We start from the raw sequence: 208,431 nt of genomic DNA on the forward strand, positions 1-208,431 counted from the left end.
CTGCTCGCGAAGGGCGCGGGCGCCGTCATCGTGACGCTCGGCGAAGCCGGCGCGTTGCTCCATACGCGCGATGCTTCGGTCCTGCTGCCCGCCTTCAACTGTGGCCCGGTGGTGGAGACGGCGGGCGCGGGCGACGGCTTCACGGGCGGCTTCGCGGCGGCGCTCGCGCGCGGCGACGACGCGCTCACGGCCACGCGTTTCGGCTGCGCGCTGGCGGGCATTTCCGTCACGCGCCCCGGCACCGCGCCTTCCATGCCGCGCAAGGAAGAAGTCGACGCGATGCTCGCGCGCACGGCGAGCGCCAGCGCGCATTGAACGTTGCCAGGTGAAAACACACCGCAAAGGATGAGGTCCATGAAGTCTGCACTCTTTGCCAAATGGTTCGGCGACCGGCAGTTGAACTTCCTGCTGGCCGTGAACCTGCTGGTCGTGCTGGTCGCGGTCTGGGTGTCGCGCGGGCAGTTCGTCGGTATCGACAACCTGCAGTCGATGGGCGCGCAACTGCCCGAAGTCGCGCTGCTCGCGCTCGGCATCATGCTCTCCATGCTGTCGGGCAACGGCGGCATCGACCTGTCCGGCGTGGGGCTCGCGAATCTTTCGGGCATGATCGCCGCGCTGGTGGTGCCGCGTTTCGTGAGCGGCGACGATTCGCCCGCGCTTTATACGGCGCTCTTCATCGTGATCGTGCTTGGGATGGGGCTCCTTGGCGGCCTGCTGAACGGCGTGGTGATTGCGCGCCTCGGGCTCACGCCCATTCTCTGCACGCTCGGCACGCAGCTGCTTTTCACGGGCTTCGCGGTGGCGCTGAGCAACGGCGCTTCCGTGCACGTGGATTACGTCGAACCGCTCGCCGATATCAGCAACGGCACGTTCTTCCAGGTGCCGATCTCGTTCCTGCTATTCGTGGCCGTGGTCGTGCTGCTGGGCTGGCTGCTCAGGCGCACACCGTTCGGGCTGCGCCTATACCTGATGGGCACGAACCAGCGCGCGGCGTTTTATGCCGGCATTCCGCGCGCGCGCATGCTGATCATGACCTACGCGATGTGCGGCGTGCTCGCCTCGCTCGCGGGGCTCGTGAGCGTTTCGCACACGCTCAGCGCGAAATGGGACTACGGCAATTCCTATCTGCTGATCGCCATTCTCATTGCGGTGATGGGCGGCGTGAATCCCGCGGGCGGCTACGGACGCATCATTTGCGTGTTCTTTGCCGCGACGGTGCTGCAATTCCTTTCGAGCCTCTTCAATCTGATGGGCGTTTCGCAGTTTTTCGGCGACTGTGCCTGGGGCTTCCTGCTGTTGCTCTCGCTCGCGTTCGCGGGCGGCGAGCGGGTGCGCGCGATTTTCGGTCTCGGTGGCTCCGCGTCCGCCGGCAAAGGGCGGACCTCGGGCTGACGGGCTGAACCGTGTAGCAGGCGGGCCTCGAGCCTCGGAGGTCCGCCGCCATCTCTTTCGGGGCGAAGGCTAATCGGCTATAAAAAAACGGAGACATCGAACATGAAGATCAAGCGACTCAGTGTGGCGATCACGGCGTGTGCACTTGCCGCTGGCATGGCGGCCGTGGCGTATGCGGCGGAAAACCCGACCATCGTCACGGTGGTGAAGGTGACGGGCATCAGCTGGTTCAATCGGATGGACGACGGCGTCAAGGAATTCGGCAAGGACAACCCGAAAGTTTCGGTCTACCAGACGGGACCGGGCCGCGCGGACGCCGCGCAGCAACTGAAGATCATCGACGACCTGATCGCGAAGAAAGTGAGCGCGATCGCCGTCGTGCCGTACGACCCGCCGACGCTCGAACCGGCGCTCAAGAAGGCGATGGACCGCGGCATCAAGGTCGTCACGCACGAAGCCGACAACGAAAAGAACACGATGGTCGACGTCGAGGCGTTCGACAACTCCGCCTACGGCGCCGCGCTCAACGACCGCCTCGCCTCGTGCATGCACGACGATGGCAAGTGGGCGACCATGGTCGGCTCGCTCGGCAGCCGCTCGCAGGTGCAGTGGGCCAATGGCGGCATCGACAACGCGAAGAAGAAGTTCCCGAAGATGCAGCTCGTCGAGACCAACCTCGAAACCAACAACGACGGCGAGCACGCGTATGAAGTGGCCAAGGAAGTGCTGCGCAAGCATCCGGACATCAAGGGCTTCCAGGGCTCGTCGTCGCTCGACGTGATCGGCATTGGCCGCGCCGTCGAGGAAGCGGGCCTGCAGGGCAAGATCTGCGTCTATGGCACCGGCCTGCCGACCGAGGCCGGCAAGTACCTCGAAAGCGGCGCGATCAACGGCATCGCGTTCTGGGATCCGAAGCTGGCCGGCATCGCCATGAACAAGATCGCGATGATGCTGATCGACGGCAAGACCGTGGAGAACGGCGCGAACCTCGGCCTGCCGGGCTACGAAAAGGTCACGGTGTCGAAGGGTCCGGGCAAGGGCATCATCGTGCGCGGCCAGGGCTGGGTGAGCGTCGACAAGTCGAACTACAAGCAATACAACTTCTGATCGGAGGAAGGTGGCGCGCGCAGCGGGCTTGCAGCCCGGCGCGCGCTTCGTCGCAACGTCACGAAGAGACGACATGGCTTCAGAACCGTTATTGCAGGTGCTCGGCGTGCATAAGCGCTTCACGGGCGTGCATGCCCTGCGCGGCGTGACGCTCGCGTTCGAGCGCGGGCAGATCTATCACCTGCTCGGCGAGAACGGGTGCGGCAAGAGCACGCTCATCAAGATCATCTCCGGCGCGCAGCCGCCCGACGAAGGCGAACTGGTGATCGACGGCGCGCGCCACGCGCGGCTCACGCCGCTCGAATCGCTGGCGGCGGGCATCGAGACCGTGTATCAGGATCTTTCGCTGCTGCCCAACATGAGCGTGGCCGAAAACATCGGACTCACGACCGAGCTCGCGGAACACGCGGGGCGTCTCGCGCGCACGTTCGACCGCCGCGAACTGGCCCGCACGGCCGAGCGCGCCTTGAAGGCCGTGGGCCTGCCGGGCGACGCCGAGTTTCAGGCGACGCTCATCGAACAACTGCCGCTCGCTACACGCCAGCTCGTGGCGATTGCGCGCGCCATTGCGAGCGAAGCGAAGTTCGTCATCATGGACGAGCCCACGACCTCGCTCACGCAAAAGGAAGTGACGAACCTCATCGCCGTGCTCGGCCAGTTGCGCGCGCAGGGCGTGACCGTGCTGTTCGTGAGCCACAAGCTCGACGAGTGCTATGCAATTGGCGGCGAAGTGATCGTGCTGCGCGACGGACAGAAAGTGACGCAAGGCCCGATCACGAACTACACGAAGGCGCACTTGAGCGAACTGATGACGGGCCGCGAGCTTTCCACCGAACGCTACCGCAGCGTCGCCGCCGAAGCCGAGGTGCTGCTCGACGTTCGCGGCCTCGGTCGCGCGGGCCTCTTCAGCGACGTGTCGTTCACGCTGCATCGCGGCGAGATTCTCGGCGTGACGGGCCTGCTCGATTCGGGCCGCAACGAACTCGCGCGTGCGCTTGCGGGCGTCGCGCCTGCCGATGCGGGCGAGATCGAGCTCGAAGGCCGCGCGATCAAGCTTTCGACACCGGGCGATGCGCGGCGCGCACGCATTGGCTATGTGCCGGAAGACCGCCTGAATGAAGGCCTTTTCCTCGACAAGCCGATTCGCGACAACGTGATCACGGCGATGATCGCGAGCCTGCGCGACCGCTTCGGCCAGATCGACCGCACGCGCGCACGCGCGTTGGCCGAAAACACCGTGAAGGAACTGCAGATCGCCACGCCCGATGTGGAGAAGGCCGTGCAGTCGCTCTCGGGCGGCAACCAGCAGCGCGTGTTGATTGGCCGCTGGCTCGCCATCGACCCGCACGTGCTGATCCTGCACGGGCCGACCGTGGGCGTGGACGTCGGCTCGAAGGACATCATCTATCGCATCATGCAGCGGCTCTCGCAGCGCGGCATCGGCATTCTGCTCGTCAGCGACGACCTGCCCGAGCTGCTGCAGAACTGCGACCGCGTGCTGATGATGCGTAAGGGCCGCCTCGCCGAAGAGCATCACGCCGATGGCCTGACCGAGGCCGAGCTGTACCGCGCGCTGCTTGCAGAGGCAGCCTGAATTCCGCGTAACGTTTTGCCGGACACCGCATGAGCATGAATCAGACAATGAGCACGTCGTCCAACACCGTCGAAGTCGCGCGCCAGAGTGTGCCGCTCAACTGGCGCGCGAAGCTCGCTCGCAATCCCGAGTGGTTCACGGCCACGCTGATCGTCATTACCTGCGTGATCGTCGCTTCCATCAACCCGCGCTTCTTCCAGTGGGCCACGCTGTTCGACCTGCTGCACTCGGCCACGATCACGTCGCTGTTCGCGCTCGGCACGCTCGTCGTGCTGGCGTCGGGCGGTATCGACGTGTCGTTCACGGCGATCGGCGCGCTCACGATGTACTCGATCACGAAAGCCGTGTTCGCGTGGTGGCCCGACGCGCCGTTCGCGCTCATTCTGCTCACGGGCGCCGTGGCCGGTATCGTGCTCGGTGTGATCAACGGCATGCTCGTGCACCGGCTGCAGGCGCCCTCGCTGATCGTGACGATCGGCACGCAGTACCTCTATCGCGGGCTGCTGCTCACCTTCGTGGGCACGACGTTCTTCATGAACATCCCGCACAGCATGGATCACTTCGGCCGCATTCCGCTCATCGCCTACAAGACCGCCGATGGGCTCAACGCGGTGCTGCCGGTTTCGGCGATCGCACTCGTGGCCGGCGCGCTTCTCACCTGGTGGCTGCTCAATCGCACGATGATGGGGCGCGGCGTCTACGCCATGGGCGGCAGCACGGCGATTGCGGAGCGGCTCGGCTTCAACCTGCGCGCGATCCGCTTGTTCGTGTTCGGCTATACGGGGTTTCTCGCCGGCGTGGCAGGCATTTTGCACGTGGCGAACAACCGGCTTGCCAATCCGTTCGACCTCGTGGGTTCGGAACTCGACGTGATCGCGGCGGTGATTCTGGGCGGCGCGCGCATTACGGGCGGCAGCGGCACGGTCGTGGGTACGCTGCTCGGCGTGGCGCTCGTCACGCTCATCAACAACGTGCTGATTCTCGTGGGCGTACCGAGCACGTGGCAGAAGGTGATTGTCGGCGCGTTCATTCTGGTGGCCGGTACGCTGTTCGCGCTGCGCCGGCGCGGCTGAGCCGGCCGGCTATAGTTGCGACCGGCGCCGCGCGGCCGGTCGGCGCAGATGCGCTTATGCGCTGTGCGCGCGCAGCGTCTGGCCTTTCTCGGTGATGACGGAGTTGAAGTCGTCGAGCTGGGAAAAGCGCCACGCCTTCACGATGCCGTACTTGCTGGCATCCACAACGAGATGGCTTTCCACGGCGCCGGCCATCGCGGCCTGCTTGAGCGCCACTTCGTGGAAGTTCCAGCAGGTTACGCCGCGCGCGGCGTCCACGCCGCCCGCTGAAATGAACGCCTTGTTGATGCCCATGCGGCGCAGCGTTTCCAGGCTCTCCTCGCCGGCAAACGAGTCCGACGACGGCACATACACGCCTCCCAGCAAGATCATGCGCACATTGGGCATGCGCCGCAGGATCTCGGCCACGTTGAGCGAATAGCACACCGCCGTGATTTGGAGCTGCGAAGGGATGAGGCGCGCGAGGGCGGCAAGCGTCGTGCCGCAGTCGATGAACACGGTGTCGTTCTGCGCGATGAGCCGCGCCGCGTGCGCGGACGCTTGCGCCTTGGCCTGCGCGAAGTGGTCCTTTTCGTGTTCGAGCGAGTAGCCGGCGGTATTGGGCACGTCCTGCGCGCTCACGATATAGCCGCCCAGATACGTGAAACGCTCGGGATTCGCGGCGATGTCGCGCCGCACGGTCATCTCGGAGACACCAAGCACGCTGGCTGCATCGCGCAGATGCATGACGTTGTGTTTTGCGAGCGCGTCGGCAAGGGCGCGCAGCCGGTCGGTTTTGGCCATGGAGTGGGTGCTGCGCCGGAGCGTGCTGCGTTCCGGCGAACGTTAGATTTGTTTCGTACGCTTGAGCGAATTATAACAAGCAAGGCGTGCGATGGCCACGCGCTTTGACTCCTGCCACCCCCGCGCCGGCTTCGGCGAGCATGCGTTTTTCGCATGCTCCGCTCGACAATTAATCGTTTGTGGCGTCCCGATGCCGCACGGATACTGCCCTTTCTCATGAAGCGGCGGCAACGCCAAACCGGCAGCAATCCATGCGATCAGACCTCAATTTCATCAATGGGCAGTTCGTCGGCGCCGAAGGGCCGCAGATCGCTGTCCATAACCCGGCAACCGGCGACGCGATCGGCCATGTGAGCGCCGCGAGCGCCGCCGACGCGGTGCGCGCGGTCGTGGCCGCCAGGGCCGCGCAGCGCGCCTGGCGCAAGTTGCCCGCCGCCGAACGCGGCGCGATCCTGAACCGGTTTGCGGACGCGATCGTGGCGCGCGCGCCGAAGATCGGCGCGGCGCTTGCCGCCGAGTCGGGCAAGAGCGTCGCGGACGCGGCCGCCGAAGCGCAGTACGCCGCCGAAATCCTGCGCTACCACGCGCAGTGGGCGCGCCGCATCGAAGGCGAGGTGATTCCAAGCGACAGCGCGAACGAAAACCTCATTCTCATGCGCGAGCCGATCGGCGTGGCCGCGTGCCTGATTCCGTTCAATTTCCCGGTGTACACACTACTGCGCAAGGTCGCGCCGGCGCTGATCACGGGTAACGCGGTGGTCGTGCGGCCGAGCAACAACACGCCGTGCTCGGCGTTCGAAGTAGCACGCGCCGCGCAGGAAGCGGAACTGCCCGCGGGCATTTTCAACGTGCTGGCCATGGACCACGATACCGCCGCCGTGCTCTGCACGCAGGCGGACGTCGGCATGATCACGCTCACGGGCAGCGTGAGCGCGGGCCGCAAGGTGCTCGATTACTGCAAGGAAAATATCGCCAAGCCTTCGCTGGAGCTGGGCGGCAAGACGCCCGCGATCATCGAAGACGACGCCGATCTCGAAGCGGCCGCAACGGCCATCGTGCGCTCGAAGACCACGCATTGCGGCCAACTCTGCACGGCGATCGAACGCGTGTACGTGCACGCTTCGGTGCATGACCGCTTTGTCGCGCTGCTGCGCGAGAAGATGAGCGCCGTGCGCTTCGGCGACCGCTCCGAAGACGCCGCCCGCATGGGTCCGCTCGTGAGCGCGAGCGCACGCGCCGCGATCCACGCGATGGTCGAGCGCGCGGTAGCCGAAGGCGCGAAGCTCGAAACGGGCGGTTACGTGCCCGAAGGCAAGGGTCATTTCTATCCGCCTACCTTGCTCACGCATTGCCGCCAGGACATGGAGATCGTGCAGGAGGAGATCTTCGGCCCGGTGCTGCCGGTGCTTGCGTACGAGACGCTCGACGACGCGCTGCGCATGGCCAACGATCACCAGTTCGGCCTTTCGTCGGTGCTCTTTACGGAGCGCTACCGCACGACCCTGCGCGTCGCGAACGAAATCGAAGCCGGCGAACTGTACGTGAACCGCACGCCTGCGGACCCGTATCAGGGCTATCACGCGGGCTGGAAGCGCTCGGGCCTCGGCGGCGATGACGGCAAGCACGGCATGCTCGAATTCACGCAGACACGCCTTGTCGTGATGCCGTTCTGATCATTCGAGATACTGATTAATCGCAGCAACGGCGCCCCTCGAACTGGGCGTCGCAGATAAAGAAAAGACGCCTCGCGCGGGCAACCGCCCGCGTGCCGGTCGACAGCTTTGCATGGGACCAGAGTAAGCGCTAAAGCGCTAACTCTGGTCGACAGGAGACAATCTTGCAGAAGTCCATTGGAAAGCCCAATGCGCCGGCAATGCCGCGCGCCGAAACCTCATCGCTCACGCCCGCCGCAGCGGGCTCCATGCAGCGCTACGTGCAGTTGCTGCTGCTCGTGCTCGCCGCGGGCGGTATCTATCCGCTGTTGTATCTGCGCCAGGTCTACCAGACCACGATGCTCGATGTCCTGCACATCGACAACGCTCAGCTCGGCTATCTCTACTCGGTGCTCGGCATCGTGTTCTTCGTCTGCTATCTGCCGAGCGGCTGGCTCGCCGACCGCGTCGCACCGCGCCTGTTGATCTGCTTTTCGCTCATCGGCACCGGGGCGCTGGGCCTCTGGTACTCCACCGCGCCGTCATTCCATACGCTACTCGCGATCTTCTGCCTCTGGGGCGTCACGACCGGCCTCACGTTCTGGGCCTCGGTGCTCAAACGCGTGCGCATGATCGCGGCGGCGAACGAACAAGGCCGCTTCTTCGGCCTGCTCGACGGCGGACGCGGACTCGTCGAGGCGCTGCTCGCCACCGCCGCGCTCGCGCTCTTCGCCGCTGCCACCGGCTCGGGACGCGGCGAAGCGGTGGGCCTGCGTCACGTGATCTATCTGTATTCCTTCACGTGTATCGCACTCGGCGCGTTGATGAGCTTCTTCAAGGACCCCGCGCCCGCGCAGGCCGAAAGCAAGCCGGTCGAGACGAATGCGAACGGTTCGCTGTGGCGCGATCTCGCGACGCTCGCCGCGATTCCCCAGCTCTGGCTCATGGCCGCCGTGGTGTTCTGCGGCTACCAGATCTTCTGGGCCACTTACAGCTTCTCCGCATATCTCCAGCAGGGCGAGATGCATATGAGCGTCGTGGCGGCCGGCATGGTCACCACCGCGAAGCTCTGGATGCGCCCCATCGGCGGCATTGGCGGCGGCTTTCTCGGCGACCGTCTTTCGAACCTGCGCGTGCTGATCTGGGCGCTGTTCCTGGCTGTCGCGGGCCTGATCGGCCTGATCCTGCTGCCCGCGCTGCGCAACATGGCGCTGCTCGGCGCGGTGGTGTTGTTCATCGGCCTCATGACTTACGCGATTCGCGGCCTCTACTGGACGCTGCTCGATTACTGCGCGATTCCCATGCGCATCACGGGCCTCGCCATCGGTCTCGTTTCGTTGATCGGCTACTCGTCGGACATCTTCCTGCCGCTCGTGAACGGCTATATCACCGAGCACTATGCGGGCATGGCCGGCTACCAGATCTATTTCGCCTATATCGCCGCCATCGGCACGCTCGGCGGTATCGCCGCGCTCGTGCTCAAGCGCATGACCCACTCCAACCTGCCTGAAACAGCCTGAACCATGAAAGTCGTTGCAATTGAAACGAACGTCGTCGCGGTGCCGCCTCCGCACCTCGGCGGCATGTACTGGATCTTCGTTACGCTGAAAACCGATTGCGGCATCGAAGGCGTGGGCGAAATCTACGCGGCCACGTTCCATCCCGACGTGATGGTGAGCGCGATCGAAGACGTCTTCACGCGCTATCTGTTGGATCACGATCCGCACCGCGTCGAGCGCCTGTTCCGCGAGGGCTATTCGAGCGGCTTCACGCAGCGCCCCGATCTCACGATGATGGGTATCGTGAGCGGCCTCGAAATGGCATGCTGGGACATCATCGGCAAGGCGGCGGACAAGCCCGTGTACGAACTGCTCGGGGGCATGGTGAACGAGCGGCTGCGTTCGTACACCTACCTGTACCCGAAGAATGCGCAGGGCGAATACGATTACGACGACCCCGATCTCGCCGCCGAATGTGCGGCCGAGAACGTGAAGCGCGGTTTCACCGCGGTCAAGTTCGACCCGGCGGGTCCGTACACGGCCTATTCGGGGCATCAGCTTTCGCTCGAAGTGCTCGACCGGTGCGAAACGTTCTGCCGCAAGGTCCGTGAAGCGGTGGGAAGCAAGGCCGATCTGCTGTTCGGCACGCATGGCCAGATGGTGCCTTCTTCGGCGATCCGGCTGGCGAAGCGGCTCGAAAAATACGACCCGCTGTGGTTCGAGGAGCCGGTGCCGCCGGGCCAGGAAGAGGCCATCGCCAATGTCGCGAAGCACACGTCGATTCCCATTGCCACGGGCGAGCGCCTCACCACCAAATACGAATTCCACAAGCTGTTGCAGGCGGGCGGTGCGTCGATCCTGCAGCTGAACGTCGCGCGCGTGGGCGGCCTGCTCGAAGCGAAGAAGATCGCGACGCTCGCCGAAGTGCACTACGCGCAGATCGCGCCGCATCTCTACAACGGGCCCATCGGCGCGGCGGCCAGCATTCAGCTCGCGGCCTGCACGCCGAACTTCCTGATTCAGGAAAGCATCGGCACGTGGGATGGTTTCCACGCGCAAGTGCTCAAGCAGCCGATTCAGTGGGAAGACGGCTACATCATCCCGTCGAAGGCACCGGGTCTGGGCGTCGAACTCGACATGGACGTCGTGCGCGCGCACTCGCCTTATACGGGCAAGCGTCTGCATCTGCAGATGGCGAGCCAGCCCGCCGACGTGCGCGATACCTCGCCCGCACGCGGCTGATCTGCCGGAGCACTCAGATGAACTACGACTACATCATCGCCGGCGCCGGATCGGCGGGCTGCATTCTCGCGGAACGGCTCTCCGCTTCCGGGCGTCATTCGGTGCTGCTGCTCGAAGCGGGCGGACCCGACACGTCGTTCTGGTTCAAGATCCCGATCGGGTTCGCCAAGCTGTACTACAACAAGCAATACAACTGGATGTATTACAGCGAGCCGGAGCCGGAGCTTGCCGGCCGGCAGATCTACGCGCCGCGCGGCAAGGTGCAGGGCGGCTCGGGCGCGATCAACGCCATGATCTACGTGCGCGGCGCCGCGCGCGACTACGACGACTGGGCCGCGGCGGGCAATGCGGGCTGGTCGTACCAGGAAGTGCTGCCGTACTTCCGCAAGCTCGAATCGCATCCGCTCGGCGACACGCCCTGGCACGGCGCGAACGGCCCGGTGCGCATCACGCCGATGAAGGAAGGCGCGCATCCCGTTTGCCGCACCTTCGTCGAAGGCTGCACGCAGCTCGGCTACGAGCGCAACGACGACTTCAACGGCGCACGGCTCGAAGGCGTGGGCATCTACGATGTGAATACGCGCGACGGCAAGCGCGATTCGAGCAGCGTGGCCTACCTGCATCGCGCGGGGCAGCGCTCGAACCTGAAGATCGAGCATCATGCGCGCGCCACGCGTGTGCTGTTCGACGAGGCTAAAAAACGCGCCATCGGCGTGGAGATCGTGCAGCAAGGCATGAAGCGCACGTTTCGTGCAAATCGCGAAGTCATCGTCGCGGCCGGCGCGGTCGATTCGCCCAAGCTGTTGCAATTATCGGGTGTGGGCCCGCGCGAGCTGCTCGCGAAGCACGGCATCGACATGGTGCACGAGCTGCCAGCGGTGGGGCAGAACCTGCAGGACCATCTGTGCGTGAGCTTCTACTATCGCTCGCGTGTGAAAACGCTCAACGATTCATTCGGCAGCTGGACGGGCAAGCTGAAGTTCGGGCTGCAATACGTGTTGCAGCGCAAGGGTCCGTTCTCGATGAGCGTGAACCAGTCGGGCGGCTTCTTCCGCACGAGCCAGGATGAGGCGCACCCGAACATGCAGGTGTACTTCAATCCGCTTTCGTACCGGATTCCCAGATCGAACCGGGCGCAGCTCACGCCGGAGCCGTACTCGGGCTTTCTGGTCTGCTTCAATCCTTGCCGGCCCACGAGCCGCGGCTCGGTCGAGATCGCTTCGGCGAACGTGGAAGACGCGCCCAAAATTCGCGGCAACTACCTCTCGACGCAGAAGGACCGCGACGAGGCGATTGCGGGCAGCCGCCTCGTGCGCAAGCTGATGACGGCGCGCGCGTTGCAGGGCATCACCGAAGCCGAGGTGACGCCCGCGGGCGAAGTGACCGACGACGCGAGCATGCTCAAGTTCTTCCGCGAGCAAAGCGGTTCGATCTATCACCTGTGCGGTAGTTGCGCGATGGGGCCGGACCCGCGCACGTCAGTGGTGGACGCACGCCTGCGCGTGCATGGCATCGAAGGCTTGCGTGTGGTGGATGCATCGATCTTCCCGAACATCACGTCGGGCAACACCAACGCGCCGACCATGATGATCGCGGAAAAGGGCGCGGACATGATTCTTGAAGACGCCGATCACGCCATCGCCGCAAAGGCCATCGAGCAGGGCCGTCAGCGCATGGCCGCCACTTCGTCCTGAAGCCATTGCCGGAAAAGCCGGAGCGGCTTCGAAGCCTTCTGTTCGGGCCGCACCACGAACCAGTAGGACTGGCGGCCGTCCACGTGGATGTCGCGCACGGGCGCGAGCAGCCCCTGGGCCAGTTCGTGTTCGATCATGTGGCGGTCGGCCATCGTCACGCCGAGCCCTTCGATGGCCGCGCGGATCGCATGGTCGAGCAGGTCGAATTCGTAGCCGCCCGACGTGTCCACGTCCTCGATGCGCGCCGCGTCGAGCCAGTGCCGCCAGGTGAGGTAGCGCTGATTGTCGCCCGCGAGCACATGCAGCAAGGTCTGCTGCGTGAGGTCGATTGGGCCGTGCGCGAGCAGCGCGGGCGCGCACACGGCGATGTGCGATTCGTGCATCAGCAGCGAGCTGTCGAGGCCTTCCCATTCGCCATCGCCGAAGCGGATCGCGCAGTCCAGCGCCGTCGAATCGGCCAGACTGTCCTGCAGATGCGTGGTGAGGCTCAGTTCGAGCTCGGGATGGCGCGCCTGCAGGCGCGTGAGGCGCGGCACGAGCCAGCGGCTCGCGAAGGTGGGCGGCGCGTTCACGCGCAGGCGGTTGAGGTCGCTCTTCTGCTGGATCGTGCGCACCGTCACTTCGATGCGGTCGAACGACTGCTGGAGCGTGCGCAGCAACGCACGCCCGGCTTCGGTCAGTTCGAGCCGGTGATGATGGCGCTCGAGCAGCGCCTCGCCAAGCTGTTCTTCGAGCTGGCGCACCTGGCGGCTCACCGCGCTCTGCGTCACGTTCAGCTGTTCGGCGGCGCGGGTGAAGCTGCCGCTCGTGCCTGCCGCCTCGAACGCCTTCAGGGCGTTCAGCGCCGGCATCTTTCGCTTCAAGGTCGTCTCCTCGCTCCGGGCGCCTCGAAACGACGCCTCCTGCAAACGACGCAGTATACCGGGCCGCGCCGCCATTCAGACGCCCCGCGCGCGTGACAGCGCCGCGAGCGCGAGCGTGACGACGAGCGCGAACACATAGAGCCCGCCCGCCCCGAGAAGACGCATGAACAGCGAAGCGACGGTGGGACCGGCCGCGCCGCCGAGCGAGAAGACGAGCAGCAGCGTCGCGCTCGTCTGCACGCGTCGCGCCTGATCGACACGGTCGTTCACGTCGGAGACGATCACGCCGTAGAGCGTGAAGGTGAGCGCCACGTAGAGAAACAGGATCGTGTCGACGAGAACCGGCGCGCGCAGGACGGCGAGCGCCGCGGCCGCGCCCGCGGAGACGAGCGAGATCAGGCCGAGGGTGGCGCGCCGCCCGAGCCGGTCGGAGAGCCGCCCCACGGGCCATTGCGAAAGCAGGGCACCGATCAGCACGACGCCCATGGCGCGCGAAATCCCGCTGTCCGGATAACCGATGCGCGCGAGATACACCGGCGTGAGCGCGTAGAACGCGCTGGAAAGCAGCCCCGCGCCGACGCAGGCCGGCACGCTGCGCGGCGCGACGCGGTGCAGTTCGCGCAGGCCGTCGAGCAGCAGCGTGGGGCGCTTCGGCGTGGCGAGCGCGGAAGCCGGCGCCGTGGCCACCGGCGCGGGCGGCGCGGCTCCGGCCGACTGCCACTCGCCGATCAACGCCACCGGGATGAGCGCGGTCACGAACAACCCGTTCACGAGCGCATGCTCGAAAATGCCGCCGGGCGCGCCCACGCCCAGCAGGAACTGCCCCGCGCTCACGCCGAGATACGTGAGCACGAGATAAAACGCGAATGCCCGCCCGCGCCGTTCGTTCGGCACGGCGCCGTTCACGCCGCTCTCGATCGAGGTGAACACGCCGACCATGCTGAAGCCGGTGATGAGCCGCAGCACGGCCCAAATGTCGGGGGAATCGAAGGAGAGATAGCCGAGCGCCGCGAGTGCGGCGAGCGCGCCAAAGCCGATGAAGGCGCGCTGCGGCCCGATGCGCCCGACGATCGGGCCGAGCCCCAGCGCGCCGATGATGAAGCCGACGTAATAGCACGATTGCACGAGGCCGACGTCGAGCGCGGTGCGCTCGCCGTGCAGCATGCGCAGCGAGATCAGCGTCGTGAGGAGGCTGTTCCCGCAAACGAGGATCGTATAGCCGCCCAGCAGGCCGATGAGCGCCCGCATCTACGGCGGCTTAGTGCGTCGTACCGGCGCGGCGCTCGACGAAGCGCCGCACGTAGTCGTCGGCGGGGCGGTGCAGGATGTCGTCGGGCGAGCCGCACTGGATCAGGCGGCCGTCGCGCAGGATCGCGATCTGGTTGCCGATGCGCAGCGCCTCGTCGAGGTCGTGCGTGATGAACACGATGGTCTTCTTGAGCGTGGCCTGGAGTTCGAGCAGCTGGTCCTGCATTTCGGTGCGGATGAGCGGATCGAGCGCCGAGAACGCTTCGTCCATCAGCAGCACGTCGGTGTTCGCGGCGAGCGCACGGGCGAGGCCGACGCGCTGGCGCATGCCGCCCGAAAGCTCGTCGGGATAGTGGTCCGCATAACCCGCGAGGCCCACCTTGCCGAGCCATTCGCGCGCGCTCGCGTGCGCCGCCGCTTTCTTTTCGCCGCGCGTAGCGAGGGCGTACGCGGCATTGTTGAGCACCGTCTGGTGAGGCAGGAGTCCGAAGCTCTGGAACACCATGCTCACGCCGTAACGGCGCAGATCGCGCAGGCCGTTGTCGGAGAGCTTGAGCACGTCCTTGCCGTCGATCAGGATCTCGCCCACGGTCGGCTCGATGAGCCGGTTGAAGTGGCGTACCAGCGTGGATTTGCCCGAGCCCGACAGGCCCATGATGACGAAGATCTGGCCCGAGCCGATCGACAGGCTTACGTCGTTCAGGCCTACGTTGCAGCGCGTCTTCTCGAGGACCTCGGCCTTGCCCGCGCCGCCGCGCAGCAGCGCGAGCGCGCGCTGGCTGGCTTCGCGCGTGCCGAAGATCTTGTAGACGTTCTTGACTTCGATGCCGCTCATGATCGTTACCTCATTCCATGCTCATTGCGTATGCGGGACGCGCCGGCCAGATTTCCGCCATTGTGCCGGCGCTTTTGCCTGCGCGTTCGTTACTTGGCCGGCTGGCTCGTCAGGTCGCTGCTGCCGGTCGCGCCGGCGCTTTCGCTCTCCTGTTCGCGAACGCGGCGAAACGGAATGCGCGAGGGTTGCTTCGATTTACGCGCGAGGCCGCGCGTGCGCCGGCCCTGCCCGTAACTCTGGCTGATGCGGTCGATCACGATCGCGAGAATCACGATGGCGACGCCCGCCTGCGTGCCCTTGCCCACGTCGAGCGTCTGAATGCCCGCGAGCACGTCTTCGCCAAGACCGCGCGAGCCGATCATCGAGGCGATCACGACCATGGAAAGCGCCATCATCGTGGTCTGGTTGATACCGGCCATGATGCTCGGCCGTGCGAGCGGCAACTGCACGCCAAACAGCAATTGCGTGCGCGTGGTGCCGAACGCGCGCGCGGCTTCGACGATTTCCGCATCCACGTGGCGGATGCCGAGATCGGTCAGACGAATGAGCGGCGGCAGCGCATAGACGACCGTGGCGAGAATAGCGGGCACCTTGCCGAGGCCGAACAGCATCAGCACCGGAATCAGGTACACGAAGCTGGGCAGCGTCTGCATGATGTCGAGCACCGGCAGCAGCACGCGGCGCAACCCGCTGCTCGAGGCCGCGAGGATGCCGAGCGGCACGCCGAGCACGACCGAGATGAGCGTGGCGACGACCATCAGCGCGAAGGTCTGCATGAGCTTGTCCCACAGCCCGAAGCAGCCGATCAGCCAGAGCAGCACGACGAACAGCAGCGCCACGCCGATGCGCCGCGAGGCATGCCAGCCGAGCAGGCCCACGGCGGCCAGCACGACGACGGGCGGCGTGGCGCGCAGCAGGCTTTCGAGCGGCACGAGCAGGTCGCGCAGCATCAGCACGCTGAAGTTGTGGAACGCGTCGCCGTAGCGCTGCACGAACGCGGCGACCTGATCGTTGACCCAGTCGGCGATCGAGAGGTGAAGAAAGGGAGATCCCATGGTGAGCCTCATTCTGCGTGTGTCATGTGATGCGGACCGTCGTGCGGCCAGTGTCGTTGCTTACGTGCGCAGGCCGGCCTGCACGCGCGCCGCGACTTCCGGCGTGACCCATTGTTTCCAGATTTCCGGATGCTGCTCGAAGAACGTGCGCGCGACCGTGGAGGCGTCGAGTTTCTTGTCGTGCATCTGCTGGACCAGTTGTTCGTCGAGCGTGAGCGGCAGGCTCACCTTGCCGAAGAACGCGACGGCGTCGGGCTCGGCGTCGTAGAACGGTGTGGAGACCGCGACCTTCAGATGCGAGACCTTGAATGCGGAGGCGCACGGCGCGCCCTTCGGATCGGCGATGGTGTCCCAGCAGGCGTCGGAATACGGCGCGCCCTCGAGTTGCACGAAGTGGTACTTCGCCATCAGGCCGGCGGGCTGCCAGTAGTAGAACAGAATGGGCTTGCCGCGCTCGTAGGCCGAGGCGATCGCCGCGTCTAGCGCGCCGCCGGTGCCGGGGCGGAAGTTCGTGTAGTCGTCGCCGAGCTTGTAGGCCGTCAGCAGGCGGTTGTTGAAGCGCTCGCAATCCCAGCCGGCGGGGCAGTTGTAGAAGCGGCCCTTGCCGGGCTCTTCGTCGTCCGTGAAGAGGGATTTGTACTGCGGCAGTTGCGCGACGGAGCGCAGTTGCGGCGCCATGGGCTTGATGCCGCGCTTCGCGTCGCCGTTGATCACGTAGTCGGGGACGTACCAGCCTTCCTTGTCGCCGCCGGGAATCAGTTCGCCTACGAGCTTCACGCTGCCGTCCTTCAAGCCGCGCGCGACGATGGGGCTGCGGCCCGTCCAGTGCTCGGCCCACACCTGCAGGTCGTTCTTCGTGAGCGCCGTTTCGGTGGCGGCCGTGGCGCCGGGCACGACTTCGGTCTTGCAGCCGTAACCCTTCTCCAGCACCGTGCGCACCATTTCGGTCATCAGCGCGCCGCTTTCCCAGGTGATTTGCGCGAGCTTCACGGTTTTGCCCGCCTGGCACCAGCCGGGGGCTGCAAAGCTGCTCGTGGCCGCGCCGGTCAGCGCGAGGGCGGCGGCAATACGCACGCCTGCCAGCGTGATACGTCTCATGTCGTCTCCAGTGATTGGAATTGTATGCGCGGGCCAGCGTGGGCCGCCGCTTTTCGAATCAGTCCGACCAGAGTCTAGCCGTGGCATTTCGGGTTGCGAAGCAACGAATAGTCATCGATGCATTACCTGATCTCATGCCACTTTCATCACGCGAATGATGCATGCGAGAGCGATGACTGCGCGTCATGCCCCCATGAGATTTCATAGCTTTTGGGCGCTTGCGGCGTGTGCTGGAATGCGTCTGACCAAATTCGAACTCATGTACACAGGAGACGGAGTCAAACATGAAAGACCTGCAAGTCTATATCGGCGAAGGTTTCGCTGGACCAGGCGTAAACGCTGCCCACATCAACATCATGATCGGCCCGCGCAACGGCCCGGTGGGGCAGGCGTTTACGAACAGCCTGTCGTCGCCTTCGCAAGGGCACGTGCCGTTCATGGTGGTGGCGCAGCCCAACGTGCCGGTCAAGCCCGCCACGCTCTACGTGAACAAGGCCGACATTCGCGGCGACCTGCACGGCAACGCCACGTGGGGCGCCTCGCAGGCGGCCATCGCGAAGGCGGTGACGGAAGCGATGCTCGACGGCACGCTGCCGCCGCAAGCGGAGAACGAGTGGTGCATCGTCACGGCGAACTGGGTGAACTGGTCGTGCGACGACCTCGACGCCGTGTACGAAAACAATTACGTGGCCTGCAAGACGGCCATTCGCGCCGCGATGAACGGGCTGCCGTTGCTCGACGACATTGCGAAGATCAAGGATCAGATCAGCAATCCGTTCTACACGCCGAAGGCCAAAGCGGCTTGAGCCGCGCCAATCGTTACAGGTGACTACGATGCAATACGTGCAACTCGGCCGCTCCGGCCTGAAGGTGTCGCGCCTGTGCCTCGGCACGATGAACATGGGCACGCCCGAATGGAAGCCGTGGATCTACAACGAAGAGCAGAGCGAGCCGATCGTGCGCCGCGCGCTCGAAGCGGGCGTGAACTTCATCGACCTCGCGGACTTCTATTCGACCGGCGTGGGCGAGGAAGTGGTGGGGCGCATCGTGCGGCGGCTCGCGAAGCGCGACGAACTCGTGCTCACGACCAAGGTCGGTTATCCGATCGGCAACGGCGCGAACAACCAGGGCCACTCGCGCAAGCACATCATGGAAAGCATTGACGGCTCGCTGCGCCGGCTGCAAACCGATTACGTCGACGTTTACATGCTGCACTACTTCGACGTGAACACGCCGGTCGAAGAAACCATGGACGCGCTCAACGACATCGTGCGCGCGGGCAAGGCGCGCTATATCGGCGTGTCGACGATGTTCACGTGGCAGTTCGCCAAGATTCTGCAGGCGTGCGAGCGCTATCACTTCGCACGCCCGATCAATATGCAGCTGCAGCTGAACTGTGCGTATCGCGAGGAAGAGCGCGAGATGATTCCGTTCTGCCAGGATCAGGGCGTGGGCGTATCGGTGTTCAGTCCGCTCGCACGCGGCCTCCTTTCCGGCGACGCGAAGTCGGTGCGCAACCAGACCGACTTCTTCACCGTGCAGATGTACGACGATGAAGCTTCGCGCGATATCGCGCGTTCGGTGGCGGAAGTCGCGGCGGCGCGCGGCGTGTCGAGCGCGCAGATCGCGCAGGCCTGGGTGCTGGGGCGTGCGGGCATCTCGTCGATGCTCGTGGGCGCGGACACCGTCGCGCAGTTCGAAGGCGCACTCGCGGCGCTCGACACGCAACTCACCGCAGACGAGCTGTACGAACTCGAGCGCAACTACACGCCGTGCGACGTGATCAACGATTACGTGAGCGCGCGCATTCCGCGCGTGCCGCGCGCGGCGCGCCGCCTGGAGATCGCAGCATGACGAGCTTGACGATGGACGGACTGAAGGAAGCGCGCCTGTGGCGCACATCGAGCTTCATCGACGGCGAATGGGTGGCGAGTGAAGCGACCTATCCGATCATCGACCCGGCCACCGGCGCGCCGCTCGCGCAGGTGGCCCGCGCCGGCGCGCGAGAAGCGCTGCAGGCCGTGGCGGCGGCCTCGCACGCGTTTCCCGCATGGCGCGACGCCACGGCTGCGGAGCGCAGCGCGAAGGTGCGCCGCTGGGGCGAGCTGATGCATGCGCATCGCGAAGACCTCGCGCGCATCATGACGGCCGAGCAGGGCAAGCCCTATGCGGAAGCGCTGGGCGAAGTGGCGTACGCGGCGAGCTTTCTCACGTGGTTCGCCGAGGAAGCGCGACGCGCCTATGGCGACGTGATTCCCGCGCCGAAGAAGGGCGCGCGCATTGTCGTGACGAAGGAGCCGGTGGGCGTGGTCGGCGCGATCACGCCGTGGAATTTCCCGCTCGCCATGGTCACGCGCAAGGCCGGCCCGGCGCTCGCGGCGGGTTGCACGATGGTGCTCAAGCCTTCGGAAGAGACGCCGCTTTCGGCGCTCGCGCTCGCCGAGCTGGCGGTCGAGGCGGGCATTCCGCGCGGCGTGTTCAATGTCGTTTCGGGCGATGCCCCGGCGATCGGCGACACGCTCATGGCGTCGAAGGCCGTGCGCAAGATCTCGTTCACGGGTTCGACGCGGGTGGGCAAGCTGCTCATGCGCGCGGCCGCCGATACGGTGAAGAAAGTGTCGCTCGAACTGGGCGGCAACGCGCCCTTCATCGTGTTCGACGACGCCGACCTCGATGCCGCCGTGGAAGGCGCGATAGCCTCGAAATTCCGCAACACGGGGCAGACCTGCGTCTGCGTGAACCGCTTCTACGTGCAGGCCGGCGTGCACGACGCCTTCGTCGAGAAGCTGGTTGCGGCCGTGCGCGCGCTGCGCGTGGCGGGCGGCATGGAGCCGGGCGCCACGCAAGGGCCGCTCATCAACGGCGCGGCGTTGCGCAAGGTCGAGGCGCATGTGAGCGATGCGCTCGAGAAGGGCGGCGCCATTGCGTGCGGCGGCCACCCGCATGCGCTGGGCGGCACGTTTTACGAGCCCACGGTCATCACGGGCGCGCACGGCGGCATGATGCTCGCGCACGAGGAGACGTTCGGCCCCGTTGCCGCGGTGTTCCGCTTCGAGACCGAGGAGGAAGTGATCCAGGCGGCGAACGATACTGACTTCGGTCTGTCCGCCTACTTCTACGCACGCGACATTGGCCGCGTGTGGCGCGTGGCGAGCGCGCTGGAAAGCGGCATGGTCGGCATCAACGAGGGCATCATCTCGACTGAGGTCGCGCCGTTTGGCGGCGTGAAGGAGTCGGGGCTCGGGCGCGAAGGCTCGAAGTACGGGCTCGACGAGTACCTCGAAACGAAGTACCTGATGATGGGCGGGCTCGGCTGATTTTCCTCACGCCTGCCAGCGTCTGGCGAAGGCCGCCGCGCGAGAGCGCGGCGGTTTTTTTTGAGCCTTCAATTGAGCGAGCGAATGGGCCTCAGGCCTCATTCAGCCGCGATGAAACGCACGGTGCCCGCAAGGCGCGCCGTGCCGCCGGTGTCGTTCGGATGATTCACGCCGTCCATCACCGGGACCTCGGCGAAATCGAACGGGCTGACGCCGTCGAGGCAAGCCACGTTTACGCCATATCGGTTCGGGTTGGAACGCCGTTGAAGATGGGTGGCGATTCCGCAGCGAGAACAGAAGAAGTGCTGCGCCGCTCCGGTGTTGAAGCGGTAGCTCGTCAGCACCTCCTCGCCCTGCAGGAATGCGATCCCGCCCATTTCGGCCGCGACGATGACCGCGCCTCGCATGCGGCAGTAAGAGCAATTGCAGCGGCGGATCGAGTTGAGGCCGTCGCTGAGCGTCACGACGAAACGCACTGCGCCGCAATGGCACTGGCCTGCCCGTTGGTTCGTATCGCCCACCATGTCGTTGGTTTCTCCCCTGCGGATAAAGCGCGGCGTCAACCGGCCCACGCGTTGATGTCGAGAACCGCTGCGGCGAACGTTGCTGGCGCCTCCTGCGGAAGGTTATGGCCTGCATTCGGCACGATGCGGTTCTCATGGCGTCCGCTGAAGCGCTTCGAACTGGTCTCTCGTGCCCCGGGCGGCTGGACGCCGTCGGCGTCTCCGTCGAGCGTGATCGTCGGCACGGTGATCGGCGGCGTGGCGGCGAGGCGATGCTCGATGTCGTCGAAGCGGGGATCGCCTTCGACCAGCCCGAAACGGTGGCGGTAGGAATGGACCACCACGTCGACGAAATCGGGATTGTCGAACGACGCTGCCGTGCGCGCGTAGAGGTCGTCGTCGAAGCGCCAGGTCGGCGACCAGAGCGACCACAGGAGACGGCAGAACGCGCGCCGTTTTTCGGTCAATCCAGCCCGGCCGCGCTCGCCGTGCAGGTAGTACTGGTACCACATGCGATGTTCCTTTTCGGGGTCGGCCGGCTGTGCGGCAGCGGCGATATCCTGGATGTTGTAGCCGTTGACCGATACCAGACCCTTGGCTCTCGACGGGTACAGCGCCGCCACGATGCACGCCGCGCGGCCGCCCCAGTCGTATCCGCCGAGGATGGCGCGGTCGATCTGCAGGGCGTCGAGCAGCGCCAACAGGTCCGCGCCAAGCGCTGCCTGCTGGCCCGAGCGAGGCGTCGTGGGCGAAAGGAAGCGCGTTGGGCCGTATCCCCGCAGGTAGGGAACGATGACGCGGGCGCCCTCTGAAACCAGGCGTGGCGCGACTTCGTCGTATGCGTGGATGTCATAGGGAAAGCCGTGCAGCAGGACGACCGGCCACCCGTTCGCGTCGCCCTGTTCGTCATAGGCGATGTCGAGCAGTTCGGTTTCGATATGGTTAAGCATGGGGGCGCTCCTTCGAACTCAAGTTGCGTGCTCAGCTGCGTGATGCTGCACGGGTAGCAAACGGCGTGCGTGAAATCATCTCAGAGCCCGAGACACACCGCTCCGGCCGCGACGACCACGCAGGCGAGCCAGCGCGGTCCACTCACCGCCTCCCGCAGAAACATCCGCCCGATCAGCACCGCGAACACCACGCTGGTCTCGCGCAACGCCGATATTGCGCCCATCGCGCCCGACTGCAGCGCCCAGATCACGATGCCATACGCCCCGATCGACACGAGGCCGCCGGCCAGCGACGAGGCGATCGACAGAGGCTCGGCGCGCAGCGGCGTCCATAGCGCGGCGGACCCGCGCCGCGCGACGAACAACAGCGGCATCGCCCAATAGGACAGGAACATCCACGCGGTGTAGCTGAGCGGCTGGCCATCGGACAGGCGCACGCCGATGCCGTCGATCACGGTATAGAGCGCGATCGTTGCCCCGGTCGTCAGCGCGGCCAGCGCACCCGCGCGCGACACGTGACGCCCCTGCAGCGCGATCGCGATGATGCCGCCCGAAATCATCACGATCCCGAGAGCGTGCAACGGGCTGATCGCTTCATGCGCGAACAGCGCCGCGCCGAGCGTGACGAGCAGCGGCGACGAGCCACGTGCGATCGGGTATGCCAGCGCCAGGTCGTTGCGGCGGTACGACTGCACGAGACTCACGTTGTAGAAGACATGCACGAGCCCCGACGCGACGATGTAAGGCCAAGAAGCGCGGGCCGGCGAGGGCATGGACAGGACGACCAGCGTGGCGACCACGCCGATGGCGATGCTCATCCACGCCATGGAGAAAAACCGGTCGCGGTTGCCGTGGAGCATCGCGTTCCAGCTCGCGTGGAGGAGCGCGGCGAACAGCACGATACCGCCGGTATAGCTGAGCATGAGGGTGCGGGCAGGGTTGCAAGAATGGTCTAACAAGAAGGATATCTATCTTGTGGCGGCGCAGCAAACCAGATAAATTCCCCGTTCGTGTTAGATAAACTCTCTCGAATGAAACCGGTGTTGCCCCCACTCAATGCCCTGCGAGCCTTCGAGGCCGCGGGCCGGCTCGGCAGCTTTAAGGACGCCGCCGCGGAACTGCACGTGACGCCCGGTGCAGTGAGCCAGCACGTGCGCTTGCTGGAGGAGTGGCTTGGCGCGTCGCTCTTCGAGCGGCACAACCGCCGCGTGGCGCTGACGCCGGCGGCGAAAAGCTATCTGGCGGAAATCGGCCCGTTGTTCGAACAGCTCTCGCAGGCAACCGCGCGATACGGCGCGCCGCAAACGGTCTCGCGAACCCTGACCGTGAATGCGCCCGCGACGTTCACGTTGCGCTGGCTGGTGCCGAGGCTGGCGACATTCCGCGCCGGGCATCCCGACATCGACGTCAAGGTCGAGACGTCGAACGCGCCGCTGGAGAGTCTGAAGGACGACGATGACGTCGTCATCCGGGGTGGCCCGGACACCTTCTACGGCTATTCCATGCGGCCGTTCTTGTCCGAGGAGCGGCTGCCGGTCTGCAGTCCTACGCTTATCAAGCGCGTACCGCTGCGCGCGCCTCGCGACCTGCGAGAACACACGTTGCTGCACACTTCGAGTCTTCCGCGGCTTTGGCCCGACTGGCTGGCGAGCGCGCAGATTCCCGACCTGCGGCCGGCCGCCGCTTTGACCTTCGACCACTTCTTCCTGACCTTGCAGGCCGCCATCGACGGTATCGGCATCGCGATGGGACCCACTGCGCTGGTCGCCGACGATCTCGCCGCCGGCCGGCTCGTGGCGCCGTTCGCAGGTCCACGTCTGCCGTCGCGCAGCTATTGCACTTACGTTGCAGACGAGAAGTCCGACGATGAACGGGTCGCGTTGTTCCGTTCATGGCTCGAACGCGAGGGAACAGGTTCGTGAACGCAGATGCGCCGCGCGACGCAAGAGGAAGCCGGTCATCGCGCTGATCCCACGGCAGAACGGCGTCGTAATAATGCGACGCCTGGCAGAATTTTGCCGCCCACGCGCGACCGATTGCGCGCTCCATTTCTCTCCCAGCCGCGAACAAGCGCATCAAAATCGCTCGATAGCCGATGGATGCAATTGGCTGCACGGGCAATGTGACCACGAGCCCATGGTCACGAACGCTGCGTCTACTCTATGACGGGATCGATATCAAGCTAATGATGCAGCCGCATTTTCCCCGCCCTGCGCCGAACCTTGCATTCTTATAATTTGCCGCGCGCTCGCGCGATTGGATGCGATGTCGCCGAAAAATGCGGCATCGCGTCGAGCGCCATTTCTGGCGCGCGAATGCTTAGTCGTGGACGGTGTAGTGCATTGGCCCGTTCGTGGGCCCACAACAAGACTGTGACAACAGGAGAAATTCCATGAAGGCTATTCAGGTATTCAAGCTGGCCGCGGCGACGGCTCTCGTGGCCGCGTCTTTGCACGCCTATGCGCAGGGCGACGCGGCTAGCGGCGCGACTGCCGCAGCCGAGCAACAGGCAGCCCCGTCGAAGGCGCAATCGAAGCAGGCCAAGGCCGCTAATCGCGCGCTCAGCCGCAAGGTCCGCACCGCTCTCGCCAAGGACAAGAAGATCGACGTTGCGAAGATCACCGTGCGCGCGCGTGACGGCGCCATCGTCCTGCAGGGCTCGGTGCCGGAGCAGTCGCAGATCGAACACGCCACCGAAGTCGCCACGGGCGTGCAAGGCGTAACGTCGGTCAAGAACGCGCTGACGATCCGTCCGAACGAGTCCTGATCATCCTCTCACTATGGCCTTGCGCCCGGCCGGGCGCATGCGCTAAAGCCCGGAGACAGGTCTCCGGGATCATCCTGAAGGCCGCGCCTGCCGTTGCCTTCATCTCGCGAAGCGGCGGCTCATCAGCTTGCGCGCATTAGCGAACGTCGCCGTGTCCGCCGGACGACTCAACCAGATTCGGGTGGCCAGCTCGCTGCTTGCGCGGTTCGAAGGCCGTATGCAGCGCGAGACCTGTCGCAGCGCCTATCAGTTGGGCAATGACGAAGGCCGGTACGCTCGATGGCGCAATGCCTGCAAAGGTGTCGCCGAACATGCGTCCGAACGCTGCGGCCGGGTTCGCAAACGATGTCGATGCCGTGAACCAGCAGGCGGCGCCGATGTACGCGGCCACCATGATCGCGGCGCGTTCGCCCGGCGCGCGCAGGATCACGAGGAGCAAACCTGCGGTCGCCACGGCCTCGGCGATCCATTGCCCGCTACCGGTGCGCACCTTGCTCGATAGCTCGACGATCGGCAGGTCGAACATGGCGTGCGCGAGCCATGCACCCAGCAGCGCGCCGATGAGCTGCGCAACGCTGCGCGGCGAGCTGCATGCTCGGGAATTGGCAAGGAGATCGCTCGCACGACGTGAAAATTTTTGGCCTCGCTCGGTGGCCTCGGTGGCCTCGGTGGTCTCGCTCGCGCTTCGTACGGTTTTTGCCGGCGCGCTGCGGGCTGCATGCCAGCGCGGAAATGAATGATGACCTCGATACGCATGCAACGAAAATCGCGCAGACCGATTATGTGTGCCGCATTGAAGGCGACCGATATTCCCGAATATCGATGTGAAACGTAGTCGCGGAAAAAGCGGTGTAAATCGTTGAGCTGGATTTCCACCAAGGTGCCAAAAAAGAGGTTTTTGGAAATGCCAGGTCAAATCGCCGAACCGTATATCGAACCCCGCAGCGCCCGGATTCGAGGCCGCGAAATCCATTACGCCGTTACGGGTAATTGCCAAAAAGTGAAATAAATCGTTGCGCACAATGCGCTTAATTATCCGCGATTGCTTTCCTAAACTTGATATCAACTGGCAGTGGTTTGCTTTACCTGCAAGCCTGCGAACAGTTACGCGATTTTGATCGTCGTGAGCCGCATATAACGACCGCCCAATGAGAAATATCGCGGGTCGTTTGTGCCGGAATTCCAGTCCAATCAAAGGAGGAGCAAGTCATGAGCAAGACAACCAGCACATTGATCGCGGCCGTTGCCGCGCTCACGCTGTCCGCCGGTGCGTATGCACAGAGCAACAACACACTGGCAACCCCAGGCGTTACGTCGCCGGCTGCCGCAGCCAATACCAATGCAACGAGCGGCTACGGCACGCCAGGCGCCACGGGCTCGGACAGCGGCATGAGCGCCGCTTCGCCGACTAGCATGGACAACAGCGCGGCGCCGGCCCCCGGCGGCCCTGACAACAATTCGCTGGCGAGGCCGAGCGTAAGGTCGCCGGCAGCGAAATAACAGCAGCCTGTGACCATAAGCAAGACCGCTGCCCTCACGGACAGCGGTCTTTTCTTTTGCCCCGACCCCGCTGGAACAGGCCGCCGACGCGCGGGTGTCGTCGTTCGACGCTCAAGTCTGTCCCCAAGCTGCCGTAATAGCAGGCTTCGGAATATTCTCGATGCATCGTGACACATCCCGGGACTCAGCCTGCACTGGATCTTGCTGCGCTTATCGAAACCGTCCAGCGGAACGAGCGCGCGTCGAAGTCGTTCCAGGACGTGGAACTGCGCCTGATCGGCGCGCACGACTGGTGCGCCTTTCTCGAAGGGATATTCGTCTATCTGCCCGAGGTGTTCCGGCTGGCTTGCGCCGGCCTCTGGCTCGACGTGCGCACGCCGCTGCTGCGCGATCTGCTCGAAGCCGACTGCGGGCGCGCCGACCTCGAAGCGAACCTGCGCTCCGGGCTCCAGGGCGGCCTTGCGCTGTCACGCCTGTGCGCGGGAAATCAGCCGTGGCTTGGCCGGGTGAGCGAACTGAGCGAACTCGAGCCCGCGGTGAGCGAGACCTTCTTCGACGCGCGGACTACGATCGGCAGCGCGATTGTGTTGCCGCTTCTGAACCGCGCCCAGCTGCTCGGCTATCTGTGCCTCGCGAGCGATGACCCCGCGCGCTTCGACGCCAGCATGGGCACCGATCTGCTCGCGCGCTTCAGCCGCGTTGCGGCGGCGAGTCTCGACAACGTCGCTCACCGCGAGCATCTGCGCAAGACCGGCGTGACCGACCCGCTCACGGGCCTGTCGAACCGCCGCTATTTCGACGAGCGCCTCCATCACGAGATCCGCCGCGCGAGTTCGCACGCGGCACCCATGTCGTGCCTCTTCATCGACATCGATCATTTCAAGCAGATCAACGACACGCACGGCCACGCAACCGGCGACCTCGCGCTGGGCGCCATCGGCACTTGCCTGAAGCAGCAGGTGCGCGTGGGGGACACGGTGTCGCGCTACGGCGGCGAGGAGTTCGTCGCGCTGCTGATGTGCGAGCTGCCCGACGCGCTGGCCGTTGCGGAGCGCATCCGGATTGCGGTCGAGGCGCTCGACGTGCTCGACGACGAGGGCGAGCGCATCGCGCTCAGCGTGTCGATCGGCGTGGCGGCGTATCGGCTCAACAGCGAGGCGAACACCGGCGCCGCGAGTCCCGAAGCGCTGGCGCGCTCGCTGCTCGACCAGGCCGATCAGGCCATGTACCGCGCCAAGCACCAGGGACGCAACCGCGTTTCGCTGCTGGAGGCGTGAAGATCTCAACGTTCACAAACGTTGCATCAAAAACGGCGGCGGGGCGGGCATGACGGCCCAAGGCCGCGCTGAAACGTAAGTTTTCAAAATCCGGCACTATTTGCGGTAGCAGTGGTTTCCCAGGCCCGTTGAGCAGGCAAAGCGAAATCATGTCTACCGACCTTTTGATGACCGTTGCCTGTCTGGCCTGCGCGATCGCGATGTTCCTGATCGGCCGGCCCCGCTCGGACGCGGTGGCGCTCATCATGATCGTCGCGCTGTCGCTCGCGGGCATCGTGACGGTCAACGAGGCGCTGGCCGGCTTCTCCGACCCGAACACCGTGCTCATCGCGGCCCTCTTCGTGCTCGGCGATGCGCTCGCGCGCACGGGCGTCGCCCAGCGCGTGGGCGACTACCTGATCGAGCGCGGCGGCTCCAACGAGCGCCGCCTCGTCGTGCTGATCATGATCATCGTCGGCGTCATGGGTTCGGTCATGAGCTCGACGGCCGTCGTCGCGATCTTCATTCCTATCGTCATTCGCATTGCCCGCCAGTCGGGCGTGTCGCGCGCGCGCATGCTCATGCCGGTCAGCATGGCCGCGCTCACGAGCGGCATGCTCACGCTCGTCGCCACGACGCCGAATCTCGTCATCAACAGCGCGCTCGTCTATCGCGGCTACCGGCCCTTCAGTTTCTTCGCCATCACGCCGCTGGGCCTGCCGGTTCTCGCCGCGAGCATCGGCTGGATGCTGTTCGCGAGGCGTTTTCTGAACGGCACGGGCGGCGCGGAGGCGACTACGCGCCCGTCGCTGAACGACTGGGTCGCGCGCTATTCGCTCGAAGGGCGCGCCTTTCGCCTGGAGGTCGGCGCGGATTCGCCGCTCGTGGGGCAGACGCTCGGCCACACCGGGCTCGACGACGACCCCGTGGCGCACGTCGTCGCGATCGAGCGGCGCACGCGCATGGGCGCGACGGTGCTGCCCGCGACCGCGGACAGCAGCATCGCGCCCGGCGACGTGCTGCTGCTCGACGTGGAGTCCGCGAGTTTCGACGTGCAGGCGTTTTGCGCGCGCTATGCACTCGCGACGCGCCGCATGTCCGGCGCATACTTCACCGACCAGTCGCACGACGTGGGCATGGCCGAAGTCATCGTGCCGCCCGACTCGTCGCTCGTGGGCAACGTCGCGCGCAGTTCCGCGGCGCTGCGCCGGCACGGCGTGACGGTGGTCGGCCTGCGCCGCGCCGACGCCGCGCTCGAGCAGGATCTGCAGGCCACGCAGCTCAAGGTGGGCGACACGCTGCTGGTGGTGGGGCCGTGGATCGACATCTTCTCGATGCAGGCGGTGGAGCGCGATATCGTGTGTCTCGCCATGCCGGTCGAAAGCGACGCCTACGTGCCGGTGCCGCACAAGGCGCTGCACGCGCTCGCCATCATGGCGCTCGTCATCGCGATGATGCTCACGCCGCGCGTGCCGAACGTGCTCGCGGGCCTGATCGGGTGTCTGCTGATGGGCGCGGCCGGTTGCGTGAGCCTCGACAGCGCGTATCGCGCGATTCACTGGCGCAGCCTCGTGCTGATCGTGGGCATGCTGCCGTTTTCCATCGCGCTGCAGCGCACGGGCGGCATCGACATCGCCGCCGACGCCGTGCTGCGCGTGGCCGGCAACTGGGGCGCGCACGGCTTGCTGGGCGCCGTTTTCCTGCTCACGCTCGTGATCGGCACCGTGATTTCCGGCACGGCGACGGCGGTGCTGATGGCGCCCGTGGTGCTCGCGATGGCGGCGCACCTGCATGCGTCGCCGTATCCGTTCGCGATGACGACGGCGGTTGCCGCGTCGGCGGCCTACATGTCGCCGATCTCGACGCCCGTGAATGCGCTCGTCAGCACGGCTGGCGGCTATCGGTTCCGGGAGTTTTTCATGGTGGGCTCGCCGGCTGCCCTCGGGGCGCTCGTGATCACCGTAATGCTGGTACCGCTCATCTGGCCGGTTTTCCCGCGCTAGCGCGAGGGAAAGGCCGCCCGTTCACGAGGCATTGACCGGACATGGCGAATTTCTTGACGAGAGCGTGGCTCCTTCGCTGGATCAAGCGGATTGCCCTCTTCGTGCTGATCGCATTCGTGTGCATTGCCGGCGTGCGCTTCTTCGACGCGCAGCGCAAGGCGCCGTTGAGCCTGTGGCACACCTATGTGCCGGAAGACATGCACGCGCACGAAATCGATCATGCGACGTGGGAGGAATACATCGCCAACGAGAACCGCCTGTTCGACGCGGTGAAGAAAAACGTGACCGACAAGCTGCCGGCGGACGAACGCATTCCCGCCAACCGTTATTTCTCGGGCAGCCCGATTTATCCCGGGCACTTTCGCACCGACTGGAACCGCTCGTACACGCTCATGCCGCAAGGCGCGCCGCGCGGCGTGGCCGTGATGCTGCATGGGTTGACCGATTCGCCCTATAGCCTGCGGCACATCGCGCAGCGGTATCAGCAGGATGGTTTCGCCGTGGTGGCGGTGCGCTTGCCCGGGCATGGCACCGTGCCCTCGGGGCTGACCGAAGTGACGGCGGAAGACTGGGAGGCGGCCGCGCGCCTCGCCGTGCGCGAAGCGCGGCGCCTCGTGCCGGCGCCTGCGCCGCTGCATATCGTGGGGTTTTCGAATGGCGGCGCGCTCGCACTGCAATACTCGCTCGAGGCGCTGGACGACGCGAGCCTGCCGCAAGCGGACCGCCTGATCCTGCTTTCGCCGATGATCGGCATTACGCGTTTCGCGCGCTTTGCGGGGCTCGCGGCATTGCCTGCGATCCTGCCCGCGTTTGCGAAAGCCGCGTGGCTCGACATCGTGCCGGAATTCAATCCGTTCAAGTACAACTCGTTTCCGGTGAACGGCGCACGCCAGTCGTGGCGGGTCACGCGCAAGATCCAGCAGGAAGTGGCGGACGCGGCGCGCAACGGCAAACTGGCGGCGCTGCCGCCCACGCTCACTTTCCAGTCCGTGCTCGACTTCACGGTGAGCACGAGCGCGATCGTCAGTTCGCTGTATGCGCAACTGCCTGCCAACGGCAGCGAGCTCGTGCTGTTCGACATCAATCGCACGGCGCAATGGAGCCCGCTGCTGCGCGCGTCGATGCGTGACGCGCTGCGCCGTCTCTCGCCCGTGCCGCCGCTGCGTTACCGCCTGACCGTGCTCACCAACGCCTCGGCCACCTCGCCGCACGTGGTCGAAGAGAGCACGGCGCCGAGCGAGACCACGGCGAAAGTCGAACCCACGGGGCTCGACTATCCGCTCGACGTCTATTCGCTGTCACACGTGGCCTTGCCGTTTCCGGTGACCGATTCGCTGTACGGCCGCAACCCCGATCCCAACGACGACCTGGGCATCCATCTGGGCGCCCAGTCCGTACGCGGCGAAACCGGGGCGCTGATCGTGGGGGCGGGGCTCCTCACGCGGCTCTCGTGGAACCCCTTCTACGACTACATCGTCGAGCGGATCGACTACCTGGCGAGCCACGGGCCGTGAGCGCGCGTTTGGCGCGCGCCAGGCCCGGACCCGGCCAGGGCGTTACGCGCGCGGCGCGAGCTCGACCTGCGCGGTCATTTGCTCGCCGTCGCGGGCGACGACGATCGACACGTTGCTGCGTGCCCGCGCGATCATGCTTTGCAGCTGCTCGACGTTGTCCACCTCGATGCCGTTGACCGCGATGATCACGTCGCCGGCGCTGATGCCAGCCGCCTTTGCCGCACCGCCCGCTTTCACGACGAGCACGCCGCCGTCCACGCCGACCTGCTGCGCTTCGTCGCCGCTGAGCGCGCGCACGGCCACGCCGAGACGCGGGTGCGCATTGCGGGCCAGCGTCGTGCCGTTGCCATTGCCGCCGCCCTGCACGATCTGATCCTTCATGTGCATGGCTTCGTCGATCGGGATCGCGAACGAGAGGCCCTGGAAGCCGCCCGTGCGCGAGTAGATCATCGAATTGATGCCGATGACTTCGCCGTTCAGGTTGAAGAGCGGGCCGCCCGAATTGCCCGGGTTGACGGGCACGTCGGTCTGGATCAGGTGCGTCGGGCTATCTTCCGAGAGCTGGCGCGACTTCGCGCTGATGATGCCCGAGGTCACGGTGTTGTCGAGACCATAGGGCGAGCCGATCGCGACGACCCAGTCGCCGACCTTGCTGTTCGCCGGATTGCCGATCTTCACCGTCGGGAAACCCTTGCCGGAGATTTTCAGCACGGCCACGTCGCCGGCCTTGTCGGTGCCGATCACGCGTGCGGGGAACTTGCGGCCGTCGGTGAGCTTGACCGTCACGTCGTCTGCGCCTTCGACGACGTGATTGTTCGTCAGGATGAAGCCATCCTGGCTCACGATGAAGCCCGATCCGAGGGCGCCCGAATGGCCGTCTTCGGAGTCCGGGTTTTCCTTGACGACCTCGACATGGACCACAGCCGGGCCGTACTGCGCGACGATCGCCGAGAAGTTCGGCGCCGCGCCGCGGACGTCGTCTGCCTTCGGCACAGGTGCCGACAACGTCGTTTTGGTGATGCCGCTTTCGTCCGCGCTGGCGTGCTCGTGGCTGACGACCCAGGCGCCGGCAAGCGCCACCGCTACACCGGCGATCAGGCCCCGGCGCCGATATTTGATGGTACTCATTGCTATGGTCTTCGAAGAGATGGTGAAGGTGCGCGTAAGGTACTTTTAGCTGCTTAAACGTGACTTAAATGCAGGAGAGATCTTTTGTCCGCGCGAAGAGTCGATGTGCGTGCAACGAAAATCCGGGCGCGGTTGTTCGGATTCCTCGCCAGCTAGCGCGCACGTCTTTTTCAAAGCGGCTAGTCTTGCGAAGTGGCGGCCGATCGCGCCCCGAAGACGCTTTATTGAGGGCCGGATGTGCGCGGCGAGGCGTGGATGGCTTGCAAACGTCTCGCGCCGGATAGCCGGTTCGCTGCGCGACGTGCTGTACGCAACCGCTGCCTGCAACATCGACGCAACGTGGTTCGTCATCCAGAACATCTCCATGAAACAGGATCTCGTCACGTTCACCTGCGTGGTCGTCATCGCCGTCATCACGGGGTGGGTGCTGTATATCGGGCGCCCGGTGCTGGTGCCGATCGCATTCGCGATCATCACGTCGTATGTGATCTACGGGCTCGCCGAAATCCTGCGCCGCGTGCCCCACGTGGGCCCGCGCATTCGCGCGGGCGCGCGCTACTGGAGCGCGGCCGCGCTCATCCTCGCGGCCGCGTGGCTCGCGACCGAACTGCTGCTGTCCGACACTGACCGCATGCTCGCCGTGGCGCCGAAGTACGAAGCCACGCTGCTCGCGTTGCTCGCGAAAATCACCGCGCTGTTTCATCTGGAGACCGAGGCTTCGTGGACGGCGTTTCGCCGCGAACTGCTCGCGACCGTCAACGTCCAGTCGCTGCTCACCTCGCTGCTCGGCTCGCTCTCTTCGCTCATGGCGACGACGCTCGTCGTTCTGCTGTACACCGCGTTCTTCATGGTCGAGATGGGGCGGTTCCGCCGCAAGCTCTCCGCGGTCATGCGCGGCAAGGCCGACATGGAGCCCGTGATCGACGCCATCAACTCGAAGATCGGCACGTATCTGGCGTTGAAAGCGCTGCTCGGCGTGGTGCTCGGCATTCTCAGCTGGATCTGCATGCAGCTGGTCGGGCTGGAGTTCGCGCCGCTGCTCGCCGTGCTCATCGTGCTGCTCAACTTCGTGCCGTATGCGGGGTCGCTCATTTCCGTGGCGCTCCCCGCCTTGCTCGCGGCGCTTCAATTCGGCCAGTGGAACGAGTCGATCACGCTGCTCATCGCGCTGTCCGCGATCAACTTCGTGATGGGCAATGTGCTCGATCCGTGGTTGATGGCGGGGTCGCTGAACCTGAGCCCGGCGGTCATCCTCATGAGCCTCGCCACGTGGACGGCACTCTGGGGCATTCCCGGCGCCTTTCTCGCCGTGCCGGGCACCGTGGCGCTCACGATCATCTTCTCTGCGTTCAGCTCCACACGGCCGCTGGCGCTGCTGTTGACGAAGGACGATGTAGTCAGGCATGCAGAATAAATGCGTGGCTTACTTTCACAGGTGACCTATGGCTTCCAGAATCAACCGCCGCGGCAACGCAATCCGCCCGGTCTCCGCGTGCCTGGGCGACAAGGCGCTCGCGGAGTTCGCCAGTCGCCGCATCAGCGCCGACCTTGCGCGGCGCGGCTTCCTGGTCGGCATGGGGGCCGCCCTGTTGAGCGCGGTGCTGCCCGAGTTCAGCAGCGCGCAGCAACCTGGCGCCGCCGCGCCTGCCCAGCCCACGACCTTCACGAACTTTCGCCTGTTCGACGGCAAGTCCGCGGCGCTGCAGGACGGCATGTCCCTCGTCGTCGACGGCAACCGCATCTCGCAGTTGCGGCGAGGCGCGCCTGACGCGCAGAACGCGTCGGGCGGCCGCGTGATCGACTGCGGCGGCAAGGTGATGATGCCCGGTCTCATCGACATGCACTGGCATTCGCTTCTCGCTGCGGTCCCGATCGCGACGATCCTCCAGTCCGACCTGAGCTTCGTCTACCTGGCCGCGGGCGCTGAGGCGCAGCGCACGCTCTTGCGCGGATTCACGACCATTCGCGATGTGGGCGGTCCCGCGTTCGCCCTGAAGCAGGCCATCGACGCCGGCATGCTGAGCGGCCCGCGCATTTACCCCTGCGGCGCGATGATCACCACGACGGGCGGCCACGGCGACTTTCGTCTGCTGACCGACGTGCCGCGCACGAGCAGCCAGATCAGCGAGATCGAACGCACCGGCGCTGCCGCCATTGCCGACACGGCCGACGAAGTGCGCCTGCGTGTGCGCGAGCAGTTCATGATGGGCGCCACGCAGATCAAGATCGTGGGCTGCGGCGGCGTCTCGACGCCGCGCAGTCCGCTCGACATGCTCACGTTCACCGAGCCGCAACTGAAAGCCGCGGTGGAAACGGCGTCCGACTGGGGCACCTACGTGCTCGTGCACGCCTACACGCCGGAATCGGTGAAGCGCTCGGTTGCTGCCGGCGCGCAGTGCGTCGAGCACGGCCACCTCATCGACGACCGGACGGCTGAAGTCCTGGCGAAGAACGGCACATGGTTGAGTACGCAACCATTTACCAGCGAAGAGGATGTTGCACCGTTGGCGCCGTCGAGCCGCGAGAAGTTTCTCGAGGTGACAGCCGGGACCGACAACATGTACAAGCTCGCGCGCAAGCATGGGCTCAAGGTGGCGTTCGGCACGGACCTGATCTTTTCGCAGGCGCTGGCCACGCGGCAAGGCACGATGCTCGGGCACATGGCGCGCTGGTACCCGAATGCCGAGGCACTGCGCATGGCCACTGCCACGAACGGGCAGCTGCTCGCGCTGGCGGGCGAGCGCAATCCGTATCCGCACAAGCTTGGCGTGCTGGAAGAGGGCGCGTATGCGGACCTGCTGATCGTGGCGGGCGACCCGCTCCAGGACATGACGCTGCTGGCGAACCCCGATCAGAACCTGAGCCTGATCATGAAGGATGGCCGCGTCTACAAGGACGCATTGAAGGCGTGACGCGCGGGCCCCGCGTCACCCAAAGCCCGTAAAAAAACCGACATCGCGATTGCGATTTGGCACGAAAATCGAAGGCCAGATAGCCCGCGCGGGCATGGCGAGCGGCCGCTCCTGGCGAATCCGCCACACGATTTCTGTATCAAGATGTCACGGCGTGGGGACGTATCAAACGGGCCCATTTGCCTGCGCGGCGCAGCCATCATGGCACGCCCCGGGAACCCCCAGCGGGGGTCGAAATCCCGCCTGTCCCTATCCGCCATCTGGCCGATTATGCCGGTTGAACTTCGCGTCGAAGTAGCTCATATTCAAATCGACTATTTGTTACAACCGTCCAACGATTCGCGCAATAGAGTAGGGATTACAGCCAATATTTCGAATCCGGGCCGCCTGGTTGCCTCCGCTGCGACGCGCACCAGCCGCCGGTAGCAAACCCGAAACCATCCTGTCAAAGCTTCCATGCCTGCAATGTTCAACGAACCTGGCCGATCCAAGTCTGGTCCGTGGGGATGTCCATACTGCGGGACCGGTTTTAATGCGCCACTGATGATCTGTCCTCAGTGCGGCGCGAAGCAGCTTTCCTCTGGCCCGCGCATGTCGCCGGCTAGCGAGTCCGCCGCGCCCGAATGGCACGATGGTTTCGCGCGCCATGCGCGCACGGAGTGGAACCCGTCTGCATTCAGTTTCAGTGGTGGCGCGCCGCGCGACAGCGATTACGAGCTGCGCGAGGAAGCGCCTCGGGCGTCACGTTCGTGGATGCCCTTCTATGCGATTGGCAGCGTGGTGTCGATCGCGTTCCTGCTGACCGCGTACATGATTTCGCACCACACCGGGCGCGAGCCGACCGTCGGCGCCCAGATCGTGGAGGGTGCGATCCTCGGACCCAAGGCCACTTCTACCGCGCACGACACGAAGCCGCACACGGTGCCCAGCGCGCCGCCCGTAGCCGTCGCGCAGTTGCCGCCTCCGGTGGCCAGCGTGCCATCGGCTCCCGTCGCCAGTGCGCCGCCGCCTCCGGTCGCGAGCGTGAAGCCGCCTCCTGTTAAAGCAGCGCCGCCGCCGGTGGTGGCCCATGTCGCGCCGCCCGCACCGGCGCCCCAGCCGGCGCCCGCTCAAGCGCAGCCGCCGCGTACCGCCACCGCTCGCGCGGAGACCGCGCCGCCGAGCGCTGCCGAAGAGCGCGCGCTCGCTGCAGCGAAGGTCAAGGCAGACAAGGCCAACGCGGAGAAGCTCGCCGCCGCGAAGGCCAAGGCAGAGAAGGCCAATGCGGAGAAGGTCGCCGCCGCCAAGGCCAACGCAGAGAAGGTTGCCGCGGCGAAGGCCGCCGCCGATTCGCGGGCCGACGTCTCGAGAAATCTGTCGATCGCGCGCGCGAGCCTCGACAAGAACAGCCTCGGGCCCGCGCGCAGTGCGATCAATTCCGCGCTCGCGCAACAGCCTGGCAACGGCACTGCGCTGCAAATGCAGGCCGAATTGACGTCGCGCGAAGACCAGCGCGATTCGCTGCTTGGCTACGCGCGGCTTTGCGCGCGCGATGGGCGGTGGGTGTGCGCCTGGCATAACGCGGGGCATGCACTGACCGTCGATTCGTCGAGCGGCGAAGCACGGGAGATCCTCTCGCGTTCGATCGCAGCTCAAGGAGCCCGCAACGTGGCACAGGGCGCAGGCCCCCCCGCGGCCACGATGAGACAGGTGGACTCGGGTCCGCCGGGCCCGCCGATCGATCCCAACTGACGATGGCCAGGTCGCAGACGCGGGTGCGTGACGCCAGTCATGCACCCGCGCTAGCGTTGTTGCCCGTCCCGTTCGCAGTGGTGCTCGACCAGCCAGTTGCTGAAGTTGCGCACGCGTAGTGTCTCTTGCACTTCGGGCCGCACGTCGAGCCAGTATCCCGAAGGTCCCACCACTTCCACCTCGCTCAGTTGCACGAGTGTGCCGTTCTCCAGTTCGGGCGCGATCATGTGCCGGTCGGCAACGGCGATACCCAGACCCGCCACCGCCGCGTGAATGACCTGATCGAGCGTGCTGAACTCCAGTTCGCCGTGCGGCGCGATCTGCACGTCGAGCGCCGCGGCTTCGAGCCACGCTTCCCAGACCAGCAGGCGCCGGTCGATATCGAGGATATAGAGCCACGGATGCTGCGCGAGGATTTCGCGCAACGCGTGTTGATCGGCGGCCGCCTGCCTGAACTCGCGCGCCGAGCCGACCAGCACGTGGCGCTCGCGCATGAGCAGCGTGCTCTGGCCGCCCGGCAGCGTTTCCATGCCGAAGCGGATCTGGCAATCTTCGTTGCGCTCCGTGCCGTGCAGCGGCCCATATTCGTTGGTGATGGAGATGCGCAAGTCGGGGTGGCGCAGCTGGAAGTCGCGCAAGCGCGGCGTGAGCCAGCGCGTGGCGAGCGTGGGCGCGGCGTTCAGACTGAGCAGGCTGTTCGACGGATCGGCGCGAATCGTGTCGAGCGTATGGGCGATGCTATCGAACGCGGCCTGCAGCGTAGGCAGCAGCCGCTTTCCCGCGGGCGTGATTTCGAGCCGGTGATGATGCCGCATGAAGAGCGGCGTGCCGAGATAGTCTTCGAGCAGGCGGATCTGGCGGCTGATCGCCCCCTGGGTCACGTGCAGGTTCTGCGCTGCCCGGGTGAAGCTGAGCGTGCGGCTCGCCTCCTCGAATGAACGCAGTGCCGATAAAGAGGGTAGGCGGCGCATGCAGGCCTCGCGATGCAGGAGCGCCGGCGCATGTTCACTCGCGCCGGCGCGTTTTCAATGATAACGACTACGTTAAAACGTTAGAAGGCGTGCGTGATACCCACGCGGGCGACAGCCTGGTTGTCGGTGCCCGAGGGGTTGAAGCCCGTGATCTGCGCGTTTTCCGCCGAGCCCGCCGCGTGCTGGTACACGCCCATCGCATAGACCGATGTGCGCTTGGACAGCGAGTACTGGCCGATCAGGTTGACCTGGTGATACTTCGGCGATTTGTCGGTGGCGTGGTCCTGGCCCACCGTGTAGGTGTAGCCCGCACCCACGACGAACGCGGGCGTCACGGCATAGGTGCCCGCCACTTCGAAGTTCTGGAAGTGCAGGTCGCCGCTGCCGGTGGCCGAGGCGAAGTCCACGTTCGAGTAGTTCGTCATCAGCTTGAGGCTGCCGATCACATACGACGCGCCGGCCGAAAGGATGCCCTGGTAGCGTGCGTTGGCGAGCGCGTCGCCGAAGATCGAGTTCACGAAGCTGCCGCCGCTGCCATAACCGGCCACCGCCGTGATCGGATCGTTCACGCGCAGGTAGCCCACGCCCGCGCTGAAGGAGCCGATCGTGTAGGCCGCTGCGGCGCTGTACGAGGCGTTGTTCGAGAACTGGCCTGCCTGGCCGCCGAACGAATAATGGCCTTCGAACTGGAAGCCGGCGAGCACGGGGCTCACGTATTTCACGGCGTTGTTGACCGGGAACCCGTTGTCGAGGTTGTCCATGTCGTTCGGGTGGGCGAAGTACCAGCCGCCGTAGTTGCCGTTCAGCGAATACGGCTCGATCAGATCGACGGTGGCGTCCCATTGCTTGCCGAAGGTCACCTGGCCGTATTGATCCGACTTGAAGCCGACATAGGCGTTGCGCGAAAACGCGAGACCGCCGCCCAGGCCGCCCGTCGCCGCGTTGAAGCCGCTTTCGAGCCGGAAGATCGCGGCGTAGCCACCGCCCAGATCTTCGGTGCCGCGCAGACCCCAGCGGCTGCCGGCGGGCACGCCGCTTTGCATCTGCACGAGCTTGCTGCCGGTGCCCGGCACGAGCTGGCCGTTCGCGCCGTTCGCCACATTGCTGGCGTAGTCCACGCCCAGGTCGATCAGGCCATACAGCGTCACGCTGCTTTGCGCGTGCGCGCCCGCTGCGGCGAGCGCCAGCGGCAGCGCCGCGAGAATCTTCTTCTTCATTTAAGTCTCCTTATCATGGAGCCGCGTTGCGCGGCCCGGCTTTTCTCGTTGGAATCGTTTTATCTCGCGGGACGCATCGCGCTTACGCGCCAAGCGACTTCTGCACCTTCTGCGCGACATCGGCGGGCACCCAGGGCTTCCACATCTCGGGGTGCTGCTTGAGGAACTTGAGCGCTTCGTCCTGCGCATCGACCTTATGCTCGGTCATGTCGAGAATCGTCGTGTTCAGGAAGTCGATGGGGAAGTTCACCTTCGAGAAGAACGCCATCACGTCGGGCTCGGCCTGATAGAACGGTGTCGAAACGCCGATCTTCAGCTGCGAGACCAGATACGACGAGGCGCATGGCTGTGCGCTGCTGGCATCGCGCAGCGTCTTCCAGCACGCTTCGTTGAACGGCGGCATCTTGAGCTGAACGAACTTGTACTTCGCCATCAACGCGGCCGGCTCCCAGTAGTAGGTGAGAATCGGCTTGCCGCGCGCGTAGGCCGAGGAGATGGCCGCGTCGAGCGCCGCGCCTGTGCCGGGGCGGAAGTTCGTGTAGGCGTCGTCGAGCTTGAGCAGCTTGAGCAGGCGCGAATTCACGCGTTCGCAGTCCCAGCCCGAGGGGCAGTTGAGGAAGCGGCCGCGATCCGGTTCCTCGTCGTCCACGAAAAGCCCCTTGTATTTCGGCAGATCGCTCACGGACTGCAGGTCGGGCGCGCTGGCCTTGATGCCGCGCTTCGCGTCGCCGTGCACCACGTAGTCGGGCACGTACCAGCCTTCCTTCGTGCCGCCCGGCAGCGTGTCGCCGACGAGCTTGACCGAACCCGCCTTGACCGCGCCTGCGATGATCTCCGAGCGGCCCGTCCACTGCTCGGACCAGACCTGCAGGTCGTTGCGCGAGAGCGCCGTTTCGGTGGCCGCCGTGCTGCCGGGCACCGTGTCGGTCTGGCAGCCATAGCCGTTCTTGACGATGTAGCGCAGCACTTCGCTCGTGAAGTTGCCGCTTTCCCATGTGACGCCCGCGAAGCGCACGGGTTTGCTTGCGCTGCACCAGGTGCCGGCGGCGTGCGCCGGCAATGCGGCGAGGGCGAGCGGCGCTGCCAGGCTGGCTGCGCGCAGGAGGGTGGTCAGGCGGTTCATGGTGTGTCTCCGTTTTATTGAAATGTTTCGGAATGCTTTAGATGTGGGCTGCCATCTCGTTCGTGCTACGGCTCAATGAGGATTTAGTCGTAACGGCTGTCGTGTGCGCGTGTCGCGGCGAGCATGGCTTCGTCGAGTTCGATGCCAAGGCCGGGCACATCGCTTAGCGCGATCCAGCCATTCGCGTCGATGTCGATCACGTGCTTGATCGGGAAGTCGCGCCGCGCCGGCGTCCATTCGGGCGGGTCATAGGGAAACTCGACGAACGGCGCGTGGGCGGCGCCGGCCACGACATGCAGGTTGGCCGCGAGGCCAATGCCGTTGCCCCACGTATGCGGCGTGAACACCTTGCCGTGCGCCTCGATTTGCGCCGCGAGCCGCCGCGCGCCTTCCATGCCGAGCGTGCAGACGACATCGGGTTGGTAGACGTCGAGGCAGTCGTGCGCGAGGAGCGCCGCGAATTCGTGCGCGTCGCGTGTCATCTCGCCGCCTGCGATCCGCACTTGCGTTTGCTTGCGCAACTGCGCGTGGCCCGCGTAGTCGCCGCGATGCAGCGGCTCCTCGACCCAGTACACGCGATGCTTTTCGATCTGGCGAATCACGGCGAGCGCTTCGTCGGCGCGCCACGGCGCCTGGGTGTCCCACGGCATGCGCCAGCCCTGGTTGCAGTCCACCATCAGTTCGATGTGCTCGCCCGCGGCTTCGCGCACGGCGGCGAGCGCGGCGAGATCGTCGGCGAGGGTCGGGCGGCCGAAGCGCACCTTGAGCGCCGGGAAGCCGCGCGCAACGGCATGCTCGGCCCACTGCGCCATGCCTTCGAGCGTGCGATGCACGCCCGAGGACGCATAGGCCCGCACGCGCTTTGAACGGCCGCCGGCCATTTGCCAGCACGGCTCGCCGCGAATTTTCCCGGCGAGGTCCCAGAGCGCGACGTCGAGCGGCCAGAGCCGGCCCGCGTGGAAGCTGAGGTTCTCGAGCACCGCCGAGTGCCGCGCGAGGTCGAGCGGGTCGGCGCCGATGAAGAGGTCGCGGTAGTCGTCGAAGCCGTACATCGCGTCGCCGGAGCCGATGCCCACGCGGCCCTCGCTGTCTTCCACACGCACGATCGTCGCCGGGAAGGCGCGCCGCGGGCGGCTGTCCCACGAGGCGGGGAACGGTGGGTCGAGCGGCAGCCGGTGCTGGCTCACGGTGATGCGTGCGATGCGATTCGTCATGGCGCGTGGGGCGCCGCTCAGGGCATGCAGCATTGCGTGACTTACGTCTGAAGATACGCATGCCGCGCGCCGTGAGGCGGGCGATTGTCTCATTGGCCTTGTCAGGCGTTACGGCATCCTAGAGGGTCAATTTCGTGCACTCAATGAAGTCAATTGAAGTAAATGACAGCCTTCATTTCCGCGAATTGGGCGCGATAATGACGCAGCCGTCGCGCCGTGCCGCGACGTGCATTGCTCCTTCGGGAAAACCATGAATGGCTGGATGCCTACGCTCTCGCGCAGCAGCGAACCCAAGTACCGGGCGATCGCCCAGGCCTATTCGCAGGCCATTCACGGCGGCCAGATGCTGCCCGGCGACAAGCTGCCCGCGCACCGGCTGCTCGCGAAAAAGCTCAACGTGACGACCGGCACGGTAAGCCGTGCTTATGCGGAGCTGGAGCGCGGCGGCCTCGTGGTCGCGCGCGTGGGCGACGGCACCTATGTGGCCGAGCCCGACGCCGACGGGGCGCGCATCCAGGACCGTACGCGCCCCGCGCCCGAGTCCAGCGAGCGGGCCGCGGCGGCGCTTTCGCCCGGCCTGCCCGGTGCGCCGGGCGTCCATGCGCCGGGACGCCTGATCGATCTCGGCCAGAACGTGCCGATGCCGACCGACGAAGCCTTCCTGCTCACGCAGACCTTGCGCGAACTCGCCGCCGACGAGCGCCTCGCGGGCGAACTGCTGCTGTATCAGCCCGAAGGCGGGCGCCGCTCGCACCGCGAGGCGGGTGCGCGCTGGCTCGCGCGCATGGGCTGCACGGTGGCGGCCGAGCGTGTGCTGGTGACCCAGGGCGCGCAGCACGGTCTTGCCTGTGTGTTGCGCGCGGTGCTTCGGCCAGGCGACACGATTTTCGCGGAGGCGTTGAGCTATCCGGGCATCGTCGCGCTCGCGCGGCAGTTGCGGCTGAATCTCGTCGGCATCGAAATCGACGAGGAAGGCATCGTGCCCGCCGCGCTCGAGCGCGCGTGCGGGCTGCTCGCGCCGCGCGCGCTCTTTTGCGTGCCGACGCTGCACAACCCGACCACGGCGACGCTCTCCGAAGCGCGCCGCGCGCAGATCGCCGAGATCGCCGTGCGCCATCACCTCGTCGTGATCGAGGACCTCGTGCCCGCCGCGTTGCTCGATGCGCCGCCCACCCCGCTCGCCGCGCGGTTGCCCGAGCACGGCATCGTCATTAGCAGTCTTTCGAAGGCGGTCGCGCCGGGCCTGCGCGTGGGCTATGTGCAGGCGCCGCAGGACTGGGTCGGCAAGATCCTCGCGGTGATACGCAGCGACTGCTGGATGACGTCGCCGCTCGCCGCCGAGATCGCGGCGCGCTGGATCGTGGATGGCGAGGTCGACCGGCTCGTCGCGCAGCAGCGCGCGCAGGTGGACGCGCGCCATGCGATCGCCGCCGAGGTGCTGGCGGACTGGACGTATCGCACCGATCCGGCGAGCCCGCATCTCTGGCTGCCGCTCGCCGAGCCCTGGCGCGCCGCCGAATTTTCCGCGGCGCTGCGTCAGGCCGGCGTGCTCGCGAAAACGGCTGACAGCTTCGTGATCGGCCGCGGGTCGGCGCCGCACGCGGTGCGCCTGAGCCTCGGCGGCGCGCGCAGCCACGAGGCCCTGCGAGAAGGGCTGGAACTGCTGGCGCGCACGCTGCGCAACGGGCCGGAAGGGCTTTATTCGGCGTGACAGCGGACTTTTAACGGCGCGCCGCGTTACTCCGCGATGAACGAGACCGTGCGCTTGCGGCGTTCGTCGACTGAAAGCGCGAACACATCGGGCCGCGCGTAGTGGCCCACCACATCGAAATCGTAGCGGGCACGCGTGAGTTCACCGGTGTCGATCTCCGCGACGACGAGCCCGGCTTCACCGCGCAGCGGGCCGGCCAGCACATCGCCGAGCGGCCCGACGATCAGGCTGCCGCCATTGATGAGCGGCCGGTTCTCGTCCCAGCCCGGCACCTCGACGCCGAGCGCCGCGGGCGAAGGCTGCACCTGGCACGCGCTGATCACGAAGCAACGTCCTTCGTGCGCGATATGGCGCATGGAGCACTGCCAGATGTCGCGCTCGTCCACGGTGGGCGCACACCAGATCTGCACGCCCTTCGCGTACATCGCCGTGCGCAACAGCGGCATGTGGTTTTCCCAGCAGATGGCCGCGCCCGCGACGCCTGATTCCGTGCGCACGGTGGGCAGCGTCGAGCCGTCGCCCTGCCCCCAGATGAGCCGTTCCGTGCCCGTCGGCATGAGCTTGCGATGCTTCGCCACGAGCCCTTCGCCCGGATTGAAGAACAGCGCCGTGCAAAAGAGCGTGCTGCCGTCGCGCTCGATCACGCCGATCACGAGCGACGCGCCGCAACGCGTCGAAAGCTCCGCGAGCGCTTCGGTTTCCGCGCCGGGCACGTCGATCGCGTTCTCGTAGTAGCGCGCGAATGCCTCGCGGCCTTCGGGCAGGCGGTAGCCGAGGCGCGTGCCGAATATTTCTCCCTTCGGGTAGCCGCCGAGCAACGCCTCGGGCATGACGACGAGCTGCGCGCCCGAAGCGCGGATCTGCGCTTCGAAGGAGAGAATCTGCTCCAGCGTTTGCGCTTTGCCGGCGGCGGACGAACCGATCTGCAGCGCGGCGACTTTCGACTTGGCCATGATGACGTGCTCCCACGGGGTTGGACTGCCCACATCTTTCCACGGCGATAAAATCGCGAGAACGTATATCGATACTAAGTGATATGAACCAGTTTGATATCGCCGGCGTGGACCTGAATCTGCTGAAGATATTCGAGGCGCTGTTCGAAGAGGGCGGGGCGAGCCGCGCCGCGATTCGCCTCGACATGACGCAGTCGGCCGTGAGCGCGGCGCTCAGGCGTCTGCGCGCGCTCTATGCGGACACGCTGTTCGTGCGCACCGGCCGCGGGCTCGCGCCGACCTCGCGTGCGCAGGAACTCAAGCCCGTGATCAGCGAAGCGCTCGACCGTTGCCGCCATAGCCTCGCGATCGCTTCGCCCGATGCCACCACGTTTCATGGGCGCGCGGTTTCCATCGGGCTTTCGGACGACTTCGAAGTGGCTTTCGGCCGGCGCATCATCGAAACGCTGGAAACCAGCGCCCCGGGCCTGCGCATCATCTTTCGCCAGACGCACAGCCAGATCGTCGCCGATGCGCTCGCCAATCAGGACATGGATCTCGCTGTCGCGGCGGGCGGCTTCGCTTCGCGCGGGCTGAGCCACCGGGTGCTCGGCGAGGGCAGCTACGCGTGCCTCGTGGACGACGCGCCGCGCACGCTGCGGCGTTTGACGCTCGGCGATTACGTGTCGAGAGGGCACATCCTGGTGTCGTCGGGCGGCGTGGTCGGGATCGTCGATGAAGGGCTCGCCGCGCGCGGCCTGAAGCGCAATGTCGTGGCTTCTACGACGCATTTCGCCGCGTTGCCCTTTCTGCTCAAGGGCACGCGCAGCGTCGCCACGATTCCGCGCCACGCGGCCGAGGCGATCGCACGCGTGACCGGCCTGAAGTTGCTCGCGTGTCCGCTCGATCTGCCGCGCTATCCCGTGGAACTCGGGTGGCGCAACAGTTCGCTGCGCGACGCCGCCATCGTCAAGGTTCAGGCCGCCATCATCGCGTGCTTTCCGGCAAAACACTGATCGACACCCGGGCGCCAATCGCGTTGAATGATCGGGCACGAGATTTGCGTCGAATTACCGATTTCCCAGAACGACGATAACGACCATAACGACGATATCGACGGACTCGACAAGGAGTTTCACCGTATGCGCGCAATGCCTTTCCCCGACGGTTATACGATCGAGTCACATTTGCAGGAGCCGCGCGACCTGCGCCGGGTGCCCATTCATCCCGATCACTGGTATCCGCTTGCCTGGTCGCGCGAACTCAAGCCTGGCAAGACGCTGGGCACGCATTTCGCCGGCGAGCCCATCGTGCTGTTTCGCACCGCGTCGGGCGCGGTGCACGCGCTCGAAGATCGCTGCGCCCACCGCCAGGTGCCGCTGCATGCGGGCGTGGTGGATGGCGAGTCGCTGCGCTGCGGCTACCACGGCTGGACCTACGACTGTTCGGGCCAGTGCGTGGACGTGCCTTACCTCGGCAGGGAGCGCCTGCCCAACGGCGTGCGCGCCTATCCGTGCCGCGAGGCGCACGGCATGATCTTCGTCTTTCCCGGCAACACCACGCTCGCCGGGGAAACGCCGCTGCCCGTGCTGGATTCGGTCACGGACAAGGCATACAAGACGCGCCGCTTCGGGCGCGAGGTGAAGTGCCACTACTCGTTCATGCACGAGAATCTGATGGACATGAATCACCAGTTTCTGCACCGTCGCCAGATGGGCCAGATGCGGGCGCGCTCGCTCGGCCGGCGGCGCGGCGAGCGCTCCATCGAAGTGGACTATACGTTCGCGCGCATGGCGGGCAAGCAGCCCGCGGGCGAGGCGCTCGTGTTCGGCGCGAGCAGGAACCGCGCGGACCCGAGCGATCAGAGCGTGATGACGATCCGCACGGAATATCCGTATCAAACGCTGAAAATACGCTCGGGCGACGACTCGCTCCTGATGGACCTGTGGATCGTTTATGTGCCGCTCGACGCGCGTCAGCGCACGAACCGGACTTTCGGACTCCTTTCAGTCCGCAGGCCTGCCATTCCATTCCTGCTCGACGCGGCGTGGCCGCTGCTGGTTTGGTTCACGGAGCGCATCTTCAAGGAAGACCGCACCATCGTCGAACTCGAACAGGCCGCGCACGACAACCAGGGCGCCGACTGGAATCACGAAGTGTTTCCCGTCATCAACGAATTGCGCGACCTGCTGCGCGATTGCGGCGCGCGCACCGTGATTCCCATTCGCGAGGTGAGCGAAGCCGACGCCTGAGGCGAAGGCGCCTCGCGCTCGCATCAGGCCGTTTTGCGGGCGCGCGGTTTGGCAGGCGCCTTTTTCTTCGCGTTGCCCTGGTTGAATTCGATCGCCGCGCGAATGAGCGCGGTGAGCGCGCGTTTGTCGACCTTGTCGCCCTCGAGCCAGTCGATGGCGCGTCGCGCGTTGCCGTCGAGCCCGGCGTTGAACAGCTGCTGCGGGTCGGGCAGGCTCGCGCCGTACAGGAACGTGAGCTTCACCTTGCCCTTGTGCGCGTTGCCCACGGCGATCATGCCGTCGCGATACCACACGGGGCTGCCCATGTATTTCCATTCCTCGATGATCGCCGGGTCGGCCCCGAGAATGGCCTCGCGCATCGCGACGAAGGTTTCGCGGCGCCAGTCGGTGAGTTCCGCGATTAGCTGGTCAATCCGTTCCGATGGGGTCATTCGCGCTCCGTGCCTTGGATGACGTCCTGTTGTCGGGCAATCAGGATCGTAATGTAGCACCGAGGTTGCCAGGTCGAAGCCATGCAGGCAACCGAAGCAATCGTTAAGTGTTGGTCGTCGCGCTCGAACCGGGCGTCTTGGCGGAGGTGGATGCGTTGTGCGCTTCCGGCTCCATGAGGGAGATGGTGAAGAAGCTGCCCATGACCGCGGAAAGAATGATGAAGATCGATGCGGCATCGACGAGGAAGCCGAAATAACGGAATACGAGGAAGCAAATCGAAAGCGTCAACAAGTTAAGCGTAAGGCCGATGATCGCGGAGGCCTTCGGCACGGCGCGCATGAAGACGGCAAGCCGTGAATCGTTGCGCGGCACATACCAGATGAAGAACAGGCCGAGCACGAGGATGAAAGCCGTCTCACCCCAGATCACCCAGTCGGGGCGCTGCAGGAAGCGGCCCTCGTAAATCGTTTCGATCACCTGCGCCTGAATCTCGATGCCGGGCACCAGTTCGCCCAACGCCGTCGTGCGCATGTCGGTCAAGCCCGTGCCGGTGAGCCCGACGAGAACCAGCTTGTTGCGGATACGGCTCGCATCGACCTTGCCCTGCAACACATCGCGTGCGGAAACATAACGCTGCTGCGTACGCGCAATCGAGGCGAAATGCAGCCAGATATCGCCGTCGGGCTGCGTGGGCACCCGCACATCCGCCACGCCGACGGCGCGCACGCCGGATGGGCCCGCGAACACCTCGATGGCTGGCGAACCGGTGGCCACGCGCAGCATTTCGATGGGCAGACTCGGCACGAGTTTGTCGCCAAGACCCAGCACGAGCGGAATGCGCCGCACCGTGCCCTGTTCCTGCGCAACGTTGAGCATCGCCTGGCCGTGTGCCGCGCCCTGCAGCTCGGGGAGGCTCGCGAGCACGTAATTGAAGCGGTGCACGTTCGCGAGGGCGTCCGGGCCGTGCACGAGCACGGGGGCGCTCAGGATGTCGGTGCGCGTCGTGGAGGTCGCGTAGTCGAAGGCCGCCGCGCCGAGGATCGAAGGCGATGCGCGCAGCGCGGTCGCGAGAATGCGCTCATGGCTGGGCAGCGCGCGCAGTTGCGTGGCGAGCGCGGTCTCCGAGGCGGGCAGGTTGTCGGCCACGTTGCCAGGCGATGTCTGGTCGGGCTCGGGCATGTAGATGTCGAGGCCGATCGCCAGCGGTCTGTTCGCCTCGATCGCATCGACCAGCCCGGCGAGGCGGTTGCGCGGCCAGGGCCATTGGCCGAAGGATTCGAGCGTCTTGTCGTCGATCTCGACGATAGTCACCGGCTGCGTGGTCGGCACGCGTGGAAAGCGGCGCTGGTAGTGGTCGAAAAGAAGCTGGCGTGCCGAGCCGAAGGTGTCGGGCAACACGGTGTCGAGCGTGTCGAGCAAGGCTGGCCGCGCAACGTCGCCGGGCCATTCGCTGCACAGGTTGATGAACAGAAGCGTCAAGAGCACCGCGAGCGCCCAGGGGCGTCCTTTGCGCGCCCGCATCATGCGCCTGAGAAAGGCGATGCATGAGTTGCGGTAGCGTTTCATGGTGGCATGGGATCGCTGAAGAGTGACGCGTATCGATACGGATTACTGAACGGTGATGACTGCGCGCCGGTTTGCCTGGTTGGGCACGCCGTCCGCGGTATGGACGAGCGGCTCGCGCTTGCCTCGGCCTGCAACCTCGATCTGCTGCGCGGGTATGCCGGACTTGACCAGAAACGACGCCACGCTTTGCGCCCGGCGCATGGAAAGCCGGTCGTTGAATTCCTGGGAGCCCGCCATATCGGTGTGGCCGACCACCGTGAGGTGAGGCGCGGGCCAGCTCGCCAAGACCTTTTTCAACTCGGCTACAGTGGCCGTGGACTCGGGCGCAAGCTGCGTGGCGGAGTCGAATACGAAGTTGATCGTGAATGTTCGGGGCCTGGGCGGCTCGGCGGCCAGCAGGTCGCCGTACTGGGTCTCCACGGCGGCCTTGTTGCCGGCGGTCTGCTCGATCGCGCCGCCCTTCGAGACATCGGCGCGCGTGTAGGCCTTGTCGATGACTTGCGTCTTGCTGCCGCTATGCACGATCACGTTGCCGACGCTGCCGTCCGGATTGGGCAGCAGCGTAATCTTGTCGGGCGTGCTGCACGCGCAGAGGCACACGCACAGCGTGAGTGCCATGTATCGCGGCAGCCGGTGTGCGCGGTTCGTCGTCTTCAATGATCGGTCTCCCCGCTTCCTCCCACCTCGATGATGAACTCCGTGCCGCGTACGCCGAGTGTGGTGGTGGGCGTGCTGTAGCGCACGGCTTCCGGATTGGCCTTTGCGAGCTTGCCGTCGACCACGGCGAGCGAGCCGCGCTTGATGCTCACGTCGAGCGCGCCGTCGTAAGTGGTGGTGTTGAATGCGAACTTGTTGAGATCGAGAACGGAGTTGGCGCCCTCGGTCAGCAGCGTGTTGTCGCGCAGCGTGATGCCGACCGAAGACGCGGGGCCGGTCAGGACGCGGTCGCTCGCGAACACCTCGCTGCCGACCGCGACGCCGACCGGCTGACTCGCACGCTCGACATGCACCGAGCCTTTGATCGTCTTGACTATGCCAATTGCATCGGCTGCGTGCGCATCGATGACTGGCGGGCACCCGCAGGCGAGAAGCAAGGCATATTGGATGGCTTGGCTACGCACTGGCGATACCGTTTGGCGAAACGAACGTGAGGGCTCGCGCCGGGTCTCTCGGGCACCCGGCGAGCATAGGGACTCCGCGCGGCCTGCTCCGTGCGCTAGCGCACATAGTGCAAGCGCACTCGACGTGCGCCAGAATCGGCAATACGGGCCGGGCTCGCTATGGCGCGGTGAGCGGCCTGCTGTCGATGCCCGCGAATATCGCCAAAGGCATTGCCCCGATCGCTGGCGCGGCGCTTTGGGCCCTGCGCGAAAGCTACGTGCCGGTGGAATGGACCGTGCTGATCGTCTCGCTGATCTCGCTGGCCGCCTGCGTGGTGGCGGTGCGATTAGCGGGCAAGGCCTGACGCACCCGGCCGAAGCCGCGCAAGCCCGCCCCTTCAGTGATCGTGCCTCACCTGCGCCATCACCGGTTGGCTCGCCTTGCGGCTCAGCATCAACGTGACGACCGCGGAAAGCGCGAGCGTCGCGCCAACCACATACAGGCCCGCGGCATAGCTCCCGGTCCGGGTCTTCAGCCATCCGATCACGGCGGGCCCCACGAACCCGCCGAGATTGCCGATCGAATTGATCATGGCGATGCCCGCTGCCGCCCCCGCGCCGGAGAGAAACATGCTGGGCATCGCCCAGAGCGGCGCCTTCGCGGCACTGATACCGATGTTGACCACCACGAGCGCCAGCACGATCATCAGGGCGGTGCTGGCCTGCCCCGCGAAGATGAAGCCCACACATGCGAGCACGCAGGGAATCACGACGTGCCAGGTGCGCTCTGTCGTGCGGTCGGAGTGCCGCGCCCAAAGAATCATGGCGACGACCGCCACGATGCTCGGAATCGCGTTCAGCAGCCCGGTTTCGAGCGAGCTGAAGCCATATTGCCGGATGATGAGCGGCGCCCACAGGCCCAGCGTGTACAGGCCGGCCGAGGTGCCGAAATAGATCAGGGCGAGCGCCAGCACGCGCGGGTCGCGCAGGGCGCTCAGCGCACCCGCCGTATGGCCGGCGTGCCCTTCGCGCGCCCTTGCTTCATCGGCGAGCTTCGCCATGAGCCAGTCGCGCTCTTGCGGTTTGAGCCACTGCGCTTTTGAGGGCACATCGGTGAGAACTTTCAGGACCACGAAGCCTAGCAGCACGGCCGGAACCGCTTCGATCACGTAAAGCAGCTGCCAGTTGGCGAGCCCGAACAGGGTCGGCAATTGCATGAGCGCGCCGGAAATCGGCGAGCCGAGCGCCGTCGAAATCGGCGCGGCCGCCATGAACCACGCCGCGGCTGCCGCGCGTTGCTTCGTCGGGAACCAGAGGCTCAGGTAGAGAATGATGCCGGGGAAAAAGCCCGCTTCCGCCACGCCGAGCAAAAAGCGCAGCGCATAGAAACTGGTGGGGCCGGTCACGAAGACGGACGCCGCCGAGACAATGCCCCACGTGACCATGACGCGCGCGATCCAGATGCGCGCGCCCACGCGGTGCAAGATGAGGTTCGAAGGCACTTCGAACAGAAAGTAGCCGATGAAGAACAGGCCGCCGCCCAGGCCGAACGCCGTGGGCGAAAGGCCGATCGCCTTGTTCATCGTCATTGCCGCGAAGCCCACGTTGACCCGGTCGAGAAAGCTCACGAAATAGAGCAGCATGACGAATGGGATGATGCGCCACATGAGCTTGCGCGTGACGATTGCTTCGGTATCCGAATTCACGTGTCTCCTCCCTGGAGGGTTTTGGCGGGGGCGCGCGGGTTTTTTTGTGTCACGCCCCCGTGTCTGCTTTTACCGGCGCTAGCGCTCAGGCAGCTACAGCCGCCTTCTCGACGAGTTCGCACACTGCGGCCGTGACCTGCGCCGTGGTCGCCTTGCCGCCCAGGTCGCCGGTGTGCAGCGCGGGGTTGGCGGTCACGGTCTCGATGGCCTGCATCACATGAGCGGCGGCTTCGGTCTCGCCGAGGTGCTCGAGCAGCATCACGACCGACCAGAACGTGCCGATGGGATTGGCGAGCCCCTTGCCCATGATGTCGAAGGCCGACCCGTGGATCGGCTCGAACATCGACGGATAACGCCGCTCGGGGTCGATGTTGCCGGTCGGCGCGATGCCCAGACTGCCCGCGAGCGCGGCGGCGAGGTCGCTGAGAATATCCGCGTGCAGATTGGTCGCGACGATCGTATCGAGCGAAGCGGGGCGGTTGACCATGCGCGCCGTGGCGGCGTCCACCAGTTCCTTGTCCCACTTCACGTCCGGGAACTCCTTCGCAACCTGCTGCGCGATCTCGTCCCACATCACCATGGCGTGGCGTTGCGCGTTGCTCTTGGTGATGACCGTGAGCAGCTTGCGGGGGCGCGACTGCGCGAGGCGGAACGCAAAGCGCAGGATGCGTTCGACGCCGGCGCGCGTGAGGATCGAGACATCGGTCGCGGCTTCGAGCGGATGACCCTGGTGCACGCGCCCGCCCACGCCCGAATACTCGCCTTCGGAGTTCTCGCGCACGATCACCCAGTTCAGGTCTTCGGGCTTGCAGCGTTTCAGAGGCGCGTCGATGCCGGGCAGGATGCGCGTGGGGCGCACGTTCGCGTACTGATCGAGGCCCTGGCAGATCTTCAGGCGCAGGCCCCAGAGCGTGATGTGGTCGGGCACGTCGGGGTCGCCCGCGGAGCCGAACAGAATGGCGTCCTTGTTGCGGATGGCGTCGAGCCCGTCGGCCGGCATCATCACGCCATGCTGGCGGTAGTAGTCGGCGCCCCAGTCGAAGTTTTCGAATTCGAACGCGAAGCCCTGGGTGGTTTTCGCAAGCGCTTCCAGCACCTCCTTGCCCGCGGGCACGACTTCCTTGCCGATGCCGTCGCCGGGAATGGTTGCGATGCGATAGGTCTTCATGTCTCGTTCCTGTGAAGTGAGGCCAGTGTGGGTTCACTTTATCGAACTCCCGGTTCAAAAACCGGTGCTAGACTCAAAGCATCCTTAACTTGAATTCACAAGTGGCGACCGTGACCGACACCGTTCTACCCGCCGATCTGGGCTTTTTCTCGACGCTCGCGTCCTCGGGCAGCCTGAGCGCCGCCGCGCGCGAGCTGGGCCTCACGCCGGCAGCCGTGAGCAAGCGGCTCGCGCAAATGGAGGAGCGCGCCGGGGTGCCGCTCGTGAACCGCACGACCCGCCGCATGATGCTGACGCCCGAAGGCGAGGTGTACCTGGAGCACGCGCGCCGCATTCTCGACGAGATCGACGAGCTGGGCGAGTTGCTGGGCGGCTCGAAGAAGCATCCCAAGGGGTTGTTGCGCGTGAACGCGACGCTCGGCTTTGGGCGCAGCCATATCGGGCCGGCGCTTTCGCGTTTCGTCGCGCAGTATCCGCAGGTTTCCGTGCAGCTTCAGCTTTCGGTCATGCCGCCGCCGCTCACGGAAGATTCATACGACGTCTGCATCCGCTTTGGCGAGCCGCCCGATACGCGCGTGATCGCGCGGCGTCTCGCGGCGAACCGGCGTTTGCTGTGCGCTTCGCCCGCCTATCTCGCGAGCCGGGGCACGCCCGCCACGCCGCACGACCTCGCCAGACACAACTGCATCAGCATTCGCCAGGGCGACGAAGCCTATGGCGTGTGGCGGCTTTCGCACGAGCGCGGCAGTACGCGCAAATCGGAAGCAGTCCGGATCAATGGCAATCTCACGACCAACGACGGCGAGATTGCCGTGAAGTGGGCGCTGGACGGGCACGGCATCTTGATGCGCGCGGAATGGGACATCAACGAGTATCTGGCTGACGGGCGGCTCGTGGTCGTGCTGCCCGAGTATGAAACGCCCGGCGCGGACATCTACGCCGTGTATGCGCAGCGGCACCAGCTTTCCACGCGCATTCGGGCGTTCGTCGACTTTCTCGCTGTCGAATTGAGCAAGTCGCAACGATATCCAGTAGCCCGAAGCGTTTAGCCTCGCTTCATTTCTCCGCCACGGCAATCACAGCAGCGAGGCGACGCGCGGCCTCTTTCATTTGCGCGCTGCTAAAGCCGCCAAAGCCGAGGATGAGCCCTGGCCGCTCGGTGCCCGCGGCGAACATGGGCGACGCTGGGCGAACCGCGATTCCTTCGTCCGCTGCTAGCCGCACGATCCGGCGATCGTCGAGCCTTGCCGCGAGCCAGAGCACGAGATGCATGCCCTGATCGCCGGGCTCGATCCACGCCAGCTCACGGGGCAAAAGCGCTTCGAGCGTTTCGATCAGGCCGAGCCGCTGCTCTGCGTAGACGTTGCGCACCTTGCGGACGTGTCGCTCCAGGTGCCCCTCGGTCATGAAGGCGGCGAGCACATGTTGATCGGCCGTCGGCGGATGGCGGTCCATGAGCACGCGCGCGCCGCAGAACGCATCCACGAGATTGGGCGGCACGACGACATAGCCCAGCCGCAGCGAGGGAAACAGGATCTTGCTGAAGGTGCCGAGATACACCACGCGATCCGGCGCGAGGCCCTGCAGCGCCGGAAACGGATAGCCCTCGTAGCGCAGTTCGCTGTCGTAGTCGTCTTCGACAACCCAGGCATGCGCCGAGCGCGCCCACGCGAACAACGCCGCGCGCCGCGCCATGCTCAGCGGCATGCCGAGCGGGTACTGATGCGAAGGCGTGACGAACGCCGCGCGCGCCTTCGGCGCCAGGCGAATGCCGGCCTCGACGTCGAGACCTTCGGCGTCCACGGGCACGCGCACCATGGCGTCGCGGTAGGGCAGGCTTTCGAGGATGGCGGTGACGCCCCGGTAGGCCGGGTTCTCGACCCATGCCTGGTCGCGCGGCCCCAGCAGCACCTGGCTTGCGAGAAAGAGCCCTTGCTGCGTGCCGCTCGTCACGATCACCTGATCCGCTTCGCAGCGCACCGAGCGGGACTTGCGCACATAATCGGCAATCGCTTCGCGCAGCGCCAGGGCGCCTTGCGGGTCGGCATAGCCGGTCGGCGAGGCGGGGCCCCGCGCGCGCAGGCGGTTGCCGAGCCGGCGCCAGACGTCGCCGGGCGCGGTCATGCCCGTTGGCACCGAGATGGCAAACGGCACTGGAGGAAGCGGCTTGAACTCGCGTCCGATCCTGGCGAACGCTTCGGCGCGTTCCGGCAGCCCGGCTTGTGCCGCCTGCGCTGAAGCCGCGCGGGGCTCGCGCGCGGGCGGCGGCTCCGCCAGCGCGAGCGCCACGCGGGTACCGGCTCCGGCCTTCGATTCAAGAAAGCCTTCGGCTATGAGCTGCTCGTAGGCCTCGACCACCGTGCCGCGCGCCACGTGCAGCGAAGCGGCGAGCGCGCGCGTGGACGGCAGCGCATCGGCGGGCCGCAGATCGCCTTTGCGCACCGCTTCGCGCAGCGCCTCGGCCACCTGGCGGCTGAGATTGCCGGCCTCCCGGTCCAGCGTGCCGAACGATGGCATCTCGGCGGCCTGCGCGGTTCTGGGCATGATTCTGGTTCACTGGAATATAAATAAACTGGATCTATAGAATAAACCACTTTTGCGGCAGACTCGGGTCTGTGGCGGCATCGGCCGCGCTAACCCATCACCTTACGAGCAGGGACAAACGCATGTACGTACCAGCCCATTTCGCCGAAAACCGCAAGGACGTCCTGCACGACTGCATCGCCCAACATCCGTTCGGCACGTTGGTCACGCGGGGAAAGAGCGGGCTCGACGCCAATCACATTCCCTTCGAGCTCGCAGCGGGCGAGGGCGAGTTGGGCGTTCTGCGCGCGCACGTCGCGCGCGCCAACCCGGTTTGGCAGGACGTGGCGAACGGCGACGACGTGCTCGTGATCTTCCGCGCGGGCGACGCGTATATTTCGCCGAACTGGTATCCGAGCAAGCACGAGGCGCACAAGCAGGTGCCGACCTGGAATTACGTCGTGGTCCATGCTCACGGGCGCGTCAGGATTCTCGACGACGAGCGCTACGTGCGCGGCGTGATTGGCCGCCTGACGCGCACGCACGAAGCCACGCAGCCCAAGCCCTGGAAGATGGCGGACGCGCCGAAGGACTACACGGATACGCTCGTCAAGGCGATTGTCGGCGTGGAGATCGAGATCACGCGTCTGGTCGGCAAGAGCAAGCTCAGTCAGAACAAGGAAGAGCGCGATATTCGCGGCGCGGGCGAAGCGCTCAAATCGAGCGGCGAGTCGCGCATCGCCGACGCCATGCTCGCCGCCGCCGACCAGAAGGCGCAATAGCGCGCACCAGCGCACACAAGGGGCACCGTCATGGCAAACGACCCGCCGCTCGCGCCCGGCTTTTCATGCATCGATTCAGCGAGCCTGCCATCGGTGCCCTCCCGCTTCGCGCCCGGCGTCGAGGTCAAGAACCTCGGCAAGGCAAACGGCCGCGCGATGCAACTGGTCCGGTTCGCTGCAGGGGCAACGTTCCCTGATCACCGCCATACGGGCCCCGAGTTCATCTACGTACTCGAAGGCGAGGCTGTGCAAAACGGCCGGCGGCTCACTGCGGGATACGCCGGCATCGCCGAACAGGGCACGGTCGACGCAGGATTTCATAGCGACACGGGCTGCGTGTTCCTGCTCGTCTACAACCTGGACCAGGTGTTCGACAAAACCTGATTGCCATCCAGGCTCGCGGGTAAACACGGGTAAACCACATTCCAGGCGCTTGAAGAAAATCTTCACAGGCCTATTCAACTAGTATTTAATAAACCGGCGCGGCAGTGAGCGATCGGTCACGCGCATCGCCGTGACCTGACCCTGACGGTACGAGGCCGGAACGATGAATCCCCACGAATACGAAATCCACGATGCGCGCTTTCGCATGCTGCTGCAGCCCAACGCGCAGTTCGAAAAGCTCGCGGACGGCTGCATGTGGGCGGAAGGACCGGTGTGGTTCCCCGCCGGCGACTTTCTTGTCTGGAGCGACATTCCCAACAACCGGATGATGCGCTGGGTGCCCGGCATCGGCACGGGCGTGTTCCGCGCGAACTCGAATTTCAGCAACGGCAACACGCTCGACCGCGAATGCCGGCTCGTGACCTGCGAGCACGGCACGCGCCGCGTCACGCGCACGGAGCACGACGGGCGCATCACCGTCATTGCCGACCGCTACGAAGGGCATCGGTTGAATTCGCCCAACGACGTAATCGTGCATTCGGACGGCTCGGTCTGGTTCACCGACCCCGACTACGGCATTCTCGGCGACTACGAGGGCTTTCGCGCGCCGAGCGAGATCGGCGCATGTCATGTGTATCGCGTGGCGCCCGCTACGGGCGTGGTGCAGCGCGTGGCCGACGACTTCATGAAGCCCAACGGGCTCGCCTTCTCGCCCGATGAAATGCGGCTCTATGTGGCCGACTCCGGTGCGTCGCATATCGAGAACGGCCCGCATCACATCCGCGTATTCGATGTCGACGCGCAAGGCGGGTTGCACAACGGCCGGATATTCGCGGAGGTTGCGCCGGGTGTGCCCGACGGCATGCGCGTGGACGAGCATGGCAACCTATGGACGAGCGCGGGCGACGGCATTCACTGCTATGCGCCCGATGGCACGCTGCTCGGCAAGATTCTCGTGCCGGAGACGGTGGCGAATCTCGTGTTCGGCGGCCCGAATCGCAATCGCCTTTTCATTGCAGCCAGCACGTCGCTGTACTCGCTTTACGTTGGCGTGCGCGGCGCTGCCTACGGAGACCGGCTATGACACTTCTCGACCCCGCCTCGCTTTCGTCCGCGCTCATTCTCCTCGATCGGCGCGATGACGTTGCCATCGCGCGCGGGCAGTTGATGCCCGGCTCGACACTCTATGGCGACCGTACGGTTGCGGGCATGATTCCGCCTGGCCACAAGGTCGCGCTGCGCGATATCGAGCCAGGCGAACCGGTGCGACGCTACGGGCAGATCATCGGCTTTGCGAGCCGGCCGATCCGCTGCGGCGAACACGTGCATACGCAGAATCTCTCGATGGGCGATTTCGAGCGCGACTACGCCTTCGGCGTGGACGCGCACGACACGCCCGCCGCTGCACAGCCTGCCACGTTTCTCGGCATTCGGCGCGCGGATGGCCGTATTGCGACGCGCAACTACATAGGGATCCTCACATCCGTGAACTGCTCGGCCACGGTCGCGCGCGCGATCGCCGATCACTTTCGCCGCGACATCCACCCGGAAGCGCTGGAAGCGTTCCCCAACGTGGATGGCGTGGTGGCGCTCACGCACGGCGAAGGCTGTGCGCTGGCGGCCGAGGGCGAGCCGATCACGGTGTTGCGCCGCACGCTCGCGGGTTATGCGCGGCACGCCAATTTTTATGCCGTGCTGATCGTCGGACTCGGCTGCGAGACGAACCAGATCGACGGCCTCGTGGAAGCCGAACAGCTCGAGCGCGGCCCGCGCCTCTCGACCATGACGATCCAGCAGACGGGCGGCACCGCGCGCACGGTGGCAGCGGGCATCGAACAAGTGCGCGCGCTGCTGGCCGATGCGAACCGCGTGACGCGCGAGCCGGTCGATGCGCGTCACCTCATGGTCGGCTTGCAGTGCGGCGGCTCGGACGGCTACTCCGGCATTTCCGCGAACCCGGCGCTCGGCGCGGCCGTGGACCGGCTCGTCACACACGGCGGCACGGCGATCCTCTCCGAAACGCCCGAAATCTACGGCGCCGAGCATCTGCTCACGCGGCGCGCGGTATCGCGCGAAGTGGGCGAAAAGCTGGTGGCGCGCATTCGCTGGTGGGAAGCGTATTGCGCGCGCATGGAAGCCAACATGAACAACAACCCCTCTGCCGGCAACAAGGCGGGCGGCCTCACGACCATTCTCGAGAAGTCGCTCGGCGCGGTCGCGAAAGGCGGCACGACGCGGCTCGTCGAAACCTACGAGTATGCGCAGCCCGTGCGCGCGCAGGGGCTCGTGTTCATGGATACGCCGGGCTACGACCCGGTGTCCGCCACCGGCCAGGTGGCGGGCGGCGCCAACCTGATCTGCTTCACGACGGGCCGCGGCTCGGCCTACGGCTGCGCGCCTTCGCCGTCGCTCAAGCTCGGCACCAACAGCGCGCTGTGGCGACGCCAGGAAGAGGACATCGACCTGAACTGCGGCCGCATTCTGGACGGTGAGCAAAGCGTGGACGAGGCCGGCGCCGCAATCTTCGAGTTGATGCTCGCGACGGCCTCCGGGCAGCGCACGAAGAGCGAGCTGCACGGCTACGGCCAGAACGAATTCGTGCCCTGGCATCTGGGGGCGGTCATGTAGAGCGGGAGCGATTCGGACAGGCGCCGCCCCTGGTGGGAGAGGCGACGCCACATTCAGAAGGAGTGCTTTCGATGCAGGAAAAATCGCGCTGGCTGGTCATTTTCTTCTGTTTTCTGGCGATTGCGGTCAATTACATCGACCGCGCCAATCTCGCGGTGGCGGCGCCGCACATCATGAAGGACCTCGGCATTGGTCCTGCCGCCATGGGGCTGCTGCTCAGCGGCTTCTTCTGGACTTACGCCGTGATGCAATTGCCGTTTGGCTGGTTCGTCGACCGGGCCGGCGCGCGCATCGCGTTGCCGTTCGCCGTGGGCTGGTGGTCGGTGTTCACCGCGGCCACCGCGGTCGCGGGCGGCTTCGCGGCGATGTTCGGCTGCCGGCTCATGCTCGGCGTGGGCGAGGCGGGGGCGTATCCGTCATGCGCGAAGCTCGTGAGCCAGTGGTTCTCGCGCGACGAACGCGCGCTCGCCACGAGCATCTTCGACAGCGGCTCGCGCGTCGGCTCCGCACTCTCGCTGCCGCTCGTGGCCGCGATCATGGCCGCGTGGGGCTGGAAGGCGTCGTTTGTGATTACCGGCGCGCTCGGGCTCGTGTGGATCCTGGGCTGGGTCGTGATGTACCGGGAACCCGAGGCGCGGGCCGCACTCGAGCAGCCGCGCGCCCCCGCGCCGGCCGCCGCCTCGATACGCTGGAGCGCCTTGTTCCGCTACCGCACCGTGTGGGGCATGATGCTGGGCTTCTTCTGCCTGAACTTCGTCATCTACTTCTTCATTACGTGGTTCCCGAGCTATCTCGTCGAGGCGCGCGGTTTTTCGCTCAAGTCGCTCGGCACGCTCGGGACTTTGCCCGCGATCGCCTCGATCCCTGGCGGCTGGCTGGGTGGCTGGCTTTCCGACACGCTCGTCAAGCGCGGCTGGAGCCTGACTGCCGCGCGCAAGACGTGCATCGTCGGCGGCATGCTGCTTTCGTCCGTGATCACATTGACTGGAGTTGTTCAGGATGTCTATGTAATGCTCGCGCTCTTCGCGATTGCCTATGGGAGCCTCGCAGCCGCGGCGGCCAGCATCTGGTCGCTGCCTGCCGACGTCGCGCCCACGCCGCGGCATGTCGCCTCGCTGGCGGGCATTCAGAACTTCGCGTCGAATCTCGCAGGCATCGCGCTGACGACGTTTACCGGCGTCATGCTGCAGCTCACGCGCGGCTCGTTCACGATCCCGCTCGTGGTCGCCGGCGGGTTTTGCGTGCTCGGCGCCGTGAGCTATCTTGTGATTGTCGGACGCGTCGAGCCGCTCCGGGCGCCGGAGACCAGCGGCGTCGACGAACCGGCTTACGCGCCGCGCACGTAAGCGCGTCAGCACCGCCTCTTGTTTCGCTGCCACACAGGGTCACGTACATGTCGAATGCCACTGCTGCAAAAGGTTCAGAAGTCGTTATCGAGGCTCGCGCGCTGCACGCCTTCGTCGTCGCCATCTGGCGCGCGGCCGGCAGCGAGGCGCGCGAGGCGACGCTGGTCGCCGACCATCTCGTCGAAGCCAATCTCGCCGGGCACGACTCGCACGGTGTGGGCATGATTCCGCGCTATATGCTGTCGTGCCGCGAAGGCGAGCTCAAACTGAACGCGCACGCGCAGGTCGTGCGCGACGCCGGTGCGGTGCTCACGATCGAAGCCGGGCGCGGTTTCGGGCAAGTCACGGCCTTCGAGGCGATGGAGCACGGCATCGAGCGCGCGAAGTCGCTCGGCGTGTGTGCGCTCGGCCTGCGCAACGCGCATCACGTCGGACGTATCGGGCACTGGGCCGAACAATGTGCGCGCGCCGGGCTCGTGTCGTTCCACTTCGTCAACGTCGCGGGCGATCCGCTCGTCGCGCCGTTCGGCGGCATCGACCGGCGCTTCGGCACCAATCCGTTTTGCGCGGCGTTTCCGCTCGAGGGGCGCTCGCCGCTGGTGCTCGACTTCGCCACGAGCGCGATTGCCGCGGGGAAAGTGCGCGTGGCGTACAACAAGGGCGTGGATGTGCCCGCCGACGCCCTGATCGACAGCGACGGCCACCCCACGCGCGATCCGGGCGCGCTGTTCAGCGACACCCAGCACGGCGCGCTGCGCGCATTCGGCGGCGCGGTGGCGGGCCACAAGGGTTCGGGGCTCGCCGCGATGTGCGAGATCCTGGCGGGCGCGCTCTCGGGCGGCTTCACGACGCGCGAGCAAACCATCGTCTCCTCGCACGCGATCGTCAATTGCATGACGTCGGTGATCGTCGATCCGGCGGCGTTCGACGCGCCCTCGCGCGAGCAGGAAGCACTCGCGTTCGTCGAATGGCTGAAGGCCACGCGGCGCGTGGCGGGCGTCGACGAGATCCTGCTGCCCGGCGAGCGCGAGGACGCGACGCGGCGTGCGCGCGAAGCGCACGGCATTCCCGTGGATGCGACGAGCTGGTCGCAGATCGTCGATGCCGCGCGCATGGCGGGCGTGACCGAGGCGGACATCGCGGCGTGCGAGCGTAGCTCGCGCTGACTAGCAGGCTAACTACGAGGCTAACGACGCGCCGCTCACTCGTCGCACTTCACCTCGTTTTTGGGCGCGACGATGATCACCGGGTAGGTGCCGCGATCGAGTTCGACGCGCACGACGATGGCGGTGGTGGCAGGGTCGCTATCGTCGTACACGCTCACCTTCTCGTTCTTCAGCAGCGTGACGCCGGTGCAGCCGGACGCGTGGCTGTCGTCGTCGGCGATCTTGCATTGAATCTCGTTGTCCTTCAGGTAGCGAATGCGGTCGCGGTCGGGCGTGGCCAGATAGTCGCGCACGCTTTGCGCCGAGCCGGCAACGCCCGTCACATAACCGATCGCGCAGTCGCGCTTCGAATCGCCCGACGACGTCTGGGCAAGGGCGGGAGTGGCGGCCAGCGCCATGGCAGCGAGGGCCGCGAGGGCCGGCGAGAGGGTGAGGCACTTCATGAGTGATCGATTGCCGCAAAAGGGGAAGCGCCGATTTTAACGCCTGCGCGATATCCGCTAAGATCGACGCGGAATTCACAGAGCGAAGCGACCGCACGCCAGAACGCGCAATGGACCGAATCGACGCCATGAAGGTTTTCGTCGCCACGCTCGACGAGGGAAGTCTCGCGGGCGCGGGCCGCCGGCTGGGCCGCTCGCCCGCGGCGGTGAGCCGGGCCATTGCGTTCCTCGAGGCGCACACCGGCACGCCGCTGCTGTACCGCACCACACGCACGATCCGCCTGAGCGAGGCGGGCGAGCGTTATGCGCTGGCGTGCCGGCGCATCCTCGCCGATCTCGAAGAAGCCGACCTGCTCGCCGCCGACGAGCGCTCCGCGCCGCGCGGGCTGCTGGGCGTCACGGCGGCGGTGGCCGTGGGCGAAGAGGTGCTGCGCCCGATGATCGAGGAGTTCATCGACCGCCACCCCGAGGTGTCGATCCGCCTGCATCTGCTCGACCGGCCCGCGAGCCTCATCGACGAGGGCATCGACGTGGCGTTGCGCATTGCGCATCTGCAGGACTCGACGCTCGTCGCCATTCCGGTGGGCGAGGTACGGCGCGTGGTGGTCGCCTCGCCCGACTATCTCGCCGCGCATCCCGCCATCGAGACGCCCGCCGATCTCGCGAGCCATCCGATCATCTCGATGACGCATTTCGGGCTCGACTCGTGGAGCTTCCCGGCGGCGCGTCAGACCGCGCTGCCTCAGGTCGTGCAGTTCTCGCCGCGCTTCATCGTGAATACGATACGTGCGGCGCGGGCTTCGGCCGTGGCGGGGCACGGCGTCACGCGGCTCTTTTCCTATCACGTGGCCGAGGAGGTCGAGGCGGGGCGGCTCCGGATCGTGCTGCGCGACAGCGAACATGCGCCGCTGCCCGCGAATCTCGTCACGCCGCATGGGCGCCTTTCGGTGCCCAAGGTGCGCAGCTTCGTCGATTTCGCCACGCCGCGGCTGCGCGAGTACTTCGAGCAGGCCAGGCGCATTACCGACGCCGATTGAGCGATATTCGCCATTCGTTCGCCACGCGGAAGAATGACTTACGTATCGCGGCGATTCTCTCGCTGCACGATCTAACCTAGACTGGCTCCCATGTTCAGCGGGTGCTTCATTGCAAGCGCTCCCGGGAGTCGTCATGCATCAAGCCGTCTCGAATCCGTCCGCGCCTGCGGCCTACAACGTCTGGCGGGGCACGCTCGCCGGGGCCAGCGCAAGCCTCATCGGTATTGGCCTCGCGCGTTTCGCCTATACGCCGTTGCTGCCCGCCATCATCGGCGCCCACTGGTTCCCCGCCTCGACCGCCGCCTACCTCGGCGCCGCCAACCTGGGCGGCTATCTGGCCGGCGCGCTGCTCGCGGGCGCGATGGTCCGCGCCGCCAAACCCGCCACCGTGCTGCGCGCGATGATGCTGCTCGCGACCCTCGCCTTCGTCGCCTGCGCGGTGCCCGTTTCGTTCCTTTGGTTCTTCGTCTGGCGCTTCGCCTCGGGCCTGTCGGGCGGCGCGTTGATGGTGCTCGCCGCACCCACGATCCTCGCGCACGTGCCGGCAGCGCGCCGCGGTTTCGCGAGCGGCGGCATCTTCACGGGCATCGGGCTCGGCATTGCCGCCTCGGGCACGATCGTGCCGATTCTGCTGCGCCAGGGCCTGACGGCCACGTGGCTCGGGCTTGCCGTCGTCTCGCTGCTGCTCACGGCCGTGGCGTGGAACGGCTGGCCCGAGCACGGCACGCCCGCGCACGCTCACGCGCCTTCGCGCTTCGAGCACGCCAAGGCTTACCCCCGCACGCAACTGCGCGCGCTCTATGCCGAATACGGGCTGAATGCCGTGGGGCTCGTGCCGCACATGATCTTCCTCGTCGACTATGTGGCGCGCGGGCTGGGCCGCGGCGTGGATGCCGGCGCCGAGTTCTGGGTGCTGTACGGCATCGGCGCGATCGTCGGCCCGCTCGCGGCGGGGCATCTCGCCGACCGCGCGGGCTTCGGTCCGGCGCTGCGCGCCGCGTATCTGGTGCAGGCCGTGGCGGTCGCGATTCCGGCGCTCGGCTTCTTCGGTCCGGCGGGGCTCATGGTTTCCGCCGTGCTGGTGGGCGCCTTCACGCCCGGCATCGTGCCGCTGGTGCTCGGCCGCGTGAACGAGCTGCTCGCGCATCATCCATCCGCCGTGAAGGGCGCGTGGAGCCGCGCCACGACGAGCTTCGCCGTGATGCAGGCGGTTGCCGCCTACGGGCTGTCGTTCGTGTTCTCGTCGAGCGGCGGCAACTACCTCGTGCTGTTCGCGATCGGCGCCGCGGCGCTCGTGCTCGCGCTCTTCGTCGATCTCTTCTCCGCGTTGAGGGCCAGGTGAATACCACTGTTTCTTCTCCCGTGGCTGCACTCCAGCAGACAAAGCCGCAGCCGCGTGGCTACTCCGAGCGCAACGCGCAGTACTGGCGGCGCAATCTCGTCGTGTGCGTGATCGGCTCGTTCACGACGCTCGTGAGCCTCAGCATGCTGCTGCCGTTCCTGCCGCTCTACGTGCGGCAGCTCGGCGTGAGCTCGCAGTCCGCCGTGATCCAGTGGTCGGGCGTGGCATTCGGCGCGACCTTCCTCGGCACGGCGCTCACCGCGCCGGTCTGGGGGCGTCTCGCCGACCGCTATGGCCGCAAGCCCATGCTCGTGCGCGCGGCCATCGGCATGGCCGTGGTGATGTCGTTGATCGGCGTGGCGCACAATGTGTACGAGCTCGTCGCGCTGCGTCTGATCGCCGGCCTCGTGGGTGGCTACGCGTCGGCTTCCACGGTGATGGTCGGCACCCAGGCGCCGCGCGAGCGCGCAGGCTGGGCGCTCGGCATTCTTTCCACGGGCGCGCTCGCGGGCAATCTCGTCGGCCCGCTGGTGGGCGGCGTGCTGCCCGGCTGGATCGGCATTCGCGGCACCTTTTTCGCCGGCGGCGCGATGATCGCCGTGGCGGCGCTGCTGACCATCTTCGTGGTGAAGGAAGAGTTTCATCCAGAAAGCGACGCGAAACCGCACGCACGCAATGCGGCGGCCGGTGCGGGCAGCGGCGCGCGCCGTCCGGACTACGCGGTGCTGGCCGCGCTGCTCGTGACCGCGATGATGGTGCTGCTCGCCAACATGTCGATCGAGCCCGTCATCACGGTGTATATCGGCAGTCTGGGTGTGGGCGCGGCGCATCTCGCGCGCGTGGCGGGCGTGGTCATGGCATGCTCGGCGCTTGGCAGCATGCTCACGGCGGCGCGCCTCGGCGCGCTGGCCGACCGCTTCGGGAGCTGGCGCGTGATCGTCGCCTGCCTCGTGCTCACGGGGCTCGCGATGGTGCCGCAGGCGTTCGTCACCCACTGGTGGCAGCTCGCGGGCCTGCGCGTGGTGATGGGCATGACGCTCGCGGGACTCTTGCCGTCCATCGGCAAGCTCGCGCGGCAGTCGGTGGACGAAAGCAAAACGGGCCGCATGCTCGGCTATTTGCAGTCGGCGCAATTCAGCGGCCAGGTGGTGGGCCCGGTGATCGGCGGCGTGATCGGCGTTCACTTCGGCCTGCACGCCGTGTTCTTCGCGACCGGTGCGCTGCTGGTCGCATGCGGCGGACTCGCGCACTGGGCGCAGCGCCGCGCTCACGCTTGAAACGGGAACGGATCCGGAGGGAACGCAACATGAGCACTCAAGTGGACCAGCGGGCGTTGCTGCGCTCGCTCGGCATTCAGAAGCCGATCATCCAGGCGCCCATGGCGGGCACCACCACGCCGGCGCTGGCCGCCGCCGTGTCGAATGCGGGCGCGCTCGGCTCGCTGGGCGTGGCCGCGATGAACGCGGAGAACGCGCGCCGCGCGATCCACCAGACGCGCGAGCTGACGGCCAAGCCCTTCAACGTCAACGTGTTCTGCCATCGCCCGGCTACGCCCGACGCGGCCGTGGAGCGCGCGTGGCTCGACTGGCTCGCGCCGGTGTTCGAGCAATACGGTGCGAAGGCGCCCGCGTCGCTCTCGGAGATCTACACGAGCTTCGTCGTCGACAAGGTCATGCAGTCCATGCTGCTCGAAGAGAAGCCGGCGGTGGTGAGCTTCCATTTCGGCCTGCCGCCCGATGCGGTGATCGCCGAACTCAAGCATGCGGGTATCCGTTTGTTTGCGAGCGCAACCAGTCTCGACGAAGCGGCCGCAGCGGTGGAGGCGGGCGTGGATGCGATCGTCGCGCAGGGTGTGGAGGCGGGCGGCCATCGCGGCGTGTTCGACCAGAATGCCCGCGACGACGGCCTCGGCACGTTTGCGCTCACGCGCCTGCTGGTGAGCGAATTCGACGTGCCCGTGATCGCGGCGGGCGGCATCATGGACGGCGCGGGCATTGCCGCCGCGCTCGCGCTGGGCGCGCAGGCGGCGCAACTGGGCACGGCGTTCGTGGCCTGCCCGGAGAGCGCGGCCGACGAAGGCTATCGGGCCGCCTTGCTCGGCGACGCGGCGCGCCATACCACCTTCACCTCGGCGATCTCGGGGCGGCTTGCGCGCAGCATCGTCAACCGCTTCACCGCGCTTGGCGAGGACCCCAAGGCGCCGCGCGTGCCGTCTTATCCGATCACGTACGACGCGGGCAAGGCGCTGATCGCGGCTGCGAAGGCCAAGGGAGAATGCGGCTACGGTGCGCAGTGGGCGGGCCAGGCCGCGCCGCTCGCGCGCGCGTTGCCGGCGGCCGAGCTGGTGGCGCAACTGGAGCGCGAGACGCGCGAGAGCATCGCACGGTTGCAGTCGGTGTGGGCTTGAGCGGTATTTGATCGACGCAAACGGGAACATCGGCACGCGCGATGGATGCGCGTGCCGATGTTCCTTTAGATGGCGGCAAAGACGGCGTCAGGCAGGCAGAATCTGCGCGATCACCACGAGTTCGACGGGCAGATCGAGGGGCAGTCGCGCATGCGAGAACGCGGAACGCGCGTGCCCGGCCTTCTCGCCGAGCGCGTCGGCGAAGAGATCCGACGCGGCGTCGAGTACGACTGGCTGCTCGAGAAAGCCTTCTGCGCTGCTCACGTGGCCTTCCATGCGCACGATGTGATGCAGGCGCTCGAAGCTGCCCAGGTGCCGCTTGATTTGCGCGAGCACGTTCAAGGCGGTGAGTTGCGCGGCCTCGCGGCCTTGTTCGAGCGTCAGCTCCGCGCCCACGCGTCCGCTCCAGCGCAGCTTGCCGTCGACGAGCGGCCCCTGGCCGGAGATGAAGAGCAGATTGCCCGCCTCGGAAGCTGCTCTGTAGTTGCCGAGCGGTTGCGGCGCGGTGGGCAGGGCGAGGCCGAGATCGGCAAGTTTTTGTTCGACGGACACGATGTTCTCCTCCAGGGGTGATGAGTATTCGCCTATGCGGGACGCTTCAGGATAGAACTAAAGCATCGGGCGCGAACAGGAGCAATCAGGAGAAAACGGGCATGCAACGCAAATTCGACGATCTGCTGCTGGGCAGCATCGAACTGTTCTGCCAGGCGGCGGAGCTGGGCAGCTTCACGCTGGCGGCCAATGCGGCGAGCGTCACGCCCGCCGCGGTGAGCCGATCCGTGGCGCGGCTCGAAGAGCGGCTCGGCGTGCGCCTGTTCGTGCGCACGACGCGCCAGATCCGCCTGACCGATGCGGGGCGGCGCTACTTCGAACAGTGCCGCCAGGCGCTCTCGCAACTGGTGGATGCGGAGCGCGAAGTCACGGGCGAACAGACCACGCCGGCCGGCGTGCTGCGCATCAGCATGCCCACGCCCTACGGGCACTATCGCGTGCTGCCGCTCTTGCCGGCATTTCGCGAGCGCTATCCGGAAGTGCAGGTCGACACGCATCTGAGCAACCGCAATATCGACTTCGCGGATGAAGGCTTCGACCTGGCGATTCGCGGACGCGCGCCCGCCGATTCCAACCTGGTGGCGCGCAAGCTCGAAGACGCGGAGATGGTGGTGGTGGCAACGCCCGCTTACCTGAAGCGCGCGGGCGCGCCGAAGACCGTGGCGGATCTGCAGTCGCACGAATGCATACAGTTCGAACTGCCAAGTAGTGGTCGCCATCTTGCGTGGACGTTCGACGGCAATGCCAATGAAGACGGCGATGTGATCACGAGCGGAAGTTACGGAACGTCGGGCGACGCGCTCGCCGGCGTGACGCTCGCGCGCGCGGGGGCGGGGCTGTTCCAGACGTATCGCTTCGTGGTGGCCGACGACCTGCGCGAAGGCAGGCTCGTGGAAGTGCTGCGCGAGGAGGGTGGACGTACCCGGCCTTTCATTCTGCTGTATCCGCACGCGCGTTATCTGACGTCGCGGGTGCGGGCGTTCGTGGACTTTCTGGTGGAGCAACTGGCGGCGCCTGCGCTTGCGCCGAAAGCGAAAATCGGCGTGGCAAAGCGTTGAAGCGCGTTTAGCGGAATAGCCCCGCCTGCGGATCGTTTACGCAAGACGCGGGGCGCGCGAAGCATGGTGCGTTCACTGGCCGCGCGAGTCGTCCTGGCGCTCCGGACCGTCCCCGCGAGAAGGAGGTGTCAGATGAAAGCTTCTCGCTCGTTGTCTGCATGTCGTTCATACTTCGGCCGGAACCGGGCGGCGTTCGTGCCGCGACTGCGTCACCTGGCGTTGGGCGCCGGGCTCTTCGCCCTTGCGCTGGGAACCGTCCGCGCCGACGCCCTGCAGGCGATCCTGCCGCCGGCCTTCGCGACTTCGTCGACCGTGCCGTCCAACGGCGACGTCAATCCGTATGGCATTGCATTCGTACCGTTCGGCGTGCCCTCGTGGAGCACGCTCAAACCCGGCGACGTGGTGGTGTCCAACTTCAATGCGCAATCGAATCTGCAAGGCACCGGTACGACGATCGTCAAGCTCGTTCCGAATAGCCAGCCGGTGACGTTCTTCCAGGGCGCGCACCTCGGTCTCACGACGGCGCTCGCCGTGCTGAGAAGCGGCTTCGTGCTGGTGGGCAATGTGCCGACCTCCGACGGCAAGAACGTCATCGCGCCGGGCTCGCTCCTCGTCATCAATCCGCAGGGTCGGCTCGTCAAGGAACTGAAAGATGCGCGGCTGCTCGACGGCCCCTGGGACCTCACCGTGCTCGACGGCGGGCAGTTCGTGAAGGCCTTCGTCTCGGATGTGCTCAATGGCACCGTCGCCCGGATCGACCTCGCGATCGGCGAGAACGGCGTGACGGAGTTGCCCTCCTCGACGATCGTCGCTTCGGGCTACCTGCATCGCACCGATCCGGCTGCACTCGTCGTCGGCCCGACAGGCCTCGCCTATGATGGCCAGCACGACGTGCTCTACGTCGCCTCGACGGGCGACAACGCGGTGTTCGCCATCTACGGCGCGGCGGGTGCGAATCATGGCGGCGGCGTGGGGCGGCTGATCTATCAGGACAACACCCATCTGCACGGACCGCTTGCCCTTGCGCTCGCCCCGAACGGGCATCTCGTCACGGCCAACGGCGACGCCGTGAACGCCGACCCGCAGCAGCCCAGCGAGATCGTCGAATTCACCGTGGAAGGGCAGTTCGTCGCGCAGATGTCGGTCGATCCCACGGCGGGTTCCGCGTTCGGGCTCGCATTCGGCATGGACAGCCAGCACCACTCGCAGTTTGCCGCCGTAGACGACAGCAGCAATGCGGCAACGGTCTGGACGTTGCGCACGGGTAACTGATCGACAACAATGCAACGTCACTTTCCTCGGCTCGCCCCGAAACACCGGGGTGGCCCGGGCAATGACAATCGGTTAGCTAACCGAAATAATGTCAGGGCTTTACGGTGTGCCACATGCCTTTGAAGCCGTCGCCGTTCATCTGGCCGGCGTGCGTGTCCTTCGAGTAGCGATAGAGGGGGTGGCCCTTGTAGGTCCATTGATGCTTGCCGTCCTCGGCAGCGATCAGCCCCCAGTCGCCGCTGGCCTTGTCGTAGGGGTCGGCGAGCGCGGCCGGCCACATGCTTGCGCACGCACCGGCGCAGGCGCTTTTGCCTTGCACCGTGTCCTTGTCGAAGGTATAGAGCGTCATGCCGTCATCGTCGACGACCATGCCGTTGGTCACTTTCGGCGCTTCCGCGAACACCGCGATGGGCAGAAGGCAAGCCATGGCGCACAACAAGATTCTGGTCATGATTTCAGTCCTTTTAAGCACCCCGCCGGGATATGTGTTAAACGGCTGACAGCGGCCTTTCTTCCATTTTCGGTTTGCCAATGGGAACAGCCTCGCGATTCGTGAATCAGGCAGCCGTCAAACTCGTGCCAAGCTGGGTGTCACGCCCGAAGCCAATCCGACCAGCGAGAGCCTGAAGCAGGGTGGCGAGGCCAACATGGCGAATCTCGAGACGCTCAAAGGCGCGGCGTTCGATCGCGCGTATATCGACCATGAAGTGACGTATCACGAACAGGTCATCGACGCGCTCGACAAGACGCTCATTCCCAGCGCGCAAAACGCCGAGCTGAAGGCCTTGCTCGTGAAGGTCCGCCCGGCGTTCGTCGCGCATCTGGAGCACGCGAAGCGCGTGCAGGCGTCGCTCGCGACTTCGCAATGAGCCGCTTGCGCCGTGTTGCGCTGGGCGTGTGCGCAATCGTGTGTGCGGCCGCTGCCGGGCCAGCGGCGGCCGCCCGCTACGTCGTCGCCATCGAGCAGATGCGCTTCGATCCGCCGAGCGTGACGGTTCACGCCGGCGACAGCGTCGTGTGGGTCAACAAGGACCTCGTGGCGCACACGGTCACCGCCGACGCCAAAACGTTCGACTCCGGCAGCATTGCGCCGGGTGCATCATGGCGATATGTCGTGAGCAAACGGGGACGCCATGCCTACTCGTGCCAGTTTCATCCGGTGATGCATGGCACCGTGATCGTGGAGCCGGGACCATGACGAATGAGGAGGCGACGCTGGCCGAAGCGCACCCCTTGCCCGTAGGTTTTCGCACGGTCTTCGTGCTGAGGACCGTCGAGGAAATGAGCATCGAGGAAACGGCGCAGGTGCTGAATATCCCTGAGGCCACGGTGCGCAGCCGTCATTTCCGCGCGAGGAATTTGCTGCGCGAAGCGCTGGCCGAGGAGGTCGACCGGCTGGGTCCCGAGTTGTTCGAATTCGGCGGGGGATGCTGCGATCGCATTGTCGCTTCGGTGCTGCAGAAGCTCGGGCGGACCTGGCGCGGACCTGGCGCGGCGTTCGCATTGCCGGCCTCCCGCGCTTTGGTTCGCTGCCGAACAAATGCGGGTAGATCGCGCACGTCGAGCCGCCGGGTCGAAACCGGATGCGGCATACTGGAAAGCAAACCACGCGTTTGCCCAAACAGGGAGCCGCGATGATCTTTCGCCAGCTTTTCGACCCCGTATCGTCCACCTATACCTATCTGCTCGGCGACCCCGCAAGCGGCGAGGCGCTGCTGATCGACCCGGTCTACGAGCAGGTGCCGCGCGACCTCGCGCTGCTGCAGGAGCTGGGCCTGCGCCTGCAGGCGACGCTCGACACCCATGTGCATGCCGACCATGTCACGGGCGCGTGGCGCTTGCGCGAGCGCAGCGGCAGCCAGATCGCGCTCGCCGACGTAGTGGGCGCCGAGGGCGTGAACCGTGCGCTGCGGCACGGCGATCGCATCGCCTTCGGCAAGCGGTATCTGGAAGTGCGCGCCACGCCCGGCCACACCAGCGGCTGCCTGACCTACGTGCTCGACGACGCGAGCATGGCCTTCACCGGCGACAGCCTGCTGATACGCGGCTGCGGCCGCACCGATTTTCAGGGCGGGAGCGCGGAACAGCTGTTCACCTCGGTACGCGAGCAGATCCTCACGCTGCCCGACCACTGCCTGCTCTACCCGGCGCACGACTATCGCGGCATCACGGTCACGAGCGTTGCGGAAGAGCGGCGCTTCAATCCGCGCCTGGGCGGCGACGTCGATCTCGGCGACTTCGCGGGCTACATGCACAACCTGAATTTGCCGCACCCCAAGCAGATGGCCGTCGCGGTGCCCGCCAACCTGCGCTGCGGCAAGCCCGAAGGCGACGCGCCGATCCAGGAAACGCCCGACTGGGCGCCGCTCACGCTGCGCTTTAGCGGCGTATGGGAAATCGAGCCCATGGCGCTGCTGGAGCATGCGGCCGCGCTGCAGATCGTCGACGTGCGCGAGGCGCCCGAGTTCATCGACCATCTCGGCCATCTGCCCGATGCGAAGCTCGTGCCGCTCTCGGAGCTGACGGCGCGCATCGACGAGCTCGATCGCGACCGGCCGGTCGTGGCGGTGTGCCGCTCCGGCGTGCGCTCCGCGCAGGCAAGCGTTTTGCTGAGCAAGGCGGGCTTCGGCAAGGTGGCCAATCTCGCCGGCGGCATGTTGCGCTGGAAGGCCGAAGGATTGCCCGTCGCGCCGTGCAGTCCCTGATGATGCCTGGAGGAGACGAACATGACCGCCCACGACTTCGCCGAGTTTTCCTGGGACGAGCAGGAAGACGTCAAGGCTGTGCTCGCGAGCCGGGGCCTCGACCTGCGCGAGTTCCGCATCTCGGACCATGAGAAAACGGCCAACGGCGGCGAGCGCGCGGCGATTCGCCAGGTATCCGTCACACGGATCGCCAACGGCAAGACGGCCACCTACGACACCGATCACTTCGCCCCGTGGATCACGGATTTCGACGAAGCGCTGCAGGCCGGCGAGTTCGACGACTGAACCCGATAGAGCGGGCCCCGAAGAGACCGAGGGCACGCTCTGTCCTCCGCGCAGGGCTGGCGTACACTCGTGCCCTTGGGAAAGGAATCGGGATCAGGGAGCCAGGCTTGCCATGACGAACGCCACGGTGACTGAGGGCCGGAACGATCACTGGCTCGTCGCGCGGCGCGATCCGCAGACGGGCATCGAGAGTCTGCGCGCGCATTTCAGCGGCCACGCGTACGACCCCCACGATCACGACGACATGCTGATCGGCTATACGGAGCAGGGGGTGCAGCGCTTTCAGTGTCACCGGTCGCTGCATACGAGCGTGCCGGGCCGCGCGATCCTGATCGAGCCGGGCGCGCTGCACGACGGCCACGCGCCCGAGCCGGGCGGCTTCACCTACGCGATGCTGTACCTGCCGCAGCCGTGGGTCGAGCGTGCGGCGCGCAGGCTGAACATCGCGGGCCTGGGCGGCGTGGCGGCCGCTTTCGGCCAGACGCTCGTGGACGACCCGCGCCTGATCGAGGCGATCCGCCGTGCGTTTCTCGCGCTATACGGCGAGGAAGGCCGGCTCGCGCGCGACGTGGCGCTCGACCGCTTGCTGGAGCACCTGGGCGGCCATCTGCTCGATACGACCGCGGCGGCGCCCCCCGCTTCGCCCGCGCTGGCCCGTGCGCGCGATCTGCTGCACGAACACATGAGCGCGAACATCGGGCTCGATGAACTCGTCGACAGCTCGGGCATCGACCGGTTTCGTCTGACGCGCCTGTTCCAGCGCGAGTTCGGCACGTCGCCCCATGCGTACCTGGTGCGCTTGCGCCTGCGCGCCGCGCGCAGGCTGCTGGCGGCGGGTCACACGCCGGCCCGGGTCGCCGCGGAAGTGGGTTTCGCCGACCAGAGCCATCTCGGCCGCTGGTTTCGCCGCGCGTACCGCATGACGCCGGCCACCTACCGGCGCATGTGCGCGCGCATGGACACGGACACGCCGGACTAAACGCATCCTGCAGGCCATGTCATATCGATTCCAGGCCCGATGACCGGCGCACACCATGACACCGCGGCGCTCTTTGGCGCGGCGGGTACGGCCATCTCGCTGTTCGCGGCCGTTCCGTACGGACTCGCGACCTACCGGCGCACCATCCGCCCGCATCTCTTTACATGGCTCGTCTGGTCGGTCGTCACGGCCATTGCAGCCGCCGCGCAATTCGTGGCGGGCGCCGGGCCTTCCGCGTGGTGTACCGCGGCAATCGCCTTCACGTGTTTCCTTACGTTCGTGGCGAGCATATTTCGCGGCGATCGAAACTGGACGAAAACCGACTGGTTCTTTCTCGGCGCCGCGTTTTCGGCGATTCCCGTCTGGCTGCTCACGGCCGACCCCACGCTTTCGGTCGTCATCGTGACGTTGATCGAACTCGCGGGTCTCGGTCCGACCATGCGCAAGACGCTCCGCGATCCCTGGAGCGAAAGCCTGCTCTATTTCGCGCTGTGCGTTCTCAAATATCTGCTGGCGGTGCTGGCGCTGGAAAAGTGGACGGTGGCCGTCGCGTTTTATCCGGCCGTCAACCTCGCTGCCTCGATCTGGATTTGCACGCTGATGGCCGTGCGGCGCCGCGCGCTGGCGCATACGAGTATGCGTTCGCGCCTGTGATCGCGCTGCGTTCGTGTCACGGCCGGTATAACCAGCTCGCCGGTTGTGTGCCGACGAATGCGCAAGCGCCGCCGGCAAACGCGGCGATGCCCAGCGACGGATAGCGGGCCGTAAAAGGGTGCACGCAGATCAGCGCGACGAACGTGAAGAGCCCGGTGAACATGCCGCGTTTGAACTTGACGGTGGTTTCTCGCACGGCGGCTCCTCGCGGGTAGTTCTGCGCTATCGGCTCAACGCGGCCTGAGCCCGTTGCAGCCACTCGCTGTTGTGCTCGCGGGCGTGGCGCGGCCAGTGCTTCGCGTCGTGCACGATCTCGGCGTAAAGCTCGCGCGAGCGCTGGCGGTCGGCGTCGCCGGGCTGCTTTGCCAGCCAGTCGGCGAACAGGCAACGCGGGGCGGCGTCGCTGGCGCACGAGAGCGCGGCCTCGAACGCGGCGCGCGTGCCCGCTGCGCCGTTCGCGGCGAGCGCCCGTGCATACAGCAAGGAGGGATCCGGCTGCTGGCGGGCGACGGGCTGGACGGCGAACAGTTTTTCGAGCGTCTCCTGGGTGGCCGCGGCATGGCCGTTGGCGAACTGCGCGCGCGCGAGGCCCTCGAGCAACGCGGGATCGGATGCGAACGGCCCGGAGGCCGCCGCCTGGTAGTGCTCCAGCGCTTCGACGGCGTTGCCCGCGTCGAGCAGCGCAGCGCCCAGGCGCATACGGTGCGCGACGGTCGGCGCGCGGTCGAAATCGTTGCGCGCTTCCCGCACGGCGCGGTTGGGATCGACCAGTTGCGAGATGGCCCGGCCTGTCGCCCTCGCCCCGCGCGACTGGCGCAGGCTCGGCAGATAGATGACGAAGAAGTAGACGAGGCTGCCGAGGCCGGGGAACAGAAACAGGATCAGCAGCCAGTACATGTTCTGCTGGTTGCGGATGGCATGCACTGCAAAGAGCAGCGCGATGATGACGTAAAGGCTGATTCCGAAAATGCGCATGGACGAGAGGGCCCGGTGTGGTGCGTGGTTGTGTTAATGATACCCGCCGGCAGCTTGCGTTCGCGTGCAATCGCCATGCTATCGCGGCCTTGCGGATCGGCGACGGACGGATCGGCTCCCGCCTCGATCAACAGCGCGGGCGTAGCGAGCCGTTTGAACCGCGTGGCATGGAAAAGCGGCGTTTCGCCGTGCGCCTTGAGGCTCAGTCAGAGCCGAAGCGAACGCTGTCCTCGATGGCTTCGTCACGATTCCGCCGCATTGGAGCCACTGCCGGATTGTCGTGAATTCTATCCGTATCGTCCGATGGGCGTTCTTTTGCTGGTTGCCGTCAAGAACGGTTGAACGTTAGGAGAGCGATGCACGCCGCGTTTTCATCGAAACACGTTCGTGTCGTGGACTATGAAGAATGCGTCGGGTTCGAAATCCGTCTACCGCCGCTACGCCGGGCGCGGTCCCGGCGTGCCGCGAGCACGGCAGTGGCGAGCGTCAACGCGAACAGCGCCAGCGCCACCGCGCCCGCAATGCCGCCTGCCTTGCGCAGCCAGAACAGTTCGGCGAGCCCGCCCGTCACGCGCAGGGCGAGGCCCGCGTGGAGCACGGCGAGCGGCGCGTAGAACAACGGATGGTATTTCACGGGCAGCCGCGTGAGCGCGGGCACGATGACCGGCGCGTGGCCGAACACCATCGAAAACACGAAACCGAGCGTGAGCGCGTGAAGCGCCGCGTCATGCCATGGATGCCCCGGCATCAGCGCACCGGCGAGGCCGAGCACGCCGCTCAGCGCGAGCCAGCCATAGCCGCCCAGCAGACACAGCGCGATAAAGCGCGTGAGCGCGCGCTGGCGCACCGTGCGGCGTGCAATGTCATATCTGGCCAGCCACATGGCGAGCAGGACGATTCCCGCCGCGAAAAGGCGCGTTCCGTATTCGGGCTTCCACAATGCCCAGGGCAGGCTCGCGATCATCAAGGCGAGCGGCACGAAAAACGCGTGGCGGGCTGCGCGCGGCAGACGCAGCATGCGGGTGAGTTCGAGCCGCTCGGCGGCGATGGTCAAAACCAGAAACGAGAGCCAGCACGGCACGGAAGACGACACATCGTTCGTCATTGCCCAGACCAGATTGCCGAACCACCAGCCAAGCACCGCGAGCGCGAGCACGCCCAGATGGAGGGCCGGTTGCTTGCGCAACACCTGCAGGCTCGCGACGACAGAGACGCTCGCCGCCGCGATGAGCAGCCATTGTGCGGCCACGGGCGGTGCGCCTGCGATCAGCACGATGCCCGCAGCGATCGCGCTGGCCGGCGCCAGCAGGTAGACCGCGCGCTGCAGCGCGACCGCGCGTTCGAGGCTGACGAGCGCGCCGAAAAAGACCGGCAGCATCAGTACGCCGTGCCACGCGACACTCGTCATCGCGTGGTCGGTTACGTGAACGCCGAGCCGCGCAAGTCCCGCCATCACCGCGCAAACGAGTACGAGGACGATCGTCAGCGCGGCGACGAGCTTGCCGAGGTGGCGCAGTGATGGGGCAATGTTCATGATGTGTGCCTGCGTGCCGCGAGCCTGACTACGGCGCTTGTGCAGTCAGTCAGTCGGGCTCCCAGCCCAGAACGGCGCGCGCCGCCTCGCTCATCATGGCGGGCTCCCATGCGGGTTCCCACACGAGCGCGATTTCGATGGGCGCGCCCTCGGGCACCGACTCCTCGGCCACGGCGTGCACCTCGTCCATGATGAGTTGCCCCATCGGGCACGCGGGCGAGGTCATGGTGATTTCGATCTTCAGACCTTCGTCGCCGAGTTCTACGCCATACACGAGCCCGAGGTCGACGATGTTCACGCCCACTTCGGGATCGATCACGCAGCGCAGCGCGTCGCGGACCTCGCGTTCTTCGTCTGTTTCGTCGAGTTTGAGGCGGGTCGTGTTCATGGAAGACTCGAGATAAACGATAGGATAACCAACTATATGCGGATGGGATGCTAGAAAACATTCATCGTCGCTGAATGTTTTGATCATGATAACGCTCTGACGCATTCCGGCCCTGTGCTAATTGGCCGCAGAACATGCCTAAAAAATATAAACAGGTACTGAGAGGCGGCCCGGAAACCCTTGCTTCGAACGGCGTCTATCTGTTCAAGGAGATCGTTGCCATCATCAAGCAGGAAGGTCAGGGCTTCGTGTCGTATTCGTTCAAGCGCATTGGCTCGAACGACGTTGCGCCGAAAATCTCCTATAGCGTGAGCTACCAGCCGTGGGACTGGATTCTCACGACCGGTCTTTATGTCGACGATATCGACGCGGCGTTTCGCGTGACGCTCTATTGGAGCCTGGGCATTCTGGCGGCGATCGCGCTGGCGCTCTCGGCGGTCGTGGCAGTGGTGAACCGTGGCATCCTGCGCTCGCTGGGCGGCGATGCGGCCGTCGAAGCGGCGCGCGAGGTCACGCAGCAGAACGCGGCGCTCGTAGAGCAGGCCGCGGCGGCGGCAAGCGCGCTCGCCGCCCAGGCGAAGGACCTCAAGGGCTCCGTTTCGATGTTCAGACTGGCCGGCTCGCACGATATGCCGGCTCGGCACGCTTTACACGTGTAAGCCTTCTCGCGCGGGCGGCGCAAAGCCCCCGCGCGCAACCGCATCCGCCGCCAGGTTGCGCGCGCGGACCCAGCGCAGGCAGAATACGAAATTCCGGCCATCTCAAATGGGGCTGGATTCCGCGGGCAAGAGGTTATGAGCAGCCGCCCGCGCAACAATCAAAAATCGAGCTTAGGGGAAGTTGAACATGATCGGACGGATTCTGGTGGTGATATCGATGGTCGGCGCACTGGCCGCTTTGGCGGGCTGCAACACGGTCGCCGGTTTCGGGCAGGACATCACGGACTCCGCCCGGGCCGTCCAGCGCGTTCTGTGACCTTCGCGCCGGGTGGCATAATAGCCGCTCGGTCAAAGGTTACGGATGGGCCGGACAGGGCTCCTGCTGAGTAAACAATGAAAGTCGATACGGTCCGCGGTTTTATCAGCAAGAGTCTTCGCGTTCCCCATCCGGAAATCGTCCAGGATGAGGTCGCGAGCCTTTCCGCTTATAAAAAGCTTTCGCTTCTGAAGAAGCAGCTGCATAAGTGGTCGATACTTTCGCTGAACCGGCAACTGGGTCTGTATACGGAATCTGCGCAGTTGCGCCCGGGCGCCCGGATCCTGTTGTTCTACAGCGGCGTCAACAACCTCGGCGACGCGCTGATGGACCTTTCCGGGCGTGCGCTCCTCAGCGGCACGTCGTACAAGCTGGACGTGGTGCTCGATCCGTCTCTGGCCGAACTGTTCCGCCACGATCGGTATTTTTCGAAAGTCTATACGGATTATCGTGAAATCGATTTCGGCGAATACGATTTCATTATTCTGAACAAGCTCGGCATTCGCGTCATTAAAGAGAAAATCCGCTATGCCGGTCAAGCCAGATTTACGAGCCTGATTGGATGGTATGCCGGGCGCAATTTCAACCATATCCAGTTCAGCTACTACTCGTTCAACAAGATTCTGAATTCCGGGATCGCAGAAGCCGCGCTGTACAGGAACTCGCGGCTGATTCTCGATGCGCCACAGAGCCAGGATTTTCCGGCGCAAGCGTGGGCCGGCAGAATTGCGATTTCGGTCGGGGGCAGGGAATCGAACCGCATCTACGGCAAGTGGGCCGACGTTCTTGCCCGGCTCGATGACGATCCCGAGTTGTCGCGCTATCAATATGTGCTGATCGGATCGGACAACGGGCTCAAGGAAGCCAACGATCTCACTGCCATGTCATTCAGGCATTTGCAACTCGACTCGCTGGTCGGCAAGTTGAAGATCCACGAATGCTATGCGCTCATCGGTCAGAGCAAGCTGTTCGTTGGCGCGGACGGCGGCCTGCTGCATATCGCGCACGCGGCCGGCGTGCCGACCGTCGCGTTGTTCAGCGACGATATCGACCCGAGGACCCGGTACGTGGAGAACGACTTCTTCAGGTGTACCCCGCTCATCGGCCAGACCGACGTCACGAGCATCGAGCCAAACGATGTGGTGCGCGTCATGAAAGGCGCGCTGCCGAGTTAAAGCGCGATTTGGCTGGCAAGTTTCCGCTGGCAGAGACCCATAATCCGGGTCTTGCTGCTTTGCGCGCAATCGATCAGGAATCCTGTTTGAATCGATGGCGGCTCGACCGGCATTCTGAATAAAAGCCATTGTCATTCAGAGCGATTAAAAGCATAAATAATGCCGCCGCTCATGGAAATCCCGTATAAATCCGCGTGACCCGCGAAAGCTTCGGGAAGGGTTCGAATCTCTAGAATTCCCGGAACGATCGAGGCGGTGAGCATCGCGCCGCCTACCCATCCTGACGGAGACAATCAATGCAATCCAGTTTTGGCGCGCTGCGGCGAGCCGCACTCGCTGGTGGCCTGCTGTTTGCCATGGCGCTTCAAGGCGCGCATGCCGCCGACGATGCCGGCGACAAGATCACCATCATGGTCGGCGGTATTACGAAGCTCATTTACCTGCCCGCGCGCCTCACCGAGCAGCTGGGCTATTTCCGCGACGAAGGGCTGAACGTCGAACTGCTCTCGCAGCCTGCGGGCGTGGATGCGGAGAACGAACTGCTCGCCGGCGCGGTGCAGGCCGTCGTGGGCTTCTACGATCACACCATCGACTTGCAGACCAAGGGTAAGGACGTCAAGGCGATCGTCGTGTTCGGCCAGGTGCCGGGCGAAGTGGAAATGGTGTCGTCGAAAGCGGCCGGCACGATCAAGTCGATGGCCGACGTCAAAGGCAAAACGCTCGGCGTTACGGGCCTCGGGTCCTCGACCAGTTTTCTCACGCAGTATCTCGCGAGCCAGCATGGCATCGCCTCGAGCGCGTACACGATGTTGCCGGTGGGCGCGGACGCGAGCTTCATCGCGGCCATCAAGCAGGGGCGCATCGACGCGGGCATGACGACCGAGCCGACCGTCTCGGCGCTGCAGAAAGCCGGCGACGCGAAGGTGCTCGTCGATATGCGCACGGTGGAAGGCACGCGCGCCGCGCTCGGCGGCACCTATCCCGCCGCAAGCCTGTACGTGCAGGACGCATGGGCCGAGTCGCACAAAGCTCAGGCGGTGAAGCTCGCGCACGCGTTCGTGCGCACGATGCAGTTCATTCACACGCACAGCGCCGAGGAAATCGCCGCGCAAATGCCCGCCGACTATCAAAAGGACAAGGCGCTTTACGTGAGCGCACTCAAGGCCTCGCTGCCGATGTACACCGCGGACGGCAAGATGCCCGCCGACGGTCCGGCGACCGTGCTGAAGGTGCTCTCGAGTTTCAATCCCTCGGTGAAGGGCAAGCACGTGGATTTGTCCGGCACGTACACGAACGAATTCGTCAGCGCGAAATGAAGCACGCCCGCAGCCGCCGTCCTGCGCGAGCCTCGCGGTTCGGTACCTGAGAGAGCGCGACATGGTGCATAGCCTGCGTGGGCGATTGCTGTTGTGGCTGCTGGTGCCGCTCGCCGCGTTTGTCGTCGTGACGAGTTGCGAGTCGTACGATGCCGCGCGGCAGACCGCGGATCTCGTGCAGGACCACTCGCTGCTGGATTCGGCGCGCACGATCATCGAAGACGTCGACTGGGACAACGGCTCCCTCAGCGCGACGATCCCGCCGGCGGCGCTGGAACTGTTCGAATCGCCGTGGCAGGATCACGTCTTCTACAAGGTGCTCGCCGCTAATGGCCGCCTGCTGGGCGGCGCGCCGGACTTGCCGCTGCCGCGCGCGAACACAGCCGAGGCGCCCGTGTTCTACGACACCACCTATGCGGGTTTGCCGATTCGCGCCGTGGCCTACGAGCGTATGCTCTACGACTCGGGCCGCGCCGAGCGCGTCATGGTGATCGTCGGCAAGACGATCGCGTCGCGCGAGGCGATGGTCAACGCCTTATGGAGGCCGCAGCTCGCACGCCAGTGGTTCATGCTGGCGCTCGTCGCGCTGCTCGTGCCGCTCGGGCTCACGCTCGAACTGCGGCCGCTCATGAAGCTCAAGGACGACGTTGCCGACCGCGAGCCCGTGCAACTGGAGCCGATCCGCCCGGATCATCTGCCATCGGAGCTGAGGCCGATCGTCGAGGCGATCAACCAGTGCATCGCGCGGCTCAAGGTGCATGCCGCCATGCAGCGCCAGTTCATCGCCGACGCGGCGCACCAGCTGCGCACGCCGCTCACGCTGCTCACCACGCAAACGCAATTCGCGAGTCAATGCGACGCGAGCGATCCCGCGCTTTTCGACGCACTCAAGGGCGTGCGCCGCACCAGCCAGAAAATGGCGGAGTTGACGAATCAACTGCTTGTGCTCGCACAGGCCGAATCGATGACGCAATCGTCGCCCAGCCAGACGCGCGTCGATCTTACCGAGGTCGTGTCTTCCGTGCTCGAAGAGATGGTCCAGGCCGCGGAACGGCGCGGCATCGATCTCGGCGCCGAACTCGACGACGACGTGCAGGTGGCGGGCAACACGGGCCTGCTGGCCTCGCTCGTGTCGAACCTGATCGACAACGCCATCCGCTATACGCACAAGGGCGGCCGCGTGACGGCCGTGTGCCGCAGCGAAGGGGAGCAGGTCATGCTGCAGGTAGTCGACAACGGCCCCGGCATTCCCGCCGAGGCCCGTGCGCACGTGTTCGAGCGCTTCTATCGCGTCGCGGCGGATACCGAAGGCACGGGGCTCGGTCTTGCCATCGTGCATCAGGTCGCGCGCTCGCACGGCGGCTCGGTGAGCGTTGCCGCGGGGGCCGAGCGGGTGGGTCTGGTCGCGACGGTGCGCTTACCCGTCTGGCCTGGATGATGGGGGTTGAGGAGGGACCATGAAGCTGCTGCTCGTAGAAGACAACGCCGAACTCGCGCACTGGATCGTCAACCTGCTGCGCGCCGAGAATTTCACGGTGGACTGCGTAGCCGATGGCGAAGCCGCGGATTCCGTGCTGCTCACGCAGAGCTACGATCTCGTGCTGCTCGACATGCGCCTGCCGCGACTGAGCGGCAAGGACGTGCTCAACCGTTTGCGGCGCAGGCGCAACGACGTGCCCGTGCTCATGCTGACCGCGCATGGCTCGATAGACGACAAGGTGGCGTGTTTCGGCGCCGGCGCCGACGACTACGTGGTCAAGCCTTTCGACAGCCGCGAACTGGTGGCGCGCATCAAGGCGCTGATACGGCGGCAGACGGGCGAGAAGTCGGGCTGGCTGACCTGCGGCGACCTCCAGTACGTTTGCGACACGCGCGAGTTTCGCCACAAGGATGCGCCGCTCGCCCTGCGCCGGCGCGAGCATTCCATTCTCGAAGCACTCATGCTGCGCCAGGGCAAGGCGGTGCCGAAGCAGGCGCTGCTGGAGCGCATCTGCAGCCTGAGCGACGAACCGAGTGTGGACGCGATCGATATCTACATCCACCGTCTGCGCAAGCATCTGGCGGAATCGAGCGTGCAGATCACCACGCTGCGCGGCCTCGGCTACATCCTTCGCGTGAAGGAGGCGGTGGCGGCCTGAGCAGGCCGGCTTTTTTTGCGGTATTAGTGGATGTACTTAGGAATACCCATCGTTCGTGAAAGAATCGCGAAGGATTCACCTATCTACTATTCGTCTCACCCGCTGATTCACACGGCTCGCCGCAACCGGTGAGTGATGGCAGCGGGTCCATGAAAACTTCCAACGAAGTACCCCCTGGAGACGATCTTGAAGAGAAAACAACTTGCTGTCGCTGCGGTTGGCGCGACTTTCGGCGCACTCGCGGCGAGCGGCGCACACGCGCAATCGAGCGTTCAACTCTACGGCCTCATCGACCTGAGCGTACCCACGTATCAATCGCACGCGGACGCCAACGGCAATCACGTGATCGGCATGGGTATTGCCGGCGAACCGTGGTTCAGCGGCAGCCGCTGGGGCTTGAAGGGCGCCGAAGACATCGGCGGCGGCACGAAGGTGATCTTCCGGCTCGAAAGCGAATACCGCGTGAGCGACGGCCAGATGGAAGACCCGGGCCAGATCTTCGACCGTGACGCATGGGTCGGCGTGGAAGACGAGCGCTTCGGCAAGCTCACGGCGGGCTTCCAGAACACCATCGCGCGTGACGCCGCGGCCATCTACGGCGACCCGTACGGCAACGCGAAACTCACGACGGAAGAGGGCGGTTGGACCAACGCCAACAACTTCAAGCAGATGATTTTCTACGCGGCGAGCGCAACGGGCACGCGTTACGAAAACGGCCTGGCGTGGAAGAAGGTCTTCGATAACGGTATTTACGCGGCAGCGGGCTACGCGTTCGGCAATTCGACGAGCTTCGGCAATAACGCGAACTATCAGTTCGCACTCGGCTACAACGCCCCGACGTGGACGGCCTCGACCTTCTATAACCACGTGAACCGCGACGGCAACACGAACCAGGCGTTCTCGGTCGGCGGCAACTACACGATCGGCATCGTGCGCGCCAATGCGGGCTATTTCCGCTACTGGGGCAATCAGGGAGCGCTCGGCCAGCGTCAGGACAATGCGTGGACGGTCTCGTTCAAGCTCGTGCCGAAGGGCGCGCTCGACTACGAACTCGGCTATCAGCAAATGCGCACGCACAACGCCGCGTATAACGTCGATGGCGATATTCCGAACGCCAACATCGGCGCATTCGATCCCACGAGCGGGCTGCACAACGGCTTCAAGGAAACGCTCTACGGCTCGATCTTCTATCACCTGTCCAAGCGCACCGAGGTGTATCTGGCAGGCGACTACATGAAGCTGCACGGCGGCTACACGGTGGGCACGACCTTCGGTGCGACCAACCAGGTCGAAGTGACGACGGGCGTGCGCACGCGCTTCTGATCGGTCTTCTCACTCAACTTCGCAGCACGCGGGGCTCGATTCGTCAGGCGAATCGAGCCCCGCGGTGCTTTCTGCGGCCTCAACCCGCGTCCACGCAGGCAACGCTCGGCGCCGTATAGGCAGAGGGATAAGGCGATTCCGGTCCGGTCACGAGCCTCAAACGCTGCGTGGCGAGGACATCGGCTTCCACCTGCTCGCGACGCGTGAGCGCCGCCGTTTCGCCGGCGGGCTGTGATTCGTTCACGCTGCAAAGCAGATTCCTTCCGCTCGATAACTGCACGGGGGTCTGGTAAGCCGAACCCGGCGGCGCGGCCAGCGCGCCAGCACTCCACAGCGCCGCGGCGCAAACGACGGCGCATCCTGGCAAGACGATTTTCATGGCTCGCTCCTCACATTGCGGTGATCCATCTTCTGCCAACGATCGGCGTCGTTCCAGAGCGAATTCTGAAAATCACTCTTGCCATGCGCTCAACGGTCGGGCCGAGTGGCAGGCCGAGATTTCAGCCTGCGGCTCGGGCCGATTCTGAAATCTCGGATCGGTGACGGATTCGAGTTGAGGGCGTTCCGGAAACGTCCATATAAATCAACGGGTTGCGGATCATTCGGGACGCCGGCGCGCGCTGGCACGGCTACTGCTTTATAGAGGCCCGGCGGCCTATCCCTCGATAGTCCGCAGCCCTCATTAAACAAGCACCGGAGACGCGACGCAGTCCGGTCGCGAAAACGAAGGAGACATCCCGTGCAGAACAGTGCATCCGCATCCGCCGCCTCGCAAGTGACCCAGGCGGTCCCCGAGTCATCCCCGACGACGCAAACCCGCTTCTGGCCCGAAGGCTGGTGGAAGCTGATGGAAATTCGCATCGGCATCATTCCGCTGCCGATCTACGTGATCCTGTTTGCGCTGATCGCGGGCTTCGCGGTCACCGGCAAGGTGCCCGGCGAGATCTCGATGGCCATCGCCGTGCTCGCTTTCTGCGGCTTCACGTGCGCCGAACTCGGCAAGCGCCTGCCGCTGTTGCGCAATATCGGCGCGGCGGCGATTCTCGCGACCTTCGTGCCCTCGGCGCTCGTGTACTACCACGTGCTGCCCACGCCCGTGCAGCACCTCACGGTCGAGTTCACGAAGCAGACCAACTTCCTCTATCTCTTCATCGCCTCGATCATCGTCGGCAGTATTCTCAGCATGGACCGGCGCGTGCTGATTCAAGGCTTCCTGAAGATCTTCATTCCGCTGGCGGCCGGCACGGTGGCGGCGACCATCGTGGGCACCGCGGTCGGCGCGGCGCTCGGTCTCGGCGTCAAGCACACGCTGCTCTACATCGTCGTGCCGATCATGGCCGGCGGTGTGGGCGAAGGCGCGATTCCGCTTTCCGTGGGCTATTCGGAAATCATGCACGTCGCGCAAGGCGACCTGTTCGCGCAGGTCTTGCCGCCCGTGATGCTCGGCAGCCTCATGGCGATCATCCTTTCGGGCATGCTCGACATGCTGGGCAAGCGCATGCCGCATCTCACCGGCAACGGCCGTCTGCAAGTCGGCGCGACCGATGAACTGGCGTCGTCGGACGACGAAGCCCGCGGGCACGTGGACGTGAGCCACATCGCCGCGGCCGGCATCACGGCGATCACGCTGTACCTCATCGGCCTGATGGCGAACAAGCTGTTCGGCCTGCCCGCGCCGGTGGCGATGCTGTTCCTCGCCGTGCTCGTGAAGCTCGCGCGTGCGGTTTCGCCGCCGCTGCAGGAAGGCGCGTTCGTGGTCTACAAGTTCTTCTCGACCGCGGTCACCTACCCGCTGCTGTTCGCGATCGGCGTGGCGATGACACCGTGGGACAAGCTCATGGCCGCGTTCACGCTCGTCAATGTCGTGACGATCGCCGCGACCGTGGTCACGCTCATGGGCACGGGCTTCGTGGTGGGCCGCCTGATGAAGATGTACCCTATCGACACCGCAATCGTGAACGCGTGCCACAGCGGCCAGGGCGGCACCGGCGACGTGGCGATCCTCACCGCCGCGAACCGCATGCAGCTCATGCCGTTCGCGCAGATCGCCACGCGCATTGGCGGCGCCATCGTCGTGACCGTGACGCTCATCCTGCTCGCGCACTTCGGCGCATGACGCGCCGTTGCGCGCGCCTTCGCGATCGTGGCGCCGGTGCACCCGGCGCGCGGTATCCGCTGAACCCGCCGTCTGGCGGCAGCCAATCGACGAGGGCGAACGTGCAGATGCGTTACAAGGGCATTCCATGGTGGGGATGGGCGGCGGCGGCCGTGCTGTATGTCGGTGCGGCCGCCGCCGCGGTGGAGTTCGCATGGAACCGCGCGATCGACGCGCTGGCCGACGTCGGCGAGCATCGGCTCGATCTCTACGCGGCGAGCCTGAAAAGCGAGCTGGGACGCTTCGAGATGGTCCCCGCGCTCGTGGCGCGCCAGGACAGCGTGCGCGCGTTGCTCAAGGCGCCGCCCGCTGAAGCGCACGGCATGCTGCCCGCAGTCGATGCCTATCTCGAAGCGGTCAACAGCGATGTTGGCAGCGGCGCGGTAGACGTGATCGACGCGCAGGGCACGGTGGTCGCCGCGAGCAACTGGAATCAGCCGGTCAGCTTCGTCGGCACCAACGTGTCGTATCGCCCGTACTTCAAGGACGCGCTCGCGCAGGGCCGCGGCCGCTTCTTCGGCATCGGCACGAACACCGGCATTCCGGGGCTGTACTTCGCGAGTGCGATTCACGACGGCGACACGGCAATCGGCGCGGCGGCGGTAAAGGTCAGCGTCGACGCGCTCGAATCCGCGTGGCGCACGCCTGGCGAGGCCGCCATCGTCGTCGACAGCAACGGCGTGATCGTGATCTCGACCCAGCCCGAATGGAAATTCAGCGCCATGCGTGCGATGACCGAGCCGCAGCAGCGCGACATCCAGGCGTCGCGCCAATACGCGGGCCGCATCGTCGAGGCGCTGCAATATCGGCGCGTGGGCGACTGGAATGACAACGCGTGGATCGGCCTCTTTCCCGACCTGCGCCGCGCGGGCCGCACGGCCCGCTTTCTCGTGATGTCGCGCCCCGCGCCGCAAGGGCAGGACACGATCATGGTGCTGCTCGACACGGCGGGCGCGCGGCGCCAGCAACGGCTCGCATTCGCGTTCGTCACGGGCGTGTTTCTGATCGCCGCGCTCTACGCGCTGTATGCGGTGCAGCGCCGCCGCGTGATCGTGGAGAAGCTCAAGGCGCAAGAAGCGTTGCGGCGCGCGAACGACCAGCTGGAAACGACCGTGGCGCAGCGGACCGCCGCACTCACGCAAGCGAACGCGCAGATGCAGCGCGAGATCGCCGAGCGCGAACGCACCGAGCAGCGCCTGCGCGCCACGCAGCAGGAGGTCGTGCATGCCGGCAAGCTGGCGGTGATCGGCCAGATGGCGGCGGGGCTCACGCACGAACTGAACCAGCCGCTCGTCGCGATCCGCACGCTCTGCGACAATGCGCGTACCTTCTTCGAGCGCAATCAGAGCGCACAGGCGATCGCCAATCTCGAGCGCGTCGGGCGGCTCGTGGACAGCATGGCGGTGCTCACGAGCGAGCTGAAGGCGTTTGCGCGCAAGCCGGAAGTGGAGCGCGTGGCGGTGTCGCTTGGCGAAGCCGTCGCGCATGCGCGGCTCATCTACGAGTCGCGCATCCGCGACGAAGCGGTACGGCTCGATGTGCGCATCGCGCCAGGCACGACGGTGTATGCGGAGTCGAGTCAACTGCAACAGGTGATCGTCAATCTGCTGGGCAATGCGCTCGACGCCGTGCGCGACGCGAGCACGCGCGCGATCGCGATGGAGGCAGGTGAGCCTGACGCACAAGGCCGCGTGCGCTTCACGGTCGAGGATAGCGGCCCCGGCATCGCGCCGGATGTGCTGGCGCACCTGTTCGAGCCGTTCGTGACGACCAAGCCGCGCGGGCAAGGCCTCGGGCTCGGGCTCGCGATCACGTCGCGCATCGTCGAAGGCTTTGGCGCGAAAATCACCGCAACGAATGGCGACGAAGGCGGAGCCCGCTTCACGATCGAATTCGCGGCAGCCGAGCCGCAAAGGACAGAACATGGCAGATGAGATTCGCGTGCTGGTCGTCGAGGATGACGAGAACGTCCGCATCGGCGTCGAGCAGGCGGTGGCGCTGGCGGGCTTTCCGGTGAACGCCTATGCGTCTGCCGCCGATGCGTATGCCGACATCGCGCCGGGCGCGCCAATCGTGATCGTCTCCGACGTGCGCATGCCGGGCATCGACGGCCTGCAACTGCTCGATCACGTGATGGCGATCGACCCGCAGATTCCAGTGCTGCTGATCAGCGGGCATGCGGACATATCGACCGCGGTCAGCGCGATGCGCGTGGGCGCCTACGACTTCATCGAAAAGCCCTTCTCCTCCGATGTGATCGCGGGCCGCGTGGCGCGCGCGGTCGAGAAGCGGCGGCTCACGCTCGAAGTCGAGGGCCTGCGCGCTTCGCTGCACAACTGGCAGGGCATCGAGGCGCTGGTGCTCGGCAAGTCGCCGGCCATGGCGGAGGTCCGCAAGAAGATTCTGCGTCTCGCGGATACCTCGGTGTCGGTGCTGATCACGGGCGAAACGGGCACCGGCAAGGAACTGATCGCACGCAGCCTGCACGACTTCAGCGCGCGGCGCGACGCGCATTTCGTGGCGCTCAATTGCGGCGGTTTGCCCGAGCAGGTGTTCGAGAGCGAACTGTTCGGTCACGAGGCGGGCGCGTTCACGGGCGCGATCAAGAAGCGCGTCGGCAAGATCGAATGGGCGAATGGCGGCACGCTCTTTCTCGACGAGATCGAAACGATGTCGATGCCGCTGCAGATCAAGATGCTGCGCGTGCTGCAGGAGCGCGTGGTCGAGCGCCTGGGCGCAAACGAGCTGATTCCAGTGGATTGCCGGATCGTTGCCGCTTCGAAGGCCGATCTCGCCGAAGTGTCCGCGGAAGGAGGCTTTCGCGCCGACCTGCTGTACCGGCTGAACGTCGCGCAGATCGAATTGCCGCCGCTGCGCGAGCGCCGCGAGGACGTACCGCTGTTGTTCGAGCATTTCGTGCTCGCGGCGGCGCGGCGCTTCGGCACGCCGGCGCCGGTCGTGACGGCTGCACAGGTCTCCGAACTCATGACGCACGCGTGGCCCGGCAACGTGCGCGAGCTGCAGAATGTCGCCGACCGCTTCGTGCTCGGGCTGACCGGCGACAGCCTGCTCTCCGCGGGCGCGGCTACCGTGAAAGGGGAGACGCTGGCGGACCAGCTAGCGTATTTCGAGCGGATGCTGATCGAGAACACGCTGCGCCGCCATCACGGCAACGTCGCCCAGGCGAGCGAGGAGCTTGGGATGCCGAAGAAAACGCTGTATCACAAGCTGCGTCAGCTGAAGATCGCGGATCGCGACTCGCAGGGCGACGACAAGGACGAGAAAGACGTCTGACCGGACTAGTTGGTGCGGTACGTGGTCGTCGACGATTGCAGCTTCGTGAGCGCGCCGTTCTTGAGCCGGAACCAGCCCTCCGAGCCTTGCATCACGACTTCGTCGGGTTGCCAGAATACGCGCTTGATCGTCATGCGCGTGGTCACACGCTGCACGAGCGGCGGATTGTGGCGAAAGTCATACAGCACCGGCCCGTAGGCGGTCTGCACGAGCATGCGCGTAATCGTGCTGTTGTCGTGGCCCACTTCGTCGAAATGGGCGAGCGTCTTCGCGTCGAAGCGGTCGAAGACATCCTTGCCGAGGACCGCCACGAAGTCGCGGTCGTCGCGCACGAATTGCACCGTGCCTGCGGGGGTGGCGAACGAGCCGGTCGCGTCGCTTTGCGCATGGGCGCAGGTCACGAACGAGGCGGCGGTAAGTGCGGCGAGTAACAGTCGTTTCATGTTGCTTTCCAGTGGGTTCGCAGCATTTTCGTTCATTTCTGCCGCTGCGTCGAAAATTTGGGCATTCGGAAGCGCGGTGTCGTCTCACGCGAGGGTTCGGACAAGCGTGCCCCGCACGCGGTAAACGGAAGAGGCGCCCGGCCCGCGGAACAATGTCCGCGGGCCGGGCGCCTCAGGGTACGGCGTTTTCGTGCGACCAGGCGGCCGCCCGGTTCGCTCAGTTCGGTAAGTTCGCTCAGTTCGGCACGTAGCCCGTGGGCAGCGTCGCATTGGCGCTGGCCACCGAAGCGTTCTGCGAAATCACATACACCGGCGATTCGGTCAGGCTCAGCGCGACCTTGCCGTTGGTGTAGCTCTTCGTCGTCGGATTGCCCATTTCGTCGAGCACGGTGACCGTGCCGCTCGTGCCGGGTGCATCCACCGCGAGGCTGTAGCCGACGCTATAGGTCGAGCTGTAGCCGGCGCTCGCGCTCCACACGCTGTTGTTGTGCGTCCAGAGGGCCGTGATGACCGCGCCGTTGTTGAGCTGCTGGAACGCGTAGGCGTAGACACCCGAAGGCGTCTTCTTCACCGGACCAAGCGTGTTGGTGCCGTCGAGAATACGCGTCATCGCCGCGACGGACATCGCCGCAGGCTTCGGGCTGATGTTCTGCGCGCCATACTGACCCTGTGCGTCGGCGAGATCGAAGAACGTGCCGTAGCCCACGAGGCCCGGGAAGTCCGCACCGTAGAAGATCCAGGTTTGATCAGCGCCTTCGCCCAGAATGATCAGGTGGCTGCGGGCCACCACTGCGCCTTGTGCGTACAGGATATTGCCGGTCGGATAGTTGGGACCGTACGACGAACCGTTGTCGTAGCTGATGCCAAGCTCCGTGCTGAACAGCTTCATGCCCGGCTTGTAGTCAGCCGCCATCTCGCTGCGCAGCGCACGCATTTGCCCCATCAGCGAGCCGGACGCGTTGGCCGGATCGGTTTCCTGACGCTCGGGCGGGAACGAAGGCGAGCTGCCGTTGATGTCGTAGTAGCCGTGCGTCGTCACGCCGTCGATGTCCTGCGCGTAGCCGAGCGGCGCGAGGGCCTTGAGGTGATCGGCGGTGCCGGACGGCGCCGTATCGGTCGGCCCCATCACGACTGCATGCGGATCGGTCGAGTGAATACCCTGATAGACGGCCTGATAGAGCTGCACGAATTGGGTGTCATTGCCTTGCCATTGGGCGTCCGGTTCCCAGGTGAGCTGGTAGTAGTTCGACGCCTGCTTCGGAAAGTAAGTCGTCCGAATGAGGTTCGATTCCGTACCGATCCGGCTCATGTAGTTCTGGTAGTACGAGAGGTTGCTCGGCGGCAGGGCTTCGTCCTCGAACGCGCCGGTCGGGCTCGCCCAGGCGGGAATGCCGTCCAGACGCACGAGCCGCATCACGTTGCCCGCGGTGTAGAACGGGTCGAGGTTGTTGGCGTTCGGGTTGAAGGTGTTGGGGCCGTTCGCCTCCATGTTGTACAGCTCGCGGTGGTCATAGGTCCACGAGATGCCGAGCGAGGAGAGCACCGACGTGTTGTCGTCTTCGCCTTGCATGCCGAAGCGGTGCAGGTCCTGATGCGGATACGTCACCGTCGGCACGATGCCGGCCAGATTGGGCAGCACGCCGAAGGTCGCGGTGCCGGCGGGGCGGGTGCCCAGCTCGGGGAGCTGACCGCCGGCGGTGGCGAGCTTGGCGGTCACGGAAAAGTAGCCTGCGAGCGTCGACGTGCAGCTCAGCGTGGTGGTCACCGGGCCTGCCGTCACGCGCAGGCTGCCGCTCGTCACCACCTTGCCCAGATGGTCGCTGATCGACCAGTTCACCGTGTCGGCTGCGGGTGCATTGGTGGTGAATGCGAGGGGAAACGCCGCGCCCGAGGCGAAGATACGGCCGCTCTGCGTGGTCGGCGTATCGACGCTCACCAGCTCGCTGCCGGAGCTCGCGCTCGACTTCACGGCGGAGCCGCAGTGCAGCGTGCCTCGCGTGGTGGTGGCCGCATTCGCGATGGCGTCCGCAGCAGTCGCGTCACTCGCGCTTTGTGTCGTGGCCGAGGCATTGGTCGCTTCCGTGCCGGAGCTTCCGGAACCGCCGCCGCACGCCGCGAGGAATAGCGACGACGACAGCAAGAGATAGAAGAGTTTCATCGATCGAAGAAAAAAGACAAAACGACGCCCAGCCGGCGACGGCGCGCGATGCGCGCTCAGATGCTGGCTAAGGTCTGAAGAATGAGATTTAACGGACGCTGGACAACGGCTCGATGAGCCCTGCGCCCGCTACGTGCGCCGCTCGGCCCGCGCCAATGCGCGAACCTGCGTATCTGTCTATTGCTTTCGCGCGGGTAAATATTGCGCCCTCGCTACGGCTGCCTCGTCGGGAATTTCGACCCTGCGCTGGATCCCTGAAGGAGGGGAGACGTGCGCAATTTTTTCGGACGAAGATTACGAAGTCACTGCTTGAAGTCAGATGCGCGGCGGATATTACCGATAATTCCCCCTGGCATGTGAAAATCAGACGTAACAAAATGTCACACGAATTGTCTCCAGTTTCAATTACCGAAACTTAGTCAATTTCCGCCAATAGCAAGGTATTAATTACATCAAATCAATGAGGTAATGCTTACTGCATGAATTGCGTGTTTCGCCTGCTATTGCCCGCAATATCGGCAGTTCTGGGATGGTCTGAAGTGCGCGAACGTAATTAATTCTTTGGTCTATATTTCCCTTTTAATTTCCTTTCTGATTTATTCGGGTCGGACGTTAATTGACTCTGCTGATATTATTGCGGCCATGCGAATCGATCCCTATAGCCTCGAGCTGTTCATTTCGGTGGTGGAGGAAGGCTCCATTGCGCGAGCGGCCAGCCGCAATCACATCGCGCCTTCGGCTCTGAGCCGCCGCATGGCGGATCTGGAAGCGGCGATGGGGCTGCCCTTGCTCATTCGCTCGTCGTCGGGCGTCGAGTTGACCGAGGCGGGCCGTCACGCGTTTTCGCGCGCGGTGGCGGTGCACGACCAGTTGCAGTCGCTGGCGCGCGAAGTCCAGTCGCTCAGCGGCGAGGTGGCGGGTGTGGTGCGCCTGTTCGCCAACGCGTCCGCCATCGTTGGTTTTCTGCCGGAGCGGCTCAAGGTCTTTCAGGCGCGTTACCCCCTTGTGCAGATCGCCCTGACCGAACAGATCAGCGACGAGGTCGTGCGGGCCTGCATGGAAGATCGCGCGGACGTGGGGATTTCCGCGAGCGCCAGGATTCCTGGCGGGCTGGATTCGTGGCGCTTCGCCGACGACCCGCTCATGGTCGTGCTGCCGCCCGAACACGAGCTGGCCGCCATGTCCGCACTCACGTTCAAGGACGTGCTGCGCTTTCCGCTCGTGGCCCTGCAGGCGGGCGGCTCTCTCGACCAGATCCTCAAGGAGCGCGCCGCCGCTGCGCGCGTGCCGCTCAAGATTCCGGTGACGGTCAACAGCTTCGACGCCCAATGCCGCATGGTCGAGGCGCGGCTCGGCATCGGCATCGTGCCGACCAGTGCGGCCTCGGCCTTCGCGGGCTCGCAGGGCTTCGTGCGCCGGCCGCTCGACGAGCCCTGGGCGACGAGCCGCAGTCTGCACCTGCACGCGTTGCGCAAGTCGCCGCGCCTGCGGGCCGTGCAAGCCTTGATCGACACGCTCGTCCAGCGCGAGGGTTAACGAGGGCATCGCGAACGGCGATGCCCCCTTTGCCGATCGAGCACTTCATCGCGCCGCCCGGCGCCGTCAAGATTTCCCCTCAAGGAGAAATTGGATGGCAACACTGGAATTGACTGGGCGCGTACTGTTTCTTTGCAATGACCCGGAGCAGGTCGAGCGGCAATTGAACGGCGCCGATCTGCAAGGCGTCACGCCGGACGCCTTGAGAGACGACGTCTCGACCGACGAGATCACGCCGATGAGCGTGCTCACGCGCTTCGACGAGCGCCTCGGCCGCGTACCCTACCTTGGCTTTCAGGCCGGCGGGCGCAATCCTGTTGGTATGGATTCCGTACGAAATGGCGGATTCAGCGTGACCGTGGCCGGCAATCGCTACGGCAAGGGATCGTCGCGCGAGCACAGCCCGCTGGCCGAATTCCGTGCGGGCATCCGGCTCGTCATCGCGCGCAGTTTCGAGCGCATTTATCGACAGAACGCCGACAACATCGGCCTGTTCACGTCGACCGACTTCGGGCTGATCGAGCGCATCCAGCGCGGCGAACCGGTCGACATCGAAGAGCTGGTTGCCTCTCGCGACGGCCTCGCGGCGTCGATTCTGCGCGGCGGCGGATTGTTGAGATACGGCGCGCAATCCATGCGGCAGATTGCGCATGCCACGCATCGAGCACAGAACCCGCCGTTTACGTTCGCACTGAAAATCCTCGCGCGCCATGTCTTGCGCACGGAGCGCACGGGCGAATCGCTCACGCCGGGCGCGGGCGTTTTCGTGCGTGCGGACTGGCGTTTCATCCACGAGTACTACACGGGCATGGCAGCGCACATGCTGCATGCCGCGTTCGGCAAGCCGCTCTCGCTGCACGATCCCGAAACCCTACTCGCGTTCGAAGACCATCTTTCGTATGCGCATAAGAGCGAGCTGCATGTGCGCGATGGACTATTGCCCGATGTGCGCGAGCTTTCGGCGGCGCACCGGCAATTCGCGCACGACTACGGTTTGCGCATTCACGGCTATTTGAGCGAGCTGGACGGCGGCATCCGCGAAGGCTCCGAAGGCATTTCGCACGCGATGATGGCTGAACGCTATGCCCTGCCGGGGCAGGTCGTCGTCGGTACCGATTCGCATACGCCGCATAGCGGTGCGCTCGGGTGTCTGGCGTTCGGCGTGGGTACCACCGACATGGCGAATGCGTTCGTGACGGGCGCGGTGCGCATGACGGTGCCGCAGTCGCTGCGCGTGAATTTTCACGGTCCTGTTCCCGCGGGCGTGACGGCGAAAGACCTCGTGCTGCACCTGCTCGCGCAGCCCAGCATTCGCGCCGGCGCGGGCGTGGGAAAAGTGTTCGAGTTCGCCGGCTCCGCGATCGCGCGATTGAGCACTGACGAGCGCGCGACGCTCACGAACATGACGGCGGAACTGGGTGGCTTCACGGGCATCGTCGCGCCCGATGAAGAAACCGTGCGTTTTTTGCGCGAGCGGCGCGGCATCGAATTCGCCATCGAGCCGTGGATGCGCAGCGACCCGGACGCTGTGTATGCCGAAGTCATCGACATCGACTGCGCTCACGTCTCGCCCATGCTCGCCGCGCCTGGCGACCCCGGCAACGGCATCGCACTGCATGAACTCGAAGCGAGGCCGCGCATCGACATCGCCTATGGCGGCTCGTGCACGGCGGGCAAGCGCGAAGACTTCGACCACTACCACGACGTGCTGGCGTGGGCAGCGGCGCGCGGCCTACGCGTGCCCGCAGACGTGAAGCTCTACCTGCAATTCGGCACGTCCGACGTGCGCGACTATTGCGTGCGGCGCGGCTATATCGCGGCCTTCGAGCAGGTGGGCGCCATACTGCTGCAACCCTCATGCGGTGCGTGCGCCAATTGCGGACCGGGGGTTTCCGTCGACGCGGGCCAGGTCACGATCAGCGCGATCAACCGCAATTTCCCGGGGCGCTCGGGGCCTGGCCGTGTGTGGCTCGCGAGCCCGCCGACAGTCGCGGCGAGCGCGCTCGCGGGAGAGATCGCTTCATTTGACGAATTGAAAGCGCGATATCCGTAAGCCACGTGCCACGAACAATTGATGCCAACTACTACATTGGAGACAGACATGGCCATTCTGGAGGGCGCGGCGAATCTGCGGGCCGCTGACCATGGAGCACCCGCCGATGCGAACACGGTTGCCGACGGCAGCGCGCAGTACGGCGCGATATCGGCCCGTCTCGACCGGCTTCCGGCCACGCGCGCGGTATGGAAGCTGATCTTGCTGCTCAGCCTCGGGTTCTTCTTCGAACTGTACGATCTACTCTTCACCGGGTATGTCGCACCGGGTCTGGTCAAGAGCGGCATTCTCACTTCGACCACGCCGGGCCTCTTCGGCACTTCGGGCGTGGCGAGCTTCATTGCCGCTCTGTTTTGCGGGCTCTTCATCGGCACGGCCGCGTGCGGCTTCCTCGCGGACCGCTTCGGGCGGCGCGCCATCTTCACGTGGTCGCTGCTGTGGTACGTCGCGGCGAACACGGTCATGGCCTTCCAGGATACGGCGAGCGGCCTGAACCTCTGGCGTTTCGTTTCGGGACTGGGCATCGGCGTCGAACTCGTGACGATCGGCACCTACCTCTCCGAGCTTGCGCCCAAACACCTGCGCGGCAGGGCGTTCGCCGTGTGCCAGGCGATCGGCTTTTCGGCGGTGCCGGTCGTGGCGTTTCTTTCGTGGCTGCTGGTGCCGCGTGCGCCGCTGGGGCTCGATGGCTGGCGTTGGGTCATGCTGCTGGGCGGCATTAGCGCGCTCTTTGTCTGGTACTTCCGGCGCAATCTGCCCGAGAGTCCGCGTTGGCTCGCGAGTCAAGGCCGCACCGAAGAAGCCGCAGCGGTATTGGCGGACCTCGAAGCAAAGGTGGCGCGGCAATATGGTGCACCGCTGCCTGCGGTAGGCCCGGCCGACCCGGTGCCGCGCAAAGCGGGATTCGCGGACATGTGGAAGCCGCCATACGGCAAACGCACCGTCATGCTCATCGTCTTCCATATCTTCCAGACGGTGGGCTTTTACGGCTTTGCGAACTGGGTGCCCACGCTGCTCGTGAAGCAGGGCATTACGGTCACGTCGAGCCTCATGTACACCACGGTAATCGGTCTCGCTGCGCCGCTGGGTCCGCTGCTCGGCTACTGGATTGCCGACCGCTTCGAGCGCAAGCATGTGATCGTCGGCATGGCGGCGATCAATATCGTGAGCGGTCTGTTGTTCAGCCAGGCGTCGGCGGCGGTCGCGATCGTGACGCTCGGCGTGCTGCTGACGCTCGCCGGCAACATCATTTCGTTCACCTATCACACCTACCAGCAGGAGCTTTACCCCACGGCCATTCGCGCGCGCGCCGTGGGCTTCGTCTATTCGTGGAGCCGGCTCTCGGCGGTTTTCAGTTCCTTCGCCATTGCGTTTACGCTCAAGGCGTTCGGCGTGACAGGCGTGTTCGTTTTCATCGCGGGGGCGATGGCGCTCGTGATGGTGTCCATCGGCCTGATGGGTCCCCGCACGCTCGGCAAGTCGCTGGAGAGCATTTCGCATTGAGCGGTCCCCGCGCTCTGCCCACGCGTGTTTACGCAAATTTTTCGTAAGAGCGCCACCTTTTTCTGAAATTGTTCGGTCGACCGGCGTAGCCTTTCAAGGAGTTTGACAAGTAAAGCGCTAACGCAAATGAACAACAATCCCGGTGATCGGCAAGGCGCTCGTTCGCGTGGCCTTCGCGCGCTCGTTCTGGCGGCGCTCCTGGTGGGGGGTTCGTTCAACGGCATGACCTATGGCGCCGACGCATCGGTCGTTGTGCCGACCGAGCCCGCCTATGACGCCGTCCCACAGGGCATACCGACAGCCGAAGACATCGCGACGATGTTGAACCTGCGGTTTCATATCGGCCTGCACGATGCGCTGAAAATCGGCGAGGCGGTGCTGCAAGCTGCACGACGCGACACGATCTCGCCGATTCTGCTGCTCGCCGTCATCGCCGTCGAATCGAATTTCGACCGCTTCGCCGTGAGCGTCGCCGGCGCCAGGGGGCTCATGCAGATCCTGCCGTCGCAGCACAGGGACATCGTGCTTCGTGCTTCCGATCTGACCGACGCGGGCACCAACGTCAGCATCGGGTCGTCGATCCTGCACGGCTACATCGAGGCGTCCGATGGGGACGTTCACGACGCGCTTCTGCGCTATAGTGGTGGCGCTAAAGACTACCCGCGGCGCGTGGCCGATCGCGTAAGCGTGATCAAGACGGCATTCCCCGTCCAACCGCGTAGTCCGGCATCCGAAGCGGCGGCGCAATTTTAGTAACGACGCTTGCGTGGGAGGTACAACAACCATGATTCAGCCAACTGCTCAACTCACTGAGCCCATCCTGGCCGCGGACTCGTCCGTATGGTTTTCGGCCTACCGGTTTGGGTGGGGATATTGCGCCTATTCACTCCCTTGCGAGGTGCTTTGTGAAAAGCTGGGTGCGACGGACGAGTCCCCGAAACAACTCATGCTGGCATTTGCACTCAATAAATCGAGGCTCGTTCGTGTAATCGAGCATCGATATCCTCTACTCGTCAACGAGCGCATCACACTGGCGGCCACCGATCTCTGAGTGCGTTCTGGCTCGCTCGCGAATATAAACCCGACTGAGCAGCGCGAACCCCCGAGACCTGCGTCAACGGGGGGCTTCGGTTTTGTCAGGTGCCTTGCTTTAACGGCGTTGCATCTTGATAACGCGCGAAACCTGCGCGGACGTCAATCCACAGTTTTGCACATACGGCGCGCACGAAAGCGGCGTGACGAAGGACTCGTCCGGCGCATACAGGCCCGCAAACCGGTAGGCGTCAGTGTCCGTCTTGATGAATACGGGGATGGCGTCGCGTTGTCCCGACAGCGTTCGCCCCGCCGCATACGCAGAAGCACTGCTGTTGCAGATGATGACATCCGGCGCTTGTGGATTGAGGTCCGTCCGCAAACAGGCGGCGACGACCTTGCCGTTCTTCATGGGAAGAAATGCCTGCTTGTTGCCGCCACAGACCTGGTGGATGAATTCGCGTGTGTAGTTCTTGTTCATTTCAAACATGGAAAACTCCTGAATCGACTGCTGTTGATATCCACTCGGCGAATGGCCGAACAGGATTAGGGTGCTTTCCGCATTGCATTGACGTGCGAACCGATCGGGTACGAGCCGACGGCTGATCAACCGCAATCGCGGTGTTCAGATGACAATGAGGGTCGTGCGGAAATGCTGCCGGGACGCGCACCGTTCGCCTGCTGGCAAGACGGTGGCTTGAGGAGAAGGCTCAGACGTCGTGTCAGTCAGGCAAGGAACAACCAGGGGGACGAGGACATCGGATGTTCATGGAACATCTCCGTATTGGATTACCGCAATATTTTAATGCGCTATCTTTTTGCGGCAAGTAAAAAGAGCGTAAAGGCGTTCACAGGATAGTGAATTCAGTGCCGCTCCATATAGGCGTTATCGGTCGTTCTGCAAGCGACGGTTAGCGTGCGTCGCAGGTGCGTGCCGCCAGCCAATTAGGGTAGGACGACTGAGTACGGCGCTGTCATCGGGGCAACCGGGGAAGTGGACCGTATCGACGAGCCTGAACCCTAGCGTGTGGTAGAAGTCGAGAAGACCACCCGCGGCAACCGGCGTATCGAGAGCCAGTTGCGCATAGCCCAGGGCTGCTGCCCACCGATTGGCAAACGACAGTAATGCCCGGCCAATGCCCAGGTGTTGCCAACTCGGATCGACGCCGTACCGGTGAATCGTTGCCACGTCCTGGCGCCGGTAGTGGCGGCACGGTGAGGAGGGGTTGGTTGCTTCGATGGTCAGCGTTCCCACGAGCTGACCGTTGCACGCGGCGATAAAGCACGCCTCTGCTTTCGCGCTTCGCCGCCGGCCGGATTCGCGACTCACGTAGTAGCGGCTAATTTCCTCTTTCCTGTCGAGGCTCGAGACGGCGCTGCGAAGCAGCTTCGCGATCAGTTCCGATGAATCGCGATGGATGTCGAACCGCCGGATCTGGAGCCGGACCATTTCGGACGGATCCAGGCTGAGCCATTCGTCGTGTTCTTCTGTTGCGATCATGAATGATTCGGCTTTGGAGTAGGAGAACCGGCGCCTCAATGCGGCCGCGTAACGGGTGTTGCGCGCAGCGGCCAGGTCTTCTGAACATGCCGGGATGGCTGGCATCGACGACGAGAATGGGGCTCAGCGTTACCGCCTACGCACGGAAGCGCGGAGACCGATCCCGTGATCGCCTCCGTACAGCGTAGAACGAAGCCCGTAAAGATGGTGCAAAAAGATGGTGCTTCACGACACGGCACGTGCGATGCGCGCCGTTCGCTGCGCGAGTGGCACTCGCTCGTGAAGGCCGAGGGCGCGTAGTTCGCGGCCACGGAGCGCTTCGCCAACGGTCAGGCCTTCGACTGGGCGGCGTTCGCCCAGGCCGAAGGCTTCGCGGATCAGGCGCACTCGAGCCGCACGACCCGCCGCATGACGGGCTTCTCGCCCGCCGACTTCGCGCAGCGCTATGTCGAGGACGAGGCGTTCTGGATGTACCGGTTGTGGGTGTGAGCTGGCCGCGCGCGCGCAGGCTTAGCGGTCCACGCGCTGCTGCCACTGCGCCGGATAGCGGTCGCCCGCGACCTGGATCTCGTTGAGCGCCGCTTCGATGGCGGCGAGATCGCCCGCGCTCAACTCTACACTGGCCGCGCCCACGTTCTCGTCGAGCCGCGCAAGCTTCGTGGTGCCAGGAATCGGCACGATCCACGGCTTTTGCGCGAGCAGCCAGGCCAGCGCGATCTGCGCGCGCGTCGCGCCTTTGCCGTCGGCGAGGCGGCCGAGCACGTCGACCAGCCCCGCGTTCGCCTTGCGGTTCTCCTCGGTAAAGCGCGGCACCATGGCGCGGAAGTCGCTTTGGTCGAACGACGTGCGCTCGTCGATCGCGCCGGTCAGAAAGCCCTTGCCGAGCGGGCTGAACGGTACGAAGCCGATGCCCAGCTCCTCCAGAACCGGCATCACCTTGTGCTCCGGCTCGCGCCACCAGAGCGAATATTCGCTCTGCAGCGCCGCGACGGGCTGCACGGCGTGGGCGCGGCGGATGGACTGCTCGCCCGCTTCGGAAAGGCCGAAGTGCTTGATCTTGCCCTCGCGGATCAGGTCCTTGACCGTGCCGGCCACGTCTTCCATCGGCACGTTCGGATCGACGCGGTGCTGATAGAACAGGTCGATGCGGTCGGTCTTCAGGCGCTTGAGCGACGCTTCGGCCACGGCGCGGATGCGCTCGGGGCGGCTGTCCATGGGCTTCTTCGAGTCGCCGTCCTGAAAGCCGAACTTCGTGGCGATCACCACCTGATCGCGAATCGGCGCGAGCGCCTCGCCAACCAGTTCTTCGTTGACGAAGGGCCCGTAGACCTCGGCCGTGTCGAAGAACGTGACGCCGCGCTCGAACGCCGTGCGGATCAGGCGGATCGCGTCGTTCTTTTCGGTGGCGGGGCCGTAGCCGAAGCTTAAGCCCATGCAGCCAAGGCCCAACGCGGAAACTTCCAGGCCGTTCTTGCCGAGTGTGCGCTTTTGCATGTCTTGCTCCTGTTTGCGTGAACTGAAATGAGCGGCGCTCCGTTCGCGTGGGCCCCGCCTTCTACCCGATCGAGTGTAGGTTGCTGCAGGGCGCTCAACAATCCCGCTAAACTTGCATGGGGTATTGAGGAAAATTCACAAATGGTGCGCACCGGCTTATCCGAATTGACGGCCTTCGTGACGATCGCCGAGCAGCGCAGCTTCAGCGGCGCCGCGGGCGTGCTGGGCGTTTCGCCTTCCGCGCTGAGCCATACCGTGCGCAACCTGGAGGCGAAGCTCGGCGTGCGCCTCCTGAACCGCACCACACGCTCCGTGGCGCTGACCGAGGCGGGCGAGCAACTGCTCAGCCGCGTGCGGCCCGCCATGGCCGATCTCGAAGACGCCGTCAACGACGTCGCGACCGCGAGCAACCGGCCTTCGGGATCGATCCGCATCAGCGCCTCGGAATCGGGCGCGCGCCCCCTCATTCGCCATGTCCTGCCGGGGTTCCTCGCCCGCTATCCGGACATCCGCGTGGAGTTCGTGGCGGACTCGCGGCTCGTGGACATCGTGGCGGGCGGATTCGACGCCGGTGTGCGCGTGCTCGAAGACGTGCCGCGCGACATGATCGCCGTGCGCTTCACGCAGGACATGCGCTTTGGCGCGGTGGCCTCGCCCGACTATCTGGCGCAGCATGCGCCGCCGCGCGCGCCGCACGACCTCGAGCAGCACCGCTGCATCCGCTTTCGCTTCGAGAGCGGTGCGCTGTTCCGCTGGGATTTCGCGCATCGCGGCAAGAGCGCCAGCATCGACGTGGACGGCCCGCTCACGCTCGGCAACCTCAACCTGATGGTCGAGGCGGCGCTCGCGGGGGTGGGCGTGGCCTGGGTGCCGGAAACGCTCGTGGCTGAGCATGTGGCCGCCGGGCGGCTCGTCCACCTGCTGCCCGAGTGGGGGCCGGTGTTTTCCGGGCTCTGCCTTTACTATCCGGCCAATCGGCATCCGCCCGCGGCGCTGCGCCTGTTCGCGCAGGCCGTGCGCGAATGGGCCGATGCCGCACCGCAGCGCAAGCCGCAAACGTGAAAGGACGCGCTGAAACGAACAAGCCTGCAATGTATTGTGTCCCGCGCCCGCGCCGATACAGTGAGATACAAAGCCTGTCGCGGCATGGGGTATAAACGCATCATTCCCTGCACACGGAGTCCGAACATGCACGCCGATGGACTTGCGGCCCGCCGCACACCGCTGGTTTTAGCGGGCGGCGCGGCAATGAGCGCGCTGCACTGGCCGCGCACGCTGTTCGCGCGCCTCGCCCTGATCCTTTGCGTCGGCCTCGCGCTCGCGCAGGGGCTGTCGTTCAAGCTCACGATGACCGAGCGCAACGACGCCACCGCGAACATGATGACCAATTACATCTCGCGCGAAGTCGCCATCTCCGTGGCGCTGCTCGACCATCTGCCCGCGGCCGAACGCGCCGCGTGGCTGCCGCAACTCGCGCGGCGTACCTATAGCTTCATCCTCGGTCCCGGCACGCCGGGCGAGCCGCCCGAAGCGAGCCGCTCGAAGGACGTGGCCTCGGCCATCGCGGCGGGCCTCGGCGACAAGTACGCGCTCACGACCAATTCGGTGCCCGGCAAGCACGAACGCCTGCAGATCCACCTGCGACTGTCGGATGGCTCGCCGCTCACCATCGACTACCGTCCGGGTCCCGCGCTGCCCCTGTCGGGCTGGCTGCCGGCCGTGCTCGTCGCCCAGCTCGTCGTGCTGGCGGCATGCTGCTGGTTCGCGGTGCGCACCGCCACGCGGCCGCTGCACGAACTCGCGCGCGTGGCCGACGCGCTCGGTCCGGACCTGAAGGCGGAGCGTCTGGAGGAAGAAGGGCCTTCCGAAGTGGCGCGTGCGGCGCGCGCGTTCAACGCGATGCAGCAGCGCATCTCGGCGCACGTGGCCGAGCGCATGCAGATTCTGGCGGCCATCTCCCACGATCTGCAGACGCCGATCACGCGCATGCGGCTGCGCGTGGACCAGATGGACGACGAAGCGCAGGCGGGCAAGCTCGCCCAGGACCTGCACGAGATGGAGCAGCTGGTGAAGGAGGGCGTGGCCTACGCGCGTACGCTGCACGGCACCGGCGAAGCGCCCGCCCGCGTCGACCTCGATGCGCTGCTCGACAGCCTCGTATGCGACTACGTGGATGCGGGCTCGCCCGTGACCTTCGAGCGCCGCCTGAACGTGGCGATCGTCACGCGCGTGCAGGCGCTGCGCCGCATCGTCGGCAATCTCGTCGATAACGCGCTGAAGTATGGGAGCACGGCGGCCATCGAGGTGAGCGCGTCGCCGCAGGACAAGACCGTCACGATCTCGGTGCTCGACAGCGGCCCCGGCATTCCCGAGGAAGCGCTCGAAAAGGTGTTCGAGCCGTTCTACCGGCTCGAAACCTCGCGCAACCGGGGCACGGGCGGCACGGGCCTGGGCCTCGCGATCTCGCGCCAGCTCGCCGTGGCGATGGGCGCTGAACTCACGCTGCGCAACCGGCCCGAAGGCGGGCTGGAAGGGCGGCTCGTGCTGGGCGGCGCGGAGGCGTGAAGGGCGGCGCGCCACGAGCGCCCGGTCGTGCGGGTCAAGCGGTTGCTCAGGCGAGCGGAATGAACACGTTGAACTGGCCTTCCTCGGGGTGGCGCGAGCGATGGCCCTTGCCAATGGTGTCTTCGCACAGCACGACCGTGCCCGGCTCGCAGTGGCGCGTGTCGCCGTCGCTCGTTTCGAACTCGACCCAGCCGGTCATCCAGATCACGAACTGACGAACCGGCGTGGTGTGCCAGTCCGCCTCCTTGAGGCCGGCCGGCACCCAGCCGAAGCGCACCGCCTTTGCCGGCTCCCACGTCGAGAGGTAAATGGGCGGGATGTTGGGAAAGAGCTCGAGCGGCGTGAGCGGGATATCGATGTCCTCGAAATGGGACTCGCCCTGGGCGTCGGCATAGATGCGCAGACATTTCATGGGGACCTCCTGGAGCCGTTCTCTGCGTTTCGCTCGCTATCAGCTTGCGAGCATAAACAATGCCGGTTTGTGGCTGGCCCGGCTGTGGTCATCGCCGGCCATTTCAGGTCGATATGCGTCGCGCCGGATGGGCGCTAGCGGTCATTGTCGTCCCGAATCGGGCGGGGCGGTTCCAGGTTGTACGCGGCGGATGGCGCGCTATCCATCACCCAACGAAATCAATGGAGAGCAAGATGAGCACGTCGACGAGCACGACCCGCTGGAAGGGTTCCTGTCATTGCGGTGCGGTACAGTTCGAAGTTCACACCGCGATCGAGCCGGCCGGGCGTTGCAACTGCAGCCTGTGCCGCCGCAAGGGCGCGCTGATGAGCCCGCCGTTCGAGGCCCGCGAACTGACGATCCTCACGGGCGAAGACGCGCTCACGCTGTACCAGTTCAACACGCGCGTGGCGAAGCACTATTTCTGCAGGCACTGCGGCATTTATCCGTTTCACCAGACGCGCAGGGACCCGGCGCGCTGGCGCGTCAATCTCGGCTGCCTCGAGGGCGTGGACGTCTACGCGCTCGAAGCGTCGGTTGCCGACGGTGCTAGTCTTTCCCTGGTGGAGGACGCATGAAACGCCTGCTCGCCATCCTGTTCTTCGCGGCGAGCGGCCTGGCTGCGGAGATTGCGCATCCGGTGTACTGTTCGTGCATCGCAGAAACCCGTTCACGCCTCGCGCGCAAGGAGAAAAACACCAATGACGGAAAAGATGGATCACGTCCTGATCGTCGACGACGATCGCGGCATACGTGAACTGGTCGGGGCCTACCTCGAAAAGAACGGCATGCGCGTGTCGCTGGCCGCGAACGGGCGCGAAATGCGCTCGGTGCTGGAGGGCGGCGCGCCCGACCTGATCGTGCTCGACCTCATGATGCCCGGCGACGACGGGCTCGTGCTGTGCCGCGAGCTGCGTGCGGGCAAGTTCCGCGCCGTGCCCGTGGTGATGCTCACTGCGCGCAATGAGGAGACGGATCGCATCGTTGGCCTCGAAATGGGTGCCGACGACTACCTGCCCAAGCCGTTCGCCGTGCGCGAACTGTTCGCCCGCATCCGCTCGGTGCTGCGCCGCACACGCATGCTGCCGCCGGGCATGGAAGTGAGCGAGGCGGCGCAACTGCTCGCGTTCGGCGACTGGCGGCTCGACACGACGGCGCGGCATCTGCTCGACGCCGAGGGCACGATCGTCGCGCTGAGCGGTGCGGAATACCGGCTGCTGCGCGTGTTTCTCGACCATCCGCAGCGCGTGCTCACGCGCGATCAGTTGCTGAGCCTCACGCAAGGCCGCCAGGCCGACGCGTTCGACCGCTCGATCGACCTGCTCGTGAGCCGGCTGCGCCAGCGCCTGCGCGACGAGGCGCGCGAGCCGCGTTACATCAAGACGCTGCGCAGCGAGGGGTATGTGTTTTCCTCGGCGGTGACCACGGTCGAAGCACCGGAGTAACGCCCGAGGAACGCCGGAGGAACGCCGGCCCTGGTCAGGTCTGGCCGAAGAAACGCAGCAGTGCTTCGGCCACGGCCGCGGGTTGCTCCTCCGGCAGAAAATGACCGCAGTGGGCCAGCGTCGCGCCTTGCACCTCATCGGCGTAAAGGTGCAGCGGACCGGCCATGTCGGCAATCGAGCCCTGATCGGCGCTCAGCGCGAGAACGGGCATTCGCAATTTGCCGCGTGAGCCCAACTCGCGATTCTGACGCGCCGAAACGTCGGCCGCGCGGTAGTAGGCCAGCCCCGCACGCAAGCCGCCTTCCTTCGTGAACACGCGCAGATATTCGTCGATATCGGCATCTGTGAAGGTTTGCGGATTCGCCGTTTTGCGGCGCAGAAACCACTCCAGATACACGCGCTCCTTGCCTGCTATCAGCAGCTCCGGCAGATCGGGCACCGCATGGAAGGCGAAGTGCCAGGTGCGCCACGCGCGCTCGGGCGCGACGGGCAGCGCTTCCGGCAGCGTGATGCCGGGAATGCCGGCGTCGAGCAACGCGAGGCTCGACACTTCATCGCCGAATAGTGCCGCATAGGGGTAAGCGACCCAGGCGCCGACATCATGAGCGGCGAGGTGGTAGCGGCGTGCTCCGAGCTTACCGAGCAGCGCGTGCAGGGCGGTTGCGACGGATTGCGTGTCGTAGCCGCCCTGTGGGCGGTCGGAGTCGCCCTGGCCGGGCAGGTCCGGTGCGATCACGCGGTAACGCTCGGCGAGCAGCGGCATGACCTTGCGCCACGCGAACCAGCTTTCCGGATAGCCGGCCAGCAGCACAATTGTTTCGCCATCCTGATTTCCGCCGATCACGTAGTGGAGCCGTGTGCCTTCGATGGTTTCGAAGCGATGCGTGAAGCCTGGCAGGATGGAGTCGGCCAGCGACGCTGGACCGTGGTCGATGATGCGTGAGGGCGTACTCATGGCGTGACACTCCAGTGGGTTTGAGGAACGCAGGCATCGATTGGAAATAATAATTTCCAAATTAGCCAAAAAAATTTCAACGCAGTAGACGCATGGCTTCGTCGGCGGCGGCCAGCATGTCGCGCTGCGTGCGACCGGATTTGCCGATCAGACGAAAACCGTGGAGCAGGGCGAGTAACGTGCGCGCCATGGCCGGGACATGGATTTCCGCTGCAACCGAACCGTCTTGCTGGCCTTGCTGGAGGAGTTCGCGCAGCATCTCTTCGGTGCGCCGCATGGCGGCTTCGATGCGCGTGGCGACTTCGTCGTCGAACGTGGCGAGCGCCGTTGCGCTGGAAACCACGAGGCAGCCGCGCCGGCCCTCGCTGCCGTGGGACGACTCGGCGTAGAAGATGAAGATGACGCGGATCTTCTCGCTTGCTTTGGACTGCTTGTCGATGCGGTGGCGCAATTCGGCGTTGCGTGTGGTGACGTAATGGTCGAACGCGGCGAGAAAGACGCCGCGCTTGTCGCCGAAGGCCTTGTAGAGGCTCCCTGCGGTCAGGCCCGTTGCTTCGCTGAGATCGCCCACGGAGGTGGCGTGGTAGCCGCGCTCGCGGAAGACGCGCACGGCGCCGTCCACGACGGTTGCCATGTCGAATTCGCGTGGGCGGCCGGGGCTGCGGGCCAGAGGTTGGGATGGGTGCTCGAATGCCATGGGGGTGATTATAGGAAATGTTTATTTCCTAATCAAGGGATTTTTCTGACAGCAATTCAAGATAAAACGGGTATGGGGATTCCACCCTGTTGTTGCACACTGGAAGGCCTTACCGCGGTTTGCCGACACCGCTCGCCGGATTTCATCCGCTAAGCCGGCGCCATGTTTCGCAGGCTAATCAACGCCTCCATTTGTCAGTCTTTGACACGCTAGCACTGAGATGCGTCAAAAGATCTCCAGTTTTCGGTCTATACCTCATTGAGGCCGTGTCGTCCGCACGATATAACCGGAATGATTCGAGAGTGAACACCTTCGCTGTCTTCTGAAGCCCAGATCACGATCCAGATCTTGGTCACGTTTCCCAAAAAACAGCTGCGAAATCAATTTGTTTAAAAAGGCAAGAGAATGCGGACTTTCTCAAAGAAAGGAGTGACCGGCATCTTACTCTGCCTCTTATTTATGCTCCAAGGTTGCAAGAAAGAGCCCTACATGCTGGGGTTGGTTGGATACAACTATACAGACCGGCAAATTGCTGACTTTTCGGTGAATGGTCAATGGGGTGCAAATCTCGCGCTAAGTACTCCAACCTCCGGTGGAGGAAGCACCATGTGTTGCGTAGTTATGAGCCGTGACACGAAGACGCCGTTCTCGGTTGATGTGGAATATCAGATGGATGCACTTGAAGCCTTTCCACCACGCATGGTAATTGAGCCAGATGGCTTATACAGAAAATCGAGGATTCAGGTGACCGGTCCCATTCCACAAGATCCAAACTACCTTGAGATTCATTTTTTATCCTGACGGTCATATCGAGGCGGCCCTATCAGGCCGGGACGGCCCTTCACCGCCGCGGTTGAAGCTTGAGCGCCGCTTACCTTTCGTTCGCTGAAACACAAAGACATCAAGTGAAAACGAAGAACTCCGTTCTGCTTCTTATTTTTTGCGTGCTGCCGGTTCTGTTAACTCAGGGTTGCAAGAAAGAGCCTTATATGCTTGCCGTTATCGGCTATAACTACACCGACCGCGCTATAGCTGATTTCGCAGTCAATGGTCAGGGAGGTAGCAACGTAGAACTTAGTACACCTTACGCTGGCGGAGGAAAGGAATCTTGTTGCGTCCTTATGAATAGCGACACGAAAACACCATTTTCGGTCGACGTTGAGTTTCAAATGGATGCACTCGAAGCGTATCCGCCACGGAAAGTAATTGAGCCAGCAGGACCATACAAAGAAAAGAGGGTTGAGGTAACAGGCCACATACCGTCCGACCCAAGCTACCTCGAGATTCACTTTTATCCGGATGGCCATATTGAGGCCGCCCTATCAGGCCGAGATGGCCCGTCACCGCCGCGACTGAAGCTTGAACGCCGCTTGCCTTTCGTCCGATAGAGGATAGTCATGCTTGACGATACCCAAGTTCCGCACATCGCAGGTCTGCGCTCCCTGACTTTGCCTGAGCGAGAGGCGCGCGCTGCTGCGATGGCCTGTATGGACCCCGCAAAGAAACCAGGAATGGCAGATTGTTCGCAGTCGATTTGGATTTCTATCTTTTTCGACGGTACTGGAAATAATCGGTTCGTAGACACCTCCAAGTCGAAGCATAGTAACGTTGCACGTCTTTTTTTCGCGCACGAAGCAGATACGGGGGCTAGCGGTCGATATCCGATTTATATCAACGGCCTTGGTACACCATTTCCAGAGATCGGCGAGCATGCGTACAGCCCCATCGGTTCGGCATTCGGAGTGGGTGGCGAAAAGCGCTTGCAATGGGCACGTAAGCAGTTTGACGATCGCATTCAAAAGGCGAAGGCTCGGGCAAGGAATCCAAGGCAGCCAATTCGAATAATCAATGTCGCCCTGTTTGGTTTTTCCAGAGGCTCGGCGCTCGCGCGTGCCTTCGCTGTGAGGCTTGCCAAGGAGTGTCGGAAAGTGGGAGACGACTGGCAATATCAAGGGTACCCAATTCGCCTGTATTTCATGGGCATGTTCGACACAGTCGCGTCGGCCGGACTACCGGCGAGCTTCCAGCTTCTGGATCGCAGTCCGATGATCCAGATTGCGACTACTACGGTTTCCGCAGTCCTGAGTTCCGCTCTGGTGTATGTCCCAAAGGATGGGCACTACACCTGGGCGAAGGACCTGAAGATTCCACCGATGGTTGAGCAATGCGTCCACTACATTGCGGCACATGAGGTTCGGGATTCATTCCCACTCGATTCGGTGCGTGACGGCAAGAGTTATCCACCCAACTGTGTCGAAATCGTCTATCCCGGTGTGCACTCCGATGTTGGTGGCGGATACGCGCCGGGTGAGCAAACCCGTACCCTGAAAGACGACGAAAAACTGAGCCAGGTTCCGCTGCTGCACATGTATCGAGCCGCAATCGCCGCTGGTGTACCGCTTCAGGCATTGAACACCATGGCTGGAAAGGTTCAGGAGACATTCAATCTTTCCCCGAAAACCGCGTCGCTTTTCGACGCTTATCAAAAGCTTGCCCACGCATCCGGCCCGGTTGAAAATGCTGTCGCGGGCCACCTCTATCCGCTGTATCTAGCGCGTAGCTACCTGTCCAAACAGAAGGCCGATGAGGATGCGCGCGCTCGCGTGCCCGCAGCAAAGCGGGTTCTTATGCAAACGGGAAACCAGAAACTCGCAGATGCCCTGGAAATGGAACTGGCCAGAATCACCGCCGGGGGGAATGCCGTGAACGTGGCGGCCGCAGACGCGGAAACGCGCAAAATCGATGGCAAGTCGCTCAGCTTGCGAGAGGCGATGCTGGCGCGCGCGTACGAGGACATGACCTTGATCACCGGCTCCGGTGAGACGCACCAGGCGTTGCTAGATTTCTTCGACTACCTTGTACATGACTCCGTGGCTGGCTTCGGCATGGACGCCTCGAAGTTACAAAACTGGAGAATGATTTACTTCGGGAATCAGGGTTATCAACCTGCGAATGACTGGAGCGTAGCGGATGCGACCGAGCCAGACGAAAACGCGGATGCCATTGCATGACTGGCGACAGCATGTGTCGTTCGCCAGCTTTGGGGGGGCGAGTGATGTAACTTATACGCCGAACGTGGTTCCAGCGGGGCAGTTCTGTTGCGGCAAATCGGTGCGGTGTCAGGCAGTGGCCAGCCAACCCCCTCACTCCACACTTTCCCCCCGCCCCTTATGCTGCGCCGCCAGCCTTTCCTGATGCGTCGGCGGCACGGGATCGTAGTGGCTCAGCTGAATGCTGTAATTCCCATTGCCGCCCGCGAGCGAATTCAGCCGCGACTGATAATCGTTGAGCTCGGCAAGCGGCACCTTCCCCGCAATGACCATGGCCTGCCCGCCCACCGTGCGCGTGCCATGCACCTGCCCACGCCGCGCGGAAAGATCGCCGATGATGTCGCCCATCGCGGCCTCGGGCGTCATCACCTCGATATCGACAATCGGTTCGAGCACGATGGGCTGCGCTTTGAGCACCGCATCGATAAACGCCTTGCGCCCCGCGGTAACGAACGCCACTTCCTTCGAATCCACCGGATGGTGCTTGCCGTCGTACACGATCACGCGCACGTCCTGCATGGGAAAGCCTGCGAGCGGTCCGCTGTCGATCACCTGCAAGATGCCTTTCTCCACCGCAGGCATGAACTGCGAAGGAATCGCGCCGCCTTTCACGGCATCCACGAACTCGAAGCCCGCGCCGCGAGGCAGGGGCTCCACGCGCAGCATGACTTCGCCGAACTGGCCCGCGCCGCCCGTCTGCTTCTTGTGGCGGCAATGGCCCTCGGCTTTGCCGCCAATCGTCTCGCGCCACGCAATCGTCGGCGGACGCGTCACGACTTCGAGTTTGTACTGATCGGTGAGCCGCTCCAGCATGTAGCGCAAGTGCAGTTCGCCCAGCCCGCGCACCACGGTTTCATTGGTCCCTTCGGGGTGATCGATCTGCAGGCAGGGATCTTCCGCCGCGAGCTTTTGCAGCACTTCCCACACGCGCTGCTCATTGCCGGGCCGCGCCGGCTCGATAGCGAGACCGTAAATCGGATTGGGAAACGCAGGCGGCGTGAGGTGGATGTTGCCGTCCTCGGGCGCGTCGTGCAGCACGGCGTCGAAGCCGATGTCGTCGGCCTTCGCCACCGCGCAGATATTGCCGGGGCCCGCGCGCTGCACCTCGGTATGCTCCTTGCCCTGCAGCATCAGCAGATGCGCCACCTTGAACGGCTGTCGCGCGTTGCCGATATAGAGCTGGCTGTCACGCGTCACCGTGCCCTGATGAATGCGAAACACGGCCACCTTGCCGATATACGGGTCCATCACGATCTTGAACACATGCGCGAGCACGTGCTTGTCGGCATCCGGCTCCGCGCGCACGGGCTCCTTGCCTTCCTTGCCCTCCACTTCGCGGTAGAACAGCGGCGGATTGCCTTCGGTGACATTGGGCAAGAGCCGCACGAACACGTCGAGCAGTTGCGCGATGCCCGCACCGGTCGCCGTGGAGGTGAAGCAGACCGGCACGAGATGGCCTTCGCGCAGCGCGCGTTCGAACGGCTCGTGCAGTTGCTCGGGGCTGATGGCTTCGCCTTGTTCGAGGTACAACTCCATCAACTCGGGATCGAGTTCGATCACCTGGTCGACGAGCGCATTGTGCGCTGCTTCCACCGAATGGAAATCGGCCTCGCCGGCCGGATTGAAAAAGCAGTCCACCACTTCGCTGCCGCCCTGCGCAGGCAGATTGATCGGCAGGCAGGTCTTGCCGAAGGTCTCCTGGATCTGCTCGAGCAGCCCCGGCAAATCGACCTTTTCGGCGTCGATGCCGTTCACGATGATCATCCGGCACAGCTTGCGCTGCTGCGCGTACGCCATCATGCGGGTCGTCGTCATTTCGATGCCGGTGCGTGCATTGATGACGATGGCCGCCGTTTCCACCGCGGGCAGCGCGCTCATCGACATGCCGGCGAAGTCCGGGTAGCCGGGCGTGTCGAGCAGGTAGATGCGCGTGTCCTGGTGGTCGAAGTGGGCGATGGCGGAGTTGAGGGAGTGGTGGTACTTGCGTTCGAGGGGATCGAAATCGCAGAGGGCGGTGCCGCGGTTCACGCTGCCTGGCGCGTGCAGCGCGCCGCCCTGGTGCAGGAGCGCTTCGGCAAGCGAGGTCTTGCCGCAGCCGGCATGGCCGACCAGAGCGATCGTGCGGATGGCTTCGGGACTGTAATCCATGGCCGCCGTCGTCCGTTAGTGGATGTTCGGCAATTATTGGCGATATTTCCGCGCTCTGCCAATCCCAAGCTCAAAAGAAGCGTGCACGAGCGCGCGCAGTGCAGTGGCCTGCTATTTTCGCTGCGCTGCAATATTCAGGTGAACTGCCGAAGGCGCAAGCGGGTCGAAACCGAGGGGCCGGATCACTTGCCCAAGCGCTCGATCAGCGCGTTGAGCAGTTCGATCGGCAGCGGGAAGACGATGGTGGAGTTCTTGTCGGCGGCGATGGTGGTGAGCGTCTGCAGATAGCGCAGTTGCATCGCCTGCGGCTGCTTCGCGAGGCATTGCGCGGCTTGCAGCAATTTTTCGGACGCCTGCAGTTCGCCTTCCGCGTGAATCACCTTTGCGCGGCGCTCGCGTTCGGCTTCGGCCTGGCGGGCAATTGCGCGGATCATCGTTTCGTTGAGGTCCACGTGCTTGATCTCGACGTTCGACACCTTGATGCCCCACGCGTCTGTTTGCGCATCGAGCACTTTCTGGATGTCGGCGTTCAGTTGCTCGCGCTCGGCGAGCAGGGCGTCGAGTTCGTGTTTGCCGAGCACGGCGCGCAGCGTGGTTTGCGCGAGCTGGCTCGTCGCGTCGATGTAGCGCGCCACCTGAATCACGGCCTTTTCCGGGTCCACCACGCGAAAATAGACCACGGCGTTGACCTTCACCGAAACGTTGTCGCGCGTGATGACGTCCTGCGAAGGCACGTCGAACACCACGGTGCGCAGGTCGATGCGCACGGCCACCTGCACCACGGGAATGATGAGCACGAGGCCCGGCCCCTTGACCTTCCAGAAGCGCCCGAGCATGAACACGACGCCGCGTTCGTACTCCTTGAAGATGCGGATGGACGATAACGCGATCAGCACCAGCAGCGCGATCAGAAGACCTGTGAAGCCGAACGTGAAGCCGATCATGAATGTTCTCCCTTGTCGGTTGCCTTCTCGTGTACCGCGCCGTGCAGCGGGGTGACGGTGAGCGTGAGACCGCTGCGCGAGCTCACGCGCACGCGGCTGCCGGCGGCGAGCGGCGTGGCGCACGCCACGCGCCAGCGCTCGCCGTGCACGCGCGCCCAGCCCGTGGCTAAGGCTGCGTGGCCTGGCCGCGGGTCGGGGTGCAGGCCCTCGTCGATCACTTCGCCCGTGGCGCCTACCATCGCCTCCGCGCCGGTCACCACGGGCCGGCGTCGCGCGCGCAGCGCCACGCTGGAGACGGCGGCGACGAACGCCGCGCCGCCGAGCGCGAGGCCCGCGATGAGCGGAATGGGGATGCCGTAGCCAGGCGCGCTGGTGTCCATCAGCATGAGCGCGCCAATGGCGAACGCCACAATGCCGCCGAAGCCCAGCACGCCAAAGGTCGGCAGAAATGCCTCCGCGATGAGGCATGCGAGCCCGAGCAGCACGAGCCCGAGGCCCGCGTAGTTCACGGGCAGCAGCTGCATGGCGAAAAGGCCCACCAGCAGGCAGGTCGCGCCCGCCACGCCGGGCAGCACGAAGCCCGGGTTGGCGAACTCGAAGAAGAGCCCGTAAATGCCGATGGTCAGCAGAATCAGCGCGACGTTCGGGTCGGCGACGATCGAGAGGAAGCGGTTGCGCCAGTCGGGCGCGACGACTTCGAGCGGTGCGTGCGCGCTGGCGACGCGCAGCGTGCCCGCCGTGGTCGTGACGGTGCGGCCGTCGAGCTGGCGCGCGAGATCGGCGGGGTCCTGCGCGATCAGATCGATCACGTGCTGGTCGCGCGCTTCTTCGTCCGAGAGGCTCACGGCCTCGCGCACCGCACGCTCGCCCCACGCCGCGTTGCGCCCGCGCAGCTGCGCGAGGCCGCGGATGTAGGCGGCGGAGTCGTGCATGACCTTGCGGGCTTCCGTCGATTCGTTGTCGTCGGCGTGCGGGGCCGAGGCGCCGGAAGCTGTCTCGGGGGCGCCTGGCGGGCCACCTGGCAGGCCACCGCCACCGCCGCCGCCCACGCCGAGCTGCACCGGCGATGCCGCGCCGAGGTTCGTCCCCGGCGCCATGGCCGCGAAGTGGCTGGCGTAGACGATATAGGTGCCCGCGCTCGCGGCGCGCGCGCCGCCGGGCGCGACGAACGTCGCAACCGGCACCGGCGAGGCGAGAATCGCCTTGATGATCTGGCGCATCGACGTGTCGAGCCCGCCGGGCGTATCCAGTTCGAGGATCGCAAGCGGCGCGCGCTCGCGCGCGGCGCGCTCCAGCGAGCGGACGATGAAATCGGCGCTGGCGGGCCCGATCGCACCGTTCACCGTCATGACGACGACGGGCGGGCTCGGTGCCGCGAACGCAGCCGGCACGGCCAGCGCGGCCGCCAGGGCGGCCCACGCGACCAGCAAGGCGACGAACACAACGGCGCGAGCGAGCCGCGCCGTGAGCGGGTGGTGCGGGTGAGCGTGCGGCGCGTCGTGCACCGCGGCATGCGAGGGGCGATGATCGCGCATCGGAAGTCCGGAAGGTGGCGCACGTTCCGGCTCACAGATGGGGCAAGAGCCGATACCTCAAGATTAGGCGCTTTCCGCCCAAAGCGCGAACCGGCCCGAATGGCGCGAAAACGCGCCGAACGTTGCGCCGCACACTTAATCCGCGGCGCCGAAGGCAATGGAGGAATCGGGATTTGGCGCGCAGGGCGCTGTGGCTAACATCCGGTGGCCGGGGAGGTCGTTGCTATTGCAACTAAATGGCAAGAGGGATGTGGAAGCACGCACGGACCGAGCTTTGCTGCATCGACGCAGCGAACTCCGAAGACGAACAGGGCGTAGCCGCGTACCGCTCGAACGCGGTCGCGCATTTGATGCTCACGCGCTACCAGGATTCGGTGCGGTGGCCATGGTGAAAGCCACGCGCTCACCCCCGGCGGGGTCTGGACGACCGGCCGGTCACGCGGGAACTGCGTGGCTTTGCGCAAGCCTATGACCGCGCACGCGAACTTCTGGCTGCGCCGGGATCACGGCCCGATGCGGCGCGCACGGATGCCTCCCGAATCGAGGCACGGCTGGGCGCCGCATGAAACCCGACCGCTCGATGCGGCCGCGTATTACTTTTCGTCCCTCGTTTGTACGGGCAGGGACGCTTGCTGCAGTCAGGCGCGGTTTAGTACCAGCGGCGCTGAGCTTCTGCGAGCAGTTCGCAGTATTCGAGGTGACGGTTCAGCGCTTCGGCGCCAAGACGACGCAGTGCAGCCAGAACTTGAGTCAGTTTTTCGACGATTGCACCCATGGTTTCCTCTTTGCTAGGGTTAGTGCCTAAGGGATAACCCTTATTATAGGGTTTTCAGGGCGGAATGCAAGGCGCGGGGGGCTAAGTGTGCAGTGCAGCAACACTTTCGATTCGCCCCTTTTTGGTGTACTAGCGGGCCCCGCCCACCCGGCCGGGCGCCTTCTTGTATCGCACTGTGTCTGGCCGTCCGCCTGACAAGCGCGCTTGCAAAAACGGGCTCGCGCGCAAACAAGCCAGATACATCGCGGCGTTCAAATGTCTCCTACGCAAGGTTGATACACAACAGTGCGCAACCACTCACCAACGTCAGGAGAAACACCATGAAGCTCGCACACTCGCTCGCCGCCGCCGCTCTTGCTGCCCTCGTTGCCGTTCCCGCGCTCTCGTTCGCACAGTCGAGCCAACCGGTGACCCGCGCCGAAGTGAAGGCCGAACTCGTGCAACTCCAGAAGGCAGGCTACAACCCCGCGAGCGACAACACGCAATACCCCGCGAACCTGCAAGCCGCGCTCTCGCGCGTGAGCGCCGAAAGCGGTGCAGCGGCGTCGTCATTCGGTGGCGTAGCCGATGGCGCATCCGCAGCAGGCAGCCGCACGCACGCCCGCGCCGCATCGAACGCGGCCGGTGCCGATGAGGCCGGTCAGGACGTCGTCGGCCTCGGCCCGATCTACGCGCACTCGTAATGCGCGCGGCACCACGCCGCGAAGTTTGCCGCGCACCGGCAGGCTTCGCGGCGTTGCCGCGTCCAGCCCCAGCCCACTCGTTCCCGATCCCCCGCCGACCTGCTGTTACCATGTGCTTGCGTGGCTACGCGGCACACGCGAACGCTTTCACGTTCGAGTTCAAGGCGCATCCATGCGCATCACGGCGCCCTTCGCGCCCACACCCCGAAGCTCGCACGAGGTCAACATGCCGGGAACCCAGATCCCCCCTTCCGCTCGGCCGCGCATGATCCTGTTCAGCGCGCGCCAGTACGACGTCGATACGTTCACCGAGGCGAACACCGCTTTCCAGTACGAACTGCACTACCAGGAATCGCATCTCGATGCCGATACCGCCGTGATCGCCGATGGCTACGACGTGGTGTGCCCGTTCGTCAACGATACGGTCGACGCCGCTACGCTCGAGCGCCTCCAGAAGGGCGGCACGCGACTCGTGGCGCTGCGTTCGGCGGGCTTCAATCACGTCGATCTCGGGGCGGCGCAGCGTCGTGGCATCACCGTCGCGAGAGTGCCCGCTTATTCGCCGCATGCGGTGGCCGAGCATGCCGTCGGGCTGATCCTCGCGCTCAACCGCAAGCTGCCGCGCGCCGTGTCGCGCACGCGCGAAGGCGACTTCTCGCTCGCCGGGCTGCTCGGTTTCGACCTTCATGGGAAGACGGCCGGCGTGATCGGCACGGGCATCATCGGCCGGTGTTTTGCGCGCATCATGGCGGGCTTCGGCATGCAGGTGCTCGCCCATGATCCGGGCCCGCCGGCCGCCGACTTGCTGGTGCTCGGCGCGCGCTACGTGCCGCTCGATACGCTGCTTGCGCAGTCCGACGTGGTGAGCCTGCATTGCCCGCTCGTGCCCGCAACCCGTCATCTGATCGACCGTCACGCGCTCGCGAAGATGAAGCGCGGCGCCATGCTTATCAATACCGGCCGCGGCGGGCTCGCGGAAAGCACCGCACTCGTCGATGCGCTCAAGAGCGGCCAGCTGGGACATCTCGGACTCGACGTGTACGAGGAAGAAGGCGGCCTGTTCTTCGAGGACCACTCGGATGCGCCACTGCAGGACGACGTGCTCGCGCGTCTCCTGATGTTTCCGAACGTGATCGTCACATCGCACCAGGCGTTCTTCACGCGCGAGGCGATGAGCGAGATCGCGCAAACGACGCTGCGTAACGTGGAGGCCTGGCGCAACGGCTCGCCCAGCAATCTCGTGGAAGCGCCGCACGGCTGAAGCGCCACGTGCGCGGCGACACGCCAAAGCAAAGCGGGGCGCGCACAAGCCGCCCCGCTTTTTTGCTTCCTGCTGCTACGCGATTACGCCTCGACCACGCTCAGCGTGACGTCGATGTTGCCGCGCGTCGCCTTCGAGTACGGGCAGATCTGGTGTGCCGTTTCGACGATGCGCTGCGCCGTCTCGCGATCGACGCCCGGCAGGGTGACGTTCAGGCGGCCGCGCAGCTTGAAGGCGTCGTCGGCGTTGATGAGGTCGATCTCGGCGTCGACTGCCACGTCGCGCGGCAGCGTCGTGCCGAGCTTCGTGGCGGCGCGGCCCATCGCGCCGATGAAGCACGCCGACCAGCCCGCCGCGAACATCTGCTCCGGGTTCGTGCCCGGCGCGCTCGATCCGGGCGGCGAGAGCTTCACGTCCAGACGCCCGTCGTCGCTGCGTGCCGCGCCATCGCGGCCGCCGGTGGTGTGGGTCTTGCCGGTGTACAGCACTTTTTCTGCCTGACTCATGGTATTTATCTCCTAGGGTTAGCGTCGTTGGGACAATGAATTAGCTGCCGCGGTACAGTTGCTGGATCGCGGCGAGCTGGCCGTCGTGCTGCGCCTGAACCAGTTCCTGGCGAACCTGTGCACGCGTGATCTTTGCGTTGGCCGCATTGCTGGCGGGCATCCATGCCTGGCTTTGCTGAACTGAGGGTTGCGCGGCGACCGACTGAGCGGGCATGGCGGCGAAGGCCGGAGCGGCGGTGAGGACCGCGGCGCTGGCGGCGAAGGCGAGGGCGAGCTTCGAGACGTTCATGACTTTCTCCTGGGAAGGGTTCGGAAATCCGTCCGGTCAACAGCAAGTTCCGGCGTTGATGCATTACAACCACCGGACGTATCTGCCGTGTTTCATGAACGCCGCGTTTTGCAAGGGTATGTGTCTGTCGTCGGCGCTTATACATTGCGATACAAACTCGCCGCTCTTTCAATCCCGCTCGCGCCGCAGCGATCCTGGCACGCCGACGCTTTTTTGATTCGTTTTGTGTACGCGCTCGCAACAGACACATTGGGATACATGGCGCTTTTCCTGCCCGGTTATAAATTCACCGGGGCATTTGCCTGCCGCCGCGAGCGCGATCGACCGGTTGAACGATCTGCTGCCGCCGGCTCATCAACGAGGCCAAGCCGTTCGGGCGCGGCCTGCATGCACAACAAGGAGAAATGGTCATGTCAGATCCCGTCAACGTCCGGCGCCGTCGCCTTCTCGGCACGTCGCTTGCCGGCCTCACGCTCGCGGACTTCGCATTCGGCGGTCTCGCGCACGCACAGTCGGCTGGCGGCACGGAAGGCAACTCGCGCACGGGCAACGGCGTCTCGTTCGGCCCGATCAAGCAGGTCAACGCTGGCTTGCTCAATGTAGGCTACGCCGAAGCGGGTCCGAAGAACGGTCCGGTTGTGATCTTGCTCCACGGCTGGCCGTACGACATCTATAGCTATGTCGAGGTCGCACCGATGCTGGCCGCGTCGGGCTATCGCGTGCTCGTGCCGTATCTGCGCGGCTACGGCAGCACGCGCATTGTCTCGGACGACACGCCGCGCAACGGCCAGCAGGCCGTCACCGCTGTCGATCTGATCGCCTTCATGGACGCCCTGAAGATCGATCAGGCCGTTCTGGGCGGCTACGACTGGGGCGCGCGCACGGCGAACATCGTCGCGGCGCTGTGGCCCGAGCGCGTGAAGGGAATGGTCTCCGTGAGCGGCTATCTGATCGGCAGCCAGGAGGCGAACCGCAAGCCGCTGCCGCCGCAAGCCGAACTGCAGTGGTGGTACCAGTTCTACTTCTCGACCGAGCGCGGCGCGCAGGGCTATGCCGCGAATCGCGACGCGTTCAACAAGCTGATCTGGCAACTCGCCTCGCCGAAGTGGAACTTCGACGACGCGACCTACGAGCGCAGCGCAGCGTCCTTCCAGAATCCGGACCACGTGGCCATCGTGATCTCGAACTACCGCTGGCGCCTCGGGCTCGTGCAGGGCGAGGCGAAGTACGACAGCCTCGAGCAGCGTCTCGCCGCCGCGCCGGCCATCACCGTGCCGACCATCACGCTCGAAGGCGACGCCAACGGCGCGCCGCATCCCGCGCCGGCCGCTTACGCGAAGAAGTTCACGGGCAAGTATCTGCACCGCAATCTCGACGGCGGCATTGGCCACAATCTCCCGCAGGAAGCGCCCAAGGAGTTCGCGCAGGCCATCCTGCAAGTCACGCATCTGTGACGGGGGCCGCGATGCAAGCACGTTTTCTCAGGCATCGCGCGCCCATCGCGCTCGCCCTGCTCGCGGGTCTCGCGCAGGGGCCTGCCGCATGGGCCCAGCAAGGTACGCAAGCGCCGGGCCACGCCGCCTCGCCGATCTACGGCGTGACGATTCCGCCAGGCTACCGCAAGTGGGAAATGATCGCGCCGGCCGAGGAGGCCGCGCCGCTCGACGAACTGCGCGTGGTGCTCGGCAATCCGGTTGCGATCAAGGCCATCGAGAATGCGACGCTGCCGTATCCCGACGGCACGATCCTCGTGAAGCTGGCGTACAAGCGTAAGCAGTCCGACGATTTCGGGCCGGCCACGGTGCCGGGCCAGCCCACGACCGTGCAGGTCATGGTGAAGGACTCGCGCCGCTATGCGTCGACGGGCGGCTGGGGGTACGGGCGCTTCATCAACGGCGTGCCGGCCAACGAGGCGCAGCATCAAACCTGTTTTGCGTGCCACGCTTCGAAGGTGAAGGATCGCGACTACGTATTTACGCGTTTCGCGCCTTGACAGGGTGCAGGGGCTCCTGATTCAGGATCGGTGACATAATCCGGCAGTCGTCTTCACACTGATCGGGAGAGCCCCATGCAGCGGACGTACCGTGGAAGTTGCCATTGCCAGTCGGTGAAGTTCGAAGCCCTGATCGATTTCAGCAAGGGCACGGGAAAATGCAACTGCAGCTTCTGCGGAAAATTGCGCCTCTGGCTCGTCCAGGTTCGCCCGGAAGCTTTCGTTCTGCTCTCGGGCGAAAGCGAACTCACGCATTACGAAGGGAGCAACCCGGTGGCGCATCATCCGTTCTGCAAACACTGCGGCGTGCATGTATTCGATCGCGTCGATATGCCGAATGGAACGGGCTACCCCTATATCAACGTGAATATCATGTGCATCGACGACTTCGACCTGAACGAAGCCCTCGACGCACCAATGTACTATGCCAACGGTCTCGCGAATGACTGGGGCAATCCGCCTCGGGAAACGCGGCATCTCTGAGTGTTTCAGGGCGCTCGTCCCGTATGTTGGGCAACGCTGGGCCCGCGGGCGTCCAGTTGATGCCGTTCACACGTGAACTGTGCGAATTCGGCGTGGAATCGTGAGGGTTCATCGAGCGTGCCGGCGTAGATCGTCACGATATCCGGCGCATGCTGCGGTGTGCCAAAGAGCAGGCTGCCGCAATGTGCACAAAAAATTCGCGTAGTCGGCATGCCGCTGCCGCCGGTCATCGTGTAAGACCGGATTTCGCCTTCGAACGAGAATTCATCCGCGCTCACGACGACCACCGGCAACCCGGCCGATCCTGAAGCGCGCTGACAATCACGGCAGTGACAAACGAGCTGCGCGAGCGCTCCGCCGCGCGCGTTGTATTGCACCGCGCCGCACAGGCAGCGGCCTTTCCAGTCCGTCGACATCGGTCTTCTCCCTTTATGCGGGTACGTGCGCATGTTACGCGTATAGTCGGTTGCTTCGCTCGCGATCTCGAAGGGAAAACATGGCGCAGAATATTTACGATGATCCGGATTTCCTCGCAGGCTACAGCCAGCTCCCGCGCCAGCTGCTGGGGCTCGAAGGCGCGCCCGAATGGCCGGCAGTTCGCGCGCTGCTGCCGGATTTGCGCGGCAAACGCGTTGCCGACCTGGGATGCGGTTTCGGCTGGGCATCACGCTGGATGCGCGAGCAGGGCGCGGCCTCGGTGCTCGGCATCGACATTTCGCAGCGCATGATTGCGCGCGCGAGGGCAGATACGGCGGACCCCGCCATCGAGTACCGGATCGGCGATCTCGACACGCTGAGCCTGCCCGGCGAGGCGTTCGACCTCGTGTACAGCGCGCTGGCCTTTCATTACGTCGCCAATTTCGGCCGCCTCGTGCGCACCCTTCGCGGCGCGCTCGCAAGTGCCGGCCAACTGGTCTTCACGATCGAGCATCCGGTGTACACGGCGGCGGCGAACCCGCACTGGATCAGTGGCGAGGCGGGCGACCAGCGGGGCCGCAAGACCTGGCCTGTCAACGGCTACGCCATGGAGGGCGAGCGCCGCACCGACTGGTTCGTCAAGGGCGTGCTGAAATACCATCGCACGCTGGGCACCACGCTGAACACGCTGATCGACGCGGGGTTCCATATTCAGCGCGTGAATGAATTCGCGCCGACGCCCGGGCAGATTCAGCAAACGCCCGCATTGGCGGAGGAACTCGAACGTCCGATGCTGCTGCTGGTTTCGGCGAATACGTAGCGTAGCGCCTTGAGAGCGCCGCCGCCCCGCAAGCCGGAGCGGCGGCGCCAGCCGATCATCCCTGCTTGCCCTGAATGCCCAGCAGATCGCGGACTTTCTGCTCGGTCTGCGCGTAGTCGCCCTCGCCGAAGTGGGTATAAACGAGCTTGCCGTTCTGGTCGATGAGGTAGACCGCCGGCCAGTACTGGTTGCCGTAGGCATTCCACGTCGCGTAACCGTTGTCCTGCGCGACCGGATACGTAATGCCGTATTGCTTGATGGCCTTCTGCAGGTTGCCGGTGTCGCGCTCGAACGAATACTCGGGCGTATGCACGCCGACCACCACGAGACCCTTGTCGCGATAGCGCGCGTCCAGCTCCTTGATGTGCGGGATAGTGTGCGCGCAGTTGATGCAGTCGAAGGTCCAGAAGTCGACGAGCACGACCTTGCCTTGCAGCTGTTTCAGGTCGAGCGGCGGGCTGTTGAGCCAGTTGTTGATGCCGGTGAAGTTGGGCGCCTGCGCGCCAGTCTGCAGCGCGGCCGAGCCGCCCGACGGCGCTTCGCCCGAAGCGTACGCGGCGAGCCCGGCGGTGGCGGCGAGGCCGATGGCGACAGCGGCAATCTTGAGACGAGAGATCATGAGGGTTCTCCTTGTGTGGACGACGAGCGTATTGGAACGCTCCCGCGTATCTGGCTCGTGTCCCGCTGGCGGCACTGTTGAAACGTAGTGTGTCGCCGCCGGGGCGCGATACGTAGCGATACAAATCGTCCACTGCGCGTGCCCAGCCTCGCGCGCGCCGCGGCACGCCGCGCGCGTGTTTGTATCGCTTTGTATCCAGCCGCTTTCGCGATACATGACGATGCACGACGCCCGCGTTCCAGACATTCCCCGGATACATGCCCGCGCTGAAATACGCCACATGGCAAGTCCGCCGACATTCGTCTGGAGACCGAACTCATGTTACTCATCGTCATCGCATTCGTGGGCGGTGCGTTCACCGTCCTGAGCCCCTGCATTCTGCCGGTCGTGCCGTTCGTGTTCGCACGTTCCGAAGAACCTTTTCTGACTGGCCGGCTGCCCATGCTGCTCGGCCTTGCGCTCACCTTCGCGCTGCTCACGGGGCTCGGCGCCGCCGGCCTGAACGGCGCGGCGCAGCTGAGCGAGTACGGCCGCTGGGTCGCGCTCGGGCTCTTCGCGCTGTTCGGCGCGGCGCTGCTCTTTCCCGCGCTCGCCACGCGCCTTTCCGGCCCGCTCACGGCGCTCGCCGACCGCTTCATGGCGCGCTCGCAGGACGACGGGGCGTCGCGCCGCATCGGCTCCGCCGTGCTGCTCGGCGCCGCCACGGGGCTGCTGTGGGCGCCGTGCGCCGGGCCGATCCTCGGTCTCATCATCACCGGCGCGGCCCGCCACGGCGTGACCTGGCTGACCTGGGCCGCGCTCGCGGCCTACGCGGTGGGCGCCGCCAGTTCGCTCGCGGTGGTGGCGGGCCTCGGCCATCGCGCCATGGCCGCGCTCAAGCGCTCGCTCGGCGTGGGCGAGCATGTGCGGCGTGCGATGGGTGCGCTCGTGCTGCTCACGGTCGGCGCGATCGCACTGGGTGTGGATACGCGCCTGCTGGCGCTGGTGCCGGGCGCGCCGACCAATGGCGTGGAAGCGCGCCTCGTCGATCTGCTTGCGAGCCCCGCTACGGCACGGCAAGCGCCGCGCGCGGAGCCGACGCGTCAGGAGGAGCGGCAAGCCCAGGCGCGTCCAGCGGTGCAGGACGAATCAGCGGCTCACATCGTGCGCGTGTCGATGCCGGCCCCGGCGCCCGCCGTCGATCTTCCGGTGGAAGGCCGTCTGCCCGCGCTCGATGGCGCGAACGCGTGGCTCAATTCCGCGCCCCTCACGCCCGAAGCGCTGCGCGGCAAGGTCGTGCTGGTCAACTTCTGGACCTATTCGTGCATCAACTGCCTGCGAACCCTGCCGTATCTGAAGACGTGGGCCGACCGCTACCGTAACGACGGCCTCGTCGTAATCGGCGTGCACACGCCGGAGTTCGGCTTCGAGCATGACACGGGCAACGTCAAGCGCGCGCTGACCAATCTGGACATCCGCTATCCCGTTGCCGTGGACAGCGACTACCGCATCTGGAACGCCTTCGGCAACCAGTACTGGCCGGCGTTCTATCTCGTCGATGCCCAGGGCCGCGTGCGCTATCACCACTTCGGCGAAGGCGATTACGCGCAGGCCGAGCAGGCGATCCAGCAACTGCTGGCCGATAACGGCCGCGCCACGGCTGCGGCCACGCCGAAAGCACCGCAGGCGAGCGGCGCGCTGGCGCCCGCGGATCCGCGCGACATCGGCTCCGGCGAAACGTACGTGGGGTATCGCGAGGCGCAGGGCAATGCGAACCCGGAGCGCGTGCAGGCCGATACTGCTGCCGCGTACACGTTGCCGGGGCAGCTCGACTTGAACCAGTGGGCGTTCGGCGGGCAGTGGAACGTGGGCGCCGAGTCCGCCGTGGCGAGTGCGCCGCAGGCGAGCATTGCCTATCGCTTCCATGCGCGCGACCTGCATCTGGTGCTCGCGCCCACTGCCTACGGCAAGCCCGTGCGCTTTCGCATCAGCATCGACGGCGCGCCGCCGGGCGCCGCGCATGGCGCCGACGTCGCAGCGGACGGCAGCGGCGTCGCCACTAGCGCGCGCCTGTATCAGCTCGTGCGGCAGTCCGGCCGCATTGGAGATCACACCTTCGAGATCCGCTTTCTCGACCCGGGCGCGCAAGTCTACAGCTTCACGTTCGGCTGATACGCGACGCGCTATGCCATGCCGCGCCGCCGTGCCCTCGCGGGCCGGCGGCGTTTTGCGTTACGGCCCGCGCCGCGCATCGCGGCGGGCTTTTTGTAGCGCAATGTATCTGCGCGCAATTCGGACACGTTGATATGCAAACCGCGCCCCAAATGGAAACACTGCAGATACATCCGGACGTTCAAATACACCTACGCCAGCTCGATACACCCCTCGCGCTGAACCGAACCCGGTTTGAACCCGATCGCTGTCTACCTCATTGATCTTTGGAGAACGTCATGAAAGCCCTCAAGCTCCTCGCCCTTGCAGCTCTTGCCGCCGCCCCGGTTCTCTCGTTCGCCCAGTCGAACGAGCCCGTCACCCGTGCGCAGGTGCGCGCCGAACTCGTGCAGCTGCAGAAAGCCGGCTACAACCCGGCCGCCGACGAAACCCAATACCCGCGCAACATCCAGGCAGCGCTGGCGCGCGTGGAAGCCACCCAGGTCGCGCAACAAGCCGCTTCGTCGTCGTATGGCGGTGTGGCGGACGGGGCGTCCGATGCGTCCGCTCCGCGCAAGCCGCATCACGCCATGAACGGCACGAAGGCCGCGCGCGCCGCCCAGGACGATATCCCCGGCCTCGGCCCGATCTACGCGCATTCGTAATCCGCCTTTCCCGACCCACCGAACGACCCGATAAGAGAAGAGAGAAAAACGATGCCTTCGATCAAGCAGATTTTCACGTCCGTGGCGCTCCTCGGCGGCCTGTTCGCGCTGCAGGCGGCGCATGCCGCGCCGCCGCAGGACCTGAAAGGCACCAACGTCGTGCTGGTGCACGGCGCGTTCGCCGACGGCTCCAGCTGGAACCGCGTGATTCCGCTCCTCGAAGCGCGCGGCCTGCACGTCGTGGCCGTGCAGAACCCGCTCAGCTCGCTCGCCGACGACGCGGCCGCAACGAAGCGCGTGATCGAGCAGCAGAAGGGCCCGGTCGTGCTGGTCGGCCACTCGTGGGCGGGTGTCGTGATCAGCGAAGCGGGCAACGACGAGAAGGTGAAGTCGCTCGTGTACGTGGCGGCCTTCGCGCCCGACAACGGCCAGTCGATCGCCGATATCACCCAGGGCCAGCCGGACGCGCCCTGGGCGAGCGAACTGCGCAAGGACTCGGCGGGCTACCTGACGCTCTCCGACAAGGCGATCCGCGAGGATTTCGCGCCCGACCTGCCGCCCGTGCAGCAACGCATCGTGGCGGCCACCCAGGGCCCGTGGTTCAGCGGCGCGCTCTCGCAGAAGGTCACGCAGGCCGCGTGGCACGACAAGCCTTCGTATTTCGTCGTGACGGCGCGCGACCGCATGATCGACCCCGCGCTGCAGGAATCGATGGCGAAGCATATCGGCGCAAAGGTGACGCGCGTGAACGGCAGCCACGTCTCGATGCTGAGCCAGCCGAAAGCCGTGGCCGACGCGATCATCGACGCGGCGGAGCACGCGCAGCAGGACGCAAAGTAACCAGCCCGCGCCAGCCGTGTGGTGGAGGCACTTCCACCCGCGCGGCCGCTAGCCTGCCACCGACATCGCACCCGAGGAGCACCTGAATGCAGCGCTGGGTACAGGGACTGATAATCTGCACACTTCCGTCATCGTCCGGAATTTCCGCCGTGCGCCCATTCAGTGCCCTCATCATGCTCGTCGGCGTCCTGCTCGCATCGGCAGGCTATGGCGCGACGTTCCTGTTTTCCATGCACGTGCGCGCCATCGGCGGGAACGACATCAACACCGGCGTGGCGCTCGCGGGCGCCGCGCTCGGCACCTTCGTGGGCGTCTCGCTCACGGGCTGGGTTGCCCAGCATGTGGGCGCGGCGCGCATGGCCGCGCTCGCGGCGCTCTGCGTGGGTGCGGGCGTGGTGAGCTTCGCGCTCGTCGAGCACCTGAGCAGCTTCGACGTCGTGCCCGGCTTCCTCGTGGGCTTCGGCTGGGGCGCGTTCTGCCTCGCCGCGCCCATGGCGCTCGCCGAGCGCACCAACGACGCCGAGCGCGGCCTCTGGTTCCTGCGCTTCGCCACCATGCAGATGACGGGCATCGGCGCCAGTCCGGCGCTCGCGGGCTTTGCGATCCGCTTCTGGCGCATGCCGCTTGGCGGCGTGCTCTACACGATCGGCGGCCTGTGCGTGCTGGCGGCCGTCCTGCTCGAACTGTTCGGCCGGCTCGCGCCGCACGTGCGCGCCGCTTCCGCTGCCACGACGCAGGAGCCGGCCTCGCCGGACCCGTGGCTCCTGAAGATGGGCGTGATCGCCCGAACGCGCGCGGTGTATCCCATCGTCATCATCGCGCTGGGCGGCTGCGTGTTCTCGGGCCTCATGACGTTCCAGATGTCGCTCGTGCAAGGCACCGAGGCGAAGGCGACGACCTTCTTCAGCGTCTACACGGTGACGGTCATCGCCACGCGCTGGCTGCTCTCGCGCGTGGTCATCAAGATGCGCTCCGAAACCGCGACGAAAGTGCTGCTCATCATGATGGTGATGGGCAGCGCGGCGATGTTCGTCGTGCCGTTTCACGTGCTGTTCCAATCGGCGGCCGCGGTGCTGCTGGGCACCGGGTACGGGCTCGCTTACCCGATCGTCCAGCTCCAGGCCGTCAACGACTCCGTTGCCGCGCACCGCCGCGCCGCGCTCACGTGGTTCGTCGCGGCGTACTTCGTCGGCGCGTTCGGGTTTCCAACCGTCGGCGGCTGGGTGCTGGTGCACGGCGGCCGCGCGGCGCTGCTCGCGCTCATTGCGGCGTGCGGACTCGCGGCGCTCGCGCTGGCGGTTCTGCGCGACCGGCGGCGTGTCGAGACCTTATCGGCCAGCGCCTGAAAAGGCCTGTCCATTCCCAATTTGCCAACGAACCGGAGGGATCGTGACTGAACTATGGCGTTTAACTGCAACTGAACTCGCCAGGCGGGTTCGCGCGCGCGAGGTGTCGGCACGCGAGGCCGCTAAGGCCGCGCTCGAGCGGCTCGAAGCCGTCAATCCGCTCATCAACGCGGTGATCGACCACCGGCCCGAATGGGTCTTCGACCAGGCCGACAGGATCGACGCGGCGATTGCGCGCGGCGAAGACCCGGGGCCGCTCGCGGGCGTGCCCGTGACCACGAAGATCAACATCGACCAGGCGGGCTTCGCGACGACCAACGGCACGCGGCTGCAAAAGGATCTGATCGCGCAGGTGAACAGCCCCGCCATCGAGAACCTCGTGCGCGCGGGCGCGGTGCTGCTCGGCCGCACCAATTCGCCGACCTTCGCGCTGCGCTGGTTCACGAGCAACCAGGTCCACGGGCATACGAAGAACCCGCGCAACGCGTCGCTCACGCCGGGCGGTTCGAGCGGCGGCGCGGCGGCGGCGGTCACGGCCGGCATCGGGCATATCGCGCTCGGCACCGACATTGGCGGCTCGGTGCGCTACCCGGCCTATGCGTGCGGCGTGCACGGTTTGCGGCCCAGCATCGGGCGGGTGCCGGCGTTCAACGCGTCGTCGCCCGAGCGGCCGATCGGCGCGCAGATGATGTCGGGCGCGGGCCCGATGGCGCGTACGGTCGAGGACCTGCGCCTGGCGCTCGCGGCGCTTGCCGCGCCCGACCTGCGCGACCCCTGGTGGGCACCGGCGCCGCTCATCGGGCCCGATGTGCCGCGGCGCGCGGCGCTCTGCCTGCGCCCGGGCGGCATGAGCATCACGAAGGAGGTGGAGGACGCCTTGCTCGACGCCGGCCGCCGGCTCGCCGAGGCGGGCTGGACGGTCGAGCAGATCGACGACGTGCCGCTCCTGCGTGACGCCGGCGAAGTGCAGGAACGCCTGTGGCTCGGCGACGGCTTCCCGGCCCTCGCCGACGCCGTGGCCCGCGACGGCGACCCGGGCGCGCAGGCGGTGGTGGACGGCGTGCGCGCCAAGGTCGCGGCGATGCCCGAGAACGTGGTGGTCCCGTCGCTGGTGCGCCGCACGACGCTCACGCGCGCATGGCGCTTGTTCCTTGCGGACTATCCCGTGCTGCTGCTGCCGGTTTCGGGCGAACTGCCGTTCCCCGACAACCTCGACATGCAGGGCGCGGCGGGATTCCAGCGCGTGTGGGACGCCCAGCTGACCATGCGCGCATTGCCCGCGATGGGCTTGCCGGGACTCGTCGTCTCGACGGGCATGGTGAAGGACGTGCCGGTTGGCGTGCAGATCGTCGCCGGGCACTTCCGCGAAGACCTGTGTCTGCTGGCGGGCCAGGCCATCGAGGAACGCGGCGCGCCGCCTTCGCCGATCGACCCGGCGATGTAAGCCGGGCGGGCGTCATGCGGGCTTCTTGACCACGGTGTCGTGAGGGGTGAGCGCCTGCCCCTCACGGGTCTGCGGAAACATCGAAAGCAACGGCTTGCCCGTTGCCTTGTCGATCAACCACGAATGCCGTTCGCCGCGCTCGAACAAATGGCGCTCGCCCCACTGCTGAAGCGCCACGATGATGGGGAAGAGGCTTTCCCCTTTCTTCGTTAGCACGTACTCCTGATAGGTCGTGCCGTCGGAGGCAGGGCGGGTTTCGAGAATGCCGGCCTCGACGAGATGGCTCAAGCGGCCGGACAGGATATTGCGCGCCACGCCCAGATTGCGCTGAATATCACCGAAGCGGTAGATGCCGTCGAAGACGTCGCGCAGGATCATCAGCGACCACCGGTCGCCGATCACGTCGACCGAGCGCGCGACGGGGCAGGTCTCCGTCTGCATGGATTTGCGGCTTGCCATGACGACTCCTTCTTATGCCAGTCCAGATTGACGCAATGCGTTCGCCTCACGTAGTTGCATTTTAAAACCAGTCGACATACCATTCAATCAGTTTTGTTTTGAAACTGGATTGAAGATCATGGAAGCGGATCCCGTTGCGCTTGCACCGCCGGCCCGCGGCGCTCCCGTGCGGCCGCACGCGCCGTTGCCGCGTGGCATCGTACTGCTGTTCGCCGTGGCCAGCGGTTTGAGCGTCGCCAATGTCTACTATGCGCAGCCCTTGCTGGACGCCTTGGCGCGCGATTTCGGCATTACCCGCGCCGCGGTTGGCGGCGTGGTCACGGCGACACAGACCGGTTGCGCGCTGGCGTTGCTGCTGCTCGTGCCGTTGGGCGACAGGGTGGAGCGCCGCCGCCTGATGATCGCGCAACTGCTGGCGCTGGTGGCCGCGCTGGGCGTGGTCGGTCTCGCGCGATCAGTCGCGGTGCTGCTGGCTGGCATGCTGGGTGTAGGCATGCTGGGCACGGCCATGACGCAGGGTTTGATCGCCTATGCGGCCGCCGCCGCCGCGCCCGACGAGCGCGGGCGCGTGGTGGGCGCAGCGGGCAGTGGCGTGTTCATCGGCCTGCTGCTGGCTCGCGTGTTCTCCGGCGGCGTGAGCGATCTCGCCGGTTGGCGCGGCGTGTATGGCTGTTCCGCCGCCGTCATGCTCGCGCTTGCCGTGCCGCTGTGGCGCCGGCTGCCGAAACTGGCGCGCGGCGCGCCAGATACGATGAGCTATGTCCAGCTGATCATCTCGATGTTTGCGTTGCTGCGCTCGGATCGCGTGCTGCAGACGCGCGGCGCGCTCGCGCTGCTGATGTTCGCGACCCTCAATATCTTCTGGAGCGCATTGGTGCTGCCGTTGAGTGCGCCGCCCTACAATTTCTCTCATACGGCGATCGGGGCCTTCGGCATCGCCGGGGCGACGGGCGCACTGGCCGCCGCGCGCGCGGGCCACTGGGCCGACCGGGGTTGGGGCCAGCGCACCAGCGCTGCCGCGCTGGCGCTCCTGTTGCTGGCGTGGTGGCCGCTCTCGATGCTGGGACACTCGCTATGGATGCTGCTGGTCGGCATCGTGCTGCTCGATCTCGGCGGCCAGGCGCTGCACGTGACCAATCAAAGCCTGATTTTTCGCAGCGATGCGCAACTGCATAGCCGTCTCGTGAGTCTTTACATGCTGTTCTACGCGGTTGGCAGCGGGCTTGGCGCGATCGGCACGACGGCGACGTATGCCGTGGCGGGCTGGCATGGCGTGTGTATGCTGGGCGCGGCCACGAGTTTGCTGGCGCTCGTGTTCTGGACACTCACAGTGCGCAGCATGCCGCGCGCGGCCTCGTGCGCCTGCACATCGAATTGAAGCTTGAATGGAAACCCGAACCGGGAGACATGGATGGATGAACTGAAACTGCTGGCGGATGCCGACGCGCGCGGCCTGCGCTACCTCGAAGGCAACGCCACGCGGCGCGTTTTCCCCTCGAACGAAGCCATTGCGGCGCTCGGTGCGTTCGACGAACCGCTGCCCGCAAGCGGGTTACCCGCCGAAGACACGCTGTCCCTGCTCGACCGCGTAGGCTCGCCGGCGACTACGGCTTCGAACGGCCCGCGCTATTTCGGCTTCGTGATCGGCGCGGCGCTGCCCGCGGCGGCCGCGGTGGAGCGGCTCATGCTGGCGTGGGACCAGTGCGCCTCGACGTTCGACAACTCGCCGGTCGCGGCCACGGTGGAACGCATCGCCGGCCGCTGGGTGCTCGAAGCACTCGACCTGCCGCGTGAGAGCGCCGTGGGCTTCGGCACCAGCGCCACCGCGTGCACGCTCGGCGCACTCGCCACGGCCCGGCGCGCGCTGCTGGCACGGCAAGGCTGGGACTTCGACGGCCAGGGGCTGATGGGCGCGCCCGAGATCAAGGTCGTGATCTCGGAACTCGCTCACATCACGGTGAAGAAGGCGCTGCGCATTCTGGGCTTCGGGCTGGATCGCATCGTCTACGCGGCCGTCGATGCTCATGGCTGCGTGGATGCGGCGCGACTCCCGCCGCTCGACGACCGTACGATCCTGTGCCTGCAGGCCGGCGAGGTGAATACCGGCGAATTCGACCCGTTTGCGCCGATCATCGCGCGTGCGCGGGCGGCCGGCGCGTGGGTGCATGTCGATGGCGCGTTCGGCCTGTGGGCGCGGACCTCGTCACTGGCTGCGCTGACCGAAGGCATCGAAGGGGCCGATAGCTGGACGACCGATGCGCACAAGTGGCTCAACACGCCGTACGACTGCGCCATGGTCATTTGCCGCGATGCAACGGCGCTGGCCGAGGCGATGAACAGCGACGCGGCGTATTTGTCCGCGAGCGCCGACGCGCAGAAGAACCTCACGCTGGAATTCTCGCGCCGCGCGCGCGGCATTCCCGTGTGGGCGGCGCTGCGCACGCTCGGACGCGGCGGTGTCGCGGCCATGGTCGAGCGCCATCACGCGCAGGCGCAACGCATCGGCGCGGAACTCGGGCGGCTCGGCTACGAGGTGCTCAACCGGGTCGTGCTGAACCAGGTGCTGTTCCGCTGCGCAACGGATGCGCAGACGCAGGCGCTGCGCAGCGCCGTGCAGGCCTCCGGCGAAACGTGGTTCGGCGGCACGATCTGGCAAGGGCGGCCTGCGTTGCGGATCAGCGTGTCGTCGTGGCGCACGCGGGATGAAGACATCGAAGCGCTCGTGCAACTGCTGGCATCGTTGCGCGGCGATTCGCGTGCGCCGTAGCCAACATCGGTGACAACGTTGCGCGCACAGCGAAAGAGGCGGTAAGGCCGCGCACGGCTCATGCCCTCGAGTCAACGCAGCAATGCGAGACTCAGCGCGATACCGGCCGCGTAAGTGCCGAGCGCGCCGAGAAATCGGGCGGGATTGGGTTTCGCCATCGAGGGAAACGCGATCAGCCCGACGACGAGCAGGAGCCGGCAGACGGTCGCGGCCACGATCAGCGCGAGCGTGACCGGCGAGGGCGAGCGTGTGCCCAGATAGAGAAACAGCACGGCCAGGAAGGGCACATATTCGGCGGTGTTCGCATGCGCGCGCACGACCTTGTGCAGCAGGCTGGCGGGGTCCGTCGCGCATCCCGAGAGCGTGCCTTCGCGAAAGCGAAGCATGGAAATGGACAGGCCGAGGCCAAACAGCAGGAGACCCAGCACGGCCACGCAGGCCAGCACAATTCTGTCCATTTGAAGCTCCCTGGCGAAAGCAGGCGATGCGATTGCTTGCGGTGCGCGCTAGCCGACTTCCACGCGGTTGCGTCCGCTGTCCTTGGCCCGATAGAGCGCCACGTCCGCGCGTTTGACGATCGCACCGAAGTCATCCTCGCCCGGCAGGCGTTCCGTCACGCCAATGCTCACCGTAAACGGCACAGGCTTGCCCAGCCGCCATTTGTGCTCGAAGTCCTGCTGCTCGATGGTCTGGCGCAGCTCCTCGGCCACAGCCGTTGCCTGCTCGATATCGAACTCGGGCAGGGCGGCGACGAATTCTTCGCCGCCCCAGCGGGCGAACACGCCAATGCGCCTGTCACTGTTCATCACGACCTTGGCCAGCACGCGCAGCACTTCGTCGCCGATGTCGTGCCCGTAGCTGTCGTTGATCTTCTTGAAGTAATCGATATCGAGAATAAAGACGGAGAGCGTTTTGTCCGCTTCCAGAAGCTGCTCGACGGTATCGGCAAATTCGCGGCGGTTCGGCAGGCCGGTCAGCTCGTCGGTCACGGCCTGTTTCTGGAGCAGGTCCATCAATTGCACGCGGTCGGCGATATCGCGAATCACCGCGGTGAATTCGATCAGCCCGCCCACGTTGATTTTCGAAATCGCGATTTCGACGGGCAACAGCGACCCATCCCGATGCAATCCATACACGCGGTTGCGCTCGTCCATCTGCCGCGAGCGCACGGGCGAGCGCGCGAACTGGTGGACATATTGCGAATGATTGCCGCGGAAGCGCTCGGGCAGAAGGTCCGTGATCGGTTGGCCGAGCATTTCCTCGGCGGAGTACCCGAACAGGTTTTCGGCGGCGCGATTGAACAGCGTGATGCAATGCTGCTGGTCGATCGTGATGATGGCGTCGTAGGCTGCGTCCACGACCGAACGAAAGCGCGATGTGCTGACTTCCAGTTCGTGCGTCAGCAACATTTTCGTGGTGATTTCAAGGCCTGTGACCATGATTTCGAGCACGGAGACGCCGCTTTCGGCGTGGCGTATCGGCTTCAACGACAGGCGCCACCAGTGCGTTCCGTCCCTCAGGTCGTAGGCTTGCTCGAGTTCCCGGGCGACGCCGGATTCGAAGCACTGGGTCAGTTTCTTGCGGAATTCGGTTCGGGCGTAGTTGGGAATGAGCGAATCGAACGGTGCCGGGAACGACTTGATCGCGCTGCGCCTGCCGCCCGTCATTCGCATGAAATGATCGTTGCAGGCCGAAACCACGAACTGGCCCCGCTCGTCGCGGCCGATCATCGCCACGCTCGCCGCGATCTCGTCGACGAAATCGCGCATCATGTTCGACCAGTCGGCCATCGAGCCTCCTTTGCCCGGTTGCCCAATACACTGACGATATAGTAGTCCGCATTGCGCGGCGCGGCAGCGTAATGTGCCCAACGGACGTTTTCGAACATGCGGGTTCGCGCGCGTCCGGGCAGACCCAATCTGGCTCGACTTACTCATGCGCGACGCCGCGACAGCACGCTGCGACGAGGCACGCATTGCCGCGATCACGCAGGGTTTCGACGCCTAGCGCGCCGCGACGATGCCTCCGTGCAGTTCCACATGCAGCACGACGAGCCACCGCAAAGGGCAGGCGCTCGCTACGCGCACGGCACGGCCGGGGCGAATCGCGGCCGGCTGCACGAAGCCCCACTCTCTCGCGCGCGACCACGCATGACGCGCATCGGAGCGTATCCACACGGCGAGCAGCGTGCAGCACATGAAGCAGAAGAATGCCGTGAGTCCCAGTGCAAAATCGGGGTGATTCGAATACGCGAAAAATGCGAACGCTGAAGTCAGTATGGGACTGATTAGCAGAATCAACGCGCACACGCGCAGCAATGCGCGTCTTTGCGGACTGATGGCGCGTGCGGCATTCAATGTGCGCCGAAGCGGCGAAGAGAGGTTGCGCATGCGAGCGGACCGATACGCCGTCAATGCAACAAGGTCACGGGCACGCTGCAAAGCCGCCTGAGCCTTGCGAGCATCATCCATTTGCGCAGAAAGCCGAGATGGCTTGCGTCCACGAGAACGATATCCGCGCCGCCGCATTCCACGCACGCGGCAATGCTGCGTTCCGCGGGGCCAGGCGCGTGGCGCAGGCGGTACGGCACGCCAGCGTCCTTGAGAATCGCGCAGGTGGCGTCGAGCATGTCGCGGCCGTGCCGTTGTCTGCGCTTGCGGGCGCCGTCGCTCGCCTCGGCTTGCTGCATCGTCTCAACGATCTCGACTTCCACCATGCCGCGTTCGGCGAAAAGAAACGCGCTGTGGCGTGCGGCTTCGGCTGCGCCGTGCCGGTCAATGACGGGAATGAGGAGTTTCAACACGAATTGGCCCGAGAGATTGCGGATCAGCATGATCGTAGCGAACGGCGCGTAAACAAGCCGTAAAAGATTGCCCGCCGGCGTGTAAATACGGTGCTTCTTTACGGCATTTTTTCTTGTGCGAGGGAGAACGCCACGCCTACACTGGCGCGTCGAATCCGCCCGTGTCATTGCCATGTTTTGCCTCCCGCCGTTCAATCCTGTGTTTCTCCGCTAATCATGCCGATGCGTTTTAGAGGCTGGTTGAAGCTCGCGCTTCTCACGTTTTCCGTGGACCAGATACTGACTGCCGTGTTCGGCTACGTTACCCAGCAAATCGATCCGGGCATCTCGGACTTCGAGACGGTGATCTTTAGCTGCATTACGTGCCTGCTCGTCAGCAACTGGCTGGTGACCGACGCGCGCGCCGCGTGGGCCACGGCAAAGAAGCAGGGATTCATCGGGCCGGCGCGAACCGAAGGGAGTGCGCACGAAGCGCAACTCCAGATTGCCAACGCGTGCCCGCGACGCTGGCTCGTCGTGCTGCATCTCGAGTTGAATCCGCAGCTCGCACAAGGCATGTGAAATTTAGACACGACGCACCGCTATTTTTAACACCGGTTTTACGCGTTCGGGAATACGCTGAAGTTGTGTTCACAACCTGCGAATAGCAATTCAAATCTCATGGCTTGCGCAAATCCCATCCCCCGTTACGAGATCGTGGCGCCGACTCCGCGCCCGCTTGCGAAGGTCGTTCCGTTGCGGGCCCCGCGTGCCTGGCTCGAAGTCATGCTGAACGCGAATACCGAAGAAGCCGCGCGGGCGCATCTCGCGGCGCTGCTGCATTCGCCGCTCGGCGTCTATGTCGCGCAAACTGCGTTCGTGCGCGGCGCCATGCGCGTGCTACTCGATATCGCGCCCGAAGACATCGACTTCACGATGCATACGCTGATAGTCAGCGTGCCGGAAGCCACGATCGGCGCATTGCGCCCGCGCACCGGCAACAAGGGGGCCTGATATGTTCGAGGGAATCTGGTTGCCCATTGTGACGCCGCTGCGCGATGGCGAAGTGGATGTCGATGCGTTGGAACTGCTGACTGACAAATACGCGAGTGACGGCGTTGCCGGCATCGTCGCGCTCAGCACGACCGGCGAGGCGGCGCTCCTGAACGACGTGGAGCGCGTGACCGTGCTGCAGGCCATAACCGGGGTCGCGGCGGGGCGCGTGCCCGTGATCGCGGGCCTGGGCGGCAGCGATACGCGTGCGTTCGTGCAGCATCTGCGCACGCTGGAAAGGTGGGACGTGGCGGGCTTTCTCGTTCCCGCACCGTCGTATGTATGCCCGGACCAGGCGGGGCTCGCATGGCACTTTGGGCAGATCGCGCGTGCCACGTCGAAGCCGTTGGTGCTTTACGATGTGCCGCATCGCACGGGCGTGCCGATCGAAGTCGAAACGGTGCGCGAACTGGCGGAATTCGACAATATCGTGGCCATCAAGGCTTGCGCAAGCGAGCGCTTCAAGGCGCTGGGGCAACTGCCCATCTCGCTGCTTTGCGGGACGGACGAAGCGTTTCTGGAGTGCCTCGAGGCGGGCGCCGCGGGCGGCATACTCGCCAGTGCGCACGTTTGCCCGGACCTGCTGCGCGATGTGCACGCGCTCGCGAAGGCGGGCTACGGCGAGGCGGCGGCGCGGCTGTTCGCGCGCTTCAAGGGCGTGCTGCGCCTGTTGTTCGCCGCGCCGAACCCGAGTGCGATCAAGGCCATGCTGGCGCTCGACGGCACCCTGTCGCACGAAACGCGCATGCCGATCCGGCCGGCTTCGCCCGCGCTCGTCACGCAACTCGAATTCGCCCGCGCCGTGCTCGACGACCTGCGCGCCGCCGCGCCGTCGCCCTGATTTCGCTGCGCACCCGCGCCCGCGCAGATTTTTTTTCGCGTTTTCGAACTTTCATCTTGTCGCGCTACTATTCCCCTACCATGTCATGGGGAAACCGCGAAGATGAAGTACGAGAACGCTCTGCAGCGAGCGATCAAGGAGCGCCTCGAGCGCGCCATGGAGCTGGCCGAACTGTTCGGCCTCTTGATCATCGGCATTGGCACCGTGGCCGCCATGGGCGCGCTGATCTGGCACATGGTGCATTCGGACGGCGTGACGCTGACCGACCTGCTGCTGATGTTTCTCTACCTCGAGATCTTCGCTATGGTCGGGCAGTATCTCAAGGCGGGTCAGCTGCCGGTGCGCTTCCCGCTCTATATCGCCATGGTGTCGATCGCGCGGGACCTCATCCTGCGCGCCGGCGCGAACACGGAGCTGCATTTGCTGGCTTCCGCCGGGGCGATCGTGCTGATCGCGCTGGGCGTGCTGATCATCCGCTTCGGGCAGGCGAAATATCCCAGCAACACCGATGAGCGGCGCGTGGAAGAGGCGAAGTAGGCCAGACCGGCTGCTGATGCGCGGCTGCCGTTGCTGCCTTAGCGCACGCGAACCGGCCCAAGCCGCGCCGCGATGGTGCGGCACGCGGCGAGCAGGGGTTCGATGTAGCTGCGCTGCGCGTCATCCTGGCGGCGGAACATCGGCATGCTGACGCTCACGCAGCCCACTGCATGGCCATCGGCGCCGAGAATCGCCGCGCCGTAACACCAGATCGACTGTTCGTTTTCTTCGCGATCTTCAGCGTAGCCGCGTTGCGCCGTGAGTTCGATCTCGTCGCGGATCGCGCCGAGGTCGGTCATCGTATGCTCCGTGAAGCGCACGCGCGGCGCCTGCGCGAGCAAAGGCTCGCGCTGGGCCGGCGTGAGCGTGGCGAGCCAGGCTTTGCCGACCGAACTCGAGGTGAGCGCCACGCGCGTGCCGATGCGCGCGCGGACGGCATTGCGCTGGACGGCTTGTGGCGCGCGTGGCGTCATATCGAGCGCGCGATGCGTGATGGCGGCGACCGCGTGGCGCGGCTGAACATGATGAGCGCATCGATGCAGGGTGCGCTGGCGTTCCAGAAGGGCCTGGGTTGCGTGCACAGCCTGAGCCATTCGCTGGGCGGCATCAACCCGCGTTTGCATCATGGCACGCTGAACGCGATTTTCCTGCCGGCTGTGCTGCGGTTCAACGAACAAGCGCCTTCGGTGCGCGAGGAAGACAAGCTCGCCCGTCTCGCGCGAGCGCCGGTTCATGACGATCTGGACGACGAGCGCAACGCCGCCAAGCGCGATGAACGCCCCGACAATCGGCACCGCGCCGTAGCCGAGACCGGCCGAGAGTGCCGCGCTGCCTGCTGCGGCGCCCAGCGCGTTGCCGTGGCCTGGAGACCAAAGTGTTTTGATTTCGAGTCAAGAATGAAGGGCGCTTAGCCCGAAGCGCCCGCGTGCGCGGAGTCAGGCGTTATCGCGGCTTCAAAACCGTCGTCATATATTCGCTTGCGAATTCGATGAATGCCTGCACGCGCAGCGGCAGCCGCCTTTGCACGGGATAGACGATTTGCGCGGCGAGCGGTTTCGCCTGCCATTTCGGCAGGACGCGCACGAGGCGGCCCGAGATCAGATCCTCCTCGATCAGCCATTCCGGCAACACGGCCACGCCCAGCCCCATGCGCGCGGCCTCGCGCATGCTCGTCACGCCTTCCGAGATCATCACGGGCTCGATCTGCAACGTATGCGTCGTTGCGCCCGCATACAGCGTGACATCCCTCGAACCGCCGAATTGCCGGCTCGACAGTGCGATCCACGGTAAGACCTGGAGACTTTCCGGCTTGCTGGCGAACTTGTGATCCTTGAGGAACGCTGGCGAGGCAACCGGATAGCGGTGGATCTCGCCCAGCGAGCGCGCCACGACGCGATCGTCAGTGAGCGCCCCGGCGACGATACCCGCGTCGCAGCCCTCTTCGATCATGTGGAGCGGGCGGTTCGAATAGGCCAGCTCCATTCGCACAGCCGGGTGGGCCTGGATAAAGCTGCTGATCATCCGGCTCACCACGGACTGGCCGAAGTCGATTGTGGAAAACACACGGATATTGCCGCTCAGCGCGCTCTGATCGCGCCGCATGCGCTGGCCGGCCTCCTCGGCGAGCGCGAGCAGTGCCTGGGCGTCGGCCAGGAACTGATGGCCGGTTTCCGTGAGGCTCATGCGGTGCGTGTCGCGCCGCAGCAGCGCCGCGCCGCATTGATCTTCGAGCGAACGCAGCTGGCGGCTCAGCGTGGGCTGGCTCAGGTTCAGCTTGCGCGCCGCCGCGGAGATGCTGCCGCTCTCCACGATGGCAACGAAGGCCTGCAGCAGGCTCAGGTCGTTGAAGATGGTCATACGCGGGAAGCATAACCGATATTCCGGCTATGCGGCTACCGTGGGGCGTCGCCTGGCGGGAAGATGCACCCATCGCATCACGTTGCATCACCCACCCAACCGGAACGGAGAGTCACCATGAGCACGCAAGCCAACCCCAGCAAAGTCGCGATCGTTACCGGCGCTTCCCGCGGTATCGGCGCATCGATCGCCCGTCGCCTCGCGAGCGAAGGCGTCGCAGTCATCGTCAACTACGCCGGCCGCGCGGCGGACGCCAACGCAGTCGTGGAGGAAATCAAGGCCGCGGGCGGTCGCGCCGCGGCAATTCAGGCGGACGTGGCCGTGCCCGCCCAGGTGGCCGCGATGTTCGACCAGGCTATTACGCTCTTCGGCGGCGTGGATATCGTGGTGAACAACGCGGGCATCATGCAGCCGGGCCTCGTCAACCTGGCCGATACCGACGACGCCCTGTTCGACCGGCTCGTCGCGATCAACCTCAAGGGCACCTTCAATACGCTGCGCATTGCCGCGAAGAAGCTGCGCCAGGGCGGCCGCATCGTCAACTTCTCGAGCAGCATCCAGGCGCTCGCGCTGCCGGGCTACTCGGTGTACGCCGCCACCAAGGCCGCCGTAGAAGCGATGACCAACATCTTTGCCAAGGAACTGCGCGGCCGCAATATCACCGTGAATGCGATCGCCCCCGGGCCTACCGCAACCGAACTGTTCCTCAAGGACAAGACGCCCGAGCAGATCGAGCGCCTCGCGAAGATGCCGCCGCTCGAGCGGCTCGGCCAGGCGGACGACATCGCGGAAGTGGTGTCGTTCCTCGTCGGCAACGGCGCTGGCTGGATCGACGGTCAAACGATCCGCGTGAACGGCGGCATTGTTTGATGTCCTGATCAAGCGTTTTCATGACGAACGAGGAGCCCATCATGAAGAAGGTCATTGTCGTTACCGGCGCATCCAGCGGTTTCGGCCGCCTCGCCGCCGCAGCACTCGCCAGCGCCGGCCATACCGTCTACGCATCGATGCGTGCGACCGCCGGGCGCAACGCCCCGGTCGTCGCGCAGATGGCCGAATTCTCGCAGCACAACGGCGTGGATCTGCGCACCGTCGAACTCGACGTGCAGTCGCAGGCGTCCGTGGATGCGGGCATCGCCCGCGTGATCGCCGCAAGCGGGCGTATCGATGTGATCGTCCACAACGCGGGCCACATGGCCTTCGGGCCGGCCGAAGCGTTCAGTCCGGAACAGTATGCGCACCTGTACGACATCAACGTGCTAGGCACGCAGCGGGTGAACCGCGCGGTGCTGCCGCACATGCGCGAGCGCCGGGAGGGTCTGGTGGTGTGGGTGTCGAGCAGCAGTTCTGCGGGCGGCACGCCGCCTTATTTCGCGCCGTATTTCGCGGCGAAGGCCGCCATGGATGCGATTGCCGTTCAGTACGCACGCGAGCTTTCGCGCTGGGGCATCGAAACGTCGATCATCGTGCCGGGCGCGTTCACCTCGGGCACGAATCACTTCGCGCATGCGGGCAGCCCGGAAGACAAGGGCGTGGTCGCCGCCTATGAAGCCGGCCCCTATGCCGGGTTCGGCGAGCAGATCCAGAAGGCGTTCGCCGCCATCGTGCCGCCAGAAGCCGACGTCGGCCTCGTGGCCGAGGCGATCGTCGATGTGGTCGATGCTCCCTTCGGGAAGCGGCCGTTCCGGGTGCACGTGGACCCGACCCAGGACGGCGCGGACGTCGGCTTTGCCGTACTGGACCGCGTGCGGGCGGAGATGCTGCATCGCGTGGGCCTGTCCGACCTGCTCGCGCCGCGCCGGCACGGCGACGCGTGACGCGACGGGCGGCGGGGCGCGCTTACTCCGTGATGCACTCCGACGCCTCGAGTCCACGCAATGCCGCCTCGAACTCCTCGACAGGAATCGGGCGGCAGAACAGATAGCCCTGATACGCGTAACATCCGGCCGAGGCGAGGAAGGCACGCTGCTCCTCGGTCTCGACCCCTTCGGCGATCACGCCGAGGCCCAGGCTGTGCGCGAGCGCCACGATGGTGCGGGCGATCACGGCGTCGTTCGGATCGACGAGGACATCGCGCACGAAGGAGCGGTCGATCTTCAGTTGAGCGAGCGGCAGGCGCCTCAAATACGAAAGCGACGAATAGCCGATGCCGAAATCGTCGAGCGCGAAGACGATGCCGTTCGCCTTCAGCGCTTCCATTTTCTCGATGATCTCCTGCACGTTGTCGACCAGCACGCTTTCCGTCAACTCGAGCTTGAGCCGGTCCGCTCTCGCGCCGGTCTGTTCGAGGGTGGCCAGCACGCTTTGCACGAAGTCGGGCTGGTGCAGCTGCTGCACGCTGACGTTGACCGCAATGGTCAGGTGTTCGGTGTCGGGCTGCATGGCCCAGCGCGCCAGCTGGGTGCAGGCCGCGCGCAGCACCCAGCTGCCCAGCTCGGCGATGAGCCCGGTTTCTTCGGCCACGGGAATGAAATCGGCCGGGTACACGAGCCCGCGCAGGGGGTGACGCCAGCGCACCAGCGCCTCGACGCCGGTGACCCGGCCGCTGTCGATCTGCATCTGGTAGTGAAGCACGAACTCTTCGTTCTCGATGGCTTCGCGCAGCGCCGCTTCGAGCGCGGCACGCTCCACCACGACCGTCTGCATGTCGGGGTCGAAGAGGCGCACCGCGTTGCGGCCGCGTTCCTTGGACTTGTACATGGCGAGGTCGGCCTGCTTCATGAGGTCGTCTGTCGTCGCCTGGAAGCCCTTGAATACGGATGCGCCGATGCTCGCCGTGCTGCGGTAGTCGATCTCGTCGAGTCGATAAGGATTCCCGAGCACAGCGAGAATCCGCTCGCCCAGGGCCTCGGCCTGGCGGGCCGCCTCGCAGGGAACGGGATTCAGATTGCCCACCACGACGACGAACTCGTCGCCGCCCACGCGCGCCACGGTGTCGCCCGCGGGTATGCTCGCCGCCAGGCGTTTCGCGACTTCCTGCAGCAGCAGGTCGCCCTTGTCGTGGCCCAGCGTGTCGTTCAGCGTCTTGAAGTGATCCAGATCGATGAACAGCAGGGCGCCACTCGTGCCGTTCCGCGCGCTGTCGGTCAGGGCGTCCTTGAGGTTGTCGAGCAGCAGCGTGCGATTGGGCAGGCCCGTGAGCGCGTCGTAGAAGGCCAGCTCCTTGATGCGCTGGTCGGCGATCTTGCGCTCGGTGATGTCGCGCCCGCTCGTGCGGAAACCGATGAAGTCTCCCTTCGAGTCGGTAATCGGCACCCACGAGGCGCAGAGCCACATGAGCGAGCCGTCCTTACGCACGCAGCGGAATTCCAGATTGTCGCCGCGCGAGCCCAGTTGCGCGCCGCGGAATTCGGGCGCGACGTAGGACGCGTCGCCCGGATAGATCACGGTGCAGGCGAAGTCGCTCATGGCCATGCACTCGTCGACGGTATAGCCGATGTACTGCTCCACCGCCGAGTTGATCCAGCGCGGCTTGCCTTCCGGCGACCACCAGATTTCCCAGTTGACGGTGCAGTCCGCGATGGCGCGGAATTTTTCTTCGCTTTCGCGCAGTTCCTTCGTCATCGACGAGGCCATCCGTATCGCGCGGCTGCGGCCCGTCATCATGAGGCGCGTGAGCAGCGCGAGCAGCAGGCTCAGGCCCGTGCCGGTGATCGCGATGAGCGTTGCCGCGTCGCGGCCGAAGCGCGCCTTGAAGCCGTCGCGCGCCATCAGCTTGAGCATCCAGTCGTGTCCGCAGACCACGAGATATTCGGTCGCCGAAAGATCGCTGGGCAGGTGAAGAGCGGAGGCGCCCGACGTTCTGTAGAGCAATGCGTCCGGCGACGATTCCACGCCGTCGTAGATGGAGACCGAGAGGCCGGGCGGTTCCTCGCCGTAAAGGCTGGCGATGACGTCGTGCATGCGAAAGGACGCGTAGACCCAGCCCACCAGCTGCGCCTGGCGTTCCGTGGCGTTTTCCGGCGCGGAGCCGTGTGTGTAGACCGGCATGTACATCACGAAGCCGGGGTCGGCGCCGGGATCGGTATCGACCGAGAGGCGCACCTTGCCGGAAATCGTCGCCATGCCGGTGTCGCGCGCCTGCTCCATGGCGCGCCGGCGCACCGGGTCGGCCCAGGCGTCGAAACCGGGCGCCGCGCGATTGGCGCCGATATACGGCTCGCGCTGAATGATGGGGGCGTAGTTCGCCCGCGGACCGTCGGGCTCGATCGCGTAGCCCGGCAAGCCGCGCTGCTGCATGGCCGTGATATGCGCGGCCTTTTGCGTCTGCGGCACCCACGCTATGATGCCGATGGCCTGGATGCCGGAAAAATTGGCGTCGAGATTGAGCGTATTGACGTACGCGCGGAACGCGTCGCGATCGACCTCGCCGCTGGCGGCAAACAGGCTCTGCACGCCGCGCAGCAACAGCTCGTACGTGCCCATGCGCTGTTCGACGCGGCTCACGACGTCGCCGAGCGAGTAGTCGAACTGCGTGAGCAGTTCGTGGCGAGCCGCTTCCCGCTCGTGGTTCCAGAGCGTCCAGGTCACGCCGAGTGCGGCGGCGAGAACCAGTAGCGGGAGCAGAACGAGGCGCGTCCGGGTCATGGCGGCGTCTAGAAGGGGACCATCGAATCGGCGAGGTCAGGCTTGAAATACTTCGTGAAGATGCGCCGCACCGTGCCGTCGGCGATCATTTCGTTGACGAGGGCGCGCCACTTGTCCCGCTCCTCGGGCGAGAGCGCCTTCTTCGACATGATGAGTCCATGCGGAATGGGTGGATCGTCGAACTCCACGATATTGGTCACGCTCCGAATCTTCGCTTCATCGATGGCGGGATAATCGAACGGCTCGATGATCATTCCCTGAATGCGGCCAAGGATCAGCGCCTGGTAAAGCGGCTCGAGGCCGCCCGCCTGACTCACGCGGTTTTCGGCGGAGAGCGAATCGACCAGCCGGTTGGCCGACTTGCTGTAGCGGAAACTGCGAATCACGCCGAGCTGAAACTTGTCGTTGTGCTCGAAATCGGCCAGTTGATGGATGCCCGAATCCTTGCGAACCAGCAGATAGTACTTGTTGCTGAAGTACCAGGCAAAATCCGCGTATTGATTGCGCTCTTCGTTGGCAATGCCCGAAAGGCTGAAATCGAGCGCGCCCGATTCGATCAGTTTCCAGATACGCGCGCGCGACATCAGGCTCACGCGGATCTGGCAGCCGCTGCGCCGCGCGAGGGCGTCGGCGAAGTCCTTGTCGATGCCCGTGTCCGTGTCGACGGAGTAGAGCAGCCCATGATCGTGTAAGGCGAGCGTAAATGAGCGCGAGCAGTCGGGGCCTGCGGCAACCGCGGTGCCGATGCAACCGAGCGCGAGCAGCAGGCCACCAAGGCAGGTTCGAATCACAGCGTCTCCGTTGCTTGTCAATGGCCCGATGGTGGTGCATCGGGCTGAAAACAGTCTTCACGTCTTATCGGCAGCGTGCTGCAATTCTTGAGACAATTCCAATTGTTTTTTTTGCACGTCTTTCGTGCAGGCGCTGGGGTGTTCAGGCGGGACAATTGCCGGTTCGCGCCAGACCGCGGCGGCCAAAAAAAAGCGCCGGCGCAAGGCCGACGCAATTTTCAAAACGGGATCGTGTAAGGAAGGCTCAGCCAGAACGTGGCAGAACGTGGCCCTCGCAACGGACGATTTAGCCGATACGCATGACGCTCAGTTCTCTTCCACGGGATCGCGTTTCAGCATGCTTTTCGGAATCGACAGAATCAGAACGCAGCTCACGAGCAGACACGCGCCCAGCGCATAGGTGCCGTTGTTGATGTCGCCGGTCAGGTCCTTCGCCACGCTGGTGATCATGGAGCCCGTGAAGCCGGACAGGTTGCCGACCGAATTGATGAGCGCAATACCGGCCGCCGCGGCCGTGCCGGAGAGAATCTGCCCCGGGAACGTCCAGTAAATTGGCATGAGCCCGAGGATCGCGCAGGTGGCGATCGTCAGGAATACGATCGAGAGTGGCACGTTGTGCGCGAACAGTGCGCTCAGAATCAGGCCGACGCCGCCGATACAGGCCGGAATGGCCGCATGCAGCCGGCGCTCGCCCGTCTTGCGCGAGTGCGACGCGTTCCAGATCATGGCGGCCACGGCGCTGAGATAGGGAATCGCGGTCAGCAAGCCGATATTGAACGTGCTCTTCACACCGGAAGCCTTGATGATGGAAGGCAGCCAGAACGCCAGACCATAGAAGCCGGTATTGAAGGTCAGCAGGATGAACGTCAGCAGCCAGACGCGCGGGCTTTTCAGCGCCGCCATGGCGCTATGCGTTTTCTTCGCGCTTTCCTGTTCGAGATTCTTTTGCAGCACGGCCTTTTCGGCGGCGCTCAGCCATTTCGCCGACTGAATGCCGTCGCCCATGCGCAGCAGCACCACGAAGGCGACGAGAATCGAGGGAATGCCTTCGAGCAACAGCATCCACTGCCAGCCGCCCAGCCCGAACAGGCCATGCGTGTTCTCCATGAGCCACCCCGAGATAACCCCGCCGAGCGTGAGGCTCACCGGAATGGCGATCAGGAACCCCGACATCGCGACGCTCTGGCGACGCGCCGGAAACCAGTAGTTCAGGTAAAGAATGATGCCGGGGAAAAACCCCGCTTCGCAGACGCCGAGCAGAAACCGCAGGATGTAGAACATCGACGAGGTCTGCACGTGAAAGAAACTCGCGAGCGGCGCGATAAAGGCGAGCGACGAAGACACGATGCCCCACGTCACCATGATGCGCGCGATCCAGAAGCGCGCGCCATAGCGATGCAGGAGCAGGTTGCTCGGCATCTCGAAGAGGAAGTATCCCCAGAAGAAAATGCTTGCGCCCACCGCATAGATACTGTCGCTCAGGCCGAGCGAATCGAGCATCTGCAGTTTGGCAAAGCCGACGTTCACGCGGTCGAGGTAGGCGACGACATAGCACAGAAGCAGAAGCGGCAGGATCCGCTTCAGTACCTTGCGGTACAGCTGTTCTTCGGCTTCGTTGACGGCGGCCGGCGAGTCCGCAATCTGGGTCAGGGTGGGCATGGGATGTGTCTCCTTTCACATGTGCCTTTGAATGGTCCCGCTGCTGGGAGCGATTCCACGAGCTTCGTGGTGTACTTGCTGGATCTCGGCGCTGGCTGTGAACAGCGCGCTGTTTTGTTATCGGTAACACAGCGGGCGCTAAATTAGCATGAGACGAGGCGCCACGGCAAGTCGGAGACCGGCGCCCAGGTCGGGAAAACGCGTGGTCACACCTGGTGCACAGGGCGGGCGCAAAGTGCTAACATCCAGAAATGTTACCGATAACAAATGGCGTGGACCTGCCCGCCGCATCGTCGAGACAAGGAACAAGCAAGTGAGTGATATGACCCAGCCCAACGCACGGCGCCTGCGCAGTCAGGAATGGTTCGACGACCCGGCCCATGCGGACATGACCGCGCTCTATGTCGAGCGCTTCATGAATTACGGTCTGACCCGGGAAGAATTGCAATCGGGCCGCCCCATCATCGGCATTGCACAAACGGGGAGCGATCTCGCCCCCTGCAACCGTCACCATATCGAGCTGGCGGCGCGCACGAAGGCGGGCATTCGCGACGCGGGCGGCATCCCGATGGAATTTCCGGTCCATCCGCTCGCCGAGCAGAGCCGGCGGCCCACGGCAGCGCTCGACCGCAATCTGGCCTATCTGGGTCTGGTCGAAATTCTTCACGGTTTCCCGCTCGACGGCGTGGTGCTGACCACGGGCTGCGACAAGACCACGCCCGCTTGCCTGATGGCCGCGGCAACGGTCGATATGCCCGCCATCGTGCTGTCGGGCGGCCCGATGCTCGACGGCTGGCATCACGGCCAGCGTGTCGGTTCGGGCACGGTCATCTGGCATGCGCGCAATCTGCTCGCGGCCGGCGAGATCGACTACGAGGGCTTCATGGAGCTCACGACAGCTTCGTCGCCCTCCATCGGCCACTGCAACACGATGGGCACGGCGCTGTCGATGAACAGCCTCGCCGAAGCGCTGGGCATGTCGCTGCCCGGCTGCGCCAGCATTCCGGCCGCTTACCGCGAGCGCGGCCAGATGGCGTACGCAACGGGCAAGCGCATTGTCGACCTCGTGCGCTACGACATGCGGCCCTCGCGCATCATGACGAAAGAGGCGTTCGAGAATGCCATCGTCGTGGCCTCCGCGCTGGGTGCGTCCACCAACTGCCCGCCGCACCTCATTGCGATCGCGCGGCACATGGGCATCGAGCTGAGCCTCGAAGACTGGCAACGCGTTGGCGAACAGGTGCCGCTCATCGTGAACTGCATGCCGGCAGGCGAGTATCTGGGCGAGAGCTTCCACCGCGCGGGCGGCGTGCCCGGCGTGCTGCGCGAACTCGATCGCGCGGGCCTCGTGCACCGCGAATGCCTCACGGTATCGGGCCGCACCATTGGCGCCATTGCCGACAGCACGCCCGAGCCCGATCGCCAGGTCATCAGGACAACCGATGATCCGCTCAAGCACGGCGCGGGCTTCATGGTGCTCTCGGGCAACTTCTTCGACAGCGCGATCATGAAGATGTCGGTGGTCGGCGACGCCTTCCGGCAAACCTACCTGAGCGAGCCGGGCGCGGAAAATTCCTTCGAGGCGCGCGCAATCGTGTTCGACGGTCCCGAGGACTACCACGCGCGCATCAACGATACGTCGCTCGAAATCGACCAGCACTGCATTCTCGTGATTCGCGGCACGGGCACGGTGGGCTATCCGGGCAGCGCCGAGGTGGTGAACATGGCGCCGCCGGCGGAACTGGTGCGCCAGGGCATCACGTCGCTGCCCACGTTGGGCGACGGCCGCCAGAGCGGCACCTCGGCGAGCCCGTCGATCCTGAACATGTCGCCCGAGGCGGCGGTGGGCGGCGGCCTCGCGCTGCTGCAAACGGGCGACCGCATTCGCGTGGACCTGAATGCGCGCAGCGTGAACGTGCTGGTCGACGAAGCGGAGCTTGCGCGGCGCCGCGAAACGGCGCACTTCGAGGTTCCGCCGGCACAGACGCCCTGGCAGGAGCTTTACCGCAAGACGGTGGGGCAATTGTCCACGGGCGGATGCCTCGAACCGGCCACGCTCTATCTGAAAGTCATCGCCGAGCGCGGCAACCCGCGCCATTCGCACTAACCCGGACACTCAACTGGACGCACCATGACCTCGAACACCCCCTCAAACTGGCTTCCCGGCGATGTCGGGCAGGCGCTGCTCGTTGGCCGCGTGTGGCGCAAGGCAGGCGAGCATGAAGGCCCCTCCGTCGTGCTCGTGCGCAACGGCGAAGTCATCGATATCACGGCCAGCGCGCCGACTACCGCGGATCTGTTCGACCGCGAGGACCTCGCGCAATTCGCGCGCACCGTGAGAGGCGAATCGCTCGGCCCGGTGGAAAAACTGATCGAAGCGAATCTGCCCGGCAGCGGCGAGCCCGCGCTGCGTCTGCTCGCGCCCAACGACGTGCAGGCGATCAAGGCTTGCGGCGTGACGTTCGCGGTGAGCCTGATCGAGCGCGTGATCGAGGAGCAGGCGGGCGGCGATCCCGCCAAGGCGCAGGAAGTGCGCGAAACCATCGCGGCCACGATCGGCACCGATCTCTCGAAGATCAAGCCGGGCTCGGAAGAAGCGATGAAGCTCAAGGCGGAACTCGAGCGGCGCGGCGCGTGGTCCCAGTACATGGAAGTGGGTATCGGGCCCGACGCGGAAGTCTTTTCGAAGTCGCAGCCCATGTCGGCGGTGGGCTTCGGCGCGGCTGTCGGCTTGCTGGCCGCTTCGGTCTGGAACAACCCCGAGCCGGAAATCGTCCTGGCCGTGAACAGCCGCGGCGAGATCGTCGGCGCGACGCTCGGCAACGACGTCAATCTGCGCGACATCGAAGGCCGCTCGGCGCTGCTGCTCGGCAAGTGCAAGGACAATAACGCCTCGTGCGCGATCGGCCCGTTCGTGCGTCTGTTCGACGAGTCGTTCAGCCTCGACACGGTGCGCAAGACGAGCGTCGCGCTGCGCGTGGAGGGCACGGACGACGACTTCGTGCTGGAAGGCATCAGCCACATGAGCGAAATCAGCCGCGACCCGGCCGACCTCGTGGCGCAGACGTGGGGCCCGCATCACCAGTATCCCGATGGCTTCATGCTGTTTCTCGGCACCATGTTCTCGCCGATCAAGGATCGCGACACGCAAGGCGGCGGCTTTACGCATCATCTGGGCGACAAGGTCACCATCTCCGCGCCGGAACTCGGCGCACTGATCAACACCGTGCAATTGAGCACGGCGCTCGCGCCGTGGACCTTCGGCGTGCGCGCGCTCTATCGCAATCTCGCTGCGCGCGGATTGCTGTGAGTCACTGAATCGGGAAACGCGACATGAACCAGTTCGACAATTACATCGGCGGCCAGTGGGTGCGCGGCGCCACGGCCTCCACCAACATCAATCCCTCCAATCTCGACGACGCGATCGGCGAGTTCGCGCAGGCAGACGACGCGCAGACGCGCGACGCCATCGCCGCCGCGCGCAAGGCCTTTGCGCAGTGGTCGCTGTCCACGCCGCAGCAACGCTTCGATTTGCTCGACCAGGTGGGCAGCGTGATTCTCGCGCGCAAGGCCGAGCTGGGCCGCCTGCTCGCGCGCGAGGAGGGCAAGACGCTGCCCGAGGCCATCGGCGAAGTGGGCCGCGCCGCGCAAATCTTCAAGTTCTTTGCCGGCGAGGCGCTGCGCCTGGGCGGCGAGATCGTGCCTTCGGTGCGCCCCGGCATGACCGTCGAAGTGACGCGCGAGCCGATCGGCGTGATCGGGCTCATTACGCCCTGGAACTTTCCGATCGCCATTCCCGCCTGGAAGATCGCGCCCGCGCTGGCCTATGGCAACACGGTCGTCATCAAGCCCGCCGACCTCGTGCCGGCCAGCACGTGGGAACTCGTGAAGATCATTGCGGAAGCGGGCGCGCCTGCCGGCGTGATCAACCTCGTGATGGGGCGCGGCTCGGTGGTGGGCGAGGCGATCGTCAGCTCGCCCGATGTCGATGCCGTGAGTTTCACCGGCTCGGTCCCGACGGGCCGCGCGATCGGCACGAAGTGCTTTGCAACGGGCAAGAAGTTCCAGCTGGAAATGGGCGGCAAAAATCCCATGGTCGTGCTCGACGACGCCAATCTCGACGTCGCCGTGGAAGCCTGCATCAACGGCGCATTCTTCTCGACGGGGCAGCGCTGCACGGCGTCAAGCCGCCTCATCGTGACCGAAGGCATTCACGACCGTTTCATCGAAGCGATGAAGGCGCGCATGAAAACGCTGAAGACGGGCGACGCGCTGGCGGACGGCACGCATATCGGGCCGGTGGTGGACGACAAGCAGCTTCAGCAGGACGAGCGCTACATTGCTATCGCGCGTGAAGAGGGCGGCGAGGTGTACGGCGGCGAGCGCGTGGAAGGCGCCACGCGCGGCTATTTCCTCGCCCCCGCGCTAGTCACCGGTACGACCGCGCCAATGCGCATCAACCGCGAAGAAGTGTTCGGCCCGGTCGCCTCGGTCATCAAGGTGAAGGACTATCACGAGGCGCTCGCCGTGGCGAACGACACGGAGTTCGGCTTGTCGGCCGGCATCTGCACGACGTCGCTCAGTCATGCCAACCATTTCCGCCGCCATGTGCAGGCCGGCATGGTCATGGTGAACACCGCAACGGCGGGCGTGGACTATCACGTGCCGTTCGGCGGCCGCAAGGGTTCGAGCTACGGCCCGCGCGAGCAAGGCAGCTATGCCCGCGAGTTCTACACCACGGTCAAGACGGCGTACGTCAATCCGGGCGCAGTGTGAAGCCGCGCGGGCGGCGTACGGAATACGCCGCCCGCGCCGGTTTTCAGATCATCCCGTGCACCACGGAGTGGGCGAGCCGCAGCAGATCGTCGAATTGCGTGACCAGTTCGAAACACACGAGAAACGTGAATGCGGCAGCCGCCCCTGGAAAGCGCACCATCAGGCGCAGTGCGGGCTCGGCGGTCCGCTTCCTGACGGCATCGCGCGTCATCAGCCAGGTAATCACCACGCCGATTGCGCCGCCCGCGATCAGATCCGTGGGGTAGTGATAGCCCAGATACGCACGCGGCAAGCAGATGATCAGTACCACATACGACATCACCAGCGCGCCGACCACACGCCATACCAGAAAGATCCCCATCGCGATCGCCACCCACAGCATGGCGTGATCGCTCGGAAACGAGCTGAAGTCGGTGAGCCCGGCCGCCCGCAGCGACGACGAGGCGAAATGCAGGTGCAGATCGGGATTGAAGAGCGGCCGTTGCCGGAACGGCAGAAAACGCGCGAGGAGCCGTCCCACGGCGAGCGCGATCAGGCCGCTGGCCACCGTCGCGATCATCATCTCGCGCCGCCACGCGCGCCGCTCGTTGGGCTGGAACCAGATCCACCAGATGAGCGGGATGAGGAAATAACCCTTGAACGTATAGAGCCCCACCATCACCCGGATCGCGTGATTGAGCAGTGGCGGCAGATCGACTTGGGTGAGGGCTCCCAGAATGACGGTATCGAAGCTGTTCATTTATTGTGGGCCATTCCGCTGGTTCTATTTACGAATGAGAAAGGCGGCCGGAAACGGAGGTCTCCGGCCGCCTTGGGGCCCGATGTTCCAGGCGCTGACAATCGTAAGTTTCAACTCAGTGCGCATAGGTAAAGAATCGAAAGCAAGTGTAAATCGCGCTTGCTCCCGCCCTCACTGCGCCGCAACGGCAGGCATCGTCCTGTGCGGTGTGCCTGCCGGCCCGCTGTTACGCCCCGTCACACATCGTTTCGTTTTCAAACGAACTGTGCCGCGTAACGTGTCCGTTATCGGGCACGACCCCACATCGTTTCGGGTGATTTACCCGGTTTCATCGCCTAGTTGGGCAGCAGCGAGCCGCTGCGCAGCGGCGTGGCGCCTGCCACCCACGCGACTTCCATCCCCGCCGTGGCGAAGCGCGTGCGTTGGCGTGCATACAGCATGCCGGTCACGGAACTCGTGATCGTGACGACGCGATCGGTCAGCGGGTCGACCACATCGGCGATCGGCTGGCCCGGTTCGACCCTCACGCCAACCGGTGTGCGGAACACGAGTACGCCGGAGGCCGGCGCGATGAGCGCTTCGGCGCCCGCGAACGGCGTGGCCGGGTATTCGAGCGCCGGCAGCGGCGCGGGCGCGCCCTCGATCACACCGCGATGCGTGAGGTAATTGATGATGGCGTTCGCGTCGCGCTCGGCGAAGTCGTAGCTCACGTCTGCCTGGCCGCGCAACTCGATCGTCACGGAAACCGCGCCGTTGGGAATCGGAAAGCGCTCGCCGTAGCGCTCGCGCAGCGCGGACCAGCAGAAGCTGTGGATCTCGTCGAACGGATTGCCGTCCGAATTGAGCGCGAACAGCGAGGCCTTCGCTTCGAGATAGCGCGCGAGCGGCTCGACATCGGGCCACAGATCGGGGTTCGTGTAGAGATGCAGCGCGCCTTCGAAGTCGCAATGCAGATCGAGCACGACGTCGGCGTCATACGACAGGCGCTGAAGCGCAAGCCGCTGCGAGCCGAGTTCGGTGGTGGGCGCCTGTTCGTCGAGCGCCTCGCGCATCGCAGCGCGCACGACGGCCACGTTCTGCTGTGCGTCGGCGCTCAGGCGAGGACCGACACGCGGGAGCACGAGTTCGGCGAGATCGTGGAAGTGGCGGTTGAAGTTGGCCGCGGTGCCGCTTTCGAAGCGGCCGAGCAGCTGACCGAGCAGGCGCTGGTTGAGGCCGATGGGATTGGGCACGGGCACGACGACGACCTCGCCGCGCAGCTTGCCTGCGGCTTCGAGCGCGGCAAGGCGTTGGCGCAGCGCCCAGGCGACCAGCATGCCCGGCAGTTCGTCGGCATGCAGCGACGACTGGATGTAGATCTTCTGTGCGCCGGTGGGGCCGTAGTGGAAGCTCGTGAGGTGCCGCGCGGTGCCGAGCGCCGGCGAAATGAGCGGATGGGTCTGAATCTGCATGATGGCGAGAGGGCGGGGAAAGTTGCAGGCGGCGGAAAGGGCAAAAGGCGCGGGAGTGTCCCGCGCCTTCGTCGCGAATCGTATGCTCCGGTCAGGCTCAGGAACCGTACACGTCGAACGCGAAGTAGCGCGATTCGATCTTCTTGTACGTGCCGTCCTTGAGCATGTCGGCGAGTGCCTTGTCGATCTTCACCTTCAGGTCGGCGTCGTCCTTGCGCAAGCCGATGGCGGCGCCGTTGCCGAGGATGCCGCTGGGATCGCTGAGTTCGCCGTTCGTGAACGCGAAGCCTGCGCCGCGCGGGGTCTTCAGGAAGCTCAGGTCGGCCTGCACGGCGTCTTGCAGCGCGGCGTCGAGGCGGCCCGAGAGCAGGTCCGCATAGACCTGGCCCTGATCCTGGTAAGGCACGATCTTCACACCGTTCGGTGCCCAGTTGGCTTTTGCGTAGGCTTCCTGGGTCGTTCCCTGCTCGACGCCGACCGTCTTGCCCTTCAACGAATCGGCCGTGGGCTGGAGGCTCGAGCCCTTCTTCGCGACGAGGCGGCTAGGCGTGTGGAAGACCTTCGACGAGAACGCGATCTGCGCTTCGCGCTGCGGCGTCATCGACATCGAGGAGAGCACGGCGTCGAACTTCTTCGCCTTGAGCGCCGGAATCATGCCGTCGAATTCGCTTTCCACCCAGACACACTTCGCGTTGATGCGTTTGCAGATTTCGTTGCCGACGTCGATGTCGAAGCCGACCAGCTTGCCGTCCGTGCTCTTCGATTCGAACGGGGGATAACTGGCGTCCACGCCGAAGCGGACCGTGGTCCAGTCCTTCGCGCAGACGGAGGTGGCGACGGCGAGCATCGCGATGCACAGGGCAAACTTCTTCATTGACGTGGAGTCTCCAGTATGTCTTTCGACGCCGCCATGAGGGATGGCGGCATGGTCAACAGCGGGCTGTCACGTCAGCCGTGTTGTATAGACAAGATAACGGCTCTCACATATTGAGACAACTAGGGTTTTTGCTGGCGGACGGTGTAAACGGGCTGACACGTGCGCGTTGCACACGGGAAGGAAGGGCGGGAGGCAGCGTGGAGTGCGCGTTGTAAGCGTTTATTGGCTAGACAACTTGGAGCGGGCTAACCTGGCCGAACAGGACCGCTTTCGCTGGGAGGGAGCGTGGGACGGGCACTAGCAGGGAGGAATGCGCGCGCATGACGTTGCGCGCGCAACGATCTGGGTGGCGGGCGCGCCGGTCAATCGTCGTCGTCGCCGTGGTGATGTTCCCAGCCGCGATGACGGCCGTGGTCGTGCCAGTGGTGTTCGTCGTCGTGGTCGTAGCGGTAGTAGCCGTAGGCGGGGGCCGGTTCGTAGACCGCAGCGGGCGGTGCTGCATAAACGACGGGCGGCGGTGCTTCGTACACTGGCTCGGGCGCGGCATAGACCGGACCGGGAACGCCGAGATAGACACCGATATCGGCATGGGCGGATGCCGCTGTGCTGACACACGTCCCTGCGAGTCCTGCGAGGAGATAAAACGTCAGGCGATTCATGATGATCTCTATTCCAGTCAACGGACGCGGTTGCGATGGAAGCGCATTCTAGTCGCTGAGCTTACGAACGGGATGCGCAGATTTGTCAATCGTGTAACCGCTGGTAAAGCCGCGCGAAAAATGGCGGCCTTAAGGTTCCCATAAGGGAAGCGCGCGGCCCTGAATGGCCATTCGCGTGGGCAAGCCGCTTTAGGGTCATTACACGTTGGTGTCGTTGCCATTACCCTATAGAGGCTGCCCGCGCCCGAGACAGGTTGCCTATGCGTACCGACGATCGAACTTCTACGCAAGCCTGCATGCCCGAATTCCGGAAACAGGGCGACGTCTGCTCGTTCGGGAACCATGCCGTTGCCTTGCGCTGGGCGCTCGCGGATGAACACCTCACGCGGTTTTCACTTGTCGATTGCGCCGGGGCGGGTGCGTTGCCCATCGCCGCGCCGTTCGCGCTAACTTTCGCGGATGGCACCACACTCGGCCCGGCCGGCATACAGGTGGTCGCGCCGGTACGGGAAGAGGCGCTCGCGGCCAACCCGCACGCATCGCGCCTGGCCGAACGCGTCGCGGGCCGGCGCGTGAGCATCACGCTGGGCGACGCCCAGAGACGCCTCGCGATTCAATGGAGCGTAGAGCAGCGCGACGGCGCGCGATATCTGCGCATGACGCTGAACGTGACGGCCTTGCGCCAGGACGAAGCCATTGCCGTCGTTTCCCTGCTGCAGGCGCGCGCGGTCGGCGCGCAGACCGGCAGCGAGCGCAAGGGCACGCCGGTCGTTGCTGGCAACTTCTATCTGGGCTTCGAGTTGCCGCTTGCAACCAGCCACGTGGACGCGGATAGCGTCAGCTTTACGCTGCAACGCACGCTGCCGCTGCAAAAGAACCGGACGCTGACTTATTCCGCCGTGGCCGGCGTGGCTCGCGACGGTCAGTTGCGGCGCGATTTCGCCACCTGCCTCGAGCAGGAGCGCGCCCGCCCATATCGTCCGTTTCTGCACTACAACAGCTGGTGGGATATCGGCTATCTCACGCCTTATACGCAGGACCAGGCGCTGGAGCGCATCGAAACGATCGGCCGCGAATTGCATACTGCGCGTGGCGTGCAGATCGATTCGTTTCTTTTCGACGATGGCTGGGACGACCTTGGCGGCGGCTGGCATTTCAGCCAGGCGTTTCCGCATGGCTTCGTGCCGCTGCGCGAGGCGGCGGCACGCTATGGCGGCGCGCCCGGCGTCTGGTTGTCGCCCTGGGGCGGCTATTGCGGCCCAAAGGACGAACGCGTCACGCACGGCCGCGCCGCGGGCTATGAAGTCATCGACAATGGTTTTGCGTTATCGGGGCCGCGCTATTACGAGCGCTTTCACGCAGTCGTGATGAGCCTGCTCGCGAGGGACGGCGTGAACCAGTTCAAGTTCGATGGGACGGGCAACGCGGACCGTGTATTTCCAGGCAGCCTTTTCGATAGCGACTGGGACGCGGCGATCCAGCTCATCGGCGACATTCGCGCGGCGAAACCGGCAACCTTCATCAATCTCTCGACCGGCACGCAGCCCTCGCCGTTCTGGCTGCGCTACGTCGACGCGATCTGGCGCGGCGGCAGCGACGACGGTCAGGCGGGCAGCGGCCCGAGCCGCGAGCGCTGGATCACGTATCGCGACGCGCAGACGTACCGCAACGTCGTGCTGCGCAGCCCGCTCTTTCCGCTCAACTCCCTGATGCTGCACGGCATTGTCGCTGCACAGTGCAATCCACGCCTGAATGTGCCGGCAGGCGATGCATTCGCGCACGAGGTGCGGTCCTTCTTCGCGAGCGGTACGCAATTGCAGGAGCTGTACATCACGCCATCGCTGCTGGGCGAAGACGACTGGAACGTGCTCGCCCAGGCGGCCCGATGGGCGCGCGCGAACGGCGACGTCTTACGCGACAGCCACTGGATCGGCGGCGCGCCCGACGAAGCGGCCATCTACGGCTGGGCCGCGTGGGCGCAGCACAAGGCCATCGTGACGCTGCGCAATCCGCACGATCAGGCGCAGCGCTTTGCCCTGGCGCTGCGCCATCAACTGGAATTACCGGCCGGGGCGGCAGGACGATTCCATGCGCGGAGTCTCTGGCAGGCAGGCAAGACCGGCATTCCCGCAATACTCGACGCGGACGTGCCGTGCGAAATCCAGCTCGCGCCTTTCGAAGTGCTCACGCTGGAGTTGCTGCCGGCCGGTGGTGGCTAATACAACGAATTCATCAGTTGCACGGGTTTCGTTTCGGTCTGATGCAGGTCGAAGATCAGCACCTCGTTCTCGCCCTGCGTGAGCCACGGCGCGGGGCAATACAAGCGCTGTTGCGGGCCGATACGCCAGTAGCGCCCGAGATTGTGCCCATTGACCCAGACCACGCCCTTGGTCCATTGGCTCATATCGAGCCAGGTGTCGCCGATTTCATCCAGAACCAGGCGTGCCTTGAAAAAGAGCCCGGGTTTCAGCGGACTCGTGCAGCGTGCCTCCAACCCGGCGATGTACGCCTCATCCATCGGTAGCAAAAAGACTTCCCATTCCGCGATTGAGGAAACGGACCCGTCGGCGTATTGCATCTTCACGGGCGCGAGCAGTCCTTTGCGGTCGACGATCGCAGGCCCGAAATTGACGCGCCCCATGGCCTCTACCAGAATTTCCAGCGGGCCGGCCACGTTGGCGGGCAATGCGAGCGGCGCGCGATGTGTCACGTGTAACCGCTGAGCATAGCCGTGCGGAATGCGCGCGCGCGAGACGCCGCCCGCGTAGTGCTCGCCGACAAAAACTGCCGCATAGTCGTGAACGTCGCTGATATCCAGCGCACCGACCGGTTGCGCCCGCAACTGTTTGCGATACAACATGAGGCCGGACGTCTGACCGTAGTGCTCGAACGGCTGCGGACCGACGCTCGATTCGCGCGGCAAAGGCGCGGGCAGGTTGTCCCAGATCGAGGCATAGAGGGTGGGCGTCAGGGTGTGGCCCGCGACCGTGGGTATGGCGTCCGGAATCTCCGGCAACGGCTCGGCCAGATAACGGGCGATGATGTCGCGATACTTCAGGTATTTCGCGGTGGCGGCCCCTTGCTCGTTAATTGGCGCGCCATAGTCGTAGCTCGTGATATCGGGTTGATAATTACCCGACTCGTCCACATTCGCGCCGGCATAAAAGCCAAAGCTGGTGCCGCCGTGAATGACATAGAGGTTGAACGACAATTGCGACTGCATGAATGCCGTCAAGATGGCGGAAAGGTCGTAATGTAGTCCCGCGAATTCCGGCTCGCCCCAATGCGTCAGCCAGCCCGGATAGACCTCGCCCGCCATCGCGGGCACGGCAGGAAACGCGCGCCGTACCGTGGCGATTTGCGCCGCGTTGCCGTTGCTCAATGCGATGGCGCCACCCGTCACCGTCGTGCGATTGCGCTCGAGTTGCGCGAGACCGTCCTCGGTGTAGAAGGGCCCCGCTATGCCGCCCCGCAGCCAAAGCTGCCTCAATTCTTCGAGGTAAGCGGGATTGCTTGCGTACGAGCCGAATTCATTCTCTATCTGGATCATCAGGATCGGGCCGCCGGCATCGATCATCAACGGCTTGATGCGGGGAGCCAGTTCGCCGATATAGCGTGCAACCGCGGCCATGTAACGGGCATCGGTGGCGGAGTCGGTGCGCAGCTGAATGTCCGGTTCGCCCAGCAGGTAAGCGGGGAGGCCGCCCAGGTCCCACTCGGCGCAAACGTAGGGGCCCGGGCGCAACAGCACCCACAACGCTTCTTGCTGGCACAGGCGGATGAAGGCTTCGATATCGCGGTTGCCGCTTGCGAAGTCGAACACGCCCGGGCGTGGCTCGTGGTAGTTCCACATGATGTACAACGCGATGCAGTTCATGCCCATCGCCTTGGCCATGCGAATGCGATGCAGCCAGTACTCGCGTGGTATGCGCGCGGGATGCATCTCGCCGCTGCGAATCTGCAAGGGCTTGCCGTCGAGCAGGAAGTGCTCGCCGTCGGGGCTGAACGAGGAGGTGTGGCGGCGTTCGAGGTTCATGGTGCTCGCGGTGCAATCGCGCCCTTGTATTTGCACACTCACGCACTATACTTCCACGGCTGATCGTAGAACGCTTAATTTCGCTTAAGCCTATAATTCGGCAAGAATACGCGCAAGTCAGATATGCCGAGCTATGTAACCGTATTGACGCAGTTACATTCGAATATGAAAAAGCGTGCTATTTTTCCGATTGCCAGTTCAACGCTTCTCGTCGCGGCGGGAATTTTCTGCATCGTCTTGTCGCTCTCGACAAGGTCCCTGATTGGAACGCTTTTCATCGCAAGGATGCTGTTGTTCTGCGGCTTCGTGCATGCCTTGAATCTCTTCACGACGAAAGACTGGAAACTCGCTATCAGGCGCTTTCCGCCAGTCATCGTGCCGATACTCATCGGCATTCTCATTCTGGTCAATGACAGCGCACGGGCGCGTGGGCTTACCGTGATGCTGATGATCTTCTTCGTACTCGACGGCTTCTTCAAGATCATTGCGTCGGTCGGGCAGGATGTGAAGATCAACAATATCGGCATTGTCAGCGCGGCGTTGTCTTTCCTGCTCGCCATTTTTCTGGCCGCCAATTTCCCGAGCGTGCCGTTACCCTTGCTCGGATTGTTCCTCGGGCTGGATCTCATTTCCATGGCCGTGGTGCCGTTTGGCGGCCGGGAGCGCAGGCGCGAGCTGATCTGATTTGACGAAAGCGCAGTCGGCGGCCGCGTCGCGGCCGTGCATCACGTTTCGCGCGCACACGGTGTCGCCATCGATGCCCGTGTCAGTGTGCGGTTGCCGTTTTACACACGCAAAACCGACGGAGGCGATTCATGATCTTCGCAAATGGCTTTACGTTTTCGAACTTTATTATCGATGCGTTTTCGATATTCATGTTCATTCTGTGGTTCTGGCTGTTCATCACGATCACGAGCGACCTGTTCCGTCGAACCGATATCTCGGGCTTCCTGAAGATCGTCTGGGTGATTTTTCTGATTGTTTTGCCCTATATCGGCATATTTGCCTATGTCCTCACGCAGGGCAGAGACATGGCGCATCGCAACCAGGAACGGGCGCAGAAGGCGCGCGAAGAACTGCGCCACATAGTGGGCTACAGCGTCGCGGACGAAATCGAAAAGCTCGACAAGCTGAAAACGACAGGCTCGATTACCGACGACGAGTACAAGCGCCTGCGCGCGCGGCTCGTCGAGTGAGAAGGGCGGCAGGCATGGCGACCGTCCATGCCTGAATCATGCAGCACGCGGGCTACGGCAAAGTAGCCCGTCGCGTCATCCGGTCATTCAGTACCCGAAACGATCTTCGAGATCCTCCAGTTGCTTCTCGTCACCAGCACGTAGTCGCCGTTCACGCCAAGCCATTGCTGGCCGCGCTTCGGTGCGTCCAGGTTATGCGACTTCCAGTCCTTCATCTGATAGTTGTAGTGCCGATATTTCGAGGGAACCTGTTGGCCCTCGTGCCAGTCGCGATGCGGCATGGTTGGCATGACCTGCTGGCGACCTGTCCCCTGGCTTTGATCTGCACCCGATGCTGCGTCTTGCGCCATTGCGGAAGAGGCAACACCGACGAGGAGCGCAGCGATGACTGAGAGGACGAGTTGGCTTTTCATGATTCGATCTCCTGAGGCAAGAAGATGATTGACGTCGCCATGACCAATGGCTTCTTCGGTTATAGAACATCCCGAAAGCCGTGATATCGAACTGTGCGAACGTGCCCTTAAAAGCATATGGGCAAAGGCTGGAAAACGAACGAAACTAGCGGTGTGAATAAGGGTGTGAAGCGTCTATCCATAGTAGTAAACGGAATTCCGACTTCAAGTAATTTACGAGTGGTTGATTTTGCGGCGCTTTTGCGTAATTCCTGTGAATGCATGAAAGCGCTGCTTGTTAGATAACGATCCCAACGTTATGCGCTTTTCGCGCGCTTCTGCTCTTGCGAATTGCGCACATCGCGGGCCGTAAATCGCAGTTTGAGTGAACATCGCAATGATCCGGTCGAGTACTGCGCAATGAGCCGTTCGGGGCGCGCGCGTACCGTCTCTATTTTTCGGTGGAGCCTCGCGTGCCAAACTGCGAACCCAGACGCTGTAGACCGTGGCTGATCGGCATGGCGGCCATGTTGCTGCTGGCGGGCAACGGATGCCGCGACCGGCAAGCTCAGAGCGGCGCGGCGCCACCGCCGCCGAGCGTGCTGGTCGTAACGGTTGCGGCGCAATCGATTCCCCGCGAGATCGAACTGCCGGGGCGGATCGAAGCGATCCGCTCGGCGGAGGTGCGCGCCCGCGTGGACGGGATCGTCGAGCGGCGGCTCTTCGAGGAGGGCACCGACGTGCGCGCCGGCGCGCCGCTCTTTCTGATCGATTCGCGCGACTACGAGGCCGCATTGCAGCAGGCCCAGGCGGCGCTCAACCGGGCCCGCGCCGTGCAGGGCAATGCGGCCTCGGAGGTGGCGCGCTTCAAGCCGCTGGTGGCGCGTCAGGTCGTGAGCGCCCAGGAGTTCGAGGCCGCGACGGCCGCACTGCAGCAGGCCGACGCGAACGTTGCGGACGCACGCGCCGCGGTGACGCTCGCGCAGCTTCGCCTCGATCGGTGTACCGTGCGCGCGCCGATAGCGGGCCGTGTGGGGCGCGCGCTCGTCACCGAAGGCGCGCTGGTCAGTGCGGCCGGCGCGACCTTGCTCACGCAGGTCAACCAGCTCACGCCGGTGAACGCCGTTTTTACCCAGTCGAATATTTCGTTGCTGGAAGTACGCAAACAGATCGCCTCGGGCACGCTCGCGGCGCCGGCCGCGGACCGCGCACAGGTCTGGCTCACGCTCGCGAACGGCGACGACTATGGCGAGCCGGGCGTGCTCGACTTCACCGACCTCGTCGTCGATCCTTCCACCGGAACGCAGGTGCTGCGCGCGCGCTTCAACAATGCATCGCGCATCTTGTTGCCGGGGCAGTTCGTGCGCGGGCGCGTCGTGATCGGCACGATACCGAACGGGCTGGTCGTCCCCGCGCGCGCCGTGCAGTTCGACAACAACGGGGCGAACCTCTCGCTCGTTGCCGAAGACGGCACCGTCGTGCGCCGCAATGTCGTGCTCGGCCCGCAGGAAGCGGGGCAATGGGTCGTGAAGGACGGGCTGGAGCCGGGTGAGCGCGTCATCGTCGACGGCTGGCAAAGGGTGCAGCCGGGGCAGCGCGTGGACGCCCATCCCTTCGCCGCGCCGGCCCACTCCTGAGCGGCGCGCCTCATGAACCGATTCTTCGTCTACCGGCCGGTCTTCGCGTGGGTCGTTGCGCTGTTCGTCACGCTCTTCGGCGCCCTCGCGCTCATGCTGCTGCCGGTCGAGCAGTACCCCGACGTCGCGCCGCCCTCGCTCACGATATCGGCGGTCTTCAGCGGCGCCGACGCGAACACGCTGGACCGCACGGTCACGTCGATCATCGAAGACGAGATGAACGGCGTCGACAATTTCCTCTACATGTCGTCGCAGAGCCGCTCGAACGGCACGGCGCAGATCACCGTCACGCTCAGGCCCGGCACGAATCTCGACGTGGCGCTCTCACAGGTTCAGGACCGCCTGAGCCGCGTGGAGCCGCGGCTGCCGCTGGAGGTGAGGCAGGTGGGCGTGAGCGTCACGAAAGCGTCGTCGGGCTTTCTGATGCTCGTTGCGCTGCAGTCCGCCGATGGATCGATCCCGGCCGTCGAGCTGGGCAACTTTGCCGCCAACAACATCGTCAACGAATTGCGCCGTATTCCCGGCGTCGGCGACGCGCAGCTGTTCGGTTCGTCGTATGCCATGCGGATCTGGATCGATCCGGAAAAACTGAGCAGCTTCGGTATTTCGGCCAACGAAGTGATGACGGCCATCCAGGAGCAGAACAGCCAGACTGCGGGCGGCAGCCTTGGCGACCAGCCGATTGCGCCGGGCGCCGAACTCAATGCGCAGATCGTCATGCGCGGCCGCTTTTCGACGCCCGAGCAGTTCCGCGAGGTGATCGTGCGCTCGAACCCGGATGGCTCGACGGTGCGTGTGGGCGACGTCGCACGCGTGGAGCTGGGTAACGACAGCTATGGCTTTCGCTTTCGCGTGAACGGCAGGGAGTCCGCCGGGATCGCCATCCAGCTCGCGAGCGGCGCGAATGCGCTGGCCGTGGCGCGCGCGGTGCGCCAGCGTCTCACGCAATTGCAGCCGACCTTCCCGAAGGGCGTGGCATGGGTCGTGCCGTTCGATACGACGCCGTTCATCACGACCTCGCTGAGCGGCGTGCTGCGCACCATGGTCGAGGCGCTGCTGCTCGTGACGGTCATCGTGTTCCTGTTCCTGCAGAAATGGCGCGCGACGCTCATTCCCACGCTGGTCGTGCCGATCGCGCTGGTCGGCACGTGCGTCGGCATTTTTTTGTTCGGACTCTCCATCAATCTGCTTTCGCTGTTCGCCATGGTCGTGGCGATCGGCATCCTCAACGACGACGCGATCGTGGTGGTGGAAAGCGTCGAGCGCGTAATCCAGCAAGAGGGACTCGGTTCGCGGCGGGCGACCGTCAAGGCCGTCGGGCAGATTGCGGGCGCCGCCATTGCGAGCACACTCGTGCTCATTGCGGTGTTCGTCCCGATGGCGTTCTTTCCGGGTTCGACGGGCGCGATCTATCGCCAGTTCTCGGTCACGCTCACCGTCTCGATCTTTCTCTCGACCCTGCTCGCGCTGACGCTGGGCGTGGCCATGTCGGCAACGCTGCTGGGCAGCAGGACGACGACCGGCGACGGCACCGGCAAGCCCGCCGCCACGCACTGGCCGGCCCGCATGCAGCGGCGCGTGTTCGATGGATTCAACCGCGGCATGGAAACCGCCACCGAGCGCTATGTGCTGGCCGTGCAGGCGATGCTGCGCAAGCCGGTGCGCTGGCTCCTCGTATTCGTCGTGGTGTGCGCGACGACCGGGTTCCTCTTCACCCAGTTGCCGCGCGGCTTCATTCCGGGCGAGGACCAGGGGCACATTTTCGTCGCGTATACGGCGGCGCCCGGCGCGACGGCGCAGCGCACGCAACAGGTCGTCGATCAGGTCGAGGCCTTTCTCAGGCAGCAGCCGCAGGTGCGCAATATCGCCTCCGTCACGGGATTCAGCTTCTTCGGCCAGGGCCAGTCGGCGGCAATGTCGTTCGTCGACCTGAAGCCGTGGGCGGAGCGGCCGGGCGCGGCCAATTCGGCGGGGGCGCTGGTGGCGCGCGCGAACGCGGCGTTCCGCAATATTCCGCAAGCGCTCGTCTTCGCGCTCGATCCGCCGGCCATTCCCGCGCTCGGCAATGCGAGCGGTTTCACGATGAAGATACTCGACCGCAGCGGCGTGGGCGGCGCGGCGCTGCAGCAGGCGAGCGCGCGCATGCTGGCGGAGGCTGCGCGCAGTCCCTTGCTGGTGGGCGTGCGTCCCGACGGTTTGCCGCCCGCGCCGCAACTCTATGTCGACATCGACCGCGTGAAGGCACGCGCGCTGGGGCTGCAGATCGGTCAGGTGAACAGCGCGCTCGCGCTCGCATTCGGCTCGAACTACGTGAACGATTTCGTCTACGAGGGGAACGTGTTGCGCGTGCTCATGCAAGCCGACGCCGACCAGCGCATGCGGCCCGAGGATATCGGCGCGCTGCGGCTGCGCAACAACGTGGGCGAGATGGTGCCGTTCTCGGCGTTCACGAGCGTGCACTGGAGCTCGGGGCCGCAGCAGGTCGAACGCTACAACGGCTTTCCCTCGGCCACGATCTCGGGACAGGCCGCGCCGGGCCGTTCGAGCGGCGCGGCGCTCGCGGAGATGGAGCGCATTGCGGACCACGTTCTTACCGGCAGCCTGACCTACGAATGGACCGGCACGGCGTTCGAGGAACAGCAGGCGGCCGGGCAGATCGGTGCGCTGCTGCTGCTCTCGCTCGTCGTGGTGTTCCTGCTGCTCGCCGCGCTCTACGAGAGCTGGGCGATCCCCATTGCGGTCCTGCTCATCATTCCGCTGGGCGTGCTGGGCGCGGTGCTCTTCACCATGGCGCGGCGTTTTTCCGCGGACATCTACTTCAATATCGGCCTCGTGACCATCATCGGCCTCGCGGCAAAAAACGCCATTCTGATCGTGGAATTCGCGATCAAGGAGGAGGCCGCGGGCAGCGATACGGTGAGCGCGGCCGTGAACGGCGCGCGTCAGCGCCTGCGGCCGATCCTGATGACGAGCGTGACCTTCGTGCTCGGCATGCTGCCGCTCGTGCTCGCCACGGGCGCGGGCGCGGCGGGCCGGCAGGCGGTGGGTACGGGCATCATGGGCAGCATGCTCACGGCCACGCTGTTCGGCATTTTCTTTACGCCCGTGTTCTACGTGGTGGCGCGCCGATGGTTGAGCCGCAAACGCATGCGCGACGATGACGAAGAAGACGCGCGGCCCGCGGGAGCGCACGATGCTTAAGACTGCCAGGTGGACGGCGATCACGGCATGCCTGACGCTCGCGTCGTGCAACTTCGCGCCGCGCTACCAGCAGCCGGAGTTGCCGATTGCGCAAAGCTACGAGAGTGCGGATATTGCCGCACCGGGCGGCGAGCGGCTCGCTTCGGAGCTCAGTTGGGAGACTTTCTTTCGCGACCCGGCGCTCAAGCAGTTGATTGCCATGGCGCTGGCGCATAACCGCGATCTGGCGGCATCGGTTGCGCGCATCGAGCAGGCTCAGGCGCTTTACCGCGTGCAGCGCTCCGCGCAGTTTCCGCAAGTGGCCGCGGGCGCCGACGCTACCCGCACCAAAACGCCGCTCAACTCCATCGAGCCCGAACTGCCCAACAACAACACGTCGATTCACTTCAACCAGTACAGCGTGCAGGTGGCCGTCACGTCGTTCGAACTCGACTTCTGGGGGCGCGTGGCCAACCTGAGCGAGTCGGCGCGGCGCAATTATCTGGCGACGATGGAGGCCAACGAAGCCTTTCGTCTCTCGCTCATCAGCAATGTGGCGGCGACCTACTACGCCATCCTCTCGGGCAACGAGGGCATCGACCTCGCGCAGCACACGCTGGAAACGCGCCAGTATGCGCTGGAGGTCGCGCGGCTGCGCCTCGAAGCGGGCGCGACCTCGCTCGTGGACTACGAGCAGGCGCGCATTCTCGTCACGCAGGCGCAGACGCAGCTTGCCGAGCTGCAAAGAACGACGGGCCAGCAGCGCGATCAGTTGGCTGTCCTGATCGGCGGACCGCTGCCGGATGCCGCGGAGATGACGCAGCGCCACGCGCTGGCCGACGCGGACCAGTTCGGCACGCTCGACGCGGGCCTGCCTTCTTCGCTGCTCGCGCTGCGCCCCGACATTCGCGCGGCCGAGCAGTCGCTGCGTGCCGCCGACGCCGATATCGGCGCCGCGCGCGCCGACTATTTCCCGCGTGTTTCGCTCACGGGCAATTTTGGCTATGTGTCTCCCGAGTTGAGCGACCTGTTCGTGCCCGGCAAGCAGGCATGGCTCATCTCCGGGTTCGTCACGCTGCCGATCTTCGACGCGGGGCGCCGCAGCGCGCAAGTGCGCCTCTCTGAGGCGCGCCAGACCGAACTCGTGGCGAACTACCAGAAGGCCGTTCAGGTGGCGTTCCGCGAAGTCTCCGACGCGCTGATCGCGCGCCAGCGCCTGCAGGAGCAAATCGCGGCACAGGAGCGCGCGGTGGCCTCCGAGTCGCGCCTCGCCGAGGCCGCGGAACTGCGCTACGAGAACGGTATTTCCATCTACCTGGAAGTGGTCGATGCGAAGCGCAGCCTGTTCGCGGCGCAACAGCAACTGATCCAGCTACGCGCGGCGGCGCTGCAAAACGGCGCGTCGTTGTATGTGGCGCTGGGAGGCGGGCAGGATGCGCCTCGGGCCGAGCACGCAGGCGCCGCTTCTACCAGCGTCGCCACCCCGTAGCCGAGCGGGTCAGGCGCAGCACATGGCGACGCGGTTGCGGCCGCGCGCTTTCGCGTCGTACAGCGCCTGATCGGCCGCCTTGATGACCTGCGTGACATCGACATCCTGGTCCGGCGACCAGCTTGCGGAGCCAATGCTTGCCGTGACCCGCCCGTACTCGCTGCCCGCATGCTCGATGGCGAGTTCGCTGATCGCATGGCGGATCTTCTCGGCGATCGCGCAGGCGCCTTCGAGCAGCGTATCGGGCAGCACGACGATGAACTCTTCGCCGCCGTAGCGGGCGGCGGTGTCCGCGGGCCGGCGGATGTTTTCGCCGATGCAGCGCGCCACGGCGGCGAGCGCGTCGTCGCCGGCCTGATGGCCGTACTGGTCGTTATAGGCCTTGAAGCGGTCGATATCGACGAACAGCAGCGAGAACACGCTGCGCGCGCGCCTGGCGCGCCGCCACTCCTGTTCGAGGATTTCGCCGAGCGTGCGGCGATTGTTCAGGCCCGTGAGACTGTCGGTGCGCGCGAGCAGCTGCAGTTCCGACTCGGCGCGCATCCTGCGCCGCAACTGCGTGGCGAGCACGAACGAGAGGCCGACGAAGCCGATCGCGAAGGTGCCCATGAGCGTGCCGATGGTCAGCGCGCGCCGCCGCCACGCGGCGTAGATATCGGGTTCGGCTTCCGCCACCATGATGATCAGCGGCTGGCGCGGAAAATTGCGGAAAAAATACATCCGGCGCACGCCGTCGATCGACGACGTGTCCGAGAAACTGCCTTCCTTCGCAGCGAGAAAGTGGCGGAAGGTACTCGCGTTGCGGATGTTGCGCCCCACCACGGCCGGATCGTAGGGCTGGCGCATGATCATGGTGCCGTCCTGCGCGATCAGCGAAATCGCCCCGTGGCGGCCCAGTGAGAGCCCAGCGAACAACTGGTGAAAATACTCGAGGTTAATGGCGATCATGACGATGCCGGCGAACGACCCGTCGGGATGCGAAAGCCTGCGGCTCAGCGCAATGCTGGGCGAGCCGTTGCGCAGGCGCGAATGGTAGGGCGCACTGATGTAGAGGCCGGCATGGGGATTGTCGCGCTGCGCCGTAAAGTAGTCGCGGTCGGCGAAATTGGCGTTGAGCGGCGCGCCCGTGGCCGAATTCATGACGACGTTGCCCGCTTCGTCGAGCACGAGGATCGAACCCAGATATTGCGCGGTAATGGCGTGGTCGAACAGCAGCTGGCTGCGCAGAGGCGCGGGCAGCGCCATGACGTCGGGCCGGCCGATGCCGTCGACCACGGCTTGCAGCGAGAGCTCGTAAAGCTCGAGGTTGCGCTCGATATCGCGTTCGGCAATCAGTGCGACGTTGCGCGAGTTCTCCCTGGCGCGCTCCAGGGCGTCGTGGCGGCTCTCGTAGAGCACCGTCGCGCAGAGCGACGCCATGATGAAGGCGACCGCCAGGCTGCCATAGAAAATGGTGCGCGGCCCCGTGAGCCATCTGAGCAGGTTACCGTTGCTGAATGCTGGCCGCATGGCTCGCTTCCAGGTAAGACTGCGCGCTCGCTGCATCCACAGGACGTGAGAACCAGTAGCCCTGCGCTTCGTTGCAGCCGTTCTCGATCAGGAATTCCAGTTGCCGCAGCGTTTCCACGCCCTCGGCCACCACGCGCATGCCGAGCGTATGACCGAGTGCGAGCACGGCCTTCACGATGACCTCGTCCGCGCGCGAGTGGCCAATGCCCCTCACGAACGACATGTCGAGCTTGAGGCGATCGGGCATGAAGCTGCGAATGTACCCGAGGCTCGAATAGCCCGAGCCGAAGTCGTCGATGGCGACCGAGAGCCCCATCTCGCGCAGGGCGCGCAGCGTGGCGAGCGAACGGGGCGCCATGAGCACGCCTTCGGTGATTTCCAGCTCGATATTGCGCGGGCTCACGCCGGTGCGCGCGAGCGTTTCCGCCATCATGGCGGGCAAATCCGCGCGCACGAACTGGACCGGCGAAACGTTGACCGAAACGACGATGTCCGGGTGCTGACGCGCCCACTCGCGGGCCTGGCGGCAGGCCTCCTCGAACACGAACTCGCCGATCTGCACGATCAGGCCGTTTTCCTCGGCGAGCGGCACGAACAGCGCCGGGCTCACCTGGCCGCGCTCCGCGTCGTGCCAGCGAACGAGCGCCTCGAAACCCATCGTCTCGCCCGTCCTCGGGTCGACTCTCGGCTGCCACGCCACGGCAAACGCGCGCGCCGCCACGGCGAGGCGCAACGCCTGCGCGAGGCTCGCGCGCTCGAGGTTCTGCATGGCGATGGCCATGTCGAATACCTGCATGCTGCCCGGTCCCACCGACTTGGCGCGGTACATGGCCGAGTCGGCGTACTTGAGGAGTGAATCGGGGTCGCTCGAATGATCGGGGAACACGGCGAGGCCGACACAGGCGAGCGGCACGATGACCTTGTTGCCGATCAGCAGGCCATGTGTCAAGGATTCCTGCATGCGTGCCGCGGCGGCGACGAAGTGATCGACGCCGCCCCGGCCGTACAGCACGGCGACGAACTCGTCGCCCGCATAGCGCGACACCATTTCGCCCCGGGCGATATTGGCGGACAGGCGGCGCGCCACTTCGCACAGCACCTCGTCGCCCGCGGTATGGCCGAGCGAGTCGTTGACCTCCTTGAAGTTGTCGAGGTCGATGAACACCAGCGCGAACTTCTGCTGCGCGTCGAGCGCCGTCCTGACCAGTTCGCGCAAGCGCGCCTTGAGGCCGAGCCGGTTCGGCAGGTGCGTGAGCGAGTCCTCGTTGGCCTGCAGGCGCAACTGCTCCTGATAGCGGATGCGCTCGGAAACGTCGTTGAACACCGTTACGCAGTGCGTGGGGCGATTGCGCTCGTCGAGCACCGGCGCGACATGCAGCTCGATCCAGTAGGGCGAGCCATCGGGCCGGCAGCATTTGAGCAGGCCCTCGCCTTCGCGCTCCGATTGCATGGCACTGCGAACCATATGGGCATCGGCGGACGCTTTATCGCAATCGAGCATGTCCCAATGCCCGGCGCCATTCGCCGTCGCCACGGCGCGGCCGGTGATGCGCTCGAACGCCGCGTTGGCGTACGTGATGATGCTTTCGCCGTCGACCTTTTGCGAAATGATCACGGCGTTTCTCGAAGCCTCCAGCGCCCGGCTTCGAATGCGCAAGTGCTCTCTCGCCTGTTCGTGCGCCGTGACGTCGTGCGCGGTGATGAAGCACGCGTCCTGGCCCGCATAGTCGAGCAGATGCCAGGCGATATCGACGTGGATCACTTCTCCGTCGATGCGCACATGCCGGCGCACGCCGCCTGCGCCGCTTTGCGCGCCGGAATTGACGTAGCCGTGCAGGTCGCGGCGGAACGCGCCGGTTTCGGCCTGCGGGCGCAGCCGCTCGATCGACATGCCCTTGAGCTGCTGCAGGCTCGCGCCGTATTGGTGCTGGGCCGCGGCGTTGGCGGTGAGGATCGCATAGGAGCGCACATCGAAGATGAGCATCGCAACCGGATGCTGCTCGAAGTACTCGCGAAAGCGCCGCTCGGCCTCGAACGCGACGATCTTCGCCGCGCTGCGGGAAAGCGCTGCGCGGTGGCTCGTAAACAGCGTGAAGAGCAGTAGCAGCGCGCCGGCTGTCGCCGTGCCGATCAGCGAGATCTTTTGCCGCGCGAGCTGCGCCTGCGCGCCGAACTGCACGACCTTGATCTGCTCGCGCTGCTCGGAGCGCAGCTCGGTGAGCAGCGACATGATGGAGCTGAGCGTTTCGTTCGCGCGCTGCATCAGGGCGGGCTCGAGCCTCGCGCCCGCGTCGGCGAGCGCGATATTGCGGGCGGCCGCGTCGAGCTGCTCGGGCCAGACGGCGCTCAGCTGCCGCAACTCGCGGATCGCGCGCTCGTTGCGCGGCGCGCCGGCAAAGTCGTGCTCGAGCCGGTCGTAAATACCGGCCACGACGGCGGCCCGCTTGATCGGCCACGCGCGCGACGTGTAGCCAGCGGTGCCGACGCCTTTGAGGAAGTCGGTATTCGCAGCAATATGCAGCGTGAGCAGGGCTTCGAGTTCCGTCGTGATGCTCAGTTCCTGGCGAAGCCGCGAGTCGGCCGTGCCGCGCGAAAGGTTCGCGCTCAGTATCGCGCCGATTGCCACGCAGACGATCAGCGCCACGGCTAGCGCTACGGCGACGCCCTTGCCGGGCGCGCGGGACGGGGCCTGTGGAGGGGTTCCGGATAGTTCAGCTACGTTCATCGCCACGCAACGCGATTCGGCACATCGCCACTCGCGCCGCGTTGCTGGGCCGGAGTGGGCAGGTTACTGGTGAAGGCACCGGGGGGCAGAGAGGCCATGGTGTTCCGGGCGTGCAGACGGCGAAGGCACGGCAAGTCCGTGATCGGTCGCTACTGTCTGAATAACGGGTAGTTGGCGTGCCGCTTTGATGGGTGTTTTTACCTAGACGCCTGGATGCCTGGATGCCGGCGCTACGCGTGGGACAGACATCCGGAATACATCCGACGCCCGTGCTTCAATACGCTCATGGCATGAAGGATCGCGCGCGGTCCGCCGTTTTAACTCTCGCTTCTGCCCCTCGTTTTTGCCCCCGGTTACTCGTTCAAGGGACTCCCATGAAGAAACTCGTCAACGATCCTTCGTCCGTCGTGCGCGAAATGCTCGAGGGCATTGCGCGCACTGCGCCGCATGTCGCCGTGCTCGGCAACGAAAACGTGCTCGTTCGCAACCCGCTGCCCAGCCCGGCCGAGCGCCCCGTCGCCGTGATTTCGGGGGGCGGCAGCGGCCACGAGCCCGCGCATGGCGGTTATGTCGGACAGGGCATGCTCACCGCCGCCGTGTGCGGCGAGGTGTTCACGTCGCCCTCCACCGACGCCGTGCTGGCCGCGATTCGCGCGAGCGCGGGACCGAACGGCGCGCTGCTCATCGTGAAGAACTACACGGGGGACCGGCTCAATTTCGGTCTCGCGGCCGAACTGGCGCGAGCCGAGGGCATGCCGGTCGAAATCGTCATCGTGGCCGACGACGTGTCGTTGCGCGGGCATACGGAGCGCAATCAGCGGCGCGGCATTGCGGGGACGGTGCTCGTGCACAAGATCGCGGGCGCGGCGGCGGCGCGCGGCGACGCGCTAGGCCTCGTGGCCGCGATTGCGCGCGGCGTGGCCGAAAATCTGGGCACGATGGGCGTGGCGCTCGACGGCTGCACGCTGCCCGGCGCGGAGCAAGCCGGCTTTCGCCTCGCCGACGACGAGATCGAACTCGGCATGGGCATCCACGGCGAGAAGGGCGTGGAGCGCACGGTGCCGATGGCGGCGGGCGAATTGACGGAAACGCTGCTCGCCAATATCGTCGAAGACCTGGCGTTGAAAAGCGGCGAGCGCGTGGCGCTGCTCGTGAACGGACTGGGCGCGACGCCCGCGATGGAACTGGCGATCATCATGCGCGATGCATTCGAGGGCCTGAATCGCCGTCATGTGACGGTCGAGCGGGCGTGGACCGGCACGTTTCTTTCGGCGCTCAACATGCCGGGCTGTTCGATCTCCGTGCTGCGGCTCGACGATGCGAAACTGGCGCTGCTCGACGCGGCCACCGAAGCGCGCGCGTGGCCCGGCGTCGGCACGGTCAACCGGCGAATCCGCATCGAGCCGGCGTTTTCAGCGGCCGATGTGCGCGCCGAGGCGGGCGCGACGCCTGCGGACGCGGCGAGCGTTGCATGGGCGCGGCGTCTGAAGCCGGCGCTCGATGCCGTTGCGCACGCATTGATCGAGAACGAAGCGCTGTTCACGGACCTCGATTCCCGAGCCGGCGACGGCGATCTGGGCGCGAGCATGCAGCGCGCCGCGCAGGCCATGCTCGCCGTGCCGCAAGGCGCGCTCGGCTCGCCGGGCAGCGCGCTCGCCGCACTCGGCGCGGCATTGCGCCGCGCGATAGCGGGCAGTTCCGGGCCGTTCTACGCAACGGCGCTGCTGCGCGCCTCGCGCATGCTCGGCGAGCAAGCGCAGCTCGACGCGCGGGACTGGGCGGCCGCCATGCGCGGCGCGGCCGAGGCGATCAGCGAACTGGGCGGCGCGAAACCCGGCGACCGCACGATGCTCGATGCGCTCGTTCCCGCCGTCGCTGCGCTGGAAAGCGCCTTGAAGTCGGTGCGCCCCGTGAGCGAGGCGTGGGCGCAGGCGGTGAGCGCCGCGGAGTCCGGTGCGAAAAGCACGGCGCAAATGACGCCGCGCGCGGGCCGGGCAAGCTATCTCGGCGCGCGCGCAATCGGGACGCCCGATGGCGGGGCGGTGGTGGTGGCATGCTGGCTCAAGGCGCTGCAGCCGCATATCGGCGCGGCGTGAGGCGCGGGGGCGGCGCAACGCGCGGCTCAGAGCACTTCGAAAATGCTGTAGACCGGGCCGCCCGGAAAGCGGTGGCCCGTGCCGACACGGCGCAACGCGCCCCCGGTCTGGCCGACGATCTCGATCGGCTTGACGTCGAGCCGCATCACGAAGAGCGGACGTGTTTGCACCGCCTGGAGCGCGGGCGGGCGTTCATCGAAACGAGGCGTGGACATGGTGGTCACCTTGGGGCCGTTCACGTTGATGGCGGGCTGGCGGACGTCGTCGGATAACGCGGGTTCAGCGGCGAGAAAACGGCGGGCCGCATCCGTGTATGCGAGCGGCCTCCGGCCCGGGCGGCGGCGCAACGAGCATTACGCTGCCGTGCGCCCGCCGTTGACGCGCAGGATTTCGCCCGTCATGAAGCTGGCCGCGCCGGAGCCGACGAAGCGGATCGCGTCGGCGATCTCCTCGGGGCTGCCGGCGCGCTTGAGCGGCACGTTCGCGAGCGAGGTCGCCTTGCGCTGCGGGTCGGGCATGAAGCGGTCGAGCATGGCGGTCTGCACGGGGCCGGGCGCCACGGCGTTCACGCGCACGCCGAACGACGCCGCTTCGAGCGCGGCCGACTTCGTGAGGCCTTCCACGGCATGCTTGCTCGCCACGTACAGCGCGGCGTTGGGTGCGCCGCGCGCGCCCATGGTCGACGAAACGTTGACGATGCTGCCGCTGCCTTGCGCCGTCATGGCGCGCAGTTCGTGCTTCATCGCGAGCAGCGTGCCGAGCACGTTCGCGTCGAACACGGCCGCGTAGTTCTCCGGCGTTTGTTCGGTGACGGGGCCGGACTCGCCTTCGACGCCGGCCGAGTTGACGGCGATATCGATGCGGCCGAAACGTTCGATCGTGCGCTCGATCAGCGCGCGCACGTCGTCTTCCTTGCTCACGTCGGCGTGGATGTATTCGGCTTGCGCGCCGAGTTCGCGGAGTTCGTCGGCCAGGGCGCGGCCGGGCTCGTCGCGGCGGCCGGAAACGACCACCCGCGCCTTGTCGCGAGCGTAAGCGAGAGCGGTGGCGCGGCCGATGCCGGTCAACGCGCCGGTAACCAGAACGACAGGTTGGGTGTCCGTGTTCATGTTCATGGTATGGCTCCGTGAAGGTTGTGCGAGTCGACTCGGTTGCGGCCTGCGCTTCTTCCTCGACAAGCGTAGTGCCGAACTCTAGAGCGCGCTTGCGCGGCGGAAAAAGACTTTGTAGGCTTGCCGGCATACCTGCGAGGCATGGCGAGACTGGAGCGCGCGATGGAACTGCGGCATCTGCGGTATTTCGTGGCCGTGGCCGAAACCGGCAGCCTGACCGTCGCCGCGCAGCAGCGGCTGTTCACGTCGCAACCGTCGCTGAGCCGCCAGATCCGCGATCTCGAGGACCAGGTGGGTGTGGATCTGTTCATTCGCAGCGCGCGGGGCGTGGAACTGACCACTGCCGGCAAGGCGTTTCTCGACCACGCGCGGCTCGCGCTCACGCAGGTGGACGCCGCCGCCGAGGCCGCGCGCCGCGCGGCGCTGCCCGAGCGCAAGGTGTTCGCGCTGGGCTTCCTCACGGGCGAGGAAATGACCTGGCTGCCGCGCGCGATGAGCGTGCTGCGCGACGAGCTGCCCAATATCGACGTGACCGTATCGAGTTACTACTCGCCGGACGTGGCCGATGCACTCGCGCGCGGCAAGCTCGATCTCGGCTTCCTGCGCGCCGAGCCCGGCTACGATCTCGAATACCGCGTGGTGAACCGCGAGCGGCTCATCGTGCTGATGCCTGCCGATCATCCGCTCGCGGTGAAGGCAGCCATTTCCCCGCAAGACATTGCCGGCGAGCCGTTCGTCATGGCGTCCAACAAGGCGCGCGTGCTGCACGAGGTGATCGTGGGTTATCTGCAGGCGCAAGGCGTGAAGGTGGCCACCGAGCACGGCGTGGACAACCTCGCGATGGCCATGTCGCTCGTGGCTTCCACGCGCGGCGTCGCGCTCATGCCGGAGTATGCGAACAACCTGCTGCCGGGGTCGGTCGTGAGCCGGCCGCTGGAGGGCGAGGCGCCCACGGTCGACCTCGTGGTCGGGTACAACCGCGTCAATGCGTCGCCGACTTTGCAGCTCTTTCTTTCGCGGCTCGACGCGCTCGGACTGCCCTGATCCAGAGACCGGCGGCGTGCGCGCCTGAGGGTCATGCCCGCGAGGCATGGCCCCCTTCCCAGAAGGTCTTTTTACTTTGCGTCGCCGCCCGCTAGATTGTCCAGCAGACGGCGTCGCGACGAAGCGTGGCTCCCGAAGGGCAGTGTGGGACTGCGTATCCCCATGCCTGGGGCCGATATCGACAGTTTGCGTGCCGACGACTTTACGACTCTCGAGGAAAGACCATGGCACACCTGTTCACCCCTACCACGCTCGGCGCTTACTCCCTTTCGCATCGCGTCGTTCTGGCGCCCATGACCCGCCTGCGCACGATCCAGCCCGGCGACATTCCGAGCCCGATGATGGCCGACTTCTACGGCCAGCGCGCCTCCGCCGGCGGCCTCGAGATCGTGGAGGGCGTCAGCATTTCCGTGACGGCCCGCTCGTATCTCGGCGCGGCCAGCTTTTATCACGACGGCCAGACCGCGGGCTGGAAAGCGATCGCCGATGCGGTTCACGCCAAGGGCGGCCGCGTCTTCATGCAACTGATCCACGGCGGCCGTCAAAGCCATATCGACATGACGGGTGGCGTTACGCCTGTCGCGCCCTCGGTCGTGCCGTTCGAAGGCGTCGCGTTGACGAAAGACGGTTTTGTGCCGGTCTCGCCCCACCGTGCGCTCGGCATTGGTGAAATTCCCGGCATCGTCGAGGCATTCCGCGTCGCGGCGCAACGCGCGCTCGACGCCGGATTCGATGGCGTCGAGCTGCATGGCGCGAACGGCTATCTCGTCGACCAGTTCATCCAGGACGGCACCAACCAGCGGACCGACGCTTACGGCGGCCCGATCGAAAATCGCGTACGCTTCCTGCGCGAGGTGGTCGAAGCGCTGATTGCGGTGTGGGGCGCCGATCGCGTCGGCGTACGCATCTCGCCGTCGGGCGAATGGGGCGGCATCTCCGACAGCAATCCGGAGGCGACGTTCAGCCATGTCGCCAAGGTGCTCGACGCTTACAGGATCGCATACCTGCATGTGATCGAGCCGCGCGTCAAAGGTGACGACACGCTTCACGAAGGGCACGCGCCAGTCGCAGCGAAATATCTTCGCGAGCACTTTAGCGGGCCGATCATCGCGGCTGGCGGCTTCGACGGCGAGAGCGCCGAAGCGATCGTGGCGTCGGGCGACGCGGATCTCGTGGCGTTCGGCAGGCATTTCTCGTCAAACCCGGACTTGCCGTATCGTCTGAAGCACAAGCTGCCGCTTACGCCCTATGTGCGCGCCGCATTCTGGGGCGGCGACGAAAAGCACTACTCGGACTTCCCGGTTCATCAGTCGAATTCACAGGCTGTAATGACCGCGTGATGCGCTCATTACGCCCTCATCAATCCAGGCAGGAGTCAGTCATGTCACGCACAGTCAGGTTTGCACAGGCAGGTGGCCCGGAAGTGCTGCAATTCGTGGACGAACCGGTACGCGCCCCCGGCGCCGGCGAAGTGCGCATCAACGTGAAAGCCATTGGTCTGAATCGCGCGGAATCGATGTGGCGCGCCGACCAGTACATCGAACCAGTACGCTTTCCGGCAGGACTCGGGTACGAAGCGGCCGGCGTGGTCGATGCCGTGGGCGAGGGGGTAGTCGGCATCGCACCGGGAGACAAGGTCAACGTGATCCCGTCGTTCTCGATGAATCAGTACTTCACGTATGGAGAAAGCATCGTCGTGCCGGACTATGCAGTCGTCAGGCATCCTGAATCGCTTTCGTTCGCCGAGGCCGCGTCGGTGTGGATGATGTTCGTCACCGCATACGGCGCGCTGATCGAAGATGCGAAGGTGGGCACCGGCGACTATGTCGTCGTGCCGGCCGCGTCGAGCAGTGTCGGCCTCGCCGCGATCCAGATCGCGAACTACGCCGGAGCGACTTCGATCGCGGTCACGCGTCACGCCGCCAAGAAACAGCCATTGCTCGACGCAGGCGCGGCGCACGTGGTCGTGACCGACGAGACGGATCTGCTGGACGAAATCATGCGCATCACCGGCGGCAAGGGGGCGCGTGTCGTGTTCGATCCGGTCGGCGGCCCGAACTTCGCGAAGCTGATCTCGGCGCTGTCTTTCCAGGGGATCGCGTATCTCTATGGCGCGCTCGACGAACGTGCCACGACGCTGCCGGTGCTGGAGATGATCGCGAAGGTCGTGAGCGTGAAGGCCCACAACATCTGGCTCACCAGCGGCGACGCACAGCGCCGCAAGGCCGCCGTGGAATACGTGCTAAAGGGACTCGAAAGCGGTGCGCTCAAGCCCGTTATCGACCGCACGTTCACGTTCGAGCAGATTGTGGATGCGCACCGCTACCTCGAAACCAATGGGCAGTTCGGCAAGATCGTGGTGACGGTATAGTCCGCCGATACGCGGCGCCCCGCATCGGCAAAAACGATCAGCAATACCCGGTGCGCAGCGCCGCTGCCCAGTCGGGCCGGCCATGGGCGGCGGCGCGTTCGGCGGCCGCGTGCCAGTCGTACTCCACGGCGCGAAACTCCACCTCCCAGCCGCGCGGGGTACGGGTGACGCTCGCGTAGCGCGCATGCGGCGTCCCCGTTTCCATGCGATGCGCGAACGGATGCGCGTCCTCGTACGCGGGCAGGCCGACACTGCCTGGGTTGACGATGAAGCGGCCGTCGGCGAGCTGCATCGAGCGAGCGAGATGCGTATGGCCGCACAGGATCAACGCCGCCTCGACTTCGGCCGCGCGGCGCGTGCCATCCGCGCCCGTGTCCACGGCCGATCGTTCGTACTTGCGTATTGCATGGATCGCACCGAGTTATTGACAGACCAGTCCACAAACTCTATTCTCGCGTCATGGTCAGACCTAGAGAATTCGATCGGGACGAGGCACTGGGGCGCGCGCTGCGCGTGTTCTGGGCGAAAGGCTATGCCTCGACGTCCACCGAGGACTTGCTCGCCGCGATGAATATCGGGCGGCAGAGCCTCTATAACGCGTTCGGCGACAAGCGCAAGCTTTACCTCGAAGCGCTGGAGCGCTATCAAGGCGAAAGCACGGCAGGGCATATCGCACGCCTGAATGGCAATGCGTCGCCGCTGGGCGGCATCGAGGCGCTCTTGCTGGGCCTCGTCGCCGACGACGAGGACGAGCGCGCGTTAGGCTGCATGGGCGTCGTGGCCATGAGTGAATTCGGCGCCGCCGACCCGGAACTCGTGGCGCTGCGCAACAAGGTCGCGCCGCGTCTTTCGAAGCGTCTCATGGAGCGTATTCGCGAAGGCCAGGCGGCCGGCGAAATCGACACCAGCCTCGACGCGCGCCAGGCCGCGGCCTTTGTGCTGATGACCATGCAGGGCATCCAGCTCGCGGCGCGCGGCGGCAGCGACGCGAAGAGCCTGCGCGCGCTGGCGCGCTTCGCCATCGACCGCTTCAGGGCGCGCTGATCTGAGCTGAACCGACAACCGTCGAACCGCGCAAGCCGTCTTTGCGCGGTTTACTTTTGCTGTGTTATGGACTGAGCTGTCAAAAAAGGAGAGGCAAATGGAAACGACCTTGGCACTCGAGGGAAAAACAGCGCTCGTATTCGGCGGTTCGCGGGGCATTGGCGCGGCGGCGGCCAGACGCCTGGCGCAAGAAGGCGCCGATGTCGCGCTGACCTATGTTTCAGCGCCGCAGCGAGCGGACGAAACCGTTGCCGCGATCGAAGCCGCGGGCCGCGCGGGCCTGGCCGTTCACGCCGATAGCGCCGATCCGGCCGCCATCCGGGGCGCCGTTGTGCAGACCGTGGAACGATTCGGAACACTGAACATCGCCGTAGTCAACGCGGGCATCCTCATGCTCGGCGACATCGCAACCGTGAGCGTCGAGGACCTCGACCGCATGCTCAGCATCAACGTGCGCGGCGTTTTTCTCTCCATTCAGGCCGCCGCCGCGCAACTGACCGCGGGTGGCCGCATCATCACGATCGGCAGCAACACGGCGGTGCGCAGCGGCCATCCGGGTTCGAGCGTGTACTCGATGACGAAGGCCGCCGTCGCCGTCATGGTGAAGGGGGCGGCCGTGGATCTCGCGAGCCGTGGCATCACGGTGAACAATATCCAGCCGGGGCCGACGGTCACCGACATGACCGCCGAACACATCGACGCGATCAAGCCGCTCATTCCACTCAAGCGCGCGGCGGACCCGGACGAGATTGCCGGGCTCGTTGCGTGGCTCGCGCGCAAGGAGTCCGGCTATATGACGGGGTCGAGCCTCACCATCGACGGCGGCATGGCGCTGTGATCGCGCGTGGTGGCGAGTGTTCAGGTCCGCTGGGCGTAGACGTTGCACCAGCCATCGGCGGTCACCGCCTTGCCGGGGAACATCGGGCACGCGCCTGAAGCGTCGGCGGCCGCGCCAGCATAGAAGCGGCAAGTCGCGCAGCGCTGACCCGCCGCGTACTTCGGAAACTTGCCTGCGTCGACGCTGCTGGCTTTGGCGCGATAGCCCAGCGACTTCGCGGTCGTGTCGTTCTCGTCGACGAGGGCGGGGCCGGCGAGCGCGCGCCCGGCCGTGGCGAGCGCGGCGCAAAGACCGGCGGTATGAAGGATGAAGGTTCTGCGATTGCGGGAGATCATGCGGGTTTCCTGGGTTGGGTTAGTGGCGCGGTCCGGCGTTGAGCGGCGTGGTCGAAGATTGCGCGGCCTCGGCAGTGAGCTTTGCGTTGCCCGTGTCATAGCCGTTCGTGTAGAGCAGGAAGGCCATCAGATCGGCGTATTCTTGATCGCTCATCTTGCCCGGGCGGTCGGCCGGCATGTTGGTCGACATGTATTGATAGATGCCGCCGATGGTCAGATGCGAATTCGCGGCCGGGGCGAAGGCCGGGCCGCTCAGCGCCGGCGCGGTGATCCCTTCGAGTTGCGCACCATGGCATTTCGCACAGGATTCCGAATAAAGATGCTGGCCGTGCTCGACCTGCTCGTGGTCGAATGCGGGCGCGTTGCCGCCAGTCGTTGCGGCGACCTTGATGAAGGCGCCTGGGCCGTGCATGGCGCTGCGCTGATACGAGGCCTTCGTGCCTTCGAGCGAGGGCGCATTCGAGCGCGCCTCGCTCGCGGCGCTTTCCGGCAGCGTCCAGCCGCGCGTGAGTGCGGCGAGACGGCCGTCGTCGTTCATGCGGGCAAGGGCGTCGTCGATGCGCGTTTGCAGCGCACGCATGCCGGCGCCCGATGCGAACACGAGATGCCAGTCGGCATACGGCGAGGCCGTCACCGCGACCGCGAATTGATGTTGCGGATGCGCGCGCTGGTAAGCCACGACGGCCGGATACCAGACGATCGCGCGCTGTGCACGCCCTTTCGCGACCGCGTCGACGGTCAGCTCGGAGGTGTTCTCCAGGTCGAAGCGCGCGTTCTTCTGCTGCACGGCGATGAGCTGAGATGGGCTCGACCAGGTCGCCGCGACCATTTCCTTACCGTCGGCAGCGGGTGCGGCGGCGCGCGGGTGGCGCAACGTGACGCTGACATAGCCCGAGCGCAGGTAGCCTTGCGAGAAAATCATCGGCGAGCCCGATGCGTCGGCGACGCTCGAGCGCGGGAAGCCCGCAACGAGGTCGCAGTCGCGGCCCAGCGCGCTGGCGAGTTCGTGCGCCGAGATGCCGTCGTCGCCGCCATCGTCGTCGATGCCGTGGGTGACAAACGTTGCGGCCACGCCGGCGGTTTTCAGCACGGCGCGCGCGACGGCCTGGTCGAGCGCGGCCGTCGGGCTGCCCGGCAGCGTGCAGACACGCACGTCGTTCGCCGCCGCCTGGGCGCTGGTGTGCGCGCCGCCTGCCGCGAGCGCGGCGGCCACGGCGAGCCAGGTGATCCAGATATTCATGATCGTGTGTTCCAGTGAAGTCGGGGCCGCACGCAAGCGCGTGGCTTACGCACATGCGTGCGGCGAAAGGCGAGAGCGTCGTTCAACCCAGGTTCAGCCCCGGTCCAGCGCGAACACGTAGAGCGTGCCGCCGCGCGGGACATCCTTTGCCACATCGGCCATCGGGCCACCCCAGATCGGATTCGCGCCGCCGTAGCCCGCCAGCACGGCGACGTACTCCTTGCCGTCGACTTCGAACACGGAAGGCTGCGCGATGATGCCGCTCGCGAGCTGCGGGCTTTCCCAGAGCACCTTGCCGGTGGCGACGTCGAAAGCATAGAGATGGCCGTCGAGCGAGCCGCTGAACGCGAGACCGCTGGCCGTGGTCGCCACGCCGCCGTTCCAGGGCATCCTGGTCCAATGGCCCCAGAGCTTCTTGCCGGTGTTCACGTCGATGGCCTGCAGTTCGCCATAGCCTTCGCTGCCCGGTTCAGGCTTGATTTCGAAGCCTTCGCCGAGATAGGGCAGACCTTCCATATAGCTCACCGACTTGCCCGAGAGGCTCATGCACGCGTGAAGTGCGGGCACCACGGCGATGTGCCGCTCCGGATCGTAGGACACCGACCACCAGTTCTTGCCGCCCAGAAAGCTCGGGCAGGTGTCGATGGTCGTGCCGGCCTTCGGGTATTTCGACGGGTCCTGAACCGGCTTGCCGTCGTCCGTGTAGCCCGTGACCGACGTCGCCTTCACGAATGGCTCCGCGTAGATCAGCTTGCCCGTTTGACGGTCGATGGCGTGGAAGAAGCCGTTGCGGTCGGCGTGGATGATGGCGTCGTAATCCTTGCCCTTGTACTGGATGTTCGCGAGGATCGGCGTGTTGACGCCGTCATAGTCCCACGTGTCGTTGCTCGTGTACTGGTAATGCCATTTGAGCTTGCCGTTCTTCGGGTCGAGCGCGAGCAGTGAGTCGGAGTACAGATTTTCTCCGGGGCGCAGTGCGGCGAGCCACGGGCCAGGGTTGCCAACGCCCCAGTACAGCGTGCGGCTCGCGGCGTCGTAGGTGCCGGTGAGCCACGCGGCGCCGCCGCCGTGCGCCTGCATGCCGTCGGGCCAGGTCTCCGCGCCTTTTTCGCCGGAGCCCGGAATGGTGTAGCGCTTCCACACGATCGCGCCGTCGTCGGGTTTCAGCGCGGCGATGTAGCCGCGAATGCCGTACTCGCCGCCCGAGGTGCCTACGACGATCGAGCCGTCGAGCGCAAGCGGCGCGAGCGAGAACGCATAGCCGAGGCCCGGTTCGAACATCTGCTTCTTCCAGACCACCTGGCCGGACTTTGCGTCGAGCGCGGCGATCTCGCCACTCAGCATGGCGATATAGACGTTCTTGCCGTACAGCGCCACGCCGCGGTTCACCACGTCGCAGCACGCGGTCTTGAACGACTCCGCGCCGAGCTTCGGCTCGTATTTCCAGAGCTGCGCGCCGGTCTTCGCATCGAAGGCGTAGACGTTGTCTTTCGGCGTGCTGACGAAGAGGTAGCTGCCGTTGACGATCGGCGTCGCCTCGAAGCCCTGCTTCAGTTCGGCGGGGAACTGGTAGCTCCACGCCTGCTTCAGCTCGCCGACGTTCGACGCGTCGATCTGCTTGAGCGGCGAATGCGACTGGCCGTTGTAGCTGCGGTAGTACGTGAGCCAGCCTGGGTCGCTTTGCGCGCGGGTCAGGCGGTCATAGGTCACGGGCGGATAGTCCGAGGCGGCATCCACTGGGCCCGCGTTCAAGGACATCGCCGCTGCGATGGCCATGGCGCAGGTCGCAAGCCGGCTTGCCGCAGCCGAGCGTCTCTTCATCTTCGTCTCCTGAGTATTTGTCGATGCACGCCCGGAAAGCGGTCAGGCTGGATGCGCGGGGATGGGGGCCGGTCCGGGTGCGCTGCCGTTCTTGCAAGTCGTATGCCATTGGCCGCGAAGCGTTGCGAGGCGGGCGATGCAGCCGGTTGACCGGCTTCCCGGCGAGGTGCCCCGCGTGTGGCCGATGTGTTGCATTCCGGTACAGGACGCGGCGAAGAGTGTTGGCGAACGTGACAGTGGGCCGGTCGCTCAGAAAGGTGCTGCGCGGTATCGCATCGTGCCGATGACAAGCGCGGCATGGCAAAGGGCGTCGCCATGCACGCTGGCACGTTCCTGGCTAGATCACGGCAAAGAGCGGACGGTTGTGTGCGCACCGGTCGGCGCTCGACGCTACGGGGTCGAGCTGCACGAGCGGATAAAACAGATGGAGACGAAAGTTGATTCCAGAGAAGGCGGTGGGCGCCAGGCGCGCGTATGCGACGCTCGGCACGAGCCTCGCCCTCGGCGCGCTGTGCGCCGGTACATCCACACTGGCCATCGCGCAGGCACAGAGCGCAGCGGATAACAGCGCGACGAGCGAAGCGCCGGGCCCGCTCGTGCTGCCCGCTGTCGTGGTGGTCGGCACGACGCCGCTGCTCGGCATCGGTACGCCGCTCGCGAAGGTGCCGGCCAACGTGCAGACCGTGACCGCGCAGGATCTCGCGACACAGCACCGCGAAACGCTGACCGACTTCTTCGCCGCGAACCTGCCGGGCGTGAGCGTGACCGACGCGCAAGGCAATCCGTTTCAGATGAACCTGAGCTATCGCGGCTTCACGGCTTCCCCAGTGCTCGGCACGCCTCAGGGATTGTCGGTGTTCGTCGACGGCGTGCGCGTGAACGAGCCGTTTGGCGACGTGGTGAACTGGGACCTGATACCGGCCGGCGCGATCGACAAGATCCAGCTCATTCCAGGCTCGAATCCTGTCTACGGCCTCAACACGCTGGGCGGTGCCATCGCGATCACCACGAAGAACGGGCGCACGAGCCCCGGCGGCGACATCGATCTCTCGGGCGGCTCATGGGGGCGCAAGAGCGCGCAGTTCGAGCAGGGCGGCACGCTCGGGCCGCACGTCGACTACTACGCGAACGCGAACGTCACGAACGACAACGGCTGGGCCGACCACAACGCGAGCCGCGTGCGCCAGGGATTCGGCAAGCTGCGCTATACCGACGACGACACCACGCTCTCGATCTCGGGCGGCGGCGCGGACAACCAGCTGTACGGCAGCCAGACCATTCCGCGCTCGTTTCTGGACAACCCGAAACAGGCCTATACGTTTCCGGACCTGAACCGCAACAGCGTGGGCTACCTCACGCTCTCGGGCGAACACTTCTTCAACGACAACGTGGAGCTGAGCGGCAACGCCTACTATCGGCATCTGCGCAACGAGAACGTGAGCAGCAACAACACGGACTACGGCTCGATCGACGCAAACGGCAACGTCGACACGCTGGAGGGCAGCAACGTCGATTCCATCGTCACGACGGACAGCTTCGGCGCGGGTCTGCAGCTGACGCTGTTCGGCAAGCTGGGCGGCATCGGCAGCCAGCTCGTTGCGGGCGTGGCGGCGGACTTCGCGAACTCGCGCTACGTGTCGTCTTCGCGGGACGCCACGTTCACGCCCGATCGCGCGACAGTCGGCATCGGCGATTTCGTTCAGCAGACCGATGCCAAGACGCGCAACGCGAACTATGGCATCTACCTGAACGAAACACTCGCGCTCACGCCGCAATGGACGCTTACGCTGTCGGGCCGCTACGACTGGGCGAGTGCGCGCATCGCAGACGAAAGCGGCGTGCAGCCGCTGCTCGACGGCTATCACACGTTCTCGCGCTTCAATCCGGCCGTGGGGCTCAACTGGAATCCGCTGCCCGCCGTTACCGTCTACGCGACCTACAACGAAGGCATGCGCGCGCCCACCGCAATCGAGCTTGCGTGCGCGGACCCGGCTGCGCCATGCTCGTTGCCGAACGACTTCGTGGCCGATCCGGCGCTGCAACCCGTGGTCTCGAAGACTTTCGAGGCTGGTGCGCGCGGTCGCATCGGCGCGCAGACTACGTGGAGCGCCGCCGCGTTCAGCACCACGCTCTCCAACGACATCGAGTTCGTGAGCGCGGCGGGCAGCACGCAGGGCTATTTTCAGAACGTCGGCAAGACGCGCCGCCAGGGTGTCGAGCTGGCGGGCCACACGGCGTTCGGCCCCGTTAGTGTCGGCCTGAACTACAGCTATGTGGACGCGACCTACCGCTCGACATGGACCGAACAGAGCCCAGCGAATTCCTCAGCGGATGCGAACGGCGTCATCACGGTGCGGCCGGGCGACCACGTGCCCGGCATTCCGGCGCATGCCGTCAAGCTGCGGCTCGGCTACGCGGCCACGGCGCAATGGAGGATCGGCACGAACATCACGTGGCGCAGCGGCGTGTATGCGCAAGGCGATGAAAACAATCAGGATGCCAATGGAAAGATCGCGGGCTATGTGCTCGTGGATCTCGACACGCGCTATCGCGTCACGAAACGGCTGGAGGTCTACGCGAACGTGACGAACCTGTTCGACAGGCGCTATGCGAGCTTCGGCGTGCTGGGCCAGAACTTCTTCAACGGGCCCGGCCACACGTTCGACGGCGCGAATCCGGTGAACGAGCAATTCGTCGGACCAGGCGCGCCGCGCGGTTTCTGGGTGGGCCTCCATTACGCCTGGGATTGAACTCAGGGGCCGAGCGTACGCATCGGGGTGAGTCCGCATTCCTCCACGCGGGCCATTTAAGGTAATACACAGGCTGGCGAATCGCGTGGCACGTGTTTCGATCGACGCACGCTGCCTTGCATACGGTTCGCTTACACAGCGTGTTGCGCGTCGCGCGCGCATTCGGCGCAAACCGGCTGGCTGGAATCGATGGCCGGATGGCCCGGAGCTTGCTATTAGAGGACACCGAGAAATACCGAAGTGTCCGGCAAGGTACCGGCCAATCGTGGAGGAGAGCATGCGCGACGACGTACAGATGGCCGCGGGTCAAGCGGTCCAGGTGTCCAATGGCTGGCCCGCACCGGCCATTCAGAAGGCGCACGAGCGCTCGGAGACCTTCGGTCTGCGCGCGGGCGCGAGACCGGATTACGACGTGCTTTCGGGCGCGGGTCTCGAACTCAAGCGCGAGCAGAACCGCGTGCTGTGCATGCATGCCACGCCGGTCATGGAGACGCTGCACGAGCAGATCGTCAACACGCAAAGCATGATCGTGCTGACCAATGCCGAAGGCTTGATCCTGCATTCGATCGGCGACGACGATTTCCTCCAGCGCGCCGAAAAGGTCGCGCTGCGGCCCGGCGCCAACTGGGCCGAGGACCGCCAGGGCACCAACGCGATCGGCACTGCGCTCGCCGAGCGCTGTGCGATGGTCGTGCACGGCGACCAGCATTACCTCGCGGCGAACCGCTTCCTCACCTGCTCGAGCGTGCCGATCTTCGACCCGTACGGCGACGTGATCGGCGTGCTGGACGTGACGGGCGATCATCGCAGCTATCACCAGCACACCATGGCGCTCGCGCGCATGTCCGTGCAGATGATTGAGAATCATTTGTTCGCGACGACTTTTCAGGAGACGCTGCAGGTCTCGTTTCATGGCCGCCCGGAATTCCTCGGCACGCTGATGGAGGGCATCGTCGCCTTCACGTGCGACGGGCGTTTTCTCTCGGCCAACCGCAGCGCGCAGTTTCAACTCGGCCTCTCGCTCGCCGCGCTGCGCGCCCATACGCTCTCGTCGCTATTCCAGACCACCAGCGCGCAACTGATCGACAGTATGCGTGCGGGGCTGGAATCGCACCTCATGCTCAATCTCGCGAGCGGGGCGGTGGTTTGCGCGCGCGTGCAGTTCAGGCGTGCGACGCTGGCCGAAGGCGCCCGGCCCGTCGTGGTGCATGGCGCGGCTGCGCAACCGGCGGCCTATGCGACGGCGCAGCCGCCTTCCATGGGCCTCTCGCGCCTGAGCTACCTCGACACGGGCGATCCGCAAGTGGCGCTCGTGATCGCGAAGGTGCGCAAGGTGATCGGCAAGGACATCCCGGTTCTCGTCACCGGCGAAACCGGCACCGGCAAGGAACTGCTCGCCCAGGCCATTCATAACGATTCGCCGCGCCGCGACCAGCCGTTCGTGGCGGTGAATTGCGCGTCGATTCCGGAAACGCTTATTGAATCGGAACTGTTCGGCTACGAGGAGGGCGCCTTTACGGGCGCGCGGCGCAAGGGCGCGGCGGGCAAGCTGTTGCAGGCGAACGGCGGCACGCTGTTTCTCGACGAGATCGGCGACATGCCGTATCCGCTGCAAGTGCGCCTCTTGCGCGTGCTGCAGGAACGCATGGTCAATCCGCTCGGCTCGACGAAGACCATCCCTGTCGATATCGCGATCATCTGCGCGACGCACCGCGACTTGCGCGAGATGATCGCGCAGAACCGCTTCCGCGAGGACCTGTACTACCGGCTCAACGGCCTCGTGGTGCGCCTGCCGCCGCTGCGCGACCGCACGGATCTAGCGGTCGTGATCCAGAAGCTCCTGCACCGCGAATCGCACGGACGTGCGAACGTGCAGCCGCTCAGCGTCGCACCGGACGTGATGGCGCTGTTCGAACGCTGCGCGTGGCCCGGCAACTTCCGGCAGCTGGGCAACCTGCTGCGCACGGCCGCGGCCATGGTCGACGACGATGGCCAGATTCGCCGGGAGCACCTGCCCGACGACTTCTTCGACGACCTGCGCTGCTGCGGCCAGACCCAGGCATTGCCCCCGGCGCATGCCCACGCGGAGCCGCTGTTGCCGGAGGATGCGCGCCTCGAAGACGTGACCGCCTCGACCATTGCGGCCGCGCTCGCGCGCCATGGCGGCAACGTGTCGGCTGCAGCGCGGGCGTTGGGCGTGTCGCGCAATACCATCTACCGCAAGATGCCGGCTGCCGATTCCGGGCGCGGTTCGGGCGACGCCTGAAGCGCCATTCGCGCGCGGCCAGGTCGCTTCCTGTCTCCTCCACTGTCCCACGGGTGTTGCATCCTGTAGCACCCGTGTTCCGAAACGCAACACCCTTTCCACGCCGGCAGCACTGGCCGCATCGGGCGAACGCTGGCTCGCACCGGCATGCCCCTTGCTTTGAAGAGACTGGCCGCACATTCGATGCGGTATGCAGCCTCAATCTCAAACAAGGAGACATGTCATGCAGTGGACCACCCCCGCTTATACCGATCTGCGTTTCGGCTTCGAAATCACGATGTATATCGCCAACCGCTGAGCGCACGGCAGTGTGCCGTCCGCGCGGCCAGCGAGGCATGGCGGACGGCATGCAGCGAGAACGATCATGAAGATCAGGATACTGGGTTCAGGGGCGGGCGGCGGCCTGCCGCAATGGAACTGCAACTGCGCGAATTGCCGCCGCGCGCGGCAGGCGTGCGGCGATGTGCTGCCGCGCACGCAGTCGTCGATCGCGGTGAGCGGTGACGGCGTGGACTGGGTGCTCGTCAACGCGTCGCCGGATCTGCTGGCGCAGTTGCGCTCGCATCCCGATCTGCAGCCCGCGCGCGCCACCCGCGATAGCGCGCTCGCCGCCGTCGTGCTGACCGACGCGCAGATCGACCACGTAACGGGCCTGCTGATGCTGCGCGAACGCACCTCGCCGCTGCCGCTCTATGCGTGCGGGCCGGTGCTCGAAGATCTGTCGGCCGGGCTGCCGCTCGTGCCGCTGCTCGGTCATTACTGCGGCGTGGAAGCCCACACGATCGCACCGGGCGAGCCGTTCACGATTGCCGCTTGCGCCGGCCTGCGCTTTACCGCGCTACCCGTGGAGAGCAAGCCGCCGCCGTATTCGCCGCGCCGCGAGGCATCCGTGCCGGGAGACAATATCGCACTCCTGATCGAGGATTTCGCAGCGGGCACGCGCGCGTTCTATGCGCCCGGTCTCGCACAGATGAGCACCGATGTGCTCGCCACCATGCGCCGAGCCGACCTCGTGCTCGTGGACGGCACGTTCTGGACCACCACCGAAATGATCGACCTCGGCCTCTCGACGAAGCACGCGGCCGACATGGGGCATCTCGCGCAGCGCGGCGACGACGGGCGGCCGGGCATGATCGACTGGCTCGACACATTGCCGCGCGGCACGCGCAAGGTGCTCACGCATATCAACAACACGAATCCGATTCTCGACCCGCATTCCGTCGAGCACGCGCAACTGCGTGCACACGGCATCGATGTGGCCCACGACGGCATGCAGTTTCAGGTATGACGATGAACGCCCCTCTCAAGCTTGAAAACACGCATGCAATACCATGGACTGCGAATGAATTCGAGTCGCGTCTTCGTGCGCTCGAATCGCGCTATCACATCTACCATCCGTTCAACCAGATGCTCAACGGCGGGCGTTGCTCGCCCGCGCAGATCCGCGGGTGGGTCGCGAACCGCTTTTACTATCAGATCAACATTCCGCTCAAGGATGCGGCGATCCTCTCGAACTGCCCCGACCGCGCTACGCGGCGCCGGTGGATCCAGCGTCTGACCGACCACGATGGGCAAGGCGAGAACGAAGGCGGCATCGAAGCCTGGGTGCGCCTGGGCGAAGCCGTCGGCGTCGATCGGGACACGATGTGGTCGCAACGACTCGTGCTGCCCGGCGTGCGCTTCGCGGTCGATGCTTACGTGAATTTCGCGCGGCGCGCGCCGTGGCAGGAGGGCGTGTGTTCGTCGCTCACCGAGATGTTCGCGCCGCAGATTCATCTGGACCGGCTCGCGGGCTGGCCTTCGCATTACCCGTGGATCGAGCCGCAAGGCCTTCAGTATTTCCGCCGCCGCGTGCCGCTCGCGCAGCGCGATGTCGAACACGGGCTCGAAGTGACGCTGAGCCATTTCCGCACGCCCGCCGAGCAGCAGCGTGCGGTGGAGATCCTGCAGTTCAAGCTCGATATTCTCTGGTCGATCCTCGATGCGGTCGAAAAGGCGTGGCCCATATGAACCCGATAGTGTCCGATGCAGGCAGCGGCGTGCCGCTGCGCCCGCGCTTGCGCGGCATGTACCGCCTGCAGTGGGAGGCGGCCCAGGACGCGTACGTCCTGCTCTATCCCGAAGGGATGGTGCAGCTCAATTCGAGCGCGGGCGAGATACTCGCGCGTTGTGACGGCGCACACGAACTCGACGAGATCATTGGCGAGCTGGAGCGGCTTTTCAGCACCTCCGAGCTGGCGCCCGACGTCTATCGCTTTCTCGATCACGCGCGGCTGCGCGGCTGGCTCGACTGACATGGCGACCGCTACCGCACTCCCGCTCAGGCCGCTCTGGCTGCTCGCCGAGCTGACTTACCGCTGCCCGCTGCATTGCGCGTTCTGCTACAACCCGGTGGACTTCGCGCGGCACGGCGAAGAACTCGACACCGAAACATGGCGCGCGACCATCAGCGCCGCTCGCGAACTGGGCGCGGCGCAGATCGGTTTCTCCGGCGGCGAGCCGCTGCTGCGCGACGACCTGGAAGCGCTCGTCGCGCATGCGCGCCAGCTTGGCTTCTATACGAACCTGATCACGTCCGGGATCGGCTTGAACGTCGAGCGCATCGAGCGGCTCAAGGCGGCCGGGCTCGATCATATCCAGGTGTCGATGCAGGATTCCACGCGCGAACTCAACGACTTTCTCACGAGCACGCGCACGTTCGAACTCAAGCGTAACGTTGCGCGGCTCGTGAAGGCGCATGGCTATCCCATGGTCCTCAACTGCGTGCTGCATCGCTTCAACCTGCCGCATATCGCGCAGATCATCGACATGGCGCTCGAACTGGGCGCCGACTATCTGGAGCTTGCGAACACGCAGTATTACGGCTGGGCCATGCTCAACCGCGATCAATTGATGCCCACCGCCGAGCAGCTTCGCGAAGCGGAGGAGACCGTGAATCGCTATCGCGCCCGGATTGGCGAGCGTTGCCGCATTCTGTTCGTCGTGCCCGACTACTTCGAACAACGGCCCAAAGCGTGCATGAGCGGCTGGGGCAGCGTGTTTCTCGGCGTGGCGCCCGATGGCGCGGCGTTGCCTTGCCACGCGGCGCGTTCGCTGCCGGGCCTCGTGCTGCCGAACGTGCGCGACGTGCCGCTGCAGCAGATCTGGTACGAGAGCGAAGCGTTCAACGCGTTTCGCGGGGACGGCTGGATGCGCGAGCCCTGCCGCAGTTGCGACGAGCGTCACGCCGATCATGGCGGCTGCCGATGCCAGGCCTACCTGCTGACCGGCGACGCCGCCGCGGCCGACCCCGTGTGCGCGAAGTCGCCGCATCACGACCGCATCGTGCAGACCGTGGCATTCGCGAGACGGCCAACGCGCGACGACGAGCGGCCGATCGTGTTCCGCAGCAGGCAGAACTCGCTCGCGCTTTGAGTGGAGAATCGACATGGCGTCGGTCGTTGCGCGCTTCAATCGCGGTGAGCGTGTGGTATTCGGCCCGCACGTGTTGGGGCGGCGTGCTGCAATTGCCGCTGTGGTTGCGGGCGTGCTCGCGCTGCATGCCGCGCTGATCGCGGTGGCACGCTGGGGGGCGAGCGCGTCGCACGCCATGCCGGTGCGCGTGAGGGTCGTGGACGCCGTGCTGATCGCGCCGGAGTCGCACAAGAGCGAAGCGCCTGCGCGAACGTCCTCGCCGAGTCGGTCAACTCATGAAGCAATCCGAAGCGATCCTGTGCAGCCGGCTCGAACGCGTCCAGCGGCGCCGGTGCACGCGCAAAGCGTCACCCGCACGCCCTGGTCGCCAGCGGCAGCACCTGCCGCACATGCTGCCCCCGAAGCCGCAATGCCAACGAAACGCATAGCTGGACCGCAGCCGCAACCGCAGCCGCAGCCGCAGCCGCAATCGCAACCCGCCCCCGTCGCCCAGGCGCCGGCCGCGGACACGCCGCGCCGGGTCGCCCATCTGGACTGCGCGCTCACGAAGCCCGACTACCCCGCGCAGTCCTTGCGCCGCGCCGAGGCGGGCACGGCCATCATCGAAGTCGATACCGCAGCGGACGGCCATGTAGTCGCCGCGCGCGTAGCGACGACGAGCGGCTACACGAGGCTCGACGAAGCGGCGCGCGCCGCCGCGCTCGCGAGCCGTTGCCAACCGTATGCCGAGGACAGCAAGCCGGCGCCCGCACGCGCCGACGTGCCGTTCACGTTCACCCTCAGCGAATGAAACGGAGGACCACATGCCAACCTATGGAATCGCGCACCTGTGGGCTCAGGGCGATCCGATGACGCGCTTCGTGGCGGCGCTGCTCATAGCGATGTCGGTCGTGTCGTGGGCGGTGATCGTGTTGAAGGCGTTCGAGTTTGCGCGCTTGCGCCGCCATGCAGGATCCGCGCAAAGGCACTTCCGGGAAGCCGACGATGGCGTCGACGCCTTGGGCCGCCCCGGCACGCCGTTCTTCGAATTGGCCAGCGCCGGCCAGCGCGCGCTGGCGCACCACGAGGCGAGCAGCGCCGGGCACGTCGATCTGAGCGAGTGGCTGCTGCGCAGCCTCAGGGCTTCGGTGAGCGAGAGCTCGACGCGTCTTCAGCGCGGCCTTGGCCTGCTTGCCTCGATCGGCAGCACGGCGCCGTTCGTCGGCCTGCTCGGCACCGTGTGGGGCATCTACCATGCGCTGCTCGCACTCGGCGCCAGTGGCGACGCCAGTCTCGAACACGTCGCGGGGCCGGTTGGCGAGGCGCTCATCATGACGGCGCTCGGCCTGTGCGTGGCGATTCCCGCCGTGCTTGGCCACCACGCGCTCGCGCGATATCGTCGCGCAGCTCAACCGCTTCGCCTACGGGGTGCACGCGCTGTTGCTCACGGGCAGCGCGCCTGCGCCGATGAAGGAACGGGTATGAACGACGATCGCGATCTGGAAGACGAAGCGATGCCGGCGGCCGACATCAACATGACGCCGCTGATCGACGTGATGCTCGTACTGCTCGTGATCTTCATGGTGACGCTGCCGGTTCTGCACCAATCCGCGCAGCTGGCGTTGCCGCGCGCGACCAGCCAGCGCGGGGATCTGGCCGCGCCGCACGTCGACATCGTCGTCGATGCGCTCGGCCACATGAGCTGGAACGCGCAGCCTGTTCAGGAGTCCGGTCTATCGGCGCGCCTGGCGGAAGCCGCGCGGCTCACGCCGCAGCCCGAGATCCGGCTCTCGGCCGATCGCGCAACGCCGTACGGGCGTGTCGCGCAGCTGCTCGCGGCGGCGAGCGCCGCAGGACTCGCGAAGGTCGGCTTCGTGACCGAGCCGGACGCGCCGCCGCGCGGCCAATGACCGCTGGCGTTAGAGCTTCATGCGCTGCAAGACACGATCGTTGAGCACGAAACGATGAAACAGCGCCGCGGCCACATGCAGGCAGATGAACGCGAACAGCACCCACGCGAGCACGCTGTGGACGTCGCCCATGGCGTGCCCGAACGACGATCCCGCAGCGGAGAGCGCGGGCAGGGGGATGGCGCCGAACAGCGTGACGTCCCATGCGCGCGACGAGGCGTTGATCCAGCCGAGCACCGGCACCGCGATGAGCAGGGCGTAGAGGCCGACATGCGTGAGGGCCGCCACGGCGCGCATGAACGGCGTCTGGTCGTCGGGCGGCGGGCGATGGGTGGCGCGCCAGACCAGACGGCACACCATGGCGGCGACGAGCGCCGTGCCGACGCCCAGATGCCACGCAATTTCGCCAACGGGGCGCGTGTCGCGGTGCACGTCGGGCATGGTCCAGCCGATCACGAACTGCGCCGCCACGAGTGCGACGACGAGCCAGTGAAGCAGGCGCGCTACGAAGTCATAGCGCGAATCGGCGGCGATTTGCATGGGCGCTCCGTGCTCAGAAATGGTCGGTTGAAAGCCGCGATTCTAGCGTGCCGAGATTAACGGATCATTAACTGTGCAACTTGCCGGCCCCTTTTACAGCCACGTCCCCCTTGGCGCTCGTTCGGCTCCTGTGCCAGCGCGTCGAAATCGTGGATCCAGTCCAGATGATTGAGCACGCCCTCGCGCGAGCCGAGCCGGGCGTTGCGTTCCTGCGCGGCGGGGCCGTCGGGCAGATGCAGCACGTCCGCCGTGGTGATCGAAGCGTACTGCACCTTGCGCGTGCGGCCCCGGCGCAGGCGCTCGTAGGCTTCCTGCGCCTCGCGCCAGTTGCCCGGACCCGCCTTCGCCAGCTGGTCGGCCAGCACCACGGCATCCTCGATCGACTGGTTCGCGCCCTGGCCGTGATGCGGCACGAGCGCATGCGCGGCGTCGCCGATCAGCGTGATGCGGCCCTTGCTCCAGCGGCCGAGCGGCGGGCGGTGGAACAGCCCCCAGCGCTGGCTGATCGGCGCGGCGGTGATCATCTGCACGACGGCCGGGTGCCAGTCCCTGAAAAGGCGCAGCTGCTCGCCTTCCTGGGCGGGCATGACCCACTCGCGCGACGGCCACGGCGAGGGATGGCGCTCGACCAGCAGGAAGTTCTGGTCGCCCTTGTCGCCAATCGGATAGTGCAGCAGATGGCCGCCCGGCCCAACCCAGAACTGAATGGTCTCGGGATCGGGCAACAGGTCCACGCGCTCCGCGGGCACCACGCCGCGAAAGCCCGAGCAGCCCGAATACAGCGCGTCGTCGTAGCCCAGCATCCAGCGCCGCGTGATCGAGCGCGCGCCGTCGGCGCCGATCACGAGATCGGCATCGACGCGTTCGCCGTTGGCGAACGTCAGGCTCACGCGATCGGCATGCTGCGCGAGATCGACGAGCCGATGGCTGAGCTTGATGCGCTCGAGCCCGACCGCGCCCGACAGCACCGCTTGCAGATCGGCGCGATGCACGCCCCAGTACGAGCCGCCGAATTGCCCGCGGGAGTCCGGTGCGCCGCGATGGTGGCCGATCACCGCGCCGCTGCGGCCGTCGCGATAGACGAGCCCCGGCACTTCCGCGCAGACTTTCTCGAAGGCCGGGCGCAGGCCCATGCGCTCGTAGAAGCGTGTGGCGTTGGCCGAGAGCGCGACGGCCGCGCCCACTTCGCGCAGCTCGTCGGTCTGCTCGAAGAGTTGCGCGTCGATGCCGTGCTCGCGCAGCGCGAGCGCGAGTGTGAGGCCGCCGATGCCAGCGCCGACGATCGCAATCTTCAGATCACGTGGTTTCATGACTGTGTCTCCGATATTCAGATATGTGGGGTCGGCTGGCGCTGGTTCGTCACGCTCACACCGTGTCGGTATTCTCGGCAGCCGCTTCTCATTCCACAATAAAATGGAATGAATCTGCTTCATCACTGGATTGAATGAATGGAACTGGGTGACATCGATCTCAACCTGCTGCTGCTTTTTCATCGGCTCATGCGCGAGCGGCGCGTGGCGAGCGTGGCCGAGCAGATGAACATGAGCCAGCCCGGCGTGAGCAACGCGCTCGCGAAGCTGCGCCGCCTGCTGGGCGATCCGCTCTTCGTGCGCGGGCCGGGCGGCGTGGTGCCCACGCCGTTCGCGCTGCGTCTCGCGGAGCCGGTCGCGCAGGCGCTCGCCACGCTGCACGGCGCGCTCAATCCCGTGACCGGCTTCGATCCGCTGCGCGCCACGCGCACCATGACGATCGGCATGACCGACATCGGCGAGGTCGTGTTTCTGCCCGCGCTGCTCGAGCGCCTCGCGCGCGAAGCCCCGGGCGTCGCGCTCAATACCGTGCGCAATACGGGCGTCAATCTCAGCGACGAGATGGCCGATGGCCGGGTCGATCTGGCCATCGGGTTGCTGCCGCAACTCAAGGGCGGCTTCTATCAGCGGCGCCTCTTCGATCAGCGCTATGTCTGCCTTTTCAGGCGGGGGCATCCGCTCGAGAACGCGGCGCTCACGCTCGCGGCCTGGCGCGAGGCCGAGCATCTGGTGGTGGTGTCGGCGGGCACGGGGCACGGCCAGGTCGACGAGTGGCTGAAACGGCGCGGCGTGAAGCGTCAGGTGCGGCTTTCGGTGCCGCACTTCATGAGCGTGGGCTACATCCTCGAACGCACCGATCTGATCGCCACCGTGCCGGAGCGGCTGGCGCTGCAACTGGCGAAGCCGTTTTCGCTGAGCCTGAGCGCGCTGCCCATGAAGCTGCCCGCCGCGCCGATTCACTTGCTCTGGCACGCGCGCGTGCAGCACGACGAAGGCAACCGCTGGCTGCGCGAACTCGTGGTCGAACTCTTCGCCGATGGGGGCGGGCAAGCGCGCAAGGGTAGCGGCGCTGCCCGCGCTTGAGCGGCGACAGATTCAGCCAGTGCCACGATTTACATCATAATGTGATATAAAGTGCGGAGGACGTTACTGACCGATTTCGAGCGGCAAGAGGAACCATGAGCAATCACAACGGCGACAGGGGCGATTTCGCGACCGATGTCCGGCTTCTGCGCATTAGCGCCATTGCGGCCGCCGGCGGCGCGCTGAGCACCGTCGCGGCGGACTTTCTCCTGCACCTCATCCGCTTCTTCACGAACCTGTTCTTCTTCCAGTCGTTTTCCACGGCGAATCATTCGCCGGCCGAGAACACGCTCGGCCTGCTCGTGGTCGCGATGCCCGTGATCGGCGGCCTGATCGTGGGGCTGATTGCGCGCTATGGCTCCGAGCAGATCCGCGGCCACGGCATTCCCGAAGCCATCGAAGCCATCTTGTTCGGCAAGAGCAAGATGTCGCCGAAAGTCGCCGTGCTCAAGCCGCTCGCCTCCGCCATTGCGATCGGCAGCGGCGGCCCGTTCGGGGCCGAAGGCCCGATCATCATGACGGGCGGGGCGATCGGCTCGCTCATCGCCCAGTTCTTCCACCTTTCAGGGGCAGAGCGCAAGGCGCTGCTCGTGGCGGGGGCGGTGGCGGGCATGACCGCGGTGTTCGGCACGCCGGTCGCCGCCGTGCTGCTCGCCATCGAGCTGCTGCTGTTCGAATTGCGGCCGCGCAGCCTGCTGCCCGTCGCCATTGCCTGCGCCGTCGCCGGCTTCACGCGTCCGCTGCTGCTCGGCAGCGGCCCGCTCTTTCCGCTGCAAACCATGCCGCTCGGCACGGTCGGCATCGTGTCGTCGTGCATTGCCGGGCTCGTCGCGGGCGCGTTGTCGTGGGGCCTGTCCACGTGGCTCTACAAGGTCGAGGACCTGTTCGGCAAGCTGCCGATCCACTGGATGTGGTGGCCGGCGCTCGGCGCCATCGCGGTGGGCATTGGCGGGTACTTTCAGCCGCGCACGCTCGGCGTGGGCTACGACGTGATCGGCGACCTGTTGCACAACCACCTCGCCATGCAGGCGGTGATCGGCATCGTGGTCGTAAAGGCCATCATCTGGGTCATTGCGCTTGCCTCGGGCACCTCGGGCGGTGTGCTCGCACCGTTGCTGATGATGGGCGCGGGCGTGGGCGCGCTGGCCGGCCCCTACATGCCGGGCCACGAGCCCGCGGTGTGGCCGCTCATCTTCATGGCGGCCGCGCTCGGCGGCATGATGCGCGCGCCGGTCATGGCCGCCGTGTTCGCGTTCGAACTCACGGGCGACGCCAATGCCTTGCTGCCGCTGCTCGCTTCGGCGGCGGTGGCGTACGGCTTCACGGTGCTGCTCATGCGCCGCTCGATTCTCACCGAGAAGATCGCGCGCCGTGGCTATCACATTTACCGCGAATACAGCATCGACCCGCTCGAGCGGCACTACGTGGATGAGGTCATGACCAAGGGCGTGCAATCGATCGACGCCCGCACGCCGGTCGCCGACGTGCTGCGCACCTACTTCGGCGCGCAGCAGAAGTTCCGCGCGTTCCCCGTGGTCGACAACGGCGTGCTCGTGGGCATGGCCGACCGCGCGCTGCTCGACCGTGCGTTGCCCAGTTCCGCGGATGCGCCCATCGGCGCGCTTTTCTCCGATGCACTGCCCGAAGTTGCGCTGCCCGGCGAGACCTGCCGGAACGTGGCCGCGCGCCTGGCGATCACGGGGCTCGACCGCGTTCCCGTCGTCGACGACGACAAGAGCCGCCGCCTGCTCGGCATCGTGTCGCGCCACGATCTCGTCAAGCCTTCGCTTTCGGTGTTCACGGAAGAGCGCGAGCGCGAACAGTTCCGCCGCGTGTGGGTGCCGCGCAACGAGCGCTTCGCACCCACCAGCAAGCGCCCGGGCATGACGGACGAGCGCGCCGAAGCCAAACACTGAGCCCTGTCCGCACAACGCAACGCGCCAAAACGGAGAAATAGATGCCTGATGAGGGAAAAGCAAAACAGGGGTTTGGCGCATTCCTTAAATCATTTGCGACGCGCGTGCTGACCGAGCGCGACACGCACCTGGGCGATGTGCCCAACGAATACTTCGCCATGTGGCTGGACCCGAGAATGGTCTACTCGTGCGCGTGGTTCGAAAGCGGCGAAGAAGACCTCGCCACGGCGCAGCTCAAGAAGATCGACCATGTGCTCACGAAAATCGGCCTGCAGCCGGGCCACCGCCTGCTCGATGTCGATTGCGGCTGGGGCGCACTGGTCATTCGGGCCGCGCAGCAACCGTAATGCGCGAAAGCGGCATCGAGGTGTCGATCTACGAGATCGTCGGGCGCAAGGTGGGCACGCGGGCCAGCGCGCTGCCCTGGCCCGGCGTGAGTTAACCTCTCCGCTAGCGGAACTTGCCCGCGCGCTGCGTGGCCGCGGGCAGTTGCCGCGTTTCGCGCACCGAGCGCGGATGCCACAGGCGCGCGCCGCCCTCGATGCCCCGGTCGTTCGACACGGTCGCCACGTTCGGCGGCAGATCGAACGTGAGGCGGGCCGCGTTGCCGCCGCCGATCCACAGCTTGTCGTAATGCACGAGCAAGTCGAGGATGCCGATGATCTTCTCGACGCGCGCGTTCCAGCGCTTGTTGCCCGCCTTGCTGCGCGCGGCGTCGCCGATGTACTCGTCGTAAGCGCGCTTTCTGCTGACCGGGTGATGCGCGAGTTCGAGGTGCGGCATCAGTTCGCCGTCACGGAACATGGCCGTGCCCACGCCCGTGCCGAGCGTCATGACGAATTCCAGTCCTTCCCCTTCGATCGCGGCGAGGCCCTGCATTTCCGCATCGTTGATCATGCGCACCGATGCAATGCCGAGGCGCTCGCCGAGCATCTGCGCGAGCGGGACGTCGTTCCAGTCGTCGGGGCCGAGGTGCGGCGCCGTGATCACGTGATTGTTGCGCACGAAACCAGGAAAGCCGATCGAAACGTGCATAGCCGGATATTGCTTGAGCAGCGGGCCGGCGAGCGTCGCGAGCGTTTCGACCAGCAAGGCGGGCGGGCACGGATGCGGCGTCGCCACGCGCACGCGCTGCGTGCGCATCGCGCCGCTCGCGTCGATGATCGCGGCCTTCAGGCCCGTGCCGCCTACGTCGATGGCGAGAATGCTTTCGATGTCCTGCGGCGTGTGCGCTGCACTGACCGCGCTTTTCACAGCACTTTTCTTGACCGCTTTTTCGATTCTGGTCATACGTTCTCCTTGGCTGTCGGGTTCACGTGTTCTTCGCCGGCGCCGGCGCGAGGGCGCGCCACGCCCGGCCGTCGCGCGCGAGCAGCGCATCGGCCTGCGCCGGCCCTTCGCTGCCCGCGGCGTACTCGTACACGGGAAGCGCGGCGTCGAGTTCCGGGTGCAATACGCCATCCACGGTCGACCATGCCGCTTCAATGCCGTCGGCGCGTTGAAAGAGCGTCTGATCGCCGAGCATGCAATCGTAGAGCAGGGTTTCGTAGCCCACGTTGGCGCGCTCCGCGAAGAAGTTGTCGTAGTCGAACGACGAATGCACGGGGCCGATCTGCACGACCGGCCCCGGCGTCTTCACGTTGAAGTCGAAGCTCGTGCCATGCGACGGGTCGATACGCAGCGTCAGCACGTTGGGCGTGAGCGTATCGACCGGCGTATCGCGAAAGAGCAGGAACGGCACGCTCTTCAACTGCACCGAAATCTCCGTGCGCCGGGCGGCGAGGCGCTTGCCGGTACGCAGATAGAACGGCACGCCTGCCCAGCGCCAGTTGTCGATCTGCACGCGCGCGGCGGCATAGGTCTCGGTGCGGCTGTCCTGCGCCACGTCCGGTTCTTCGCGGTAGCCCACGCCCGCCGGGCCCTTGGCGTATTGACCGAACACCACGTCGTCGGGCGTGAGCGGCTTGAGCGCATCGAAAATGTCGGCCTTCTTGTTGCGCACGGCTTCGGCGTCGAACGAGTTGGGCGGCTCCATGGCGACCATGCCGAGCAGCTGAAACAGGTGATTGGGCACCATGTCGCGAAACGCGCCGGTCTGCTCGTAGAACTTGCCGCGGCCCTCCACGCCGATCACTTCCGAAGCCGTGATCTGCACGCTGTCGATGTACTCGCGCCGCCAGACGGGCTCGAACATCGCGTTGGCGAAGCGCAGCGCGAGAATGCTCTGCACTGTGTCCTTGCCGAGGAAATGGTCGATGCGATAAACCTGCGATTCGTTCGCGACGCGCAGCACATGCTGGTTCAAGTCGCGCGCCGAAGCGAGATCGGCGCCAAAGGGCTTTTCGATCACGACGCGGCGGAACGTGCCGTTGCCGTCGTTGCCCTCGTCGAGCAGCCCGGCCCGCCCGAGGCGCTCGATAATCGGCTTGAAGAAGCGCGCGCCCACGGCGAGATAGAACACGACGCTGCCGCGCGACTTGCCGTTCAGCTGCTGCGCGAGGCGCTCGAACGCGCTGTCGTCCTCGAATTCGCCCGCCATGTAGGTGAGGCGCTGCGCGACCCAGTCCCACGCCTTGTCGTCGAGCTTGCCGGCGTGGAAGGTGCTCGCCTTGTCGGCGGCGAATTTTTCCAGCGAGGCGTGCAGGTCGTCGGCCCACGCCTGCGTCTCGCGCTCGCCATGATTCACGCCGATGATCTTCATGCCGTCGTCGAGCAGGCGGTCGACGGCGAGGTTGTAGAGCGCCGGCATCAAAAGGCGTTTGGTCAGATCGCCGCCCGCGCCGAAGATCACGAGCGTGCAGGGCGGCGCGGGATGCTTGCCGGGGGGCGAGGCGGGCGCGGCCGGTGCGCCGCGCGGATGCGCAGGCACTTTCGCGCTGGGGGCCGCGCGGGAAGCTTCATTGGAAGAGGCAGGGTGAGTCGGTTTCGTCGACATGATTTCGCTTCAGTGGGCCGAAATGAAGACAGCGAGCAAATCCGGTACCTTGACTGACCCAGTTTGCGCGCATTGAGTTCAATCCGCCAATGAAGGTATTTTGTAATGTCGTGGGCGCGCACGTCGGGCCGCTCCCCACCTCGCCGATGGCGCGATTCGCAGTACCCTTACCGGCGGCGGCACTTCGATCAATCTGCATGAACCGACCCGAGGATGGTGGTTATGTCCGAAAAGCACTCCCCCGACGAAAAAGATTCCCATGATCCGCAGGGCATGCGTGGCGGACTGACGAACTACGGCGACACCGACTTCTCGCTGTTCCTGCGCAAGGCCTTCATCAAGGGCGCCGGATATACCGACGATGCGCTGGCGCGACCCGTCATCGGCATCACGAACACGGGCAGTGCGTACAACCCGTGCCACGGCAACGTGCCCCAGCTGCTCGAGGCGCTCAAGCGCGGCGTTCTGCTGGCGGGCGGCTTGCCGATGGAATTCCCGACCATCTCCATCCACGAGAGCTTTTCGCAGCCGACCAGCATGTTCATGCGCAACCTCATGTCGATGGATACGGAGGAGATGATCCGCGCCCAGCCCATGGACGCGGTGGTGCTCATCGGCGGCTGTGACAAGACGGTGCCTGCGCAGTTGATGGGCGCGGCATCGGCGGGCATTCCGGCCATTCAGCTCATTACCGGGTCGATGGTGACGGGCGCGCATCGCGGCGAACGCGTCGGCGCGTGTACGGATTGCCGCCGCTACTGGGGCAAGTTTCGTGCGGGCGAAGTTACGGCGGACGAGATCGCCGAGGTGAACGACCGCCTCGTGCCGAGCGTCGGCACCTGCGCCGTCATGGGCACGGCCAGCACGATGGCCTGCGTGGCGGAAGCCATGGGCATGACGACGCCGGGCGGGGTCTCGCCGCCGGCGGTGAGCTCGGACCGTATGCGCGTGGCCGAGCAGACCGGCGCGCAAGTCGTGGCGATGGCGAAACGGCGGCTCACCATCGACCAGGTGCTCAGCGCCGAGTCGTTCGAGAACGGCTTGCGGGTGCTGCTGGCCATTGGCGGATCGACCAACGGTATCGTGCATCTCGCCGCTATTGCCGGGCGCATGGGCTTCGACATCGATCTGGACGCGGTGGACCGCATGGGCCGCGAAACGCCGGTGCTGCTCAACCTGAAGCCGTCCGGCGAGCACTACATGGAAGATTTTCATCGGGCTGGCGGCATGGCCACGCTGCTGCACGAGCTGAAGCCGTTGCTGCATCTCGATGCCATGACCGTGACCGGCCGCACCCTGGGCGAGGAGATGGAGCGCGCCGGGCCGCGCTTCGCGCAGGACGTGGTGAAGCCGCTCAGCGCGCCCATTTACCCGCAAGGCGGCCTCGCCGTGCTGCGCGGCAATCTTGCGCCGGGCGGCGCGGTCATCAAGCAATCGGCCGCCTCGGCGGCGCTCATGGAGCACGAGGGCCGCGCCGTGGTGTTCGAAGACGCGACCGATATGGCGAACCGCATCGACTCGGACGACCTCGACGTGCATGCCGACGACGTGATCGTCCTCAAGCGCATCGGGCCCAAAGGCGCGCCGGGCATGCCCGAGGCCGGCTATATCCCGATCCCGAAGAAGCTGGCGCGGGCCGGCGTGAAAGACATGGTGCGGATTTCGGACGGACGCATGAGCGGCACGGCATTCGGGACGATCGTGCTGCACGTCACGCCGGAAGCCGCCATCGGCGGCCCGATCGCGCAGGTCCGCAACGGCGACCGCATCCGCTTGAGCGTGGCCAACCGCGAGATCGCCCTGCTCGTGAAAGACGAAGAACTGCGGCGCCGGGCGCTGGCGAATCCGGTGACTGCGCCCACGGCAAGCCGCGGTTATCACAAGCTCTTTCTGGACACCGTGACCCAGGCAGACCAGGGCGCCGATTTCGATTTCCTCAGGGCTGCCGAAACGCGCGGCACAGTTCCCAGGAAGTAGCGTGCGGGCCGGAAGGCCGGGAAGCCGGGTGCGCAGTTGCGCGTGGCCGCACTGCTTGCCCGGCGTTCTGATTTCGGTATAATGAAAGCTCGTTCGGAATATCGAACAAGAATAAATCAAGCAGCAGCAAAGCATCCAGAGTCGGACTGACCGACGCCAACCTGCCCTCCCGGGCAAGGTGGAAGCCCTCGAGGCGATGCGGCCGATTAACGGCAACGAAACGGGAACAGCCTGGCTGGCACCGGTTCGATCAACCTTCATCCGGAGCCACCATGCATCAAGACACCTCCTCCTCGTCGACCGTCTGTGAAGACCTGTCGCACTGCCTTCCTGGTTTCACGCTGACTCACACCGTTCATCTCGTGTCCGGTCTGGATCTTGGCGTTGTTTCGACCGCTGCCGGCGTGCTCGACGGCGAACGGGTGGTCGTCGACCGATGGGCCGTGACCCGCTTCGGCGACGTGCTCGAGCAAAAAATCGTATTTGGCGACATGACCGAAAGGCGGGCGGCCCGGCTGCGCGAACAGCTCGCGGCCGTCGACGGCGTGTTGCGCGCGAAGATAGAGCATCATTTCGTGCGCGCCCGCTGAAACCGCAGGCCGCCGTCGCCGCTGCACTGAACGAGGAGTCAGGGTGCCAGACACCAGCGTTGAACGAGGGCAACACCCACGCGTCTTTGTCGCGGACATCGGCGGCTCGTACATCAGGCTCGGTGTATCGGACCGCCCGGGCAGCGTGTGCCTCGTCGAAAGCGTGCCGACGCCCGTCGACAGCTGGGAGGCGTTCGGCGCGACGCTCGAAGCGCTCGCGGCCCGGCATTTCGGCGAGACCCGCTCGCCCCTCGTCATCTCGATGGCAGGGGCGATCGATCCCGCAAGCGGCGTGATTTGCGCGTCCAACGTCCCCTGCGTCTCGGGCCGCGTGCTCGGCGCGGCGTTGTCGTCCCGGCTCCAGCGGCGCATCCGCATTGCCAACGACGCGGACTGCCTCACCTTGGCCGAGGCCGTCGAGGGCGCGGGTGCGGGCCACGATGTCGTGTTTGGCGTGGTCCTCGGCTCCGGTGTCGGCGGCGGGCTCGTCGTGGGCGGCCGTGTGGTGGGCGGTGCGAGCGGCATCGCGGGCGAGTGGGGCCACGGGCTGCCCGTCAGCACGCACGTCGACTTCGACGGCACGGGCCACGCCCAGCCCGTGAGCGCCTTGCGTTGCGGCTGCGGGCGCCTGGGCTGCGTCGACACCATCGGCGCGGCACGCGGTCTGGAACGGCTCCACGCACTCCTGCACGACGAACAGAAAGACAGCCATACCCTGCTCGACGACTGGCAGCGAGGCGGCGCTTGCGCGCGGCGCACCGTTGCCGCCTGGCTCGCACTGGTCTCGGAACCGCTCGCAGCCGTGGTCAATATCACGGGCGCCTCGGTCGTCCCGGTTTGCGGCGGCCTGTCAAATGTGGCCCCATTGATCGACGCGCTGGATGCGGCCGTGCGCAAGCGCACGCTGCGGCAATTTCGCGAACGCGTCGTGGTTCTGGGCGCGTTCCGGCAGGACGGCGGACTCATCGGTGCGGCCATCATCGCGAGGCAGGACGACTGGCGCGAGCCGTAACGCGCCGTGATCGCCCGCACAGGAAAAATGGGCTTCCGACGCCTAAACTGATCTATGAAGCCAGACGGCTATCGGTCAGGGTATCGGTCAGCGGCTACCGGGGTAAGCATCATGAAAGGGCGTGAATTGTGCAGACTCCTGCTCGTGCTCGTGGCGCTATGCATCAGCGCCGGGGCGAGCGCGGGGAGAGGCGGCGGATGGATGCATGGCGGCGGCGGTGGCTGGGGCGGCGGTGGAGGCGGGTGGGGCGGCGGCTATGGCGGCGTGAATCGCGGCAGCGGCTGGAGCGGCGGCTACCACGGCGGTTATAACGGCAGCTATCACGGCGGCTATTACCACGGCGGCTACTACCACGGCGGCTACTACCACGGCTACGGCTGGTACCACGGCGGCTACTATCACGGCTGGTATGGCTGCTGCGGATCGGCGAGCGTCGGCTTCTACTTCGGCCCCGGCTTCATCTACGGCTATCCGTTCTATCCGTACTACTATCCGCCGTACGTCGCGAGCGTCTACTACCCCTACGTTTCCGGCGACTTTTCGCAGCCCACGCAGTGGATCGAACAAGGCCAGGGCCAGGCCCAGGCCGAGCCCCAGTACGGCGGCGCCAATATGTACGATCAAAACGAGGAGCAGTACGGGCAAGGCGGCCAAAGCGGCCAGGGTGGCGAGGCGCCATACGGCGTCTGGTACTACTGCGTCGCGTCGCAGACCTACTACCCGTACGTAAGGACCTGCCCCGGCGGCTGGCAGCTGGTGCCCGCGCGGCCACCGGACAGTTGAATGACGGCGCGTCAGCGCACCGCGTAGCGTTCGGCTTCGGCGTGGCGGAACGTCAGGCCATGGCCGTGGCGCGCGAGGTCGGGCGCGATACGTCCGGCGTGCAGGCGCGGCGCGCCTTCGAACAGCATCGCTTCGATGCGCGCGTGATCGTGAAACCACTCGATATGCACGAGGCGCCGCGCCGCGCACGCCACGTGCAGATGCAGCGCCGGCGCGCAATGCGCCGAGAGCGGCGTATGCCACGCATCGCACAGCACGTCGGCCTGCAGAAAGCCGGTGATGCCGCAGCAGCGCGTGGCGTCGGCCTGCAGCACATCCACGGCGTGGTTTTCCAGCAGCGCGCGGAAGTCGTCTGCCGTATAGGCGTATTCGCCCGCCGCGAGCGCCATGCGCGCGGGCAGGGCGGCGCGCAGCGCGGCGAGGCCGCGGCGGTCGTCCGAGGAGACTGGCTCTTCGAACCACTGCACGTCCTCTTGCGCGAAGCATTGCGCGAGTCGCTGCGCTTCCTTGATCTCATACGCGCCGTTGGCGTCGACGAAGAGGCCCGCCGTGCTGCCGATCGCCTGGCGCGCCGCCGCCACGCGCGCCGGATCGTCGGCCGGGTGCGAGCCGACTTTCATCTTGACCCACGCGCAGCCGTCGTCCTCGACCCAGCCGCGCAGCTGCTTCGTGAGCGTTTTCAGGTTGTAGCTCGTGAAGCCGCCGCTGCCGTACACCGGCACGCGCTCGCGCTGCATGCCGAGCAGCGCGCATAGCGGGATGCCGAGCGCCTTCGCCTTGAGGTCCCAGAGCGCGGCATCGACGGCCGAAATCGCGCAGGCCGCGAGGCCCGGCCTGCCGATGTTGCGCACGGCCCGCTGCATGTCGAGGTTGATGCGCGCGATGTCGAAGAGGTCGTGCTGGCGCACGGCGTCGCCGAGCACGCTCTCCACGAGCGCCGTGGCGCCCGCATGCGCATAGGTATAGCCCACGCCCGTGAAGCCGAGCGCGTCGATTTCGACCAGCACGAGCGTGGTGGAACGCCAGGCGATGGTGCCGTCCGCCTCGGGGTGGTCGGTGGGGATCGTATAGGCGCGGGCTTCGAGGCGCGTCACCCGGGTTGCGTTCATGGTCTCGGGTCCGGGCCGGTTTCACAGCAGCTTGTCGAGTGTGATCGGCAGATCGCGCACGCGCTTGCCCGTGGCGTTGTAGATCGCGTTCGCCACCGCTGCGGCCACGCCCACCACACCGATCTCGCCCACGCCCTTCGCGCCGAGCGGGTTCACCACGGCGTCGTGCTCGTTCACGAACAGCACGTCGATCTCGCCGATGTCGCGATTCACCGGCACGTGATATTCCGCGAGGTTGTGGTTCATGATGCGCCCGAGCGTATGGTCGATTTGCGCTTCCTCGTGCAGCGCCATGCCGATGCCCCATACCACGCCGCCGGCGATCTGGTTCGCCGCTGTTTTCGGGTTGACGATGCGGCCCGCCGCGACCGCGCTCACCACGCGCGCCACACGCACCACGCCGAGCGCTTCGTCCACGCGCACTTCGGCGAACACGGCCGAATGCGTCGCCATGGAATACTGCTTCTGGAGTGCCTCGGGCGCGAGCGTGATCTGCGCTTCGAGCGTTTTCATGCCCGCGTCGGCGAGCACGTCGGCAATGCGGGCGCGCGTCTCGGGCCGGCCGGCGCTCTCGTGCAGGCTCACTTCGCCGCCTTCGATCACGAGCGCTTCGTCCAGCATGGCGGGGTCGAGATTGGCGAACGCCACGCCGCCGTGCGCGGGCAGCAGTTGCGCGAGGCGCGAGCGCAGTTGCGTGCAGGCCAGCGATGCGGCGCTGCCGACCGAAGCCACGGTCCACGAGCCGCCCTCGATCGGCGCGCTCGGCAATGACGTGTCGCCGAGCGTGAAGTCCACGTCGTCGATGGCCATGTGCAGCGCGTCGGCGGCGATCTGCGAAATGGCGGTGTAGGTGCCGGTGCCGATATCGGCCGTGGCGCTGGCGAGTTCGAGGCGGCCTTGCGCATTGAGCACGGCGCGCACGGTCGCCTCCGTCTGCAACGCTTCCCAGATGCCCGTGGCCATGCCGTAGCCCACCAGTTCGTGGCCCTCGCGCATGGCACGCGGCGTGGCAATGCGCGCGCCCCAGCCAAACCGCTCGGCGCCTTGCGCGTAGCAGTCGAGCAGCGCCTTGCTCGAATACGGCAACTGCTTGTTCGCGTCTTCGTCGGCGTAATTGCGGATGCGCAGTTCGAGCGGGTCCATGTCCAGCGCGACGGCCAGTTCGTCCATGGCGCATTCGAGCGCGTAGAGGCCTTGCGCGGCGCCGGGCGCGCGCATGTCGAGCGGCGTGTACACGTCGAGCCGCCCGAGCTTGTAGCCGAGCTGGACGTGCGGCGCGCGATAGAGCCGTCCCGTCCAGTTGACGACCACGTCGGTGAAGTCCTCGAACTGCGAGGTTTCTCCCACGGCTTCGTGGATGATCGCTTCGAGGCGGCCGTCGCTGTGCGCGGCGAGCGCAACGTGCTGGATCGAGGCGGGCCGGTGCCCGAACGTGAACATTTGCGCGCGCGTGAGCGCTACGCGCACGGGCAGGCGCAGCGCGCGCGCCGCCATCATCGCGAGCGGCAGATGATATTGCGGCCGCAGGCCGGAGCCGAATGCGCCGCCCACGAACGGCGAAATCACGCGCACGCGGTCCTGCGCCAGGCCAAACACCTTCATCAGGTACTGCTGAGTATTGCTCACGCCCTGGGTCTTTTCGTAGACGGTATAGCGGCCGTCGGCGGAAGGCACGACGGTGCAGCCGTGCATCTCCATCGGCTGATGAAATTCCGTGGGCGTGCTGTAAAACGCGTCGGTGCGCGCGTCGGCGTGCGCGAGCGCCCGGTACGCGTGGCCGCGCGGTGCCGGCGGCGGCTCGAAGCCGCCCTTCTCGGTAGAGGGATCGACGGCATGCTTCAGGACGCGGGCCAGGTCGGTCTCATGCGCCTCGCTGCGGTAGCGCACACGCACGAGCGACGCCGCGTAATGCGCGAGTTCGGGCGTGTGCGCCACCACGAGCGCGACGGGCTGGCCCGCGAAGGCGACGTGCGTGTCGGCGAGCGGGCGAAACGGCTTACCGCCCGGTGCGATCTGATCCTTCCAGGCCGCGTCGTCTTCGGCGAGCGTGGGGCGGTTCTCGTGCGTAAGCACGTGCAGCACGCCTGGCAGCGCGAGCGCCGCCGACGCGTCGATGGCAGCGATCTTGCCACGAGCGATGGTGGCGTTGACGACCGCACCGTGCACGAGCCCTGTGGCCGTGAATTCGGCGGCGTAGCGCGCGGCGCCCGTGACCTTGCTGCGGCCGTCCAC

Annotated in this window: 189 protein-coding genes, 11 pseudogenes and 1 riboswitch (1 of these 201 only partly in view); of the genes and pseudogenes, 122 read left to right on the top strand and 78 right to left on the bottom strand. The window is 65.5% G+C overall.

From position 1 onward, the window contains the following. The 5 genes from rbsK to AB4Y42_RS26470 form a co-directional block, all read left to right on the top strand. Window positions 1-315 carry the 3' portion of a ribokinase gene (rbsK, locus tag AB4Y42_RS26450; RefSeq protein WP_368695809.1) on the top strand. The gene continues 627 nt to the left of window position 1, outside the view, so 315 of the gene's 942 nt are visible here — the last part of the coding sequence; the start codon falls outside the window, past its left edge; the stop codon is at window positions 313-315. 39 nt (window positions 316-354) lie between these two features. Next, complete coding sequence (locus tag AB4Y42_RS26455) at window positions 355-1,392, top strand: ABC transporter permease (protein ID WP_368695810.1); 1,038 nt, start codon at window positions 355-357, stop codon at window positions 1,390-1,392. A gap of 102 nt (window positions 1,393-1,494) precedes the next feature. After that, window positions 1,495-2,499: an autoinducer 2 ABC transporter substrate-binding protein gene (locus AB4Y42_RS26460; protein ID WP_069267015.1), complete on the top strand. Its 1,005-nt coding sequence runs from the start codon at window positions 1,495-1,497 to the stop codon at window positions 2,497-2,499. A gap of 73 nt (window positions 2,500-2,572) precedes the next feature. Further along, window positions 2,573-4,093, top strand: a complete 1,521-nt coding sequence (locus AB4Y42_RS26465; protein ID WP_368695811.1) for a sugar ABC transporter ATP-binding protein — start codon at window positions 2,573-2,575, stop codon at window positions 4,091-4,093. Window positions 4,094-4,122: 29 nt separating this feature from the next. Next, window positions 4,123-5,166, top strand: coding sequence for an ABC transporter permease (locus AB4Y42_RS26470; RefSeq protein ID WP_368695812.1), 1,044 nt, complete (start codon window positions 4,123-4,125; stop codon window positions 5,164-5,166). 54 nt (window positions 5,167-5,220) lie between these two features. Here the strand turns inward: AB4Y42_RS26470 and AB4Y42_RS26475 are convergent, their stop codons facing one another. After that, window positions 5,221-5,949 (bottom strand): DeoR family transcriptional regulator, encoded by a 729-nt coding sequence (locus AB4Y42_RS26475; RefSeq protein WP_368695813.1) that lies wholly within the window; start codon window positions 5,947-5,949, stop codon window positions 5,221-5,223. Window positions 5,950-6,200: 251 nt separating this feature from the next. Here AB4Y42_RS26475 and aldA point away from each other — a divergent pair, with 251 nt between their 5' ends. The 4 genes from aldA (at window position 6,201) to AB4Y42_RS26495 (ending at window position 12,036) form a co-directional block, all read left to right on the top strand. Then, window positions 6,201-7,622 (top strand): aldehyde dehydrogenase, encoded by a 1,422-nt coding sequence (aldA, locus tag AB4Y42_RS26480; RefSeq protein WP_368695814.1) that lies wholly within the window; start codon window positions 6,201-6,203, stop codon window positions 7,620-7,622. Between the two features lie 200 nt (window positions 7,623-7,822). Continuing rightward, window positions 7,823-9,121 (top strand): nitrate/nitrite transporter, encoded by a 1,299-nt coding sequence (locus AB4Y42_RS26485; RefSeq protein WP_368695921.1) that lies wholly within the window; start codon window positions 7,823-7,825, stop codon window positions 9,119-9,121. A 3-nt stretch (window positions 9,122-9,124) separates the two neighbouring features. Beyond that, window positions 9,125-10,342, top strand: coding sequence for a mandelate racemase/muconate lactonizing enzyme family protein (locus tag AB4Y42_RS26490; protein ID WP_368695815.1), 1,218 nt, complete (start codon window positions 9,125-9,127; stop codon window positions 10,340-10,342). 17 nt (window positions 10,343-10,359) lie between these two features. Continuing rightward, window positions 10,360-12,036, top strand: a complete 1,677-nt coding sequence (locus tag AB4Y42_RS26495) for a GMC family oxidoreductase (protein ID WP_368695816.1) — start codon at window positions 10,360-10,362, stop codon at window positions 12,034-12,036. Here AB4Y42_RS26495 and AB4Y42_RS26500 read toward each other — a convergent pair. The 5 genes from AB4Y42_RS26500 to AB4Y42_RS26520 form a co-directional block, all read right to left on the bottom strand. Further along, a complete protein-coding gene (locus AB4Y42_RS26500; RefSeq protein WP_368687479.1) occupies window positions 12,009-12,887 on the bottom strand; it encodes a LysR substrate-binding domain-containing protein in 879 nt (292 codons plus the stop codon). The two genes, AB4Y42_RS26495 and AB4Y42_RS26500, sit on opposite strands and share 28 nt — an antisense overlap. Before the next feature lie 87 nt (window positions 12,888-12,974). Next, window positions 12,975-14,147: an MFS transporter gene (locus AB4Y42_RS26505; RefSeq protein WP_368695817.1), complete on the bottom strand. Its 1,173-nt coding sequence runs from the start codon at window positions 14,145-14,147 to the stop codon at window positions 12,975-12,977. Between the two features lie 10 nt (window positions 14,148-14,157). Beyond that, window positions 14,158-14,982 (bottom strand): glycine betaine/L-proline ABC transporter ATP-binding protein, encoded by an 825-nt coding sequence (locus AB4Y42_RS26510; RefSeq protein ID WP_368687288.1) that lies wholly within the window; start codon window positions 14,980-14,982, stop codon window positions 14,158-14,160. 89 nt (window positions 14,983-15,071) lie between these two features. Beyond that, window positions 15,072-16,037, bottom strand: a complete 966-nt coding sequence (locus tag AB4Y42_RS26515; RefSeq protein WP_368687287.1) for an ABC transporter permease — start codon at window positions 16,035-16,037, stop codon at window positions 15,072-15,074. 60 nt (window positions 16,038-16,097) lie between these two features. Further along, the gene (locus tag AB4Y42_RS26520) at window positions 16,098-17,135 is read right to left on the bottom strand and encodes an ABC transporter substrate-binding protein (protein ID WP_368687286.1); all 1,038 of its coding nucleotides are present in this window, start codon (window positions 17,133-17,135) and stop codon (window positions 16,098-16,100) included. Between the two features lie 284 nt (window positions 17,136-17,419). On the opposite strand from AB4Y42_RS26520, the gene fae reads away from it, so the two are divergent. From fae to AB4Y42_RS26535, 3 genes are read left to right on the top strand one after another with little or no spacing between them, the layout of a single operon-like run. Then, window positions 17,420-17,941, top strand: coding sequence for a formaldehyde-activating enzyme (fae, locus tag AB4Y42_RS26525; RefSeq protein ID WP_133180932.1), 522 nt, complete (start codon window positions 17,420-17,422; stop codon window positions 17,939-17,941). Between the two features lie 28 nt (window positions 17,942-17,969). Next, window positions 17,970-18,989 carry an aldo/keto reductase gene (locus tag AB4Y42_RS26530; protein WP_368695818.1) on the top strand — a complete coding sequence of 340 codons (1,020 nt, stop codon included), beginning with the start codon at window positions 17,970-17,972 and terminating at the stop codon, window positions 18,987-18,989. Next, the gene (locus AB4Y42_RS26535; RefSeq protein ID WP_368695819.1) at window positions 18,986-20,452 is read left to right on the top strand and encodes an NAD-dependent succinate-semialdehyde dehydrogenase; all 1,467 of its coding nucleotides are present in this window, start codon (window positions 18,986-18,988) and stop codon (window positions 20,450-20,452) included. The genes AB4Y42_RS26530 and AB4Y42_RS26535 overlap by 4 nt, the downstream gene beginning before the upstream one ends. Before the next feature lie 98 nt (window positions 20,453-20,550). On the opposite strand, the gene AB4Y42_RS26540 is transcribed toward AB4Y42_RS26535, so the two are convergent. The 3 genes from AB4Y42_RS26540 to AB4Y42_RS26550 form a co-directional block, all read right to left on the bottom strand. Then, window positions 20,551-20,928 carry a GFA family protein gene (locus tag AB4Y42_RS26540; RefSeq protein ID WP_368695820.1) on the bottom strand — a complete coding sequence of 126 codons (378 nt, stop codon included), beginning with the start codon at window positions 20,926-20,928 and terminating at the stop codon, window positions 20,551-20,553. An 83-nt stretch (window positions 20,929-21,011) separates the two neighbouring features. Next, window positions 21,012-21,905: an alpha/beta fold hydrolase gene (locus AB4Y42_RS26545; protein WP_368695821.1), complete on the bottom strand. Its 894-nt coding sequence runs from the start codon at window positions 21,903-21,905 to the stop codon at window positions 21,012-21,014. 80 nt (window positions 21,906-21,985) lie between these two features. Further along, window positions 21,986-22,828 carry an EamA family transporter gene (locus AB4Y42_RS26550; protein ID WP_368687281.1) on the bottom strand — a complete coding sequence of 281 codons (843 nt, stop codon included), beginning with the start codon at window positions 22,826-22,828 and terminating at the stop codon, window positions 21,986-21,988. A 108-nt stretch (window positions 22,829-22,936) separates the two neighbouring features. Here AB4Y42_RS26550 and gcvA point away from each other — a divergent pair, with 108 nt between their 5' ends. After that, a complete protein-coding gene (gene gcvA / locus AB4Y42_RS26555; protein ID WP_368695822.1) occupies window positions 22,937-23,827 on the top strand; it encodes a transcriptional regulator GcvA in 891 nt (296 codons plus the stop codon). Window positions 23,828-24,297: 470 nt separating this feature from the next. After that, window positions 24,298-24,672: a BON domain-containing protein gene (locus AB4Y42_RS26560; RefSeq protein ID WP_368687279.1), complete on the top strand. Its 375-nt coding sequence runs from the start codon at window positions 24,298-24,300 to the stop codon at window positions 24,670-24,672. 136 nt (window positions 24,673-24,808) lie between these two features. On the opposite strand, the pseudogene AB4Y42_RS26565 reads toward AB4Y42_RS26560, so the two are convergent. After that, a pseudogene (locus AB4Y42_RS26565) lies at window positions 24,809-25,243 on the bottom strand (aquaporin family protein); the annotation flags it as partial. Between the two features lie 638 nt (window positions 25,244-25,881). Between AB4Y42_RS26565 and AB4Y42_RS26570 the strand changes: the two are divergent. The 4 genes from AB4Y42_RS26570 (at window position 25,882) to AB4Y42_RS26585 (ending at window position 30,945) form a co-directional block, all read left to right on the top strand. Next, complete coding sequence (locus AB4Y42_RS26570) at window positions 25,882-26,172, top strand: hypothetical protein (RefSeq protein WP_368687277.1); 291 nt, start codon at window positions 25,882-25,884, stop codon at window positions 26,170-26,172. A 167-nt stretch (window positions 26,173-26,339) separates the two neighbouring features. Then, window positions 26,340-27,449, top strand: a complete 1,110-nt coding sequence (locus tag AB4Y42_RS26575; RefSeq protein ID WP_368687276.1) for a DUF484 family protein — start codon at window positions 26,340-26,342, stop codon at window positions 27,447-27,449. Between the two features lie 149 nt (window positions 27,450-27,598). Beyond that, complete coding sequence (locus AB4Y42_RS26580) at window positions 27,599-29,431, top strand: SLC13 family permease (protein WP_368695823.1); 1,833 nt, start codon at window positions 27,599-27,601, stop codon at window positions 29,429-29,431. A gap of 41 nt (window positions 29,432-29,472) precedes the next feature. Next, a complete protein-coding gene (locus AB4Y42_RS26585) occupies window positions 29,473-30,945 on the top strand; it encodes an alpha/beta hydrolase (protein WP_368687274.1) in 1,473 nt (490 codons plus the stop codon). Window positions 30,946-30,987: 42 nt separating this feature from the next. Here AB4Y42_RS26585 and AB4Y42_RS26590 read toward each other — a convergent pair. Next, window positions 30,988-31,905, bottom strand: a pseudogene (locus AB4Y42_RS26590) (S1C family serine protease); the annotation flags it as partial. Window positions 31,906-32,308: 403 nt separating this feature from the next. On the opposite strand from AB4Y42_RS26590, the gene AB4Y42_RS26595 reads away from it, so the two are divergent. From AB4Y42_RS26595 to AB4Y42_RS26605, 3 genes are all read left to right on the top strand, one after another. Continuing rightward, window positions 32,309-33,487, top strand: coding sequence for an AI-2E family transporter (locus tag AB4Y42_RS26595; RefSeq protein WP_368695824.1), 1,179 nt, complete (start codon window positions 32,309-32,311; stop codon window positions 33,485-33,487). A gap of 28 nt (window positions 33,488-33,515) precedes the next feature. Next, a complete protein-coding gene (locus tag AB4Y42_RS26600; protein WP_368695825.1) occupies window positions 33,516-34,985 on the top strand; it encodes an amidohydrolase family protein in 1,470 nt (489 codons plus the stop codon). 543 nt (window positions 34,986-35,528) lie between these two features. Next, window positions 35,529-36,716 (top strand): hypothetical protein, encoded by a 1,188-nt coding sequence (locus tag AB4Y42_RS26605; protein WP_368687270.1) that lies wholly within the window; start codon window positions 35,529-35,531, stop codon window positions 36,714-36,716. A gap of 50 nt (window positions 36,717-36,766) precedes the next feature. Here AB4Y42_RS26605 and AB4Y42_RS26610 read toward each other — a convergent pair whose 3' ends face one another. The 4 genes from AB4Y42_RS26610 to AB4Y42_RS26625 all read right to left on the bottom strand — a co-directional run bounded on the left by AB4Y42_RS26610 (window position 36,767) and on the right by AB4Y42_RS26625 (window position 41,241). Beyond that, on the bottom strand, window positions 36,767-37,687 hold the full coding sequence (locus tag AB4Y42_RS26610; protein ID WP_368695826.1) for a LysR substrate-binding domain-containing protein: 921 nt from the start codon (window positions 37,685-37,687) through the stop codon (window positions 36,767-36,769). A gap of 80 nt (window positions 37,688-37,767) precedes the next feature. Next, on the bottom strand, window positions 37,768-38,904 hold the full coding sequence (locus AB4Y42_RS26615; RefSeq protein WP_368687268.1) for a porin: 1,137 nt from the start codon (window positions 38,902-38,904) through the stop codon (window positions 37,768-37,770). Between the two features lie 82 nt (window positions 38,905-38,986). Continuing rightward, entirely contained in the window at window positions 38,987-40,027 is a 1,041-nt protein-coding gene (locus tag AB4Y42_RS26620; RefSeq protein ID WP_368695827.1) for an ABC transporter substrate-binding protein, read from the bottom strand. Window positions 40,028-40,110: 83 nt separating this feature from the next. Further along, window positions 40,111-41,241, bottom strand: a complete 1,131-nt coding sequence (locus tag AB4Y42_RS26625) for a mandelate racemase/muconate lactonizing enzyme family protein (protein WP_368687266.1) — start codon at window positions 41,239-41,241, stop codon at window positions 40,111-40,113. 250 nt (window positions 41,242-41,491) lie between these two features. Between AB4Y42_RS26625 and AB4Y42_RS26630 the strand changes: the two genes are divergently transcribed. Further along, window positions 41,492-42,952: a PLP-dependent aminotransferase family protein gene (locus AB4Y42_RS26630; RefSeq protein WP_368695828.1), complete on the top strand. Its 1,461-nt coding sequence runs from the start codon at window positions 41,492-41,494 to the stop codon at window positions 42,950-42,952. Window positions 42,953-42,978: 26 nt separating this feature from the next. Here AB4Y42_RS26630 and AB4Y42_RS26635 read toward each other — a convergent pair whose 3' ends face one another. Then, window positions 42,979-43,905 (bottom strand): carbon-nitrogen hydrolase family protein, encoded by a 927-nt coding sequence (locus AB4Y42_RS26635; RefSeq protein WP_368687265.1) that lies wholly within the window; start codon window positions 43,903-43,905, stop codon window positions 42,979-42,981. An 83-nt stretch (window positions 43,906-43,988) separates the two neighbouring features. Between AB4Y42_RS26635 and AB4Y42_RS26640 the strand changes: the two genes are divergently transcribed. Together AB4Y42_RS26640 and AB4Y42_RS26645 are read left to right on the top strand one after the other, a co-directional pair. Further along, the gene (locus AB4Y42_RS26640; RefSeq protein ID WP_368687264.1) at window positions 43,989-44,900 is read left to right on the top strand and encodes a LysR family transcriptional regulator; all 912 of its coding nucleotides are present in this window, start codon (window positions 43,989-43,991) and stop codon (window positions 44,898-44,900) included. Window positions 44,901-45,026: 126 nt separating this feature from the next. After that, window positions 45,027-46,136 carry a Rieske 2Fe-2S domain-containing protein gene (locus tag AB4Y42_RS26645; RefSeq protein WP_368687263.1) on the top strand — a complete coding sequence of 370 codons (1,110 nt, stop codon included), beginning with the start codon at window positions 45,027-45,029 and terminating at the stop codon, window positions 46,134-46,136. A gap of 23 nt (window positions 46,137-46,159) precedes the next feature. Here AB4Y42_RS26645 and AB4Y42_RS26650 read toward each other — a convergent pair whose 3' ends face one another. The 4 genes from AB4Y42_RS26650 to AB4Y42_RS26665 form a co-directional block, all read right to left on the bottom strand. Then, window positions 46,160-46,567 (bottom strand): DUF1801 domain-containing protein, encoded by a 408-nt coding sequence (locus tag AB4Y42_RS26650; RefSeq protein WP_368695829.1) that lies wholly within the window; start codon window positions 46,565-46,567, stop codon window positions 46,160-46,162. 103 nt (window positions 46,568-46,670) lie between these two features. Continuing rightward, window positions 46,671-48,134 (bottom strand): CHASE2 domain-containing protein, encoded by a 1,464-nt coding sequence (locus AB4Y42_RS26655; RefSeq protein WP_368695830.1) that lies wholly within the window; start codon window positions 48,132-48,134, stop codon window positions 46,671-46,673. A 42-nt stretch (window positions 48,135-48,176) separates the two neighbouring features. Beyond that, window positions 48,177-48,791 (bottom strand): OmpA family protein, encoded by a 615-nt coding sequence (locus AB4Y42_RS26660; protein WP_368687260.1) that lies wholly within the window; start codon window positions 48,789-48,791, stop codon window positions 48,177-48,179. Beyond that, a complete protein-coding gene (locus AB4Y42_RS26665; protein WP_368695831.1) occupies window positions 48,788-49,228 on the bottom strand; it encodes a FecR domain-containing protein in 441 nt (146 codons plus the stop codon). Before AB4Y42_RS26665 ends, AB4Y42_RS26660 begins: the two co-directional genes overlap by 4 nt. A gap of 194 nt (window positions 49,229-49,422) precedes the next feature. On the opposite strand from AB4Y42_RS26665, the gene AB4Y42_RS26670 reads away from it, so the two are divergent. Beyond that, on the top strand, window positions 49,423-49,599 hold the full coding sequence (locus AB4Y42_RS26670; RefSeq protein ID WP_368687258.1) for a hypothetical protein: 177 nt from the start codon (window positions 49,423-49,425) through the stop codon (window positions 49,597-49,599). A gap of 33 nt (window positions 49,600-49,632) precedes the next feature. Here AB4Y42_RS26670 and AB4Y42_RS26675 read toward each other — a convergent pair whose 3' ends face one another. Beyond that, window positions 49,633-50,940 (bottom strand): MFS transporter, encoded by a 1,308-nt coding sequence (locus tag AB4Y42_RS26675; RefSeq protein ID WP_368695832.1) that lies wholly within the window; start codon window positions 50,938-50,940, stop codon window positions 49,633-49,635. Between the two features lie 85 nt (window positions 50,941-51,025). Continuing rightward, window positions 51,026-52,108 (bottom strand): tartrate dehydrogenase, encoded by a 1,083-nt coding sequence (locus tag AB4Y42_RS26680; RefSeq protein WP_368695833.1) that lies wholly within the window; start codon window positions 52,106-52,108, stop codon window positions 51,026-51,028. 110 nt (window positions 52,109-52,218) lie between these two features. Between AB4Y42_RS26680 and AB4Y42_RS26685 the strand changes: the two genes are divergently transcribed. Continuing rightward, window positions 52,219-53,157, top strand: coding sequence for a LysR family transcriptional regulator (locus AB4Y42_RS26685; protein ID WP_368687478.1), 939 nt, complete (start codon window positions 52,219-52,221; stop codon window positions 53,155-53,157). A gap of 7 nt (window positions 53,158-53,164) precedes the next feature. Here the strand turns inward: AB4Y42_RS26685 and AB4Y42_RS26690 are convergent, their stop codons facing one another. Further along, a complete protein-coding gene (locus AB4Y42_RS26690) occupies window positions 53,165-54,652 on the bottom strand; it encodes a PLP-dependent aminotransferase family protein (protein ID WP_368695834.1) in 1,488 nt (495 codons plus the stop codon). A gap of 122 nt (window positions 54,653-54,774) precedes the next feature. On the opposite strand from AB4Y42_RS26690, the gene AB4Y42_RS26695 reads away from it, so the two are divergent. From AB4Y42_RS26695 to AB4Y42_RS26720, 6 genes are all read left to right on the top strand, one after another. Continuing rightward, entirely contained in the window at window positions 54,775-55,413 is a 639-nt protein-coding gene (locus AB4Y42_RS26695) for an FMN-binding negative transcriptional regulator (RefSeq protein ID WP_368695835.1), read from the top strand. A 30-nt stretch (window positions 55,414-55,443) separates the two neighbouring features. Beyond that, complete coding sequence (locus tag AB4Y42_RS26700; protein ID WP_368695836.1) at window positions 55,444-55,797, top strand: cupin domain-containing protein; 354 nt, start codon at window positions 55,444-55,446, stop codon at window positions 55,795-55,797. 163 nt (window positions 55,798-55,960) lie between these two features. Continuing rightward, the gene (locus AB4Y42_RS26705; protein ID WP_368695837.1) at window positions 55,961-56,881 is read left to right on the top strand and encodes an SMP-30/gluconolactonase/LRE family protein; all 921 of its coding nucleotides are present in this window, start codon (window positions 55,961-55,963) and stop codon (window positions 56,879-56,881) included. Then, on the top strand, window positions 56,878-58,425 hold the full coding sequence (locus tag AB4Y42_RS26710) for a UxaA family hydrolase (RefSeq protein ID WP_368695838.1): 1,548 nt from the start codon (window positions 56,878-56,880) through the stop codon (window positions 58,423-58,425). Before AB4Y42_RS26705 ends, AB4Y42_RS26710 begins: the two co-directional genes overlap by 4 nt. Before the next feature lie 71 nt (window positions 58,426-58,496). Beyond that, the gene (locus AB4Y42_RS26715) at window positions 58,497-59,771 is read left to right on the top strand and encodes an MFS transporter (protein WP_368695839.1); all 1,275 of its coding nucleotides are present in this window, start codon (window positions 58,497-58,499) and stop codon (window positions 59,769-59,771) included. Window positions 59,772-59,818: 47 nt separating this feature from the next. Continuing rightward, window positions 59,819-60,937, top strand: a complete 1,119-nt coding sequence (locus AB4Y42_RS26720; RefSeq protein ID WP_368695840.1) for a malate/lactate/ureidoglycolate dehydrogenase — start codon at window positions 59,819-59,821, stop codon at window positions 60,935-60,937. A 35-nt stretch (window positions 60,938-60,972) separates the two neighbouring features. On the opposite strand, the gene AB4Y42_RS26725 is transcribed toward AB4Y42_RS26720, so the two are convergent. Further along, window positions 60,973-61,380 (bottom strand): hypothetical protein, encoded by a 408-nt coding sequence (locus AB4Y42_RS26725; protein WP_368695841.1) that lies wholly within the window; start codon window positions 61,378-61,380, stop codon window positions 60,973-60,975. Window positions 61,381-61,490: 110 nt separating this feature from the next. Between AB4Y42_RS26725 and AB4Y42_RS26730 the strand changes: the two genes are divergently transcribed. The 4 genes from AB4Y42_RS26730 (at window position 61,491) to AB4Y42_RS26745 (ending at window position 66,166) form a co-directional block, all read left to right on the top strand. Continuing rightward, window positions 61,491-62,417 (top strand): LysR family transcriptional regulator, encoded by a 927-nt coding sequence (locus tag AB4Y42_RS26730; protein ID WP_368687247.1) that lies wholly within the window; start codon window positions 61,491-61,493, stop codon window positions 62,415-62,417. A gap of 133 nt (window positions 62,418-62,550) precedes the next feature. Next, window positions 62,551-63,759: a YbfB/YjiJ family MFS transporter gene (locus AB4Y42_RS26735; RefSeq protein WP_368695842.1), complete on the top strand. Its 1,209-nt coding sequence runs from the start codon at window positions 62,551-62,553 to the stop codon at window positions 63,757-63,759. After that, the gene (locus AB4Y42_RS26740) at window positions 63,756-65,036 is read left to right on the top strand and encodes an MFS transporter (protein ID WP_368687245.1); all 1,281 of its coding nucleotides are present in this window, start codon (window positions 63,756-63,758) and stop codon (window positions 65,034-65,036) included. Before AB4Y42_RS26735 ends, AB4Y42_RS26740 begins: the two co-directional genes overlap by 4 nt. A gap of 29 nt (window positions 65,037-65,065) precedes the next feature. Next, a complete protein-coding gene (locus AB4Y42_RS26745; protein ID WP_368695843.1) occupies window positions 65,066-66,166 on the top strand; it encodes an NAD(P)H-dependent flavin oxidoreductase in 1,101 nt (366 codons plus the stop codon). A gap of 87 nt (window positions 66,167-66,253) precedes the next feature. Here the strand turns inward: AB4Y42_RS26745 and AB4Y42_RS26750 are convergent, their stop codons facing one another. Next, entirely contained in the window at window positions 66,254-66,718 is a 465-nt protein-coding gene (locus AB4Y42_RS26750; protein WP_368695844.1) for a RidA family protein, read from the bottom strand. Window positions 66,719-66,819: 101 nt separating this feature from the next. Between AB4Y42_RS26750 and AB4Y42_RS26755 the strand changes: the two genes are divergently transcribed. Continuing rightward, a complete protein-coding gene (locus AB4Y42_RS26755; protein ID WP_368695845.1) occupies window positions 66,820-67,776 on the top strand; it encodes a LysR substrate-binding domain-containing protein in 957 nt (318 codons plus the stop codon). 132 nt (window positions 67,777-67,908) lie between these two features. Then, entirely contained in the window at window positions 67,909-69,048 is a 1,140-nt protein-coding gene (locus AB4Y42_RS26760; RefSeq protein ID WP_368695846.1) for a hypothetical protein, read from the top strand. 91 nt (window positions 69,049-69,139) lie between these two features. Here AB4Y42_RS26760 and AB4Y42_RS26765 read toward each other — a convergent pair whose 3' ends face one another. Then, a complete protein-coding gene (locus AB4Y42_RS26765) occupies window positions 69,140-69,499 on the bottom strand; it encodes a hypothetical protein (protein WP_368695847.1) in 360 nt (119 codons plus the stop codon). Between the two features lie 101 nt (window positions 69,500-69,600). On the opposite strand from AB4Y42_RS26765, the pseudogene AB4Y42_RS26770 reads away from it, so the two are divergent. From AB4Y42_RS26770 to AB4Y42_RS26800, 7 genes and pseudogenes are all read left to right on the top strand, one after another. Beyond that, window positions 69,601-69,917, top strand: a pseudogene (locus AB4Y42_RS26770) (DUF4142 domain-containing protein); the annotation flags it as partial. After that, a complete protein-coding gene (locus AB4Y42_RS26775) occupies window positions 69,914-70,246 on the top strand; it encodes a cupredoxin family copper-binding protein (protein WP_368687239.1) in 333 nt (110 codons plus the stop codon). The pseudogene AB4Y42_RS26770 and the gene AB4Y42_RS26775, both read left to right, overlap by 4 nt. Window positions 70,247-70,281: 35 nt before the next feature. Then, a pseudogene (locus AB4Y42_RS26780) lies at window positions 70,282-70,515 on the top strand (sigma factor-like helix-turn-helix DNA-binding protein); the annotation flags it as partial. Between the two features lie 167 nt (window positions 70,516-70,682). Beyond that, window positions 70,683-71,753 (top strand): MBL fold metallo-hydrolase, encoded by a 1,071-nt coding sequence (locus AB4Y42_RS26785; protein ID WP_368687238.1) that lies wholly within the window; start codon window positions 70,683-70,685, stop codon window positions 71,751-71,753. Window positions 71,754-71,774: 21 nt separating this feature from the next. Continuing rightward, window positions 71,775-72,038 (top strand): hypothetical protein, encoded by a 264-nt coding sequence (locus AB4Y42_RS26790; RefSeq protein ID WP_368687237.1) that lies wholly within the window; start codon window positions 71,775-71,777, stop codon window positions 72,036-72,038. 112 nt (window positions 72,039-72,150) lie between these two features. Further along, window positions 72,151-73,017: an AraC family transcriptional regulator gene (locus AB4Y42_RS26795; protein WP_368687236.1), complete on the top strand. Its 867-nt coding sequence runs from the start codon at window positions 72,151-72,153 to the stop codon at window positions 73,015-73,017. A 39-nt stretch (window positions 73,018-73,056) separates the two neighbouring features. After that, window positions 73,057-73,671 (top strand): hypothetical protein, encoded by a 615-nt coding sequence (locus AB4Y42_RS26800; protein ID WP_368695848.1) that lies wholly within the window; start codon window positions 73,057-73,059, stop codon window positions 73,669-73,671. 16 nt (window positions 73,672-73,687) lie between these two features. Here AB4Y42_RS26800 and AB4Y42_RS26805 read toward each other — a convergent pair whose 3' ends face one another. From AB4Y42_RS26805 to AB4Y42_RS26820, 4 genes are all read right to left on the bottom strand, one after another. Continuing rightward, complete coding sequence (locus AB4Y42_RS26805; RefSeq protein ID WP_368687234.1) at window positions 73,688-73,867, bottom strand: hypothetical protein; 180 nt, start codon at window positions 73,865-73,867, stop codon at window positions 73,688-73,690. Window positions 73,868-73,893: 26 nt separating this feature from the next. After that, window positions 73,894-74,646, bottom strand: coding sequence for a hypothetical protein (locus AB4Y42_RS26810; RefSeq protein ID WP_368695849.1), 753 nt, complete (start codon window positions 74,644-74,646; stop codon window positions 73,894-73,896). A gap of 397 nt (window positions 74,647-75,043) precedes the next feature. Beyond that, complete coding sequence (locus AB4Y42_RS26815) at window positions 75,044-76,180, bottom strand: hypothetical protein (protein ID WP_368695850.1); 1,137 nt, start codon at window positions 76,178-76,180, stop codon at window positions 75,044-75,046. 49 nt (window positions 76,181-76,229) lie between these two features. Then, window positions 76,230-76,568, bottom strand: a complete 339-nt coding sequence (locus AB4Y42_RS26820; RefSeq protein ID WP_368695851.1) for a metal-sulfur cluster assembly factor — start codon at window positions 76,566-76,568, stop codon at window positions 76,230-76,232. 134 nt (window positions 76,569-76,702) lie between these two features. Here AB4Y42_RS26820 and AB4Y42_RS26825 point away from each other — a divergent pair, with 134 nt between their 5' ends. From AB4Y42_RS26825 to AB4Y42_RS26855, 7 genes are all read left to right on the top strand, one after another. After that, window positions 76,703-77,227: a cache domain-containing protein gene (locus AB4Y42_RS26825; protein WP_368695852.1), complete on the top strand. Its 525-nt coding sequence runs from the start codon at window positions 76,703-76,705 to the stop codon at window positions 77,225-77,227. A gap of 187 nt (window positions 77,228-77,414) precedes the next feature. Continuing rightward, complete coding sequence (locus AB4Y42_RS26830) at window positions 77,415-77,543, top strand: hypothetical protein (RefSeq protein WP_368687229.1); 129 nt, start codon at window positions 77,415-77,417, stop codon at window positions 77,541-77,543. A gap of 77 nt (window positions 77,544-77,620) precedes the next feature. Then, complete coding sequence (locus tag AB4Y42_RS26835; protein WP_368695853.1) at window positions 77,621-78,718, top strand: glycosyltransferase family 9 protein; 1,098 nt, start codon at window positions 77,621-77,623, stop codon at window positions 78,716-78,718. Between the two features lie 296 nt (window positions 78,719-79,014). Next, entirely contained in the window at window positions 79,015-80,034 is a 1,020-nt protein-coding gene (locus AB4Y42_RS26840) for an ABC transporter substrate-binding protein (RefSeq protein ID WP_368687227.1), read from the top strand. A 61-nt stretch (window positions 80,035-80,095) separates the two neighbouring features. Beyond that, window positions 80,096-81,472: a sensor histidine kinase N-terminal domain-containing protein gene (locus AB4Y42_RS26845; protein WP_368695854.1), complete on the top strand. Its 1,377-nt coding sequence runs from the start codon at window positions 80,096-80,098 to the stop codon at window positions 81,470-81,472. A 19-nt stretch (window positions 81,473-81,491) separates the two neighbouring features. Then, entirely contained in the window at window positions 81,492-82,172 is a 681-nt protein-coding gene (locus tag AB4Y42_RS26850; protein ID WP_368687225.1) for a response regulator, read from the top strand. Window positions 82,173-82,355: 183 nt separating this feature from the next. Next, entirely contained in the window at window positions 82,356-83,495 is a 1,140-nt protein-coding gene (locus AB4Y42_RS26855; protein ID WP_368687477.1) for a porin, read from the top strand. Window positions 83,496-83,574: 79 nt separating this feature from the next. Here the strand turns inward: AB4Y42_RS26855 and AB4Y42_RS26860 are convergent, their stop codons facing one another. Further along, the gene (locus AB4Y42_RS26860; protein ID WP_368695855.1) at window positions 83,575-83,874 is read right to left on the bottom strand and encodes a hypothetical protein; all 300 of its coding nucleotides are present in this window, start codon (window positions 83,872-83,874) and stop codon (window positions 83,575-83,577) included. A 396-nt stretch (window positions 83,875-84,270) separates the two neighbouring features. Here AB4Y42_RS26860 and AB4Y42_RS26865 point away from each other — a divergent pair, with 396 nt between their 5' ends. The 3 genes from AB4Y42_RS26865 (at window position 84,271) to AB4Y42_RS26875 (ending at window position 88,944) form a co-directional block, all read left to right on the top strand. After that, window positions 84,271-85,611 carry a 2-hydroxycarboxylate transporter family protein gene (locus tag AB4Y42_RS26865; protein WP_368687476.1) on the top strand — a complete coding sequence of 447 codons (1,341 nt, stop codon included), beginning with the start codon at window positions 84,271-84,273 and terminating at the stop codon, window positions 85,609-85,611. Between the two features lie 107 nt (window positions 85,612-85,718). Continuing rightward, window positions 85,719-87,584, top strand: coding sequence for an ATP-binding protein (locus AB4Y42_RS26870; protein ID WP_368687475.1), 1,866 nt, complete (start codon window positions 85,719-85,721; stop codon window positions 87,582-87,584). Next, window positions 87,574-88,944 carry a sigma-54-dependent transcriptional regulator gene (locus AB4Y42_RS26875; RefSeq protein WP_368687224.1) on the top strand — a complete coding sequence of 457 codons (1,371 nt, stop codon included), beginning with the start codon at window positions 87,574-87,576 and terminating at the stop codon, window positions 88,942-88,944. Before AB4Y42_RS26870 ends, AB4Y42_RS26875 begins: the two co-directional genes overlap by 11 nt. Before the next feature lie 5 nt (window positions 88,945-88,949). Here AB4Y42_RS26875 and AB4Y42_RS26880 read toward each other — a convergent pair whose 3' ends face one another. After that, complete coding sequence (locus AB4Y42_RS26880; protein WP_368687223.1) at window positions 88,950-89,387, bottom strand: hypothetical protein; 438 nt, start codon at window positions 89,385-89,387, stop codon at window positions 88,950-88,952. 235 nt (window positions 89,388-89,622) lie between these two features. Then, a complete protein-coding gene (locus AB4Y42_RS26885; protein ID WP_368687222.1) occupies window positions 89,623-91,545 on the bottom strand; it encodes a hypothetical protein in 1,923 nt (640 codons plus the stop codon). A gap of 642 nt (window positions 91,546-92,187) precedes the next feature. Between AB4Y42_RS26885 and AB4Y42_RS26890 the strand changes: the two genes are divergently transcribed. The 4 genes from AB4Y42_RS26890 (at window position 92,188) to AB4Y42_RS26905 (ending at window position 97,390) form a co-directional block, all read left to right on the top strand. Beyond that, window positions 92,188-93,081 carry a LysR family transcriptional regulator gene (locus AB4Y42_RS26890; protein ID WP_368695856.1) on the top strand — a complete coding sequence of 298 codons (894 nt, stop codon included), beginning with the start codon at window positions 92,188-92,190 and terminating at the stop codon, window positions 93,079-93,081. Between the two features lie 94 nt (window positions 93,082-93,175). Further along, window positions 93,176-95,134, top strand: a complete 1,959-nt coding sequence (locus AB4Y42_RS26895) for an aconitase family protein (protein WP_368695857.1) — start codon at window positions 93,176-93,178, stop codon at window positions 95,132-95,134. Window positions 95,135-95,182: 48 nt separating this feature from the next. Continuing rightward, the gene (locus tag AB4Y42_RS26900) at window positions 95,183-96,637 is read left to right on the top strand and encodes an MFS transporter (RefSeq protein ID WP_368695858.1); all 1,455 of its coding nucleotides are present in this window, start codon (window positions 95,183-95,185) and stop codon (window positions 96,635-96,637) included. Window positions 96,638-96,763: 126 nt separating this feature from the next. Continuing rightward, window positions 96,764-97,390 (top strand): lytic transglycosylase domain-containing protein, encoded by a 627-nt coding sequence (locus AB4Y42_RS26905; RefSeq protein WP_368687219.1) that lies wholly within the window; start codon window positions 96,764-96,766, stop codon window positions 97,388-97,390. Between the two features lie 397 nt (window positions 97,391-97,787). On the opposite strand, the gene AB4Y42_RS26910 is transcribed toward AB4Y42_RS26905, so the two are convergent. After that, entirely contained in the window at window positions 97,788-98,159 is a 372-nt protein-coding gene (locus tag AB4Y42_RS26910; RefSeq protein ID WP_368695859.1) for a hypothetical protein, read from the bottom strand. 396 nt (window positions 98,160-98,555) lie between these two features. Further along, window positions 98,556-99,170, bottom strand: a complete 615-nt coding sequence (locus AB4Y42_RS26915) for a GNAT family N-acetyltransferase (protein ID WP_368695860.1) — start codon at window positions 99,168-99,170, stop codon at window positions 98,556-98,558. 252 nt (window positions 99,171-99,422) lie between these two features. Between AB4Y42_RS26915 and AB4Y42_RS26920 the strand changes: the two are divergent. Continuing rightward, window positions 99,423-99,659: pseudogene (locus tag AB4Y42_RS26920) on the top strand (AraC family transcriptional regulator); the annotation flags it as partial. Window positions 99,660-99,680: 21 nt separating this feature from the next. On the opposite strand, the gene AB4Y42_RS26925 reads toward AB4Y42_RS26920, so the two are convergent. After that, the gene (locus tag AB4Y42_RS26925; RefSeq protein ID WP_368695861.1) at window positions 99,681-100,664 is read right to left on the bottom strand and encodes an aldo/keto reductase; all 984 of its coding nucleotides are present in this window, start codon (window positions 100,662-100,664) and stop codon (window positions 99,681-99,683) included. Between the two features lie 141 nt (window positions 100,665-100,805). On the opposite strand from AB4Y42_RS26925, the gene AB4Y42_RS26930 reads away from it, so the two are divergent. Further along, window positions 100,806-101,726, top strand: coding sequence for a LysR family transcriptional regulator (locus tag AB4Y42_RS26930; protein ID WP_368687214.1), 921 nt, complete (start codon window positions 100,806-100,808; stop codon window positions 101,724-101,726). A gap of 186 nt (window positions 101,727-101,912) precedes the next feature. Next, on the top strand, window positions 101,913-103,229 hold the full coding sequence (locus AB4Y42_RS26935; RefSeq protein ID WP_368687474.1) for an ATP-binding protein: 1,317 nt from the start codon (window positions 101,913-101,915) through the stop codon (window positions 103,227-103,229). Window positions 103,230-103,275: 46 nt separating this feature from the next. Here the strand turns inward: AB4Y42_RS26935 and AB4Y42_RS26940 are convergent, their stop codons facing one another. Then, a complete protein-coding gene (locus AB4Y42_RS26940) occupies window positions 103,276-103,641 on the bottom strand; it encodes a hypothetical protein (protein ID WP_133181087.1) in 366 nt (121 codons plus the stop codon). Window positions 103,642-103,874: 233 nt separating this feature from the next. On the opposite strand from AB4Y42_RS26940, the gene AB4Y42_RS26945 reads away from it, so the two are divergent. Genes AB4Y42_RS26945 through AB4Y42_RS26955 form a run of 3 tightly spaced genes read left to right on the top strand, consistent with a single transcriptional unit; the run spans window position 103,875 to window position 105,125 of the window. Continuing rightward, a complete protein-coding gene (locus AB4Y42_RS26945) occupies window positions 103,875-104,258 on the top strand; it encodes a GFA family protein (protein ID WP_368695862.1) in 384 nt (127 codons plus the stop codon). Next, complete coding sequence (locus tag AB4Y42_RS26950) at window positions 104,255-104,437, top strand: hypothetical protein (protein WP_368695863.1); 183 nt, start codon at window positions 104,255-104,257, stop codon at window positions 104,435-104,437. Before AB4Y42_RS26945 ends, AB4Y42_RS26950 begins: the two co-directional genes overlap by 4 nt. Further along, complete coding sequence (locus AB4Y42_RS26955; RefSeq protein ID WP_069266943.1) at window positions 104,382-105,125, top strand: response regulator; 744 nt, start codon at window positions 104,382-104,384, stop codon at window positions 105,123-105,125. The genes AB4Y42_RS26950 and AB4Y42_RS26955 overlap by 56 nt, the downstream gene beginning before the upstream one ends. 34 nt (window positions 105,126-105,159) lie before the next feature. Here the strand turns inward: AB4Y42_RS26955 and AB4Y42_RS26960 are convergent, their stop codons facing one another. After that, entirely contained in the window at window positions 105,160-106,080 is a 921-nt protein-coding gene (locus AB4Y42_RS26960; RefSeq protein WP_368695864.1) for an alpha/beta fold hydrolase, read from the bottom strand. Between the two features lie 76 nt (window positions 106,081-106,156). Beyond that, window positions 106,157-106,714 carry a TetR/AcrR family transcriptional regulator gene (locus AB4Y42_RS26965; RefSeq protein WP_368695865.1) on the bottom strand — a complete coding sequence of 186 codons (558 nt, stop codon included), beginning with the start codon at window positions 106,712-106,714 and terminating at the stop codon, window positions 106,157-106,159. A gap of 552 nt (window positions 106,715-107,266) precedes the next feature. Between AB4Y42_RS26965 and AB4Y42_RS26970 the strand changes: the two genes are divergently transcribed. The 3 genes from AB4Y42_RS26970 (at window position 107,267) to AB4Y42_RS26980 (ending at window position 109,788) form a co-directional block, all read left to right on the top strand. Further along, the gene (locus AB4Y42_RS26970) at window positions 107,267-107,578 is read left to right on the top strand and encodes a DUF3304 domain-containing protein (RefSeq protein ID WP_368687209.1); all 312 of its coding nucleotides are present in this window, start codon (window positions 107,267-107,269) and stop codon (window positions 107,576-107,578) included. 104 nt (window positions 107,579-107,682) lie between these two features. Then, window positions 107,683-108,165 carry a DUF3304 domain-containing protein gene (locus AB4Y42_RS26975; protein ID WP_368687208.1) on the top strand — a complete coding sequence of 161 codons (483 nt, stop codon included), beginning with the start codon at window positions 107,683-107,685 and terminating at the stop codon, window positions 108,163-108,165. A gap of 9 nt (window positions 108,166-108,174) precedes the next feature. Then, entirely contained in the window at window positions 108,175-109,788 is a 1,614-nt protein-coding gene (locus AB4Y42_RS26980) for a DUF2235 domain-containing protein (protein ID WP_368687207.1), read from the top strand. 132 nt (window positions 109,789-109,920) lie between these two features. Here AB4Y42_RS26980 and fusA read toward each other — a convergent pair whose 3' ends face one another. The 3 genes from fusA to AB4Y42_RS26995 all read right to left on the bottom strand — a co-directional run bounded on the left by fusA (window position 109,921) and on the right by AB4Y42_RS26995 (window position 114,454). Further along, window positions 109,921-111,975, bottom strand: coding sequence for an elongation factor G (gene fusA / locus AB4Y42_RS26985; protein WP_368695866.1), 2,055 nt, complete (start codon window positions 111,973-111,975; stop codon window positions 109,921-109,923). A 182-nt stretch (window positions 111,976-112,157) separates the two neighbouring features. Beyond that, the gene (locus AB4Y42_RS26990) at window positions 112,158-112,919 is read right to left on the bottom strand and encodes a slipin family protein (RefSeq protein ID WP_069262378.1); all 762 of its coding nucleotides are present in this window, start codon (window positions 112,917-112,919) and stop codon (window positions 112,158-112,160) included. Next, the gene (locus AB4Y42_RS26995; protein WP_368695867.1) at window positions 112,916-114,454 is read right to left on the bottom strand and encodes a nodulation protein NfeD; all 1,539 of its coding nucleotides are present in this window, start codon (window positions 114,452-114,454) and stop codon (window positions 112,916-112,918) included. Before AB4Y42_RS26995 ends, AB4Y42_RS26990 begins: the two co-directional genes overlap by 4 nt. Window positions 114,455-114,702: 248 nt before the next feature. On the opposite strand from AB4Y42_RS26995, the gene AB4Y42_RS27000 reads away from it, so the two are divergent. Continuing rightward, window positions 114,703-114,846 (top strand): hypothetical protein, encoded by a 144-nt coding sequence (locus tag AB4Y42_RS27000; protein ID WP_368687204.1) that lies wholly within the window; start codon window positions 114,703-114,705, stop codon window positions 114,844-114,846. 18 nt (window positions 114,847-114,864) lie between these two features. Next, window positions 114,865-115,020: pseudogene (locus AB4Y42_RS27005) on the top strand (flagellin N-methylase); the annotation flags it as partial. An 83-nt stretch (window positions 115,021-115,103) separates the two neighbouring features. On the opposite strand, the gene AB4Y42_RS27010 reads toward AB4Y42_RS27005, so the two are convergent. Beyond that, on the bottom strand, window positions 115,104-115,229 hold the full coding sequence (locus AB4Y42_RS27010) for a hypothetical protein (RefSeq protein WP_256094506.1): 126 nt from the start codon (window positions 115,227-115,229) through the stop codon (window positions 115,104-115,106). Window positions 115,230-115,549: 320 nt separating this feature from the next. Between AB4Y42_RS27010 and AB4Y42_RS27015 the strand changes: the two genes are divergently transcribed. Both AB4Y42_RS27015 and AB4Y42_RS27020 read left to right on the top strand, forming a co-directional pair. Beyond that, window positions 115,550-115,912, top strand: a complete 363-nt coding sequence (locus AB4Y42_RS27015) for a DUF4148 domain-containing protein (RefSeq protein ID WP_368687203.1) — start codon at window positions 115,550-115,552, stop codon at window positions 115,910-115,912. Window positions 115,913-116,138: 226 nt separating this feature from the next. Then, the gene (locus AB4Y42_RS27020; protein ID WP_368695868.1) at window positions 116,139-117,173 is read left to right on the top strand and encodes a 2-hydroxyacid dehydrogenase; all 1,035 of its coding nucleotides are present in this window, start codon (window positions 116,139-116,141) and stop codon (window positions 117,171-117,173) included. A gap of 83 nt (window positions 117,174-117,256) precedes the next feature. On the opposite strand, the gene AB4Y42_RS27025 is transcribed toward AB4Y42_RS27020, so the two are convergent. Together AB4Y42_RS27025 and AB4Y42_RS27030 are read right to left on the bottom strand one after the other, a co-directional pair. After that, window positions 117,257-117,679, bottom strand: a complete 423-nt coding sequence (locus AB4Y42_RS27025) for an organic hydroperoxide resistance protein (RefSeq protein ID WP_368687201.1) — start codon at window positions 117,677-117,679, stop codon at window positions 117,257-117,259. Between the two features lie 40 nt (window positions 117,680-117,719). Further along, window positions 117,720-117,968, bottom strand: a complete 249-nt coding sequence (locus tag AB4Y42_RS27030) for a DUF4148 domain-containing protein (protein ID WP_368604723.1) — start codon at window positions 117,966-117,968, stop codon at window positions 117,720-117,722. A gap of 410 nt (window positions 117,969-118,378) precedes the next feature. On the opposite strand from AB4Y42_RS27030, the gene AB4Y42_RS27035 reads away from it, so the two are divergent. The 3 genes from AB4Y42_RS27035 to AB4Y42_RS27045 all read left to right on the top strand — a co-directional run bounded on the left by AB4Y42_RS27035 (window position 118,379) and on the right by AB4Y42_RS27045 (window position 120,444). Then, window positions 118,379-119,422 carry an alpha/beta fold hydrolase gene (locus AB4Y42_RS27035; RefSeq protein ID WP_368687199.1) on the top strand — a complete coding sequence of 348 codons (1,044 nt, stop codon included), beginning with the start codon at window positions 118,379-118,381 and terminating at the stop codon, window positions 119,420-119,422. A gap of 11 nt (window positions 119,423-119,433) precedes the next feature. Beyond that, entirely contained in the window at window positions 119,434-119,961 is a 528-nt protein-coding gene (locus AB4Y42_RS27040; RefSeq protein ID WP_368695869.1) for a cytochrome P460 family protein, read from the top strand. A 75-nt stretch (window positions 119,962-120,036) separates the two neighbouring features. Continuing rightward, window positions 120,037-120,444, top strand: a complete 408-nt coding sequence (locus tag AB4Y42_RS27045; RefSeq protein WP_368687197.1) for a GFA family protein — start codon at window positions 120,037-120,039, stop codon at window positions 120,442-120,444. 5 nt (window positions 120,445-120,449) lie between these two features. Here the strand turns inward: AB4Y42_RS27045 and AB4Y42_RS27050 are convergent, their stop codons facing one another. Continuing rightward, window positions 120,450-120,893, bottom strand: coding sequence for a GFA family protein (locus AB4Y42_RS27050; RefSeq protein WP_368695870.1), 444 nt, complete (start codon window positions 120,891-120,893; stop codon window positions 120,450-120,452). A gap of 47 nt (window positions 120,894-120,940) precedes the next feature. Here AB4Y42_RS27050 and AB4Y42_RS27055 point away from each other — a divergent pair, with 47 nt between their 5' ends. After that, the gene (locus tag AB4Y42_RS27055; protein WP_368695871.1) at window positions 120,941-121,681 is read left to right on the top strand and encodes a class I SAM-dependent methyltransferase; all 741 of its coding nucleotides are present in this window, start codon (window positions 120,941-120,943) and stop codon (window positions 121,679-121,681) included. A gap of 55 nt (window positions 121,682-121,736) precedes the next feature. Here the strand turns inward: AB4Y42_RS27055 and AB4Y42_RS27060 are convergent, their stop codons facing one another. Next, window positions 121,737-122,300 (bottom strand): thioredoxin family protein, encoded by a 564-nt coding sequence (locus AB4Y42_RS27060; protein ID WP_368687194.1) that lies wholly within the window; start codon window positions 122,298-122,300, stop codon window positions 121,737-121,739. Window positions 122,301-122,618: 318 nt separating this feature from the next. Here AB4Y42_RS27060 and AB4Y42_RS27065 point away from each other — a divergent pair, with 318 nt between their 5' ends. From AB4Y42_RS27065 to AB4Y42_RS27085, 5 genes are all read left to right on the top strand, one after another. Next, window positions 122,619-124,451, top strand: a complete 1,833-nt coding sequence (locus AB4Y42_RS27065) for a cytochrome c biogenesis protein DipZ (RefSeq protein ID WP_368695872.1) — start codon at window positions 122,619-122,621, stop codon at window positions 124,449-124,451. Between the two features lie 278 nt (window positions 124,452-124,729). Next, window positions 124,730-125,095 (top strand): DUF4148 domain-containing protein, encoded by a 366-nt coding sequence (locus AB4Y42_RS27070; protein ID WP_368687192.1) that lies wholly within the window; start codon window positions 124,730-124,732, stop codon window positions 125,093-125,095. 51 nt (window positions 125,096-125,146) lie between these two features. After that, window positions 125,147-125,935 carry an alpha/beta fold hydrolase gene (locus AB4Y42_RS27075; RefSeq protein ID WP_368695873.1) on the top strand — a complete coding sequence of 263 codons (789 nt, stop codon included), beginning with the start codon at window positions 125,147-125,149 and terminating at the stop codon, window positions 125,933-125,935. A 149-nt stretch (window positions 125,936-126,084) separates the two neighbouring features. Further along, window positions 126,085-127,281 (top strand): MFS transporter, encoded by a 1,197-nt coding sequence (locus AB4Y42_RS27080; RefSeq protein ID WP_368695874.1) that lies wholly within the window; start codon window positions 126,085-126,087, stop codon window positions 127,279-127,281. Between the two features lie 43 nt (window positions 127,282-127,324). Beyond that, on the top strand, window positions 127,325-128,725 hold the full coding sequence (locus AB4Y42_RS27085) for an amidase family protein (protein ID WP_368695875.1): 1,401 nt from the start codon (window positions 127,325-127,327) through the stop codon (window positions 128,723-128,725). A gap of 12 nt (window positions 128,726-128,737) precedes the next feature. Here AB4Y42_RS27085 and AB4Y42_RS27090 read toward each other — a convergent pair whose 3' ends face one another. Further along, window positions 128,738-129,184 carry a winged helix-turn-helix transcriptional regulator gene (locus tag AB4Y42_RS27090; RefSeq protein ID WP_368695876.1) on the bottom strand — a complete coding sequence of 149 codons (447 nt, stop codon included), beginning with the start codon at window positions 129,182-129,184 and terminating at the stop codon, window positions 128,738-128,740. 118 nt (window positions 129,185-129,302) lie between these two features. Here AB4Y42_RS27090 and AB4Y42_RS27095 point away from each other — a divergent pair, with 118 nt between their 5' ends. Both AB4Y42_RS27095 and AB4Y42_RS27100 read left to right on the top strand, forming a co-directional pair. After that, window positions 129,303-130,562: an MFS transporter gene (locus AB4Y42_RS27095; RefSeq protein WP_368695877.1), complete on the top strand. Its 1,260-nt coding sequence runs from the start codon at window positions 129,303-129,305 to the stop codon at window positions 130,560-130,562. 33 nt (window positions 130,563-130,595) lie between these two features. After that, window positions 130,596-131,951 (top strand): aspartate aminotransferase family protein, encoded by a 1,356-nt coding sequence (locus AB4Y42_RS27100; protein ID WP_368695878.1) that lies wholly within the window; start codon window positions 130,596-130,598, stop codon window positions 131,949-131,951. A 71-nt stretch (window positions 131,952-132,022) separates the two neighbouring features. Here the strand turns inward: AB4Y42_RS27100 and AB4Y42_RS27105 are convergent, their stop codons facing one another. The 4 genes from AB4Y42_RS27105 to AB4Y42_RS27120 all read right to left on the bottom strand — a co-directional run bounded on the left by AB4Y42_RS27105 (window position 132,023) and on the right by AB4Y42_RS27120 (window position 134,784). Continuing rightward, complete coding sequence (locus AB4Y42_RS27105; RefSeq protein WP_368695879.1) at window positions 132,023-132,409, bottom strand: MAPEG family protein; 387 nt, start codon at window positions 132,407-132,409, stop codon at window positions 132,023-132,025. 48 nt (window positions 132,410-132,457) lie between these two features. Continuing rightward, a complete protein-coding gene (locus tag AB4Y42_RS27110) occupies window positions 132,458-133,741 on the bottom strand; it encodes a diguanylate cyclase (protein WP_368687184.1) in 1,284 nt (427 codons plus the stop codon). Window positions 133,742-133,954: 213 nt separating this feature from the next. After that, complete coding sequence (locus tag AB4Y42_RS27115; protein WP_368695922.1) at window positions 133,955-134,260, bottom strand: hypothetical protein; 306 nt, start codon at window positions 134,258-134,260, stop codon at window positions 133,955-133,957. A gap of 101 nt (window positions 134,261-134,361) precedes the next feature. After that, window positions 134,362-134,784: a universal stress protein gene (locus tag AB4Y42_RS27120; RefSeq protein WP_368687182.1), complete on the bottom strand. Its 423-nt coding sequence runs from the start codon at window positions 134,782-134,784 to the stop codon at window positions 134,362-134,364. A gap of 210 nt (window positions 134,785-134,994) precedes the next feature. Here AB4Y42_RS27120 and AB4Y42_RS27125 point away from each other — a divergent pair, with 210 nt between their 5' ends. The 4 genes from AB4Y42_RS27125 (at window position 134,995) to AB4Y42_RS27140 (ending at window position 137,164) form a co-directional block, all read left to right on the top strand. Next, entirely contained in the window at window positions 134,995-135,315 is a 321-nt protein-coding gene (locus AB4Y42_RS27125) for a hypothetical protein (protein WP_368687181.1), read from the top strand. Window positions 135,316-135,450: 135 nt separating this feature from the next. Continuing rightward, window positions 135,451-135,747, top strand: coding sequence for a hypothetical protein (locus AB4Y42_RS27130; RefSeq protein ID WP_368687180.1), 297 nt, complete (start codon window positions 135,451-135,453; stop codon window positions 135,745-135,747). A gap of 1 nt (window position 135,748) precedes the next feature. Then, window positions 135,749-136,627 (top strand): 4-hydroxy-tetrahydrodipicolinate synthase, encoded by an 879-nt coding sequence (locus AB4Y42_RS27135; protein ID WP_368695880.1) that lies wholly within the window; start codon window positions 135,749-135,751, stop codon window positions 136,625-136,627. Between the two features lie 102 nt (window positions 136,628-136,729). After that, window positions 136,730-137,164, top strand: coding sequence for a phosphate-starvation-inducible protein PsiE (locus AB4Y42_RS27140; RefSeq protein ID WP_069262357.1), 435 nt, complete (start codon window positions 136,730-136,732; stop codon window positions 137,162-137,164). A 38-nt stretch (window positions 137,165-137,202) separates the two neighbouring features. On the opposite strand, the gene AB4Y42_RS27145 is transcribed toward AB4Y42_RS27140, so the two are convergent. After that, window positions 137,203-137,637: an IclR family transcriptional regulator gene (locus tag AB4Y42_RS27145; protein ID WP_368695881.1), complete on the bottom strand. Its 435-nt coding sequence runs from the start codon at window positions 137,635-137,637 to the stop codon at window positions 137,203-137,205. Here AB4Y42_RS27145 and AB4Y42_RS27150 point away from each other — a divergent pair. Further along, window positions 137,593-137,883: pseudogene (locus AB4Y42_RS27150) on the top strand (iron-containing alcohol dehydrogenase); the annotation flags it as partial. The gene AB4Y42_RS27145 and the pseudogene AB4Y42_RS27150 overlap by 45 nt on opposite strands. 223 nt (window positions 137,884-138,106) lie before the next feature. Here the strand turns inward: AB4Y42_RS27150 and AB4Y42_RS27155 are convergent. Further along, window positions 138,107-139,021, bottom strand: coding sequence for a LysR family transcriptional regulator (locus AB4Y42_RS27155; protein ID WP_368687177.1), 915 nt, complete (start codon window positions 139,019-139,021; stop codon window positions 138,107-138,109). Between the two features lie 117 nt (window positions 139,022-139,138). Between AB4Y42_RS27155 and AB4Y42_RS27160 the strand changes: the two genes are divergently transcribed. Next, the gene (locus AB4Y42_RS27160) at window positions 139,139-139,891 is read left to right on the top strand and encodes an SDR family oxidoreductase (protein ID WP_368687176.1); all 753 of its coding nucleotides are present in this window, start codon (window positions 139,139-139,141) and stop codon (window positions 139,889-139,891) included. Window positions 139,892-139,932: 41 nt separating this feature from the next. Then, complete coding sequence (locus AB4Y42_RS27165) at window positions 139,933-140,838, top strand: SDR family NAD(P)-dependent oxidoreductase (protein WP_368695882.1); 906 nt, start codon at window positions 139,933-139,935, stop codon at window positions 140,836-140,838. 22 nt (window positions 140,839-140,860) lie between these two features. Here the strand turns inward: AB4Y42_RS27165 and AB4Y42_RS27170 are convergent, their stop codons facing one another. The 4 genes from AB4Y42_RS27170 to AB4Y42_RS27185 form a co-directional block, all read right to left on the bottom strand. Further along, on the bottom strand, window positions 140,861-143,608 hold the full coding sequence (locus AB4Y42_RS27170; protein WP_368695883.1) for an EAL domain-containing protein: 2,748 nt from the start codon (window positions 143,606-143,608) through the stop codon (window positions 140,861-140,863). A gap of 8 nt (window positions 143,609-143,616) precedes the next feature. Next, entirely contained in the window at window positions 143,617-144,399 is a 783-nt protein-coding gene (locus tag AB4Y42_RS27175) for a substrate-binding periplasmic protein (protein ID WP_368687173.1), read from the bottom strand. Between the two features lie 57 nt (window positions 144,400-144,456). Further along, window positions 144,457-144,621 (bottom strand): hypothetical protein, encoded by a 165-nt coding sequence (locus AB4Y42_RS27180; protein ID WP_368687172.1) that lies wholly within the window; start codon window positions 144,619-144,621, stop codon window positions 144,457-144,459. 84 nt (window positions 144,622-144,705) lie between these two features. Next, the gene (locus AB4Y42_RS27185; protein ID WP_368695884.1) at window positions 144,706-146,058 is read right to left on the bottom strand and encodes an MFS transporter; all 1,353 of its coding nucleotides are present in this window, start codon (window positions 146,056-146,058) and stop codon (window positions 144,706-144,708) included. Window positions 146,059-146,380: 322 nt separating this feature from the next. Here AB4Y42_RS27185 and AB4Y42_RS27190 point away from each other — a divergent pair, with 322 nt between their 5' ends. Genes AB4Y42_RS27190 through AB4Y42_RS27200 form a run of 3 tightly spaced genes read left to right on the top strand, consistent with a single transcriptional unit; the run spans window position 146,381 to window position 150,834 of the window. Continuing rightward, window positions 146,381-148,165 (top strand): IlvD/Edd family dehydratase, encoded by a 1,785-nt coding sequence (locus AB4Y42_RS27190; RefSeq protein WP_368695923.1) that lies wholly within the window; start codon window positions 146,381-146,383, stop codon window positions 148,163-148,165. 24 nt (window positions 148,166-148,189) lie between these two features. Then, window positions 148,190-149,368 carry a fumarylacetoacetate hydrolase family protein gene (locus AB4Y42_RS27195; RefSeq protein WP_368695885.1) on the top strand — a complete coding sequence of 393 codons (1,179 nt, stop codon included), beginning with the start codon at window positions 148,190-148,192 and terminating at the stop codon, window positions 149,366-149,368. 23 nt (window positions 149,369-149,391) lie between these two features. Then, entirely contained in the window at window positions 149,392-150,834 is a 1,443-nt protein-coding gene (locus tag AB4Y42_RS27200) for an aldehyde dehydrogenase family protein (protein WP_368695886.1), read from the top strand. A 43-nt stretch (window positions 150,835-150,877) separates the two neighbouring features. On the opposite strand, the gene AB4Y42_RS27205 is transcribed toward AB4Y42_RS27200, so the two are convergent. The 4 genes from AB4Y42_RS27205 to AB4Y42_RS27220 all read right to left on the bottom strand — a co-directional run bounded on the left by AB4Y42_RS27205 (window position 150,878) and on the right by AB4Y42_RS27220 (window position 154,560). Next, window positions 150,878-151,573: a phosphatase PAP2 family protein gene (locus tag AB4Y42_RS27205; RefSeq protein WP_368695887.1), complete on the bottom strand. Its 696-nt coding sequence runs from the start codon at window positions 151,571-151,573 to the stop codon at window positions 150,878-150,880. Window positions 151,574-151,908: 335 nt separating this feature from the next. Continuing rightward, entirely contained in the window at window positions 151,909-153,024 is a 1,116-nt protein-coding gene (locus AB4Y42_RS27210; protein ID WP_368695888.1) for a succinylglutamate desuccinylase/aspartoacylase family protein, read from the bottom strand. Window positions 153,025-153,121: 97 nt separating this feature from the next. After that, window positions 153,122-153,898, bottom strand: coding sequence for an ABC transporter substrate-binding protein (locus tag AB4Y42_RS27215; protein WP_368695889.1), 777 nt, complete (start codon window positions 153,896-153,898; stop codon window positions 153,122-153,124). Window positions 153,899-154,263: 365 nt separating this feature from the next. Continuing rightward, window positions 154,264-154,560: a hypothetical protein gene (locus AB4Y42_RS27220; protein WP_342923576.1), complete on the bottom strand. Its 297-nt coding sequence runs from the start codon at window positions 154,558-154,560 to the stop codon at window positions 154,264-154,266. Between the two features lie 296 nt (window positions 154,561-154,856). On the opposite strand from AB4Y42_RS27220, the gene AB4Y42_RS27225 reads away from it, so the two are divergent. Beyond that, window positions 154,857-156,779, top strand: coding sequence for an enterotoxin (locus AB4Y42_RS27225; RefSeq protein WP_368695890.1), 1,923 nt, complete (start codon window positions 154,857-154,859; stop codon window positions 156,777-156,779). Here the strand turns inward: AB4Y42_RS27225 and AB4Y42_RS27230 are convergent. Then, the gene (locus AB4Y42_RS27230; RefSeq protein WP_368695891.1) at window positions 156,776-158,596 is read right to left on the bottom strand and encodes a beta-galactosidase; all 1,821 of its coding nucleotides are present in this window, start codon (window positions 158,594-158,596) and stop codon (window positions 156,776-156,778) included. The two genes, AB4Y42_RS27225 and AB4Y42_RS27230, sit on opposite strands and share 4 nt — an antisense overlap. Before the next feature lie 165 nt (window positions 158,597-158,761). Between AB4Y42_RS27230 and AB4Y42_RS27235 the strand changes: the two genes are divergently transcribed. Next, window positions 158,762-159,280 carry a hypothetical protein gene (locus AB4Y42_RS27235; protein ID WP_368687162.1) on the top strand — a complete coding sequence of 173 codons (519 nt, stop codon included), beginning with the start codon at window positions 158,762-158,764 and terminating at the stop codon, window positions 159,278-159,280. Window positions 159,281-159,411: 131 nt separating this feature from the next. After that, window positions 159,412-159,792, top strand: coding sequence for an SHOCT domain-containing protein (locus AB4Y42_RS27240; RefSeq protein WP_110383799.1), 381 nt, complete (start codon window positions 159,412-159,414; stop codon window positions 159,790-159,792). 83 nt (window positions 159,793-159,875) lie between these two features. On the opposite strand, the gene AB4Y42_RS27245 is transcribed toward AB4Y42_RS27240, so the two are convergent. Continuing rightward, window positions 159,876-160,205, bottom strand: a complete 330-nt coding sequence (locus AB4Y42_RS27245) for an RcnB family protein (protein ID WP_368687161.1) — start codon at window positions 160,203-160,205, stop codon at window positions 159,876-159,878. A 497-nt stretch (window positions 160,206-160,702) separates the two neighbouring features. On the opposite strand from AB4Y42_RS27245, the gene AB4Y42_RS27250 reads away from it, so the two are divergent. The 3 genes from AB4Y42_RS27250 to AB4Y42_RS27260 are packed head-to-tail and all read left to right on the top strand — an operon-like array spanning window position 160,703 to window position 166,490. Further along, on the top strand, window positions 160,703-161,821 hold the full coding sequence (locus tag AB4Y42_RS27250; protein ID WP_368695892.1) for an efflux RND transporter periplasmic adaptor subunit: 1,119 nt from the start codon (window positions 160,703-160,705) through the stop codon (window positions 161,819-161,821). Window positions 161,822-161,833: 12 nt separating this feature from the next. After that, on the top strand, window positions 161,834-165,022 hold the full coding sequence (locus AB4Y42_RS27255; protein WP_368687159.1) for a multidrug efflux RND transporter permease subunit: 3,189 nt from the start codon (window positions 161,834-161,836) through the stop codon (window positions 165,020-165,022). Beyond that, complete coding sequence (locus AB4Y42_RS27260) at window positions 165,015-166,490, top strand: efflux transporter outer membrane subunit (protein ID WP_368687158.1); 1,476 nt, start codon at window positions 165,015-165,017, stop codon at window positions 166,488-166,490. Before AB4Y42_RS27255 ends, AB4Y42_RS27260 begins: the two co-directional genes overlap by 8 nt. A 9-nt stretch (window positions 166,491-166,499) precedes the next feature. On the opposite strand, the gene AB4Y42_RS27265 is transcribed toward AB4Y42_RS27260, so the two are convergent. Together AB4Y42_RS27265 and AB4Y42_RS27270 are read right to left on the bottom strand one after the other, a co-directional pair. Continuing rightward, window positions 166,500-167,999 (bottom strand): diguanylate cyclase, encoded by a 1,500-nt coding sequence (locus AB4Y42_RS27265; protein ID WP_368695893.1) that lies wholly within the window; start codon window positions 167,997-167,999, stop codon window positions 166,500-166,502. Next, window positions 167,974-170,724, bottom strand: a complete 2,751-nt coding sequence (locus AB4Y42_RS27270; RefSeq protein WP_368695894.1) for a putative bifunctional diguanylate cyclase/phosphodiesterase — start codon at window positions 170,722-170,724, stop codon at window positions 167,974-167,976. Before AB4Y42_RS27270 ends, AB4Y42_RS27265 begins: the two co-directional genes overlap by 26 nt. 374 nt (window positions 170,725-171,098) lie before the next feature. On the opposite strand from AB4Y42_RS27270, the gene AB4Y42_RS27275 reads away from it, so the two are divergent. Further along, window positions 171,099-172,820 carry a dihydroxyacetone kinase family protein gene (locus AB4Y42_RS27275; protein WP_368695895.1) on the top strand — a complete coding sequence of 574 codons (1,722 nt, stop codon included), beginning with the start codon at window positions 171,099-171,101 and terminating at the stop codon, window positions 172,818-172,820. Between the two features lie 26 nt (window positions 172,821-172,846). Here AB4Y42_RS27275 and AB4Y42_RS27280 read toward each other — a convergent pair whose 3' ends face one another. Beyond that, window positions 172,847-173,035: a hypothetical protein gene (locus AB4Y42_RS27280; RefSeq protein WP_368695896.1), complete on the bottom strand. Its 189-nt coding sequence runs from the start codon at window positions 173,033-173,035 to the stop codon at window positions 172,847-172,849. A gap of 138 nt (window positions 173,036-173,173) precedes the next feature. Beyond that, window positions 173,174-173,929 carry an SDR family NAD(P)-dependent oxidoreductase gene (locus AB4Y42_RS27285; protein ID WP_368687472.1) on the bottom strand — a complete coding sequence of 252 codons (756 nt, stop codon included), beginning with the start codon at window positions 173,927-173,929 and terminating at the stop codon, window positions 173,174-173,176. A gap of 165 nt (window positions 173,930-174,094) precedes the next feature. Here AB4Y42_RS27285 and AB4Y42_RS27290 point away from each other — a divergent pair, with 165 nt between their 5' ends. From AB4Y42_RS27290 to AB4Y42_RS27300, 3 genes are all read left to right on the top strand, one after another. Next, window positions 174,095-174,976, top strand: coding sequence for a LysR family transcriptional regulator (locus AB4Y42_RS27290; protein ID WP_368695897.1), 882 nt, complete (start codon window positions 174,095-174,097; stop codon window positions 174,974-174,976). Between the two features lie 224 nt (window positions 174,977-175,200). Beyond that, on the top strand, window positions 175,201-176,316 hold the full coding sequence (locus tag AB4Y42_RS27295; protein WP_368695898.1) for an alkene reductase: 1,116 nt from the start codon (window positions 175,201-175,203) through the stop codon (window positions 176,314-176,316). A gap of 41 nt (window positions 176,317-176,357) precedes the next feature. After that, window positions 176,358-177,347: a zinc-dependent alcohol dehydrogenase family protein gene (locus AB4Y42_RS27300; RefSeq protein ID WP_368687151.1), complete on the top strand. Its 990-nt coding sequence runs from the start codon at window positions 176,358-176,360 to the stop codon at window positions 177,345-177,347. Between the two features lie 37 nt (window positions 177,348-177,384). Here the strand turns inward: AB4Y42_RS27300 and AB4Y42_RS27305 are convergent. Then, window positions 177,385-177,702: pseudogene (locus AB4Y42_RS27305) on the bottom strand (metallophosphoesterase); the annotation flags it as partial. Window positions 177,703-177,806: 104 nt separating this feature from the next. Here AB4Y42_RS27305 and AB4Y42_RS27310 point away from each other — a divergent pair. Further along, window positions 177,807-178,391: a TetR/AcrR family transcriptional regulator gene (locus AB4Y42_RS27310; RefSeq protein WP_368695899.1), complete on the top strand. Its 585-nt coding sequence runs from the start codon at window positions 177,807-177,809 to the stop codon at window positions 178,389-178,391. A gap of 97 nt (window positions 178,392-178,488) precedes the next feature. Beyond that, window positions 178,489-179,229 (top strand): SDR family NAD(P)-dependent oxidoreductase, encoded by a 741-nt coding sequence (locus tag AB4Y42_RS27315; RefSeq protein ID WP_368695900.1) that lies wholly within the window; start codon window positions 178,489-178,491, stop codon window positions 179,227-179,229. Window positions 179,230-179,249: 20 nt separating this feature from the next. Here the strand turns inward: AB4Y42_RS27315 and AB4Y42_RS27320 are convergent, their stop codons facing one another. The 3 genes from AB4Y42_RS27320 to AB4Y42_RS27330 all read right to left on the bottom strand — a co-directional run bounded on the left by AB4Y42_RS27320 (window position 179,250) and on the right by AB4Y42_RS27330 (window position 182,625). Continuing rightward, entirely contained in the window at window positions 179,250-179,564 is a 315-nt protein-coding gene (locus AB4Y42_RS27320) for a high-potential iron-sulfur protein (protein ID WP_368695901.1), read from the bottom strand. 19 nt (window positions 179,565-179,583) lie between these two features. Next, a complete protein-coding gene (locus tag AB4Y42_RS27325) occupies window positions 179,584-180,804 on the bottom strand; it encodes a c-type cytochrome (protein WP_368695902.1) in 1,221 nt (406 codons plus the stop codon). Between the two features lie 93 nt (window positions 180,805-180,897). After that, window positions 180,898-182,625 (bottom strand): methanol/ethanol family PQQ-dependent dehydrogenase, encoded by a 1,728-nt coding sequence (locus AB4Y42_RS27330; RefSeq protein ID WP_368695903.1) that lies wholly within the window; start codon window positions 182,623-182,625, stop codon window positions 180,898-180,900. Window positions 182,626-183,062: 437 nt separating this feature from the next. Here AB4Y42_RS27330 and AB4Y42_RS27335 point away from each other — a divergent pair, with 437 nt between their 5' ends. The 10 genes and pseudogenes from AB4Y42_RS27335 to AB4Y42_RS27380 form a co-directional block, all read left to right on the top strand. Next, window positions 183,063-185,375: a TonB-dependent receptor gene (locus tag AB4Y42_RS27335; RefSeq protein ID WP_368695904.1), complete on the top strand. Its 2,313-nt coding sequence runs from the start codon at window positions 183,063-183,065 to the stop codon at window positions 185,373-185,375. A 277-nt stretch (window positions 185,376-185,652) separates the two neighbouring features. Then, window positions 185,653-187,641, top strand: a complete 1,989-nt coding sequence (locus tag AB4Y42_RS27340; protein ID WP_368695905.1) for a sigma-54-dependent Fis family transcriptional regulator — start codon at window positions 185,653-185,655, stop codon at window positions 187,639-187,641. Between the two features lie 223 nt (window positions 187,642-187,864). Then, window positions 187,865-187,939 (top strand): pyrroloquinoline quinone precursor peptide PqqA, encoded by a 75-nt coding sequence (pqqA, locus tag AB4Y42_RS27345; RefSeq protein WP_006410019.1) that lies wholly within the window; start codon window positions 187,865-187,867, stop codon window positions 187,937-187,939. 66 nt (window positions 187,940-188,005) lie between these two features. Continuing rightward, on the top strand, window positions 188,006-188,929 hold the full coding sequence (pqqB, locus tag AB4Y42_RS27350) for a pyrroloquinoline quinone biosynthesis protein PqqB (protein WP_368695906.1): 924 nt from the start codon (window positions 188,006-188,008) through the stop codon (window positions 188,927-188,929). Between the two features lie 2 nt (window positions 188,930-188,931). Next, window positions 188,932-189,651 carry a pyrroloquinoline-quinone synthase PqqC gene (pqqC, locus tag AB4Y42_RS27355; protein ID WP_368695907.1) on the top strand — a complete coding sequence of 240 codons (720 nt, stop codon included), beginning with the start codon at window positions 188,932-188,934 and terminating at the stop codon, window positions 189,649-189,651. After that, window positions 189,648-189,935, top strand: a complete 288-nt coding sequence (gene pqqD / locus AB4Y42_RS27360) for a pyrroloquinoline quinone biosynthesis peptide chaperone PqqD (RefSeq protein WP_368695908.1) — start codon at window positions 189,648-189,650, stop codon at window positions 189,933-189,935. The genes pqqC and pqqD overlap by 4 nt, the downstream gene beginning before the upstream one ends. Before the next feature lies 1 nt (window position 189,936). After that, entirely contained in the window at window positions 189,937-191,055 is a 1,119-nt protein-coding gene (gene pqqE / locus AB4Y42_RS27365) for a pyrroloquinoline quinone biosynthesis protein PqqE (RefSeq protein ID WP_368695909.1), read from the top strand. Window positions 191,056-191,068: 13 nt separating this feature from the next. Continuing rightward, complete coding sequence (locus AB4Y42_RS27370) at window positions 191,069-191,845, top strand: TonB family protein (RefSeq protein ID WP_368695910.1); 777 nt, start codon at window positions 191,069-191,071, stop codon at window positions 191,843-191,845. A 13-nt stretch (window positions 191,846-191,858) separates the two neighbouring features. Beyond that, window positions 191,859-192,519, top strand: a pseudogene (locus tag AB4Y42_RS27375) (MotA/TolQ/ExbB proton channel family protein). A 98-nt stretch (window positions 192,520-192,617) separates the two neighbouring features. After that, window positions 192,618-192,944: pseudogene (locus AB4Y42_RS27380) on the top strand (ExbD/TolR family protein); the annotation flags it as partial. A gap of 9 nt (window positions 192,945-192,953) precedes the next feature. Here AB4Y42_RS27380 and AB4Y42_RS27385 read toward each other — a convergent pair. Both AB4Y42_RS27385 and AB4Y42_RS27390 read right to left on the bottom strand, forming a co-directional pair. Next, the gene (locus AB4Y42_RS27385) at window positions 192,954-193,478 is read right to left on the bottom strand and encodes a cytochrome b (RefSeq protein WP_342923619.1); all 525 of its coding nucleotides are present in this window, start codon (window positions 193,476-193,478) and stop codon (window positions 192,954-192,956) included. Window positions 193,479-193,540: 62 nt separating this feature from the next. Further along, a complete protein-coding gene (locus tag AB4Y42_RS27390) occupies window positions 193,541-194,794 on the bottom strand; it encodes an FAD-dependent monooxygenase (protein ID WP_368695911.1) in 1,254 nt (417 codons plus the stop codon). A 138-nt stretch (window positions 194,795-194,932) separates the two neighbouring features. Here AB4Y42_RS27390 and AB4Y42_RS27395 point away from each other — a divergent pair, with 138 nt between their 5' ends. The 3 genes and pseudogenes from AB4Y42_RS27395 to AB4Y42_RS27405 all read left to right on the top strand — a co-directional run. Further along, on the top strand, window positions 194,933-195,877 hold the full coding sequence (locus AB4Y42_RS27395; protein WP_368695912.1) for a LysR family transcriptional regulator: 945 nt from the start codon (window positions 194,933-194,935) through the stop codon (window positions 195,875-195,877). Between the two features lie 95 nt (window positions 195,878-195,972). Continuing rightward, on the top strand, window positions 195,973-197,793 hold the full coding sequence (locus AB4Y42_RS27400) for a chloride channel protein (RefSeq protein WP_368687133.1): 1,821 nt from the start codon (window positions 195,973-195,975) through the stop codon (window positions 197,791-197,793). A gap of 104 nt (window positions 197,794-197,897) precedes the next feature. Continuing rightward, window positions 197,898-198,128, top strand: a pseudogene (locus tag AB4Y42_RS27405) (class I SAM-dependent methyltransferase); the annotation flags it as partial. A 115-nt stretch (window positions 198,129-198,243) separates the two neighbouring features. On the opposite strand, the gene AB4Y42_RS27410 reads toward AB4Y42_RS27405, so the two are convergent. Both AB4Y42_RS27410 and zwf read right to left on the bottom strand, forming a co-directional pair. Then, window positions 198,244-199,083, bottom strand: a complete 840-nt coding sequence (locus AB4Y42_RS27410; RefSeq protein WP_368695913.1) for an ROK family protein — start codon at window positions 199,081-199,083, stop codon at window positions 198,244-198,246. Window positions 199,084-199,105: 22 nt separating this feature from the next. Further along, on the bottom strand, window positions 199,106-200,728 hold the full coding sequence (gene zwf / locus AB4Y42_RS27415; protein ID WP_368695914.1) for a glucose-6-phosphate dehydrogenase: 1,623 nt from the start codon (window positions 200,726-200,728) through the stop codon (window positions 199,106-199,108). Between the two features lie 222 nt (window positions 200,729-200,950). Between zwf and AB4Y42_RS27420 the strand changes: the two genes are divergently transcribed. The 4 genes from AB4Y42_RS27420 (at window position 200,951) to AB4Y42_RS27435 (ending at window position 205,090) form a co-directional block, all read left to right on the top strand. After that, entirely contained in the window at window positions 200,951-202,705 is a 1,755-nt protein-coding gene (locus AB4Y42_RS27420) for an IlvD/Edd family dehydratase (protein ID WP_368695915.1), read from the top strand. Window positions 202,706-202,831: 126 nt separating this feature from the next. Next, a riboswitch (SAM-I-IV-variant riboswitch) is annotated at window positions 202,832-202,935 on the top strand. A 42-nt stretch (window positions 202,936-202,977) separates the two neighbouring features. Next, entirely contained in the window at window positions 202,978-203,295 is a 318-nt protein-coding gene (locus tag AB4Y42_RS27425; protein WP_368687129.1) for a hypothetical protein, read from the top strand. Window positions 203,296-203,338: 43 nt separating this feature from the next. Beyond that, on the top strand, window positions 203,339-204,307 hold the full coding sequence (locus AB4Y42_RS27430) for an ROK family protein (protein WP_368695916.1): 969 nt from the start codon (window positions 203,339-203,341) through the stop codon (window positions 204,305-204,307). Window positions 204,308-204,418: 111 nt separating this feature from the next. Beyond that, a complete protein-coding gene (locus tag AB4Y42_RS27435; RefSeq protein ID WP_368695917.1) occupies window positions 204,419-205,090 on the top strand; it encodes a hypothetical protein in 672 nt (223 codons plus the stop codon). A gap of 11 nt (window positions 205,091-205,101) precedes the next feature. Here the strand turns inward: AB4Y42_RS27435 and AB4Y42_RS27440 are convergent, their stop codons facing one another. Together AB4Y42_RS27440 and AB4Y42_RS27445 are read right to left on the bottom strand one after the other, a co-directional pair. Beyond that, the gene (locus AB4Y42_RS27440; RefSeq protein ID WP_368695918.1) at window positions 205,102-206,199 is read right to left on the bottom strand and encodes an enolase C-terminal domain-like protein; all 1,098 of its coding nucleotides are present in this window, start codon (window positions 206,197-206,199) and stop codon (window positions 205,102-205,104) included. 21 nt (window positions 206,200-206,220) lie between these two features. Continuing rightward, a partial coding sequence (locus AB4Y42_RS27445) for a xanthine dehydrogenase family protein molybdopterin-binding subunit (RefSeq protein ID WP_368695919.1) occupies window positions 206,221-208,431 on the bottom strand: 2,211 nt, incomplete at its 5' end.

Origin of the sequence: Paraburkholderia sp. EG286B (assembly GCF_040965655.1) — a bacterium.
Classification (GTDB): domain Bacteria; phylum Pseudomonadota; class Gammaproteobacteria; order Burkholderiales; family Burkholderiaceae; genus Paraburkholderia.

Excerpts from the sequence above, each read along its gene's own strand:
- AB4Y42_RS26455 (WP_368695810.1), top strand. The coding sequence starts at position 355 with ATGAAGTCTGCACTCTTTGCCAAATGGTTCGGCGACCGGCAGTTGAAC.
- AB4Y42_RS26460 (WP_069267015.1), top strand. The coding sequence starts at position 1,495 with ATGAAGATCAAGCGACTCAGTGTGGCGATCACGGCGTGTGCACTTGCC.
- AB4Y42_RS26465 (WP_368695811.1), top strand. The coding sequence starts at position 2,573 with ATGGCTTCAGAACCGTTATTGCAGGTGCTCGGCGTGCATAAGCGCTTC.
- AB4Y42_RS26470 (WP_368695812.1), top strand. The coding sequence starts at position 4,123 with ATGAGCATGAATCAGACAATGAGCACGTCGTCCAACACCGTCGAAGTC.
- AB4Y42_RS26475 (WP_368695813.1), bottom strand. The coding sequence starts at position 5,949 with ATGGCCAAAACCGACCGGCTGCGCGCCCTTGCCGACGCGCTCGCAAAA.
- aldA (WP_368695814.1), top strand. The coding sequence starts at position 6,201 with ATGCGATCAGACCTCAATTTCATCAATGGGCAGTTCGTCGGCGCCGAA.
- AB4Y42_RS26485 (WP_368695921.1), top strand. The coding sequence starts at position 7,823 with ATGCCGCGCGCCGAAACCTCATCGCTCACGCCCGCCGCAGCGGGCTCC.
- AB4Y42_RS26490 (WP_368695815.1), top strand. The coding sequence starts at position 9,125 with ATGAAAGTCGTTGCAATTGAAACGAACGTCGTCGCGGTGCCGCCTCCG.
- AB4Y42_RS26495 (WP_368695816.1), top strand. The coding sequence starts at position 10,360 with ATGAACTACGACTACATCATCGCCGGCGCCGGATCGGCGGGCTGCATT.
- AB4Y42_RS26500 (WP_368687479.1), bottom strand. The coding sequence starts at position 12,887 with ATGCCGGCGCTGAACGCCCTGAAGGCGTTCGAGGCGGCAGGCACGAGC.
- AB4Y42_RS26505 (WP_368695817.1), bottom strand. The coding sequence starts at position 14,147 with ATGCGGGCGCTCATCGGCCTGCTGGGCGGCTATACGATCCTCGTTTGC.
- AB4Y42_RS26510 (WP_368687288.1), bottom strand. The coding sequence starts at position 14,982 with ATGAGCGGCATCGAAGTCAAGAACGTCTACAAGATCTTCGGCACGCGC.
- AB4Y42_RS26515 (WP_368687287.1), bottom strand. The coding sequence starts at position 16,037 with ATGGGATCTCCCTTTCTTCACCTCTCGATCGCCGACTGGGTCAACGAT.
- AB4Y42_RS26520 (WP_368687286.1), bottom strand. The coding sequence starts at position 17,135 with ATGAGACGTATCACGCTGGCAGGCGTGCGTATTGCCGCCGCCCTCGCG.
- fae (WP_133180932.1), top strand. The coding sequence starts at position 17,420 with ATGAAAGACCTGCAAGTCTATATCGGCGAAGGTTTCGCTGGACCAGGC.
- AB4Y42_RS26530 (WP_368695818.1), top strand. The coding sequence starts at position 17,970 with ATGCAATACGTGCAACTCGGCCGCTCCGGCCTGAAGGTGTCGCGCCTG.
- AB4Y42_RS26535 (WP_368695819.1), top strand. The coding sequence starts at position 18,986 with ATGACGAGCTTGACGATGGACGGACTGAAGGAAGCGCGCCTGTGGCGC.
- AB4Y42_RS26545 (WP_368695821.1), bottom strand. The coding sequence starts at position 21,905 with ATGCTTAACCATATCGAAACCGAACTGCTCGACATCGCCTATGACGAA.
- AB4Y42_RS26550 (WP_368687281.1), bottom strand. The coding sequence starts at position 22,828 with ATGCTCAGCTATACCGGCGGTATCGTGCTGTTCGCCGCGCTCCTCCAC.
- gcvA (WP_368695822.1), top strand. The coding sequence starts at position 22,937 with ATGAAACCGGTGTTGCCCCCACTCAATGCCCTGCGAGCCTTCGAGGCC.
- AB4Y42_RS26560 (WP_368687279.1), top strand. The coding sequence starts at position 24,298 with ATGAAGGCTATTCAGGTATTCAAGCTGGCCGCGGCGACGGCTCTCGTG.
- AB4Y42_RS26570 (WP_368687277.1), top strand. The coding sequence starts at position 25,882 with ATGAGCAAGACAACCAGCACATTGATCGCGGCCGTTGCCGCGCTCACG.
- AB4Y42_RS26580 (WP_368695823.1), top strand. The coding sequence starts at position 27,599 with ATGTCTACCGACCTTTTGATGACCGTTGCCTGTCTGGCCTGCGCGATC.
- AB4Y42_RS26585 (WP_368687274.1), top strand. The coding sequence starts at position 29,473 with ATGGCGAATTTCTTGACGAGAGCGTGGCTCCTTCGCTGGATCAAGCGG.
- AB4Y42_RS26595 (WP_368695824.1), top strand. The coding sequence starts at position 32,309 with ATGTGCGCGGCGAGGCGTGGATGGCTTGCAAACGTCTCGCGCCGGATA.
- AB4Y42_RS26600 (WP_368695825.1), top strand. The coding sequence starts at position 33,516 with ATGGCTTCCAGAATCAACCGCCGCGGCAACGCAATCCGCCCGGTCTCC.
- AB4Y42_RS26605 (WP_368687270.1), top strand. The coding sequence starts at position 35,529 with ATGATCTGTCCTCAGTGCGGCGCGAAGCAGCTTTCCTCTGGCCCGCGC.
- AB4Y42_RS26610 (WP_368695826.1), bottom strand. The coding sequence starts at position 37,687 with ATGCGCCGCCTACCCTCTTTATCGGCACTGCGTTCATTCGAGGAGGCG.
- AB4Y42_RS26615 (WP_368687268.1), bottom strand. The coding sequence starts at position 38,904 with ATGAAGAAGAAGATTCTCGCGGCGCTGCCGCTGGCGCTCGCCGCAGCG.
- AB4Y42_RS26620 (WP_368695827.1), bottom strand. The coding sequence starts at position 40,027 with ATGAACCGCCTGACCACCCTCCTGCGCGCAGCCAGCCTGGCAGCGCCG.
- AB4Y42_RS26625 (WP_368687266.1), bottom strand. The coding sequence starts at position 41,241 with ATGACGAATCGCATCGCACGCATCACCGTGAGCCAGCACCGGCTGCCG.
- AB4Y42_RS26630 (WP_368695828.1), top strand. The coding sequence starts at position 41,492 with ATGAATGGCTGGATGCCTACGCTCTCGCGCAGCAGCGAACCCAAGTAC.
- AB4Y42_RS26635 (WP_368687265.1), bottom strand. The coding sequence starts at position 43,905 with ATGGCCAAGTCGAAAGTCGCCGCGCTGCAGATCGGTTCGTCCGCCGCC.
- AB4Y42_RS26640 (WP_368687264.1), top strand. The coding sequence starts at position 43,989 with ATGAACCAGTTTGATATCGCCGGCGTGGACCTGAATCTGCTGAAGATA.
- AB4Y42_RS26645 (WP_368687263.1), top strand. The coding sequence starts at position 45,027 with ATGCGCGCAATGCCTTTCCCCGACGGTTATACGATCGAGTCACATTTG.
- AB4Y42_RS26650 (WP_368695829.1), bottom strand. The coding sequence starts at position 46,567 with ATGACCCCATCGGAACGGATTGACCAGCTAATCGCGGAACTCACCGAC.
- AB4Y42_RS26655 (WP_368695830.1), bottom strand. The coding sequence starts at position 48,134 with ATGAAACGCTACCGCAACTCATGCATCGCCTTTCTCAGGCGCATGATG.
- AB4Y42_RS26680 (WP_368695833.1), bottom strand. The coding sequence starts at position 52,108 with ATGAAGACCTATCGCATCGCAACCATTCCCGGCGACGGCATCGGCAAG.
- AB4Y42_RS26690 (WP_368695834.1), bottom strand. The coding sequence starts at position 54,652 with ATGCCCAGAACCGCGCAGGCCGCCGAGATGCCATCGTTCGGCACGCTG.
- AB4Y42_RS26695 (WP_368695835.1), top strand. The coding sequence starts at position 54,775 with ATGTACGTACCAGCCCATTTCGCCGAAAACCGCAAGGACGTCCTGCAC.
- AB4Y42_RS26700 (WP_368695836.1), top strand. The coding sequence starts at position 55,444 with ATGGCAAACGACCCGCCGCTCGCGCCCGGCTTTTCATGCATCGATTCA.
- AB4Y42_RS26705 (WP_368695837.1), top strand. The coding sequence starts at position 55,961 with ATGAATCCCCACGAATACGAAATCCACGATGCGCGCTTTCGCATGCTG.
- AB4Y42_RS26710 (WP_368695838.1), top strand. The coding sequence starts at position 56,878 with ATGACACTTCTCGACCCCGCCTCGCTTTCGTCCGCGCTCATTCTCCTC.
- AB4Y42_RS26715 (WP_368695839.1), top strand. The coding sequence starts at position 58,497 with ATGCAGGAAAAATCGCGCTGGCTGGTCATTTTCTTCTGTTTTCTGGCG.
- AB4Y42_RS26720 (WP_368695840.1), top strand. The coding sequence starts at position 59,819 with ATGTCGAATGCCACTGCTGCAAAAGGTTCAGAAGTCGTTATCGAGGCT.
- AB4Y42_RS26725 (WP_368695841.1), bottom strand. The coding sequence starts at position 61,380 with ATGAAGTGCCTCACCCTCTCGCCGGCCCTCGCGGCCCTCGCTGCCATG.
- AB4Y42_RS26730 (WP_368687247.1), top strand. The coding sequence starts at position 61,491 with ATGGACCGAATCGACGCCATGAAGGTTTTCGTCGCCACGCTCGACGAG.
- AB4Y42_RS26735 (WP_368695842.1), top strand. The coding sequence starts at position 62,551 with ATGCATCAAGCCGTCTCGAATCCGTCCGCGCCTGCGGCCTACAACGTC.
- AB4Y42_RS26745 (WP_368695843.1), top strand. The coding sequence starts at position 65,066 with ATGAGCACTCAAGTGGACCAGCGGGCGTTGCTGCGCTCGCTCGGCATT.
- AB4Y42_RS26755 (WP_368695845.1), top strand. The coding sequence starts at position 66,820 with ATGCAACGCAAATTCGACGATCTGCTGCTGGGCAGCATCGAACTGTTC.
- AB4Y42_RS26760 (WP_368695846.1), top strand. The coding sequence starts at position 67,909 with ATGAAAGCTTCTCGCTCGTTGTCTGCATGTCGTTCATACTTCGGCCGG.
- AB4Y42_RS26765 (WP_368695847.1), bottom strand. The coding sequence starts at position 69,499 with ATGACCAGAATCTTGTTGTGCGCCATGGCTTGCCTTCTGCCCATCGCG.
- AB4Y42_RS26775 (WP_368687239.1), top strand. The coding sequence starts at position 69,914 with ATGAGCCGCTTGCGCCGTGTTGCGCTGGGCGTGTGCGCAATCGTGTGT.
- AB4Y42_RS26785 (WP_368687238.1), top strand. The coding sequence starts at position 70,683 with ATGATCTTTCGCCAGCTTTTCGACCCCGTATCGTCCACCTATACCTAT.
- AB4Y42_RS26790 (WP_368687237.1), top strand. The coding sequence starts at position 71,775 with ATGACCGCCCACGACTTCGCCGAGTTTTCCTGGGACGAGCAGGAAGAC.
- AB4Y42_RS26795 (WP_368687236.1), top strand. The coding sequence starts at position 72,151 with ATGACGAACGCCACGGTGACTGAGGGCCGGAACGATCACTGGCTCGTC.
- AB4Y42_RS26800 (WP_368695848.1), top strand. The coding sequence starts at position 73,057 with ATGACCGGCGCACACCATGACACCGCGGCGCTCTTTGGCGCGGCGGGT.
- AB4Y42_RS26810 (WP_368695849.1), bottom strand. The coding sequence starts at position 74,646 with ATGCGCATTTTCGGAATCAGCCTTTACGTCATCATCGCGCTGCTCTTT.
- AB4Y42_RS26815 (WP_368695850.1), bottom strand. The coding sequence starts at position 76,180 with ATGAACATTGCCCCATCACTGCGCCACCTCGGCAAGCTCGTCGCCGCG.
- AB4Y42_RS26820 (WP_368695851.1), bottom strand. The coding sequence starts at position 76,568 with ATGAACACGACCCGCCTCAAACTCGACGAAACAGACGAAGAACGCGAG.
- AB4Y42_RS26825 (WP_368695852.1), top strand. The coding sequence starts at position 76,703 with ATGCCTAAAAAATATAAACAGGTACTGAGAGGCGGCCCGGAAACCCTT.
- AB4Y42_RS26830 (WP_368687229.1), top strand. The coding sequence starts at position 77,415 with ATGATCGGACGGATTCTGGTGGTGATATCGATGGTCGGCGCACTGGCC.
- AB4Y42_RS26835 (WP_368695853.1), top strand. The coding sequence starts at position 77,621 with ATGAAAGTCGATACGGTCCGCGGTTTTATCAGCAAGAGTCTTCGCGTT.
- AB4Y42_RS26840 (WP_368687227.1), top strand. The coding sequence starts at position 79,015 with ATGCAATCCAGTTTTGGCGCGCTGCGGCGAGCCGCACTCGCTGGTGGC.
- AB4Y42_RS26845 (WP_368695854.1), top strand. The coding sequence starts at position 80,096 with ATGGTGCATAGCCTGCGTGGGCGATTGCTGTTGTGGCTGCTGGTGCCG.
- AB4Y42_RS26850 (WP_368687225.1), top strand. The coding sequence starts at position 81,492 with ATGAAGCTGCTGCTCGTAGAAGACAACGCCGAACTCGCGCACTGGATC.
- AB4Y42_RS26860 (WP_368695855.1), bottom strand. The coding sequence starts at position 83,874 with ATGAAAATCGTCTTGCCAGGATGCGCCGTCGTTTGCGCCGCGGCGCTG.
- AB4Y42_RS26870 (WP_368687475.1), top strand. The coding sequence starts at position 85,719 with ATGCGTTACAAGGGCATTCCATGGTGGGGATGGGCGGCGGCGGCCGTG.
- AB4Y42_RS26875 (WP_368687224.1), top strand. The coding sequence starts at position 87,574 with ATGGCAGATGAGATTCGCGTGCTGGTCGTCGAGGATGACGAGAACGTC.
- AB4Y42_RS26880 (WP_368687223.1), bottom strand. The coding sequence starts at position 89,387 with ATGAAACGACTGTTACTCGCCGCACTTACCGCCGCCTCGTTCGTGACC.
- AB4Y42_RS26885 (WP_368687222.1), bottom strand. The coding sequence starts at position 91,545 with ATGAAACTCTTCTATCTCTTGCTGTCGTCGTCGCTATTCCTCGCGGCG.
- AB4Y42_RS26890 (WP_368695856.1), top strand. The coding sequence starts at position 92,188 with ATGCGAATCGATCCCTATAGCCTCGAGCTGTTCATTTCGGTGGTGGAG.
- AB4Y42_RS26895 (WP_368695857.1), top strand. The coding sequence starts at position 93,176 with ATGGCAACACTGGAATTGACTGGGCGCGTACTGTTTCTTTGCAATGAC.
- AB4Y42_RS26900 (WP_368695858.1), top strand. The coding sequence starts at position 95,183 with ATGGCCATTCTGGAGGGCGCGGCGAATCTGCGGGCCGCTGACCATGGA.
- AB4Y42_RS26905 (WP_368687219.1), top strand. The coding sequence starts at position 96,764 with ATGAACAACAATCCCGGTGATCGGCAAGGCGCTCGTTCGCGTGGCCTT.
- AB4Y42_RS26910 (WP_368695859.1), bottom strand. The coding sequence starts at position 98,159 with ATGTTTGAAATGAACAAGAACTACACACGCGAATTCATCCACCAGGTC.
- AB4Y42_RS26915 (WP_368695860.1), bottom strand. The coding sequence starts at position 99,170 with ATGATCGCAACAGAAGAACACGACGAATGGCTCAGCCTGGATCCGTCC.
- AB4Y42_RS26925 (WP_368695861.1), bottom strand. The coding sequence starts at position 100,664 with ATGCAAAAGCGCACACTCGGCAAGAACGGCCTGGAAGTTTCCGCGTTG.
- AB4Y42_RS26930 (WP_368687214.1), top strand. The coding sequence starts at position 100,806 with ATGGTGCGCACCGGCTTATCCGAATTGACGGCCTTCGTGACGATCGCC.
- AB4Y42_RS26935 (WP_368687474.1), top strand. The coding sequence starts at position 101,913 with ATGAGCGCGCTGCACTGGCCGCGCACGCTGTTCGCGCGCCTCGCCCTG.
- AB4Y42_RS26940 (WP_133181087.1), bottom strand. The coding sequence starts at position 103,641 with ATGAAATGTCTGCGCATCTATGCCGACGCCCAGGGCGAGTCCCATTTC.
- AB4Y42_RS26945 (WP_368695862.1), top strand. The coding sequence starts at position 103,875 with ATGAGCACGTCGACGAGCACGACCCGCTGGAAGGGTTCCTGTCATTGC.
- AB4Y42_RS26950 (WP_368695863.1), top strand. The coding sequence starts at position 104,255 with ATGAAACGCCTGCTCGCCATCCTGTTCTTCGCGGCGAGCGGCCTGGCT.
- AB4Y42_RS26955 (WP_069266943.1), top strand. The coding sequence starts at position 104,382 with ATGACGGAAAAGATGGATCACGTCCTGATCGTCGACGACGATCGCGGC.
- AB4Y42_RS26960 (WP_368695864.1), bottom strand. The coding sequence starts at position 106,080 with ATGAGTACGCCCTCACGCATCATCGACCACGGTCCAGCGTCGCTGGCC.
- AB4Y42_RS26965 (WP_368695865.1), bottom strand. The coding sequence starts at position 106,714 with ATGGCAACCGTCGTGGACGGCGCCGTGCGCGTCTTCCGCGAGCGCGGC.
- AB4Y42_RS26970 (WP_368687209.1), top strand. The coding sequence starts at position 107,267 with ATGCTGGGGTTGGTTGGATACAACTATACAGACCGGCAAATTGCTGAC.
- AB4Y42_RS26980 (WP_368687207.1), top strand. The coding sequence starts at position 108,175 with ATGCTTGACGATACCCAAGTTCCGCACATCGCAGGTCTGCGCTCCCTG.
- fusA (WP_368695866.1), bottom strand. The coding sequence starts at position 111,975 with ATGGATTACAGTCCCGAAGCCATCCGCACGATCGCTCTGGTCGGCCAT.
- AB4Y42_RS26990 (WP_069262378.1), bottom strand. The coding sequence starts at position 112,919 with ATGATCGGCTTCACGTTCGGCTTCACAGGTCTTCTGATCGCGCTGCTG.
- AB4Y42_RS26995 (WP_368695867.1), bottom strand. The coding sequence starts at position 114,454 with ATGCGCGATCATCGCCCCTCGCATGCCGCGGTGCACGACGCGCCGCAC.
- AB4Y42_RS27000 (WP_368687204.1), top strand. The coding sequence starts at position 114,703 with ATGTGGAAGCACGCACGGACCGAGCTTTGCTGCATCGACGCAGCGAAC.
- AB4Y42_RS27010 (WP_256094506.1), bottom strand. The coding sequence starts at position 115,229 with ATGGGTGCAATCGTCGAAAAACTGACTCAAGTTCTGGCTGCACTGCGT.
- AB4Y42_RS27015 (WP_368687203.1), top strand. The coding sequence starts at position 115,550 with ATGAAGCTCGCACACTCGCTCGCCGCCGCCGCTCTTGCTGCCCTCGTT.
- AB4Y42_RS27020 (WP_368695868.1), top strand. The coding sequence starts at position 116,139 with ATGCCGGGAACCCAGATCCCCCCTTCCGCTCGGCCGCGCATGATCCTG.
- AB4Y42_RS27025 (WP_368687201.1), bottom strand. The coding sequence starts at position 117,679 with ATGAGTCAGGCAGAAAAAGTGCTGTACACCGGCAAGACCCACACCACC.
- AB4Y42_RS27030 (WP_368604723.1), bottom strand. The coding sequence starts at position 117,968 with ATGAACGTCTCGAAGCTCGCCCTCGCCTTCGCCGCCAGCGCCGCGGTC.
- AB4Y42_RS27035 (WP_368687199.1), top strand. The coding sequence starts at position 118,379 with ATGTCAGATCCCGTCAACGTCCGGCGCCGTCGCCTTCTCGGCACGTCG.
- AB4Y42_RS27040 (WP_368695869.1), top strand. The coding sequence starts at position 119,434 with ATGCAAGCACGTTTTCTCAGGCATCGCGCGCCCATCGCGCTCGCCCTG.
- AB4Y42_RS27045 (WP_368687197.1), top strand. The coding sequence starts at position 120,037 with ATGCAGCGGACGTACCGTGGAAGTTGCCATTGCCAGTCGGTGAAGTTC.
- AB4Y42_RS27050 (WP_368695870.1), bottom strand. The coding sequence starts at position 120,893 with ATGCGCACGTACCCGCATAAAGGGAGAAGACCGATGTCGACGGACTGG.
- AB4Y42_RS27055 (WP_368695871.1), top strand. The coding sequence starts at position 120,941 with ATGGCGCAGAATATTTACGATGATCCGGATTTCCTCGCAGGCTACAGC.
- AB4Y42_RS27060 (WP_368687194.1), bottom strand. The coding sequence starts at position 122,300 with ATGATCTCTCGTCTCAAGATTGCCGCTGTCGCCATCGGCCTCGCCGCC.
- AB4Y42_RS27065 (WP_368695872.1), top strand. The coding sequence starts at position 122,619 with ATGTTACTCATCGTCATCGCATTCGTGGGCGGTGCGTTCACCGTCCTG.
- AB4Y42_RS27070 (WP_368687192.1), top strand. The coding sequence starts at position 124,730 with ATGAAAGCCCTCAAGCTCCTCGCCCTTGCAGCTCTTGCCGCCGCCCCG.
- AB4Y42_RS27075 (WP_368695873.1), top strand. The coding sequence starts at position 125,147 with ATGCCTTCGATCAAGCAGATTTTCACGTCCGTGGCGCTCCTCGGCGGC.
- AB4Y42_RS27090 (WP_368695876.1), bottom strand. The coding sequence starts at position 129,184 with ATGGCAAGCCGCAAATCCATGCAGACGGAGACCTGCCCCGTCGCGCGC.
- AB4Y42_RS27095 (WP_368695877.1), top strand. The coding sequence starts at position 129,303 with ATGGAAGCGGATCCCGTTGCGCTTGCACCGCCGGCCCGCGGCGCTCCC.
- AB4Y42_RS27100 (WP_368695878.1), top strand. The coding sequence starts at position 130,596 with ATGGATGAACTGAAACTGCTGGCGGATGCCGACGCGCGCGGCCTGCGC.
- AB4Y42_RS27105 (WP_368695879.1), bottom strand. The coding sequence starts at position 132,409 with ATGGACAGAATTGTGCTGGCCTGCGTGGCCGTGCTGGGTCTCCTGCTG.
- AB4Y42_RS27110 (WP_368687184.1), bottom strand. The coding sequence starts at position 133,741 with ATGGCCGACTGGTCGAACATGATGCGCGATTTCGTCGACGAGATCGCG.
- AB4Y42_RS27120 (WP_368687182.1), bottom strand. The coding sequence starts at position 134,784 with ATGCTGATCCGCAATCTCTCGGGCCAATTCGTGTTGAAACTCCTCATT.
- AB4Y42_RS27135 (WP_368695880.1), top strand. The coding sequence starts at position 135,749 with ATGTTCGAGGGAATCTGGTTGCCCATTGTGACGCCGCTGCGCGATGGC.
- AB4Y42_RS27140 (WP_069262357.1), top strand. The coding sequence starts at position 136,730 with ATGAAGTACGAGAACGCTCTGCAGCGAGCGATCAAGGAGCGCCTCGAG.
- AB4Y42_RS27145 (WP_368695881.1), bottom strand. The coding sequence starts at position 137,637 with ATGACGCCACGCGCGCCACAAGCCGTCCAGCGCAATGCCGTCCGCGCG.
- AB4Y42_RS27155 (WP_368687177.1), bottom strand. The coding sequence starts at position 139,021 with ATGACCATCTTCAACGACCTGAGCCTGCTGCAGGCCTTCGTTGCCATC.
- AB4Y42_RS27160 (WP_368687176.1), top strand. The coding sequence starts at position 139,139 with ATGAGCACGCAAGCCAACCCCAGCAAAGTCGCGATCGTTACCGGCGCT.
- AB4Y42_RS27165 (WP_368695882.1), top strand. The coding sequence starts at position 139,933 with ATGAAGAAGGTCATTGTCGTTACCGGCGCATCCAGCGGTTTCGGCCGC.
- AB4Y42_RS27170 (WP_368695883.1), bottom strand. The coding sequence starts at position 143,608 with ATGACCCGGACGCGCCTCGTTCTGCTCCCGCTACTGGTTCTCGCCGCC.
- AB4Y42_RS27185 (WP_368695884.1), bottom strand. The coding sequence starts at position 146,058 with ATGCCCACCCTGACCCAGATTGCGGACTCGCCGGCCGCCGTCAACGAA.
- AB4Y42_RS27190 (WP_368695923.1), top strand. The coding sequence starts at position 146,381 with ATGACCCAGCCCAACGCACGGCGCCTGCGCAGTCAGGAATGGTTCGAC.
- AB4Y42_RS27195 (WP_368695885.1), top strand. The coding sequence starts at position 148,190 with ATGACCTCGAACACCCCCTCAAACTGGCTTCCCGGCGATGTCGGGCAG.
- AB4Y42_RS27200 (WP_368695886.1), top strand. The coding sequence starts at position 149,392 with ATGAACCAGTTCGACAATTACATCGGCGGCCAGTGGGTGCGCGGCGCC.
- AB4Y42_RS27205 (WP_368695887.1), bottom strand. The coding sequence starts at position 151,573 with ATGAACAGCTTCGATACCGTCATTCTGGGAGCCCTCACCCAAGTCGAT.
- AB4Y42_RS27210 (WP_368695888.1), bottom strand. The coding sequence starts at position 153,024 with ATGCAGATTCAGACCCATCCGCTCATTTCGCCGGCGCTCGGCACCGCG.
- AB4Y42_RS27215 (WP_368695889.1), bottom strand. The coding sequence starts at position 153,898 with ATGAAGAAGTTTGCCCTGTGCATCGCGATGCTCGCCGTCGCCACCTCC.
- AB4Y42_RS27220 (WP_342923576.1), bottom strand. The coding sequence starts at position 154,560 with ATGAATCGCCTGACGTTTTATCTCCTCGCAGGACTCGCAGGGACGTGT.
- AB4Y42_RS27225 (WP_368695890.1), top strand. The coding sequence starts at position 154,857 with ATGCCCGAATTCCGGAAACAGGGCGACGTCTGCTCGTTCGGGAACCAT.
- AB4Y42_RS27230 (WP_368695891.1), bottom strand. The coding sequence starts at position 158,596 with ATGAACCTCGAACGCCGCCACACCTCCTCGTTCAGCCCCGACGGCGAG.
- AB4Y42_RS27235 (WP_368687162.1), top strand. The coding sequence starts at position 158,762 with ATGAAAAAGCGTGCTATTTTTCCGATTGCCAGTTCAACGCTTCTCGTC.
- AB4Y42_RS27240 (WP_110383799.1), top strand. The coding sequence starts at position 159,412 with ATGATCTTCGCAAATGGCTTTACGTTTTCGAACTTTATTATCGATGCG.
- AB4Y42_RS27245 (WP_368687161.1), bottom strand. The coding sequence starts at position 160,205 with ATGAAAAGCCAACTCGTCCTCTCAGTCATCGCTGCGCTCCTCGTCGGT.
- AB4Y42_RS27250 (WP_368695892.1), top strand. The coding sequence starts at position 160,703 with ATGGCGGCCATGTTGCTGCTGGCGGGCAACGGATGCCGCGACCGGCAA.
- AB4Y42_RS27255 (WP_368687159.1), top strand. The coding sequence starts at position 161,834 with ATGAACCGATTCTTCGTCTACCGGCCGGTCTTCGCGTGGGTCGTTGCG.
- AB4Y42_RS27260 (WP_368687158.1), top strand. The coding sequence starts at position 165,015 with ATGCTTAAGACTGCCAGGTGGACGGCGATCACGGCATGCCTGACGCTC.
- AB4Y42_RS27265 (WP_368695893.1), bottom strand. The coding sequence starts at position 167,999 with ATGCGGCCAGCATTCAGCAACGGTAACCTGCTCAGATGGCTCACGGGG.
- AB4Y42_RS27270 (WP_368695894.1), bottom strand. The coding sequence starts at position 170,724 with ATGAACGTAGCTGAACTATCCGGAACCCCTCCACAGGCCCCGTCCCGC.
- AB4Y42_RS27275 (WP_368695895.1), top strand. The coding sequence starts at position 171,099 with ATGAAGAAACTCGTCAACGATCCTTCGTCCGTCGTGCGCGAAATGCTC.
- AB4Y42_RS27280 (WP_368695896.1), bottom strand. The coding sequence starts at position 173,035 with ATGTCCACGCCTCGTTTCGATGAACGCCCGCCCGCGCTCCAGGCGGTG.
- AB4Y42_RS27285 (WP_368687472.1), bottom strand. The coding sequence starts at position 173,929 with ATGAACACGGACACCCAACCTGTCGTTCTGGTTACCGGCGCGTTGACC.
- AB4Y42_RS27290 (WP_368695897.1), top strand. The coding sequence starts at position 174,095 with ATGGAACTGCGGCATCTGCGGTATTTCGTGGCCGTGGCCGAAACCGGC.
- AB4Y42_RS27295 (WP_368695898.1), top strand. The coding sequence starts at position 175,201 with ATGGCACACCTGTTCACCCCTACCACGCTCGGCGCTTACTCCCTTTCG.
- AB4Y42_RS27300 (WP_368687151.1), top strand. The coding sequence starts at position 176,358 with ATGTCACGCACAGTCAGGTTTGCACAGGCAGGTGGCCCGGAAGTGCTG.
- AB4Y42_RS27310 (WP_368695899.1), top strand. The coding sequence starts at position 177,807 with ATGGTCAGACCTAGAGAATTCGATCGGGACGAGGCACTGGGGCGCGCG.
- AB4Y42_RS27315 (WP_368695900.1), top strand. The coding sequence starts at position 178,489 with ATGGAAACGACCTTGGCACTCGAGGGAAAAACAGCGCTCGTATTCGGC.
- AB4Y42_RS27320 (WP_368695901.1), bottom strand. The coding sequence starts at position 179,564 with ATGATCTCCCGCAATCGCAGAACCTTCATCCTTCATACCGCCGGTCTT.
- AB4Y42_RS27325 (WP_368695902.1), bottom strand. The coding sequence starts at position 180,804 with ATGAATATCTGGATCACCTGGCTCGCCGTGGCCGCCGCGCTCGCGGCA.
- AB4Y42_RS27330 (WP_368695903.1), bottom strand. The coding sequence starts at position 182,625 with ATGAAGAGACGCTCGGCTGCGGCAAGCCGGCTTGCGACCTGCGCCATG.
- AB4Y42_RS27340 (WP_368695905.1), top strand. The coding sequence starts at position 185,653 with ATGCGCGACGACGTACAGATGGCCGCGGGTCAAGCGGTCCAGGTGTCC.
- pqqB (WP_368695906.1), top strand. The coding sequence starts at position 188,006 with ATGAAGATCAGGATACTGGGTTCAGGGGCGGGCGGCGGCCTGCCGCAA.
- pqqC (WP_368695907.1), top strand. The coding sequence starts at position 188,932 with ATGAACGCCCCTCTCAAGCTTGAAAACACGCATGCAATACCATGGACT.
- pqqD (WP_368695908.1), top strand. The coding sequence starts at position 189,648 with ATGAACCCGATAGTGTCCGATGCAGGCAGCGGCGTGCCGCTGCGCCCG.
- pqqE (WP_368695909.1), top strand. The coding sequence starts at position 189,937 with ATGGCGACCGCTACCGCACTCCCGCTCAGGCCGCTCTGGCTGCTCGCC.
- AB4Y42_RS27370 (WP_368695910.1), top strand. The coding sequence starts at position 191,069 with ATGGCGTCGGTCGTTGCGCGCTTCAATCGCGGTGAGCGTGTGGTATTC.
- AB4Y42_RS27390 (WP_368695911.1), bottom strand. The coding sequence starts at position 194,794 with ATGAAACCACGTGATCTGAAGATTGCGATCGTCGGCGCTGGCATCGGC.
- AB4Y42_RS27395 (WP_368695912.1), top strand. The coding sequence starts at position 194,933 with ATGGAACTGGGTGACATCGATCTCAACCTGCTGCTGCTTTTTCATCGG.
- AB4Y42_RS27400 (WP_368687133.1), top strand. The coding sequence starts at position 195,973 with ATGAGCAATCACAACGGCGACAGGGGCGATTTCGCGACCGATGTCCGG.
- AB4Y42_RS27410 (WP_368695913.1), bottom strand. The coding sequence starts at position 199,083 with ATGACCAGAATCGAAAAAGCGGTCAAGAAAAGTGCTGTGAAAAGCGCG.
- zwf (WP_368695914.1), bottom strand. The coding sequence starts at position 200,728 with ATGTCGACGAAACCGACTCACCCTGCCTCTTCCAATGAAGCTTCCCGC.
- AB4Y42_RS27420 (WP_368695915.1), top strand. The coding sequence starts at position 200,951 with ATGTCCGAAAAGCACTCCCCCGACGAAAAAGATTCCCATGATCCGCAG.
- AB4Y42_RS27425 (WP_368687129.1), top strand. The coding sequence starts at position 202,978 with ATGCATCAAGACACCTCCTCCTCGTCGACCGTCTGTGAAGACCTGTCG.
- AB4Y42_RS27435 (WP_368695917.1), top strand. The coding sequence starts at position 204,419 with ATGAAAGGGCGTGAATTGTGCAGACTCCTGCTCGTGCTCGTGGCGCTA.
- AB4Y42_RS27440 (WP_368695918.1), bottom strand. The coding sequence starts at position 206,199 with ATGAACGCAACCCGGGTGACGCGCCTCGAAGCCCGCGCCTATACGATC.